The organism is Wolbachia endosymbiont (group A) of Volucella bombylans, assembly GCF_964026965.1.
GTDB lineage: Bacteria > Pseudomonadota > Alphaproteobacteria > Rickettsiales > Anaplasmataceae > Wolbachia > Wolbachia pipientis.
In genome coordinates this window covers 115343-346028 of sequence record NZ_OZ034717.1, presented here as the reverse complement: position 1 = coordinate 346028, position 230686 = coordinate 115343, and the positions used below count along the sequence as shown (strand labels likewise).

At 35.5% G+C, this 230686-nt stretch carries 225 protein-coding genes, 13 tRNA genes, 2 rRNA genes, 1 other RNA gene and 13 pseudogenes (1 of these 254 only partly in view); 130 read left to right on the top strand and 124 right to left on the bottom strand.

The features are described 5' to 3' along the window. Nucleotides 1–484: 484 nt before the first annotated feature. The 4 genes from AAGD51_RS01800 (at nucleotide 485) to AAGD51_RS01785 (ending at nucleotide 3158) form a co-directional block, all read left to right on the top strand. Nucleotides 485–575: transfer RNA gene (locus AAGD51_RS01800), tRNA-Ser, on the top strand. Between the two features lie 184 nt (nucleotides 576–759). Beyond that, the gene (locus tag AAGD51_RS01795) at nucleotides 760–1905 is read left to right on the top strand and encodes a SurA N-terminal domain-containing protein (RefSeq protein WP_077190587.1); all 1146 of its coding nucleotides are present in this window, start codon (nucleotides 760–762) and stop codon (nucleotides 1903–1905) included. Nucleotides 1906–2002: 97 nt separating this feature from the next. Then, nucleotides 2003–2623, top strand: coding sequence for a hypothetical protein (locus AAGD51_RS01790; RefSeq protein ID WP_006279429.1), 621 nt, complete (start codon nucleotides 2003–2005; stop codon nucleotides 2621–2623). Then, complete coding sequence (locus AAGD51_RS01785; protein ID WP_077188443.1) at nucleotides 2607–3158, top strand: 5-formyltetrahydrofolate cyclo-ligase; 552 nt, start codon at nucleotides 2607–2609, stop codon at nucleotides 3156–3158. Before AAGD51_RS01790 ends, AAGD51_RS01785 begins: the two co-directional genes overlap by 17 nt. A gap of 32 nt (nucleotides 3159–3190) precedes the next feature. On the opposite strand, the gene AAGD51_RS01780 is transcribed toward AAGD51_RS01785, so the two are convergent. Beyond that, nucleotides 3191–4228 (bottom strand): hypothetical protein, encoded by a 1038-nt coding sequence (locus AAGD51_RS01780; RefSeq protein ID WP_077188444.1) that lies wholly within the window; start codon nucleotides 4226–4228, stop codon nucleotides 3191–3193. A 136-nt stretch (nucleotides 4229–4364) separates the two neighbouring features. Between AAGD51_RS01780 and elbB the strand changes: the two genes are divergently transcribed. Beyond that, nucleotides 4365–5072, top strand: coding sequence for an isoprenoid biosynthesis glyoxalase ElbB (elbB, locus tag AAGD51_RS01775; RefSeq protein WP_022626165.1), 708 nt, complete (start codon nucleotides 4365–4367; stop codon nucleotides 5070–5072). Nucleotides 5073–5247: 175 nt separating this feature from the next. Further along, nucleotides 5248–5556 carry a hypothetical protein gene (locus AAGD51_RS01770; RefSeq protein WP_039963709.1) on the top strand — a complete coding sequence of 103 codons (309 nt, stop codon included), beginning with the start codon at nucleotides 5248–5250 and terminating at the stop codon, nucleotides 5554–5556. A 2-nt stretch (nucleotides 5557–5558) separates the two neighbouring features. On the opposite strand, the gene AAGD51_RS01765 is transcribed toward AAGD51_RS01770, so the two are convergent. Beyond that, a complete protein-coding gene (locus AAGD51_RS01765; protein WP_077188445.1) occupies nucleotides 5559–7403 on the bottom strand; it encodes a peptidoglycan D,D-transpeptidase FtsI family protein in 1845 nt (614 codons plus the stop codon). Nucleotides 7404–7423: 20 nt separating this feature from the next. On the opposite strand from AAGD51_RS01765, the gene ispH reads away from it, so the two are divergent. From ispH to hemA, 5 genes are all read left to right on the top strand, one after another. Next, nucleotides 7424–8353, top strand: a complete 930-nt coding sequence (ispH, locus tag AAGD51_RS01760) for a 4-hydroxy-3-methylbut-2-enyl diphosphate reductase (RefSeq protein ID WP_236515192.1) — start codon at nucleotides 7424–7426, stop codon at nucleotides 8351–8353. Between the two features lie 636 nt (nucleotides 8354–8989). Beyond that, a complete protein-coding gene (locus tag AAGD51_RS01755) occupies nucleotides 8990–9247 on the top strand; it encodes a hypothetical protein (RefSeq protein ID WP_065095159.1) in 258 nt (85 codons plus the stop codon). 608 nt (nucleotides 9248–9855) lie between these two features. Continuing rightward, entirely contained in the window at nucleotides 9856–11751 is a 1896-nt protein-coding gene (htpG, locus tag AAGD51_RS01750) for a molecular chaperone HtpG (RefSeq protein WP_077188450.1), read from the top strand. Nucleotides 11752–11789: 38 nt separating this feature from the next. Further along, entirely contained in the window at nucleotides 11790–14555 is a 2766-nt protein-coding gene (locus AAGD51_RS01745) for a hypothetical protein (RefSeq protein WP_236514313.1), read from the top strand. A 64-nt stretch (nucleotides 14556–14619) separates the two neighbouring features. Continuing rightward, nucleotides 14620–15828: a 5-aminolevulinate synthase gene (gene hemA, locus AAGD51_RS01740; RefSeq protein WP_006279721.1), complete on the top strand. Its 1209-nt coding sequence runs from the start codon at nucleotides 14620–14622 to the stop codon at nucleotides 15826–15828. A 118-nt stretch (nucleotides 15829–15946) separates the two neighbouring features. Here hemA and AAGD51_RS01735 read toward each other — a convergent pair whose 3' ends face one another. The 4 genes from AAGD51_RS01735 to AAGD51_RS01720 all read right to left on the bottom strand — a co-directional run bounded on the left by AAGD51_RS01735 (nucleotide 15947) and on the right by AAGD51_RS01720 (nucleotide 18976). Further along, nucleotides 15947–16642: an inositol monophosphatase family protein gene (locus AAGD51_RS01735; protein WP_006279720.1), complete on the bottom strand. Its 696-nt coding sequence runs from the start codon at nucleotides 16640–16642 to the stop codon at nucleotides 15947–15949. A gap of 8 nt (nucleotides 16643–16650) precedes the next feature. Next, nucleotides 16651–17217 carry an elongation factor P gene (gene efp, locus AAGD51_RS01730; protein WP_006279719.1) on the bottom strand — a complete coding sequence of 189 codons (567 nt, stop codon included), beginning with the start codon at nucleotides 17215–17217 and terminating at the stop codon, nucleotides 16651–16653. A 62-nt stretch (nucleotides 17218–17279) separates the two neighbouring features. Then, complete coding sequence (gene rimM / locus AAGD51_RS01725; protein ID WP_006279718.1) at nucleotides 17280–17786, bottom strand: ribosome maturation factor RimM; 507 nt, start codon at nucleotides 17784–17786, stop codon at nucleotides 17280–17282. A gap of 14 nt (nucleotides 17787–17800) precedes the next feature. Then, a complete protein-coding gene (locus AAGD51_RS01720) occupies nucleotides 17801–18976 on the bottom strand; it encodes an aspartate aminotransferase family protein (RefSeq protein ID WP_065094478.1) in 1176 nt (391 codons plus the stop codon). Nucleotides 18977–19042: 66 nt separating this feature from the next. Between AAGD51_RS01720 and AAGD51_RS01715 the strand changes: the two genes are divergently transcribed. The 3 genes from AAGD51_RS01715 to recF all read left to right on the top strand — a co-directional run bounded on the left by AAGD51_RS01715 (nucleotide 19043) and on the right by recF (nucleotide 22232). After that, nucleotides 19043–20461 (top strand): sensor histidine kinase, encoded by a 1419-nt coding sequence (locus AAGD51_RS01715; protein WP_236514312.1) that lies wholly within the window; start codon nucleotides 19043–19045, stop codon nucleotides 20459–20461. Between the two features lie 189 nt (nucleotides 20462–20650). Beyond that, nucleotides 20651–21118: a thioredoxin-dependent thiol peroxidase gene (gene bcp, locus AAGD51_RS01710; protein WP_006279715.1), complete on the top strand. Its 468-nt coding sequence runs from the start codon at nucleotides 20651–20653 to the stop codon at nucleotides 21116–21118. A gap of 16 nt (nucleotides 21119–21134) precedes the next feature. Further along, complete coding sequence (gene recF / locus AAGD51_RS01705; protein WP_341810478.1) at nucleotides 21135–22232, top strand: DNA replication/repair protein RecF; 1098 nt, start codon at nucleotides 21135–21137, stop codon at nucleotides 22230–22232. Nucleotides 22233–22925: 693 nt separating this feature from the next. Here recF and AAGD51_RS01700 read toward each other — a convergent pair. Next, complete coding sequence (locus AAGD51_RS01700) at nucleotides 22926–23255, bottom strand: TrbC/VirB2 family protein (protein ID WP_236514311.1); 330 nt, start codon at nucleotides 23253–23255, stop codon at nucleotides 22926–22928. A gap of 135 nt (nucleotides 23256–23390) precedes the next feature. Here AAGD51_RS01700 and AAGD51_RS01695 point away from each other — a divergent pair, with 135 nt between their 5' ends. Together AAGD51_RS01695 and AAGD51_RS01690 are read left to right on the top strand one after the other, a co-directional pair. After that, nucleotides 23391–24206, top strand: a complete 816-nt coding sequence (locus tag AAGD51_RS01695; protein WP_006279712.1) for a YihY/virulence factor BrkB family protein — start codon at nucleotides 23391–23393, stop codon at nucleotides 24204–24206. Continuing rightward, a complete protein-coding gene (locus tag AAGD51_RS01690) occupies nucleotides 24193–24948 on the top strand; it encodes an SDR family oxidoreductase (RefSeq protein WP_006279711.1) in 756 nt (251 codons plus the stop codon). The genes AAGD51_RS01695 and AAGD51_RS01690 overlap by 14 nt, the downstream gene beginning before the upstream one ends. Nucleotides 24949–25072: 124 nt before the next feature. Here AAGD51_RS01690 and AAGD51_RS01685 read toward each other — a convergent pair whose 3' ends face one another. Continuing rightward, entirely contained in the window at nucleotides 25073–25246 is a 174-nt protein-coding gene (locus AAGD51_RS01685) for a hypothetical protein (protein WP_167471214.1), read from the bottom strand. Nucleotides 25247–25384: 138 nt separating this feature from the next. Here AAGD51_RS01685 and carB point away from each other — a divergent pair, with 138 nt between their 5' ends. The 4 genes from carB (at nucleotide 25385) to AAGD51_RS01665 (ending at nucleotide 31206) form a co-directional block, all read left to right on the top strand. Beyond that, the gene (gene carB, locus AAGD51_RS01680; protein WP_236514310.1) at nucleotides 25385–28759 is read left to right on the top strand and encodes a carbamoyl-phosphate synthase large subunit; all 3375 of its coding nucleotides are present in this window, start codon (nucleotides 25385–25387) and stop codon (nucleotides 28757–28759) included. Between the two features lie 256 nt (nucleotides 28760–29015). Continuing rightward, nucleotides 29016–30398: an IS66-like element ISWen3 family transposase gene (locus tag AAGD51_RS01675; RefSeq protein WP_007548562.1), complete on the top strand. Its 1383-nt coding sequence runs from the start codon at nucleotides 29016–29018 to the stop codon at nucleotides 30396–30398. A 227-nt stretch (nucleotides 30399–30625) separates the two neighbouring features. Next, entirely contained in the window at nucleotides 30626–30832 is a 207-nt protein-coding gene (locus AAGD51_RS01670) for a hypothetical protein (protein WP_077188452.1), read from the top strand. Further along, nucleotides 30829–31206, top strand: a complete 378-nt coding sequence (locus tag AAGD51_RS01665; protein WP_077188453.1) for a hypothetical protein — start codon at nucleotides 30829–30831, stop codon at nucleotides 31204–31206. Before AAGD51_RS01670 ends, AAGD51_RS01665 begins: the two co-directional genes overlap by 4 nt. Before the next feature lie 175 nt (nucleotides 31207–31381). Here the strand turns inward: AAGD51_RS01665 and AAGD51_RS01660 are convergent, their stop codons facing one another. From AAGD51_RS01660 to AAGD51_RS01620, 9 genes are all read right to left on the bottom strand, one after another. Continuing rightward, entirely contained in the window at nucleotides 31382–32362 is a 981-nt protein-coding gene (locus tag AAGD51_RS01660; RefSeq protein WP_010082050.1) for an SGNH/GDSL hydrolase family protein, read from the bottom strand. Between the two features lie 140 nt (nucleotides 32363–32502). Next, complete coding sequence (rpoD, locus tag AAGD51_RS01655) at nucleotides 32503–34455, bottom strand: RNA polymerase sigma factor RpoD (protein ID WP_341810477.1); 1953 nt, start codon at nucleotides 34453–34455, stop codon at nucleotides 32503–32505. 138 nt (nucleotides 34456–34593) lie between these two features. Beyond that, nucleotides 34594–34905: a cation:proton antiporter subunit C gene (locus tag AAGD51_RS01650; protein WP_006279706.1), complete on the bottom strand. Its 312-nt coding sequence runs from the start codon at nucleotides 34903–34905 to the stop codon at nucleotides 34594–34596. After that, on the bottom strand, nucleotides 34902–35321 hold the full coding sequence (locus AAGD51_RS01645; protein WP_006279705.1) for a Na(+)/H(+) antiporter subunit B: 420 nt from the start codon (nucleotides 35319–35321) through the stop codon (nucleotides 34902–34904). The genes AAGD51_RS01650 and AAGD51_RS01645 overlap by 4 nt, the downstream gene beginning before the upstream one ends. Beyond that, complete coding sequence (locus AAGD51_RS01640; RefSeq protein ID WP_236514307.1) at nucleotides 35314–35841, bottom strand: DUF4040 domain-containing protein; 528 nt, start codon at nucleotides 35839–35841, stop codon at nucleotides 35314–35316. Before AAGD51_RS01640 ends, AAGD51_RS01645 begins: the two co-directional genes overlap by 8 nt. Before the next feature lies 1 nt (nucleotide 35842). Beyond that, a complete protein-coding gene (gene mnhG, locus AAGD51_RS01635) occupies nucleotides 35843–36130 on the bottom strand; it encodes a monovalent cation/H(+) antiporter subunit G (protein ID WP_006279703.1) in 288 nt (95 codons plus the stop codon). A gap of 6 nt (nucleotides 36131–36136) precedes the next feature. Further along, nucleotides 36137–36382: a monovalent cation/H+ antiporter complex subunit F gene (locus AAGD51_RS01630; protein ID WP_007548527.1), complete on the bottom strand. Its 246-nt coding sequence runs from the start codon at nucleotides 36380–36382 to the stop codon at nucleotides 36137–36139. 28 nt (nucleotides 36383–36410) lie between these two features. Then, nucleotides 36411–36818 carry a DNA-directed RNA polymerase subunit omega gene (gene rpoZ, locus AAGD51_RS01625; RefSeq protein WP_007548528.1) on the bottom strand — a complete coding sequence of 136 codons (408 nt, stop codon included), beginning with the start codon at nucleotides 36816–36818 and terminating at the stop codon, nucleotides 36411–36413. Between the two features lie 60 nt (nucleotides 36819–36878). Beyond that, nucleotides 36879–37175, bottom strand: coding sequence for a helix-turn-helix domain-containing protein (locus AAGD51_RS01620; protein ID WP_010081926.1), 297 nt, complete (start codon nucleotides 37173–37175; stop codon nucleotides 36879–36881). A 448-nt stretch (nucleotides 37176–37623) separates the two neighbouring features. On the opposite strand from AAGD51_RS01620, the gene purE reads away from it, so the two are divergent. The 4 genes from purE (at nucleotide 37624) to AAGD51_RS01600 (ending at nucleotide 44509) form a co-directional block, all read left to right on the top strand. Next, nucleotides 37624–38115 carry a 5-(carboxyamino)imidazole ribonucleotide mutase gene (gene purE, locus AAGD51_RS01615; protein ID WP_006280351.1) on the top strand — a complete coding sequence of 164 codons (492 nt, stop codon included), beginning with the start codon at nucleotides 37624–37626 and terminating at the stop codon, nucleotides 38113–38115. Nucleotides 38116–38122: 7 nt separating this feature from the next. After that, the gene (gene mutL / locus AAGD51_RS01610; protein WP_265040602.1) at nucleotides 38123–39940 is read left to right on the top strand and encodes a DNA mismatch repair endonuclease MutL; all 1818 of its coding nucleotides are present in this window, start codon (nucleotides 38123–38125) and stop codon (nucleotides 39938–39940) included. Nucleotides 39941–40829: 889 nt separating this feature from the next. Then, the gene (locus AAGD51_RS01605; protein WP_236514305.1) at nucleotides 40830–43475 is read left to right on the top strand and encodes a 2-oxoglutarate dehydrogenase E1 component; all 2646 of its coding nucleotides are present in this window, start codon (nucleotides 40830–40832) and stop codon (nucleotides 43473–43475) included. 245 nt (nucleotides 43476–43720) lie between these two features. After that, nucleotides 43721–44509 (top strand): hypothetical protein, encoded by a 789-nt coding sequence (locus AAGD51_RS01600; protein WP_006279249.1) that lies wholly within the window; start codon nucleotides 43721–43723, stop codon nucleotides 44507–44509. A 130-nt stretch (nucleotides 44510–44639) separates the two neighbouring features. Here AAGD51_RS01600 and AAGD51_RS01595 read toward each other — a convergent pair whose 3' ends face one another. The 4 genes and pseudogenes from AAGD51_RS01595 to AAGD51_RS01580 form a co-directional block, all read right to left on the bottom strand. Continuing rightward, entirely contained in the window at nucleotides 44640–45185 is a 546-nt protein-coding gene (locus AAGD51_RS01595) for a TIGR02217 family protein (protein ID WP_236514304.1), read from the bottom strand. After that, nucleotides 45182–46014 (bottom strand): annotated as a pseudogene (locus tag AAGD51_RS01590) (IS5 family transposase). The gene AAGD51_RS01595 and the pseudogene AAGD51_RS01590 overlap by 4 nt, the downstream one beginning before the upstream one ends. 85 nt (nucleotides 46015–46099) lie before the next feature. Next, nucleotides 46100–46922 (bottom strand): annotated as a pseudogene (locus AAGD51_RS01585) (IS5 family transposase). A 72-nt stretch (nucleotides 46923–46994) separates the two neighbouring features. Beyond that, nucleotides 46995–47402, bottom strand: a pseudogene (locus AAGD51_RS01580) (IS4 family transposase); the annotation flags it as partial. 216 nt (nucleotides 47403–47618) lie between these two features. Here AAGD51_RS01580 and AAGD51_RS01575 point away from each other — a divergent pair. Further along, entirely contained in the window at nucleotides 47619–48566 is a 948-nt protein-coding gene (locus tag AAGD51_RS01575) for an IS110 family transposase (RefSeq protein ID WP_209472550.1), read from the top strand. A 208-nt stretch (nucleotides 48567–48774) separates the two neighbouring features. Here AAGD51_RS01575 and AAGD51_RS01570 read toward each other — a convergent pair. The 6 genes and pseudogenes from AAGD51_RS01570 to rlmB all read right to left on the bottom strand — a co-directional run. Continuing rightward, nucleotides 48775–49757: pseudogene (locus AAGD51_RS01570) on the bottom strand (IS4 family transposase); the annotation flags it as partial. A gap of 180 nt (nucleotides 49758–49937) precedes the next feature. Next, complete coding sequence (locus AAGD51_RS01565; RefSeq protein WP_236514440.1) at nucleotides 49938–50906, bottom strand: IS110 family transposase; 969 nt, start codon at nucleotides 50904–50906, stop codon at nucleotides 49938–49940. A gap of 495 nt (nucleotides 50907–51401) precedes the next feature. Beyond that, nucleotides 51402–52388 carry a quinone oxidoreductase family protein gene (locus tag AAGD51_RS01560; protein ID WP_236514441.1) on the bottom strand — a complete coding sequence of 329 codons (987 nt, stop codon included), beginning with the start codon at nucleotides 52386–52388 and terminating at the stop codon, nucleotides 51402–51404. Nucleotides 52389–52558: 170 nt separating this feature from the next. Further along, the gene (locus tag AAGD51_RS01555) at nucleotides 52559–53095 is read right to left on the bottom strand and encodes a cytochrome c oxidase assembly protein (RefSeq protein WP_006279376.1); all 537 of its coding nucleotides are present in this window, start codon (nucleotides 53093–53095) and stop codon (nucleotides 52559–52561) included. Continuing rightward, nucleotides 53096–53818 (bottom strand): Bax inhibitor-1/YccA family protein, encoded by a 723-nt coding sequence (locus AAGD51_RS01550; RefSeq protein WP_010962942.1) that lies wholly within the window; start codon nucleotides 53816–53818, stop codon nucleotides 53096–53098. Nucleotides 53819–53897: 79 nt separating this feature from the next. Then, nucleotides 53898–54662, bottom strand: coding sequence for a 23S rRNA (guanosine(2251)-2'-O)-methyltransferase RlmB (rlmB, locus tag AAGD51_RS01545; RefSeq protein WP_236514443.1), 765 nt, complete (start codon nucleotides 54660–54662; stop codon nucleotides 53898–53900). Between the two features lie 92 nt (nucleotides 54663–54754). Between rlmB and AAGD51_RS01540 the strand changes: the two genes are divergently transcribed. Continuing rightward, a complete protein-coding gene (locus AAGD51_RS01540; RefSeq protein WP_236514444.1) occupies nucleotides 54755–55255 on the top strand; it encodes a Smr/MutS family protein in 501 nt (166 codons plus the stop codon). A gap of 278 nt (nucleotides 55256–55533) precedes the next feature. Here AAGD51_RS01540 and AAGD51_RS01535 read toward each other — a convergent pair whose 3' ends face one another. Then, nucleotides 55534–55722: a hypothetical protein gene (locus AAGD51_RS01535; RefSeq protein ID WP_338482635.1), complete on the bottom strand. Its 189-nt coding sequence runs from the start codon at nucleotides 55720–55722 to the stop codon at nucleotides 55534–55536. Nucleotides 55723–55756: 34 nt separating this feature from the next. Here AAGD51_RS01535 and AAGD51_RS01530 point away from each other — a divergent pair, with 34 nt between their 5' ends. Continuing rightward, a complete protein-coding gene (locus AAGD51_RS01530) occupies nucleotides 55757–56305 on the top strand; it encodes a transposase (protein WP_236514710.1) in 549 nt (182 codons plus the stop codon). Then, complete coding sequence (locus AAGD51_RS01525) at nucleotides 56299–56706, top strand: transposase (protein ID WP_049973602.1); 408 nt, start codon at nucleotides 56299–56301, stop codon at nucleotides 56704–56706. Before AAGD51_RS01530 ends, AAGD51_RS01525 begins: the two co-directional genes overlap by 7 nt. A gap of 446 nt (nucleotides 56707–57152) precedes the next feature. On the opposite strand, the gene AAGD51_RS01520 is transcribed toward AAGD51_RS01525, so the two are convergent. Further along, nucleotides 57153–58187 carry an aspartate-semialdehyde dehydrogenase gene (locus tag AAGD51_RS01520; RefSeq protein ID WP_236514446.1) on the bottom strand — a complete coding sequence of 345 codons (1035 nt, stop codon included), beginning with the start codon at nucleotides 58185–58187 and terminating at the stop codon, nucleotides 57153–57155. 140 nt (nucleotides 58188–58327) lie between these two features. Between AAGD51_RS01520 and AAGD51_RS01515 the strand changes: the two genes are divergently transcribed. Beyond that, the gene (locus AAGD51_RS01515) at nucleotides 58328–58780 is read left to right on the top strand and encodes a hypothetical protein (RefSeq protein WP_077188596.1); all 453 of its coding nucleotides are present in this window, start codon (nucleotides 58328–58330) and stop codon (nucleotides 58778–58780) included. 50 nt (nucleotides 58781–58830) lie between these two features. Beyond that, nucleotides 58831–58953, top strand: a complete 123-nt coding sequence (locus AAGD51_RS01510; RefSeq protein ID WP_265029928.1) for a hypothetical protein — start codon at nucleotides 58831–58833, stop codon at nucleotides 58951–58953. Between the two features lie 2 nt (nucleotides 58954–58955). On the opposite strand, the gene AAGD51_RS01505 is transcribed toward AAGD51_RS01510, so the two are convergent. The 3 genes from AAGD51_RS01505 to AAGD51_RS01495 all read right to left on the bottom strand — a co-directional run bounded on the left by AAGD51_RS01505 (nucleotide 58956) and on the right by AAGD51_RS01495 (nucleotide 61456). Next, nucleotides 58956–59363: a transposase gene (locus AAGD51_RS01505; protein ID WP_049973602.1), complete on the bottom strand. Its 408-nt coding sequence runs from the start codon at nucleotides 59361–59363 to the stop codon at nucleotides 58956–58958. Further along, entirely contained in the window at nucleotides 59357–59905 is a 549-nt protein-coding gene (locus AAGD51_RS01500) for a transposase (RefSeq protein ID WP_236514710.1), read from the bottom strand. Before AAGD51_RS01500 ends, AAGD51_RS01505 begins: the two co-directional genes overlap by 7 nt. Nucleotides 59906–60181: 276 nt before the next feature. After that, a complete protein-coding gene (locus tag AAGD51_RS01495; protein WP_010082345.1) occupies nucleotides 60182–61456 on the bottom strand; it encodes an APC family permease in 1275 nt (424 codons plus the stop codon). Between the two features lie 135 nt (nucleotides 61457–61591). On the opposite strand from AAGD51_RS01495, the gene AAGD51_RS01490 reads away from it, so the two are divergent. The 6 genes from AAGD51_RS01490 to AAGD51_RS01465 all read left to right on the top strand — a co-directional run bounded on the left by AAGD51_RS01490 (nucleotide 61592) and on the right by AAGD51_RS01465 (nucleotide 65669). Further along, nucleotides 61592–63058 (top strand): hypothetical protein, encoded by a 1467-nt coding sequence (locus AAGD51_RS01490; RefSeq protein ID WP_236514394.1) that lies wholly within the window; start codon nucleotides 61592–61594, stop codon nucleotides 63056–63058. A gap of 358 nt (nucleotides 63059–63416) precedes the next feature. Next, nucleotides 63417–64583, top strand: a complete 1167-nt coding sequence (locus tag AAGD51_RS01485) for an aspartate kinase (RefSeq protein ID WP_236514393.1) — start codon at nucleotides 63417–63419, stop codon at nucleotides 64581–64583. Nucleotides 64584–64674: 91 nt separating this feature from the next. Further along, nucleotides 64675–64878 carry an IS5 family transposase gene (locus tag AAGD51_RS01480; RefSeq protein WP_007549940.1) on the top strand — a complete coding sequence of 68 codons (204 nt, stop codon included), beginning with the start codon at nucleotides 64675–64677 and terminating at the stop codon, nucleotides 64876–64878. A 33-nt stretch (nucleotides 64879–64911) separates the two neighbouring features. After that, nucleotides 64912–65040 (top strand): hypothetical protein, encoded by a 129-nt coding sequence (locus AAGD51_RS01475; protein ID WP_255317429.1) that lies wholly within the window; start codon nucleotides 64912–64914, stop codon nucleotides 65038–65040. Beyond that, entirely contained in the window at nucleotides 64983–65294 is a 312-nt protein-coding gene (locus tag AAGD51_RS01470) for a transposase (protein WP_081420825.1), read from the top strand. The genes AAGD51_RS01475 and AAGD51_RS01470 overlap by 58 nt, the downstream gene beginning before the upstream one ends. 162 nt (nucleotides 65295–65456) lie before the next feature. Further along, entirely contained in the window at nucleotides 65457–65669 is a 213-nt protein-coding gene (locus tag AAGD51_RS01465) for a hypothetical protein (protein ID WP_065094389.1), read from the top strand. A 154-nt stretch (nucleotides 65670–65823) separates the two neighbouring features. Here AAGD51_RS01465 and AAGD51_RS01460 read toward each other — a convergent pair whose 3' ends face one another. Continuing rightward, nucleotides 65824–67740 carry an ATP-dependent helicase gene (locus AAGD51_RS01460; protein WP_077188370.1) on the bottom strand — a complete coding sequence of 639 codons (1917 nt, stop codon included), beginning with the start codon at nucleotides 67738–67740 and terminating at the stop codon, nucleotides 65824–65826. 392 nt (nucleotides 67741–68132) lie between these two features. Between AAGD51_RS01460 and AAGD51_RS01455 the strand changes: the two genes are divergently transcribed. The 8 genes from AAGD51_RS01455 to ccmE are packed head-to-tail and all read left to right on the top strand — an operon-like array spanning nucleotide 68133 to nucleotide 75249. After that, entirely contained in the window at nucleotides 68133–68720 is a 588-nt protein-coding gene (locus tag AAGD51_RS01455; RefSeq protein WP_006279581.1) for an NADH-quinone oxidoreductase subunit J, read from the top strand. Then, complete coding sequence (gene nuoK, locus AAGD51_RS01450; RefSeq protein ID WP_006012916.1) at nucleotides 68711–69019, top strand: NADH-quinone oxidoreductase subunit NuoK; 309 nt, start codon at nucleotides 68711–68713, stop codon at nucleotides 69017–69019. Before AAGD51_RS01455 ends, nuoK begins: the two co-directional genes overlap by 10 nt. A 4-nt stretch (nucleotides 69020–69023) precedes the next feature. Further along, complete coding sequence (gene nuoL, locus AAGD51_RS01445) at nucleotides 69024–70871, top strand: NADH-quinone oxidoreductase subunit L (RefSeq protein WP_049973600.1); 1848 nt, start codon at nucleotides 69024–69026, stop codon at nucleotides 70869–70871. 3 nt (nucleotides 70872–70874) lie between these two features. After that, nucleotides 70875–72317, top strand: a complete 1443-nt coding sequence (locus AAGD51_RS01440) for an NADH-quinone oxidoreductase subunit M (protein ID WP_341810476.1) — start codon at nucleotides 70875–70877, stop codon at nucleotides 72315–72317. Then, nucleotides 72314–73678: an NADH-quinone oxidoreductase subunit N gene (locus AAGD51_RS01435; protein ID WP_236514391.1), complete on the top strand. Its 1365-nt coding sequence runs from the start codon at nucleotides 72314–72316 to the stop codon at nucleotides 73676–73678. The genes AAGD51_RS01440 and AAGD51_RS01435 overlap by 4 nt, the downstream gene beginning before the upstream one ends. A gap of 17 nt (nucleotides 73679–73695) precedes the next feature. Beyond that, entirely contained in the window at nucleotides 73696–74739 is a 1044-nt protein-coding gene (locus AAGD51_RS01430; protein ID WP_006279586.1) for a biotin--[acetyl-CoA-carboxylase] ligase, read from the top strand. Next, nucleotides 74736–74873: a hypothetical protein gene (locus AAGD51_RS01425; protein ID WP_006279587.1), complete on the top strand. Its 138-nt coding sequence runs from the start codon at nucleotides 74736–74738 to the stop codon at nucleotides 74871–74873. The genes AAGD51_RS01430 and AAGD51_RS01425 overlap by 4 nt, the downstream gene beginning before the upstream one ends. Further along, nucleotides 74857–75249 carry a cytochrome c maturation protein CcmE gene (gene ccmE / locus AAGD51_RS01420; protein WP_006279588.1) on the top strand — a complete coding sequence of 131 codons (393 nt, stop codon included), beginning with the start codon at nucleotides 74857–74859 and terminating at the stop codon, nucleotides 75247–75249. The genes AAGD51_RS01425 and ccmE overlap by 17 nt, the downstream gene beginning before the upstream one ends. 74 nt (nucleotides 75250–75323) lie before the next feature. Here the strand turns inward: ccmE and AAGD51_RS01415 are convergent, their stop codons facing one another. From AAGD51_RS01415 to AAGD51_RS01405, 3 genes are all read right to left on the bottom strand, one after another. Further along, nucleotides 75324–75767 carry a hypothetical protein gene (locus AAGD51_RS01415; protein WP_077188372.1) on the bottom strand — a complete coding sequence of 148 codons (444 nt, stop codon included), beginning with the start codon at nucleotides 75765–75767 and terminating at the stop codon, nucleotides 75324–75326. A gap of 46 nt (nucleotides 75768–75813) precedes the next feature. After that, on the bottom strand, nucleotides 75814–77250 hold the full coding sequence (locus tag AAGD51_RS01410) for a magnesium transporter MgtE N-terminal domain-containing protein (RefSeq protein WP_236514390.1): 1437 nt from the start codon (nucleotides 77248–77250) through the stop codon (nucleotides 75814–75816). Nucleotides 77251–77463: 213 nt separating this feature from the next. Next, nucleotides 77464–77539, bottom strand: a tRNA-Ala gene (locus AAGD51_RS01405). A gap of 341 nt (nucleotides 77540–77880) precedes the next feature. Here AAGD51_RS01405 and AAGD51_RS01400 point away from each other — a divergent pair. Beyond that, nucleotides 77881–77953: transfer RNA gene (locus AAGD51_RS01400), tRNA-Lys, on the top strand. Between the two features lie 19 nt (nucleotides 77954–77972). Continuing rightward, the gene (gene nuoF, locus AAGD51_RS01395; protein ID WP_341810475.1) at nucleotides 77973–79226 is read left to right on the top strand and encodes an NADH-quinone oxidoreductase subunit NuoF; all 1254 of its coding nucleotides are present in this window, start codon (nucleotides 77973–77975) and stop codon (nucleotides 79224–79226) included. A gap of 28 nt (nucleotides 79227–79254) precedes the next feature. Here the strand turns inward: nuoF and infC are convergent, their stop codons facing one another. From infC to nuoI, 4 genes are all read right to left on the bottom strand, one after another. Beyond that, on the bottom strand, nucleotides 79255–79773 hold the full coding sequence (infC, locus tag AAGD51_RS01390) for a translation initiation factor IF-3 (protein ID WP_006279610.1): 519 nt from the start codon (nucleotides 79771–79773) through the stop codon (nucleotides 79255–79257). A gap of 12 nt (nucleotides 79774–79785) precedes the next feature. Beyond that, nucleotides 79786–81687: a threonine--tRNA ligase gene (gene thrS / locus AAGD51_RS01385; RefSeq protein ID WP_236514389.1), complete on the bottom strand. Its 1902-nt coding sequence runs from the start codon at nucleotides 81685–81687 to the stop codon at nucleotides 79786–79788. Beyond that, a complete protein-coding gene (locus AAGD51_RS01380; protein WP_049973587.1) occupies nucleotides 81680–81967 on the bottom strand; it encodes a hypothetical protein in 288 nt (95 codons plus the stop codon). Before AAGD51_RS01380 ends, thrS begins: the two co-directional genes overlap by 8 nt. Nucleotides 81968–82082: 115 nt before the next feature. After that, the gene (gene nuoI, locus AAGD51_RS01375; RefSeq protein WP_038199316.1) at nucleotides 82083–82565 is read right to left on the bottom strand and encodes an NADH-quinone oxidoreductase subunit NuoI; all 483 of its coding nucleotides are present in this window, start codon (nucleotides 82563–82565) and stop codon (nucleotides 82083–82085) included. Between the two features lie 131 nt (nucleotides 82566–82696). Here nuoI and mnmE point away from each other — a divergent pair, with 131 nt between their 5' ends. From mnmE to AAGD51_RS01360, 3 genes are all read left to right on the top strand, one after another. Beyond that, nucleotides 82697–84232 (top strand): tRNA uridine-5-carboxymethylaminomethyl(34) synthesis GTPase MnmE, encoded by a 1536-nt coding sequence (gene mnmE, locus AAGD51_RS01370; RefSeq protein WP_236514388.1) that lies wholly within the window; start codon nucleotides 82697–82699, stop codon nucleotides 84230–84232. Nucleotides 84233–84279: 47 nt separating this feature from the next. Next, nucleotides 84280–84367, top strand: a tRNA-Ser gene (locus tag AAGD51_RS01365). A gap of 168 nt (nucleotides 84368–84535) precedes the next feature. Beyond that, nucleotides 84536–85552 (top strand): NAD(P)/FAD-dependent oxidoreductase, encoded by a 1017-nt coding sequence (locus AAGD51_RS01360; protein WP_077188379.1) that lies wholly within the window; start codon nucleotides 84536–84538, stop codon nucleotides 85550–85552. A gap of 735 nt (nucleotides 85553–86287) precedes the next feature. Here AAGD51_RS01360 and AAGD51_RS01355 read toward each other — a convergent pair. From AAGD51_RS01355 to rpmF, 3 genes are read right to left on the bottom strand one after another with little or no spacing between them, the layout of a single operon-like run. Next, nucleotides 86288–87244: a beta-ketoacyl-ACP synthase III gene (locus tag AAGD51_RS01355; RefSeq protein WP_077188381.1), complete on the bottom strand. Its 957-nt coding sequence runs from the start codon at nucleotides 87242–87244 to the stop codon at nucleotides 86288–86290. Further along, nucleotides 87237–88274, bottom strand: coding sequence for a phosphate acyltransferase PlsX (gene plsX, locus AAGD51_RS01350; protein WP_236515196.1), 1038 nt, complete (start codon nucleotides 88272–88274; stop codon nucleotides 87237–87239). Before plsX ends, AAGD51_RS01355 begins: the two co-directional genes overlap by 8 nt. Nucleotides 88275–88284: 10 nt before the next feature. After that, the gene (rpmF, locus tag AAGD51_RS01345; protein ID WP_065094662.1) at nucleotides 88285–88467 is read right to left on the bottom strand and encodes a 50S ribosomal protein L32; all 183 of its coding nucleotides are present in this window, start codon (nucleotides 88465–88467) and stop codon (nucleotides 88285–88287) included. Between the two features lie 332 nt (nucleotides 88468–88799). On the opposite strand from rpmF, the gene AAGD51_RS01340 reads away from it, so the two are divergent. From AAGD51_RS01340 to AAGD51_RS01320, 5 genes are all read left to right on the top strand, one after another. Next, nucleotides 88800–89582, top strand: a complete 783-nt coding sequence (locus AAGD51_RS01340) for an MlaE family ABC transporter permease (RefSeq protein ID WP_015589313.1) — start codon at nucleotides 88800–88802, stop codon at nucleotides 89580–89582. Next, complete coding sequence (locus AAGD51_RS01335; protein ID WP_006279859.1) at nucleotides 89575–90276, top strand: ABC transporter ATP-binding protein; 702 nt, start codon at nucleotides 89575–89577, stop codon at nucleotides 90274–90276. The genes AAGD51_RS01340 and AAGD51_RS01335 overlap by 8 nt, the downstream gene beginning before the upstream one ends. Nucleotides 90277–90596: 320 nt before the next feature. Then, nucleotides 90597–91094 (top strand): hypothetical protein, encoded by a 498-nt coding sequence (locus AAGD51_RS01330; protein ID WP_182367341.1) that lies wholly within the window; start codon nucleotides 90597–90599, stop codon nucleotides 91092–91094. An 82-nt stretch (nucleotides 91095–91176) separates the two neighbouring features. Continuing rightward, a complete protein-coding gene (gene dxr, locus AAGD51_RS01325) occupies nucleotides 91177–92340 on the top strand; it encodes a 1-deoxy-D-xylulose-5-phosphate reductoisomerase (protein ID WP_077188384.1) in 1164 nt (387 codons plus the stop codon). A gap of 292 nt (nucleotides 92341–92632) precedes the next feature. Further along, nucleotides 92633–93604, top strand: coding sequence for an Rpn family recombination-promoting nuclease/putative transposase (locus tag AAGD51_RS01320; RefSeq protein ID WP_341810474.1), 972 nt, complete (start codon nucleotides 92633–92635; stop codon nucleotides 93602–93604). Nucleotides 93605–93638: 34 nt separating this feature from the next. On the opposite strand, the gene AAGD51_RS01315 is transcribed toward AAGD51_RS01320, so the two are convergent. From AAGD51_RS01315 to tldD, 3 genes are all read right to left on the bottom strand, one after another. Then, on the bottom strand, nucleotides 93639–94886 hold the full coding sequence (locus AAGD51_RS01315; protein ID WP_077188391.1) for an IscS subfamily cysteine desulfurase: 1248 nt from the start codon (nucleotides 94884–94886) through the stop codon (nucleotides 93639–93641). 90 nt (nucleotides 94887–94976) lie between these two features. Continuing rightward, nucleotides 94977–95135, bottom strand: coding sequence for a hypothetical protein (locus AAGD51_RS01310; RefSeq protein WP_186809137.1), 159 nt, complete (start codon nucleotides 95133–95135; stop codon nucleotides 94977–94979). 37 nt (nucleotides 95136–95172) lie between these two features. After that, nucleotides 95173–96591 carry a metalloprotease TldD gene (gene tldD / locus AAGD51_RS01305; RefSeq protein ID WP_010962974.1) on the bottom strand — a complete coding sequence of 473 codons (1419 nt, stop codon included), beginning with the start codon at nucleotides 96589–96591 and terminating at the stop codon, nucleotides 95173–95175. 62 nt (nucleotides 96592–96653) lie between these two features. Between tldD and AAGD51_RS01300 the strand changes: the two genes are divergently transcribed. The 4 genes from AAGD51_RS01300 (at nucleotide 96654) to AAGD51_RS01285 (ending at nucleotide 99037) form a co-directional block, all read left to right on the top strand. Next, a tRNA-Leu gene (locus tag AAGD51_RS01300) sits at nucleotides 96654–96738 on the top strand. Between the two features lie 70 nt (nucleotides 96739–96808). Next, nucleotides 96809–97306: a hypothetical protein gene (locus AAGD51_RS01295; RefSeq protein ID WP_077188390.1), complete on the top strand. Its 498-nt coding sequence runs from the start codon at nucleotides 96809–96811 to the stop codon at nucleotides 97304–97306. Nucleotides 97307–97550: 244 nt separating this feature from the next. After that, complete coding sequence (locus tag AAGD51_RS01290) at nucleotides 97551–98258, top strand: uroporphyrinogen-III synthase (RefSeq protein WP_077188389.1); 708 nt, start codon at nucleotides 97551–97553, stop codon at nucleotides 98256–98258. After that, a complete protein-coding gene (locus AAGD51_RS01285) occupies nucleotides 98258–99037 on the top strand; it encodes an exodeoxyribonuclease III (RefSeq protein WP_006279450.1) in 780 nt (259 codons plus the stop codon). Before AAGD51_RS01290 ends, AAGD51_RS01285 begins: the two co-directional genes overlap by 1 nt. A 20-nt stretch (nucleotides 99038–99057) precedes the next feature. Here the strand turns inward: AAGD51_RS01285 and AAGD51_RS01280 are convergent, their stop codons facing one another. The 13 genes from AAGD51_RS01280 to AAGD51_RS01225 all read right to left on the bottom strand — a co-directional run bounded on the left by AAGD51_RS01280 (nucleotide 99058) and on the right by AAGD51_RS01225 (nucleotide 110848). Then, the gene (locus tag AAGD51_RS01280; RefSeq protein ID WP_077188387.1) at nucleotides 99058–100101 is read right to left on the bottom strand and encodes a hypothetical protein; all 1044 of its coding nucleotides are present in this window, start codon (nucleotides 100099–100101) and stop codon (nucleotides 99058–99060) included. 49 nt (nucleotides 100102–100150) lie between these two features. Then, nucleotides 100151–102727 (bottom strand): DNA polymerase I, encoded by a 2577-nt coding sequence (polA, locus tag AAGD51_RS01275; RefSeq protein ID WP_341810473.1) that lies wholly within the window; start codon nucleotides 102725–102727, stop codon nucleotides 100151–100153. Nucleotides 102728–102941: 214 nt separating this feature from the next. Next, nucleotides 102942–103106 carry an IS3 family transposase gene (locus AAGD51_RS01270; protein ID WP_010082072.1) on the bottom strand — a complete coding sequence of 55 codons (165 nt, stop codon included), beginning with the start codon at nucleotides 103104–103106 and terminating at the stop codon, nucleotides 102942–102944. Next, nucleotides 103099–103215, bottom strand: a complete 117-nt coding sequence (locus AAGD51_RS07185) for a hypothetical protein (protein ID WP_406722028.1) — start codon at nucleotides 103213–103215, stop codon at nucleotides 103099–103101. Before AAGD51_RS07185 ends, AAGD51_RS01270 begins: the two co-directional genes overlap by 8 nt. A 48-nt stretch (nucleotides 103216–103263) precedes the next feature. Beyond that, nucleotides 103264–103560 carry an IS3 family transposase gene (locus AAGD51_RS01265; protein ID WP_094189604.1) on the bottom strand — a complete coding sequence of 99 codons (297 nt, stop codon included), beginning with the start codon at nucleotides 103558–103560 and terminating at the stop codon, nucleotides 103264–103266. A gap of 177 nt (nucleotides 103561–103737) precedes the next feature. After that, the gene (locus AAGD51_RS01260; RefSeq protein ID WP_236514333.1) at nucleotides 103738–104001 is read right to left on the bottom strand and encodes a transposase; all 264 of its coding nucleotides are present in this window, start codon (nucleotides 103999–104001) and stop codon (nucleotides 103738–103740) included. Nucleotides 104002–104233: 232 nt separating this feature from the next. Continuing rightward, complete coding sequence (locus AAGD51_RS01255) at nucleotides 104234–105040, bottom strand: SDR family oxidoreductase (RefSeq protein ID WP_077188304.1); 807 nt, start codon at nucleotides 105038–105040, stop codon at nucleotides 104234–104236. A gap of 5 nt (nucleotides 105041–105045) precedes the next feature. Then, nucleotides 105046–105690 carry an alpha/beta hydrolase gene (locus AAGD51_RS01250; protein WP_015589325.1) on the bottom strand — a complete coding sequence of 215 codons (645 nt, stop codon included), beginning with the start codon at nucleotides 105688–105690 and terminating at the stop codon, nucleotides 105046–105048. A 642-nt stretch (nucleotides 105691–106332) separates the two neighbouring features. Further along, nucleotides 106333–106458 carry a hypothetical protein gene (locus AAGD51_RS01245; RefSeq protein WP_255703159.1) on the bottom strand — a complete coding sequence of 42 codons (126 nt, stop codon included), beginning with the start codon at nucleotides 106456–106458 and terminating at the stop codon, nucleotides 106333–106335. A gap of 41 nt (nucleotides 106459–106499) precedes the next feature. Beyond that, entirely contained in the window at nucleotides 106500–106865 is a 366-nt protein-coding gene (locus AAGD51_RS01240; RefSeq protein ID WP_064125381.1) for a hypothetical protein, read from the bottom strand. A 121-nt stretch (nucleotides 106866–106986) separates the two neighbouring features. Further along, the gene (locus AAGD51_RS01235) at nucleotides 106987–108654 is read right to left on the bottom strand and encodes an aminopeptidase P family protein (protein ID WP_077188339.1); all 1668 of its coding nucleotides are present in this window, start codon (nucleotides 108652–108654) and stop codon (nucleotides 106987–106989) included. Between the two features lie 8 nt (nucleotides 108655–108662). Next, complete coding sequence (mnmG, locus tag AAGD51_RS01230) at nucleotides 108663–110585, bottom strand: tRNA uridine-5-carboxymethylaminomethyl(34) synthesis enzyme MnmG (protein ID WP_236514382.1); 1923 nt, start codon at nucleotides 110583–110585, stop codon at nucleotides 108663–108665. A gap of 187 nt (nucleotides 110586–110772) precedes the next feature. Beyond that, nucleotides 110773–110848: transfer RNA gene (locus AAGD51_RS01225), tRNA-His, on the bottom strand. A gap of 150 nt (nucleotides 110849–110998) precedes the next feature. Here AAGD51_RS01225 and murJ point away from each other — a divergent pair. Further along, nucleotides 110999–112486 carry a murein biosynthesis integral membrane protein MurJ gene (gene murJ / locus AAGD51_RS01220; RefSeq protein WP_236514381.1) on the top strand — a complete coding sequence of 496 codons (1488 nt, stop codon included), beginning with the start codon at nucleotides 110999–111001 and terminating at the stop codon, nucleotides 112484–112486. A 3-nt stretch (nucleotides 112487–112489) separates the two neighbouring features. Next, a complete protein-coding gene (locus AAGD51_RS01215) occupies nucleotides 112490–115033 on the top strand; it encodes an AsmA-like C-terminal region-containing protein (RefSeq protein ID WP_077188342.1) in 2544 nt (847 codons plus the stop codon). Nucleotides 115034–115087: 54 nt separating this feature from the next. Here AAGD51_RS01215 and AAGD51_RS01210 read toward each other — a convergent pair whose 3' ends face one another. Beyond that, nucleotides 115088–116281 carry a phage portal protein gene (locus tag AAGD51_RS01210; RefSeq protein WP_077188343.1) on the bottom strand — a complete coding sequence of 398 codons (1194 nt, stop codon included), beginning with the start codon at nucleotides 116279–116281 and terminating at the stop codon, nucleotides 115088–115090. Nucleotides 116282–116775: 494 nt separating this feature from the next. On the opposite strand from AAGD51_RS01210, the gene lipB reads away from it, so the two are divergent. Beyond that, complete coding sequence (gene lipB, locus AAGD51_RS01205) at nucleotides 116776–117393, top strand: lipoyl(octanoyl) transferase LipB (RefSeq protein ID WP_077188344.1); 618 nt, start codon at nucleotides 116776–116778, stop codon at nucleotides 117391–117393. Next, nucleotides 117393–118370 carry an LD-carboxypeptidase gene (locus AAGD51_RS01200; RefSeq protein ID WP_236514379.1) on the top strand — a complete coding sequence of 326 codons (978 nt, stop codon included), beginning with the start codon at nucleotides 117393–117395 and terminating at the stop codon, nucleotides 118368–118370. Before lipB ends, AAGD51_RS01200 begins: the two co-directional genes overlap by 1 nt. Nucleotides 118371–118684: 314 nt before the next feature. On the opposite strand, the gene AAGD51_RS01195 is transcribed toward AAGD51_RS01200, so the two are convergent. Then, a complete protein-coding gene (locus AAGD51_RS01195; protein ID WP_182365528.1) occupies nucleotides 118685–120088 on the bottom strand; it encodes an NAD(P)H-dependent flavin oxidoreductase in 1404 nt (467 codons plus the stop codon). 144 nt (nucleotides 120089–120232) lie between these two features. Here AAGD51_RS01195 and AAGD51_RS01190 point away from each other — a divergent pair, with 144 nt between their 5' ends. Continuing rightward, entirely contained in the window at nucleotides 120233–120376 is a 144-nt protein-coding gene (locus tag AAGD51_RS01190) for a hypothetical protein (protein WP_179947529.1), read from the top strand. 61 nt (nucleotides 120377–120437) lie between these two features. Here AAGD51_RS01190 and coaE read toward each other — a convergent pair whose 3' ends face one another. The 5 genes from coaE to AAGD51_RS01160 form a co-directional block, all read right to left on the bottom strand. Then, nucleotides 120438–121025, bottom strand: a complete 588-nt coding sequence (coaE, locus tag AAGD51_RS01185; protein WP_006280338.1) for a dephospho-CoA kinase — start codon at nucleotides 121023–121025, stop codon at nucleotides 120438–120440. 311 nt (nucleotides 121026–121336) lie between these two features. Next, nucleotides 121337–122515, bottom strand: a complete 1179-nt coding sequence (locus AAGD51_RS01180) for a ribonuclease D (protein WP_006279667.1) — start codon at nucleotides 122513–122515, stop codon at nucleotides 121337–121339. 840 nt (nucleotides 122516–123355) lie between these two features. Beyond that, nucleotides 123356–125851 carry a DNA mismatch repair protein MutS gene (mutS, locus tag AAGD51_RS01170; protein ID WP_236515217.1) on the bottom strand — a complete coding sequence of 832 codons (2496 nt, stop codon included), beginning with the start codon at nucleotides 125849–125851 and terminating at the stop codon, nucleotides 123356–123358. A 275-nt stretch (nucleotides 125852–126126) separates the two neighbouring features. Further along, a complete protein-coding gene (locus tag AAGD51_RS01165; protein ID WP_077188556.1) occupies nucleotides 126127–126942 on the bottom strand; it encodes an ankyrin repeat domain-containing protein in 816 nt (271 codons plus the stop codon). Nucleotides 126943–127127: 185 nt separating this feature from the next. Beyond that, complete coding sequence (locus tag AAGD51_RS01160) at nucleotides 127128–127310, bottom strand: hypothetical protein (RefSeq protein WP_006279522.1); 183 nt, start codon at nucleotides 127308–127310, stop codon at nucleotides 127128–127130. Between the two features lie 397 nt (nucleotides 127311–127707). Between AAGD51_RS01160 and AAGD51_RS01155 the strand changes: the two genes are divergently transcribed. Continuing rightward, on the top strand, nucleotides 127708–128415 hold the full coding sequence (locus AAGD51_RS01155) for a TerC family protein (protein ID WP_038199715.1): 708 nt from the start codon (nucleotides 127708–127710) through the stop codon (nucleotides 128413–128415). Between the two features lie 32 nt (nucleotides 128416–128447). Here the strand turns inward: AAGD51_RS01155 and guaA are convergent, their stop codons facing one another. The 3 genes from guaA to AAGD51_RS01140 all read right to left on the bottom strand — a co-directional run bounded on the left by guaA (nucleotide 128448) and on the right by AAGD51_RS01140 (nucleotide 133812). Beyond that, nucleotides 128448–130010: a glutamine-hydrolyzing GMP synthase gene (gene guaA / locus AAGD51_RS01150; protein WP_265040778.1), complete on the bottom strand. Its 1563-nt coding sequence runs from the start codon at nucleotides 130008–130010 to the stop codon at nucleotides 128448–128450. A gap of 882 nt (nucleotides 130011–130892) precedes the next feature. Beyond that, nucleotides 130893–132677, bottom strand: coding sequence for a ribonucleoside-diphosphate reductase subunit alpha (locus AAGD51_RS01145; protein WP_077188557.1), 1785 nt, complete (start codon nucleotides 132675–132677; stop codon nucleotides 130893–130895). Between the two features lie 58 nt (nucleotides 132678–132735). Continuing rightward, the gene (locus AAGD51_RS01140) at nucleotides 132736–133812 is read right to left on the bottom strand and encodes a methyltransferase domain-containing protein (RefSeq protein ID WP_265040781.1); all 1077 of its coding nucleotides are present in this window, start codon (nucleotides 133810–133812) and stop codon (nucleotides 132736–132738) included. A 335-nt stretch (nucleotides 133813–134147) separates the two neighbouring features. Between AAGD51_RS01140 and AAGD51_RS01135 the strand changes: the two genes are divergently transcribed. The 3 genes from AAGD51_RS01135 to AAGD51_RS01125 all read left to right on the top strand — a co-directional run bounded on the left by AAGD51_RS01135 (nucleotide 134148) and on the right by AAGD51_RS01125 (nucleotide 138594). Then, nucleotides 134148–136913, top strand: a 23S ribosomal RNA gene (locus AAGD51_RS01135). Between the two features lie 66 nt (nucleotides 136914–136979). Continuing rightward, nucleotides 136980–137086: ribosomal RNA gene (rrf, locus tag AAGD51_RS01130) — 5S ribosomal RNA — on the top strand. Nucleotides 137087–137211: 125 nt separating this feature from the next. Then, complete coding sequence (locus AAGD51_RS01125; RefSeq protein WP_007548562.1) at nucleotides 137212–138594, top strand: IS66-like element ISWen3 family transposase; 1383 nt, start codon at nucleotides 137212–137214, stop codon at nucleotides 138592–138594. Between the two features lie 67 nt (nucleotides 138595–138661). On the opposite strand, the gene AAGD51_RS01120 is transcribed toward AAGD51_RS01125, so the two are convergent. From AAGD51_RS01120 to rpmH, 3 genes and pseudogenes are all read right to left on the bottom strand, one after another. Beyond that, nucleotides 138662–138925 carry a hypothetical protein gene (locus AAGD51_RS01120; RefSeq protein ID WP_077188558.1) on the bottom strand — a complete coding sequence of 88 codons (264 nt, stop codon included), beginning with the start codon at nucleotides 138923–138925 and terminating at the stop codon, nucleotides 138662–138664. An 86-nt stretch (nucleotides 138926–139011) separates the two neighbouring features. Then, nucleotides 139012–139287: pseudogene (gene rnpA, locus AAGD51_RS01115) on the bottom strand (ribonuclease P protein component); the annotation flags it as partial. A 67-nt stretch (nucleotides 139288–139354) separates the two neighbouring features. After that, entirely contained in the window at nucleotides 139355–139489 is a 135-nt protein-coding gene (gene rpmH / locus AAGD51_RS01110) for a 50S ribosomal protein L34 (protein WP_006279898.1), read from the bottom strand. A gap of 107 nt (nucleotides 139490–139596) precedes the next feature. On the opposite strand from rpmH, the gene pstC reads away from it, so the two are divergent. The 3 genes from pstC to AAGD51_RS01095 all read left to right on the top strand — a co-directional run bounded on the left by pstC (nucleotide 139597) and on the right by AAGD51_RS01095 (nucleotide 142571). After that, nucleotides 139597–140685, top strand: coding sequence for a phosphate ABC transporter permease subunit PstC (pstC, locus tag AAGD51_RS01105; protein ID WP_038199744.1), 1089 nt, complete (start codon nucleotides 139597–139599; stop codon nucleotides 140683–140685). 101 nt (nucleotides 140686–140786) lie between these two features. Beyond that, nucleotides 140787–142214 carry a F0F1 ATP synthase subunit beta gene (atpD, locus tag AAGD51_RS01100; protein ID WP_010962432.1) on the top strand — a complete coding sequence of 476 codons (1428 nt, stop codon included), beginning with the start codon at nucleotides 140787–140789 and terminating at the stop codon, nucleotides 142212–142214. A gap of 12 nt (nucleotides 142215–142226) precedes the next feature. Then, on the top strand, nucleotides 142227–142571 hold the full coding sequence (locus tag AAGD51_RS01095; RefSeq protein ID WP_006279902.1) for a F0F1 ATP synthase subunit epsilon: 345 nt from the start codon (nucleotides 142227–142229) through the stop codon (nucleotides 142569–142571). Nucleotides 142572–143222: 651 nt separating this feature from the next. Here AAGD51_RS01095 and AAGD51_RS07180 read toward each other — a convergent pair. The 4 genes from AAGD51_RS07180 to AAGD51_RS01080 form a co-directional block, all read right to left on the bottom strand. Continuing rightward, nucleotides 143223–143393 (bottom strand): DDE-type integrase/transposase/recombinase, encoded by a 171-nt coding sequence (locus tag AAGD51_RS07180; RefSeq protein ID WP_080717647.1) that lies wholly within the window; start codon nucleotides 143391–143393, stop codon nucleotides 143223–143225. A 462-nt stretch (nucleotides 143394–143855) separates the two neighbouring features. Next, a complete protein-coding gene (locus AAGD51_RS01090; protein ID WP_007548509.1) occupies nucleotides 143856–143990 on the bottom strand; it encodes a hypothetical protein in 135 nt (44 codons plus the stop codon). Beyond that, a complete protein-coding gene (locus AAGD51_RS01085; protein ID WP_007548354.1) occupies nucleotides 143987–144121 on the bottom strand; it encodes an IS3 family transposase in 135 nt (44 codons plus the stop codon). The genes AAGD51_RS01090 and AAGD51_RS01085 overlap by 4 nt, the downstream gene beginning before the upstream one ends. A 209-nt stretch (nucleotides 144122–144330) precedes the next feature. Then, nucleotides 144331–145260 carry an AEC family transporter gene (locus AAGD51_RS01080; RefSeq protein WP_006279391.1) on the bottom strand — a complete coding sequence of 310 codons (930 nt, stop codon included), beginning with the start codon at nucleotides 145258–145260 and terminating at the stop codon, nucleotides 144331–144333. Nucleotides 145261–145723: 463 nt separating this feature from the next. Here AAGD51_RS01080 and AAGD51_RS01075 point away from each other — a divergent pair. From AAGD51_RS01075 to gatA, 4 genes and pseudogenes are all read left to right on the top strand, one after another. Next, nucleotides 145724–146617 (top strand): annotated as a pseudogene (locus tag AAGD51_RS01075) (MFS transporter); the annotation flags it as partial. A 59-nt stretch (nucleotides 146618–146676) separates the two neighbouring features. Further along, a protein-coding gene (locus tag AAGD51_RS01070) for an IS5-like element ISWpi1 family transposase (protein WP_236514306.1) occupies nucleotides 146677–147509 on the top strand; the annotation gives its coding sequence in 2 pieces (ribosomal slippage) (nucleotides 146677–147046 and nucleotides 147046–147509; 834 coding nt in all). Nucleotides 147510–147618: 109 nt separating this feature from the next. Then, a protein-coding gene (locus AAGD51_RS01065) for an IS630 family transposase (RefSeq protein WP_265040653.1) occupies nucleotides 147619–148630 on the top strand; the annotation gives its coding sequence in 2 pieces (ribosomal slippage) (nucleotides 147619–148080 and nucleotides 148082–148630; 1011 coding nt in all). 253 nt (nucleotides 148631–148883) lie between these two features. Beyond that, nucleotides 148884–150353: an Asp-tRNA(Asn)/Glu-tRNA(Gln) amidotransferase subunit GatA gene (gene gatA / locus AAGD51_RS01060; protein WP_044471200.1), complete on the top strand. Its 1470-nt coding sequence runs from the start codon at nucleotides 148884–148886 to the stop codon at nucleotides 150351–150353. Between the two features lie 361 nt (nucleotides 150354–150714). Here gatA and ltrA (AAGD51_RS01055) read toward each other — a convergent pair whose 3' ends face one another. From ltrA (AAGD51_RS01055) to AAGD51_RS01045, 3 genes are all read right to left on the bottom strand, one after another. Further along, on the bottom strand, nucleotides 150715–152028 hold the full coding sequence (gene ltrA / locus AAGD51_RS01055; RefSeq protein WP_006280268.1) for a group II intron reverse transcriptase/maturase: 1314 nt from the start codon (nucleotides 152026–152028) through the stop codon (nucleotides 150715–150717). After that, nucleotides 151991–152119 carry a hypothetical protein gene (locus AAGD51_RS01050; RefSeq protein WP_255324786.1) on the bottom strand — a complete coding sequence of 43 codons (129 nt, stop codon included), beginning with the start codon at nucleotides 152117–152119 and terminating at the stop codon, nucleotides 151991–151993. Before AAGD51_RS01050 ends, ltrA (AAGD51_RS01055) begins: the two co-directional genes overlap by 38 nt. A gap of 382 nt (nucleotides 152120–152501) precedes the next feature. Continuing rightward, on the bottom strand, nucleotides 152502–153044 hold the full coding sequence (locus AAGD51_RS01045) for a hypothetical protein (protein WP_236515081.1): 543 nt from the start codon (nucleotides 153042–153044) through the stop codon (nucleotides 152502–152504). Nucleotides 153045–153129: 85 nt separating this feature from the next. Here AAGD51_RS01045 and AAGD51_RS01040 point away from each other — a divergent pair, with 85 nt between their 5' ends. The 4 genes from AAGD51_RS01040 (at nucleotide 153130) to AAGD51_RS07165 (ending at nucleotide 154180) form a co-directional block, all read left to right on the top strand. Beyond that, a complete protein-coding gene (locus AAGD51_RS01040) occupies nucleotides 153130–153414 on the top strand; it encodes a transposase (RefSeq protein WP_038198869.1) in 285 nt (94 codons plus the stop codon). Nucleotides 153415–153435: 21 nt separating this feature from the next. Further along, a complete protein-coding gene (locus AAGD51_RS07175; protein ID WP_369409727.1) occupies nucleotides 153436–153777 on the top strand; it encodes an IS3 family transposase in 342 nt (113 codons plus the stop codon). 84 nt (nucleotides 153778–153861) lie between these two features. Continuing rightward, entirely contained in the window at nucleotides 153862–154026 is a 165-nt protein-coding gene (locus tag AAGD51_RS07170) for a DDE-type integrase/transposase/recombinase (RefSeq protein ID WP_156768661.1), read from the top strand. Beyond that, nucleotides 154016–154180, top strand: a complete 165-nt coding sequence (locus AAGD51_RS07165; RefSeq protein WP_081600772.1) for an IS3 family transposase — start codon at nucleotides 154016–154018, stop codon at nucleotides 154178–154180. The genes AAGD51_RS07170 and AAGD51_RS07165 overlap by 11 nt, the downstream gene beginning before the upstream one ends. A 67-nt stretch (nucleotides 154181–154247) precedes the next feature. Here AAGD51_RS07165 and AAGD51_RS01035 read toward each other — a convergent pair. The 3 genes and pseudogenes from AAGD51_RS01035 to AAGD51_RS01025 all read right to left on the bottom strand — a co-directional run. Further along, nucleotides 154248–154455 (bottom strand): annotated as a pseudogene (locus AAGD51_RS01035) (IS4 family transposase); the annotation flags it as partial. A gap of 221 nt (nucleotides 154456–154676) precedes the next feature. Further along, nucleotides 154677–155540 (bottom strand): gamma-glutamyl-gamma-aminobutyrate hydrolase family protein, encoded by an 864-nt coding sequence (locus AAGD51_RS01030; protein ID WP_082246099.1) that lies wholly within the window; start codon nucleotides 155538–155540, stop codon nucleotides 154677–154679. Nucleotides 155541–155758: 218 nt separating this feature from the next. Continuing rightward, nucleotides 155759–155831, bottom strand: a tRNA-Phe gene (locus AAGD51_RS01025). 79 nt (nucleotides 155832–155910) lie between these two features. Between AAGD51_RS01025 and coaD the strand changes: the two genes are divergently transcribed. Both coaD and AAGD51_RS01015 read left to right on the top strand, forming a co-directional pair. Continuing rightward, nucleotides 155911–156417 carry a pantetheine-phosphate adenylyltransferase gene (gene coaD / locus AAGD51_RS01020; RefSeq protein WP_006279325.1) on the top strand — a complete coding sequence of 169 codons (507 nt, stop codon included), beginning with the start codon at nucleotides 155911–155913 and terminating at the stop codon, nucleotides 156415–156417. A gap of 68 nt (nucleotides 156418–156485) precedes the next feature. Further along, a complete protein-coding gene (locus AAGD51_RS01015) occupies nucleotides 156486–156677 on the top strand; it encodes a zinc-finger domain-containing protein (protein WP_236515083.1) in 192 nt (63 codons plus the stop codon). Nucleotides 156678–156693: 16 nt separating this feature from the next. On the opposite strand, the gene AAGD51_RS01010 is transcribed toward AAGD51_RS01015, so the two are convergent. Genes AAGD51_RS01010 through rpsB form a run of 7 tightly spaced genes read right to left on the bottom strand, consistent with a single transcriptional unit; the run spans nucleotide 156694 to nucleotide 161289 of the window. After that, nucleotides 156694–157320, bottom strand: coding sequence for a phosphatidate cytidylyltransferase (locus AAGD51_RS01010; RefSeq protein ID WP_077188153.1), 627 nt, complete (start codon nucleotides 157318–157320; stop codon nucleotides 156694–156696). Continuing rightward, nucleotides 157310–158005 carry a polyprenyl diphosphate synthase gene (gene uppS / locus AAGD51_RS01005; RefSeq protein ID WP_006279327.1) on the bottom strand — a complete coding sequence of 232 codons (696 nt, stop codon included), beginning with the start codon at nucleotides 158003–158005 and terminating at the stop codon, nucleotides 157310–157312. The genes AAGD51_RS01010 and uppS overlap by 11 nt, the downstream gene beginning before the upstream one ends. A 6-nt stretch (nucleotides 158006–158011) precedes the next feature. Next, nucleotides 158012–158275, bottom strand: coding sequence for a hypothetical protein (locus AAGD51_RS07160; protein WP_410529735.1), 264 nt, complete (start codon nucleotides 158273–158275; stop codon nucleotides 158012–158014). 5 nt (nucleotides 158276–158280) lie between these two features. Next, a complete protein-coding gene (gene frr / locus AAGD51_RS00995; RefSeq protein WP_006279983.1) occupies nucleotides 158281–158838 on the bottom strand; it encodes a ribosome recycling factor in 558 nt (185 codons plus the stop codon). 7 nt (nucleotides 158839–158845) lie between these two features. After that, nucleotides 158846–159583, bottom strand: a complete 738-nt coding sequence (pyrH, locus tag AAGD51_RS00990; protein WP_406829224.1) for a UMP kinase — start codon at nucleotides 159581–159583, stop codon at nucleotides 158846–158848. Nucleotides 159584–159599: 16 nt separating this feature from the next. Next, nucleotides 159600–160460: a translation elongation factor Ts gene (gene tsf / locus AAGD51_RS00985; protein ID WP_006279981.1), complete on the bottom strand. Its 861-nt coding sequence runs from the start codon at nucleotides 160458–160460 to the stop codon at nucleotides 159600–159602. Continuing rightward, entirely contained in the window at nucleotides 160441–161289 is an 849-nt protein-coding gene (gene rpsB / locus AAGD51_RS00980; RefSeq protein WP_010962661.1) for a 30S ribosomal protein S2, read from the bottom strand. The genes tsf and rpsB overlap by 20 nt, the downstream gene beginning before the upstream one ends. 191 nt (nucleotides 161290–161480) lie before the next feature. Here rpsB and AAGD51_RS00975 point away from each other — a divergent pair. The 8 genes and pseudogenes from AAGD51_RS00975 (at nucleotide 161481) to AAGD51_RS00940 (ending at nucleotide 168530) form a co-directional block, all read left to right on the top strand. Beyond that, nucleotides 161481–161557: transfer RNA gene (locus AAGD51_RS00975), tRNA-Asp, on the top strand. A 137-nt stretch (nucleotides 161558–161694) separates the two neighbouring features. Then, nucleotides 161695–162066, top strand: coding sequence for a preprotein translocase subunit YajC (gene yajC, locus AAGD51_RS00970; RefSeq protein WP_015589055.1), 372 nt, complete (start codon nucleotides 161695–161697; stop codon nucleotides 162064–162066). 80 nt (nucleotides 162067–162146) lie between these two features. Further along, on the top strand, nucleotides 162147–163967 hold the full coding sequence (gene glmS, locus AAGD51_RS00965) for a glutamine--fructose-6-phosphate transaminase (isomerizing) (RefSeq protein WP_077188156.1): 1821 nt from the start codon (nucleotides 162147–162149) through the stop codon (nucleotides 163965–163967). Nucleotides 163968–164111: 144 nt separating this feature from the next. Beyond that, nucleotides 164112–165123 (top strand): IS630 family transposase gene (locus AAGD51_RS00960; RefSeq protein WP_236514338.1). Its coding sequence is split into 2 segments (ribosomal slippage): nucleotides 164112–164573 and nucleotides 164575–165123, totalling 1011 coding nucleotides; the frame shifts between segments, so codons are not numbered across the junction. A 199-nt stretch (nucleotides 165124–165322) separates the two neighbouring features. Beyond that, nucleotides 165323–165568 (top strand): annotated as a pseudogene (locus AAGD51_RS00955) (PD-(D/E)XK nuclease family transposase); the annotation flags it as partial. A gap of 454 nt (nucleotides 165569–166022) precedes the next feature. Beyond that, nucleotides 166023–166166 carry a hypothetical protein gene (locus AAGD51_RS00950; RefSeq protein ID WP_173862902.1) on the top strand — a complete coding sequence of 48 codons (144 nt, stop codon included), beginning with the start codon at nucleotides 166023–166025 and terminating at the stop codon, nucleotides 166164–166166. Between the two features lie 37 nt (nucleotides 166167–166203). Beyond that, nucleotides 166204–167751 (top strand): group II intron reverse transcriptase/maturase, encoded by a 1548-nt coding sequence (gene ltrA / locus AAGD51_RS00945; protein WP_006280223.1) that lies wholly within the window; start codon nucleotides 166204–166206, stop codon nucleotides 167749–167751. Further along, nucleotides 167748–168530 carry an Rpn family recombination-promoting nuclease/putative transposase gene (locus tag AAGD51_RS00940; RefSeq protein ID WP_316659033.1) on the top strand — a complete coding sequence of 261 codons (783 nt, stop codon included), beginning with the start codon at nucleotides 167748–167750 and terminating at the stop codon, nucleotides 168528–168530. Before ltrA (AAGD51_RS00945) ends, AAGD51_RS00940 begins: the two co-directional genes overlap by 4 nt. 35 nt (nucleotides 168531–168565) lie before the next feature. Here the strand turns inward: AAGD51_RS00940 and AAGD51_RS00935 are convergent, their stop codons facing one another. Continuing rightward, a complete protein-coding gene (locus AAGD51_RS00935) occupies nucleotides 168566–169948 on the bottom strand; it encodes an IS66-like element ISWen3 family transposase (RefSeq protein ID WP_007548562.1) in 1383 nt (460 codons plus the stop codon). A gap of 144 nt (nucleotides 169949–170092) precedes the next feature. Beyond that, nucleotides 170093–170371: a DUF2671 domain-containing protein gene (locus AAGD51_RS00930; RefSeq protein WP_006279425.1), complete on the bottom strand. Its 279-nt coding sequence runs from the start codon at nucleotides 170369–170371 to the stop codon at nucleotides 170093–170095. Between the two features lie 250 nt (nucleotides 170372–170621). Here AAGD51_RS00930 and AAGD51_RS00925 point away from each other — a divergent pair, with 250 nt between their 5' ends. Then, nucleotides 170622–171269, top strand: coding sequence for an O-methyltransferase (locus tag AAGD51_RS00925; RefSeq protein ID WP_077188316.1), 648 nt, complete (start codon nucleotides 170622–170624; stop codon nucleotides 171267–171269). A 1-nt stretch (nucleotide 171270) separates the two neighbouring features. Here the strand turns inward: AAGD51_RS00925 and AAGD51_RS00920 are convergent, their stop codons facing one another. Both AAGD51_RS00920 and AAGD51_RS00915 read right to left on the bottom strand, forming a co-directional pair. Next, the gene (locus AAGD51_RS00920; RefSeq protein ID WP_065094500.1) at nucleotides 171271–171924 is read right to left on the bottom strand and encodes a glutathione S-transferase family protein; all 654 of its coding nucleotides are present in this window, start codon (nucleotides 171922–171924) and stop codon (nucleotides 171271–171273) included. Further along, nucleotides 171921–172271, bottom strand: a complete 351-nt coding sequence (locus AAGD51_RS00915) for a WPE palindromic element domain-containing protein (protein ID WP_265040734.1) — start codon at nucleotides 172269–172271, stop codon at nucleotides 171921–171923. Before AAGD51_RS00915 ends, AAGD51_RS00920 begins: the two co-directional genes overlap by 4 nt. A gap of 112 nt (nucleotides 172272–172383) precedes the next feature. On the opposite strand from AAGD51_RS00915, the gene ffs reads away from it, so the two are divergent. The 3 genes from ffs (at nucleotide 172384) to AAGD51_RS00900 (ending at nucleotide 174432) form a co-directional block, all read left to right on the top strand. Next, nucleotides 172384–172473, top strand: an RNA gene (ffs, locus tag AAGD51_RS00910) — signal recognition particle sRNA small type. 21 nt (nucleotides 172474–172494) lie between these two features. Continuing rightward, nucleotides 172495–174096: a DNA polymerase III subunit gamma/tau gene (gene dnaX / locus AAGD51_RS00905; RefSeq protein WP_236514368.1), complete on the top strand. Its 1602-nt coding sequence runs from the start codon at nucleotides 172495–172497 to the stop codon at nucleotides 174094–174096. A 21-nt stretch (nucleotides 174097–174117) separates the two neighbouring features. After that, the gene (locus AAGD51_RS00900) at nucleotides 174118–174432 is read left to right on the top strand and encodes a YbaB/EbfC family nucleoid-associated protein (protein WP_320157281.1); all 315 of its coding nucleotides are present in this window, start codon (nucleotides 174118–174120) and stop codon (nucleotides 174430–174432) included. Between the two features lie 84 nt (nucleotides 174433–174516). Here AAGD51_RS00900 and AAGD51_RS00895 read toward each other — a convergent pair whose 3' ends face one another. From AAGD51_RS00895 to AAGD51_RS00875, 5 genes are all read right to left on the bottom strand, one after another. After that, nucleotides 174517–174669 carry a hypothetical protein gene (locus AAGD51_RS00895; RefSeq protein ID WP_182319668.1) on the bottom strand — a complete coding sequence of 51 codons (153 nt, stop codon included), beginning with the start codon at nucleotides 174667–174669 and terminating at the stop codon, nucleotides 174517–174519. A gap of 105 nt (nucleotides 174670–174774) precedes the next feature. Continuing rightward, entirely contained in the window at nucleotides 174775–175167 is a 393-nt protein-coding gene (locus AAGD51_RS00890) for a transposase (RefSeq protein WP_236514366.1), read from the bottom strand. After that, nucleotides 175161–175709 carry a transposase gene (locus AAGD51_RS00885; RefSeq protein ID WP_236514365.1) on the bottom strand — a complete coding sequence of 183 codons (549 nt, stop codon included), beginning with the start codon at nucleotides 175707–175709 and terminating at the stop codon, nucleotides 175161–175163. Before AAGD51_RS00885 ends, AAGD51_RS00890 begins: the two co-directional genes overlap by 7 nt. After that, nucleotides 175694–175852, bottom strand: a complete 159-nt coding sequence (locus AAGD51_RS00880) for a hypothetical protein (RefSeq protein ID WP_236514364.1) — start codon at nucleotides 175850–175852, stop codon at nucleotides 175694–175696. The genes AAGD51_RS00885 and AAGD51_RS00880 overlap by 16 nt, the downstream gene beginning before the upstream one ends. Before the next feature lie 512 nt (nucleotides 175853–176364). Next, nucleotides 176365–176437 (bottom strand) — tRNA-Gly (locus tag AAGD51_RS00875). Between the two features lie 180 nt (nucleotides 176438–176617). On the opposite strand from AAGD51_RS00875, the gene AAGD51_RS00870 reads away from it, so the two are divergent. The 9 genes and pseudogenes from AAGD51_RS00870 to AAGD51_RS00830 all read left to right on the top strand — a co-directional run bounded on the left by AAGD51_RS00870 (nucleotide 176618) and on the right by AAGD51_RS00830 (nucleotide 182366). Then, nucleotides 176618–177238, top strand: coding sequence for a ribonuclease D (locus AAGD51_RS00870; RefSeq protein ID WP_010962900.1), 621 nt, complete (start codon nucleotides 176618–176620; stop codon nucleotides 177236–177238). 116 nt (nucleotides 177239–177354) lie between these two features. Then, nucleotides 177355–177678 carry a thioredoxin gene (gene trxA, locus AAGD51_RS00865; protein WP_006279168.1) on the top strand — a complete coding sequence of 108 codons (324 nt, stop codon included), beginning with the start codon at nucleotides 177355–177357 and terminating at the stop codon, nucleotides 177676–177678. Nucleotides 177679–177720: 42 nt separating this feature from the next. Beyond that, a tRNA-Ile gene (locus tag AAGD51_RS00860) sits at nucleotides 177721–177797 on the top strand. A 78-nt stretch (nucleotides 177798–177875) separates the two neighbouring features. Then, nucleotides 177876–178532, top strand: coding sequence for a CADD family putative folate metabolism protein (locus tag AAGD51_RS00855; protein WP_265040736.1), 657 nt, complete (start codon nucleotides 177876–177878; stop codon nucleotides 178530–178532). A gap of 39 nt (nucleotides 178533–178571) precedes the next feature. Further along, nucleotides 178572–178958, top strand: a complete 387-nt coding sequence (locus AAGD51_RS00850) for a dihydroneopterin aldolase (RefSeq protein ID WP_007548841.1) — start codon at nucleotides 178572–178574, stop codon at nucleotides 178956–178958. Continuing rightward, complete coding sequence (gene folP, locus AAGD51_RS00845; protein WP_236514362.1) at nucleotides 178955–180238, top strand: dihydropteroate synthase; 1284 nt, start codon at nucleotides 178955–178957, stop codon at nucleotides 180236–180238. Before AAGD51_RS00850 ends, folP begins: the two co-directional genes overlap by 4 nt. Next, a complete protein-coding gene (locus tag AAGD51_RS00840; protein ID WP_006279286.1) occupies nucleotides 180232–180711 on the top strand; it encodes a dihydrofolate reductase in 480 nt (159 codons plus the stop codon). The genes folP and AAGD51_RS00840 overlap by 7 nt, the downstream gene beginning before the upstream one ends. Before the next feature lies 1 nt (nucleotide 180712). Beyond that, nucleotides 180713–181450: a putative folate metabolism gamma-glutamate ligase gene (locus AAGD51_RS00835; protein ID WP_341810472.1), complete on the top strand. Its 738-nt coding sequence runs from the start codon at nucleotides 180713–180715 to the stop codon at nucleotides 181448–181450. A gap of 93 nt (nucleotides 181451–181543) precedes the next feature. Beyond that, nucleotides 181544–182366: pseudogene (locus tag AAGD51_RS00830) on the top strand (IS5 family transposase). Between the two features lie 321 nt (nucleotides 182367–182687). On the opposite strand, the gene AAGD51_RS00825 reads toward AAGD51_RS00830, so the two are convergent. Beyond that, complete coding sequence (locus AAGD51_RS00825; RefSeq protein ID WP_179945717.1) at nucleotides 182688–182864, bottom strand: hypothetical protein; 177 nt, start codon at nucleotides 182862–182864, stop codon at nucleotides 182688–182690. Between the two features lie 412 nt (nucleotides 182865–183276). On the opposite strand from AAGD51_RS00825, the gene radA reads away from it, so the two are divergent. Further along, complete coding sequence (gene radA, locus AAGD51_RS00820) at nucleotides 183277–184620, top strand: DNA repair protein RadA (RefSeq protein ID WP_236514360.1); 1344 nt, start codon at nucleotides 183277–183279, stop codon at nucleotides 184618–184620. Here radA and ftsY read toward each other — a convergent pair. Next, complete coding sequence (gene ftsY / locus AAGD51_RS00815; protein WP_006279965.1) at nucleotides 184607–185518, bottom strand: signal recognition particle-docking protein FtsY; 912 nt, start codon at nucleotides 185516–185518, stop codon at nucleotides 184607–184609. The genes radA and ftsY overlap by 14 nt on opposite strands. Before the next feature lie 178 nt (nucleotides 185519–185696). On the opposite strand from ftsY, the gene iscU reads away from it, so the two are divergent. Genes iscU through AAGD51_RS00795 form a run of 4 tightly spaced genes read left to right on the top strand, consistent with a single transcriptional unit; the run spans nucleotide 185697 to nucleotide 188786 of the window. Beyond that, complete coding sequence (iscU, locus tag AAGD51_RS00810; protein WP_006279966.1) at nucleotides 185697–186089, top strand: Fe-S cluster assembly scaffold IscU; 393 nt, start codon at nucleotides 185697–185699, stop codon at nucleotides 186087–186089. Nucleotides 186090–186099: 10 nt separating this feature from the next. Further along, nucleotides 186100–186504 (top strand): HesB/IscA family protein, encoded by a 405-nt coding sequence (locus tag AAGD51_RS00805; protein ID WP_077188307.1) that lies wholly within the window; start codon nucleotides 186100–186102, stop codon nucleotides 186502–186504. Beyond that, nucleotides 186497–186955, top strand: coding sequence for an iron-sulfur cluster co-chaperone HscB C-terminal domain-containing protein (locus AAGD51_RS00800; protein ID WP_077188306.1), 459 nt, complete (start codon nucleotides 186497–186499; stop codon nucleotides 186953–186955). Before AAGD51_RS00805 ends, AAGD51_RS00800 begins: the two co-directional genes overlap by 8 nt. Beyond that, the gene (locus AAGD51_RS00795; protein WP_341810471.1) at nucleotides 186933–188786 is read left to right on the top strand and encodes an Hsp70 family protein; all 1854 of its coding nucleotides are present in this window, start codon (nucleotides 186933–186935) and stop codon (nucleotides 188784–188786) included. The genes AAGD51_RS00800 and AAGD51_RS00795 overlap by 23 nt, the downstream gene beginning before the upstream one ends. Nucleotides 188787–188793: 7 nt before the next feature. Here AAGD51_RS00795 and lepB read toward each other — a convergent pair whose 3' ends face one another. The 4 genes from lepB to AAGD51_RS00775 all read right to left on the bottom strand — a co-directional run bounded on the left by lepB (nucleotide 188794) and on the right by AAGD51_RS00775 (nucleotide 192606). Continuing rightward, a complete protein-coding gene (lepB, locus tag AAGD51_RS00790) occupies nucleotides 188794–189540 on the bottom strand; it encodes a signal peptidase I (protein WP_077188309.1) in 747 nt (248 codons plus the stop codon). A 772-nt stretch (nucleotides 189541–190312) separates the two neighbouring features. After that, the gene (locus tag AAGD51_RS00785) at nucleotides 190313–190444 is read right to left on the bottom strand and encodes a hypothetical protein (RefSeq protein WP_255317428.1); all 132 of its coding nucleotides are present in this window, start codon (nucleotides 190442–190444) and stop codon (nucleotides 190313–190315) included. 45 nt (nucleotides 190445–190489) lie between these two features. Continuing rightward, nucleotides 190490–191377 (bottom strand): aspartate carbamoyltransferase catalytic subunit, encoded by an 888-nt coding sequence (locus AAGD51_RS00780; protein WP_006280416.1) that lies wholly within the window; start codon nucleotides 191375–191377, stop codon nucleotides 190490–190492. Between the two features lie 203 nt (nucleotides 191378–191580). Then, nucleotides 191581–192606 (bottom strand): Fe(3+) ABC transporter substrate-binding protein, encoded by a 1026-nt coding sequence (locus tag AAGD51_RS00775; RefSeq protein WP_006279947.1) that lies wholly within the window; start codon nucleotides 192604–192606, stop codon nucleotides 191581–191583. Nucleotides 192607–193103: 497 nt separating this feature from the next. Here AAGD51_RS00775 and AAGD51_RS00770 point away from each other — a divergent pair. After that, nucleotides 193104–193651: pseudogene (locus tag AAGD51_RS00770) on the top strand (DUF6444 domain-containing protein); the annotation flags it as partial. 16 nt (nucleotides 193652–193667) lie between these two features. Here the strand turns inward: AAGD51_RS00770 and AAGD51_RS00765 are convergent. Beyond that, a pseudogene (locus AAGD51_RS00765) lies at nucleotides 193668–194490 on the bottom strand (IS5 family transposase). Nucleotides 194491–194576: 86 nt separating this feature from the next. Then, nucleotides 194577–195409 (bottom strand): annotated as a pseudogene (locus tag AAGD51_RS00760) (IS5 family transposase). Nucleotides 195410–195553: 144 nt separating this feature from the next. On the opposite strand from AAGD51_RS00760, the gene AAGD51_RS00755 reads away from it, so the two are divergent. The 8 genes from AAGD51_RS00755 (at nucleotide 195554) to sucD (ending at nucleotide 201003) form a co-directional block, all read left to right on the top strand. After that, nucleotides 195554–196565, top strand: a protein-coding gene (locus AAGD51_RS00755) for an IS630 family transposase (protein ID WP_236514338.1) whose coding sequence is annotated in 2 segments (ribosomal slippage) — nucleotides 195554–196015 and nucleotides 196017–196565 — 1011 coding nt in all. Because the reading frame shifts where the segments join, the coding sequence is not laid out codon by codon here. Between the two features lie 97 nt (nucleotides 196566–196662). Next, nucleotides 196663–197388, top strand: a complete 726-nt coding sequence (locus AAGD51_RS00750; protein ID WP_236514417.1) for an ankryin — start codon at nucleotides 196663–196665, stop codon at nucleotides 197386–197388. A gap of 68 nt (nucleotides 197389–197456) precedes the next feature. After that, nucleotides 197457–197528 (top strand) — tRNA-Glu (locus tag AAGD51_RS00745). A 28-nt stretch (nucleotides 197529–197556) separates the two neighbouring features. Further along, on the top strand, nucleotides 197557–198243 hold the full coding sequence (locus AAGD51_RS00740; RefSeq protein WP_006279818.1) for a 16S rRNA (uracil(1498)-N(3))-methyltransferase: 687 nt from the start codon (nucleotides 197557–197559) through the stop codon (nucleotides 198241–198243). A 218-nt stretch (nucleotides 198244–198461) separates the two neighbouring features. Next, nucleotides 198462–198535, top strand: a tRNA-Pro gene (locus tag AAGD51_RS00735). Nucleotides 198536–198734: 199 nt separating this feature from the next. Next, on the top strand, nucleotides 198735–198935 hold the full coding sequence (rpsU, locus tag AAGD51_RS00730; protein ID WP_006279819.1) for a 30S ribosomal protein S21: 201 nt from the start codon (nucleotides 198735–198737) through the stop codon (nucleotides 198933–198935). A 37-nt stretch (nucleotides 198936–198972) separates the two neighbouring features. Further along, nucleotides 198973–200124, top strand: a complete 1152-nt coding sequence (gene sucC / locus AAGD51_RS00725) for an ADP-forming succinate--CoA ligase subunit beta (protein ID WP_236514416.1) — start codon at nucleotides 198973–198975, stop codon at nucleotides 200122–200124. 3 nt (nucleotides 200125–200127) lie between these two features. Then, nucleotides 200128–201003 (top strand): succinate--CoA ligase subunit alpha, encoded by an 876-nt coding sequence (sucD, locus tag AAGD51_RS00720; protein WP_006279821.1) that lies wholly within the window; start codon nucleotides 200128–200130, stop codon nucleotides 201001–201003. Between the two features lie 8 nt (nucleotides 201004–201011). Here sucD and dapF read toward each other — a convergent pair whose 3' ends face one another. Together dapF and AAGD51_RS00710 are read right to left on the bottom strand one after the other, a co-directional pair. Next, a complete protein-coding gene (gene dapF, locus AAGD51_RS00715) occupies nucleotides 201012–201800 on the bottom strand; it encodes a diaminopimelate epimerase (RefSeq protein ID WP_006279822.1) in 789 nt (262 codons plus the stop codon). Beyond that, nucleotides 201781–202368 (bottom strand): nitroreductase family protein, encoded by a 588-nt coding sequence (locus tag AAGD51_RS00710; RefSeq protein WP_006279823.1) that lies wholly within the window; start codon nucleotides 202366–202368, stop codon nucleotides 201781–201783. Before AAGD51_RS00710 ends, dapF begins: the two co-directional genes overlap by 20 nt. A gap of 85 nt (nucleotides 202369–202453) precedes the next feature. Here AAGD51_RS00710 and AAGD51_RS00705 point away from each other — a divergent pair, with 85 nt between their 5' ends. The 5 genes from AAGD51_RS00705 to AAGD51_RS00685 all read left to right on the top strand — a co-directional run bounded on the left by AAGD51_RS00705 (nucleotide 202454) and on the right by AAGD51_RS00685 (nucleotide 206328). After that, complete coding sequence (locus tag AAGD51_RS00705; RefSeq protein WP_006279824.1) at nucleotides 202454–202981, top strand: biotin transporter BioY; 528 nt, start codon at nucleotides 202454–202456, stop codon at nucleotides 202979–202981. Beyond that, entirely contained in the window at nucleotides 202978–203367 is a 390-nt protein-coding gene (locus AAGD51_RS00700) for a DUF1284 domain-containing protein (RefSeq protein WP_006279825.1), read from the top strand. Before AAGD51_RS00705 ends, AAGD51_RS00700 begins: the two co-directional genes overlap by 4 nt. Before the next feature lie 414 nt (nucleotides 203368–203781). Continuing rightward, on the top strand, nucleotides 203782–203910 hold the full coding sequence (locus AAGD51_RS00695; RefSeq protein WP_255324786.1) for a hypothetical protein: 129 nt from the start codon (nucleotides 203782–203784) through the stop codon (nucleotides 203908–203910). After that, nucleotides 203873–205186: a group II intron reverse transcriptase/maturase gene (gene ltrA, locus AAGD51_RS00690; RefSeq protein ID WP_006280268.1), complete on the top strand. Its 1314-nt coding sequence runs from the start codon at nucleotides 203873–203875 to the stop codon at nucleotides 205184–205186. Before AAGD51_RS00695 ends, ltrA (AAGD51_RS00690) begins: the two co-directional genes overlap by 38 nt. 266 nt (nucleotides 205187–205452) lie before the next feature. Further along, nucleotides 205453–206328 (top strand): tetratricopeptide repeat protein, encoded by an 876-nt coding sequence (locus AAGD51_RS00685; RefSeq protein ID WP_236514415.1) that lies wholly within the window; start codon nucleotides 205453–205455, stop codon nucleotides 206326–206328. A gap of 4 nt (nucleotides 206329–206332) precedes the next feature. On the opposite strand, the gene AAGD51_RS00680 is transcribed toward AAGD51_RS00685, so the two are convergent. Beyond that, on the bottom strand, nucleotides 206333–206542 hold the full coding sequence (locus AAGD51_RS00680) for a hypothetical protein (RefSeq protein WP_265040692.1): 210 nt from the start codon (nucleotides 206540–206542) through the stop codon (nucleotides 206333–206335). Between the two features lie 365 nt (nucleotides 206543–206907). Here AAGD51_RS00680 and AAGD51_RS00675 point away from each other — a divergent pair, with 365 nt between their 5' ends. The 4 genes from AAGD51_RS00675 to petA all read left to right on the top strand — a co-directional run bounded on the left by AAGD51_RS00675 (nucleotide 206908) and on the right by petA (nucleotide 210688). After that, on the top strand, nucleotides 206908–207030 hold the full coding sequence (locus tag AAGD51_RS00675) for a hypothetical protein (protein WP_255324043.1): 123 nt from the start codon (nucleotides 206908–206910) through the stop codon (nucleotides 207028–207030). A gap of 138 nt (nucleotides 207031–207168) precedes the next feature. Beyond that, nucleotides 207169–207241: transfer RNA gene (locus AAGD51_RS00670), tRNA-Val, on the top strand. A 52-nt stretch (nucleotides 207242–207293) separates the two neighbouring features. Next, the gene (gene gyrA, locus AAGD51_RS00665; RefSeq protein WP_006279827.1) at nucleotides 207294–209996 is read left to right on the top strand and encodes a DNA gyrase subunit A; all 2703 of its coding nucleotides are present in this window, start codon (nucleotides 207294–207296) and stop codon (nucleotides 209994–209996) included. Nucleotides 209997–210088: 92 nt separating this feature from the next. Next, nucleotides 210089–210688, top strand: coding sequence for a ubiquinol-cytochrome c reductase iron-sulfur subunit (petA, locus tag AAGD51_RS00660; protein WP_010963095.1), 600 nt, complete (start codon nucleotides 210089–210091; stop codon nucleotides 210686–210688). Nucleotides 210689–210697: 9 nt separating this feature from the next. Here petA and priA read toward each other — a convergent pair whose 3' ends face one another. Next, a complete protein-coding gene (gene priA, locus AAGD51_RS00655) occupies nucleotides 210698–213040 on the bottom strand; it encodes a primosomal protein N' (protein WP_265040694.1) in 2343 nt (780 codons plus the stop codon). Between the two features lie 144 nt (nucleotides 213041–213184). Here priA and AAGD51_RS00650 point away from each other — a divergent pair, with 144 nt between their 5' ends. Beyond that, complete coding sequence (locus AAGD51_RS00650; protein WP_341810470.1) at nucleotides 213185–214969, top strand: hypothetical protein; 1785 nt, start codon at nucleotides 213185–213187, stop codon at nucleotides 214967–214969. A gap of 72 nt (nucleotides 214970–215041) precedes the next feature. On the opposite strand, the gene thyX is transcribed toward AAGD51_RS00650, so the two are convergent. The 3 genes from thyX to AAGD51_RS00635 all read right to left on the bottom strand — a co-directional run bounded on the left by thyX (nucleotide 215042) and on the right by AAGD51_RS00635 (nucleotide 217935). Beyond that, entirely contained in the window at nucleotides 215042–215896 is an 855-nt protein-coding gene (thyX, locus tag AAGD51_RS00645) for an FAD-dependent thymidylate synthase (protein ID WP_015589436.1), read from the bottom strand. A 9-nt stretch (nucleotides 215897–215905) separates the two neighbouring features. Next, nucleotides 215906–217183: a UDP-N-acetylglucosamine 1-carboxyvinyltransferase gene (murA, locus tag AAGD51_RS00640; protein WP_006279833.1), complete on the bottom strand. Its 1278-nt coding sequence runs from the start codon at nucleotides 217181–217183 to the stop codon at nucleotides 215906–215908. A gap of 155 nt (nucleotides 217184–217338) precedes the next feature. Beyond that, on the bottom strand, nucleotides 217339–217935 hold the full coding sequence (locus AAGD51_RS00635; protein WP_010082032.1) for a CPBP family intramembrane glutamic endopeptidase: 597 nt from the start codon (nucleotides 217933–217935) through the stop codon (nucleotides 217339–217341). A gap of 85 nt (nucleotides 217936–218020) precedes the next feature. On the opposite strand from AAGD51_RS00635, the gene AAGD51_RS00630 reads away from it, so the two are divergent. After that, nucleotides 218021–218245, top strand: a complete 225-nt coding sequence (locus tag AAGD51_RS00630; RefSeq protein ID WP_010082031.1) for a hypothetical protein — start codon at nucleotides 218021–218023, stop codon at nucleotides 218243–218245. 40 nt (nucleotides 218246–218285) lie between these two features. Here the strand turns inward: AAGD51_RS00630 and AAGD51_RS00625 are convergent, their stop codons facing one another. From AAGD51_RS00625 to acpP, 3 genes are read right to left on the bottom strand one after another with little or no spacing between them, the layout of a single operon-like run. Then, entirely contained in the window at nucleotides 218286–218411 is a 126-nt protein-coding gene (locus AAGD51_RS00625; protein ID WP_255322260.1) for a hypothetical protein, read from the bottom strand. A gap of 3 nt (nucleotides 218412–218414) precedes the next feature. After that, on the bottom strand, nucleotides 218415–219686 hold the full coding sequence (gene fabF / locus AAGD51_RS00620; RefSeq protein WP_182321250.1) for a beta-ketoacyl-ACP synthase II: 1272 nt from the start codon (nucleotides 219684–219686) through the stop codon (nucleotides 218415–218417). 13 nt (nucleotides 219687–219699) lie between these two features. Further along, a complete protein-coding gene (acpP, locus tag AAGD51_RS00615) occupies nucleotides 219700–219924 on the bottom strand; it encodes an acyl carrier protein (RefSeq protein ID WP_213863337.1) in 225 nt (74 codons plus the stop codon). A gap of 181 nt (nucleotides 219925–220105) precedes the next feature. On the opposite strand from acpP, the gene AAGD51_RS00610 reads away from it, so the two are divergent. After that, nucleotides 220106–220897, top strand: a complete 792-nt coding sequence (locus tag AAGD51_RS00610; RefSeq protein WP_077188418.1) for a polyprenyl synthetase family protein — start codon at nucleotides 220106–220108, stop codon at nucleotides 220895–220897. Beyond that, nucleotides 220890–221831, top strand: coding sequence for an FKBP-type peptidyl-prolyl cis-trans isomerase (locus AAGD51_RS00605; protein WP_006279838.1), 942 nt, complete (start codon nucleotides 220890–220892; stop codon nucleotides 221829–221831). The genes AAGD51_RS00610 and AAGD51_RS00605 overlap by 8 nt, the downstream gene beginning before the upstream one ends. A 68-nt stretch (nucleotides 221832–221899) precedes the next feature. Here AAGD51_RS00605 and hslU read toward each other — a convergent pair whose 3' ends face one another. Together hslU and hslV are read right to left on the bottom strand one after the other, a co-directional pair. Further along, on the bottom strand, nucleotides 221900–223390 hold the full coding sequence (gene hslU / locus AAGD51_RS00600) for an ATP-dependent protease ATPase subunit HslU (RefSeq protein ID WP_077188417.1): 1491 nt from the start codon (nucleotides 223388–223390) through the stop codon (nucleotides 221900–221902). Nucleotide 223391: 1 nt separating this feature from the next. Continuing rightward, on the bottom strand, nucleotides 223392–223946 hold the full coding sequence (gene hslV / locus AAGD51_RS00595; protein WP_077188416.1) for an ATP-dependent protease subunit HslV: 555 nt from the start codon (nucleotides 223944–223946) through the stop codon (nucleotides 223392–223394). A 115-nt stretch (nucleotides 223947–224061) separates the two neighbouring features. Here hslV and gshA point away from each other — a divergent pair, with 115 nt between their 5' ends. Continuing rightward, nucleotides 224062–225222 carry a glutamate--cysteine ligase gene (gene gshA, locus AAGD51_RS00590; protein WP_236514412.1) on the top strand — a complete coding sequence of 387 codons (1161 nt, stop codon included), beginning with the start codon at nucleotides 224062–224064 and terminating at the stop codon, nucleotides 225220–225222. A gap of 3 nt (nucleotides 225223–225225) precedes the next feature. On the opposite strand, the gene AAGD51_RS00585 is transcribed toward gshA, so the two are convergent. From AAGD51_RS00585 to AAGD51_RS00575, 3 genes are all read right to left on the bottom strand, one after another. After that, nucleotides 225226–226047, bottom strand: coding sequence for a hypothetical protein (locus AAGD51_RS00585; RefSeq protein ID WP_265029904.1), 822 nt, complete (start codon nucleotides 226045–226047; stop codon nucleotides 225226–225228). Between the two features lie 78 nt (nucleotides 226048–226125). Next, on the bottom strand, nucleotides 226126–227073 hold the full coding sequence (gene hemH, locus AAGD51_RS00580) for a ferrochelatase (protein ID WP_236514410.1): 948 nt from the start codon (nucleotides 227071–227073) through the stop codon (nucleotides 226126–226128). After that, nucleotides 227074–227871 (bottom strand): hypothetical protein, encoded by a 798-nt coding sequence (locus AAGD51_RS00575; RefSeq protein ID WP_006279845.1) that lies wholly within the window; start codon nucleotides 227869–227871, stop codon nucleotides 227074–227076. Between the two features lie 113 nt (nucleotides 227872–227984). On the opposite strand from AAGD51_RS00575, the gene ndk reads away from it, so the two are divergent. Further along, nucleotides 227985–228404 carry a nucleoside-diphosphate kinase gene (ndk, locus tag AAGD51_RS00570; RefSeq protein WP_182309846.1) on the top strand — a complete coding sequence of 140 codons (420 nt, stop codon included), beginning with the start codon at nucleotides 227985–227987 and terminating at the stop codon, nucleotides 228402–228404. 600 nt (nucleotides 228405–229004) lie between these two features. Here the strand turns inward: ndk and AAGD51_RS00565 are convergent. From AAGD51_RS00565 to AAGD51_RS00555, 3 genes and pseudogenes are all read right to left on the bottom strand, one after another. Beyond that, nucleotides 229005–229115: a WPE palindromic element domain-containing protein gene (locus AAGD51_RS00565; protein WP_080717651.1), complete on the bottom strand. Its 111-nt coding sequence runs from the start codon at nucleotides 229113–229115 to the stop codon at nucleotides 229005–229007. A 127-nt stretch (nucleotides 229116–229242) separates the two neighbouring features. After that, nucleotides 229243–230075 (bottom strand): annotated as a pseudogene (locus AAGD51_RS00560) (IS5 family transposase). A gap of 332 nt (nucleotides 230076–230407) precedes the next feature. Further along, nucleotides 230408–230686, bottom strand: partial view of a WPE palindromic element domain-containing protein gene (locus AAGD51_RS00555; protein WP_186809130.1) — the final stretch only. 2538 nt of this gene lie beyond the right edge of the window; 279 of the gene's 2817 nt are visible here — the last part of the coding sequence; its start codon lies off the right edge, out of view; it ends in the stop codon at nucleotides 230408–230410.

Genomic DNA, 230686 nt, shown 5'->3' with positions numbered 1-230686 from the left:
AAGAACGGTCAATGAATACCTAAATTTGAGTAAAAGAAATTTCACTACCACTCACTAATCTGGCTAAAATTCAAGAATTTCAATGCTTTAGCTATTTTCAATAGAATTAAATTTATTAATATAAATAACAAATTACTATTCTTAAATTTGATCAGATTGATTGCAAAAAAACAAGATTTTCAATAGGTTGCTTATAATCCTAATTATAGTTAGCCTTTCATAAGTAGCGATGCAACAAAGCCCACTGGGATCCAGACTTTCCGTAAAAACGTTATATTTTAACATAACACTTATATGCTCACCAACTTAGTGCTAATCAAAATCCTGGATCCCAGTGTCTGGGCACTGGGATGACAAGAAAGGGAGCACTGGAATTTTTGTTTCAGCATTAGCCATGCATCTGAACAGATACAAATATTGCAATTAAAAGCATTAGACAGGCGGTAGAGGTCTTGGTATTATATAATCTTTAGGTTCTAAATTTGGAAGGGTGGCCGAGCGGCTGAAGGCGGCGGTTTGCTAAACCGTTATACGACCCAAAAGTCGTATCGAGGGTTCGAATCCCTCTCCTTCCGTATACTGTTTTGAGCACGGTCTAAATTCGCTATATTAGCATGTTTTTAGCCTATTTACCAGCGTACCTGATTTTGTTGCAATGGTTTTTATTTCCATTGTCACTGAGATCACTATTAAAAAGTTGGCTAGCATTGACTCAGTATTTATTATAGAATTGGTTATTAACTAAACAACTTTACTTGTATGTATAAAATACTAATCTTACTGTTGATAGTGTTGCCACTTAGGTTGCTTGCAACCGAGATTGAAATTGTTGCAGATGTAAATGGTGAACCAATTTCAAATTTAGATATCGAAAAACGCATCAACTTTATAAATTCATTGTTTGGCACTCAAAGTGTTAATCAAAAAGAAGCAAAGCCTCAAGTGCTTAGGGAGCTAATAGACGAAATTATCATTATCAATGAAGCACAGAGGCTGAATATAAAATTGAGCAACGAGGAGTTAGATAATGCTATTATGTTATTTTTAACCCAAAGTTTTAAACTTAAGGCTAATGAAGTTGATCAATACATAGAGAAGCATAATATAGATCTTGGTATTTTAAGAAAACAAATAAAATGTCAGTTACTGTGGAGCAAAATTATTGAAGTAAGAATTGTGCCATTTATTAATATAAGCGATAAAGAAGTAGATGATGTAAAAAGGCAAACAGAAAAGCCGGATTATCTTATCACGTTCCAAGAGTTTATAATTCCTGATCAAAAAGACAAGGACGTTTATGGTATAGCTGAAGATTTAGTAAAAAAATTACGCAACAGTAATAACCCAGAATCTCCAATAAAGATGCGTAAAGCAACAGTTAATTTAAGTCAGCTAAAAGGAAAACTCAAGAGCGTTTTAGAAGGATTAGAAACCAGCGACATAGCAGGTCCATTCAGTTTTAGTGAAGGTTACTCTGTTATAAAAGTAATAGATAAAGTACAACTTAATCATGCACTGCTGGAAAGCACTTTAAAATTAAAACAGATTGTGGTTGAAGGTTCAGAAAGTTTATTAGATAATCTCAAGGAGCAAAAAGTTAATTGTTTAAATTTTGATAAATTGGCAGATAATTTTAAGTTGCCAAACGCAAAGGAATTTGAAATAAAAATGCGAGATTTAAATCCTGATTTACAGATTTTATTTAGTAAAACAAGTGTGAATGAAATAGTAGAATTGAGAGAAAATGGCACTGCAAAGTTGATGATGTTGTGTGATATCAAGAGTAATGTAGCGGGTATAGAAGCAATCAAACAGAAAATGTACCAACAAAAGATTATGATACAAAGCAACTTGTTATTAGATGATATGCGTAAAAATGCAGCTATCAGTTATCGGTATAGTTGAAGTCAGAGAGTGTCCTTGTCTTTGTGTATAGAACTATATAAATTACTTTGTTCTATAAAATTTCAAAAAATTTGAACAAATGCAGTTAAAATAGCACATGAAGAATATAATGCTAATTGGTGGTGGAGTTGGAAATGCAGTGTTATTTTCGATAGGGAAGGCATGTCTTGAAAATAATAACAAGGTTTTGTACTTTGCTGGCTATAAGAAGTTAAGTGATGTATTTAAACGAGCACTGATAGAGCGTGCATCAAATGCAGTAGTTTGGGCATGTGAAGAAGGATTGATAGAAACAAGCAGAGATCAAGATAAATCCTTTCATGGTAATATAGTTGATGCAATAGTCTCTTATCAACAAGGAAGATTAGGTATTAATTTGAACGTTATAGATAAAATTATCACTATTGGTTCTGACAAAATGATGAAAGCTGTGAATGAAGCTAGAAAAACAATTTTAAAGCCATATCTGAAATCAGGCCACATAGCGATATCATCAGTTAATTCTCCTATGCAGTGTATGATGAAAGAAATCTGCGCTCAGTGTGTGCAGCAACATATAAATGCGAAAACAGGAGAAAGGAGTTTTGTTTATAGTTGCAGTAATCAAGACCAGGATATGGGGTGTGTTGACTTTGACTTTTTAAGTGAGCGCTTGAAGCAAAATAGTTTACAAGAAAAACTTACTGCAAAATGGATAGATCATGTTCAAAGATATTAAACAGCACAAAAAGGAAATAAGAGAGCAATATAGAGCTATAAGAAAAGATATTGATGAAAGTTATTCCAGTTATGCGGCAAATTCCCTTATTAATCTCTTTAATCAGAACTTAAGCTACGTTAAAGGCAAAACAATAGCAGCTTACATTCCAATGGATGAGGAAATAGATGTTGTGCCTTTGATGCATAGTTTACTCGATTTAGATTATAAAGTAGCAATTCCTAATAAAAATAAGTTACTAAAATTTGAGGAATGGAACGAAACAAATGAAGATGTAATTCCCGACACAATCATTACTCCTGTTATTGCTTTTGATGATCATTTTAATAGATTAGGTTTTGGCGGTGGTTGGTATGATACAATGATAGAAAAACTGCGGCCACTTGGAAAAATATTTATAGGTGTAGCCTATGAGAAACAATATTGTAAAGATTTACCTGTAGAAAAACATGATCAAAAATTGGATATTATAATCACTGAGATGTGTGTTAGATGTGGAAGTGGATTGCTCAAGAAAGTGGATAGAAAGGAGTAGATCCCTATCTTTCCCATTCCCTCCCCAAGCCATCAGAGGGTTTTATTTTCTTCTTCACTCACTCGTTCAGTACTTGAATCACCTAATTGAGAATCTGGCTCCATTTCCTGAGCTTTCTCATTAACTTTTTGTTCTACATCTTCTATTTTACCGTTACCAATAGCCATAATTGCAGGTTGAAATTTATTTATAAGATCATTAAGTGCTTTCATATCTGCTACATGAGTACTGAGGCCCTTTTCCAGAAGTCTGCTCATATCATCTTCTGAAAAATTTTGAATGGTTCCATTCTTTACTAACTCTTGTATAGCAGATCGCTGCCTTTCATTTTGAAGCATTTCTAATATTTTTTTCCCATCATCAAAACCTTTTTTAGCGTCAACGCCTTCGTTATCTTTAAGACTAATGTTTGCAATAGTTTCAAGCACGTTTGTTCTTAATCTACTAAAGTTATTCTCTCTGTCTTGAATCGTAGGTAATTTATCTATTAAATCCTTATATGAACTTTTTACTGCTTTTCCTGTTTCAATCGCACCTTCTTTTATTTTTTCCCCTGCCTTTCCTATACCTATTCCTACATAACGTGCTCCAATAGCTACAAGCGCTATTAATGTAGCAAGCACAATAAGCGGAGAAAATGCTGCTCCTAATACCATTCCAGCAGAAGCTATTCCTATTTTTTCATTTGCAGATGCTGATTTAAAATAATTGACTAGATTGTCCAGCGGACCTTTATTATTATTTATAACATTACTTATTGCTTGCTGATTAACAGATTTTAACGCCTCTTCTATTATTTTTGAGTCAACGTTTTCAGAAGTTAACCCTTTAAGTGCTTCTTCAATGAGTTTTATAAATAATTCTTTATTTACTTCCTTTTGCAAGCCTTGGTCATTAATCGCTAAACCTAAATCTTTGAGGTTCATCCCTTTAACTTGTTCTGATAGGGTTGTAAATAACTCTTTTTTCCCCTCTTGTGAGGATTGTGCAATACTTTCTATTATATCTGAAATAGCTTTTCTTAGTTCTGGATAGTCAGTGTCAAAAAACATACTATTGCTAGATTCCATATTCAGCTTCGTTGATTATAAATATGCCTAATTATACATACTAATCATTAATTATATTATAATTGATATAACATACCCCTTTCCAAATATAGAATTTGTATTAAAATATCTAGATTATATGAAATCAAGGTACTTTATGGGTGAAAAAAAATTAAAAGCTGCTGTGGTCTTATCAGGGTGTGGTCACCTTGACGGTGCAGAGGTAAGAGAAGCGGTTTTAAGTTTGCTTGTGCTTGATCAGCAGGAAGTGGATGTTAAATGCTTTGCACCTGATATCAATATCACACAAGTTATGAATCATAGAACAAAAGAGGCAACAAAAGAAAAAAGGAATGTACTTGTGGAAGCAGCAAGAATCGCAAGAGGCGAAATATATGACTTAAAAGAAGCCAAAGCTGAAAATTTTGACATGCTAGTTGTACCTGGTGGATACGGGGTTGCGAAAAATTTATCTGACTTAGCTGAAAGTAAAGACATGGTGACAGTAATGCCTGAATTTGAAAGATTAGTTTCAGAATTTTTTGTTACAAAAAAGCCAATAGGAGCGATATGCATATCTCCAGCCATCATTGTTTCAATTTTAAGTAGCAAGATAGGTAAAGAAGAAAGTAAGGTTAAGGTAACTATAGGAGATGACAGAGAACAGTTGATAGAAAGGCTTGGCGGCGAGCACATAAAATGCGATACAGAGTTATCAATAGAAGACGAAGAACATAATGTATTTTCCTGTTCTGCTTATATGCGTAGCGACGAAAGTACATACTCTGTATATCAAGGGATAAAGCATATGATTGACAGCATGGTAAAAAAGATTAACAAAAAAACTAAACAGCCATTCCTATAAGGTGTACTAAATAAGACTTCTCTATTAATCACACAATTAACTGTTGAATTTTACATTTCTAGCTGTATTATGGCTACGTAGCTAAAGTAACTTAGGTTTATCGACGCTTTACTACTTGTTAGCGGTGTGGTGTAGTGGCCATATATGTTTAGTTCTTTTTTTTAAGGTATTTTGTATGTCAGATCTTTTCTATATTGAAACTACGTGTTGTGTGGACGGTCAGTGTGATGTCTATACAGGGGAAGTGAGTTTTAATGATGTCATGTTAGGCAAGTTCAGTCTAAATTCGTGCAGCGGGAAAGAAGCTATGATAAATCTAGACATTATTACATTCGATATTAATATCGCTATTGATGGTCAAAATGGAAAGACAATAAAAAAAGACCTTAAAGGTCTTGAATTTGTAACTAAAGATGATGGTTCTTGGTATATTAATAAGGATTTTGGTAATGATAAATTTGAAATTATAGTAAAGCAATCATAATTTTACATCTCAGGTGTAACATTTAGTATAGGTGCTACTCTATTTATAATGTTTCTTACTATAGGCGCAGCAATTACTCCCCCGGTATGGTGCATCCCTTGAGGCTCATCAATAGCAATTAGCACTATGTACCTTGGGTCAAGCATAGTTAGCACTCCTATAAATGATGCTATGTTTGCATCTTTGCTATATTTACCATCTACAACTTTTTCCGCCGATCCAGTTTTTCCTCCTATTGAATATGCCTTTATTTTTGCTTTTCTGCCAGTGCCATCTGTTACTGCTGCACGTAATAATTTTCTCATTTCCCTGGAAGTTCTTCTTGAGATAATTTGCTCTCCTATACTTCTTTTATTCAACATCAAGGTTGCGTTATGAAATATCCCATTGTTGATTAATGCTGCTGCAGTTTGTGCAAGATGTATAGGAGTTACAGCTATGCCATAACCATAAGATGCTGTTATTAAAGTGTTTTCACTCCATTTATCCGGGATTATCGGTGTGGATTTTTCTGGTATTTCTATTTTCAAAGGAGAAAATAGCTTCATAGCTTTAAAGTATTCTACCTGTTTTTCAATACCTAGTTTGACTGCAATTTTTGCTGCACCAATGTTGGATGATTTTACAAATATATCTTGCACAGTAATTTTTGGAATTTTAGATTTATGAAAATCCTGAATTTTATACTTTCCAATGGTGATTGGTGTTGATACGTCATATAAATCGCTAGTTTTTGTAGCGTTCGCATCAAGCGCTGCGGCTATTGTAAAGTATTTTAATACCGACCCCATCTCATATACCCCAAGACTGGCGCGATTAAACTTTTGTACGTCTTCTGCCTTATTCTGTAAGTTGGGATTAAAATCAGGTAGGCTGACCATCGAGATGACTTCACTATTTCTCACATTTAAAACAATTCCTACTCCGCCAAGTGCCTGATATCTGCTTACAGCTTTAGTTAGCTCTTCATGCACTATGCTTTGCACTCGTGTATCTAAGGATAGTTGAACATATTGATCAGCAGAGCGTGACCATCCCTGTCGGATGACAGAAGATTGTGCAGAAGCTTGGTCTGGTGTCATTCCAGTGCACTGACACTGGAATCCAGTTTTATGCGCAATTTCATCACAAACATTGTTTTTGACATATGTTTCTGGAATCCGTTGTTCATCACGTAATTTGTCAGTATTTTTATATCTGGATCCCAGTGTCACGCACTGGGATGACACCATCTGTTGTGTGGGGAATTGTTGTGCAGGAATTGCTTTCAAGTTGCAACATTCATACAACTGTATATCAGGTACTTGGATAACAGAATGTTGTTTGTTTTTACTTATATATGCCTCAACTCCTGCAATACCGTTGCCATCTATGTCAGTATAACCAAGCACGTGTGAAAATAAATTACTGTGAGGATATATACGCTTTATGTCGTCATAAAAATTTACTCCTGGTACACCAGCGTTTTTGATCGCTAGTAATTCTTTTGGAGTCAAGTGCCGCTTTATCCAAGCAAATTTCTTTTCTGAAGTAAGTACTCTATATAAGTTCTTGTATTCGAGGTCATGCAAAGTAGAACACAGTTGTGCTGCTATACTTTCCGGATTCTTTACTTTGGTTGCATCTATATATAGTGATGTTGTGGGCACATTTGTTGCTATTACCACTCCATTTCTATCTAAAATATCAGGTTGTTTATGTACTATATTATCTTTTCTAAAATTTTCTGAAGTAGTAAGTTGATCAAATGTTAAAGAGAATATGCGAAAAATAATTATTATATAAAATATAAATAATGGTACTATAAAACACAGTGAGCGGAGCTTATTTTTAAGTAATGCTTGCATATTTACTTGATTTGACAAAAATGGAAATCATCTTAGCTGAACCACGAGGTTTTTGTGCCGGGGTAAAAAGAGCTGTGGACATATTAGCTATTACTTTAGAAAAATACAAAAACGAGCGCCAAGTTTATGTGCTACACGAAATTGTTCACAATAAATATATAGTAGAGGACTTTAAGAAACAAGGAGTGGTTTTTGTAAGCAGTATCGAGGAAATTGAAGATAATGAAGGAATACTGATCTTCAGCGCGCACGGAGTATCAAAAAATATAGAAGATGAGGCAAAAAGAAAGGTTATTCAAGTGATTGATGCAACATGTCCTTTAGTCAACAAAGTGCATAAAGAAGCAAAAAGGTATGAAAACAGTGGTAAAGAATTAATTCTCATTGGGCATGAAAACCATCCAGAAGTTAAGGGAATTAGGGGAAGAGTAAACAATCCTATCACTTTAGTGCAAACTTTGCAGGATGTATATGATTTAAAGGTTAAAGATCCAGATAATTTGTCTTATGTTACACAAACTACGTTAAGCATCGACGATACCCGTGACATTATTGCTGCCTTGAAATTAAGGTTTCCAGGCATAACAGGTCCAGATTTAAAGGACATATGCTATGCAACGCAAAACAGACAAAATGCTGTTAAAAAGCTAGCTGAAATTGTAGACATGGTATTAGTTGTAGGAAGTAAAAATAGCTCAAATTCAAACCGCTTATTAGATCTGTGCACTGCTAGAGGAAAAAGAGCCTACTTGATTGATAATTACAGATGTGTAAATAAAAGCTGGTTCCAGGGCGTAGAAAAGATAGGAATCACTGCAGGTGCTTCCGCTCCTGACATATTGGTTGATGAATTAATGGACTACCTAAAAGTAAACCTGAGTGTAAAAATTTCAGTTATGCCAGGTGGTATTATTGAAAATGTTCAGTTTAAAATACCGAATCTGGTTTAAAACACAACTTATCTACTAAGCTTCTCTTGAAATCACACAGACCAGCATCTATAGCTAAGACGTCATGCCGCGATTCATTAGACTTCTTGCATAACCATATAACGAACTTTTATTGGAAATAGAAACGAAAAAACTTACTTGACACCCTTCGCCAGCCCACTTATCATGATAGTGAAGCTATTGTATTTGCTTTCGCCAATCTGCAGATTAAAAGGTAAGGATTACTTAATGTATCGGCGTCTTATGTTCAATTTTTTGCAGTATATAGATACTGTATGTCTTTACAAAACTTCATCTACATCTAGATTTTTATCTAAATAAGCTGAACGCGCTTATAAAGCGTTACAAGACATCAAAAAATGCCAATACTCGACAGAGATAGTAAAAGACTAGCTAACTCGGGGATTCTTTGTCTTTTTTTCTGCTTAGTAAATTTCTTAAACATTTGCAGCGTAAGTTAGTTGCAATTAAAAGCAGCTGAATTTCGCTTGTCAAGCGTTTAAAACATAAAAAACGCCAATATTTTAAAGCGGATAATAACCCCAGGGCTTCTTTTGCCTTTTTTTTCGTTTGGTAAATTTCTTAAATATTTACGGCTAATATGAAGCTAAGTACGAACTTTGTTAAACACAACAAATGGTGTCATTCCAGTCTGGAATCCAGGAAAAAGAATGGTGTCATCCCAGTGCCCAAACACTGGGATCCAGTTTTCTTTACAAATTCACCAAAAGTGTTTCATTCTATAACATAAAACCCATACTCACCAAATCTAATGCATTACTTGCAATTAAGTTTCCTGGATCCCAGTGTCTGGGCACTGGGATAACAAAGGAGGACGTTATTCCAGTGCCAAGCACTGACCATTTCTGGTCTCTTAAATTGCAACTAATCTAAGTATTAAAAAATTTACCAAGCGAAAAAAAAGGCAAAAAAAGCCCGATGGTTGGCTAGTTACTTACATTATACTTTCAAGTATGGCGTTTTTTTATTCTAAACGCTTAATAACCGTGACTCAGCCGCTTTTAAGCCGCAACTAATCTAAATTATAAACGTTAAGAAATTTACTAAACAGAAAAAAAGGCAAAGAAACCCTAGGGTAGCTAATTATTCACTATCCATTTTTTAAGTTGGCGTTTTTTGATGTTTTAAATAGCGTATTTCAGCTTGTGTAGCTAGAAATTTGATAAAGACATGAGGTGCACATAGTGCAAAAAATTAAGCATGATTTACGCCAAATACATTAAGTTTTTTTGTCATTAATCCACTGCAGAGATTGCGAAGATAAATAAATAGCTTCAGTTTCATGATAAGTGGGCTGGCGAAGGGTGTCAAGTAAGTTTTTCGTTTCATCCAATGCGCTGCCAAAAGTTTGTTATGCAAGAGATCCCATAAATTGGGTGTCATAATAACTACACCCACATTAATTTTGGTGTACGTGACCTTGAAAGATCGTGATTCAATACTTAAATTATTAGGGTAGTAGGCAAATAATGGAGCTCAAAATGCATAATGTACAAGAAACTGAAAATTTAAAATTTGACGCTGAGGTAGGGAAAGTACTGAATATAGTGATTCATTCACTTTACACCAATAAAGACATTTTTCTGCGTGAATTAATATCAAATGCATCAGATGCATGTGATAAGTTGCGCTATGAATCTCAACTAAACCCTAATTTGCTAGATTTGAGTAACGAATTAAAAATCACTATCAGCTCCAATAAAGATAAGAACGAGCTATATATCACTGATAATGGCATTGGAATGAATAGACAGGATTTAATAGACAATCTTGGTACAATTGCAAGCTCTGGTACGCAAAAGTTTTTGGATGCGATTAAGAATAGCAAGGATTCAAGCCAAACTGTGGAGCTGATTGGGAAGTTTGGTGTTGGTTTTTACTCAAGCTTTATGGTTGCATCAGAAGTAATAGTAGAATCAAGAAAAGCTGGAGAGGAGGAGTCTTGGGTCTGGAAATCCAAGGGAGATGGAGAATATTCAATAAGTAAATCAGATAATCAAGTCCCTCGCGGAACCAAAATTACGCTCATTATGCATCCTGAAGAGAGTGAGTTTTTAGATAAATTTCGTGTTGAAAACATTGTCACTACTTACTCTGATCATATAAATTTTCCTGTTGAATTCATAGATGAAGAAGGAAAAAGTGAAAAGTTAAACAGTAAGGCTGCAATTTGGACTAAGCCAAAAAATGACGTTACTCAAGAGGAGCACAACGATTTTTTCCGCAGTGTTGCCCACGTTGGCGGGGAGCCTTGGATGATATTGCATAATAAAAATGAAGGTGCAATAGAATATACAAATTTGCTTTATGTTCCCTCTATTAAACCTTTTGATTTATTCCATCCAGATAGACGTTGCTCTGTGAAGTTATATGTAAATAAAGTATTTATCACTGAAGATAACATACAGATCATACCGCAGTATTTACGTTTCTTGAAAGGTATTGTTGATTCACCGGACTTGCCTCTTAATATCAGCAGAGAAACGTTGCAGAATAATCGTGTTGTTGAGCAGATCAGAAAATCCCTCACTAAGCGCGTGATATCAGAGCTCGGTAGAAAAGCAAAAGAGAATTTAGAGGAATATACAAAATTCTGGACCAATTTTGGTGCAGTTTTAAAGGAAGGTCTTTGTGAAGCTATGCCAACTGATGAGAGAGAAGCACTACTCTCAATTTGCAGATTTCATAGTACTGGTGATGAGAAATTAGTCAGCATTGATGACTATATAAGCAGAATGAAGCCTGAGCAGGAACATATCTATTATCTCACCGGAAATAGCCTCGATTCAGTGAAAAACAGTCCGCAACTTGAGGGGTTCGTCAGTAAAGGGCTGGAGGTTCTTCTGTTCGTTGATCCAGTGGATGATTTCTGGACTAGTGTAATTCATGAATATAAAGATCAAAAGTTTAAGTCTGTGACTCGCGCTGATGTTGATTTGGAAAAATTCTCTTCAGAAGAAGATAAGAAAAATGAAGAAAACAAATCGAATGAAGAAAAAACTGAGGAAACTATATTGCAATATTTTACCACAGTGCTTGGAGATTCAGTAAAAAGCGTAAAAATTTCCAAAAAATTGACTGATAGTCCCGTATGCCTAGCGGTTGATGAAGGTGCTATGGATCTTCGCATGGAGCGTTTTTTGCGTGAACAAAAGCAGCTAAATTACCGCACGCCAAAGGTGCTTGAAATTAACACTAAGCATCCTGTAATAAAGAGTATAATGAAATCTTATGCTGAAAGTGGTGAAAACCCAACATTGGAGGACATGGTTCACTTATTGTTTTACCAAGCTTGCATCGTGGAAGGCGAAGAGATGGATGACGCGAGCAGCTTTGCTAAGAGACTGAATAATTTGCTTGGCAAGATTTCTGTTTAATGCTATACTTAGCTTAGCTGCTAGTTAGGAGGTAAAACATGTTTGGTTCCAATTTTAGAGACTTTGTATCACAAGATACAACTTCACAGGGCCAATCAAATTCTGAAAGATTAATCAAAAGTTGGCATGGTTTTGAAAAACCAGATTCTGAAGATTCAGGTATTGAAGAAGAGTTTGAAGTTTTAGATAGCGAAAGTCAAGAGATACCAGCTACTCCATGTAGCACACCCCCTGAAGATCTAAGTTTAGAGAATGCAATACTTGCAAACTTTCCTGATGGTTGTGATAGGTCGTTTACTGTAGAGTTAAAAGATGAAGATTCATATGGTATCATTCCTAAAAACTTAACTTTTGCTGAGATTATAAATATCTTAAATCAAGCTATACAAGAAGATAATTGTGAAGAATTAGACAAGGTTGTACAAAATATTGAAGATTATGAAGGCAGGTCTATTACGCTGGATAATGAAAATCTCAAAGATTTCTGTTCAAATCAACTTAATTTGGAGTTACAAAACGGAAGCAACCATCAACATATATATTCAAATGTACTATCACAATATAAATTTGATCAAGAGGGTTTCAAGTATGATTATTCAGTAAAAGAATTGGTACTATTGGCAATTGCAGCTAATGACAAGCTAGTAGAGCAATATCAGGATTTTCTTTTTGCTGAAGGAAATTTAAGTCTTTTACCTGTACTTGTTGGTGGTCAAGAATACGTTAAAGCTTTTATAGGAAGATTCCATGATACTGATGGGATTTATGATAAATTAAAAGATCAATCCATACAACTTGGCCAATCCAATAAGATTGGCTTTTTCTCAGTTATAGCATTAAGAAAAGAGCAAGAATTATTAAATGCAGTTTTTGTCGAATACGTTTTAAGAGATTTTGGACAGGTGTTAAAAACAAGTAAACCTGATCCTTTGTATGGTGTGCTTGAAACAGCGTCTCTGATCAAAAATGAAGAATTCATCACGATAGTGCTAGATGCATTTGAAAGATATATTAATGAGCTAACTAAAAAAGCCTCAACAGAAGAGTTATTAAAAAAGAGCTTTGCTACCTTGTTAGAAACTGCGATAAGCCAGGAACACACATCTGTCATTGAATACCTGTGCAAACGATACACTAATAGTGCAGATCGTGCCATTTACGATGTATATGAACAAGCATTTGCAGATGATAAAGTTATTACAATACTAGGGCAACAAATCCTGAAAAACATAGGAGCTCGTGGCAGAAAAGAAATTTATGATTTAATTCTGAAAACTGCATTGGATGCTGGTAATATTGCATTTATCGAGCACTTGTGTGAAAAATGTGCTAAATGCAGCAATGATGTTATTAATTATCTTGATCATAAATCTAAAAACAACGAGTTTGATGAAATATATGAATCAATTCTGATTGCATTGTCTAATACTGAAAGTCAAGACATTATAGTCAGTGTTCTAGCTCATGTTCAAATTTATCAAAGCATACTCAATAATAAACAGCAAGTAGTCAGGCAAACCATACAAAATATACTGAGAAATGCAATAAAAGAAGCTAGTTATGGAGTTGTTGTACCCTTATGTCAGCATGTTGACCTAAAATTCGCAGCTCTTCAGGCAATATGCAAGGAAGAATTTGAGAAAGCTTTACCAGTAATTGCAGAACAGCTTGAAAAAATAAGTATGGAACTTTCTCCAAGTATGACTCGTAATGAGTATCAAAAAAATAGAGATACTTTGAGTCATCTATATCTAATTAGAAATTTGTTAGAAAGTAGTAAATTAATCAATACTTCCAGTAAAGCAAATATACAGACACAAGCGAATACACAAGTTAATAAAAGAAGCAGCAGTGATAATGCAGTATCACCTGTTATAAAAGGCGATACGGCTGTAGTAAATGAAGAGAATAACAATCAACCAAGCAGTCAAAGAAACCCAAAATCCAAAAGTGCTGGCAGTCAACAGACAGAAAAAAATGTTCTTGCAGGGGAGGAAGAAAATGCTATCTTAAATAACACAGGGGTTTCAACGCAGGAGCCTTTAATTAATAATTTTGAGGAGGGTGAAATCAAAAAAGGCAGCGGAAAAAAAGGTGTTAAGCAACTTGCCAGTCCTGTTAAGAAAAAGATTGATGGACTTATAAGCAAAACCAGTACTAACTCAAGAGAAGAACTCGAAAATATTCTAAAAAGTAACTCTCCTACTCTTGTACTACAATATGTAAAAAATAAAGAAGGTCCCTTTAAGGGTAAAGTAGAAGAAATTAAAAAAGAAATTAAAAACCATAATACAAAACAAGGTAATGTTAATATTTCACTGAACAACGATTTGCCAAATTCAGGAGACCAATCTACAAGTTCTAATAATACCGGAAGCAATAGTACACTTACCACAACTCCAGAAATTACGGGTTGTGAAAAGAAGTTGGGGGTAAGTGAAGTTTCTTCGAATGCTGACAATGTGTCTACAATTGGAGGTGTTATTAACAGTAAGGAAAAGCCTGCAGCAGTAGAAAAAACTAGTGCTATAAACAATCAATCAACCTCTATTACTGCAACACAAAATACGCAAAAGAGTAAGTGGCCTACCATAGCTACATGGACGTTAGCAGTAGCTGGAGTTGTTTCAGGAGTAGCTATTGCAGTTTATTTGGAAATGCTAGCTGCAGGAATAGCAGTTGGAGCTTGTTGTCTGGTTGCTGCTGCAGTTATATACTGCTGTACACCTAAAAGCCAAGTTGAAAACAACGAGGTTGAAAAATCTTTCAACACGGGGAAAGTACCTACTGCCGTACATGTATAATAAATATAGTAGTTTACCATTTAATAATTTATTATAATTATGTTAATTATCGGTAAATAAGGACTTGGTAAACTACGAAGAAATATTCTTGAATAAAATAAAAGATATAAAAGATGAGGGGCGCTACCGTGAATTTACGCACTTTGCGTCATTACCAGGTAGGCTCCCCCACATTATGGACTATGAAAGAAATAGGGAAGTAATAGTCTGGTGCAGTAATAACTATTTGGGAATGTCACAAAATGAGAGTGTAATTGCCGCTATCCAAAATTCATCTGTTGGTGCTGGAGGAACAAGAAATATATCTGGTACAACAAAAGAGGTTGTTGAACTTGAAAAATCCTTAGCTTGTTTGCATAAAAAAGAGGCTGCTTTAACTTTTGCTTGTGGCTACCTCGCTAACCAGACAACACTTAGCACTTTATCATCTGTTATTCCGGGCGTAGTAATTTTTTCAGACGAGAAGAACCATTCTTCGATGATAGAAGGCATAAAATCAGGAAAAAGGCCAAAACATATATTTAAACACAATGATGTTAATCATCTAGAGCAGTTACTCAAGTCTATAGACAAAAAGACACCAAAAATAATAGCACTTGAATCCGTATATTCAATGGATGGTGATGTAGCTCCGCTTAAAGAAATATGCGACCTGGCAGATCAACATAATGCAATTACCTATTTGGATGAGGTGCACGCAGTTGGCATGTATGGTTCACATGGTGGCGGAATTGCAGAAAGAGAAGGTCTGATGGATAGAATAACCGTTATTCAAGGTACACTATCAAAGGCTTTTGGAGTGATGGGTGGGTATATAGCGTCTTCAAAGAGCTTGGTAGATGTAATAAGAAGTTCCGCTCCAGGATTTATTTTTACCACTGCTATGTCGCCTGTTTTAGCAGCGGCAGCAAAGGCAAGCGTTGAGCACCTAAAATCGAGCAACATTGAAAGGGAAAAGCAAAAGCAAGTCGTTGAAAAAGTAAAAAACTCACTGAGAAATGCAGGAATTAACTTCATTCCAACAGAAACTCATATAATTCCAATAATAATTGGCAACTCAGAGTTATCCAAAAAAGCATCAAAATTATTATTTGATGAGTATGGAATATATGTTCAACATATAAATTACCCGACAGTTCCAAGAGGAACTGAGCGTTTCCGTATTACCCCTACACCTTATCATACCGATGAAATGATAGAGCATTTAACAGAATCTCTTGTAAAAGTTTTCGAAAAGTTGTCTATCTCTGTAGCCTGCTTATGCTATAGCTAGTACAGCCCTACGTCATACCGCGATTTATTCGCGATATCTCAGCATGGATTCCGCTAACAAGTAGCGGAATGACGAGTTTTACGCTTATCAAATTGTAGGTAAACATAAATTACTTTAGCTATAGTTTTATATCTCCAGCAATGATTAGCCCGTTGTCTTCCGTTAGCCTTCCACCGCTTTCTTGCAGAAAAAGTCTACCGAGCAAGGCTTTATATTTGTTAACTCCAGAGTAAATTATTCCACTGTGCCTTCCTGCCGCAAGGTATGCAAAGCCTAAAATTGTTGAACCTATGGAGCGTACATTACTATTGCCAGGCAGCAATTTATTTAACAAATTACCACTTACATCTATTAGACCCCCTTCACGGCTTTTCACTCGCATTTTTACATGACGAGATCTAAAATCCTCAAGAAAAGCACCTTTCTTTTCTTCTGCCCAAAAAGTTTCTCTAAGAGCCGGAGCATCAATTACAGCTGCCACAACTTTATTTTTATGAATGAGACAGACTGATACTGCAAAATAAACCATGCAACTAGAAAAGTTCTCCCTGCCCTCTATAGGCATAATAAACCAGGTATAAGTGTTATCTTTTACTTCTTGATCAGTATCATCTTCAAAAATAAAACCATAGTCTCGTTTGTAGTCGTGCAAGCAATCGTATATGGTTTGCTTGGATTTTGAATAAGTTTTATTAATAAAGTCTGCTGATTTAACATTAGAAATTTGCAATTCATTAAAATCGCGCATAAGCTGCTTGGAAGCATTACGCACAGAATCAAGCATCACATTAATTCGTGGTGATGAGAGGGACATTCTTCCTTTTACTCTTTCACTCTTTCATAATAGCTGTCACCTGGAGTATATACTACAATTTTATCCTCTTCTTTTATAAATTGAGGCACGTTAACGCGCATTCCGTTTTCCAAAATTGCAGGCTTATAAGAAGCAGTAGCAGTTTGTCCTTTAATAACAGACTCTGTTTCTTTCACAGCAAGTGTAACATAATCAGGCACATGCGCAGAAATTATTTTGTCTTGATAAGCTACAACTTTAATTTTCATGTTATCCTGTAAATAAATTTTTTTTTCTCCCAATAAGTCCAAATTTATAGTGATTTGCTCGTAATTACTTGGATGCATAAGATTTACAATGTTTCCTTCAGTGAAAAGGTAAACATATTCCTCTTCATCTAAAATTGCCCTTCTGATTGTTGCATCAGAACGAAATCTTTCATAGTGTTTTGCTCCGGTTTTGATGTTTTTCATTTCGGCTTGTATGTATGCACCACCTTTACCAGGTTGAGTATGCATAATACCTACAACCAAAAATAATCCGCCGTTATGTTCCAACACCTGACCTGGTCTGATATCGTTAGCTCTTTCTGCCATAATTACATTTTCAATTTGATCTTATAATTATAAATAGCTTTATATAAATATCAAAGTCTTTATTAGTCAATAAATTCTGGTATATTTAATACTATATACCTCCCCTTTATATTTATATGTGGAAATATCTCTTTAGTGAAAGACAGCATAATACGTTTTTTTGTGCTGATAACTAAAATTTCTAATATATCCCCTGAGCCGAAATTATACACAGATTTTACATAGCCATATAATTCATTACTTTTCAGCCTTACTTCCATATCTACAAGGTCACTTTGGTAAAATTCATCCTCATCATTTAGCTCTGGTAACTTGCTTCTTTCTATATATAGCTTCTTATTCCTTAAAAGCTCTGCTTCATTACGGGAATTTACTCCGCTTATTGTAGCTATTACTAAATTATCACCTATGACGGATACTGAGTCTATTTTATAATTCTCATCACCACTTATTAGCTTACCATATAAGGAGATATTTTCAGGCTTTTCAGTAAAGGTTTTTACTTTAACAGCTCCTTTAATTCCGTGAGGAGAGGTAATAATTCCTAAGCATACCAGATTGTCGTTCATATTAATGCAAGTATCTAATCAGAAGATTTCTCAGATAAATATTGAGTCAAAATCTCGATGCCTTCATCAATCTCTTTTTCAGTGATAATGAGTGGAGGTAAAATTCTCACAACGTTGTCTGATGTTACCCCAACAGTAAGCAAGCCGCGATGACTTAACTCTTCTGCAAACTTTTGATTGTCTGCTTTCACTTTTATTCCAAGCATTAACCCTTTCCCTCTTACTTCCTCTATTATTGGAAATTTACTTGCTAAGTCTTCTAGTTTATTTTTTAAGTATTTACCTCTAATTTCAACATTTTTCAAAAAGCCGGGGCTGAGCAATTCTTCGAGCACAGCATTACCTACTGAGGTTGCAAGCGGATTGCCACCAAAAGTGGAACCGTGCATACCAACTGCCATATATTTAGCAGCCTTTTCAGTTGCAAGACAAGCCCCCAGCGGAAACCCCCCGCCTATTCCCTTTGCAAGAGCACATATATCAGGTTCCACTCCTATATGTTCGTATGCGAATAATTTTCCTGTCCTACCAGCACCGCATTGTACGCAATCAAAAAATAACAATATGTCATTTTCATCACACAGCCTTCTTAGTTCTTTCATAAAGACTTCATTCATTACTTTGATACCACCTTGCCCTTGTATTGGTTCTATTAATATAACGCCTATACCACTTGAAATTGCTTTCTTTACGCTCTCAATATTGGGCTCGATGTTATCACACCAATCAATGTAGGGATTTAGTAATTCAGAAAATTTCTGTTTATCGTTTGTAGCACAAGTTAAAAAGGTTCTTCCATGAAATGCACCATGAAATGTTAAAATTCTGTGACGATTTTTATTGCCTTTTCCATTTTGATAGATCCTAGCAATCTTAAGTCCACATTCTACTGCCTCTGATCCAGAATTTGAGAAAAATACAGTGTCAGCGAAACTATTGTTTATTAATTTTTCTGCAAAATTATTGGCAGCAGGTATATTATAGGTATTTGATATATGCCATAATTTTTCTCCTTGCAATTTAAGAGCACTAATTAATCGCGAATTAGTGTGACCTAAGCTACTAACGGCTATTCCGGAGTGAAAATCTACGTAGCGCTCACCATCAACATCATATAGGTAGATACCTTTGCCATGAGAAAAATTTATATTAACAGGAGAATAAACTGGCAAAATAGGAGAAATTGTCATAAAATATTATATGCTAAATTTTATTATTAATAACATAAAAGCCGTTGTTTCGCAATGAGTAAGGATATGTATAAGATAGGTAAATTAATGTTTTCTGCACTGGGGAAAAACAAATACACAAAAGTTATCGCATTATTCTCATCAATTTTTATGATTTTATTCAGTGTGATATATTGTAATTATTTACTAAGGAGTAATTTCCTTTCTTCTTACCGTGATTCAAGTGTAAACTTAAAAAGCGTACTGGAAAATGGCATAATAAAAAAATACCATTATTTACTAATAGAAAAGCATCACATTAAATACAAAAATTTTGACTACATAAACCAACTAGTAAAACTACGTGCTGAATTATTACAATCAGTGAGCAAAGTAAAGGATTTCAGCTTAATACTGTATGATCAAAACGGCAGAATAATATTCAGTAATTTTAACACTCAAGATTATGATTATGAACAGTTACTTACAAACGATGAAATTGATAAACTATTAAGTAACCAAGAAATATTTTATACTACAGGAAATACATTAACTTCTATTTTCCCTATATTCCATGAAAATAGCGCTAAACCGTCGTTTTTTTTGAAGATTCTTCGAAGCTACAATAATTCTTATGTTATAGCATATGGCCTATTTTTAGGCTTATTATTAATAATTTTAATATTAATAATGTTCTATTTGCACTTTTCTAATACCAAAATGCTGGCCAAGCAACATAAAACTAACATTGAATTACAGCAGATAAAAGAGGCATTAGAGCAAGAAAATGCAAACAAGCTAAAGTTTTTTGCAAGCGTTACACATGAGTTACGCACACCTCTTAATGCTATTATTGGATTTGCAGAGTTGATCAAAAATGAAACTTTAGGTTCAATGGATAACTCTCAATACAAGGAGTATGCAGACGATATATATAATGCAGGGACGCATTTACTTGCTTTAATTAACGATGTGCTCGATTTTTCTAAAGCTGAATCAAGTAGTTTAACAGTAGAAAAAGTGAAGTTTAACCTGAACAAAATAATGGATTCATGCATAAATATGCTATTACCTAAATTAAGAGAAACTGAGATTAATTTAAAAAAAGAGATACCTAATAAGCAATTATTAGTTATTGCAGATCCTAAGAGAATGAAACAAGTTATAATAAATTTATTATCAAACTCAATCAAATTTACCCCAAAGGGTGGTTTAATAAGAATGGTGGTAAAAGAAAATATAGAAAAAAACTTATTAACTATTGAGTTTCATGACAATGGAATAGGGATAATGCAGCAGGACATATATAAAGTTATGTCTGTTTTTGGCCAAGCAGATTCGGGGTATAGAAACGAAGGTACGGGCATCGGATTGCCGCTAAGCAAGAAATTAGTAGAGTTAATGGGTGGAACTTTTGACATTAAAAGTGAAGCAAAACTTGGTACTACGATAACATTGAACTTCTTTTATGAAGAACAAACATGTGAAGATTCGATTGATTTTTAATAGGATCTATTTGATATGGCCTTACATCAGACGAAAACCACACTTTATCAAAAGCGGCAAGCCGAGAAGGTAGGCAGAAATTCATCAATAAGCCCCCATCAAGAATCTTATCTGTTAGCTATATATAAAATTTGATACTCTGACTACAATATACTACTATAGATAGAAGTGTTATTAATGGAGCAAGGTATGGAATTAGCAGTAGGAAATAATGCACCCGATTTTAGCTTACCAACAGATTCTGGTGAAAATTTATCACTGAGTGAATTTTTTGATAAAAAAAATGTAGTTCTTTATTTTTATCCTAAAGACGATACTCCGGGTTGTACAATGGAGGCAAAAGGCTTTAGAGATAAAATAGATGATTTTTCTTTCCTTGACACAGTGATAATTGGTGTATCAAAAGATAGTGTTAGATGTCACACTAACTTCAAAGCAAAATATTCTCTGCCGTTTTCTTTAGTTTCTGATGAGAATGCTGAAATGTTGGGAAAATATGGTGTTTGGGTAGAGAAAAGTATGTTTGGCAAAAAGTATATGGGAATAGAACGCACTACTTTTTTAATAGATAAAAAAGGTAAAATAGTGAAGATCTGGAAAAATGTAAAAGTTAGTGGACATGTTGATGAGGTTCTGGAAGAAGTAAAGAGAATATAAACTAAAGAATAGGTTAATGGCTACCCATTGCTACATAAAAAAGCTGAAATTACATAATTTTCGTAGCCACTCAAACTTTGAACTGGATTCAGATGATAGCTCAGTTGTAATAACTGGCAAAAACGGTATTGGTAAAACTAATATACTTGAAGCAATCTCGTTGCTTGCTAAAAGCAATGGAATGAAAAAAGCAAAAGCCAGTGAGATACAAAATAGATTCAGTAATGAAGGTTGGATAGTGCACTATGATTTTTTTAATGGAATGGATTTTAATTCAATTGGTATCGCAAAGAGTTTTGATAAGAAACTAATACAAATTGATGGAAAAACGCAATCGAGTTATTCATCTTTGTATAAGATATCCAATGTAATATGGCTGATTCCACAAATGGACTATGTTCTTCTTAATTCTCCAAGTGACAGATTAAAATTTTTAGACCGTATAGTCTCACTGTTTGAGGAAAATTACACTTGCTGCTACATGAAATATAGAAAAGCTAAACATGAGCGAAGTAAACTATTGAGGGAGAACATTTTGAACAAAAACTGGCTCTCTAGTCTTGAAAACATAATGGCCGTTAATGCAGTTAGTATTTTACGTATGCGATCGTCTGTTTTAAAGACACTACAAGACACAATTGATAACCATTCCAGTGAGCTTTTTCCGAAGGCAAGTTTGAAATTCAGCAGCCAGCTAACTTTGAACGATACTGCAGAATATTTTCAGAATCGTCTAAAGGAAAACAGAGAAAAAGACTCATTGACTGGTAGAGTAACCTTTGGTGTGCATAACGATAATTTTCGGGTTTTTTGTCAAAAAAGAAACGTACCAATAAATCTGTGCTCCACTGGAGAACAAAAGTTATTACTGCTTTCTATTATTTTATCCAGTGTAAAAGCAAGGTGTATTCATTACAATAAGGCACCACTTCTTCTACTTGATGATATAATGTCTCATCTGGATAAACATTACAGAAAGGCGTTAATGGAGGAAGTGTTAAGTATTCAATGTCAAACTTGGATAACTGATGTAAATCAAGATAATTTCAATAGCTATCTTTATTCTTTCAAGTTTTTTGAATTATCAAATGAATTAAATGCAAAACCTACTTGACAAACTCCGCCAGCCCTCTTATCATGAAACTGAAGCTATTTATTTATCTTCGCAATCTGTGCAGGTTAATGACAAAAAACTTAGGGTATTTGGCGTCTCATGTTTAATTTTTCGCACTACGTGCATCGCATGTCTTTAAAAATTTTTAGGTTTTTACCTATATAAGCCGAAACGCGCTTACAAAGCGTTTAAGACAGCAAAAAACGTCAAATTGACAAGGGAGAATTTGAATGCTAGCTACTACGGGGTTTCTTTGCCTTTTTTCCTGCTTAGTAAATTTCTTAAACACTTGCGGTGTAGGTTAGTTGCAAGTTAAAAGCAGCTAAATCGCTCTTAATCAAGCGTTTTAGAATAAAAAAACGCCGATATTTTAGTACATAGTAAATAGCCAACCACCATGGGGCTTCTTTTGCCTTTTTTTTCATTTGGTAAATTTCTTAAACATTTATAGCTAAACGACAACCGTCATCCTGCTGCTTGTTAGCTGATGAGATACCGCGAATGAATCGCGGTATGACGGTATGCGGCGGCATGACGATAAGCCTTGTCATTCTAGCGCGTGGCGCTGGAATCCAGACTTTAACTGATATGATTACAGAAAGAGAATTTATTAGGTAGTCATAGACACTGAAAGTGGTAAAACTTACCACTTTCAAGTAAAGAAAACTACGTTTGTGCCTCCAACAATTTCTATTACTTATCTGCTACTGCACCGTCTTTACAAATCACACCTCCTGGTGTTATTTTTGAAACGACTACAGGAGCGCCAAAAAACACAGCAGTGAATGCACCGAGTGCAAAAAGCGCTGGCCACGGCATTCTGCCGAATATTGCAAGCAACGCTGCACCAATTATCACTATTGTGATCATTGGTCCACCTATGCCATGAGTATAGCCTATTATCTTGCATATCACCGATGATGTTGTATCATTTGTATCAACAAAAGTAGTACTTGTAGGAGGAGCACCTGCATCAAACGCAAAGGAGAGAATTAAAGCTACAAGTAGAAGAAAATTTTTCATTATGCCTCCGATAATTTCTGTTTCATATTTGATTATCTATCACATTGATTAAGTTTAAGTAAATGGTGAGGATTTTTTGCTTAAAAGTATCCTTTATTTCATTTAGAATACTTTTCTTGGTTCGTTTATATTACAGTGCTACAGAAATTTTACAGCATCGTTTATTGCCTTTATCGTGCTTTGATTGACACAATTCATAATGATGGAGTGGAGCATGCAGGGTATTTATCATTTTTAATTCTGTTATCAATATTTCCTTTTCTCATCGTTTTAATGGCTGTGGCGTCAACATTCGCAAATTTTTTAGACCAGTACAACATTGGCTGGGTATTTATCATTGATAACATGCCACAGGATATTTTATCATCTTTGATGCCGCGTATTAGGGAGATAATATCAGGCCCGCCGCAAAGCTTACTAACTTTAGCAATTGTAGGTGCTGTTTGGACCGCTTCATCGACAATTGAAGGGCTTAGAACAATACTCAATAAGGCCTATAAAGTTCCGGTTTCGCCGCCTTATATATTAAGAAGAGTACTAAGTATATTACAATTTTTAGTAATCACGCTTATTATAACTCTAACTATAGTGTTTTCTACACTAGTACCAATGCTAATTGATTTTTCCTATCAGGGGCTAAGTTATACTAGGTATTTACTTATTGAATTTGTACTTTTCACAGTAGTCTCTTGGCTATATTTTATGTTACCAAACATAAAACAAAATTTATCAGACGTATTTCCTGGATCTTGTGTAGCTGTTATTCTTTGGACGATTTCTGCTTCAGCTTTTAAGCAATACTTAAAAGCTTCCTTTGACCAACTGGATTTGATATATGGAAGTTTAGGTGGTGTGGTAGTGTCATTACTATTTTTTTATATGCTAAGTTTGATTTTTATATATGGAGCAAAATTCAATTTTCAGCTAAAATATTTCAATGGATCTCGCTAAGGAGAAAGAAATGGGTAAGTTAGAAGGTAAAGTAGCTTTAATCACCGGAGCTTCAGGTGGAATAGGCTCTGCTGTTGCAAAAAGGTTTATAAGAGAAGGTGCATGTGTGATTCTGATTTCAAGATCTCTTGATAATCTCAAGCCACTATATAATGAAATTGAAGAGCTTGAAGAATTTAAAGAAGGCTCTGTGAAACTAATTCAGCTTGATCTTCTAGACTTTGAGAATGTAAAGATACTGACAAACATGATAGAAAGCCTGAAATTATCAGAATCTGGAGCACTTGATATATTAGTTGCGTGTGCTGGAATTTTAGGCAAACTGAACCCCATTCATGACTGTGAGATTGAAGAGCTACAGAACGTAATGAATACAAATTTTACTGCCAATTGGTACTTACTAAAAAACTTAGATCCAATGCTAAAAAAGTCTAATGCTGGAAGAGCGATATTCATGACCTCAGAAGTGACACTTTCTCCTTCCTCTTATCCATATTGGATGCCGTATGCTGCAAGTAAAGTTGCACTAGAAATAATGGTGCAGATATATGCATCTGAGACAAAACATACAAAATTATGTGTAAATGCTGTATACACGGAAGGACCTGTGGGTAGTGAGCAGGCATTTCCTGGATCTGAATTGGTGTCACCTGATAAACTAACAGATAAATTTGTGGAATTAGCTTCTGAAGACTGCAGCATATCAGGAAAAATCTTACCGCTCAGCAAATCTCCCGAATAAATTACCATAGTATCTGCAAAGATACCGTTAAGCCCACAACTGTATGAACATTGTGATTTGAGAGTAATCTCCACTAGGAAGGATGTCATCCCAGTGCCTCTATGGTGTCATTCCAGTCTGGAATCTAGTCTTTATTATGCAGCCACTTATTTAAAGTTAAGTTTTCTGGATCCCAGACTGGGATGACACCTCTGGGCACTGCCGTCATAAAGGAACCAGTGTCAGCTACTTGAATGACATCATTTGCTGTGCAATTTACCTTCAAAAATGAATGTTTGTACAGCTGTGTGTCAAGCACTGGAATCTGCCACGCAAATTGCAATGTTCGTACAGTTATGCGTCAAGCCTAAAAGTAATTAGCTAATAGGTTTAATAAAAATTCACATATACAGGAAAGATTGGTAACATTACTTGAATAGAGACCGTTATTGTAATTATGCCGAAACGCACAGATATAGAATCTATATTAGTAATAGGAGCAGGCCCAATAGTTATAGGTCAGGCATGCGAGTTTGATTATTCCGGAACGCAAAGCTGTAAAGTATTAAAAAGCGAAGGTTATAAAGTCATTTTGGTTAACTCCAACCCCGCAACTATAATGACAGATCCTGAGTTTTCTGATGCGACGTATATTGAGCCGGTACTGCCTGAAATCATAGAGAAAATTATAATTAAGGAGAGGCCAGACGCAATATTGCCAACAATGGGCGGGCAAACAGCGCTCAATTGTGCAATAAAACTTGCAGATGATGGAGTGTTAGACAAATACAACGTAGAATTAATAGGGGTAAATAGAGAAGCAATAAAAAAAGCAGAGGATAGAGAGTTATTCCGCCAATCCATGGATAAAATAGGACTGAAATACCCCAAAAGTATCATTATAAAAAATCAAGAACAAATAAAAAAGGCTTTGGATTACGTTGGATTACCAGCAATCATTCGTTCATCATTCACTCTTGGTGGTGCAGGTAGTGGCATAGCATATAATAAAGAGGAGTTTTTCAATATCGCAGAAAGTGCTCTCAAAATTTCGCCAATAAATGAAGTTCAGATAGATGAATCAATTATCGGCTGGAAAGAGTATGAAATGGAAGTTATCCGCGATTGTAAAGATAACTGCATAATAGTCTGTTCGATAGAAAATGTTGATCCGATGGGAGTGCACACCGGAGATAGTATTACGGTTGCTCCTGCTTTGACTCTGCGTGATGCTGAATATCAACAAATGAGAAATGCATCTATAGCAGTGCTGAGAGAAATTGATGTTAGTGCCGGTGGTGCAAATGTTCAATTTGCAGTGAATCCTAAAGAAGATGGAAGCCTCGTTGTGATTGAGATGAATCCAAGGGTTTCTCGCTCTTCTGCACTTGCTTCGAAAGCAACAGGCTATCCTATTGCAAAAGTTGTAACTAAACTTGCTATTGGCTATTCGCTCGACGAAATACGTAACGACTGTGCTCCAATAATACCAGCAGCATTCGAACCAGTGATTGATTATATCGTCACTAAAATTCCTCGATTTGAGTTTGAGAAATTTAAAGGAACGAATTGTGAACTATCAACCTCCATGAAATCAGTGGGAGAAGTAATGTCTATAGGCCGCACTTTTAATGAGTCACTGCAGAAAGCTTTTCGTTCACTTGAAACTGATCTTACAGGACTTGATGAAGTGTTTCCTGAGAACATTGATATTGATCACGTAAAATCTCAATTAGCAAAATTGCTACCAAACAGATTACTGATTGCTGCTGACGCAATGCGCCACGGAATTAGCATAGAAGAAATAAATTCAATTACAGGTTATGACTTATGGTTTTTGCAGAATATACAGCAAATCATCTTGGCTGAACAAAAAATCAAGGAAAACGGCCTCCCTGGAACTGCATATGAAATGTTAGAGCTGAAAAAAATGGGATTTTCAGATGCAAGATTGGCGAAATTAAGCAATAAGAAAGTAGAGCAAATCGAAGAAACAAGAAAAAAATTTGGCATCAAACAAGTTTATAAGCGTGTAGACACCTGTGCAGCTGAATTTGAATCGAGCACTGCTTATATGTATGGCTGTTATGAGGGAAACATTACAAATAGGACAGAATGCGAAGCGGACATTTCTGACCGAAAAAAGGTTGTCATTTTAGGAAGTGGTCCAAACCGCATTGGTCAAGGTATTGAATTTGATTATGCATGCGTACATGCAGCTTCTGCCGCCAAAGAAATGGGGTATGAAACAATAATGATCAACTGTAATCCAGAAACTGTTTCAACTGACTACGATACCGCTGATCGTTTATATTTTGCCCCACTGATTGCAGAGGATGTGCTTGAAATACTAAGCAAAGAGCAAGAAAATGGCACACTGGTTGGTGTAATAGTTCAAATAGGTGGTCAAACACCTTTAAAGTTAGCCAAAGTGCTTAACGAGAGAGGTTTCAAAATTCTGGGAACTTCGTTTGATTCTATTGACCTTGCAGAAGATCGCATGAGGTTTAAAAATCTTGCTTTGCAACTTAATTTAAAACAACCTGAAAGTTCTATCTGCCATTCAGTAGAAGAAGCGTTAACCAATGCAGAAAAGGTGGGGTTTCCACTAGTAGTCAGGCCATCATATGTCCTCGGTGGTCAATCCATGTCGATTAGACACGATACTCAGAGCTTTAAAGAGTACGTCTTAGATCAAACTAAAATCTTTGAGCATGGTTCGCTGCTTCTTGATAAATTTTTAGTCAATGCAGTTGAGGTTGACGTTGATGCTGTATGTGATGGGGAAAAAGTTTTCATTGCAGCGGTCATGGAGCACATTGAAGAAGCTGGTATTCATTCTGGCGATTCAACATGCTCAATACCGACAAATACATTGAGTGACGAAGTAATAAAAGAGATCGAGCTCCAAACTGAGAGAATAGCATTAGCATTAAAAGTGAAAGGTCTGATAAACATTCAGTTTGCTGTTCAAGAGAATAGACCTCTTGCAGAACCTGTTTGTGATGAGAAATCTTTAGGAAAAGTGCAGATGAGCACCACAGAATACTCGAATGTATTTGAGGAGCGCAGACAAGCTTTGACGACAAAATTGCCTTCAGAAATCGAGTTATGCAAGAGGTCTAGTGATGTATACATACTTGAAGTGAATTTAAGGGCTAGTCGCACAGTTCCTTTTATTTCCAAGGTAATCAATATTCCTATTGCAAAGCTTGCCACTCAGGTTATTTTGGGTAAAAAATTGAATCAGGAAAACAAGCCTTTCAATCATTTTGCAGTTAAAGCTGCTGTTTTTCCATTCACGCGTTTTTCGGGAATTGATACTCTACTTGGTCCTGAAATGAAATCAACAGGAGAAGTGATGGGAATTGACTCATCATTTGAAGCTGCACTTGCAAAAACGCACATGGCTGCAGGATACAAGTTACCAACAGAAGGAACAGCTCTGGTTTCAGTAAAAGATGATGATAAAGAGTATATATTGCCTGTTGTACGAATGTTGAAAGAACTGAGTTTTGAAATATATGCAACCAAAGGTACAGCTTCTTATCTGAATAATAATGGCATTGCTGCACAAACTGTAAATAAAGTGAGAGAAGGCAGACCCCACATAGTTGATATGCTCAAAGATGGAAAAATAAATCTAGTGATCAATACCTCAAAAGGTGTGAAATCAGTTTCAGATAGCAAAGATATCAGGAGAACTGCTATTTTGCAAAATATAGCTTACAGTACCACAGCTTCTGGGAGTAAAGCGTTAGTGCTTGCAATTCAATATGTAAAGAATAGCAAATTGGAAGTGAAATCATTACAGCAGATACAAAACGGTTAAATATCAAAACTAGAATAATTCACTCTCAAAATGCTAAAGAGAACATAATAAAAAGATGGAAATTTTGAAGGAAATAGTATACCTAAAGAATCAACTAGCGTAATTGAACAGCCAAATGCTACAACGAATACTCCACAATCTTACCTAGAGGACACTTCCCTTATATGTTAAGAACAAGGTATCCGTTCAGCGGAGTGGCAGAATAAGGTAGACAAGGTGATCTAAAAAGATAATCATAGAGCAAAAGTGAAATAATATGGTAAACCTTTTAGAACTTTGCAAAAATTTACAGCAAAAAATAGAAAGGTTAGAAGCAAAAATAGAAAGATTGGAAAAAGAGAATGAAAGTTTAAAAGCAGAAAATAAGGCTTTAAAGATAGAAAATGCTGAGTTAAGAGAAAGACTCGGTTTAAGCTCAAAAAATTCATCAATACCAAGTTCCAAAGAGTTGTATAAAATAAAAAAGAATAAGCCGAAAAGCGAAAGGAATATTGGCGGTCAGGTTGGTCATAAAGGAAGTTTTCGCGCCAACATGGATGCAGATAAAGTAGTAAAGATAGAGTTGCCTAATACTTGCGAATGCGGAGGAGAAATTGCAATATGTGAAAAACCATATATTCATCAGAAAGTTGATCTTCCAGAAATCAAGCCTTATGTAGTGGAATATCAGTTAGAACATGGCCGTTGTCGGAGATGCGGAAAGAGAAGAAGTAGCAAGTTACCGGAAGGTGTTACGCCAGATACATTTGGTCCAAGGGTTAAGTCAATAATTGCAGCGTTCAGCGGATTCTACAAAAATTCAAAACGCGAAATAGCGAGTGTCGTAAATGATATCTTCAATTTGAACATAAGCGTCGGTAGCATATCAAATAGTGAACATAGAGTTGCTTCAAAATGCAAAAAAATGTATGAGCAGATCGAACAAGAGATAAGTAGGAGTAAAGTTCTACATATTGATGAAACGAGCCATTATAACAAAGGTAAACTCGCTTGGTGTTGGATGTTTGCAAGCAATACGGCAAGTTTTGTAAAATTTACAGAGTCAAGAGGAATGAAAGTTTTACAAAATAGTAAATTCTGCAATCGCAATAGCTTGGTAATAACTGACAGGTATGCAGCATACAATTATTTTGCCGATAAAAACAGGCAAATCTGTTGGGCACATTTATCAAGAGATTTTGAAAGATTAGCACATAGTTGGAATATTGAAGTTAAAGTTCTGGGTTGTTACTTGAGAAACGTGGCCACTGAATTATTTGCACTAAAAAAAGCTTTACTAAAAAGTGAGATAGATGTTTTGAGGTTTGTCAGACGTGCCAGAAAATTAAGAAAACGTACAAAGTATTACTTGAAGGAGATATCTCGTTTACCTGAAGCAATTGGAGCCTCTCGAGTTGCAAAAAATGTTCTGAGATCTGAAAGAATGATGTGGAAATTTTTAGATGACCCAGAAAATATTCCGCTGACAAATAACCACGCTGAACGGCAAATTCGGCATTATGTCGTTTATCGCAAAAACTCATATTTTACACAATCAAAGCGGGGAAATACATTCCTTGAGCGGATAATTTCATTATACTTAACTTGGAAACAAAGGGGTCTCAATCCTTTCCAAAATCTCCTATCTATTGTTTCTTAAACCACTCTCCTGAACGGATACAGAACAAGTCTTTATAAATATCAAAGTAGTGATATTAAAGACACACAGAGAAGAGGAACCGTCACGCCCCTTGATTATAAGAATCGTTGTTCAGCAAGGTTCTCTTCTCTGGTTTATTATACTGAAAGTTCCGAACAACTGATTGAGCTTTTAGGCTCGTATATAAGGCTGGAAAATGCAGTATATGTTATTATTACGGAGGAATTATGAATTCATCAAACATTATTGCTGGCATTGATGTTAGCAAAAGTAAATTAGATCTCCACATTCACCCACTTGAGCATTATAAAATATTTGAAAACAATGTACAATCCATTGATGAAATGCTGGACTTTTTACGTTTGCATAATGTAACCAAAATTGGTCTTGAGGCAACTGGTGGATACGAAAAATTATGTGCCTATACTTTATGAGGTGTACGTCATTCAACCAAGGTGGGAGAGACTATGCTAAAAGCCTTGGTATTACTACAAAAACTGATAAAACAGACTGCAGTATCATCTCACGTTATATTAATAATACAGATATGCGTGTTACTCCTTTAACAGTTAGTAATGGTAATATTGATTGCTTGAAACAAAAATTATCTCGTAGAAACCAACTTGTAGAAATAGCAAAAATACAAAAAACCCAAATCCAACAGGTAACTGATACATCTATAATCAAACAAATAGAGGAACTTCTTGCAATTTTACGTAATCAAATTAAAACTTTAGAAGATGAAATGATTACATTTATCGATCAAAACCAAGAGCTTAAAAGAAAATATATATCAATAACTATATAGTAGCGGGATGACGGTTTTTCAAATTGTCGGTAAATCTAAGTCAGTTTAGCTATAGGCAGCAATTTTCTGTATTTATTTTAAATTGAAGAAAGCTCAAATGAAAGATCGTGTTTTGCTAAAAATCACAGAATGCAGTCTGGTTACTATTTAAAAGGATATGTTCAAAAAAACTGTGTCAAATCAACTCATACACTTCATTACCAACTTCATGATGAAGTTCCGCAGTTGGATGGAAATAATCAAAAAAGAAATAATCCTTTAGTGTTTCTTTGCTACACCCAGGGTTATAGTGAACGTCAAGTTCCCCTTTAAATATCAACTTTAAGAGTATTTTTATATTTTCTTTAAATCTCCCAACTTGGTCTGCAATGTTCGATGTGCATGCATCTTGACAATTTAAACCTTTGCTCTTGTATTCGCTAAACATACTTCTCATTTTAGAGTTAAGATCAAATGCTTTTATTTCAAGATTTGTACTTTTCTTCATATAATCTAAGCCTTTAGCCAGTTTTGCATTGAAACTCTCCGTGAGCTTTGTAGCTAGTTCCCTTGCTTCTTCATCTCTATTAAAAGCTGGTATTGAGCCAACTTCAGGTGCATTTGCAACAACTACATGCTTAACACCATGTTCATTTAGAACCTTAAGTGCATTACATATTTCACTCACTGCTTGTTCCAACACTTCTTCCGCTTTAGTATCGTCATAAGCAGTGGCAACCATAACATCATTTCCGCCGATTATGATGCAAAATAAATCTTCTTTACCTATATCTGGATGATGTTTAATTACCGCATCTAGCTGGTTAGCTAAACGAAATTTATTGAAGAAATAAGAAAAAATAGGGTCAAAAATTTCAGATGCTGTTGCATATGAAACTGCGTAATTCTGACCTTGCTGTTCGTGGCATCTCCCAAAAAATGAATAACTCCACCCAGGTTTAAATTCATCTAAATCTAAATATTTTGCTATATATTCAACAGCAGTAGGGCCATTGCTAAAAGATCTTCCTTGATAAAAAGGATCATCAAATTTTACGCTTTTTGCAAAGGATAAATTATTTAAAATTCCAATGATTGCGCCATTATCGGATAAGCTATCACCCAGAACATAAAAATTTCTATACTTTGAATTAGAATTGTCATTTTTGTTTGTCATAATATTTACCGTAGATTAGCATGTTGTTTCATTAGATTCATAGAAAAAGAAAAATAGCGGTGAAATTATACAACTTTGGCCTAACTTGCTCTCCACTTTTTCCGGGCAAAATCAGCTTTTTCTTAACTTGACACGTATACTTAAAAGAACCCTCTAAGTTTTCTAGCACGGCTTGGATGTTTCAACTTGCGCAGTGCTTTTGCCTCTATTTGCCTAATTCTCTCACGTGTTACATTAAAAATTTTTCCTACTTCTTCTAAGGTATGTTCCTTCCCATCTTTACCAAGGCCAAAACGCATTCTTAAAATTCTTTCTTCCTTTGGTGTTAAAGTTGCAAGAACATTGGTTGTAATGCCACGCAAGTCAGCAAGTATTGCAGCATCCTCTGGCCTGGAGACTCGCTTGTCTTCTATACAATCACCAAAGGTACTACTATCATCTTTTCCTGTTGGAGCTTCAAGACTTACTGGATCCCTTGCTATTTTCATAACTTTGCGTATTCTTTCCAGTGGCATTGTCATTTCTACACTCAATTCCTCTAACGTCGGCTCTCTTCCCATCTCATGAGTCATCTTTCTTAATGCTCTGTTGATTTTACTGATAATTTCCACCATATGAACTGGTATTCTAACTACTTTAGACTGCTCAGGTATTGCTCTAGTGATTGATTGTCTTACCCACCAAGTGCCATAAGTTGAAAATTTATATCCACGTTTGTAATCAAACTTATCCACGGCCTTCATAAGACCAATATTGCCTTCTTGTATCAAATCAAGCAGATCAAGGCCTCTTTTTGAATACTTCTTAGCAATGGAAACTACTAGCCTTAAGTTAGCCTTAATCATTTCTTGCTTTGCTTCAGAGACTTCTCGTTCGTGTTTTTGTATTCTCTTGATTAGCTCCTTAAATTCTTGTACGTTATCTTCCTGTATATGCTGCTTAATACCGTTCAAGGTACTAGCTATATGTTCAGAGTTATCGTCTATAAACCTTAAAAATTTGTTTTTTAATTCACCTGTAAAAGAGGACTGATTTTCATTGATCTTTAAAAGACTTATCTTTTTCAATTCGTGCTTTAAAAGCACGTCATCATAAACTTTATAGAAACTTTCTCTATCGATATCGTATTTTCTAGCCTCAGCAATAAGATTAGCCTCTTCAAGCGTAATGGATCTATTTATCTTATAAAGTTCTTGTGTAATTCTGGCAACAGCAGCATCACTTAACTTAATTTGTAATGCTATAGACCATATTTGATTATACAAATTTTCTAGCTCATTAGAGAAATTTTTAGAATTTTTTCTTAATATCAACGCTTCATTTGTTAAAGTAATTATCTCATCCAATGCAACTATGACCTTTGGCAATAAGTCACTTTCCATTTCAAGAATAGAAACATTTAAATTGACTGAACTTATATCTTCATTATTACCGTCTTTCTCATCATCACTTTTTTTACTATCTTTCTCATCATCACTACAGTACTCAGCATCTTCAGAAACATCCTCAGAATCCTCAACATCTTCAGCACTTTCTTCACTCTCTTCACTTTCTTCTTTGGGTACCACATTAAAATCAGAGTTATAAATTGCATCCAGATCTATAATTTCTCTCAGTAAGAGAGCTCCATTACTTAAATCATCACGCCATACTTTTATCACCTTTAATGTTACTGATGTTTCAATTATTGCACGTAACATGTTATGCTTTTCAGATTCAATTTTTTTTGCTATCTCGATTTCATCTGCCCTTGATAAAAGCTTTACGGAGCTCATGTCTTGTAAATAAATCCTCACTGGATCATCATTTTGTACTAAAGTTGCAGTAACATTTGGCGATGTGTCATCATCATCAAGTTTACTATCATCACTGTTGGAAGGAATATCTTCTTCATCTTCGCTACTTTCAAGCACATTAATTCCGGAATCCTGCAATAAAGATATAGCATCATCTATAAAGTCAGACGAAAAATTTTCATCTGATAATTTATCATTTATATCATCAAAGGTGATAAAACCACCCTTTTTTATACTCTTAGTTACCAGATCTTTGATAATTTTTTTCTTATCTTCTGCATCATTAATAGTTGACATCATTACCTTTATAGTTTATAACTTTATTTCTTATTAACAAACAAACTTACAACGAGCAAGTCTATAATTTTACTTTTAACTTGTGGCTATTTGTTACTTCATATAGTTTAAGATACTGTTAATTTATGTACACTTGTCTTAATCGATTGTTCCATACTTTTCTTCCATTTTTACTGCTATGGATAATCCAACTGAAAATGTTGCAATTCCAACCACTATAGCAGTAAGCATTAAAACATGGGGTATAGGATTGCTATATGAATAAAAATTTGAAACCAATATAGGAGGCAAGGAACTTTTTATATATCCTAGAGATATGTAAAATAACAAAACAGATGCTTGGAAGACGCTTACCCCTATCATTTTCTTGATTAAATTTTTATCGTTTATAATAATATATAAACCTAGCACCATTAATACAATAATAATCGTATAATTATATAAAGTCATTGTTTTTTCCTACGAGCAAAATTTATATATATAATTAACATAGAGGAGCAGACAGTAAATGCTACACCTAATTCCACCAAAAAAATACCTAATTTTTGACCGGTTCTATTATTGGTTAACAAGATATCATAAGATAAAAAATTTTGGCCAAGTAAAGTTGTTGCAACGCCCGTTCCTCCATAAATTAAAATACCTAACACGTTAGTCAATCTAATCACAGAATAAGGTATTGCTTTTAGAGTTGTAGATACACCAAATAGCATTGAATATAATATTATCCCGGAGGCAATAATTATTCCTGCTTGAAAACCTCCACCCGGAGTGTAATCACCGTGAAATTGTATGTATAAACCAAATAAAATGATAAAAGGTATCATCAAAAATGTTACTGCATTTAATATCGGATCTTTAATCATTTTCTTTTTCTTCTTTTAATGTCAACGTTATACAAAGCGCAGCAGTAAAAACTACTATAGTTTCTCCAAACGTGTCATAACCACGAAAGCTTGCCAAAATAGCTGTCACTATATTAGGAATACCGGTAGCTTTTTCGGTATTTTCCACATAATAAGGAGCAACATGCAAGTGGATCGGAGCATTGTGGCTGCCAAAATCTGGCAATTGAATCATAAAATATGACAAACATACAGCCAGAAATAACATAAAAAAAAGCGTTATAGGGTTATGAGATAGATTTACTTTATGATTCTTTATCAAGGAGAGTGCTGCAAACGTAAAAACTGTACTGAGCCCCGCACCAACAGAAGCTTCAGTAATTGCAACATCAGGTGCATTCATAATTAAGTGTATAAGCGCAATCAGTGAACTAAATACACACATTAGAACAGCACTTACGACTAAATGTCGCGAGAAAACTATAAAAACCGTAACTGTTAGTAACAACAAAAGTAACACTACATTTAATATTTCTAACACCTTAGCCTTCTTTAACAGTTTTTTTCTTAACTTTATAATGAGTGCGCGCTAAAATATAGCTATTAGTTGAGTTAGCTACCCATATTATAAAAATTAATAATACTATTTTAACAGTATTGATTGAAAATCCATTCTGCAAAGCAAAACCAATTAACAATAACGTTGCACCGCTAGAATCTGTAATACCTGCTGCATGTAACCTAGTATAGAAATCAGGAAATCTGATCACCCCTATATTTGAAATAATTATCAAACAAATACCTAAAAATATGAAAATGGATCCTATCATAAATTATCAAAACAACATTAATCTCATTAGTGCTATAGTTGATATAAAGCTAACGCTAGCATACAACAATGCTATATCAATTAAAAAAAAATTATTCAGAATGATTGATATTGCTGTTATAAGTACAACTACTTGCGTTGAGAAATTATTGAACGCTAAAACCTTATTGTACACATCATTTGACTTAGACACTATGCAACACAACATTACACTCATACAGAACAACAGTGTATAGATAGCAATGCAAATCATTTAAAGACTATGTAACTTCAGTAGATTTCTAAACGGATACTTCTTCATCGCCATCTTGATCATTTATTTCATCATCTATTTCACCATCCACTTCATAATCTTGGCTTTCTTGACTTGCATCAAGGTCTGTGTTATCAGAAAAATTTAATAAATTCGCTAGCTTACTTGTATTACTGCTGTAAACATTATTCATATTTCCTTTCATGTATTCCTTGCATCTACCTACCAAAAGGCTAAACAGCTCATGAGTATCCACCTGTTTTCCTGCTATTTCATGTAAGGAAACTATGGTATTTTTATGACCTTTAAACTTAGCTGCTTGAATTGGATTACTTGCCCCTGTATTTAAATCATGTGTTCTTTGACTTGCCAACAGAACCAATTTGAAACGGTTACTTACCCGTTCTATACACTTTTCTACAATAGACTCAGCCATAAGATACTACCTTAATAAGTTTTATACTATATCACAAAAAACAAGTTGTCAACTTTGTATCTATTGCGATTCAACTTCATGTTTTACTTTTTCTGCCTCAGATTTTATTTCTTGGCTTTCTGTCATCGTGATTGTTATCTCATGATCAAGTTTTTTTAGAAATCCTAACAATCGCTCTAAAGAAAAACCATCTATTTTACCATTTTTAATTTGCGATACCTTTGGCTGATCAATACCAAGTTTCTCAGCTGCAAAAGCCTGAGTCCAAGCATTTTTTTCTATAATTTTATTTATTATATAAAGCAACTTTGTTTTTATTCCTGCACTGTCTAAGTTATTTAACGATATTATTTCCATAATTCTTATACTCACATATCAATTAACTTTATTAAATATTATAACATAATATTTAATATACCAAGATATTAATATCATGTAACTTGTCATGTAACTTGTCAATAATTATATGATATCAATATTTAAAACTTTAAGTTGATTATATATTAATATTTTTATCAAATTTCTAGTAATTTTAAATTACCATTTTACCATCAGTCTATCTGAAAAAACCATTTATAGAAAGAACAAGCTAAGATTACAAAGCTTGAAATACAAAAATAATTATTTTATAAATTTATCTTACATAAGAAGTTTATATCTCTATATCTTAATATAAATATTTATTTAAATTTTTAAAATTTCTATTTTAACGAGAATTCTATATATTATATTTATAATATAATTTAAATATTTGTTGCTTTTTAGCTGGAACATTATTTAGTTAGTAAGTAAAATTGTGTTGAATATGACAAAAATAAAAAAAGATGTTGCTGTTATTATGGGAAGTGAGTCAGATTACACCACTATGGTCCATACTGTTGATATGTTAAAAGCATTAGAAGTTTCACATGATATATTCATAATATCTGCACATAGAACACCAGAAAGGCTCTTCAATTTTGCTAAATCTGCACAAGAAGAAGGTTTTAAGGTTATTATAGCTGGTGCAGGAGGTGCAGCTCATTTACCTGGTATGGTTGCGTCACTAACTTGTTTACCAGTTATCGGCGTTCCTGTGCATAGTAAACAATTAAATGGGCTGGACAGTCTACTCTCTATAGTTCAAATGCCAAAGGGTGTTCCAGTTGCAACCATGTCTATAGGAGAAAATGGAGCATATAATGCTGCCATTACTGCCGTATCTATATTGTCAATTTCCAACAGTGAAATTGCAGGTAGGTTAAAAAAGTGGAGAGAGAAACAGACCAAAGAAGTAAAAGAAAAACCAGTTTCATAATAAATCTATGGCAATAATTCTTTTAGACACAAAAACCATAAACCGTATAGCAGCGGGGGAGGTGATAGAAAGGCCAGCAAGTGTAGTAAAGGAATTAGTGGAAAATGCAATAGATGCTGGAAGTTTAGAAATAGAGATCAAAATAGAAAGTGGTGGGCGTAACCTTATTATTGTGACAGATGATGGTAACGGAGTAGAAAAAAACGATTTAGAACTTGCGTTTATGCGCCATGCTACTTCAAAATTGAGCGACAATGAGTTGATAGAAATCAAGCATCTTGGCTTTAGAGGAGAAGCTCTGCCTTCAATAGCAGCAGTAAGTAGGATAAAATTATCGTCTAAGGCAAGAGAAGCAAATGAAGCATGGTCTATAAGTTATGAGGGTGGAGAGAAAATAGGGGAGCTGATTCCTTACTCTTTATCACAAGGGACACATATTGAAGTACGAGATTTATTTTTTGCCACTCCAAATAGACTAAAATTTCTAAAAACCGAAAGAGCAGAAACTCAAAGCATTGTTGATATTGTAAATAACCTAGCAATGATTAACTATCATATAGGGTTTACTCTCACTTCAGGTAATAAAAAGCTCTTAAAATACGCTAAGCAGACTTCGTTATTTCATAGATTGTGTGAAGTAGAAGAAGAATTTCAGGGCAGTTCTCTGGAGATTAATGAAGAAGAAGACGGCATTAAACTTACGGGACACATCTGTAAACCGACCGTCAATCGTGGTAAGTCAACTCAGATCTATACGTTTGTTAATGGAAGGCCAATCAAAGATAATCTACTTATTGGCGCAGTTAGGTATGCATATCATGATTTTATTCCAAGCGATAGGTATCCTTTCGCAGCGTTACATTTAGAGATACCTTATGATCAAGTAGATGTAAATGTGCATCCAAATAAGTCAGAAGTAAGGTTTCAGAATAAGAAGCTCATATATGAGATAGTGACAAGAGGATTAATTAAAGCATTGTCAAGAAGGATAGGCACCTTTCTAGCGCATGACCAGAAAATGGATTCAACATTGCCAGATCCTTTTGATAAACCTAATGTTCAAAATGAAAGAAGGCCAAGTCCTTTTGAAAATCAACTAATAAAAGAATTTGCTTCTCCAAATGAAAGAGTAAAAAGCTTATCAGAACAGTCAAAATCGTTTGATTATACCGGCATACAGAAATTACCATCACAAGCGGAGACTATGGTTCTAGAAAAAAAGGTGTTAGAGCAAGTTGATTTGATAGAGAGCCACCCGCTCGGGTTTGCACGCTCTCAGGTCTATAATACTTACATTATTGCCGAGGTAAGAGACAAATTGATTATAGTCGACCAGCATGCAGCCCACGAAAGGCTAGTATATGAATGCTTAAAACAAAAATCAAGTGTAAAAAGACAAAAACTACTTCTTCCTGAAACGGTTGAAATCAAAAATCAAGCCGGAATGGAGATGATTGAAGTTTATAAAGATAAGTTATTTGAAATGGGTTTTGATATTGAGATCAAATCAGAAAATAAAGTGATAGTAAAAGAAATCCCTGCAATTTTGGGAGCAATAGATGTGAAAGAGATGCTAATTAATATAGTCGATAGATTAACGGAAATAGAAGATACATTGCCAGTAGAAGATAAAGTGAACAAAATATTGGCCACTATCGCTTGTCATGGATCAATTAGAGCGGGTAGAAAAATGAGGTTAGATGAAATGAATGAGCTGCTGAGACAAATGGAAAAAACCCCATATTCCGGGCAATGCAACCACGGAAGACCAACTTATATAGAAATGAAACTCAGTGATATTGAAAAACTTTTTGAGCGTAGGTAATGAGGTTGCCATAAATATGTAAGTGCTCCTTTCTCGTCATCCAAGTAGCTCATAGAAACGAAAAAACTTCCTTGACAAACTCCGTCAGCCCCCTTATCATGAAAGTGAAGCTATTTATTTATCTTCTCTGTACAGATTAAATGACAAAAAAACTCACGAATCTGGCGTCTCATGTTTAATTTTTTGCACTATGTGCACCTTATGTCTTTATAAAATTCTAGGTTTTTACCTAATATAAGCTAAAATGCGCTTATAAAGCATTTAAAACATAAAAAAACGCCAACTTAAAAAATGGATAGTGAATAATTAGCTACCCTAGGGTTTCTTTTGTCTTTTTTTCTGTTTAGTAAATTTCTTAAACATTTATGACTAAAGGTTAGTTGCATTAAAAAGCAGCTAAATCGCGGTTATTAAGCGTTTAGAATAAAAAAACGCCATACTTGAAAGTATAATGTAAGTAATTAGCCAACCACGGGGCTTCTTTTGCCTTTTTTTTCGCTTAGTAAATTTCTTAATGTTTATAGCTAAACGACAACCGTCATCCCGCTACGTGTTAGCGGGATCTCTTGTTAGCGCCGCGGCGGTATGACGTCTCGCTTGCAACCTATAGCTTTGTCATTCCAGTGCTCCTTTTTTTGTCATCCCAGTGCCTTGACTATTTGGATCCAGAAAACTTAGCTTCGAGTCAAGTAGGCTGCAAATAAAAACTGGATTCCAGCGTCACGCGCTGGAATGACACCCTGACAATCGTCATCCCGCTACGTGTTAGCGGGATCTATGTTAAGAGATACCGCGAATGAATCGCAGTATGACGTATAGAAACTAAAAAAGTTCTTTTTTAAAAAACTTAAGTTATACTTATAAGTATTTGATACTTTTTATAGTGATTATGTCGAGTTTAAGCTGCCTTTATGGTGATAATGCAGAATTTGTGGAAGAAATGTATAGCCGTTATTTGCAGGGTGATAAATCAATCGGGGAGGATTGGTATAGAATTTTTTCAAGCAATTTAGAAGTTAATAAAGCGGAGACCTGCGGTGCACAGCGTGCAACTAAGGTGGATGATTCAGTTTCTAGTTTAGCAAATTTTTTCAGATCTTACGGTCATTTTTTTGCGGATCTTAATCCGTTATCACCCAATGTGAATAAGGAAGTAGATTATCAGAAATATTCGAATCTCTCTCCTATGGGTGACACTAGAATCTATAGAGATATTTACTGCAAGAACATCGGTTTTGAATTTATGCATATTTCCTCTTATGAGGAGAGAGTGTGGCTGCAGGAAAAGATCGAAAATCAAACCTATACGCTGAGTTCACAAGATAAAAAGGAAATACTGAGGCACTTGATCGAATCTGAGATGTTCGAGCAATTTCTCCATATGAAATTTCCTGGATATAAACGTTTTTCTATCGAAGGTGGAGAATCAGCTATTGTTGCAATTGAAAAAATTATTAGTGATTCCGCTGGTTATGGTATTGAAGAAGTAGTTCTTGGTATGGCTCATCGCGGACGGCTCAATGTTCTAACCAAAGTTATGGGAAAAGAATATGCGGCAATGCTATCTGAATTTCAAGGCAATCTCGCACACCCAAGTGGTCTTGAGGTGTCCGGTGATGTTAAATATCACCTTGGTTATTCTTCTGATCGAGCACTTTCAGGTGGCAAAAAAATACATTTAAGTTTATGCCCTAATCCATCTCATCTTGAAGCGGTAAATCCGGTTTTGGCTGGAAGAATAAGAGCAAAACAGAATATAAGATCTGTGCTTGGCATATCAATTCATGGTGATGCGGCTTTCATCGGTCAAGGAGTGGTTGCTGAAACCTTGAGCCTAAGCAATATTGAAGGCTATAAGGTGGATGGCATTGTGCACGTTGTCATTAATAACCAAGTTGGTTTTACTGCTAATCCGTGTTGTGCGCGGTCCTCTTTTTATTGCACTGATGTAGCAAAATCAATAGAAGCTCCAGTGTTTCACGTTAATGGAGATAACCCTGAAGCTGTGAGTTTTGTTGCGAATTTGGCGATGGAATATAGGCAGAAATTTAAAAAGGACGTAGTGATTGACATAATATGTTACCGCAAATATGGCCATAATGAAGGTGATGAACCGAATTTCACTCAGCCACTCATGTATAAGGTGATATCAAAGCATAAAACTCCTGGAACATTGTATGAAGAAAAATTGACTGCAGAGAAAGTATTAAGTGGTGATGAAGTAAATAAATTACGCAGTGAATTCAGGGCAAAATTAGATAAAAGTCTTGCTGAATCAGTGACTTACACTCCAAAAAAAGCTGACTGGTTTTGTGGAGTATGGTCAAAATTAAGAAGGGCAAGGTTGAACGATTTGAGCGAATACTATACAGATTCTGGTGTTCCGCCAGATGAGTTGAAAAAATTAGGTGTGTATATAAATAGCAATATCCCAAGTAGCTTTAACATTAATAATAAGGTTAGAAAAATACTTGATGGCAGAATAGACAGTATAAATTCCGGCAGTAATATAGACTGGGCAACTGCCGAAAGTCTTGCATTTGCGTCACTGCTTACAGAAGGAATAGAAGTGCGTTTATCAGGCCAAGACTCTGGCCGTGGCACTTTTTCGCACCGTCATTCAAGGCTTGTTGATCAGGTAACAGAAGAAGCGTTTATTCCGCTAAACAATATAAATGAAAAGCAAGCTCACTTTGAGGTCATAGATAGCGCTTTATCAGAGTATGCTGTAATGGGCTTTGAATATGGCTATAGTCTTGATTCCCCGTATTCACTGGTGCTCTGGGAAGGACAATTTGGTGATTTTGCAAACGGTGCGCAAATTATGATCGACCAGTTTATCGCATCTGCAGAAACAAAGTGGTTGCGATCAAGCGGTCTAGTTTTATTGTTGCCCCACGGTTATGAAGGGCAAGGACCTGAACATAGTTCTGCTCGTATAGAGAGGTTTTTACAACTCTGTGCAGAAGATAATATGCAGATAGTTAATTGCTCCACTCCGGCAAATTACTTTCATGTTTTACGTCGGCAAATTCATCGAGACTTTCGTAAGCCTTTAGTAGTGTTTACACCTAAATCGCTATTGCGTCACAAAAGAGCAGTTTCTAACCTATCTGACTTTGAAGGAAAATTCCTCACGGTGATTCCAGAATATAGAACAGATTTAGTTTCGAATGATAAAATACGTAAAGTTGTAATATGCAGTGGTAAAGTTTATTACGACATATGTGAAGCACAAAAAATAAACGATATAGCAGTAATACGTTTGGAGCAATTCTATCCGTTTCCTGCCGATAAACTAAGTATTGAACTTGAAAAATACAAAAGCGCTGAAATTATATGGTGTCAAGAAGAACCAAAAAATATGGGAGGATGGTTTTTTGTCAACCCATTGATAGAAGAAGTGTTATCCAATCTCAATATTCAAGCAAAAAGACCTAAGTGCATTGCAAGACTTGCTGCTGCATCTCCTGCATGTGGTTATGCTAGTGTACATGCTCAGCAACAAGAGGAGATTTTAAGACAGATCGCTTAGTATTTACAGTTATTGAAGCAGAAGTGGTGCTATAAAAGTAGCTGACACTTGAATCCGGTTGCATCACGCGCTGCGGCCAGGCGCAATAGAAAACGCATTACACCAATAAAGCCCTTTTGGTACTCAAGCAAATATAAAAGATTTTTATTCTATTAAAAAAAATTTAATTTTTATTAAAATTTTCATTTATTTTTATTTAAAAAGTAAACATTATTAATATTTACTTTAACTAATATAGGATATATATGAATACAAAAATATTTGAGATGTTAATAAGGAGAACTGGTCTACGCAGAGATAGCAAAGCTGAGATCATACAGTTAAATAGAAATGAAAAAGCTTTCGTAGATGAGGATAAAGAATCTATCGAATTAGCTGAGGCCATTTTTGAAGAGAATAATATGTTTCATTTCCGCAAACCAGGTCCTGCTATGGATTACATTTTGCACAAATTAATAAATGATAGGAAGCTTTTCGAGGAAATGAAAGATAGAGGTACAAGTATAATACGTCTTTTTTCTTTGTTATCAATGTATCATGGTCGTCTCAATTGCTGTGTTATAAGAAAAGGAGGGTGTATTACTGAGTGTGGCATACTTGATTACGCTGGCACCTATCCAGAACTAGTGCCTTTAGAGGACTTTATACTTATTGAGCCTTCCTCGTACCTCGAGTACATTGTGTTTGACAATGAGAATATCAGAAATAGGTTAGCTGAAGACTTAACTGAAGATAAAACAAAATTAGATATCTTTTTGAATGGAATTTTAGCAACAAAGAATTCGGATTTAGTATTATCTTGTATTAACAAGATAGAGGTTCTTAATGAGGGAGATAGATATTTTGTTAATCTCTTACAGAAAAACGGCATGCTAGACTACATCTTAAACAAAGATGATACAACACTTGCAAAATCAACTCTAAAGGAGTTGTTGAAGCTTTCTATTTTGCAGGAAGAAAAAAGCACTGAGTTAGAATCTCCCCAAGCTTCAAGTGTAAATGTTAGCAAAGCTCAGCAACATTGTAGTATATAGCTGGTGATAAAGTTTAAAATAATTGCATATACTGAGGCTCATTTAGGTATAGAGCCTCAGTGGTGCTTAATTTTTCAATTTATGGTAGACTAGTAGCCCTACTATGATGTGGATCTATGCTCGCTCATAACTAAAATTTCACTTCCACCAAGGGGATATTATTCCAGCTATTGCTTCCATAGTCATCAATCGAAGCGTTTAAGTAATCTGTATCAAAGCGTACGGGCACATCAAATTCGAAGCTCGCAGTGATTATCGCATCTTTTACTGGTGGCTTCATAAATGTTATTTCTCCCGTTGAATAATTTACTGAATATTCACTCTCTTCTTTACCATTTAAATAAATCTTTACTGTCCCATGTACTGGCTTTTTGATCATACGTATATGCTTATCTTCCCCACTTACATAAGTTTTGATTAGCTGAAAAGTCGTTTTTTTGTTATCTCCTATACCAATCTCTTGATTAATGGCTATAAAATCCGACCAATCCTTAAAACGAAACCCTATTGCTTTACCTTTTCGTGCATGAAAAAATGTTATTAGTTCTAGTAGCTGCTCGTTTGATCTGACCCCGTAAGCTATGTTGTATCTAGTGCGTGCATGAGACCAATTGATGTTGCGCTGTTCACAACCATTGTGAGTTGTTAGAGGTTGTCCGGAAACTAGTAAATTCAAGCATATTCCCTCTTTAACATAACCCTACTCATAGCTAGGTATATGAAATTCTCAGTGGATGTTGTGAGTAAATCATACTCCTTCGATAGCCTTCTATTCCTATTAACCCAAGCAAAAGTCCTTTCTACAACCCATCTTCTTGGCTGTACTTTAAACCCTTGTTCTCTTGTTGGTAGTAGCTCAGGTGGCGTATCTTTGTGCACCCAAAATCTACATGGAGGCCTTGTAACAATTTCAATATCTATGTCATATTCTTCCTTTATGTGATTCTTTAAATTTCTTCCTTGGTATCCCATGTCAGCCCACATTTTTTTAACTTTAGTATATTTTGTTCTCATATTGTTTAATGCTATTTTAATACCATCTCTATCATTTTCGTTAGCAGCGCCTACGTAACAACCTAGTATAAAACCCTGAGTGTCTGTAATTATATGCCTTTTTCTACCCTTTACTTTTTTACTTCCATCATAGCCTTTGATCCCCCCTTTTCTGTAGTCTTTACAGATTGACTATCTACTATACAGGCACTCGGCTGCTCATTCCTTCCTATTTTTCTTCTACTATATTTTGTAATTTCATAATTCATTTTCTCAAAAATTCCCTGCTTCTTCCATTGCCTGAACTGCTCATACACAGTCTTCCATAGCGGAAAATCATTTGGTAAATACCGCCATTGACACCCTGTACGCAATACATAGAAAATTGCTTCTAATATTTCTCTTTTGCTATACTTTGGCGGCCTTCCTCCTTTCTTGTATGATACTCTGAAGTGTTTTTCTATTCTTGCCCATTCCCTTTCGCTTAGATCTGTTGGATACTTTTTTCTCATCTTTACCCCGTACTAAAATTTCAGATATTATAGCCTTTTACTTGTTTCCGGACAACCTCTAAGAGGTTGTCCACAAACCAGTAAATCAAGCATATTCCCTACTTAACATAACTTTACTCATAGCCAGATATATGAAACTTTCAGTAGATGTTGTAAGTAAATCGTACTCCTTTGATAGCCTTCTATTTCTATTGATCCAAGCAAAAGTCCTCTCTACCACCCACCTTCTCGGCTGTACTGAAAATCCAGGATCCCGTTGTGGCAATAGTTCTAGTGGTGTATCTTTATGCACCCAAAACCTACATGGAGGCCTTTTGACAATTTCAATATCTATCCCATATTCTCTCTTTACGTAATCCTTTAAATCTTTTCCTTGGTATCCCATATCAGCCCACATTTTCTTAATATTGCTGTATTTTTCCTTCATATTGTCCAATGCCATCTTCACCCCATCTCTGTCATTTTCGCTTGCAGCTCCTACATAGCAACCAAGCACAAATCCTTGAGTATCTGTGATTATATGTCTTTTTCTCCCCTTTACCTTTTTCGCACCATCATAACCTTTGCCCCCCCTTTTTCCGTGGTTTTTACCGATTGACTGTCCACTATGCATGCGCTCGGCTTCCCATTTTTGACCTACTATATTTAGTGATATCATAGTTCATTTTCTCAAAAATTCCCTGCTTTTTCCATCTTCTAAACTGTTCATGCACAGCCTTCCACGGCGGAAAATCGTGTGGTAAATAGCGCCATTGACATCCTGTGCGCAGTATATAAAGAATTGCATTTACTATCTCACACTTACTGTATTTTGGTGGCCTTCCTCCTTTCTTGTACGATACTCTGAAGTGTTTTTCTATTCTTGCCCATTCCCTTTTACTTAAATCTGTTGGATATTTTTTCCTCATCTCTTACCTCAATATTCTTTCTTTATATACTACGTATTCCTTGGTTTGTGGACAACCTCTCAAATCTTACTATTACCAACAAATATGAGGTTCGTGAGCAAGTCGCCATCCTTCTGCTAAATCAAAGAGACGTTTATATCCTTTCCAAAGAGTAATTGGTCCTGGTTTTGGGTCGCTTTTTCTTGCTAAATGACCTCCAAGTTCACGAAACGGCTTCTTTTATAGTAGGGGCTATATTTGGACATGGTTTCCTGTGTATTTTAACATATAAAACTTTCCATTCTTCCTCAGCTAATAAGGCAGTACATGGTAATGTTGGGTTAGTTCTTGCAATTGATGTAATAAAGAAAATTCTCCAAGCAATAATGCTCATGACTGTTAAATACCTCATTAATCTTTCTGCTGTTCCAAGTCTACATTCCTCAACTTTGAGACCGGATTTAAAATTTTATGTAATATCTCTATTTTCCATCTAAGGCAATTGTAAGTTAAAAACGTGATATAAAAGAGATAAGAGAGAAAGATAACCCTGCTCACTAGGAATAGCGGGCGTGCGCGACCGAAAGGAAATTGGTATTACAACCGTTGGTATCAAGGTACGCTAGCCCTATCTCTCGATACGTTTGAATAGTTGCTTGGGACATATATATGCACCCGTTTACAATCTTAAATTAACTAAAACTATCGAGGTTTATTATGGTTACATCTTATCAAAATTTTATTGGCATTGACATCGGAAAATTTAAAAATGTCGTTGCAATTCACAAACAGAAGAATGCTGTCGAATTTGATAATAATGCTTCTGGTTGGCAACAATTATTTCAAGAGTTTTCAGATATTCTACCTAATGCTTTAGTGACTTTAGAAAATACAGGGAAATATGAGCTTGGCTTATCACATTTTCTTACCGACAAAAATATTGCCGTGCATCGAGCTAATACTCGTAAAGTAAAAAGCTTTATTTTATCTCACGGAACTTTAGCAAAGTCTGATAGATCAGATGCAAGAGCTCTTGCTCAATATGGATTTGAACGCCATAGAACTATCTCTCTATTTGTACCTACCTCTACAGAACAATCAACTTTGGCTGCACTTTGTCAACGTCGTGATGATATTACGCAAATGAGAACTCAAGAAAAATGCAGACTTGAAGCACCGGAAAATGATCATATAAAAGAAAGCTGTCAAAAGACCATTGAGTTTTTCGATAGTCAAATAAACGAACTCAATGATACTATACAAAAGATTATTGATGAAAGCCGCGAATTACAACAACGCCAAAAAATTCTTAAAACAGTTCCTGGAATAGGTAAAAAGTTATCACAAGATTTTTTGTGTTTAATGCCAGAGCTTGGTTACTTAAATAGAAAAGAAGTAGCAAGTCTTGCCGGAGTTGCACCGCATCCAAAAGAAAGTGGTAAAGCTGTTGGTTACCGAAGGATTACAGGTGGTAGAAGTAACGTTCGTTCAAAGCTCTTTACAGCCGCTATGGCTGCTACAAGGTCAAAATCTATACTTGGCGCCTTTTATTCTAAGCTTGTTGAAAGTGGTAAGAAGAAGATGGTGGCTATAACAGCCCTAATGCGTAAAATTATAGTAATTGCTAATACAAGACTTAAAGAAGCAATTAATTTGCATACTTAAAAATCTTCACAACGGTAACTGAAATTGGCTAATGAATATGTGCGTCCACACAGACTTAAAGCACATATTCATTAGCTTAAGCAGAAATTGCTGTGGTAGCTGTTTGATATAAAATTCTATTTCTATGACAAACGGGTTTTTATTGCCCATATAATTTGCAAAATTACACAAATAAAAAAATTTTTAAAAAACATAGTTGATATCAACTAATTTTTTCAACAGCTTCATCGAAAGTATTAACTGAAAGATTCGTTAATAGCATCCATTCTAGCGGTTTTTTTTTAAGGGAAGGGGAGTTTTCTCAACAACATAAACTGCATAAAGTGGTAATTTAGGTAGTTCTTCCGTCTTATGCCTAATATTATTCTTAGATGGATTCATCATAAACTTTCCAAATCTAACTTCCAAACGTGCTGTTCTTTTTGGCTTATTATCTTTTACAGGAACTTCAACTTCTACCGTACCTGCACAATGAGAGGATTTAATAAATGCCCATAACTTCTGCTCACCTTTTTCAGGATATCGAGATTTTCTATTTACTGCTCTATCTCTGCATGCTCTAACTAGCACTGCCGAATTAAGACTATGTGCAAGCTCAAAAAAGTCATATATATCTGCTTCTCTATCGCATACAGTTATAGTCTCAGTTTGAGTTGGATCAATAATATTATTTGTTTTTCTTAAAGTTTCCAACCACTTTACGCTTTCTTTATCTTCAATGCGATCGCTCTTTTTTTTAAGGTTCTCAGTTTCTTCAGGTCTTGAATAAACTTTTTGATCTAGTATCCCTAGTACCAAACCTTCTATACTAACGGCAAGAGCTGTATGCATTATAATACCTTTTGCAGTATCATAACTGGACAAATTTGCTAATCCGCTTGTTTTTTTATGGTTATTATATACAATGTAACTGGTATCTTGAATGACAAGAACCCTCTTGTGAGCTTTTGTTCTCTCAACTGTTTTATCAATGTGTGAAGCTAGAATATCGACTTCTTTTACGTTCTCATTTTAAAAAAAACGATATGCTGCTTTTGCTTCTGACCAACTTCCGCATGCCTCATTAATTGAGCTTTCAGGTAAACTTATCAAACTGTCAGCAATATTTACTAATCGGTCAGTTAATCTTTTATCTCCAAGTACAGCATCTCCAAATTCATTTTTAGCCCATTCATTACTCTCGTTTGCCATTTTTATACCCTCAATATTTGCAAACTCTAATATTGTAATACTTTATTTATAAGTACATTTATATTTGTGGGTAATAGTAAGGAATGACACCGTCTTGGATGGAAACCAGTGTCAGCTACTTTCATGACACCATCACAAGGTGAAACTGGATCCCAGATACTGTCTCTGCTGTCAAACAAATTATCCAACAAAATTACAATTAAATGGTTGATTATTTTTAAGAATACCAAAAAAGACATGCATTAATTTTCGCATTAACGCAAGAACTATGACTTTTGGACATTTGCCTTTACTTGCTAGACGCTGACAAAACTTTTGAAAATGATTATTATGGTTTTTGACTACTATAGCTGGCATATAAAGAGCTTTTCGAATACGCTCAGATCCTATTTTGCATATGCAACTTCTCTTACTTACTGACGATCCCGATTGATAATGTCCTGGATTTAGACCAGCAAAAGCTGTAAATTGTTTAGCATTGTCAAAGTTATCAACTGATGGCATTTCTGCGACAACAGCAACAGCAGTAAGATATCCTATACCTTTTATAGTCTTAAGGTTTTCCACCATATTTTTTAGATGTGGATAGTTATTTATATGCTCATTAATTTCTTTTTCGAGAACAATAATTTGCTCCTCTATTGCCAAAATTACTTTAGATATAGCTTCTTTGCAACTGGAATGCATATTTTTGTTTTCCAAGCGATTTGTCTGTTGCACCTTATCATCTTTTAGCGATTGCATGCAACGGTAAAGCTCCCTCAAATGCCTCATTTCAGGTGCAATGGGCTTCCAAAGAGCAGGTTTGTTGGCGATACAAAATCTAGCTATCATAGCTGCATCTGATTTATCTGTCTTATTTCTGAGCAGCTCACTTTTGCCAAAAGCTTTGATTTGGGCTGGGTTTACTATACTGACATTATGTCCTAAATCGTGCATAAAAGTAGCCAAATCTTCTCCATACCAACTAGTTGCTTCAAGACATAAATGAGTAAGATTTGCTCCATGGCCATTGCACCAAACTACAAGTTTTGCAAAACCATCTTGATTATTTTGAAAGACTTTGTGTCGTTTTTTACTGTCCACTAACAAACAAACATCAAATTTCTTTTTTGAAATATCCACACCCAAAATAGCATTTACTTGCATAAAATTGCCTCCAAGACTATAAATAAACTGAGAGTTTAGACTAACCTTGTAATACGGGATATAATTCCAAAAGATACTGTTCAGTCTTTAACTCTATGGGAGGGAAGCAAAATCTGGCTTAATGGCATTAGTGTCGCATCAGCTTCACCCTCCCTGTGAGGTATTTTAGCTCTAATGCCTCACATCATAAAGATACAAGTGTCTGGGCACTGGGATGACAAGAAGAGAGCACTGGAATGACAGGAGAAGGGGGGCTACTACCGTCATAAAGGAACCAGTGTCAGCTACTCGGATGATACCTCTTTCTACTTAATTTGGGTTATGCAAGAAGTCTATTCGCGGTATAGATTCCGCTAACGAGTAGCGAAATGATGGTTTTTCAAATCGTCGGTAAGCCTAAGTCAGTTTAGCTATATGCTTTTAATTCCCCCAAAAGGAGAATTAAATATGTGAAATTCTAGTTGATATAATTTAATGAATGGTTAATTTTAACTATTAATTTATTTGAGAGATTTTAATAATATTTAACCCACTCGTTTTTCTATTTTCCATATCGTGATGTGCTTGAATTATTTCATCAAATTTATATTTTTTATTGATCCGTACAGTTAAAAGTTTTTTTCTTATCATCTCGAAGATTTCCATTGTGGTAAGCACTAATGTGAATCTATCATGCTTATAATGGTATATTGAGGTTCCAGTTGCAAATAACGAACGTGAACTAAGTAAAGAAAAACTAATAGGAGCGTTACCTGATATCTGCCCATAGGAAACGTATATGCCGAACCTGCCTAAAGATTCAAAAGAGAGCTTACTTGTAGCGTAACCTATGGGGTCATACACTGCACCTACTCCTCTGTTTTGCGTAATCTCCATAATTTTAGAAACGAAGTCTTTATCATTGTAGTTTATTGCGTATGTGCAGCCACTTTGTAAAGCTATCTTCATTTTTTCATCAGAGCTTACAGAACCTATCACTACACCTTTTTTATCCTTTGCCCATTGACATATTATTTGCCCTAAGCCACCATTAGCTCCATGAACTAGCACGAAAGCACCAGGCCTGATTTTATAAGATTGATTAACTAAATAGTGAGCTGTCATACCTTTAAACAGCACTGCAGCAGCAACTTCATCAGATATGTCATCTGGAATTTTTATCAGATATTTCTGGTGTATAATGCGCTTTTCACAATATGCCCCTGGAGGAGCTGTGCAATATCCAACTCTGTCTCCAACTTTGAATCCATCACTGATTTTTTTACCAAGTTTTTCAATAACCCCAACTGCTTCCACTCCAAGCACTGATGGTAAATTTTTAATTTTGCGTGTACCTTTTCTGTGCTCTAAATCATAACGATTTAAGCCGATAGTTGTGTGACGCACTAAGACTTCCTCGCCTTTTGGCTCACCTATGCTCTTATCTACAAATTCTAATACTTCTGGTCCCCCAGTTTTTTTAATTTGTATAGCTCTAACCATGATGAATATTAAGACAAAAACTTTGATTATGTTATCTAACAATTAATATTTTGCAAAGTTATTGTTTTCACAATCAATAGACTTCTTGCGTTACCTCCTGTCATTCCAGTGTCAGCTACTTGGATGACACCCTATTGATTACTGAAATGACATGGTTTGCAAACATTCTGTTACTTAAGCTTAAAAAACGTGTATGACAGTGTTATTTCGCTCAAATCTTTTGTATTGTTATCAAGCATTATCTCAGGATCTATATAAAAAGATACGGGCATAGCTGCTTTTTGTTTTGGTAGCAACATTTGTTCTTCAAAACAAAAGCATGCAATTTTATTGAAATACTTACCTGCTTTGAAAGGCGTAACGTTATACACCGCCATTCCAAATGAAGGCTGATCAGATAGATTTTTTGCGTAATAAAACGCTAAACTTTGTTCTCCTATGTTTACGTCAACGTAGTTAGTTTCTGATTTAAACTCCCAAGGTAGATCGGACATTATATCAGCATTGAAATGGACCCTGATCTTTTGGTTAGTTATATTTGTTGTTGTGTTAGTTACTTTTCTTATTGTGCCACCATACCCAGTAGCTTTACAGAAAATGCTATATAGAGGTACCGATGCATATGCAAGACATATCATCGACACAACTAAAGATACTAAAAAGAAAACTATAGAATTCTTACTGCCTTTCCTTAAAAAGGAAAACATCTAATCCCTATTGTTGAACAAGTTAAGTAACCTGAGTAGATTGAGAAATATATTAATAAAGTCAAAATAAAGATTAGTTGCACCGAGTATTGCCAATTTAGTAGTAGCAACTTCTGATCCGTCATTATGTTTATAATAAACGTCCTTGATTCTTTGAGCATCATACGCAGTCATTAAGGTAAAGACTATTACTGATATGAACGATATTGCAAAGTGGAGAGGACTACTTCCAAGAAATAAATTTACTATAGACGCAATGATTAACCCCCAAACTCCCATAATCAAGAAAGAGCCCATACTTGTAAGATCTCTTTTTGTAGTATTGCCATATAAAGCCATAGAGCCAAACATGATTGATGTAATGAAAAACGCCCTTGCTATATTTTCTGCAGTATAAACTATAAAAACATAAGATAAGGAAAGCCCCATTAACACTGAGAACGAGAAAAATATAGTAACGGCAGACTGAGCACTTAGGTGTTGAATTCTATAAGACATGTAGAACACCAATGCAACCGGAGATAACATTACCACAAGCGATAGAACGGGATTAGAATAAATTACTTGAAAAAGACCAGAAAATACTGTTAAAAATGCAACAAGCCCTGTGACGCCCAAAGCTAAAGCCATGTAATTGTATACTTTAGTTAGGTAACTTCTAAGCCCAGCGCTATAGTAAACGCCTTGAGAGCGAATATCCTGTTCATTTCTCATATAAGACATAATATAACTCCTTTTGTCCATTATTTAACACATTATAATATAAAACCACATTTTTATCAAGTGTTTTTATTATAAACAGCTATGCGCTGGCATTTGTTTTAATATAAATAGAATATAGGCCTATTGCTGCTGCATTTGAAACATTTAAGCTGTCAATTACGTTTGATATTGGGATCTTTAAAAGATAATCACAATTTTCTTTAACTAACCTCCGCATTCCTTTCTCTTCAGAACCAAAAATAATTACTCTTTTTTTCTCAAGACTCTTTATTTCATCTATATTTTCTTTAGCATTGCAATCAAACCCGTAACACCAGTAGCCGACCTTTTTTAAATACTGCATAGTTTTTACTATATTTGTAACGTATATTAGCGGAACAATATCTAAAGCCCCACTTGCTGCTTTTGCAATAGATGCATTTTCACTCGGTGAATGGTTATGTGGTAAAACCAATGCGTTGACATTAAAACAAGCTGAAGTTCTTAAAATCGACCCAATATTGTGCGTGTCAGTGACTTGATCTAAAATGACTATAGTAGAGCTGTCGTTTGAGCTTTCAGCTATTTCTTCAATGCTTAAGTTATAAAGAATAGGGGCAACATTTAAAGCAATTCCCTGATGGTTAGCACCTTTGGGTAAAACGTCATTAAGTATTTTGTTTTCTACTAATCGAACTTTAATGCCCTTACTGTCTACACATTGCCTAATTTCTTTTTTGTGCTCTCTATAGAAATTTTCTGTTGCTAACAGTTCTATACACCGCCTATTTTTATTCTTCAGTGCTGACATGCAGGTGTGCTTTCCATACAGCCAAAAATTCTCATTAGTTTTTGACGATTTCATCGTATTATTGAAAATCGGGTTTTTATAGAATAAGCAACATTTTACTATGTTTGGATATTGTTGTAAAATTATACAATTCGATTAATGCGTTTATGTCGGACGATGAGTTGGATTGGCAAAAAAATGTTAAGCCAATAGAATGTGGAAAAGTTACTTTGAAAGTTGATCATAAAGTAAATATAAAGTCTATGGTTGATAAAGGTACCTCCGACTTACAAGGGAATTTTCTTAATACCAATAATAGTAACTCATCATTTTGTCTTGACTACAACACAAAATCAAAGATTGATAGGGGTAAATATTTTATAAGCGATAAGCTCGATTTGCACGGCTATAATATAGAGGATGCTTACTGTAAATTGATAGATTTTATTATCAAAAATTATCGAGCAGGAAATAGATGTTTATTGGTAATTACGGGATACGGCAGTGCAACAAATAAAACAGACACTATAAAGAGTAACTTAAATAAATGGTTAAATGACACTAAAATCCAGCATATGGTTCTATACTACCAACAAGCTACGAAAAAACATGGTGGTAAAGGGGCTTTTTATGTTTTATTAAGAAGGAATAAAAACCTTGAGTCCTGATACTTAAAATTCCTTTTAAGCCTTAATTTTTCTTGTATAACCATACAGTGTTCGGCAGCGCGTGACGCACAACTGTGCGAACATTGTGATTTGGGTCTACCAGGAAGGATGTCTCCCAGTACCTCTTTTCCCGTCATCCCGCTACGTGTTAGCGGGATCTCATTTCACTTTATGAGGGTGTCATCCGAATAGCTTGACTACTTGGATCCAGATTGGATACTGAGTTGGTGAGTATAAAAGTATAGCTTCTACGTCATACCGCCGCGGTATCTCAGCCGCTAACAAGTAGCGGGGTGACGAGTTACTATACCGCTGCGAACCGTCATACCGCGATTTATTCCATAGCTGTACGAACATTCATTTTTGAAGGTAAACTGCACAGCAAATGGTGTCATTCCAGTGCTTGACACTGGAATGGCTTTGTTGCATAGCAACTGAAAAATCTGGTGGCTACTGACAAAATTCATTATAAAATAGCCATTTAACCTTGAAAGAAAAAATATGCCACAAAAAATGAGGGTCAGTAACCATAGCGAATATAACAAATTTCTAGAAAAAAGAGGAAATATTTTTCATTATATCAACGAAGCCATAGAAAAGTGGTACGAGAATGGTCCAAAAATACCAGGTGGCAACAATATTTATAGCGATAAAGTTGTAATTTTGGTGCACATAATAACTTGTTTATTTAGAATAGGCCTGAGGCAAACAGTTGGGTTTATAGCAGGATACCTTGAGCAAATTGGGAAAAATTTGCAAGTTATCAGCTATTCACAATCATCAAGAAGGTTTAAGAAACTCAATATTAAGATCAATGATTGCAGAATTGATAAAAATAATATGGAAGATATCGAAATTGCTATAGACAGTACAGGAATTAGTATATACAACAACACTCCTGGTCATAGCAAAGAAAATAGCGAAGATAGAAAGTATCGCAGCTATGAACAGACAAGAAAATTGCATGTAATGTTGAATACAAACAGCAAAAAAGCCATAGCTGTAAAATACAGTAACGGTCTGATCACTATGGAGCTTGTGATTTGCTAAAAGAAGTCGATTTTCAGTATGTCATAAAAGTACTATATGCAGATAGGGCATATGACAGAGAAAAGCTCTATAAGCTGTGTAATCAATATGGTATAAAAACGAAAATTCCTCCGAAAAACAACGCAGCAGAGCATCCAAAATTGGATTATATGCTTGATAGAAATGCCGCTATTCAGTTAATGAAATTACATGGTGAGAATGGTATAAAAAGATGGAAAGAAGAAGTAAATTACGGAAAAAGATCGTATATTGAAGGATTTTTCTCAAGGTTGAAGCGAATATTTGGGTTTAGTTTTAGGAGCAAATCTGAAATTAATCGTGAGAAGGAACTGCTACTCAAGTGTTATTTGCTTAACAAATTTACTGAAATAGGCATGGCTAAGTTTGAGATAGCTTCATGAATTTATTGTACGTTACCTACTATCCGAAGAGCGATGCAACAAAGCCATCCCAGTGGGCTTTGTTGCATCGCTAGCTATGATGGATTAAAGATAAAAAAGGTGGAGAATATCAGTAGCTTATTATTCTGGTATTTATAACAAGAACGGTCAGTGAATACCTAAATTTGAGTAAAAGAAATTTCACTACCACTCACTAATCCGGCTAAAATTCAAGAATTTCAATGCTTTAGCTATTTTCAATAGAATTAAATTTATTAATATAAATAACAAGTTACTATTCTTAAATTTGATCAGATTGATTGCAAAAAAAACAAGATTTTCAATAAGTTGCTTATAATCCTAATTATAGTTAGCCTTTCATAAGTAGCGATGCAACAAAGCCATTCCAGCGTCACGCGCTGCCATGTGGTATACAAATTTCCTTCGAATTACAACGTACGTGCGCTCTATATGCACTTGATTGACAAATGCTCTCTTATCAAAATCTCAAGAATCTGCACTATATTTAATGCTGCGCCTTTGCGCAGGTTGTCAGCCACTATCCACATATTTAATCCGTGCTCAACAGTATTGTCTCTTCTAATACGCGATACATATACAGCATTCTCCTGTACAACATCAATTTGAGTTATGTATTCACTATCTTCACGCCTGTTGTACACTAAAACTCCACTATCTTCGGCTTCACTTAGCACTTCACGAGCTTGTTCTTCAGTGATATGTTGATCAAATTCCACATTTACTGCCATAGCGTGACCGATAAAGACGGGTACCCTTACACAAGTTGCAGTAACTTTTATATCTTCCTCTAAAATTTTTTTTGTCTCCTCTTGCATTTTCCATTCCTCTTCTGTAGAACCATTTTCCATGAATTCTCCTACATGGGGAATGCAATTGAATGCTATTTGCTTAGAGAATATCTTGGGTTTTTTAGCTTCGTTCATAAAGATTTTTTTTGTCTGGTCATAGAGCTCATCCATTGCTGCTTTGCCTGCACCAGAAGTTGATTGATAAGTTGAAGCAACGATTCTCTTTACTTTTGCTTTTTGGTGTAATAGATGTAGTACTAGCAGCATCTGTATTGTAGTACAGTTTGGATTGGATATTATGTTGTGGTTTTTATATTCCATAATTTTTTCTTTATTAATCTCTGGAATAATGAGTGGCACACCCTCTTTCATTCTAAAATGGGAACTGTTATCTATCACGATGCATCCAGCCTGTGTTGCAATTGGTACATACTCTTCAGAAACATGAGATCCAGCACAGAAAATGGCTACATTAGTTCCAACGAAGTCATAATCCTCAAGGCATAAAACTGTTAACTCTTTGTCACCAAAGCTCACCTTCTTCCCTTCTGATTTTTTCGATGCAAGTGCAATAACGCAATCTATCGCCTCATCTTGAAATTCAGCAAGCGTGCTTAATACCTCACGCCCTACTCTTCCGGTTGCTCCAATAACAGCAATTTTGTATCCCATATAGATGAACCTCTAATTTCAAAGTTCTATTATATTTTTACTGACAAAATTTACAATTGTTTTAATATTTTTACCTTGCAATTAATTGTAATTTAGCTATTATTATGCAATATTAGTAATATTACATAATGAAATGAAAGATGAGTAAGGAATACGATGAAACTAAGGTTAAACCTGCAATTTCTACACCTCAAGGGCCTGAAGGAACCAATGGATCAAAGGCCCAAAGTGTTCTTTCGAATAAAAGAAAGCCTACAATAAATTTTGATGATAAAAAGTATGGTGTAAAAACCTCTAAAATAGACCAACAGTCTCTAAACAAAAGACAAGAATCTTCAAAGCTAAGAGATCTCTTAAGGTCAATACCAATAATAAGGAGATTTTTAGCAAGGATTTTCACACCTGAAAAAATAGAAATCATCAGTAACCCTATATATGACAACATGGAAGCATATAAAAAATCGCAGGAAGATTACCCTAGTAAGATAAAAGATGAAACTAGTATAGATGATGAACACACAAAAGAAGTAGATAGTAAACTTGAGAAGGGTAATGTTGAACAAGTGGACAACAAGAAAAGTCGTAGTTCATAAATATCAATCATTTAAAAATTATCTCTAGTTATAACATTGTATCTGTTCAGATGCATGGCTTATGTACAAATATTGAAACAAAAATTCCAGTGCTCCCTTTCTTGTCATCCCAGTGCGTGACACTGGGATGGCTTTGTTGCATCGCTCTTCGGATAGTAGGTAACGTACAATAAATTCATGAAGCTATCTCAAACTTAGCCATGCCTATTTCAGTAAATTTGTTAAGCAAATAACACTTGAGTAGCAGTTCCTTCTCACGATTAATTTCAGATTTGCTCCTAAAACTAAACCCAAATATTCGCTTCAACCTTGAGAAAAATCCTTCAATATACGATCTTTTTCCGTAATTTACTTCTTCTTTCCATCTTTTTATACCATTCTCACCATGTAATTTCATTAACTGAATAGCGGCATTTCTATCAAGCATATAATCCAATTTTGGATGCTCTGCTGCGTTGTTTTTCGGAGGAATTTTCGTTTTTATACCATATTGATTACACAGCTTATAGAGCTTTTCTCTGTCATATGCCCTATCTGCATATAGTACTTTTATGACATACTGAAAATCGACTTCTTTTAGCAAATCACAAGCTCCATAGTGATCAGACCGTTACTGTATTTTACAGCTATGGCTTTTTTGCTGTTTGTATTCAACATTACATGCAATTTTCTTGTCTGTTCATAGCTGCGATACTTTCTATCTTCGCTATTTTCTTTGCTATGACCAGGAGTGTTGTTGTATATACTAATTCCTGTACTGTCTATAGCAATTTCGATATCTTCCATATTATTTTTATCAATTCTGCAATCATTGATCTTAATATTGAGTTTCTTAAACCTTCTTGATGATTGTGAATAGCTGATAACTTGCAAATTTTTCCCAATTTGCTCAAGGTATCCTGCTATAAACCCAACTGTTTGCCTCAGGCCTATTCTAAATAAACAAGTTATTATGTGCACCAAAATTACAACTTTATCGCTATAAATATTGTTGCCACCTGGTATTTTTGGACCATTCTCGTACCACTTTTCTATGGCTTCGTTGATATAATGAAAAATATTTCCTCTTTTTTCTAGAAATTTGTTATATTCGCTATGGTTACTGACCCTCATTTTTTGTGGCATATTTTTTCTTTCAAGGTTAAATGGCTATTTTATAATGAATTTTGTCAGTAGCCACCAGATTTTTCAGTTGCTATGCAACAAAGCCCACTGGGATCCAGATTGGGCACTAAGTTGGTAAACACGAAAGCGATTAATCCTTTACAACGTTTTTGATGGAACTGCGCGAAAGAACTGGATGCCAGTGTCACGCACTGGCATGACACCCATTTCTTCCTATAGTTGTCTTTTCTCGTCTACCTTATTTTGCCACTCTGCTGAACAGATACATAACATTTGCTATACAGAAACTCTGCGATACCAAAATAAATAAAGAGGTACGCCACTTGCAGTGAATAAGCTTGCGATCAGCAAGGTATTCACAGAAGTTTCAAATATTACCCAGCAGCAAAAGGTTGTTGCTATACTGCCAATTAAAAATTTGTAACAACTCTTTTCTTGCACAATAACTTTGAGAAAAGCAAGACTGCATGCAAGGTAAACAAATAAAAATGAAACTACAGAAAAGTCGATAATTGATGTGATCTGCTTAGCAAAATTGTTGCTTGAAGTGAGGATTAGTAAAGTTGCAGTTCCAACTGAGCTAGTTGTTATGCCCCAGAAAGGAGAACCGTGCTTGTTTCTTTGAGCAAAAAACTGTGGCATCAGTTTATCTTTTGCAAGGCCAAGGGCCACTTGTCCACTAGCTAGTACCCAAGCGTTTAAAGTACCAACACAAAAAATGAACGCAGTTATAGAAATAATCAAGTGCCAATTGCCAGAGGCCATAATTTTTATTGCGTCAACATATGGTGCTCTTGAACTTGCTAAATCATTGCCATTTATTAATCCCATAATTGCAAGATTGTTGATAAAATACACAACAGCAACAGAGATTGTTCCAAGTACCACAGCTCTTGGTATTGTTCTAGCTGGATTATCAACTGACCCTGCAGGTGCTGTTGCCAATTCAACTCCAATAAAACCCCATAGAGTAATAAGTGTAGAACGGGCAAGAATCTGCGATGTTGTAAGATTTGATATTTCTTCACTTATGATGAAGTTATTTCTATCAAAAAAAAACAATGCTGCTATAGGTATTACAAGCAATACAGAAATTTTTATCACCGTCAATAAAAACTCAACACGTCCAGCAGTAGCTACTCCTCTAAAATTTATTAGTGTAATAATTGTAAGTAATAACATCTCTAAAAACAGATGTACGTTTTGAATATCTTCATGGAAAAATGGTGTAAGATAACCAACACCCACAACTATTACGGCTGTTGTGCTAACCCATGAGATCACCCAATACGTCCAACCAACAAAAAAAGCTGCAGCAGGGCCAAAAGCATGCTTTACATAGACGTGAGGGCCACCCGTTTCCGGAAATTTTGCGCAGAGTGAGGCAAAAACTAAAGCAAGAGATATAGCACCAAGCCCTGATATTATCCAGCTTATAAGGCTATACATGCCATATGGAGCAAGGCTAATTGGAAGCATAAAAATTCCAGAGCCAATTTGGCTGCTAATCACTAAGGCAAAAATAGCCCAAAAACCTATTTTATTTGACACAATAATTCTTATCTAAATAGATTAACAATATACCCTAAACTCAGAAATTTCAATTGATCTTTTAACATAAAAACTTGCATTTTTTTCAATTTATTCCTAAAATAGATTATATTAACAGATTATTAAGAGGGGGTTATGAATCCGAGATTAAAAGCATTTTTGATTGTTTGTAGTATTATTGCATTTTTGATTGCACTTTTGTTTCTCGTGTATTATTTAAATCTTCTTGTTAACTATATCCTTGACCCGATTCTAGTTCGTCCCTTTGAAAGATTATACAAAAACTTAATTGTTGATGGTCTTTATGCCTATTTATCTACAAGCACTTCTAGCCCTGCACTAGCATTTTTGGCTACAGGTTTTATTGTTATTGCTGCGTTTATTTGCCTGAATAAAATGCTTCTTCCCTTGCAAGAGAAGATCATAAACAACTATACCTCCTTTAAAAACAACAATATTGATAGCAATAGCATGTTGTTTGAGGTTTATAAAGATCCAACAATAAAATTAAAGGACAAAATCTTATTCTTCAGTATACACTTGATATATTACCTACAGCTTCCATTTTTGTATATTGCATCAAAGGTATCAGCTCTACGTGGGTTTCTTATATTTAATTTTGGTTTATTATTGTTAAATTATGCACTGCTAATTCCAGTAGCACTTCTTGAGTTAATAAAATATCCATCAGTAAAACTCTTTTCACCTTTGGGTTTGAATGTAAAGCAGCTAAGCTTTTTGTTTAATGTAAGTGATGTGGGTACTAGTAGTCAGAGCGTTCATACTAGAAGTTTTCAGCAAAGCGTTATTGAATGTGCCAAAAAATTAAAGGAAGAACATGGTACGCCGTTAAATGAGTTGGATGAAGAGTTTAAAAGTTATATAAGCGGTTTAACAAGTCAGCAAAAACGAATGATAGAACCTTATCTAAGATTGGATGGTTATGAAACTGGGGAGTGGGTAAATTGGGTAGATTCACAAACCGGATTGACATTGACACAGGCTATAAATTTAGTTTTAATTGCGGCAAGAGAGCAAAATGCAGACGTAGAACTATTGAAATCTATATTACTGGTTCGCTTTGAAGAAAGTAACCGCCAATGTGGTCCTGGAATGCTTCTCCGTATTATTTATGCATTAAGTGGCCTTGAAGCAGAAAACAACTTTGCAGCTCAACTGGAGCCTCAGCTAATGGGGAAGTTGGCTGGTAATGCTACTAAAAGATTTCTTGAGAAATATGTGGATAAGCACTACCATAAAATAAAAGTTTTGAAAGAAAATTTTGATAATTTGTATTCACCAAGTTCTGGGGTGGATTTGAGCAACGTGAGTGATGAAGTAAAGGACGGCATTTCTTATACAAGAGATGCTATAAAAGAATTCGTGTTTAAGGAATTATATGTAAAGTTTTATAACGACTATGGGGAGCATATTCAGAGAGGGCAGATAAAACAAAGGTTAAGGGAGTTAATAACGGATGAAGTCGTAGACGCGGCAATATATTCTAAAATAGATGAAATAGAAATCCCTGCAGAACCACCTACTTATCTTGAAAGAGTAAAAGCATTTTTTGGAGGTCATGCAAGGTCTTCTGCTGCTTAGTGGTTTAGTTCGTGCTATATAGCTAAACTAACTTAGATTTACTGACAATTTTAAAACAACAAATTCGTCATTCCGCTACTAGTTAGCGGAATCTATACCGCGAATGAATCCATAGCTGTACGAACATTGTGATTTGAGAGCAATTTCCACAGCAAATGGTGTCATCCCAGTGTCTAGGCACTGGGATGACACCATTTGCTGTGCAATTTACCTTCAAAAATGAATGTTCGTACAGCTATGGAATGAATCGTGGTATGACGCGTTAGCTATAGCTTTGTCTTCCCTTTTCTGAATGGCTTGCAAGCTGCTATCTCTACAAAAACTATATTTTTCTTCAGAAGAGAGTTATATTGTAACTATGGACAAAATAATCATAAAAAAATTTGGTGGGACTTCGCTAACTGATTTAAACCGAGTTGCAAATTTGATAAAAAACGATATTGATAAAGGTTGTAATGTAATCGTTGTTGTATCTGCTGTTGCAGGATTTACTGACCAAATGGTTTTTCAGGCTAGGCAAATCTCAAATTTAAGTTATAGACAAGAGTTATCAGAGTATGACGTTATGCTTTCAGCAGGAGAACAAATCTCTTGCGGTCTATTAGCTATCACTCTCCAATCGATCGGAGTTAATGCTAAATCGTGGCTTGCCTGGCAGTTACCAATTGTAACTGATGATTTTTATTCTGAGTCTAAAATAAAAACAATAAAGATTGAACGTGTGAAAAGATCTTTTGCTGAGGGTTATACTGCTGCGATCATTGCTGGTTTTCAGGGTATAAATGATGATAGAATCACTACTTTTGGAAGAGGAGGCTCTGATATATCAGCAGTTGCCTTCGCGGTAGCCTTTGGTGTTAGAACTTGCGAAATTTTTACTGATATTGATGGAATATATACAGCAGACCCGAGAATTGTTCCAAAGGCACGCAAGCTCAAATTTATCTCTTACGATGAAATGTTGGAAATGTCGTCATCTGGTGCTAAAATACTGCATAATCGTTCAGTACAACTTGCAATGAAACATAACATTAAAGTGCAAGTGCTATCCACTTTTAAGGAAGTAGAAGGCACCACAGTGCTACACAAAAGGGATGTACTAGAGAGATACTTAATGACTGGAATAACTTATAGCACTAATGAAGCTCTTGTAACTTTCACTAACCTTGCAAATAACTTGCGTACTTTAAGAGATATAGCAGGAGCAAACGTTAAAATTGATATGATACATGGGTCAAGTTTTGTTATCTCCAAATTTGATATTGATTTAATGGAAAAGTTACTGAATAAGAATGAAAATTATGCTATAAACGATAATGTAGCTAAAATTTCAATAATTGGTATTGGTGTTATGTCTAACACTGAAGTGATGCACCGCACACTCAAGGTTTTAAGCGAAAAAAAGATAGAAATACTTGCTATCACAACATCTGAAATCAAAATCAGTATAATTGTTCAAAAAGAATGCGCTGTAGCTTTAGTCAAAGATTTACATACTGAGTATGAGCTTGATATGCAGCACTAGGATAGGCTTGACGTCCAGTTGTCTAAGAGTATGTCTTGAAAAGGAATGAGGAAAAAAATATGATAGTGTAAGTAAAAAATAGGAGGGAAAATTGTATCCAAGTGATATAAGTGATAAGGAATGGGAAATTTTGGAGCCACATGTTGCACAAGGAAAGATAGGGAGGCCAAGAAAGCACAATATCAGAACAATTATTAATGCAATAAGGTATATAATGAGAGGTGGTTGTCAATGGAGAATGCTGCCGAAAGATTTTCCTCCATGGAAGACGGTGTATGACTATTTTCTCAGGTGACGTAGTAATGGCAAATTGGAAAAAATACATAATATGCTAGTAAAAGAGGTAAGAAAAATGTTTGGTAAAAATGAAACACCTTCAGTAGGAATAATTGACAGTCAATCAGTAAAAACCACTCAAAAAGGGGATCCAGAGGATATGATGCTGAAAAAAAAATAAAGGGTAGAAAACGTCATATTGTTGTAGATACAGTGGGCTTAATTATTGCGGCTGATGTTCATAGTGCAAGTGTTCAAGATCGTGATGGTGCTCTAAATCTTTTCACTCAAGCTAAATACAAGGCTCCAACTTTACGTAAGTTTTTTGCTGATCAAGGATACATAGCAAAACCGCTGTTTATTGGAGACAGGATACGATTACCAAGAAAGCTGTTGATGTTACAGGATTTTTCGACAATCTGGACCACAATTTAGCACTGCAGGCTATCAAGAAGCACACAGACTGCAAATGGGTCATACTGTATGTTGAAAGGTGGATGAAATCCCCTATTCAGCAAGCAGATGGCAGTAAGGTAGTTAGGGAAAAAAGGAGTTCCGCAAGGAGGTTCAATAAGCCCAATCATTTCAAACATATTTATGCACCATGCATTTGATATATGGATGAAACAAAATCACCCAACAGTACCATTTGAAAGATATGTGGATGATGCGATAGTGCACTGCAGAACTAAAAGACAGGCAGAATTTATGCGAGCAGCAATTGAAGAAAGATTGGCACAATGTAAGCTAAAATTGCAACCTGATACCAATGCCATTCCAAAACTCCATCATTATACTGCCTTAGTATAACCTTCTCACTTCTATTGTCTATTTGTTTGTTATGTAATAGAAATTGGTATGAGATTGAAGAATTAAGTGTGAACGGTTACAGAATTTTTGCCAGGAGAAACATATAGTTGAAGTAATTCAGATTTGTAAGATATGTTTATCTGCAATTATAGCTTCAACAGTAGGCAATGTTGCTTTTAATTACCTCAACATTTTCTCTTGGCAATTCTTTAATGAACCGAGAAGTGCGCATCGGTTGCCACTGGTTGTTAATTTCCCTCCTATCTGCACATGAAATGATTAACCTTTCCTTTGCCCTGGTTATGCCAACATATGCAAGTCTTCTTTCTTCTTCTAAAGCTTTACCACTTTTGTCATCAAAAGATCTTTGATGAGGAAATAATCCCTCTTCCCAACCAGGTAGAAACACGCACGGGAATTCAAGTCCTTTGGCTGCATGAAGAGTCATAACATATACGGTGTCATCGTTATTCATATTATCCACTTCCATCACCAGACTTATATGCTCCAAGAAAGTTGTGGCATTATCGAAATTTTTTAAAGATGAGATGAGCTCTTTAACATTTTCTATTCGTGCTAAGCCTGTTACCTCCTCATTTTCAAGCATTTCAATATATCCTGATTGGTTTGCTACGATTTTAACGAATTCATGCAGTGGTTTTACGCTTACTATTTCTTCCCAAGCTTTAATTTTATTTAAAAAATCGTTGAGTGAGAGTTTAATTCTTTCGGTTACCTGATTACTATTAACTAATATTTTTGCTGCCTCAAAAAAAGAAATTTTGTTATCCTGAGCAGTCGTGTATATTTTCTTTAGAGTTGTAGCTCCTATGCTTCTTTTTGGCCGATTTACTATCCTTTCGAAAGCTAAGTCATCGTTATTGTTTGTAACAAGTCTTAAATATGCAATTATATCCCTGACTTCCTGACGTTCGTAGAATTTTACGCCACTTATAATCTTGTAGGGAATTGAATATTTTATAAAATACTCTTCGAGAACTCTAGTTTGAAAAGTGGCCCTTACCAGCACTGCAATGTCACTAAATCTGTATTTATTGAGTTTCAATATCTGTTCGCTTATGAACCTTGCTTCAGCTTTCCCATCCCATAATTTTATTAGATTTACCTTTTCCCCTTCAATGTTTGTTGTCCACAATTTTTTTTCTAAGCGAGTCTTATTGTGATTGATAACATATGACGCAGTTGCAAGTATGTGGGATGTTGACCTGTAGTTACACTCTAGTTTAACGGTTTTTGCATTTTTAAAATCATCAAAAAACTTCAAAATATTTTCAACTTCTGCACCACGCCAACTATATATCGACTGGTCATCATCTCCTACACAGCAAATATTTGAGTGCTCTTTTGCAAGGTATTTTAGCCAAAGATATTGTATCGCATTTGTATCTTGATATTCATCTACCATGACATATTTAAACTTGTTTTGGTAGTAGGACAGAACTTCGGTCTTTTGATTAAAGAGCTGTATGTTATATAGCAATAAGTCACCAAAATCGACAGAATTAAGGAATTTCAACCTTTCCTGATACTGGTGATAGACCTTGAGTGCAGTTACATATACTGGCCTAAATGATTGAATATCTTCCACTTCAGATGGCAATAAGCACTTCTCTTTCCATTGCTGAATAATATTCATAATGGTCTTACATTTTTCTGATAGGTAATCAGGATTTATTTCATTGATAATATTTTTTATTACCTGTAATTGGTCATCCACACCAATGATTGTAAAATTGGGGTTTAAGCCCACAATTTCTGCGTGCATGCGCAAAATTTTTGCTGCAATTGCATGGAAAGTGCCAAGCCATGGTATGTTTGTGCCCGTTAGCTCAAGTACCCTTGATACCATCTCATTTGCTGCTTTATTTGTAAATGTAACTGCTAATATCTCATCAGAATAAGCGTGACCGTTTCTAATTATGTGTGCTATTCTTGAAGTAATCGTTCTTGTTTTTCCCGTCCCGGCTCCTGCCAGTATCAAAACTGGTCCATCTATGTTAGTTACAGCTGATTGTTGTTCTGGATTTAGCAGTGAGAGATAATCGTTCATCGTAGCCCTATAGATTATAACTTCGTAAAGTTAAACCTATGATTGAAATATTGTAAAGGTTTTATTGAATAGAACAGTTAAAGAATGCTTCACTCAAGTACTACATATTTAAACGTAGGTTTTACATCTATTTTGTTTTAGTAGTTTCAGGTGTATGTCGAGTAACAACAACTTGATTTGAGGTATTGGCACCAGAACTTCTGCTTGTTGGGTGGATAAGTGGAGTTTGGAATGGCTTATATGTACGCCTTCATTTCTATTTCTTCAGCTTTATAATAATTTAAAATGGAGCTGGAGCTTTGTAGTACAATGTTTTCAAACGTTTAATATAATATTGACTTTACCACGATAGTCACTTTAAATTAGTAACTATTGTTGCAGTTAAAGTATCGATGCCTTTTTTCTTTTATTTTTTTGCAATTCTCAGCATTTTATCTGCTGTATGCGTAATTAGTGTAAGAAATCCTGTGCATGCAGTATTATTTTTAATTTTCACCTTCGTTAACTCTGCAGTTCTTTTCATTCTCCTTGGAGCTGAGTTCATTGCTATGATGGTGATGATAGTATACATCGGTGCGGTTGCGGTGTTGTTCCTCTTTGTAGTTATGATGCTCGATATTGACTACATAAGGTTGCGCCAGGGTTTTGCAAAGCATTGCACTCTTGGTGCTATGTTGTGTGTTGTGTTTTTTCTAGTCATCAGCTTTGTAATCCGCAGCTCAGCACCGAATATAAGCAATGTTATAAACTATAATACCAATAATGTGAAAGCTATTGGTAATTTGCTGTATACCGACTACATGTACGCTTTTCATCTTTCTGGTATTCTGCTGCTTGTTGCAATTGTCGGTGCAATTGCTCTTACTTTGCAGGACAAGAAAAAAGGAGTTAAAAAACAGAATGTATTAAAGCAATTGACACAATCTTCATCTGTAAAATTGATTAAGGCTAAATTTGGAAAAGGAGTAGAATGGAAATAGGATTAAATCACTTTTTGATAGTTGCTGCTGTTTTGTTCACTATTGGAGTGTGCGGTATTTTCATCAACCGTAAGAGCATAATCAATATATTGTTATCAATAGAAATATTATTGCTGGCAATTAATATCAACTTAGTTGCTTTTTCTGCCTTTATGAATGATATAGTTGGGCAAATTTTTGTGATGTTTGTGTTGACTGTTGCGGCAGCAGAGTCAGGAGTTGGGCTTGCAATATTGGTTGTATATTATAGAAGCCGTGGCAATATAGATGTTGAACAAGCAAATTTAATGAAAGAATGAAAGTATGATGGATATACTGAAATTAATAGTATTTTTGCCACTTTTTGGTTCGCTATTTGCAGCACTTTTTAGAAAAAGTCAGTTAGTTACAACGGCAGGGATTGGAATATCTGCAGTTTTATCTTGGTATGTTTTTCTCACCTTCTCTGAAAATTATCACTTGAGTTTATTTCCTTTGTTTTCATTGAGCATCTTAAAAGTAAATTGGGCAATTAGTGTGGATGCTCTCTCATCCTTAATGCTTATTGTTATTACCACCGTTTCACTGGTAGTACATCTCTACTCTATCGGTTATATGGAGCATGATAAGGGGAAGTCGAGGTTTTTTTCTTACCTATCGCTATTTACGTTTTGCATGATTGTGCTGGTTGTAAGCGATAATTTCGTGCAGCTTTTTTTTGGCTGGGAAGGGGTTGGCCTATGTTCTTATTTACTCATAGGATTTTGGTTCCAAAAATATTCTGCAAATAATGCAGCAATTAAAGCATTTGTTGTGAATAGGGTAGGAGACTTTGCACTATTGATTGGAATCTTTCTTATTTATTATACATTTCACTCTTTGAATTTTACTGAAGTTTTTGACACAACTGATCTTCTTGGCACGCAGAACATTAGGGCATTCTGCTGTGAATTCAAAGTAACTCATATAATATGCATATTACTTTTTATTGGCTGTATGGGTAAATCTGCACAGCTTGGTTTACATGTTTGGTTGCCAGATGCAATGGAAGGGCCAACTCCTGTTTCTGCACTTATTCACGCAGCAACGATGGTAACAGCAGGTATATTTTTAGTAGCAAAGTGTTCTCCATTGTTTGAGTTATCAAATGTGGCACGAGAATTAATAGTTATCGTTGGAGCACTCACTGCTTTTTTTGCAGCCACCGTTGCAATTACTCAGAACGATATAAAGAAAATAATTGCTTATTCAACCTGCAGTCAACTTGGTTATATGTTCATGGCATGTGGGCTTTCTGCTTACAATGTTGCTATTTTTCATTTAATGACACACGCTTTTTTTAAAGCTCTACTATTTCTTGGTGCTGGCAATGTGATTCATGCAATGCATCATGAGCAAAACATTCAGAAAATGGGAAATTGCTGGAAGAAAATCCCTTGCACTTACGCTCTCATGTGGATTGGATCTCTTGCGCTTTCTGGGATATTCCCATTTGCAGGTTTTTATTCAAAGGATTTGATAATTGAACATGCTTATAGCACGGATAGCTTTGCTTTTGTAATAAGCTTAGTTGTTGCATTCTTCACAGCGTTTTACTCTTGGAGGTTATTGCTTCTTGTGTTCCACAGCCAAAAACAAAGTAAAATTAATATACATGAGGCACCAAAGATTATGCTTATACCATTACTGATACTCGCTTTTGGATCAGTATTTTCTGGAATATGGGGAGCAAATATTTTGAACATAACTAGTAATGCGTTTTGGAAATCAAGTTTAGTGATGATTGATGAGCATGGAGTTCATAATTTCTTTATAAAACTACTGCCAACCTTAACAAGCCTAAGTGGAATAGCACTTGCGTACCTAATTTACCAATATCAAGTAATTAGGCAAATTAAGAGTAAATTTTTACTTAAGTTTTTGCAGAATAAATGGTACTTTGATGAGGTGTATGAGTTTGTTATAATTGCACCGATAAGGTTTATATCTAGGCTTCTATGGAAGTTTGATGTTAAGGCTATTGATTCATTTGGACCAAATGGTGTTGTAAGGTTGGTTAATGAATGTTCAAAAAGTTCTATAAAGTTACAAACTGGTTATATATTTGATTATGCATTTATTATGTTTGTTACTTTAATAATCGGTGCTTTATATATTATTGGAATTAAATAGAAGGTGTTGTTACTTAGTATATTTTTGCTTCCACTGATAGGAGCATTGATTTTATCCTTAATCAGGATTAATCATCAATCTATACACTTAAGATTCCTTGCCCTATTTTTTGCTGTACTTCCATTTTTGCTTAGCATTGTAGCTTGTATAGAATTTGATTATAACGATGCGGACTTTCAGTTTGTCAGCTACCCAATTAGAAATGTTGGAATAGGGATAGATGGTATATCGTTGCTTTTCCTTCTGCTTACAACTTTCTTGTTTGTAATTTGTATACTCTACAACTGCAAAATGAGTTATACGACCCTAAAAGCCTATATGGCATTATTTCTACTGCTTGAGAGTGTTGTAGTCGGTTTTTTCGTTTCACTGAATGCTATAAGCTTTTATGTGTTTTTTGAAGCTGTTTTAATACCAATGTTCTTTATTATTGGCATTTGGGGAGGAAAACACAGGGTATATGCAACGTTTAAGTTGTTTCTTTATACATTAACTGGCTCATTATTATTTCTACTTGGATTGGTGTACATCTATAGCACTTTTGGGACGTTTAATATACAAAAATTAGCTACATTAGTGCCAAGCCTTGATCTTGAAGTGCAGTCATTGCTGTGGATTGCATTTTTTATTTCTTTTGCAATAAAAGTACCGATGTTTCCATTTCACACTTGGCTTCCTGATGCGCATGTACAATCACCAACTTCTGGATCTGTGATTTTAGCTGGCTTGCTTATTAAAATGGGAGGATATGGATTTTTAAGGTTTTCTATTCCAATGCTTCCTCAGGCAAGTTTGTATTTTTCAAATTTCGTTGTTGTGCTGAGCATTATTGCGGTGATATATGCTTCGCTAGTTGCGTTTGCTCAAGATGATATAAAGAAGTTAATAGCTTATTCTTCAATAGCACATATGGGGATCGTTACTGCTGGCCTCTTTTCATTTTGTGAGGAAGGAGTACTGGGTAGCATATTTCAAATGATTAGTCATGGCCTTATTTCTGCTGCTTTATTTTTGTGTGTTGGAATGCTATATACTCGAACTGGAACTTTGGAGATTGCAAAATATTTTGGCATAGTAAACACAATGCCAAAATTTGGTTTTATGTTCATTTTATTTTCAATGGCTTCAATAGGGCTACCTGGAACATCTGGATTCATAGGTGAGTTTTTGGCTATGGTTGGAATGTTTAAGAGCATAGGGTTTTTTACAGGATTTATCGCACTTGGCACTATTTTAAGCGCAGTTTATATGCTGAATTTATGTAAGCAAATAATATGGGGGGTTAGCTATTCTAAATTATTAAATAACCGTTTGGATAGCATAGAATTTTCTGTCTTAATTCTGCTTGCAGTGTTTGTTATTTTGCTTGGATTTTACCCAACCCTTGCACTGAATTATTTGAAGCCATGTATGGCAAATTTGTTAGTCAAATATGATGCGCTATGAATTATATACAGATATTGCCGGAAACGTTCTCTATTATCTCCTCGTTCGTGTTGCTGCTGCTTGGGATTATATTTAACCGCCGAACTATCAACTTATTAGCACTTGGCTGCACAGTGGTAACTTTGATTATTTTAATTCTTTCGGCAGAAAACAATGAAATTTTTCTCTTTAATTCGTTGTTAAAACTCAATTTATACATCAGGTCAGCCCAAGGGTTAATTCTCAGCACAGGAATTTTAATACTTTTGATGCTGAATTTATCAAAATATGACTATAAGTATGAATTTTCAATGCTGATTCTTTTTGCGCTATTTGGCATGATAACTTTGGTTTCAGCAAATAGTCTGATTTCTTTTTATTTAGCTTTTGAGTTGATGAGTATATCTTTGTATGTTCTTGCGAGCTTTAATAAAGATTCGATTTATTCATGTGAAGCAGGAGTGAAATATTTTACACTCAGTGCATTATCTTCCTGCATTATGCTATATGGAATGTCGCTGCTTTATGGATATACAGGACAAGTCAATTTCTCTGAGCTCGGTTCATTCTTGCAAAACCATCAGATAACTTATGGAATAGTTTTTGGGTTAGTCTTTGTCCTAATTGGTTTGTGTTTCAAGCTTGCTATTGCTCCTTTTCATATGTGGGCTCCAGATGTCTATCAAGGTGCACCTACCATAGTAACTGCGTTTTTTTCTACGGCCCCAAAAGCTGCACTTGTAACATTTTTAATTCGATTGATGAATGAAGAGTTAGTAAATGTAAAAAGTTATGTTCAGCCTATTTTCTTATACGTTTCAGCATTGTCTGTGCTTATCTCAGCTTTTGGGGCCTTACGTCAGCAAAACTTAAAAAGGCTGCTTGCTTACAGTTCAATTGGTCACATTGGTTTTATATTTGCTTCACTTTCTATTTTTACACAAGCAGGAACAGATAGTGCCTTAATGTATCTGGTGATATATATCATCACAAGCATAGGGCTATTCTCATATCTCGTACAAATTGACGATGACGATTGTGATATTGCAAATTTATCTGGTATAGGGAAGAAACGCCCAATTGTAGCATTTCATCTTTCTGTGCTGTTACTCTCAATGTCGGGAATACCTCCACTTGCAGGTTTTATCGCTAAATTTTTTATATTCAAAAGTTTAATAAATTCTGGCTTTATCAGCCTGTCCTTGATCCTTGTAATAGCAAGTGTTGTATCGTGTTACTATTATCTAAATATCATAAAAGCTATGTATTTTGATAAAGCTAGTGGTAATAAGGTTGCTTATTCTAAGGGTCTATTCATTATCACTTCAGTGGCTTCACTGATCAACCTCGTTCTTTTCTTGTACGTTTTACTCACTCATTGAACTAAAGGACTGACAAGGTGATCCCTGAGGGCTTTCATATTCATCATTACAAAGAAGTTTCAAGCACTAATAAAGAAGCGTTGGATTTAATTGATAAAGGAATATCAAATGAAACTATTATTGTTGCTGATAAACAAACAGAGGGTAGAGGGCGTACCGGAAAAAGTTGGATTTCTCCAGAGGGTAATTTTTATGCGAGTTTGGTAATAAACCTCTTTAACGATTATCTGAATGAAAGCCAGCTTTCGGTGTCATTCCAGCGCGTGACGCTGGAATCTAGAAATCAAGAAGAATGGTCAAGCACACAACTGTACAAACGTTGTGGTATTCCCACCAAGGATGATGTCATCCCAGTGCCCAGACACTGGGATCCAGAAAACTTAATTACAAATGGGCACATCAGGCAACTGTGTAATAAGAACTGGATCCCAGTGTCACGCACTGGAATGACACCACATACCACCTGCAAATTGCAATGTTCGCATAGTTATGTGTCAAGCACTGGGGAAAGTACTGGGATGATAGAAAGAGGTTTAATGAATCAAGTTAGCAAATTAACAGAATTGACTTTTGTTACTGCTCTTGCTGTTGGAAATGCTATACTGTCATTTATAAATGGTCTAAATCTCCAGTATAAGTGGCCAAATGATGTCCTTATTGATGGCAAGAAAATAAGTGGAATATTACTTGAAAAAAGATCCAATTCGAATTGGATCATTATAGGAATTGGAATTAATGTCAATCATGCACCACTTCCAGGAACAACGTGCATTAGCAATTACGGTGAATCTGTGTCTAACATGGATCTGTTAAAGGAATTAATAATAAATTTTAATAAGCTAAGAAAGCAATGGCTATTTGACGGGTTTTATGCTATAAGAGAAATGTGGTTAAAAAAAGCATTCAAAATGAATGAGCAAATCAGTGTAAAGTTAGCTGACAAATTGTATGAAGGAATTTTTGCTGATATAGATGAAAGTGGTAAATTGGTGTTGCAGCAAAAGGATGGAAGCTTAATTTATTTTGATGCAGGTGAGTTATTTATTGATAATGCATTATGAATACATATGTAATTTTTGCTTACCTTATTAGTTTTACGCTGATTGCTGGAGAGCTAATTTTTACCATTTCTTGCTATACTAAAAGTAGAAAAATTCTAGAAAGCCTGAAAGATAATCATGAAGAAGAAACATAAGCGATTACTTATAACTTCAGGAATTTTCTGCTTTTTAAGCTGCATAGTCTTTTTTATTTTAACAACGCTCAAAGAAAACATCTCATTTTTCTATACAGTAAGTGAGGCAATAGTTTTACAAAATAGTCAAAAACTAATCCGTGTTGGTGGAATGGTTGTTGAAAATAGCGTGATACGGAGCGAAAGTGAAGTAATTTTTCAAATGACAGATTTTAACAAAAGCGTTGTGGTAAAATATCAAGGGATACTTCCACCAATGTTTTCAGAAAAAAGTGGTGTTGTTGTGCAAGGTAAAATGTTTGATAATAGTACTTTTCTTGCAGATACAGTGTTTGCAAAACATGATGAGAACTATATGCCGAAAGTTTTAAAATAGATTTCCTAACTCAGCTATATTAAAATAGCATATGGAGAAGGTAACAGCCTGATATCAGGCTATTACCTTTTTTATTAAAGCAATCCGTTCTCTTCACCAGTAATATGGAGTAATGGAGGAGCTTCTCCAATATCTGGAATCGAATTCCTAAGATCTGCAAGTTCACTATCTATACTACTTGTCTTGCTGTCTATACTATCTATGGTTGATGATAATTGTGTTATTATACCACTTTGAATTGCACTATCCATATTTTCGTCATACTTATTAATGCTGTTTATCAAGCCATCATAAAAATTTTTAAGGTGCTTTATGGTCAATGTAATTTGTGGCATCTTATCAATCTCTTCTTGTGTCATATCTTTAGTTATATCAAATTCTTCCTTTGTTTTACCACTGACAATCTTCTTTATTACTGGCTTTTCGAAGCTTGGTTTATCAAACGCCGGTTTCTGAAGTTGCAATGCATTATTTGATTCAACTTCTTCACTAGAATATAATTTTATATTTTTATTCATAATAGTTACCTCCTATAAAAAAACTACTTATCTTTATAAATCATTACTATACAAATAACAGTGAGTCATTATTAATATCTACTATTGTAAAATCTGGAGCTTCTGCAATGCCTGGCATATCGTCCTTGATTTGCTTGAGCATCTCAATCATTTCCTTGTTCTGTTTACTCTGCTCGTCAAGTTTCCCTTTTAATGCATCAATAATAGCTTTAGACTGATCTTGATTGCCAAGATCACCAATCACAGCTGTTACTTTCTCATAAGGCAGTTTGTGAATGATGTCTTTAAGCTCTTCTGCACCTACGTTATCCAAAAGTTCTTTAAACTGCTCATTAGACATATTGCGAGCAAAAGCTTGAAGTTTTTCTGGGTTGTCAGCTAAAGACTTAATGATAATCTGAATCCTATTAGAATCAGTTAAATCCTGAGCAATTATGCCAAGTTTATCATGATCAAGCTTATTAACTAAGTCTTTCAGTTGGTCTTCTTGCAGACTATTTACTAAAGCTTTCAACTGATCACCTTCTAATTCTTTGGAGAGTATTGTCAAGTGGTGCTCAGCTAAGTCTTTTGCAAGCACTGTAAATTGCTCGTCATTTAAAGTTTTAATAAGTGCTTTGAACTGATCCACTTTTAAGTGAGGTAAAATTTCTTTTACTTGCTCTGAATTTAATTTTCTCACTAGAGCTTCAAGCTGAGTATCATTTAAAATAGGAACAATTATTTGTAACTTTTCTGGATTTAGTTCCTGAGCGAGGGTTTTTAGCTGGTGATTGGTTAGATGATCTACTAAAGCTTGCAACTGGTTTGAACTCAGTTCAGGAATGATTTTTTGCAGTTGCTCGTTACTAAAAGTATTGGTAAGAGTTTTTAGTTGGTCGTCTGTTAGGCCCTGAATAAAAACTTTGGTAAACGTGCTTGATAGCAACAGTAGCACATCTCTTATATGTCTCTCACCGTAGTATAACATAATGTCTTGTAATACCTCATTGTCAGGTGAATCGATTATATTTCCTGCTTCGTCTGAAAAATAATATTTATTGTTGCCAGTATCTGAATCTTCCCATGTTACATATTTGTATTCCAATTTTTTTGATTTAATAGAACTGCTACACATAGTTTTGAAAGGCTGCACAAGTTCTCTTGTATATGATAACTTAGCCAACTCATTACCGTAATATACAAATGTATGGTTACTTTTTACATAATCTAAGTTAGAATCACTTTTATAATCTTTGGCTACCAGATTTCCTTCATTTTCTTCCTCCAGACATATGTAACTGTCTAGGCAAGAACTGCCGCAAAGTTTTATAGGTAATAAGCCTAGTGCTACATCGTTTTTATCATCCAGCGATACAAGCTCAACTTTTTTAATAGACATTGTAGGATCATAACCTTCAGGCCACTTTATCAATTTAGTCGGGGTTTTTCTAAACACCTCTTTTCCAGGTACCATCTTAAAAACATGCTTTTTTCCACTCATAGGCGTTACCAATAAATTAATTGTTAGTATTCTAACATTTATTGATTAATTTATTGTTAAGTTGGTATATATTACAATTGTAATAACCAACATTACTTGTGTAGAGAAAAGTTACGAAAAGAAATAGGGATTTTCAGGGAAGTAGTATAAAATCCTCATAGATTAAAATAAGCTGCTTTGACAGGTTTTGTGGCGGCTAGAGCTAATATAGACTGGTGGAGGCAAGCGGGATCGAACCGCTGACCTTCTGCGTGCAAAACAGATGCTCTACCAGCTGAGCTATACCCCCAGGTAATTCTTGCTTAAAGCATAAATCACTCAGGCTGAAATGCAAGAAATATTTATCTATTAGGCTATTGCTAAATAGCGTACAAATTCTGCAGGGTGTACACACTTCTCTATTTTTTTGTCTCCTTAGCGTTATACGTCACACCATCCAAATAAATCTGTGAACTGAAAATTAACAAGAAGTTTTCCTTTGGAAATTTTTTTAAATTATTCATAGATTTTTTAACTAAATTATCACTAACGCAGTATATTATATAATTTATTTAACCACACATGAAAATTTTAGTTTGATTAAAACGGATAAAAACTGTATTGATGTTTAGTATAGCTGAAAAATGAAATGATCCCGTAGCTCAGCCGGTAGAGCAACTGACTTTTAATCAGTGGGTCACGCGTTCGAATCGCGTCGGGATCACTCACAAATTTTGAAAAACATGCTAAAAGAACAAGACAAAATATTCACCAACCTAAATGGTAAAGGAACTCCACTACTTGAGGGTGCAAAAAAACGTGGTAGCTGGCAAAAAACAAAGGAATTACTGGATTTAGGATCAGAAGAGATCATTGATGAAGTAAAGAAATCTGGTTTGAGAGGTCGAGGGGGTGCAGGATTTTCCACCGGCCTTAAGTGGAGCTTTATGCCCAAGAATCTTCCAAAAGCATATTTAGTAGTCAATGCAGATGAGTCAGAACCTGGTACATGTAAAGATAGAGATATATTGCGATATGAGCCACATAAGTTACTTGAGGGAATTCTCCTAGCCGGCAAAGCGATCAGCGCATCAGTTGCGTATATTTACATCAGGGGTGAATTTTATAATGAATATTTAGTTCTGAAAAAAGCACTTGAGGAAGCCTATAAAGAAAACTTAATTGGAAAAAATGCCTGCAAATCAGGTTATGATCTTGATGTATTTATCCATAGGGGTGCAGGAGCTTACATATGTGGAGAAGAAACAGCTCAACTTGAATCAATTGAAGGAAAAAAGGGCTTTCCTCGCATGAAACCTCCATTTCCCGCAGGTGTTGGACTTTTTGGCTGTCCAACCACAATAAACAACGTTGAAACTATAGCCATGGTTCCAGATATTCTAAATCGCGGAGGAGAATGGTTTGCATCTCTTGGTAAACCAAATAATACTGGTACTAAGATTTTTTGTATTTCAGGACATGTAAACAACCCGTGTAATGTTGAAGAAGAGCTCGGAATTCCACTACGTGAATTGATTGAAAAATACGCAGGTGGAGTGCGAGGGGGTTGGGATAATTTACTTGCTGTAATACCTGGTGGGTCTTCAGTGCCATTAATTCCAAAATCTATATGCGATACTATTGAAATGGATTTTGATTCATTAAGAACTGCACAATCAGGGCTTGGTACTGCTGCTGTAATAGTGATGGATAAATCAACTGATATAATAGCTGCAATAGAGAGGTTATCACACTTTTATATGCATGAGTCCTGTGGACAATGCACACCATGCCGTGAAGGTACTGGATGGATGTGGAAGATTATGAAGAGGATGGTGGCAGGAGATATTAAGCCTGATGAAATAGATAAGCTGCTTGACCTTACAACTCAAATAGAAGGACATACAATTTGCGCGCTTGGCGATGCTGCAGCTTGGCCGATTCAAGGATTAATAAGACATTTTCGCCATGTTATCAAAGAGAGAGCGATAATTTAACTTTACTTATACTTCTTAAGCCGTTTTGCTACTTAGCAACCAGAGCTAAAAAATATTGATTCCCTTCTCTTTTAGGTGCCAATTCTACCTTTGCGATATCTTCAGTGTCTCGAATTAGCCGTTCTAATTTTTCCAGTCCAACTTCAGTGTTTATAAGCTCTCTCCCTCTAAATCTCATTGTGACTTTAATTTTATGTCCGTGGGCAAGTAAGTCTCTTGCTTGACGCAATTTTGTTCCGTAATCGTGATCACCAATATTGGGACCCAGTTTAATTTCTTTTATAGTTAATGTTTTTTGTTTCTTTTTTGCTTCACTTGCTTTCTTTTTTATATCATACTTTTGCTTGCTATAATCCAGAATTTTACATACTGGAGGGGTTGAATCAGGTGCAATTTCCACCAAGTCTAAACCAACACCCTGTGCAAATTCCAAAGCTCGTTCTATTGGCACGATTCCGACCATTTCACCACTATGATCAACTAAGCGTACCTCCTTAGCTGTGATAAATCCATTAATTCTGTTTTTATTGTTCTTTTTAACTTGCAAACTTTAACTCCCTTAATTCAAATTAATACTTTTTAACAGCGATTCATTAGCCTTTTCCAAAGAAAAAGACTCCTGTCTTTCCGATCCTAAATTTCTTACTGACACAGTTTTACTTGTAACTTCATTTTTGCCTACAATCCACAATATAGGAACCTTGTTTAGACTATGCAAACGTATCTTATAACTAATTTTTTCATTGGTCAAATCAGTCTTGACTCTCACACCTTGTTCTTTTAAAATATTGCTAATTTCTGTGGCGTAACCGTCAGCTTCATTTGTAATGGTCAGAATAGCAAGTTGCGTTGGAGCAAGCCAAACTGGAAATTTTCCTGCATAATTTTCTATCAAAATTCCAATAAAACGTTCAAAAGTTCCAAGAATTGCCCTATGTAACATGACAGGGTGATGCTTGTGTCCATCTGCCCCTATATAAAAAGCTCCCAGACGTTCTGGTAAAATGAAATCAACTTGTAATGTTCCACATTGCCAGCTTCTGCCTATTGCATCTTTTAAAACAAACTCTAGCTTTGGACCATAAAATGCACCTTCACCAGGGCTCAGTTCATAACTTAAGCCCGCTTCTTTAACGGCTTCAAGCAGCGCTTTTTCAGCTCTATCCCATACTTCATCATTACCTGCTCTAATATCTGGACGGTCTGAAAATTTCACAGAAATTTCATTAAATCCAAGCTCTGAATATACTTCTTTTAAAAGGTCACAAAACTTTATAGTCTCAGAATTCACTTGTTCTTCCATACAAAAAATGTGTGCATCGTCTTGCGTAAAACCACGCACTCGCATCAGTCCGTGCAATGAGCCTGAGCTTTCATTTCTATGGCATATGCCAAACTCTGCCATACGTATCGGTAAATCACGATAGCTTCTGGTGTGAGAATTAAAAATCTGCACATGACAAGGGCAATTCATAGGCTTTATTGCTAACTTTTTATTTTCAGACTCGTCAACAACGAACATATTTTCACGAAACTTATCCCAATGTCCAGATCTTTCCCACAGCTCTTTACTTACTAAAATAGGAGTTTTTACCTCAAAATAGCCATTATTTATTAGCTTCTTTCTGATGTAAGACTCAAGAACATTATATAGAATATATCCTTGTTCATGCCAAAAAACCTGCCCAACAGCTTCCTCTTGAATGTGAAATAAATCCATATCCTTAGCAATTTTGCGGTGATCACGTTTTTCTGCTTCTTTGAGGCACTCAAGGTAAGCGTTTAATTCATCCTTATTTCTCCATGCTGTACCATATATTCGCTGCAACATTGGGCCCTTTGCATCACCTCGCCAGTATGCACCCGCTACTTTCATAAGTTTAAACGCTTTAACTCTGCCGGTTGATGGTGAGTGCGGACCACGACATAGGTCAATAAAATCACCTTGCCTATAAACAGTTAGGTTTTCACCCTCTGGTATGGATGAGATAATATCAACCTTATATTTTTCGCCTATACCACTAAAGAAATCAATTGCCTGCTTGCGAGTCCAAACTTCTCGAACAAATCTGTGGTTACTTTTTACAATCTCTTTCATTTTCTTTTCTATTGCGGTAAGATCGTCCGTAGTGAAGGTACGACCTGTAGCAAAATCATAGTAAAAACCGTCCTGAATTGTTGGGCCGATAGTAATCTGAGTATTAGGAAATAGCTCTTTCACTGCCTGTGCCATTATGTGAGCAGCATCATGCCTTATTATATCTAAACCCGCTTCGTCACTCAGTTGTATCACCTCTATCTCTGCATCAGCTTCAATTTCACGTGAGAGATCATGCAACTCACCATTTACCTTAAAGGCAATTGCTTCTTTCAAAGCATCTGGTTGTAATATATCAAAGCCAATGACTTTACCACTGTATTCTTTTACTTTTTGTTCGGTTGAAAAAGTAATCCTAACCATAAATAAACCTATACGGACATGTAGCTTGAAGGCGGTTTGCTTCTTCCAACGGTGTCATCCCAGTGTCACGCACATAGCCATACGAACATTCATTTTCGAAGGTAAATTGCACAGCAAATGGTGTCATTCCAGTGCTTGACACTGGAATCCAGCTTTTTTGTAATTTCATTGAAAATGTTGTATAGTGTGCTTGTTCACAATCAATTTTACTGGATCCCAGTGTCAAGCACTGGGATGACACCTTTGTGTTTGAGGCAAAACAGGCTATAACATTTAACATACTGCCCTCGCAAACAAATGTTCGTACAGTTGTGTATCAGCTACTGGGATGACACCACCCCTAGTGGGCACTGCCCCTAAATCATAATGGATAACAGGGTTATAAGCTCTGAACATTAATAATAAGGCCTATTCTTTTTTAACCTGAGTGCAATTGCGTCTTCCCAAACTTCACCATTACGCAATAACTTTTCTTTATTGTACATTAGCTCCTCTCTTGTTTCAGTAGCAAATTCAAAGTTAGGACCTTCAACAATTGCATCAACTGGACATGCCTCTTGGCAAAGTCCGCAGTATATGCATTTTGTCATATCAATATCATAGCGCGTGGTGCGGCGACTACCGTCTTCTCTTTCCTCTGCTTCAATAACTATTGCTTGAGCAGGGCAGATAACTTCACATAATTTACAAGCTATGCATCGTTCTTCACCGTTTGGATACCTACGCAACGCATGCTCACCACGAAACCTTGGACTTAAAGGGCCCTTCTCCATAGGATACCTCAAAGTAACCTTTGGCTTAAACATATATTTTAATGTAATAACAAACCCTTTAATTAACTCTACAAAAGACCAGTACCAAGCTAATTTCTTGAGCATAAAATATTTAAAACTTGTGTCAGTCATTATAAATCATATTATCAGTTTTCAAAATAAATATTTTCACCTGGGTGACTTTTTAGGTATTTTGGTTTCTTAAGTGTAATATTGCTAAGTAGTTTATATAAATAATGACAAACACAAATGAAACTATTTTCGCTTTATCGACCGTATTTGGTAAGTCAGGAGTTGCAGTAATCAGAATTTCAGGCAACTACGCGCTTAAAGCTTTAAATCATTTTCATATTAAGAAAGAAATTAAACCAAGATTTGCTACTTTAGTTGATCTATATGATGATTCCAGTCAATTGATAGATAATGGAATAATCATCTATTTCCCTGCTCCAAACAGTTTCACTGGCGAGGACGTTATAGAGTTACAAGTGCATGGAAGCAAGGCAGTTATAAAAATCATCTTGGAGGAATTATCAAAAGTTTTCGTTATGGCCAAGCCTGGAGAATTCTCACTTAGGGCTTTTCTAAATGGTAAATTTGACTTAACGCAAATAGAAGGGATTGCAGACTTAATTGATGCTGAGACGAAAATGCAAGCTAAACAAGCGATTAAGCAGATATCAGGAGAATTGGAGAGACTATACAGCAATTGGAGGCAAAGATTAATAACGATACAATCCAAAATCGAAGCATATATAGACTTTCCAGAGGACATTTGGGCAGAAAAAAGTGAATTGGAAAAAATTAATAATGAAGTGCAATCTCTCGTGCAGTTGATACAAGAGCATTTAAATGATAATAGACGGGGCGAAAGGTTGCGTGAGGGTTTACATATTGTAATAACTGGTGAACCAAATGTCGGTAAATCAACTCTGTTTAATTTCTTAGCCAAGCGTGATATTGCTATTGTTTCTGAATATGCAGGCACAACAAGAGATATACTTGAAGCTCATATTGACATTGGCGGATACCCAATCATTCTCTCTGATACTGCTGGAATTCGTGAAAGTTCAGATCCAATAGAATTAGAAGGTATAAGTCGAGCGAAAAAGAGGTCTTTTGAAGCTGATTTAAGAATAGAGCTATTTCCTTTTGAACAACGACACGATGTCAATTATCAAGCCACAGGCAATATACCATCTGTCGTTGACACACAACTATGCAAATATTGTAATCAACAAACGGTGTCATCCCAGTGCTTGACACTGGGATCCAGATATAAAAATACTTGCAAATTATGCAATAGACAATGGATTCTAGAAACATGTGCTGAAAACAATGTTCATGATGAGATAAGCTGGAAACCAGTGTCAGCTACTTGCATGACATCAGACCAAAATGACACCATTTATGTATTGAGCAAAGCTGACGATGTTATCAATAATCACAATATAAAAATTAATGGCATAGATCTTTTACCCATTTCTATTCTAAAGGAAATAGGTACAAACAAATTGATCTCTCTCATAAAAGAGAAGGCAGAGGAAAAATTTGGGCATGATAGAGACACTCCTGTAATCACTCGGCAAAGACATAGGAATCACATGAAGAAAGCACTGGAACATTTACAACGTTTTAATATCGATAATCCAATTGAGTTGATATCTGAAGATTTGAGGCTTGCTGCATTTGAACTTGGTGCAGTGATTGGGATTATTAATGTTGAGGAAATATTGAGTAGTGTGTTTAGCAACTTTTGCGTGGGCAAGTAAAGCTTTTATAGATTGCTTAAAATCAAATGTTGTGATAGAAAAGAAATGGACGGATGGCCGAGCGGTTTAAGGCACCAGTCTTGAAAACTGACGTACGTGATGAGCGTACCATGGGTTCGAATCCCATTCCGTCCGCACAGCATCTCGCTATGCTAGCTGATTTTTAGAGCTTATTTGGACTATGTGGTTCATAACGCTGGAAATCTTATCTAATCTAGCCACATCTTTTAAAAATACATCCCTTTGTAAATTGACCTTGTTAGCGAAGAAAGCTAATATCTATAAATAGATCACCATCTGAATATGGAACCCGATATAGTAATAATAGGTGCAGGACCTGTTGGAATATTCACTGCTTTTCAAGCGGGAATGCTTGATATGAAATGTCATATAATAGATGTTTTGGATCAAGCAGGAGGACAATGCACAGCTCTTTACCCAGAAAAGCCAATATACGATATACCTGGTTATCCTGTAATTACTGCCCAAAAATTAATTGAGCAGCTAATGGAGCAAGCTTCGCCATTTAAGCCTATTTACCATTTAAGTCAAAAAGTAGAAAAGATTTCAAATAACGAAGGTGAAAACTTTACTATCATAACGAGCATAGGTACAGAGGTAAAATGTAAGGCTGTTATTGTTGCTGCAGGTAATGGAATGTTTGAACCTAACCGTCCACCCTTAAGTGGTATATTAGAATATGAAAATAAATCTGTATTTTACAGTGTAAATAAAATTTCTGATTTTCAGGATAAAACTATAGTCATTGCAGGGGGGGGTGATTCTGCGGCTGATTGGACTGTAGAACTTTCTAAAGTTGCAAAGAAAATTTATGTGATACATAGGAGAAAGGAATTTCGCTGCACTCCTGAAACTAGAAATAAATTAGAATCACTTGAAATTGATGGAAAAATAGAACTGGTAGTGCCATATCAATTACACGAACTAGCAGGAAGTAATGGGCAGTTGAGCGCAGTGATAGTAAAAAACATTGCCTCTAAGGAAGAAAAAGAAATATCCGCTGATTTTTTGCTGCCATTTTTTGGACTGTCAATGAATCTTGGTCCAATAAACAATTGGGGTATACAGTTAGAACATGGCCGCATAACTGTCGACCCAGCTACACTTAAAACCAGTAGAGATAGGATATATGCAATCGGAGATATAGCTATTTATTCAGGCAAACTAAAATTAATACTAAATGGTTTTGCTGAGAGCGCAATGGCTTGTCATAACATATACAAAGTAATCCACAATTCTCCAGTCAATTTTCAATATTCAACTTCAAAGGGAATTCACGGGAAAGAAAAACTTCCTTGACAAACCTCGCCAGCTCCCTTATCATGAAACTGAAGCTATTGTATTTGCTTTCGCCAATCTGCAGATTAAAAGGTAAGGATTACTTAATGTATCGGCGTCTTATGTTCAATTTTTTGCAGTATATAGATACTGTATGTCTTTACAAAACTTCATCTACATCTAGATTTTTATCTAAATAAGCTGAACGCGCTTATAAAGCGTTACAAGACATCAAAAAATGCCAATACTCGACAGAGATAGTAAAAGACTAGCTAACTCGGGGATTCTTTGTCTTTTTTTCTGCTTAGTAAACTTCTTAAACATTTGCAGCGTAAGTTAGTTGCAATTAAAAGCAGCTTAATCTTGCTTGTCAAGCGTTTAAAACATAAAAAACGCCAATATTTTAAAGCGGATAATAACCCCAGGGCTTCTTTTGCCTTTTTTTTCATTTGGTAAATTTCTTAAATATTTGTGGCTAAACGACAACCGTCATCCCGCTGCTTGTTAGCGGGATCTAGAGATACCGCGAATGAATCGCGGTATGACGTAGGACTGCTGTCATTCCAGTGCTCCTTTTTTTGTCATCCGAGTAGCTGACACTGGGATCCAGGAAACTTAACTTTACACCAGGTGAATGTACAATAAGAACTGGATTCCAGACTGGAATGACACCGAAGGGGCTACTGGGATGACAGGAGAAAGAGGCACTGGAATGACAAAGAGGGTACTTGGATGACAGGAGGTAATGCAGGAAGTCTAATAGTGCAGCAACACGGAACCCCAGGTCAGGCCTGCACCTATTGAAATCAGCAGTGCCAGGTTTCCTAATTTTATTTTTGATTTTTGTATTGCATAATCAAGTGCTAGTGGGATTGATGCTGCTGAGGTATTTGCATGTTGATCAACGGTATTAATCACTTTCTCTATAGGGAAATCTAACTTCTTTACTACTGCTTCAATAATACGAATATTTGCTTGATGGGGAATGAGCCAGTCAATATCAGTAATTTTCAAATTATTGCATTTCAGAGTTTCCTCTATTAAGGCTGTTAACTTATCCACTGCATGTTTAAACACTTCTCTTCCATTCATGTATATTTTTCCAGAATCACCAGTAGAGGATACCCCTCCGTTCGTACATAGTATGTCCAAATTGCCATCAGAGTGTAAGTTTGTTGATATGATGCCGCTTCTACCCATTTCTGATTTCATCACCACTGCACCAGCACCATCACCAAAGAGTATACAAGTTGATCTATCTTCCCAATCAACAATCCTAGACATTATTTCAGCACCTATAACTAGTGCATATTTAATGCTATTGTTAGATTTGATAAGCGAGTCTGCGATTGTAACTGCATATATAAAACCAGAGCATGCTGCTTGTACATCAAAAGCAAATGCGTTTTTACATTTTAACTTACTTTGTACAATCGTTGCACAGCTAGGAAAAGTTTTATCAGGCGTTGTTGTGGCAACTATGATTAAATCAATTTCATCTACTGAAATTTTAGCTTTTTCTATAGCACTTTTTGCTGCATTTACAGCTAGATCTGACGTTAGTTCTCCTTCATCTGCTATATGCCTTTGAACTATTCCTGTTCTCTGCCTTATCCATTCATCGCTCGTCTCAACTATCGATGCAATTTCGTTGTTACTCAACATTTTTCTTGGTAGGTAAGATCCAGTGCTTAATATGAAACTTTTATTCAATATGACTTACCCCGTTAATTATCTTTTGATTTAAATTTTCACTAATTGCATTCACTGTAAATTTTATGGCATGGGCAAAAGAAATAGCATCAGAATTTCCATGACTTTTAATGATGATACCATTCAGCCCTAAAAACATAGCTCCACTTCTAATTTTGGGATTAAAACGTGTTAAAGCTCTATTTAGTTTGGATTTTAACAACATACCAACAAGCATCTTTGTTGCCCATGAGCTCAGTACTTCCTGCTTTATTAGATTGATAAAAGTATTAGCGGTTGCCTCAGCCGTTTTGAGCATTACATTGCCAACAAAACCATCAGCAACAATCACATCTATATTGCCCTCTAAAAATTCACTTGCCTCTATATACCCTTTGAAATTAATGCCTGGAGCGTTTTTAAGCAACTCAAAAGCGCCGCGCACTGAGTCATTACCTTTAACTTCTTCTGTGCCGATATTTAGCAAAGCAACTTCAGGATTATCAATTTTTAGCGCTACTTTTGCAAATATATTTCCCATTAATGCAAATTGAAATAATGAGTCGGCATTACAATCGACATTTGCACCAAGGTCAAGCAAAGCAAAGCTTTTTGTTTTAGTTGGACAGATAGAGACAATAGCAGGACGATAAATGTTTGGTAATGTTCCTAAAATAAATCTGGAAATTGCCATCAATGCTCCGGTGTTGCCTGAAGACACCACTCCGAAAGCTTTACCTTCTTTCACTGCAACAATTGCAGCTTTCATACTTGAGTCTTTACGATGTCTCAGCGCAAAAGATGGCTTATCATTTGCAAGGACATTGTCAGAACAATGAGTAAATTCAGAATTGTTACTTACTTTTTTATATTTCAAAAGCAAAGGAGATACTTCTTCCTTATCTCCATAAATATGAAAAAAAACTTTAATGCCTGGGTCAACAAGGTTGTCTAAAAAAAAACCAGCACCCTGAATTACGGAAAGAGGCGCAAAATCGCCCCCCATAGCGTCAAGTGCAATAACTATATTATTATTGACCGTAGGTAACATATCATAATAGTCACTCCGCCTGTTGCTTAATGAAAACCCGTTTTCCTTTGTAACTGCCATCAACTGCTACGTTATGAGGCAACATGAATTCCCCAGTTGTTGAACACACCACAATATTCTTAGGCTGAATAGCATGATGAGAACGATGCATATTACGCCTTGACTTTGACTTTTTTCTTTTTGGAACTGCCAAAATTTCCTCCATTCTACTACAAAATACAATACATTAGTAACATGTTTTTTACAGGAAGTAAACAGGGATAGTAAAATAAGTAAGGTTTGCTTATGTAATTGAGTTCTATAGCTAAAGTGGCTCTACAATTTGAAAAACCGTCATTCCGCTACTCGTTAGCGGAATCTATACCGCGAATGAATTGCGGTATGACGTAGGGAAACCTTTCTTGGGTTAAGCTTTAAATTAAAACATCAAGTATATTGAACTTAAAACATATCTCAGCTATACTTTGCGATAAAGTTAATAAAAATTTTAATAAAATCAGTAACTCTAGCTAAAATGAATACAAAGTGAGCTTTTTTGATATAAATAGTGTTAGAATAATTGGTAGGTACTTTATCAATTTTTTGTTAAGGCTTGGTAGTGCATTCATATTTTTTATTCAATCTCTATACCACTGCCTTGTGCCACCATATTATTTTAGCAACATAGCAAGACAAATTATAGAGATAGGCTTTTTCTCTCTGCCAATTGTTGGGCTCACTGGAGTTTTTATAGGAGCGGCAATAGTTTTACAAAGTAGCTTGAGTGACCCATTAATTAACCAAGAACAGATAATACCCAAACTTGTTACGATCACTATCATTAAAGAGTTAGGACCAGTTTTGATCAGCTTAATAATGGTAGGAAAGGTTGGATCATCAGTTGCAGCAGAAATTGGTACGATGCGCATCACCGAGCAAATAGATGCCCTTACAACTTTGAACATCAACCCTTTCAAATATTTAATTGCACCAAGGATTTTAGCGTCAATCATAGTATTTCCCATACTTACAGTATGTGCAGATTTAATAGGAATATTTGGAGGATGTATCACTGCAGTCTTCGAATTTAACCACAATTTAAATATATACATTAAACACACAGCTCAGTTCTTTAATACGTATGATTTTATAACTGGGCTAATAAAAGCAACTGTATTTGGCGCCATAATTTCTGTCTCAAGCTGCTATTACGGTTACCATTGCAAAGAAGGTGCACGAGGAGTAGGTGTTGCTACAACATCAACTGTTGTTTTATCGTCCATACTGATCATTTTAGCAAACTACATGATTACTTTGATACATGCGTAACCCCATAATATCAATATTGAACTTAAGCTTATCTTTTGATGATAGGACAGTACTAAAAGATCTAAATTTTGATATATTAAAAGGGGAATCATTAGTCATACTTGGTGGCTCAGGAAGCGGCAAATCTGTATTAACAAAAACAATTATCGGCTTGCTTGCTCCAGACTCAGGGTCTGTTAAAATAAATAGTAAAAGCAAAAATAAATTTGGGGTTTTATTTCAAAATTCCGCTTTATTTGACTACGTTACAGTGTGGGAAAATATATCTTTTAATTATAAAAAGCGCTTTAATATCAGCAAAAAAGAGGCAAAACAGCTAGCAATCGAGAAGTTAAATGATGTTGGACTGGAGGAAAGCATAGCAGATATGTTTCCAATAGAGCTATCAGGTGGAATGAAAAAAAGAGTGGCACTTGCAAGGGCGATTGCACACAACCCAGAAATCATTATTTTGGATGAACCAACTTCAGGATTGGACCCAATTATGTCAGATATAGTAAACGAGATAATAATAAAATTATCTAGAGATCTTAACCCTACAATTATCACGATTACACATGATATTCATAGCGCATTTAAAATAGCTGATAAAATAGCAGTATTATATGAAGGGGAGATCATTTCCCATGGAACTGTTCAGGAAATACAAAATACTAATAACGAATATATAAAAAAATTCATTCATTATATATAGCTAAAGATATATACACTATTGCTAACAGTCATATTTTTAAGTTTTAACTTTGTAAAAGGTAGTGAACATTGGAATTCAGATTTTTTTCAAACTGGATCCTATAGCTAACACGTCATACCGCGATTCATTCGCGGTATCTCGGCATAGATTCCGCTAACTAGTAGCGGAATGACGAATTTGTCGTTTTTCAAATTGTCGTAAGTCAGTTTAGCTATATATAGGATGACAGAAATTGTTTGTATTAGCTATATTCAAAAGCTCTATTGATATTTTGCAATATTTGTGATAAAATAATAGCTTAAGGTTGAGAGTAAAAATTTATGAGTGAAGCTCAAGGTCCAAACATTGCAGAATGGCAAGCGCAGCAGCAACACCAAGAGGCTGCTGGTGAGAAAAGTGGTTTTGGTCTTGGTCATAGTGACTCTGTTTCAACAGTTGTCGATGGAATGAAATGGTTGTTCAACTTTCATGAAGGAGCAATTGCTGCTTATAGTAACGTGTTTGAAGGTTTGGTGAGTGGTAGTAGTCTAGTAACGCTGTTTGGAAAATCAGGTAATATGTTTGGCATAAAATTTCTTGAAGGCCTTGCAGAATATTTTTCAGGTGGAGGTGGGGAAGATATGCCATCAGAAGGAATGGATATGGCTCATGGTGATGAGGGACCTCACTCAGATGATTACCCTCATGCCAATAATGAAATGGCTCACAATGCTGATGGTTTGCAAGACATGCATGATGCAGGTGATCACCATGGTCAATCTTTTTCACCTGGTCCTTCACCATCTGTTGGTGATGACCACGGGCATGAACTTGGTTAAACGCTTAAAAACTGCTGAATAGTATGCGAGAAGGCCTAATAAGAAAAGTTGCTGTTGTTATAATTAACATGAGTTTGTCTTAGTGAAAAAGGTTTCAGTTTTAGGGTCAACAGGAAGTGTTGGAAAAAAGACTGTAGATTTGCTCTCAAAGAGAAAAGAAGAATACCAAGTGGAAGCACTAAGTGCCCATTCGAACTTTGCTCTACTGGCACACCAAGCAAAACTGCTAAATGCAAAATATGTTGCTATCTCCGATGAAAGGCTTTACAAAGATTTGAAAGAAAGTTTACTTGGTACAGATGTAAAAATAGCAATTGGTGCTACAAATATTGCTACCATACCTGTTGATCTCTCAGTTGTTGCAATAGTTGGCATTGCAGGCCTTGAGCCAGTTATGGAGGTTATAGAAAGCGGTACCAAAGTCATTGCATTGGCAAACAAAGAAAGCATTGTTTGCGGTGGAAAGTTATTACTCAAAAAAGCTAAAGAAAAAAATGTACAAATAATCCCTATTGACTCTGAGCACAATGCAATTTTTCAAATTTTGCAAAATGACGACAAATGCGTAGAAAAGATCATACTTACTGCTTCTGGTGGACCATTCTTAAATTATAGTTCTGAGCAATTAAGAAATGTCATGGTAGATCAGGCGCTTAGTCACCCCACTTGGAATATGGGAAAGAAAATCTCGGTTGATAGCGCAACAATGATGAATAAGGCACTAGAGATAATAGAAGCACATAACTTGTTTAACATCAGCCCGGATAAAATTGAAGCAATAGTGCATCCTGAGTCAATAGTACATGGAATTGTAACTTATAAGGATGGGTTCAACTTTGCTGTGCTTGCAGAGACTGACATGGCAATTCCCATTTCATATGCTTTGTCTTGGCCGGAAAGATCAGCTTTAAATTGTAGACTAGATTTAACAGAGCAAGGAAAATTGACCTTTCAAGAACCAGACCATAAACGTTTTCCTGCGCTAAAGCTTAGCATGGCAGTGTTAAACTCTTCTGCTCCACAAGCAAATAGTATTGTGCTCAATGCTGCAAATGAAATAGCTGTTAATGAATTTTTGAAGTCACGAATTGGCTTTTTAAAAATAGTAGAGATAGTGGAATCAACAATAGAAAGTTTTGATAGTTATACTGATATTAATTCACTATCTGATATAATAAATATTGATTGTGAAAGTCGTATTATTGCTAATAAAATTGTTGAAAGTAAAGTTGTTGCGTATAGCTAGAGTAATGTAACCAGACTGCATTCTGTGATTTTTTTTTTAGCAAAGCACGATACACAATCGTCATTCCGCTACTAGTTAGCGGAATCTATGCCGAGATACCGCGAATGAATCGCGGTATGACGGTTCGCGGTGGTATGACGGTTAAGTAATTCGTCATCCCGCTGCTTGTTAGCGGGATCTAGAGATACCGCGGCGGTATGACGGTTCGCGGCGGCATAGCTATCTTCAAAAATATGGTTGAATAATTGTTAATAATAGTGTATAATTATTAATATTTTTAAGCACTTTGGCTATGGCTTTATCTAAGTTTCTCGACCCTAAGCTGGATTTAACCTTTAAAAGAATCTTTGGCACTGAAAAAAATAAGAATATTCTCATACATTTTTTGAATGATATTTTAGGGTTTACCGAGATAAATACTATACAAGAAGTGGAATTCCTCAGTACTATAATGGATCCTGAAATTGCCTCTGATAAGCAAAGTATAGTTGATGTTCTTTGCAGGGACTCTAGTGGGGCTAGGTATGTGATTGAAATGCAGCTCACTCGCGATAAAGGCTTCGAAAAACGAGCTCAACTATATGCTGCTAAGGCTTACTCAAGGCAAGCTGATAAATCTGGTAAGTACATTGATTTAAAGAAGGTTTTCTTTATTGCTATCTCTAATTGTAATTTATTTCCTGATAAGCTTGATTATATATCCAGCCACACTATAAGAGATGAGAAAACCAATGAGCATGACTTAAAAGATTTTCAATTTGTATTTATTGAACTACCTAAATTTCCTAAGAATAAGGAAGAACAGCTAGAAAGCATAGTGGATCGTTGGTTATTTTTCTTCAAATATGCAGATGAAACTACGGAAGAAGACTTAAGGAAAATAGCAGAAAAAGCACCAATAATAAAGTTAGCCTACGATGAATTAGACAGGTTTAGCTGGAATGAAAAAGATTTAGTAGCTTATGAAGAAAGAATAATGGATCTACGGAAAGAAGAAGCCATTCTTGAATACAGACTTGACCTTGCTACTGAAAAAGGCATCCAAATTGGCGAAGAAAGAGGCATCAAAATCGGTAAAGAGGAAGGGAAAATTGAAGGGAAAATTGAAGGGAAAATTGAAGGGAAAATTGAAGGGAAAATTGAAGGGAAAATTGAAGTTGCAAAAGCAATGCTGGCTAATAATGTTGATGTCAACACTATTGTCAAGTTTACTGGCCTTTCTATTAGTGAGATTGAAGAATTAAGTGTGAACGGTACAGAGTAATTTCAAAGTGCATTTGCAGTTGGAACGGATACATTTAATGAGAGTCCCATTTCACGGTGTTCAAATCTACTCCTTCTTGTACCATCTCCCAAAGTGGGCTCATTTCTCTCAGTCGGCCAACATTTTTAGTAATAAGATCTGTTGCGTACAAAACTTCTTCTTTGGTTGTAAATCGGCCTAGGCCAAATCTAATTGATGAATGCTCAAGGTCATGGCCATTATTTAACGACCGTATGACATAGGAAGGCTCAAGAGACGCAGATGTGCACGCAGAACCAGAACTTACTGCTAAATCCTTGATTGCCATGATGAGAGACTCACCCTCAACATAGGGAAAGCTCAAGTTTAGGTTGCCAGGAATCCTATTTTCATAGTCACCATTTAAAACAACATCAGGAAATGCTTCTTTTATCTTATTGTACAAAATATCTCTCAGTCCTTCCAATTTGCTTGCTTCTGGTTCCATTTCTTCTTTAGCAATACGTGCTGCTTCACCAAAACCGACTGCAAGGGGAGTTGGAACTGTTCCAGAACGCATACCTCTTTCTTGTCCACCACCACTGATCAATGGTGTCAATCTAACACGAGAGCCCTTTTTACGAACGTATAATGCGCCTATTCCCATAGGTCCATAAATTTTGTGGCTAGAGAGACTCATAAGATCAATGCGCATCTCATTAACATCAATTGGAACTTTTCCAAAGCTTTGAGCTGCATCTGTGTGGAAAAATATATTATACTTTCTACATATTGCACCAATTTCTTTGACAGGCTGAATTATTCCGATTTCATTATTTACCATCATCACTGAAACCAGGATTGTTTGATCAGTAATTGCTTCCTCAAGCTTTGATAAATCTATAATTCCGTTTTGCTTAACAGGCAAATATGTAACTTTAAAGCCTTCATTTTCCAGATGCCGACAAGAATCCAAAACACACTTATGCTCCGTGCAGACAGTGATTATATGATTTCCTTTATTTTTATAAAAGTGAGCAACGCCCTTGATTGCTGTATTATTTGACTCAGTTGCACCTGAGGTAAAGATAATTTCTTTGCTATCTGCGTTCACCAGATCAGCGATGTGTTTCCTTGCTTTTTCCACTGCTTCTTCAGCAGTCCAACCAAATGAATGGCTGCGAGAGTGTGCATTGCTGAACTCACCAAAGTAAGGTATCATCACCTCTAAAACACGGGGATCCACTTTAGTAGTAGATTGATAATCAAGAAATATTGGTAATTTTATTTTAGCATCATGTATTTTTTTACTTTCAACATTCATAAAGCTACCACAGAGACAAAATTTACAACCATTTAATAGCACTAAAACTTAATTTTTTCAAGATATAATCTTGCATCAAGTACAAAAGTGTCATCCAAGTAGCTGACACATAACTGTACGAACATTTATTTGCGAAAGCAGTGTGTTAAATGTTATAGCCAGTTTTGCCTCAAACACAAAGGCAGTGCCCAAACACTGGGATGACACCCTACTGGTGGCAATTGCTTCCAAATCACAATGTTTGTACAATTGTGCGCCGTGTGCTGGAATCCGTTTTAGCCCTTATCTATATCTCAGTTCCACCAACAGTTATTGCGTCGACTTTGAGTGTCGGCTGACCAACTCCAACGGGCACATTTTGTCCATCTTTCGAGCATGTGCCAACACCAGGATCTAACTTTAAGTCATTACCAACCATAGATACTTTTTTCAACACTGTTGGACCGTCACCAATTAGTGTTGCCCCTTTGACTGGCTGTGTAATTTTGCCATTTTCTATTAGGTAAGCTTCCGAAGATGAAAAAACAAATTTTCCTGACGTTATATCAACCTGCCCACCACCGAAATTTACTGCATATAGACCTTTCTTTACGCTAGATATTATTTCCTTCGGTGTATACTTTCCGGGCAACATATAGGTGTTTGTCATGCGCGGCATAATAACTTCTTTATAACTTTCTCTTCTACCATTACCAGTTGGGCTTACACCCATGAGTTTAGCGTTCATATGATCCTGCATGTATCCTTTTAGGATCCCATCCTCTATCAATATATTATAACTGGGTGGAGTGCCTTCATCGTCTACGCTGATAGAACCGCGCAAATTGGGCAGAGTTCCGTCATCAACTACTGTGATGTCACTAGCTGCTACTTGTTTACCCACAGAATTTGAAAATGCTGAGACTTTTTTGCGATTGAAGTCGCCCTCAAGTCCATGACCCACGGCTTCGTGTAACAATATTCCTGGCCAGCCTGGACCTAAAACGACTGTCATTTCTCCGGCTGGAGTTGGAATTGCTTCAAGATTTACCAGTGCTTGTTCTAACGCTTGGTTTGCAACTTCTTTCCACTTTTTCTCAGAAATAAACTTACTATAAGAGTCCCTTCCACCATGCCCTGCAGAACCTCTTTCGGTACGGCCATCTTTTTCTACAATGACTAGCACATTAAAACGTACCAGAGGCCTGATATCGCTTAATCTGTGATCACCCTTTATTATTTGTACAACTTGCCATTCTCCACTTAGAGTTATTTTTACTTGCTTCACGCAGTTATTTTTGGACCTTACATACTCATTAACCTCATTGAGTAGCTTAATCTTTGAATTCAGATCCATTTCATTTATAGGGTTAATCCTCGAATATAGGCTTTTTGTCTCTTCGTTTAAATTTATTGAATTTGTCTTGTTTAAAGACACTGAGCTTTTTACCATAGAAGCAGCATTACTAATTTCTTTTTCGCTGATCTCAGAAGAACAAACGAAAGATGTACTATCTTCACAAAAAGACCTTAAACCAAATCCCCTTCTAGTATTCAAGTCCATGTGTTTTAATATGTTATCCTCAAAAACCAGGGACTCCGACTGGCAAAATTCTAGAAACAGCTCACCACCATCGCTATTGCTCAAAGCGTTATTGACTATTTTATACACGTTATTAATATTAACATTGTTTTGAGCAAAAAATATTTGATCTAGATTTGGCATTACCTTTGAACTAAAAATTGTTTAAGTATATTATTTAACTTTAACATAGTAAACTATAAAAAGCCCGGGTGGCGGAATTGGTAGACGCGCTAGCTTCAGGTGCTAGTAACTTTTTAAGTTGTGGAAGTTCAAGTCTTCTCTCGGGCACTCTTAGCTTCCATATTGCTTATTGAATTAATTAATGTTATAATATAACATATTAGGTAATATTCATGCTATGTATAGTGAAAAAAATAAGTTAGCCTGCAGAAAGAAGGTACGAACTTACTCGAAACGCTTAGTTACTACACTATCTACTATCTCTTTCATTGGATACATAGCGGCATTGGTCTTGAATATTCCTGTCTTAAGTCTGTATTTTAGTATTGCCGGCACTATATTCAGTGCACTTTCGTTTGCTTTAAATATATGGTCACTAAATGATCATTCCCGACAACAGAATCTTAATAAGAAATCTGGCATAAAAAACACTCCAGGACAAAAAAAGTTAACAAAGATCTATCTTGATATAGCATCCAGTGCTTCATTTCTAATAGGAGGTATTGCATCTATGTCGCTTTTTGAGTCTTCTGTTATTTATTTTGTTTCTACGCCTTTTTTTATTCTAGGCTGTGTTATTATGGCAGCTAATATCGTTCAAACTATGATTAGTGAACCACAGACAAAAAACGTCCTTGAGAATCTCTCTTCAAATACTACAAGAGTACAAGCTTAAGTATTAACTTATACAGGAATATTAGCTATATAATTCCACTGAAGGAAGCCATTCAAAAGAGTTCGATGTAATTAGCGTCAAAAAAGTGTAAGCAGAAATTGTGGGCTTATTGGGGTAGGAGCGCTTAGTACTCCTACTTCCACATCAATTACTTGAATAATTGCTCAAGCTATCAAAATAAAAGTTTTTATTCAGTAATTTGTGTATAAAGGGTACTATTTTACTAGTAGTGAAATAAATCAGAATGAAGTCTATTTTATTAACGAGGCCTTTATTGGACTCGTTCAATACAAGAAATATATTGAGAAAGTATGGATACAAAGTTTTTATAGAACCAGTATTCACAATAAAGTACTTAAATCCTGATATATCTGCGTACGAATTTGACGTTGTGATATCTACAAGTAAAAACAGTGTAAAGGCTTTTAGTCAAATATGCAAAGAGGATGACTTTCCGATTATTACAGTTGGTAATTCAACCATGCAGGCTGCAAAAAATTTGGGATTTTCTGATATAATCTCAGCAGACAGCAACGTTGATGGTCTGATATCATTCATAAAAGCTCATTATTCAAACGCAATAAAGTTCTTGTATATAAGGGGACAAGAAGTATCATGTGACCTAAAAAAGAGATTATCTGAAGAAGATTTTAACGTAAGAGAAGTTGTACTCTATAAAACAATCATTAAAAGGAGTCTAACTAATAGGTGTAAAAATTTACTGTTGGATGGTAAAATTGGTAGTGTTGCTTTTTTTTCCTCACAGACAGCAAGGGTATTTTGTTCATTAGTTCTAAAAAGTGGGCTATCTCATGTGATGAATAATACAGTTGCATATACTATGAGTAAAAACATTGCTGATAGTTTAAAGTTAATCAAATGGAAAAAAATTATAACATCGAGGTTGCCTACTGGGGAGAGTTTAATTGATATAATTAATAAGGATTGTTGATGCTAAAGATTGCAACTTGGAATGTAAACTCCATACGTAAAAGAGTTAACCAACTTTGTAGTTTTATAGTTGATAGTCAGATAGATATAATTTTGCTGCAAGAGATAAAATGTATGGAAGAGCAATTTCCTTATGCAGAGATAGAGAAGCTGGGATATGAATGTGCTGTCTATGGACAAGTTGCAAGAAATGGCGTTTGTGTTTTATCTAAATATCCGATACTGGAGAAGTTTAAGATTGATATCGTAGAAGGTTATCAAGAAGCGCGTTATATAGAGTGCATAATAAAGCACAATAATCAGAAGGTAAGGGTGGGAAGTGTATACGTTCCAAACGGTCAAAGCCCGGACTCTCAAGCATTTGAATATAAACTCAAGTTTTTTGATAATCTATATGAAAGGATGAGCACTTTGTTAAAGAATGAAGAGTTAACTATTATAGCTGGCGATTATAATGTTGCACCGGATGAAATTGATGTCTTTGATTCAAACTTATTGAATGGCCAAGTGTGCTTTCATATAAGAGAACGTGAGAAGTTAAGAGCGATCTTGAATCTTGGGTTTAAAGATGCGTTTAGAATATCTCACCCAAATTTGCAACAATTCACTTGGTGGCATTATCAAGGCAATTCACTCAGAAATAATCAAGGAATGCGAATAGATTATATGCTGTTATCACCACAAGCTGTAGATAAATTGGAAACATGCTACATAGATGATAGATTGCGTAAGCTAGAAAATCCGTCTGACCATACTCCTGTTGTATGTGCTATAGAATAATAGCAGATCTCTTACACAATTCACTTTTGGCAAACCTGAGTAGTCTTACCTTTGCTGCTCTGTGGTTCTTCCCTTCGTTTGTTTTCCTTTCCTGTCCAAGATTGATCGCGCTGCTCACTCTTTTCGTTTTCCCTGTTGTTTCTCTGGGAAATTTGTTCAGGAACAGGCTGTTGTTCACTCTTTTCTTTTCCTTGGGAAATTTGTTCAGAAACAGAGGTGCCTTTCTCAACTTCTGTAACTGGGGTTTTTAAAATATCATCAATGCCCTCGAGAATTTTTCCATTCAGTTTTTCTCTCTTTTCTGTATCATTTTTATCTTGTGAGTTAGGGTCATACAAAGTACCTTTTTTGTTATTTGAAAAAAGAACCTCCACTCCTCCTTTTATGGCAAATATTGTGCCGATAGCAGTAAGAACTACTCCGAGTGTAGTAGGACCAAAAATTAACATTGGAATAGTGGAAAGAAGGACAGGAAAAAAGATCTTGCTTAAGAACGTTGTTACCATCTCTTCATCACTGAGTGGTGGTTCATCCTCTTCTTTTTTATCTTTACCTAAGAATGGTATTTTTTCTTTCATCCCATCCATAAAGGAGCCAGAAATATTTTTCGGGTCTATTTTGATCCCTCCAATTAGCAGCAGCAGCATTTCCAATACAAACTTTATGGATGAATCTTTAGCTTCTGTACCGCGTATATCAGCTACACAGTCATCTACTACTTCTTTTATTTTACCATTTTCTAAATTCTCTTCATTAGCTAATTTTTTCTCTCTAATTTTCTCAAATACGGAAAGTAAAAACTGAGAAAAATTCTCTTCACTGAGTGGTTCTACATCTTCTAGCTTGACATTATTGAATATAATTTGATTCTGACTTAGCATGAAAGCGAGTACTGCCTCGTCATCTTCCTTTAATTCTTTAGGTTGTACTTTGTTTTTTAGCAATTGTATAAAGGCATCATGGATTACCTGATGTTCCTCTTTTTCAAAAATTTTCTCATCTTCGTTAGTTACCTGAGTAGGTAACTTTGGAGGTTTTGAACTTTTTACTTGTGGGCCTGTCATGGCTGACCTATTTGCATTTGCTATGTTTTATTCTAACATATTTTTCGTATTAGTTCAAATGATTTATACTCCTAGAATCCACGATGTTTAAGTCATAATTAAGAGCCCAGTTGTCGCCAACTTTTATTTCTACTTCAAGTGGTACAGAAATTTCTATTGCATTTTCCATTATATCTTTCATAAGTTTTGCTGTTTCTTGTACCTTTTCGTCCTCTACTTCAACCAGTAGTTCATCGTGAACCTGGAGGATTATTTTACCTACTTTCAATTGGTCAAAAAGCTGAATTGTCGCACGTTTTATTATATCAGCAGCGGTTCCTTGCAGTGGTGCGTTTATTGCTGCCCTTTCTGCAAATTGTCTTATATAAGGAATTGTATTGTTTATGTCTCTTACAAAGCATCTCCTGCCAAACAAAGTTTCTACATAACCATGCAATCTTGCGATAGACACTGCTTTTTCCATATAGGCCTTTATTTCTGGGTAACAGGAAAAATAGTAATTAATGTATTCAGCAGCTTCCGCAATGGTAATTCCAAGCCGCTTTGCAAGACCAAATGGGCTAATGCCATATATAATTCCAAAATTGATGGATTTTGCTTTGCGTCTTAATTGCTCATCTATTTCTTGCACTCCAAAAACTTGCCTTGCGGTGATCTCATGAATATCTTGTCCGTTTGCAAAAGCTTCTTTAAATGCTGCAACGTTTGCAACGTGTGCCAGGAGTCTTAATTCTATTTGCGAATAGTCAGCAGAAATTATCTTATGCCCTTTTGGCGCAATAAATGCTTGTCTGATAAGATTTCCCTCTTCGCTTCTGATAGGAATATTCTGTAAATTAGGATTGCTGGAGCTCAGCCTTCCAGTTGCAGTTGCAGTCGTTGAAAAGCTTGTGTGTATTCTACTATCAAGTGGATCAACTTGCTTTATTAATGCATCAGTGTAGGTGCCTTTTAATTTACTTAAATGTCGCCAATTTAAGATTTTACTTGCGATTTCTACCCCTTCTTCTTCGAGTGCCTCTAGAACTTCATAATTGGTGCTATACGATCCAGATTTTTTTGACTTTTTCTTTTTATTAAGCCCCATTTTGTTGAATAAAACATCACTTAATTGTTTTGGCGAAGCAATATTAAATCTTTCTCCTGCCAAATTATATATCTCATCTTCAAGCACGGCAATTACCTGCTGAAATTTATCGGACAGCTCCTGTAATTTTTGTATGTTCAGTAATATCCCATTTTTCTCCATATCAAATATTACTTTCATAAGTGGCTTATCGAAGCGCTCGTAAATTGTGAACAATTTTTCCTGAAATAACCTTTGCTTTAGCTTTTCATGAATTGCTATTAAAGTTTTTGCCGAGAAAATTTCTGCATTTTCACTCAAATTATGCGCAACTATGTTTGGAATACTGTGATCGTGTTTTCCTGTATCCAAGCTATACGACATTATCATCAAATCATCAACTGAATCTAGCATCTTCTCTACTGTAGGGAAGATTTTCCTGATTTCTTTAATGTTATGTATTATTTTAAGCGCCCCATTTGAGAGTAAAGTTGAGTTAATTATAATGAGTGCATCTTGTATGCTGTCTTGCTCTATATAAAAAATATTACTTTCGCTATAAGATAAGGAAATTTTATTTAATAAGTTGTCTTCAAAGTGGCAATGAATTGCAATTCTGCCTTCATATCTACAATGCTCCAAAAATTTCTCTAACTCTTCACTACTATATTCTATTTTCTCTTTTGTGCTAGACCCATTATAGGAAAAAAGCTTTTCCATTTTACCTATTAAAGAATTGAATTCATACTTCTTTAAAAAGGATAATAGTTTTTCCATATTTGGAGGGCGAACTTCACATTTTGCAATATCATGTTGAAGGTCTACTTTTTCGCATAGTGATAAAAGTTCTCTTGAAATTAGCGCTTTTTCCTTATGTTCAGCAAGAATATTACGAATCCTCGTTTGCTCGATGTTATCAATGTTCTCTATAATATTATTCAATGAATCAAATTCATCTAGTAATTTAGCTGCAGTCTTCGGACCTATTCCCGGAACGCCTGGAATGTTGTCAGATGCATCACCAGTTAGAGAAAATAAATCAAGAAGCTTGTGTGAGTTTACGCCAAATTTTTCTATTACTTGTTTTTCATCTATATATATATTTTTAATGGGGTCGAATATTAAAATATTGTGGTTCAAGAGTTGAAATAAATCTTTATCTGATGAAACGACTACCACTTTAAAGTCTTGGTGGTTGGCGTATTTTGCAGCTAGTGTTGCAATTATATCATCTGCTTCATAACCTTCAATCTCTTCATAGCTGAGGTTAAAAGCTTCTACCGCTTCCCTCAGTATGGTGAACTGTGGAGTTAGATCCTCAGGAGGCGTTACTCTGTTCGCTTTGTACTCAGGATATAAATTGTGCCTAAAATTCTTTTTCCCTGCATCAAGTGCTATAGTTAAGTAGTCCGAATGGGCAATGTACTTAAGAACCATATTCAGAAAGCCATATACACCACCTATTGGCATTCCTGTTGTGGTAATTAAGTGAGGTAGTACATAGTAAGCTCTGAAAAGAAAACCATAGCCATCGATGATTGTGAAAGTTTTTTCTTTCATTGTAGATATTTATGCGTGCTTTTGATGGTCCACTATTTAGCTGAGAAAATCAAGTTTTTGTTTTTCTGCTTTTGAGCGTTGTAAGAGATTTTACCGAAAATAGCATTCATGATGGGGATGTACACATATGACCTTACCCAGAAAAAGTGGAGAGAAAGTGTGGAATGTTTTTTACAAAAAGAATGATGCATCAAATTGTTCTGGAATGCAATAGTTAATAGTGACGTTGTTTGTTATAAAAAATTTCTATGTATTCAAATATTGCAGTTCTAGTTTGTTGAGCAGAGTGTTGTGAAGTATCAATAAGTATTTCTCTTTTCAATGAGCTAAAGAAGCTTTCTGCAACAGAATTGTCGTAACAACAGCCTTTATTACTCATCTATATTCTTTACAGCTAAGAGATATTGATACCCTTGCGCAGTATATTGTGAACCTTGGTCACTGTGCAGCAGTAGATTTTTAACAGGTTTACGCCTATTAATGGCCATTAATAAAGAGTTCATAACCAATTGTTTATTTATTGCACTACTCATTAACTACCATACGTGAGAATTATTGCTGCCAAATATAGCCATCCCTCCTTGGTTTTGATGTAAGTAATCCCATACTTTATTTGGTTGATCAACAATAAAGTTTTGATCTAGTATATTGGGAGCTACAGCTCTATTATCTGTTTGTTGTTTTTTAATTTTAAACTTTCTTCTCAGTATAGCCCTGATGTCATTTTTCTGCATAATACTTTGCACCGTTTTCAAATTGCAACTTTTACCCAAAGCCTTCAATTCAGCATGAATTTTAGGAGCTCCATATCTACATTTAGAAACTTGATATATTTTTTGAATAGCTTCGAGTAGCTCTTTATTTGCTGATTCTCTACTGCTTATTTTTCTTGTGGTCCACTTATAGTAGCCACTAGCAGAAAATCCTACATAATTCCTGTACTTTATAGCAGTTACTATGCTCTTTTATAAAAAAATATTTTACTCTTTTTGACTGGCCAGGGCTTTTTTTTAAATGTCTCTTTCCCTTGTTACTTTTGCTAACTCTTTCTGTAAATCAAATCTCTCTTTGTCGTAAGGAGCCATGTTACCTCTACCTGGAAATGCATCTGCTGCCGACTTTTTTTCGTTGTATTTCTTTATCCATTTTCCTAATAAACCACCCTTTATTCCTAAATCCTTTGCTGTTTTTGTAATTGTTTGACCTACCTTTCTTTGTTCATTTGCCAGCTTAACAGCTTCCAATTTGAATTCTGCCGTATATTCTCTTGCCATTTCTAATCCTCCAAAATTTTATTTTACCCAAAAAAACTCTTTTCTTTCTCTCCACTTTTTCTGGGTAAGGTCACTATTTCTTAAGTAATTTACACTTCAGAGTTTATCTGCTTTAAAGTTTACTCTATTCTGTTTCAGCATTTGTCATAAATCCTTAATTATTTCTGACTTTTTAGTTCAGTTTTTAACCATTCTTTCCTTAACTTAATGGCAGTGACAATAAGCCTATCTATCATTCTGATGTGATTTCAGTTTTGTTTACGTGCAAACTCTCTAATCCCACCTTGTAGTTAGGATAAATTAGAGAGACATTAAGATCTTTTTTAATTTTAACATTACTTACTCTCTTTGATCCTAAATAAAAACTCTGTGCATAATCTGGTAACTCAATTGGCTCTGGAGGGCTAACATTGAGAAGTTTGGCAGCATACATTACCACTTCAGATTGTGTAGTGGGTAAATCGTCTGCACAATTGTATATTTCACCAGGTTTTATGTTTTGCATGGAAGAAAATAAAATATTTGATATATCTTCAACGTGAATACGAGAAAAAAAATGCCCTTCTTTTTTCACATTTCTTGCTTTGCCAAGCTGCAAGTCAATTAACACGTTCCTACTAGGGCCGTATATTCCAGCTAAACGAAAAATATGTACAGGCAGTTTGCTATTTAGCCACTTCTTTTCAGATTTAAGGCGCTTTTCTCCTCTGATTTCTATAGGTCTTGTTTCAGATTCCTCATCCACCCAATTACCAGAGTGATCACCATAGACGCTAGTTGCAGACAAATAACCAAGCCATTTAACATTTTGCAGGCAATCACCGTATCTCTCCACAACATCATCACCATCTGGAGGAATAGAAATTAAAACGTGCGTTGCGCTTTTAAGCAGATCTTGACTAACTTTCTCATAATTAAAGAGGATTACATCTTGTATATTTTTACTTCTTGATGTGCCACTGACTTTCCAACCTAAGTTCAGTAATTTTTTCGATAAAAATTTAGCTACATATCCATAACCAAAGCAAAACAAGTGCATGAAAATTAATTTTTAAAATTCTTCTTGATAAATTCTACTCCTAATTTTATTCCCTCTTCATTAATAATATGCCCTAATGCATGAATTGGGTGTCCTTCAACATTTACTCCATTTTCTTTCAGAGCTTTAACCGCTAAGTCGAGGGACGAAAAAGGTACCACGTCGTCAGCATCACCATGGATAACACATATGTTAGGTTTTGACTTGATCTCTGGTGCAGTTTTTGAAGGTGAAAGAAATCTACCAGAGTATGCAACAACTGATGCACAGGATTGAGAGCGGGTGAGAGCTGTATGTATTGCAAGCATTGCTCCTTGAGAAAATCCAACTAAAGAAAGTTGCGTATCTTTTAAATTAAGCTCCTTTAATTTTGTATCAATGAAATGATTTACAATTGATGTAGCATTTTTTACTCCATTATATAGCGCTTCCTCACTACGATCTTCCAAACTGAACCACTGATAACCATCACCTATTTCTCTCTCAAACGGAGCATTGGGTACTGCAAAATATGAACCCAGTAAAAACTTGCTCATAACTTTGGCAAGGTGAATAAAATTATCGCCACTTGAGCCCCAACCATGTAAAAAAATAATCAAATTTTTCTTATTTCCGCCTGCACAAATTTCTGGGCCTTTAAGTTCAATCATTTCTTTTCCTTTTGCGTTTATATTTTTATTTAACACTAATTTTCAAATTTGTAAAACCAATGTGCAATTATGTACACTAGCTCATAACTGTATGAACATTGCAATTTGCAGGCAATTCGCGTGGCAGATGAAAGTAGCTGACACTGGAATCCAGCTTTTGATCGAAAATGTTGCATAGTGCACAATCAATTTTTCTAGATCCCAGTGTCAAGCACTGGGATGACATCATAGGGGCGCTGGGATGACACCCTCCTGCTAGACAATGTTCGTACAGCTATGGAATGAATCGTGGTATGACGTAGGATTGCTGTCATTCCAGTGCTTGACACTGGAATGGCTTTGTTGCATCGCTACTTATGAAAGGCTAACTATAGTTAGGATTATAAGCAACCTATTGAAAATCTTGTTTTTTTGCAATCAATCTGATCAAATTTAAGAATAGTAATTTGTTATTTATATTAATAAATTTAATTCTATTGAAAATAGCTAAAGCATTGAAATTCTTGAATTTTAGCCAGATTAGTGAGTGGTAGTGAAATTTCTTTTACTCAAATTTAGGTATTCACTGACCGTTCTTGTTGTAAATACCAGAATAATAAGCTACTGATATTCTCCACCTTTTTTATCTTTAATCCATCATAGCTAGCGATGCAACAAAGCCATCCCAGTGTCAAGCACTGGGATGACACCTCTGGGCACTGCCGTCATAAAGGAACCAGTGTCAGCTACTTTCATGACATCAATAATTGACCTCGACTTACCGTCCAACTAGAAAGTTGTATATAGAATGACAGAAATCCAGATGTTATTTACTTACTTTCGATCTTTTCTATCAATTTTTTAACTAAGCCTCTTAGCTTTTTACTGGATTCATCAAGCTCTTGAATCTGCGAGCTGTGCTCTTTCATTAGTTCCTTATAGTTACCTCTTATGTAGTCAATCATTTCCTTCATCTGAGCAATCATCTTGTTAACATCCATACTGCCCAAATCAGGTATCATGCCAGGCATAGCCCCTTCTAACATACCGCCAGCCATAAGCTGCTGAGACATTTGCATAAATGGTTTTAAAGTCTGATTAAGCAATTCAGGATCCTTGGCTAATTTTTCTATTTGCTCTTTGCAAGTATCCATATACTGCTTCATAAATTCATCTTCTTGCCCTTTGTCTATCATAATTATAACCTACCTAAAAATACGTGTTCTTTATTATATATTATTTTAAAATTAAAAACAATACAAAATACCTGTCACAATTGCATTAATACTTTTTAAATAATAAAAAATGCTCCTTTGCTTATAAAGGGTCACATACCTTCTTTAACCATTCCTTATCTTTTACGCTATTTTCTAAGTTTTTATAGACAAATTGATGGTAGCCATTTATCCATTCAATTTCATCCTTAGTAAGCATTTGCACACTTATTAGCCTTCTATCATATGGAATAGAGGTTAGTTGTTTAAATCCCAAGAAACCATTTTTATGTTTATCAACATACATCAGATTTTCAATCCTTATTCCATACTCTCCCGGAATGTAATAGCCAGGTTCGTTGGATAGTATCATGCCTGGCGTGAGTTTCACTTTATTTCCCTTTGATATTGCTTGTGGTCCTTCGTGTACTGATAGGTAACTTCCTACTCCATGCCCTGTACCATGCATATAGTCCATTCCAAATTTCCATAAATGCGTACGTGCTAATATATCCAATTCTCCACCAGTAGTGCCAGGAGGAAAGATGACACTTGCTATAGCAATGTGAGCTTTGAGTACTATTGTATAGTGGGTTATTTGTTCATCAGTTGGATTGCCAATTGCTACAGTTCTTGTCACATCAGTTGTGCCGTCAAGGTACTGGCCACCAGAGTCAATCAAATACAGTCCATCTTTCTGAATTACTTTATTCGTCTTACTGCTTGCACGATAGTGAATTATTGCTCCATTCTCATTAAATGCTGAAATTGTTGGAAAACTTAGTTGCTTAAACAAATTCTGCTCTTTTCTGTATTCTAAGAGTTTCTCTTCAGCTTCAAGCTCTGTACCAACATTATTTTCAAGCCAATGTAGAAAGTTTGTAACTGCCACTCCATCTCTGATGTGCGCATTTATAGCCCCAGCTATTTCAGTTTGATTTTTTACTGCTTTATGAATTAAACAAGGATCCTCTCTTTCAGCTACCTGTTTATCTTTTATTACAGCCATGATACTCATTGGAGTTGTGTTTGGATCTATAACTATTGAATTTAGCTTGTGCAGCGAATTTTCTAGCTCACTAATATCAAAAATATTTATATGATTGCCTAAATTTGCTTCTATAGTTGAATGTTCTTTATCTTGAATAAACAAATCAACATTACCGCTTTTATACAATATAGCACGGCCCAATATACATGGAGTATATTTAGCATTTTCGTTTCTTAAATTTAATAACCATGAAATTGAATTTGGATCAGTTAAAAGCACTACTTCAGCTTCTTTATCTATACTTTTAGCGACTTTTTCACATTTGTCCTTACTACTTTCACCAGCATATTCAATAGAATGTAAAACCACTGCTTGTTTTCGATAGTCACTTTTTTTTCCAGCTAAACAGGGTATTAATTTACAGATATTCTCATACTTTCTTATATCTTCTATGGTAAAATATTGCAAATAATAACCTAGTGAGGCAGTCGATGTTAAGTTTGCTTTTATCCATTCGCGTGGATCCTCTTCTTGTATATTATATACTTGAAAATTGCCCCGATCGAGCTGATTGCGAGCTTGTGTGATATAGCGTCCATCCGTAAAAAATGGGCACTTGTTGTCTTTTGTAACGATAAGTAGCCCATTTGTTCCTGTAAAGCCACACAGCTTTGTTAGCTCCTCTGAATACTCATTTAAATATTCATCTTTAGTATGCAACATAAATGCATCAACGTTTATCTCGTGCATAAAAGAACGAAATTCTTCGATTTTTGACATAGAACACCTCATACAAAATTAGCAGCCACTTTCGTTTTCCTGTTTCTCAAATACACTAATATGCTAACTATCGCTGCAGGAGTGATGCCTTGTATTTGCTTTGCAATGCCAATTGTTGCTGGTTTTATCGTCTGCAACTTTTCTATTACTTCACTTGACAGGCCTTTAACTTGTGAATAGTTGAAATCAATTGGAATTTGAGTGTTAATTTCCTCTCGTAAAAACTTCATATCCGCTTCTTGTCTTATTAGATAAGGTTTGTATTTTGCTTCAATTTCAACCGCTTCGCATATTTCATTCTTAGTTATGCTACCCATTGCGGTGCCATCCCAGCGCGTGATGCTGCTTAACTCCGGCCATATTTCTTGTAATTTATTCCAGTCGATGTTTGGATAGCTAAGTAAATCTAGTGCCGTTTTTCTTATCCCATCATAAGATATTTTGATACCATAAGACCTAAGCTGCTCAGGAGTAATCGTCAGACTCCCTAACTTCTCTTCAAGCTGCTTAATGGATTCAAGTTTATTCTGTAAAACAGAGTATCTCTCATGCGAAACAAGGGAAATATCATAACCTTTTTGTGTTAATCTTCTATCTGCATTGTCTGACCTGATAGCTAGCCTATATTCTGCACGTGAGGTAAATAATCTATAAGGCTCGATCACCCCTTTGGTGACCAGGTCGTCTATCATTACACCGATATACGAATCTGTACGATGGAGAACAAAGCTTTCTTTTTTTTCAAATGCAGAGAGTGCTGCATTAATTCCGGCGATAATTCCTTGCCCTGCTGCTTCTTCATATCCAGTGGTGCCATTAATTTGGCCAGCAAAATATAGGCCTTTGACTTTCTTGGTTTCAAGAGTATGAAACAGCTCTCGTGGGTCAATATAGTCATACTCAACTGCATATCCAGGTCTTAGTATTTCTGCATTTTCAAGTCCCTTGATACTCTTTATCATTTCACGCTGCACTTCAATAGGCAATGAATTTGAAATTCCGTTTGGGTATACAGTATCATCATCCAGCCCTTCTGGTTCTAAAAATATTTGGTGGCTACTTTTTTCTGCAAATTTTTTAACTTTAACTTCAATTGATGGGCAGTATCTTGGTGCTATAATATCATCCAAATATGAAGAAGCTGACCTGTGAAGGTTCTCTCGAATTATTTTATGCGTGTTTTCATTAGTATGGGTAATAAAGCATGATACCTGAGGTTGGTTAATTTTTTCTGTGAGATAAGAAAACGGCACAGGTGGATTATCACCCACTTGTTCTTGCAATATTGACCAGTTTATAGTGCCACGATCAAGCCTTGGCGGAGTTCCGGTGCGCAATCTACCTAATTTAAAATTATATTTCTTCAACGTATTTGCAAGTTCTACTGCAGGCTTATCTCCCATTCTCCCTGAAGGAGTTACCTGCTCTCCTATATGAATCACACCCCGCAGAAAAGTCCCTGTAGTTAGAACGACTTTACTTGTCAGTATATGCTCCCCTGAGCTTGTTATTACAGCTTTAATGCACAATTCTCCATTGTTATTACTCTCTATAAGAAAATCGTCAACCGACTCTTCTTTTACCGTCAAATTATTATAATTTAGAATAATTTCCTGTATTGCTTGCTTGTATAATTTTCGGTCTGCCTGTGCACGCGGGCCCCATACTGCTGCACCTCTGCTGCTATTTAAAATGACTGAGTGTATACTTGCTTGATCGATTGCTCTTCCCATTATTCCATCAAGAGCGTCAACTTCCCTGACTACAACGCCCTTTGCAACTCCTCCGATTGCTGGATTGCAGGACATTTCCCCTATAGTTGAAATTTTATGAGTTATAAGCAGCGTGTTTGCACCAAGGCGAGCTGCAGCAGCAGCAGCTTCGCACCCTGCATGACCACCACCTACTACTACTACATCATATTTATGCATGCCTTCTTGAGTAATTCTTACTCTACTAATATTCTAACTATTAGCGGTTAATGTCAAATTTTACAGTAATTAACTATTTCAATCATCAGTGGCCAATGTATAGCTAACTCACGTCATACCGTCACGGTATCTCTAGATCCCGCTAACAAGCAGCGGGATGACGGTTTTTCAAATTATCGGGTTTTAGTGGGGCGAGCGACCAGGATCGAACTGGCGACATTCAGTACCACAAACTGACGCTCTACCAACTGAGCTACGCCCGCCAAGATATAAAATTTCTAACATAAGAGCGCAAATAGTCAATTGATTATTTAACTCTCTTTTTGCAGAGGGTTTTAAGTTTAGCCAATAAATATTTTCATTGATACTTTTACCATTATAGTTAATTGTATTGACACTAATGAAGTAGTGGTATGTTTAAAAGTATTTTCACATTTAGTTTTTTTACGGCTATTTCAAGGATCTCAGGGTTAATAAGGGATGTATTAATTGCTACGGTTATTGGCGCAAACTCTCTTGCAGACATATTTTTTTCTTCGTTTCGCTTTGCCAATCTATTTCGAGCATTTTTTGCAGAAGGAGCATTTACCACGTCCTTTATACCGTTATATTCAACAGAATCACACGATGATAAAAAGGCATTTAATTTTGCAAGTAGTGTAATATCCATTACGTTTATTATCTTAGTAATTTTTTGCCTTATTATGCAAACTTTCTCCCCTTATATGATTCAAATTTTTGCTCCTGGATTTGACCAAAGTAAGTTTACCCTTACTGTTACTTTATCAAGAATTATGATGCCCTACATAATCTTTGTTTCAATTGCATCACTTATTGGTGGAATGCTGCAAGTAAAGCAGCATTTTGCTTCAACAGCTATTGCACCAATCGTTTTGAATCTTTGTTTAATCATCAGTTTGTTTGTGCCTTACGTAAAAACCTCAGCGCACAACCTTTCTATAGCTGTGCTGATAGGAGGAGTTTTTCAGTTGTTGCTGATGCTATTTAGTGCATATAAATTAAAGGCAGCTTTTTCTTTTAGCCTTGAATTAAGCAATGAAGTAAGGTTATTTTTTAAGCGTGTGGTACCTGCAATTATCAATAATTGTGTAACTCAAATAAGCTTATGGATTGATACAATCATGGCGAGTTTTATACCAAATGCGGTGTCCTATATATATTATGCCGATAGACTAAATCAACTACCGCAGGGAATAATCGGTACTGCAATTGGTACAGTGCTTCTTCCTTTAATTTCAAAACAGGTGGATAATACTGAAAATATAGTCAAAATACAGAACAAGGCTCTCAACATAGGATTAATGTTAATTATGCCAACAACTGCTGCCTTTATCATTATTCCCGACATAATTTTACTTACGCTTTTTTCTTACGGCCGGTTTGGTCATTATGCAGTGCAGCAAACTGTTCCCACTTTAATAGCATTTTCTCTTTCTTTACCTGCATTTATTATAAATAAAGTATTGCTACCTACATTTTTTGCTAAAGGCAATCTGAAAATACCAACCATATTTTCGCTAATGTGTCTTGGAATTAATGTAGTGCTAAACCTTTTGTTAATGAACGAGTATCAGCATACGGGGATTGCTATTGCTACTTCCGTTTCCACTTGGATAAACTCCATTCTATTAATTAGTTATTTAACAATAAATAAAATGTATAAGGTTAGCCAAGCGTTATTGTTAAATGTCATGAAAATTTTTGTAGCAACGGCAGTCATGTCAATAGCCCTTTATATTTTTAATTCTTTGTTGGCAGGATTATTTTTTGATAAAATGTTGGCTCGTATTGTTTATTTAACGACTTTAATAGCTTTGAGTGTTATTGTTTATTTTGGTATTCTCTATTTAATATTTAAGGGAAACTTTAAGCATGTGTAAATTATGAGACTTTCTTTATATGCTATATTATCAATCTCGCTGCTATTAATTCTCATGCATGTTGCTGCAACTTTTAAGGATTGGAGTGGCTACAAAGGATATGTTATAAAAGAGTTGGAGAAGACGTATGATGCTAAAGTGCATATTGGAGGAAAAATTAAAGTTTCGTTGATTACCCCAAAGCTCACTATCTATAATGTATATATACAATACAACGAAAATAAAGAGCAAAAGTTATCAGATTTAATTAGTGTAAGAAAAATTGAAATAAGGCCATCGTTCCTATCGTTGCTTTTATTCTCATTGCAACCAAAGTCAATCACATTGTTTGGCATGAAAAGCAATAAAGAAAATTTACTTAATATTATAAATGCAAAAGCCAGTGGTAACATAGTTGATATAGTAATAAAAGACAGCCAAGTAAGTTTTAAGAGTGATTTCGCTGATATTGTTAACATAAAGGAAGTTGCTGTAAAAAAAAATAGGCAATTCTCTGGTAAAGTAAAGGTAGGTGATAATAATTACGATTTTTCAGGAAAGGTTGATATCACAAAAAGGGACGTACACATTAGTGTTGAATCAAATTTTGTAAATTTGCTATTTACAGGTAATAGAAATCAAGAAGAACTCCAGGGTAATTTAACACTAACGATTAATAATAGTTCCGGTTCTGTGAGTAATTTAGCAAAAATCATTAATCTTAGCTTTCTCCCTTGTGTTATTCCTAGCGAAAATATCAAGATATCATCCAATATAAGTCTTAACGAAAGTGAGTTTACGGTAACTGACTTAAAAATTGATTCCAAAAGCATGCAAGCCAGTGGTACAATACAAAACGATAGAAAAAGCGATCACACTAATCTCAATATTAGCTTCAGTAAAGTTGACTTAGATTCCATACAAAATGATTCACAAAAAACAACAAATATAAAAGACCTTCTGGAATGCTTTAGAGCAGTTGTGCCAAAGAACTTGAGCTTAAATTTTAATATAGAAGCTTCTAACATTCAATATCAAAACAAAATATTGGACAATTTCCGTGCTGTACTAAAATCCACTGATGGCAAAGTAAAAGTTAATACGCTTCTTAAATTTCCTGGAATCAATAATATATCTTACTTATCAGGAGAGATCTCAAACAATAATGTCCTATCTGAATTCAACGGTGATTTATTAGTCGAAGGAAATGATTTTGAGTCATTCATTTCATGTTTTTTCCCTTCTATAAAGATGAAAGAAAACCAGAAAAATCAATTTACACTAAGTTCTAAACTGCACCTTGCACCAAGAATATTATCTATCTCAGACATTAGACTGCTAAATAATAAGGAATCCTTGCAAGGGTCAATTAGAGTAAGCCATACAAAAAAACACAATGTGGTCAATGGTGAATTTAGCATGCATAATCTTGATGCAGATAAATATGATCATTCATTATTTAGCAGTTTACCTAAAATGCAATGGCTGAAAAATTTTCAGTATGATACAAATATAAAGGCCCGTGTTAATAACCTTACATTGAATGATACGAAAATTAAAAATTTGGATTTTTTGCTGAAAATGGAAAAAGGTAAGCTAGTTGCAGATAAAATAAAACTATCTGGAGAAGATTTCGATATTACCGGTAATGCAAAAATATTAGCAGATCAAAAATACGCCAAACCTTTATTAGATGTTAACCTTACGGGCAGTAAATTTAATGGAAAAATTATTACATTACCAAATTTAGTAGAGACGAAAAGAAATTCAAGAAATGAGATAGATCAAATTCAATGGTCAACAAAGCAGCTTGATTTTTTGGATGATAAAGAAGGCTTTGATGCAAATGTGCAAATCAATACTGCAGAATTTAAAACCGAGCAGAATGTTTTAAAAGATTTTAATTTGGATGCGGTAATGAGAAACAACACTATCACTATCAGGCAGGCAAGTTACGTATTAGAACGCGGGCAAGTGTTTTTTCAGGGTTATTTAAGATCAGACTCAATAAATACAAGATTTTCTATTGTAAATTTGGACACTAAAAAGATTGGTAAGGTTATAGGAATTGACAATGTAAATGGTCAGGTAAGCTTAAATGGTGAAATCAAAACTCAAGGAAAAAGTTTTCATGATTGGGCTAGTAACTTATCAGGAGATGTAAACTTACAAGCGCAAGGAATAGAAGTTACTAATGTAGATTTCAATTCATTTATCACTAATTTGTTAAGCAGTAATAATAAGTCTGAAATCTCCACACTTGCTTATATTGATATATATAATGGTAAAACATTTTTTGAAAATATTAGCGGAAAAGCAAGTATTAAGAGTGGTATATGTTCAACTAGTTTACAGTTCGGGATTGATCAAGCATCAGGGTCGATCTCTTCTAATTTAACCTTATCTAACTTCACTTTAAATTCTATATTCAGGTTCTTTTTCATACCACCAAACTATAGTAATCCAATCTATATCGATATGCACTTGGATGGCCCTATTTGGCGTCCTAAGATGAGTTTTGATGTAGACCAAATCTTCATCGCTCTGGTTGGCAAGAAAAATAGTTAATTTACTTAGGTGTACGGTTTAGGGGACAATAAACTCATCTGAACGGATACAAACTTAACCTAACTCATCACCACCTGGCAGTGGTGGCAAGCCAAATGCTTCTCTCTTTTCGTTGAGCGTCATGAAGCTTGCGTTTTCTACGTATTTCCACAACTTTTGTCTCTTTTCCATGAGAATTTCTATTGCATCTTTGTCGTACGACAAGCACAGATCTTCACCAAATCTTGGTGTCAGCCAAGAATTCAGGTGACAGATAATATTTTCTAGCGTTGGTAAAACCGTCTGCTCCCAGAGGGATAAGCGTGCTTCGACTAAATTGCTATAAGTGTTATCACCTGGTATGCCAAGCAACTGCGGCGGAACGCCAAAAGCCAGGGCAATATCACGAGCTGAACTGTGTTTGGACTCAATAAAATCCATATCCCTCGGCGAAAGACTCATCTCCTTCCACTCCAAGCCTCCTTCAAGCAATATCGGTCTTCCAGCGTTTATAGAACCTGAATAATGATCATTTATCTGCGCTTTTAAGCGTTGGTACTGCTCTTGACTTAAACTTCCACCACTCCCGTCCTTTGCTGATTTCACAACTATTGCACCACTTGGTCTTGCTCCGTTTTGCAACATCGCTTGATTCCAAGCACCCGCCTGATTATGCTGATCTATGCTATATGCAGCTGCCTCAATCGGTGATAGCCCATACCAATCATTCAAAGGGTTAAAGGTCTTTAGGTGCAACACTGCTGAACGTCCGGTTAGTTTATCAACTTTAAAGTCATAACTGTTGTTATTTATGGTATAACGATAGATATAAGGAACGTTATTTCTCCCTGGAACAATTTCAACCCTATCTGGGCGCAGAAGATAAAGCTCTGTTGGTGGTTTTCTACTATTCTGTGACTCAATCATCAATATATAAGAATTGCCGTTAACTAACCGATAAGTTACAATCCCCTCAATAAATTCCGATTTTGATGTCATTGGGTTAGGAGAATAAAGTAATTTCAGTAATGGATGGGCTTTTAGTTGCGATTTTCCCTGTTCAGTAAGCTGGCAGAGAGTAAAAGGTACCGAAGATGCAGCACTTGCAATCATATTGATTGCTCGAAAGGCAATAACATTTTTTATGTAACCTTCCTCAGCAAAACTTACATAATCACGCTTACTCCAACTTGGCTCCATCATTAGCTGCAAAGCAGAATATTTAGTAAATACTGCGCTTTTTTTTCTTTGAAAGATGTTGAAATTCATATGTGCCTCATGAAAGATGTTTAAAAGTTAAAAGTGTTTTAGATTCTGTAGTTAAACTAAGACATAGATCCCAGTGGGCTTTGTTGCATCGCTACTTATGAAAGGCTAACTATAGTTAGGATTATAAGCAACCTATTGAAAATCTTGTTTTTTTGCAATCAATCTGATCAAATTTAAGAATAGTAATTTGTTATTTATATTAATAAATTTAATTCTATTGAAAATAGCTAAAGCATTGAAATTCTTGAATTTTAGCCAGATTAGTGAGTGGTAGTGAAATTTCTTTTACTCAAATTTAGGTATTCACTGACCGTTCTTGTTATAAATACCAGAATAATAAGCTACTGATATTCGCTATCTTTTTTATCTTTAATCCATCATAGCTAGCGATGCAACAAAGCCATCCCAGTGTCACGCACTGGGATGACGGAAGGAAAGCACTTGGGTGACAGGAAAAGAACGCACTGCTATACTAAAAAGAAAAGAAATTGAACATGACAGAATGGCTAATATCTAATCAGCTTATTGATTATAACTGCGCTGTAAAATCTATGGAAGAGAAAATTCAACAAATTCACAATAATTCAGCAGACGAATTAGTATGGCTACTCCAGCACCCTCCACTTTATACTGCAGGAATCAGTGCAACAGATGACGACGTTGTTGAAAAATTATTTCCTATATATAAAACAGGAAGGGGTGGTAAACACACATATCATGGTCCAGGACAGCGCATCATATATTTAATGTTAAACCTTAAAAAAAGAAATAAATGCGACATAAAGCTATATATTAGAGACCTAAGTAAGTGGATAATAAATGTTTTAAAGCAATTTAATATACTTGGAGAATTTAAAGAGGATAGAATAGGCATTTGGGTAAACCATAACGGAGTAGAAAAAAAAATTGCAGCTTTTGGTATCCGTTTAAGAAAATGGGTAACTTATCATGGCATAGCGCTTAACGTCTTTCCAGACCTCTCTCACTATAAGGGTATTATTCCTTGTGGGTTGCAAGGTTATGGCGTCACGTCAATGGAAGAACTAGGAGTGAAAGTTCCACTCTCTGAATTGGATGATATACTAAAAAAAGAGTTTTATAAGATATTTTAATGATTGTTTATCTTTTATATTTCATTCTCACTTTATGTGCTAACACAAGTATTCATGCAATCGACCAAGTTGATATTATTGCTCCTTCTTCGAAGGGAAAAGAATCAGATCTGACTACTATAAAAGAATATGTAGAAGCTTTGGATTTTAATCCCCATATTTCGGAGAAAATATATAGTAATGATAATCCATTTTATTCCAACTCTGATGAATTCAGAGCAAATGATTTGATTAGTGCACTAACTAATGATAGTAAAATAATTTGGTGTATCAGAGGAGGAGAAGGGGCTTCTCGGTTAATTCCCTATCTAGAAAAGTTACCCAATGATAAAAAAGAAAGGATTGCTCAAAACAAAAAGATCCTCATAGGCTATAGCGATATAACTGCCTTGCACATCCATCTACAAGCTAAATATGATTGGCAAACTCTTCACGGCACCATGTTGGAAATGATAGTAAATAACTCCGTTTCTGAAAGCTCTGTTGAAAAATTGAAAGAGTTAATTCTTAACAAGCGGGATTCTATCAGATTTGATAACCTAAAGACGATAAATAATGGCATTAGACTAAAAGATGGCAGATTAGAGTCTAAAATCATCGGTGGTAATATGACTCTAGTTGAAAATAGTATAGGAACCGCTTGGCAAATAAATGCGAAAGGTAAAATTCTATTTTTAGAGGACATAAGAGTTTACCCATACGCAATAGAGCGCAGTTTAGATCACCTAAAACAAGCCCACATCTTTGATGGAGTACATGCAGTAATCTTTGGGGATTTCGTTAACTGCTATAACGATAACCTTGTTGAAGTTATAAAAGAAAGGTTTGCAAAAAGTGTTAACTTTCCTGTATTTACAATGAAAGGGGTAGGCCATGGACATACAAATGATCCTTTACCTTTTAACACTCACGCTATTATTAGCGTTCAAGACGAAAAAGAAGGTTTGTTTTTTATGGATGTGCAAAATGTTAGCTAATCTTATAGCTAACGAAGCTCTACGTCATACCGCCGCGGTATCTCAGCCGCTAACAAGAGATCCCGCTAACAAGCAGCGGGATGACGAGCTTATCGTCATACCACCATGAACCGTCATACCGCCACGAACCGTCATACCTTAACATAGATCCCGCTAACAAGCAGCGGGATGACGGTTATTGTTTAGCTATAAATGTTAAGAAATTTACCAGTATCCGTTCAGCGGAGTGGCAGAAGAACTTATTCAAATAAAGTAGGTAGTAAAATATAAACATTTTATAAAGTGAAAAATGGACTTTTCAGGCCACTGCTGACTCAATACCCAGTCAATATCCTTTCCACCAGTTCTTTTACTGCCGGTACGTAGCCATTCTCATAAAATGGATCTTGCTTAAATTTGTACACATTGTGCCCGGAAAACATGAGTTCGTTCTCAATATCACCATCGTGTATAACGTTTTGCAGTGTTTTTTGTATGCAAAAACTACGCGGATCTGGCTTTCGTCCTGTTGAATGGTCACCATGATCTTTCCAATTGCTAAACAAACAATGACTTAAGCATCCCATACAATTGATTTGATCTTGTCTTATCTCTGCAAACCTGCCTGGCGTCACAAAAATAACAGTTGTATCTGGAGTTTTCATTGCTTCTGTATACCCTGCTTTAGTCCATGTATTTGCCAGTTCTTTGTCTTTTGCAGTAAGGTAGATCTTTCTACCTCTGCTACCCATTGCAAATTCATTATTAAATTCTTCGCTAGCATTTTCTGAAAACTTTATTTGACGTGAATTCCGTTCCTGCAACTCACGTATGAAGTTATTTTTTACTGCAGATGAGTAAAACCCTGTTGGACTGAATTTATTTAAAAATACATCACCTTCTTCTAAAGTGAGTAGCTTCTTTTTCCACTCTGCAGAAATTGGGCTTTCTTTCGTCAAAAGTGGACGAGTGCCAAACTGAAAAGCTATTGGTCCAATTTGCAGATTGTCAAACCAATGTTCCCAATCTTTCAAATGCCACACTCCTCCTGCCATAACAATTGGTGTTTCTGAAAGACCGATCTCGTTCATGAAAGATCTAAGCTCTGCAACTCTTTCAAATGGAGCCTGTGGTAGCTCTGGGTCTTCACTGTTACTCAGTCCATTGTGCCCTCCAGCAAGCCATGGATCTTCATACACTACTCCACCAAGCAAATAGGAAGATATTCTTTGGTAAGCACGCTTCCATAATGCTTTAAAAGCACGCACCGATGAGATAATAGGGTAATAATAAACCTGATATTTAGCTGCAATTTCTCCAAGCCTATAAGGCATACCAGCACCGCAGGTAATACCATGAATCAAACCTTTCGCTCCTTCTAATATGCCATGAAGCACGCGTTCTGCTGCTCCCATCTCCCAAAGTACATTCATGTGTATTCTTCCATGACCTTTTGATATTTCATTTGCTATTCTTGCCTGACTAATTCCAGCTTCAATACTATACTCAATCAATTCACTATGCTTTTCATTTCTTGTTTTGCCTTTATAAATTAGTGGCACTAACTCGCCATTATCATCAATAAGCTTAGCATTTGCACCAGAAAATGTACCCACAGCATCTGCTGCAGCAAATGCTCCGCTTGATCTTCCATCACTAACTGCAATGCCTTTGCCGCCCTCGATGATTGGCCACACTTCCTTTCCTGAAATTACTATCTTTTTTATCTTATTTTTCAAAACTTCCTCGCAATCTTTCACTCTATTTTACTTAATTACTAAAAAAATGATAGCTGTTTATTTTTTCTTGTATCATTAAAGCTTCTGTAGCTACTCATGCTGTTGTAGTTTGAGAGCAGTTCCCATCGGAAGGGTGTCATTCCAGTGCTTGACACTGGAATCCAGTTTTTGATCAAAAATGTTGCTATAGTGCACAATCAATTTTCCTGGATCCCAGTGTCTGGGCACTGGGATGACACCATAGGGGGCTACTTGGATGACAGGGGAGGGAGGCTGCTGGGATCCTGACAACCGTCATCCCGCTGCTTGTTAGCGGGATCTAGAGATACCGCGGCGGTATGACGTAGAGCTACGTGTTTAGGTTTAATGAATCCACTATATCTTTTACTTGAGAAAAAACATACTCTTTGCTTACACTGGTATCGATAATAAAGTCACTCATCTTCCTTTTCTCCTCAATAGATAACTGAACATCGGAGATTAGGTTAAGCTTTTCTTTATCTATGTTGCGTTCGTTAAGTCTTTGAGCTTGCACAACGCTATCTGCATGAACAAAAACAATAAGGTCGCAATATAAATAAAATTTTGTTTCTAATAGAAGTGGCACATCTAAAACTAAAAGTTTTCTATCGATCTTTTTTTCCTTGGCAATAAAAAATTCTAATTCACGCAGCACAGCAGAGTGAACCAAAGATTGAAATTGTTTCCAATTTTCATCGTAGGCTAAGAAATATTTAGACAGTACTGTTCTATCTATTTCACCATTTACTACCACTCCAGGAAAATTTTTCTCTGCATAACTTATTATGCTTTTATCCACTTTATAAAGTTGGTGTACAACAGAATCAGCATCAAATACAACAGCACCAAACTCTTGAAAGCAATTAGCTACAAAGCTCTTTCCTACCCCAATTCCGCCTGTTAGACTTATAATCATATAACAAAATACATTCGACTTCTTTTGAAACTATAGCTAAGGTTTCTCTATATATATTAACTAGATTTTCTAGATCCCAGTGTCAAGCACATAACTATACGAACATTGCAATTTGTAGGTGGTGTCATCCCAGTCTGGGATCTAGCTTTTTGGTAATTTTATCGAAAATGTTTGCTCGTTTACAATCAATTTTCCTGGATCGAAGTAGTCAAGGCACTGGGATGACACCCTACTTAACCGTCATACCGCCGCGGTATCTCTTAGCCGCTAACACGTAGCGGGATGACGATTGTCGATAAATCTAAGTTACTTTAGCAACAGTTATTCTCCACTAAATTACTCTGAATTTTGGTTATATTATTTGCGGATTTCACTGCTGAAATCTCAAATTTTGAGCTTGTGTTCAAAAATGATTCAACTGACCTGCCAAAAAAATCATATCTCCATCCCTTGAATAATTTATCTGTCTGTCCAGATATTGACCCGGTTAACTCATCTTTTGAAGAAACTAATTTCCTTGATATGTTACTTTCTTTACATTTACTATCTAAAATAATTGAGAGTATATCAAGTACAGATTTATCATAATTACTCGATAAGGTGTTGTTTTGCTGCATCCAATTTCTCTCATTTTCATTAAAAATATTCACAAACTCTAGTAAATCCGCATCTTTTATATTTTTTGTATTCCTCTTGAGATCATCTAAAATCTCATCAACATGCTCTACATTTTTTTCAATAAAATCAGCTATTACAGCATTATTGATTATTTTATTACGGTTCATATTATAGCGCTGTGCTAAGGTTTCTTGCCACTCACTAACTGCTTTAACAGTTAGTATCAATCTTGGATTTACTTCATAATTAAATTTAATCCTCTTCCATGCATCTTTTGGGCTATGTAAATACTTATTTATATCAACTATTGATTCCATCTCTTCTTGAAACCAACCCATCCTATTATTTTCTTCAAGTTTATTGCACAATATTTGGTATAGGTCATATAGGTGTACCACGTCGTTTACTGCATAATCTAACTGATCTTCGGACAACGGACGCCTTAACCAATCTGAATTTTTAGCTTTAATTTTATCCAGTGCTATTCCTTGATATTGCTCCACTACTTTTGAGTAACCAATAAAGTCATGATAATAATGACAAAACATAGCAGCAACTTGGGTATCAAAAATGGGAGTGGGAATACATTTAAACACAGTGAGTAAGGATTCTATATCCTGCCGGCAGCTATGAAACACTTTGGTTATCCCCTGATTTAGCATTATTTTCTTAATGAATGATAAATCAATTTCTGGCACTAATGCGTCTACAATAAAACTCTTCTCTCCGTAAGAAATTTGAATTAACGATAATTTTGGGTAGTAGATTAAATTATTTCTAATGAACTCCGTGTCAACTGCTATAAATTTTGGCTTTTTTGCTATCAACCCCTCACATATGTCCTCCAGCTCCGACGTTGTATTAATTAACATATGTTTTTTATTCAGTGGTTCTACTTTACCACTTATATTAAATTTTTGCAATTAATGACTTCTTGCAGAACTTTCTATCACTCATTGGCATCACACAAATAGCCTTTTCCATCCCAATCCCAGTGCTTCCTTCTCCTGTCATCCAAGTAGCTGACACTGGGATCTAGAAGACTTAATTTCAACCAAGTGGCTGCATAATAAAGGCTGGATTCCAGTGCCAAGCACTGGAATGACAGCACTCTACGTCATACCGCCGCGAACTGTCATAACGCCGCGGTATCTCTAGATCCCGCTGCGGGATGACGATTGTCGTTTAGCTATAAATATTAAGAAATTTACCGAATAAAAAAAAAGGCAAAAGAAGCCCTGGGGTTATTATCCGCTTTAAAATATTGGCGTTTTTTATGTTTTAAACGCTTGACAAGCAAGATTAAGCTGCTTTTAATTGCAACTAACTTACGCTGCAAATGTTTAAGAAATTTACTAAGCAGAAAAAAAGACAAAGAATCCCCGAGTTAGCTAGTCTTTTACTATCTCTGTCGAGTATTGGCATTTTTTGATGTCTTGTAACGCTTTATAAGCGCGTTCAGCTTATTTAGATAAAAATCTAGATGTAGATGAAGTTTTGTAAAGACATACAGTATCTATATACTGCAAAAAATTGAACATAAGACGCCGATACATTAAGTAATCCTTACCTTTTAATCTGCAGATTGGCGAAAGCAAATACAATAGCTTCACTATCATGATAAGGGCGCTGGCGAAGGGTGTCAAGTAAGTTTTTCGTTTCTATAGCTACTACCACGATTGTATAGGTAATTCTTCACTTATAATAATGATTCAAGCCTTCAGCTCCTCAAACACTTCACTTGCTCTATTTAAAACAGAATCAGGAAAACCAGCAAGTTTTGCTACATGTATTCCATATGACTCATCTGCAATGCCTTCAATGACTTCATGTAGAAAAATAACCTCTCCGTTCCACTCTCTTATTTTTACACAAAAACATTTCACGTTCTTCAAGTATTTGCTTACTTTAGTTAATTCATGATAATGAGTTGCAAAAATGGCGCGGCACTTATTTACATTGTGAATATGTTCAATCACCGCCTGTGCAATAGATAATCCATCATACACCCCTGTGCCCCTACCAATTTCATCAAGTATCACCAAGGAACGGTCCGTTGCCTGATTTACTATCGTTGCTGTTTCGATCATCTCTACCATGAAGGTAGAATAACCAGCTGTTATATTATCCGTTGCGCCAACCCTGCTGAATATCTTGTCAATCACTCCAATATGTGCACTCTCTGCTGGCACAAATGACCCCATGTGAGCTAAAATTGCAATGAGAGCGTTTTGCCTCAAGAAAGTGCTTTTTCCAGCCATATTAGGACCAGTAATTAGATGTATACCAGCTAAATTGATGCTATTTGCAATGAATTTATCGTTAACTTCAACCACTAGATGTCTTCCGCTACAGATATTGAACTCTTTGCTGTCATCAATAATGGGTTTTACGTAATTATTTTGCACTGCAAGCTCTGCAAATGCGGTTCTAATATCAAGTTTTGCCAAAGCATTTGCAGCAAGAGCAATTTTTTCAGACTCTTTAGCAACTTCACTACACAGTTCACTAAAAATTTTCATTTCTAAGCCGATTGCAGCATCACGTGCCGTAAGAATTTTATTTTCTAGTTCTTTCAATTCATTAGTAGTGTAGCGCATGCTATTTGCTAAGCTTTGCCTATGAATAAATATATCCGAAGTTATTTTGTGATTTGCCGACACTTCAACGTAATAACCAAGTATGTTGTTGTGTAATATTTTGAGTGCGGCAATGCCAGTTAGGTCGCGATAAGATTCACGGAGTTTGGTTATTAGTTTATTACTATTATTTAATATGTAGGATAACTCAGATAATTCTGAGTTGTATTTTGAGTGAATAAATCCTCCTTCTTTCACGGAACTGAGGTTATTATCGAGTATAGCACTATTTAACAGTTCAAATAGGTCTTTATGATTGCCAAGGCTTTTATGTATTGTGCTTAGTTCACTCTCGTCTGATTTTACTGTTATTCCAGCGCGTGACGCTGGCTGGATCTCAGTTTGGATGACATATTGTTGTGGGAGAGATCCATTTTCACCTGATTCAATTTTACATAAGAACTCAGACAACTCTAAAGTTTTTCCTAGGCCTATTTTTAATAGGTTCATATCCTTTGGTGAACCACGCCCTAGTATTAAGCGCGATAAAGACCTTTCAATATCCGGAATGTTAGATAATATCTCTCGTATTTTTTTGCGTGAATCATGATTATTTACAAAAAATTGAGCGGTACTGAGCCTTAGGTTAATCGCCTTAGAACAAGCAAGGGGTGAAGCGAGCATTTGTTTGAGCAGGCGTCCACCAGAAGCTGTAACTGTATGATCAATAACTGAAATTAGTGAACCTTTCTTTTCACCAAATTGAGTTGAAAACAACTCAAGATTTCTCCTTGCTGAAGCATCAATAAGCATGAAATTTTGTTGCTTATAGGTTTTTGGGAATTCAAGCCTTGGAATGGAGCCCCTTTGCGTTACTCTGACATATTCAAGCAGTGCACCACACGCCATGATTTCTACTTTGCTGAAATTTCCTATACTCCCAAGTTCCCTGATTTTATAAAACTCGCATAACGTTCTGTGAGATTTACTATACTCAAAAAAGCTCTGTGCGTGTTGCGTAATTGATATTTTATAATTTTTTAAAACCGATCTAATTTTTTCATCCTCAGTGAATTTTTCAGAAATTAATAATTCTCTTGGTGATATACGCAATAAATCACTATCTAGAGCTTTCAAACTCGTTAAAGTGTGAAAAAATTTTCCCGTCGATAATTCAAGCCAACTAATAGCATATTCGTCATTTTGTTCAACTATGGACGCGAGATAATTATTGCTTTTATCCTCCAGTAGTGAATCTTCTATAATTGTACCTGGAGTTACAACTCGCACTACATCACGTTTTACTATGGATTTATAGCCCCTCTTTTTTGCTTCATCAGCAGTTTCTAATTGGTCACAGATTGCTACTTTGAATCCTAAATCTATTAGCTTGTGTAGGTAAGATTCACTACTGTGTGCTGGCACTCCACACATTGGTATTTCTTGCCCACACGAATTACCTCTCTTAGTGAGCACTATATTCAGCAATTTCGCAGCTTTAATAGCATCATCGAAAAACAACTCATAAAAATCTCCTAGCCTATAAAATAGCAGATGATCCTTGTATTGAGCTTTCAGGTTCAAATACTGCTCCATCACAGGGGTGTTTTTTTCTTTTACGAAGCTCATAATATTTTTTAATATATTGTATTGATAAACGTTATTATAGATTATATTGTACATGTGGATAATATAAAATTTAAATAGGTGTATAGAGGGAAAAATTTAAAACAATTAAATTTCTTGGATCCAAGTAGTCAGGACACTTGGATGACATAAAGAGTAGGAGTATTTGATGACAAAAAAACAAAAAACGCAGTTGTCATTCCAGCACGTGACGCTGGAATCCAGAATATCCTAATTACAAGGTTTATTATTTAGTTTGAAAAATACTATAGCTTTTTCTATATAAGTTGTTGCCCTTCTTTATCATTTTTACCATTTGCAGCACCAACAGATATTTCAGAGCTAACAGAGCTAACAGTGCTAATAGTTTTTTCTATCGCTTTAGCCTGTTCATAGTCTTGACTCAAAAAATACATGGCCAGTCCAACAGCTATACTAGCAACAAGAACAGATGCTATCATTACACCTAGTATCATACCACCAGAAAGACTTACTGCAACATACACACCAGCTCCAAGTACAACACCAAGAAAACCACCAATTATTACGCCAGGCACTAAACTGCCTATCATAGCGCTTTCTTTTTTCGTATGAGCTTGTTTTTTCATACTTTTAATAAGCACTTCTTTTGTTTTTCCTTGAGCTAAATCTGAAGGAATTTTATTATCCGCGTTTTGTATCAAAGGATTTGCACTATATGTAACAAGAAGGGTGGTTATTTCTTCAGTTTTATTACCTATAACTGCATGATGTAGTAATGTATTTCCCTCTTCATCTTTAAAGTTTATATGAGTACGAAATTCTTCATCTAGATTTCTTATTGGGTTGTTTTTTGCATATATCCCAGATTGTATTGCTCTATCTAAGCATTGTATCACTTGTTCTAGTGATTGCTCGCCAGGATTTTGTATAAAATGAAGCAGAATTTCGTGTACTATCGCTTCCTTTGTAGTTTTTGGGCATCGTAAAGCGTAATTAAATGTCTGTGTAGTAATAACTTCTTCTTTTCTTTTTTTAAGAACAACCCTTAAATCTTCAATCGCCTTTTCACCATCTTTTATTCCAAGAATTATTGAATCCAAATTATTTATCATGCTATCCTCCTTGGTTTGATTGCATTACTCATTAATAAATAATATAATAAATCCTGCTAAAAGTCAAGCAATTAATTAATAAGTTAATATAATCCTCCAAAAGGAGCTCCTTACTTTTTGTTCAGCATGTCCATTGGATCAGACTCTTTAAGCTTGCTGTTTGCTGAATTTATTCATCACAATAGCTACAATGTGCTATCGAAGTTCTCTGTAATCTTAGTTGGTTCTTCTAGAATATTCAAAATATCAGTTGCACAATAAACCCGATCTCTCTTTCCTTGAGAAGTTTGTGAAACGATGCCTAAATCTTCAAGCTTTACGATTGCTCTTTGGGCTGTTGTAAATACGACACCTAAGTTTTCAACCACTTTCCTTATAGTAAAGTAAGGGTTTAAAGACTATTAACTAAATCATTGTCCCATTCAAATTTTGGTGGCAAGGGGCTTGGTATAAATGCCTGATAACCAGCGAATACTTTGCCTGATGGTGATCCTTTAATATACATTCATTCAACCGAGCACACTATTTTTATAGTATATATTATTTTCAAATAAAGTCAAAAATGAAAATAAGGCTTTATCTTATTTGCGTGCATGAAAATAAGAAACTCTCTTATTATTGATTTTGCTCAAAAACGAAAATAGAAGAAGCTGCTGAACTTTATATATCCTGTTTTTCTGGAGAACTGCTATAAAACTTCTGAGTGAAGTCACTTAATTTTTACACATCTATTGTAGAGTAAGAAGAACCGAATTTGAAACAAAAATGCTAACTGATGCTTGGACTTTACTGACACTTACACTACTTGAAACTATACTTAGTGTAGACAATTTAATCTTTATTTCTCTAGCAATAGATAAGGTACCAAATGCGCTGAGAGAAAGAGTGCGCCTTATGGGCCTTGGATTAGCACTATTAATGCGTTTTGTAATACTATTTTTTACATCATCTATATTATCAATGCAAAAACCTATATTTCACACTGCATCAGCAAGGGATTTACTTATGATCGCAGGGGGATTATTCCTTATTGTTAAGAGCTCTATGGAGTTACGGGATGACATCTTTGTATGTAAGAAAAATAAAAAGAAAGCAAACGTTAAATCAAAATTTTTTTTAGTTGTGCTACAAATTATATTAATAGATTTAGTTTTTTCGGTTGATTCGATATTAACTGCTATAGCACTAACTTATAACATGGTAATAATTGCTACAGCATTTACATTTTCCATGCTAGCAATGCTGTTTTTATCAAGTTATACCGCCCAGTTAATCAAATCTAACCCAGGGTTAAAAATAATCGCCATTTTATTTATTTTACTTGTCGGTGTGTACCTCATACTTCATGGATTTCATATAGAATTACCAAAAGGATATTTGTATTCTTCATTTATGTTTGCACTGCTTGTGGAAATTATAAGCAAAATAAAGAAAATTAACCGTCATACCGCGATTCATTCGCGGTATCTCTAGATCCAGCTAACAAGCAGCGGGATCTTTTTGATTTACTCCCACTCAATAGTTGCGGGTGGTTTAGAAGTGATATCATAAACAACTCTATTTACTCCGGGAACATTATTAACAATTATACTGCTGACATTGCGTAAAAAATCCCAAAATACTAGCAAGTGTTGATCCTTATCTTCAAATGGAAATGCATCGGCTGTCATACCATCAGATGATGTTACAGCCCTTAAAGCACAAACATATCCATACGTACGACCATCTCCCATAACGCCTACAGTTTTTATTGGTAATAATACAGCAAAAGCTTGCCATATCTTATCATATAGATCGTAATTTTTCATCGTATTAATATATATTTCATCTACTTCTTGCAATATTCGCACCTTTTCTTCATCGACTTCACTTATAATCCTCACTGCAAGTCCAGGTCCAGGAAATGGATGTTGAAATATTATCTCATCTGAAAGCCCAATTTCTTTTCCAAGTAGCCTTACCTCATCTTTAAAGAGGTAGCGTAAAGGCTCCACTAGCTTCAGGTTCATCTTTTCTGGCAACCCACCAACATTATGGTGAGACTTAATTGTACTAGTGTTGTTTGAGGCATGCCCTGACTCAACTACATCAGAGTAGATGGTACCTTGCATCAAAAAATCCACATCACCTATTTTTTTTGCTTCTTCTTCAAACACTTCAATAAAAGTGTTACCGATAATTTTTCGCTTTTCTTCTGGATCAGTTATTCCCTTCAACCTACTCAAAAATAAATTTGATTTATCAACGTAATTTATCGGAATCTCTTTCAACATAGCGATGGTTTGGTTCTTGCGTAACAACCCAGTATCGATAAAAATACAGTTCAATTGTTTTCCTATAGCTTTATGTGTGAGAGCCGCTGCAACGCTTGAATCAACCCCACCACTTACTGCAGCGATTACTTTTTTCTCTCCTACTACATTTTTGATTTTTTCCTTTTGCTCCTCAATAAACGACTTCATTGTCCAGTCTCTTTTGCAATTTGCAATATCCAAGAAGTTAGAGAGCAATTTACTGCCATTTGTTGTGGGCTTAACCTCAGGATGGAACTGAGTACAGTAAATCTTCCGCTGTTCGTTGACAATCATTGCAATTGTTTGATTTATCACACCTGATGCGATAACAGTAAATCCCTGTGGTATAGTATCAACACTGTCCGCATGGTTCATTAATACATCCACTTCAGAATTAACATCCCAGGTATCCTTTACAATGGGGGATTCTTTTAGTATCTTGATTTTAGTTCTACCAAACTCCTGTTTGAAACTCTCTTTTACTTTTGCTCCAAAATAATGACAAATGAGTTGCTGTCCATAGCATATTCCAAGTATAGGAACGCTTGTTGCCTCATTAAGTTTTATAATTTCATGTACTACTCTACTTGTTTCAGAACAATCATCATTTACAGATTGTGGTCCTCCAGAGAGAATAAACCCATTGAATTTTGATATTGTTTCAAAACTGATGTTGCTTGGAAATATCTCACAATAAACACCCATTCCTCTTACTTGTCTTGCGATAAGCTGTGTAAACTGTGAACCAAAATCAATAATGGCAATTGCTGACAATTTGCTCCTCCATATTATTTAAAATGATATCTGATAATAAAGAAAATAATGGAGTAAGTAAACCAAGACCTGTTTAAAAGCTTTAACGCGTGGTACAAGTTAGCTATATAGCTAATTTTCCTACACCATACCGCTGCGGCGCTAACTAGTAGCGGAATGACAGCAATCTACGTCATACCGCCGCAGTATCTCAGCCGCTAACAAGTAGCGGGATTATCTTCATGCTGCCACGAACCGTCATACCACCGCGAACCGTCATACCGCGATTCATTTGCGGTATCTTGGCAATAGATCCCGCTAACAAGTAGCGGGATGACGATTGTCGTTTAGCCATAAATGTTTAAGAAATTTACCAAATGAAAAAAAAGGCAAAAGAAGCCCCGTAGTTGGCTAATTACTTACATTATACTTTCAAGTATGGCGTTTTTTTATTCTAAACGCTTAATAACCGCGACTCAGCTGCTTTTAAATGCAACTAACCTTAGCTATAAATGTTTAAGAAATTTACTAAACAGAAAAAAAGGCAAAAGAAACCCTAGGGTAGCTAGTTATTCACTATCCATTTTTTAAGTTGGCGTTTTTTTATGTTTTAAACGCTTTATAAGCGCGTTTCAGCTTATGTAGGTAGAAGTTTGATAAAGACATAAGGTGCACATAGTGCAAAAAATTAAACATGAGACGCCAGATACGTGAGTTTTTTTGTCATTTAATCTGTACAGAGAAGATAAATAAATAGCTTCAATTTTATGATAAGAGGGCTGGCGGAGTTTGTCAAGAAAGTTTTTTCGTTTCTATTCCCAATAAAAGTGCGTTATATGGTTATGCAAGAAGTCTATTTACCCATTTGCTTAACTTTCTCTCTACTTTTTCTGAGTAAGGCCGCTATTGGCATGACAGACATTCATCGTAGTCAATATCTGTTTTTTGTTGCAATATTTCACTTTTTTTGAATATGTCATGCGAGACCTTATCGGCTCTCTGCATTGATTGTGATCTGCAGTAATATAAGCTCTTCAATCCTTTTTTCCAAGCAAGCATGTGTATTTTGTGCAAGTAACGTTTATGTACGTTGGCAGGTAAGAACAGATTTACTGATTGAGATTGACAAATATACGAAGTTCTATTACTTGCATGTTCTATAATCCATCTTTGGTCAAGCTCGTACGCTGTTTTAAATGTCAATTTTTCATGCTCACTAAGAAAATCTAAATGCTGAACGGAACCCTCGTTTGTTGAAATTGAAGACCATATTTTATCATTGTCTTGATTTTTTTCTGCTAATAGTTTTTGCAAGAATTTATTTCGCACTACAAATGAGCCTGTAAGTGTCTTTTGTATGAATACGTTTGCTGCGTATGGTTCTATTCCAGGGGAGGTATTACCTGCAATAATGGAGATCGAGGCAGTAGGAGCAATAGCGAGTTTGTGTGTAAACCTTTCCATTAGATCAACTTCTTTGGCATCAGGACATGCTCCCTTTTCTTCTGCTAATTTTTTAGAAACTATATCTGCTTGCTCGCGTAAATACTTAAATATTTTTTTATTCCATTGTTGTGCTGTTACTGATTCAAAAGGAACCATTTTGCTTTGTAAAAATGAATGAAAGCCCATCACACCAAGACCAATACTGCGTTCTCTGGCTGCAGAATATTTTGCTCGCTGCATTTCATTCGGTGCTTTATTTATGAAATCTTCCAATACATTATCAAGAAAGCGCATTATATCTTCTATGAAGAGTTTATTGTCTTTCCATTCTTCGTAGTACTCAAGGTTTACGGATGATAGACAACACACAGCAGTGCGTGACTTATTCAGGTGATCATAACCTGTGGTTAAAGTTATTTCACTGCATAGATTTGACATCTTGATGTCTAAGTTGAGCTTTTTGTAAGATTCTGGCTTATTGTTATTTGTTGCATCAAGGAAAATAATGTAAGGTTCTCCAGTTTCAACTCTTGCTGTTAATATTTTGATCCATATATCCCGCGCTTTTACAGTTGAAATAACCTTATTGTTGTGAGGGCTTATTAAATTCCATTCTTGATCATTCTCAACAGCCTGCATAAATTTATCTGTTACTATTACAGCATGATGTATATTTAACGCTTTGCGATTTGGGTCACCGCCTGTTGGCTTGCGTAAATCTAGAAACTCTTCTATCTCCGGATGAGATACAGGAAGGTAGACTGCTGAACTTCCTCGCCTTAGGGATCCCTGACTAATTGCAAGCGTTAGAGCATTTTGCACTACAATAAATGGAACAATTCCTGATGTTTTGCCGCTACCCTTTACGCTTTCGCCTATTGAGCGTAAATTTCCCCAATAACTACCTATGCCTCCTCCACGTGCAGCAAGCCAAACATTTTCGTTCCATAGATCAACTATTCCCTGCAAGCTGTCTTCGGTTTCATTAAGAAAGCAAGAGATAGGTAACCCTCTCTTAGTGCCACCATTGCTGAGTATTGGTGTTGAAGGCATGAACCACAAGTTGCTCATGTAGTCATAAAGACGCTGCGCATGTTCTTTATTATCAGAATAGTAATTAGCAATACGTGCAAAGAGGTCTTGATAACTTTCATTTTCTATTAAATACCTGTCTGATAGAACTGCTTTTCCAAAGTCGGTTAATTTGCTGTCCTTTGCGTAATTAATGGTAATGTTATTCATAAAGTTCCTTTTATTCTTTTATTATATATAGATACTTAAAAGTCATTTTGAGCGATTTTTAAGTTAGGTTTTTCGGACTTTCTTGTTGATGCTGTAATGCAAACAAGATACCGTCAACCTGACTGCCATATATTTTACAGTAACTCATATAACTTATTTGCATATTTATTTCTTTTGCAACATGTTGAACATAACTTTCTGAGTGACGAAAATAGTCTCCTTTATTTACAAAGTCAATACCTTCACCTTCCTTTCTTCTTATTGAACATACAATAACCCCTTTTTTGCTCGTAGATCTTTTTGCTAATTCCAATTCTTCTTGAAAGTCATGTAGATAATGTAGCACTTCAGCAAAGATAATTACATCATACTGCTGGTTTTTCTCTTGTTTAAGAAACTCTTTCATTTCCATATGTATTAATTCATTGTAAACAGGCTTACCTTTTATAAAGCATCCTCTTGCGATATTTAGCATTCTACTTGAAATGTCAATTCCTGTTATATGGTTTCCAATACTATTTATTTTCAAGAAATGACCACATATTCCAGTTCCACAACCAAGGTCGAGTATATTGAGCTCAGAAGTGGAGTTGTTGAAGATTTTTGTAATTATCATGTGTACAAGTTCATGCCCTCTATATTGTTTGGCAATCAACCAATGCTCAACAAAATATTCACCTGTGTAATCAAAATATTGTCTTATGAGGTTTTTTGGCAATTCTGTAATAGGCGCTGAGTTTGTCATTTTTTTTATATAGTAAGACGCCTCCTCGTGGTCATTATCTAATTTTAGTGCCCTTGTTAAATAATTATAAGCTTTGTTAGTATTCCCTACCGCAAAATGACACCTTCCGATGTTATACCAGACTATAGGTAAATGGGGGTAAAATATGCTAATTAACCAAAATCGTAACTTTGCATCTGATATGCTACCTTTATAAAAGTGATATAAACCGATTTCAATGTTGGTGTTTAACAGGTTCTTAGATTTTTTAAGAAGCACTGTCATTTCTTTATGAAGAGTATTATATTTATTCACAATGAAGTGTTTTACTTTCTTAATATTTAATACGCCAATGAGCTTAGACATACAATTTAAAGCAACGTTTTTTATAAAAGAGAGATTACTTTTCATACGTTAGAAATACTCCGAATGTTTATTATCATTTTTAGGCAATTGATTTTAACACATTTTATCTTACAAAATATCTTTTTTATTAATTTTTACTGTATATATAAGTTTACCACATATTTCTCAGATTATACTGTTTAGGATTGCTAGTATATTGTTGTTGATAATATAAGTAAATGTTTTGTGCAAAAAGGCGTTGACATATTATTTATTAGGTTATAATATATAAAAGATTAATTTAGTTTTTAGATGTTTGACAAGTTTTATGGTAGAGATTAATTTAATCTCAATTCAATTTTAATAATATTTAACTCTGCATATTCTGCATATAGTCGGATAAATAAATTATTAAGAGCACTTGATGGATGCCTTGGCGTTAAGAGGCGATGAAGGACGTGGCAGGCTGCGATAAGCTGTGGGGAATTGTCAACAAATTTTGATCCGCAGATTTCCGAATGGGGAAACCCAACTAGTTTAGCTAGTTATTACGTACTAAGTATGTAAAGCAAACTTGGTGAACTGAAATATCTAAGTAGCCAAAGGAAAAGAAATCAACCGAGATTCTGTTAGTAGTGACGAGCGAAAGCGGAAAAGGCTAGTGATTTAAGAATAAGAATTAGAATACTCTGGAAATAGTAACCATAGAAGGTGATAGTCCTGTATAAGTAGAAAGTTTTTAAATCCTTGAGTAGAGCGGGGCACGTGAAATCCTGTTTGAATATGGGGGGACCATCCTCCAAGCCTAAATACTCCTTAACGACCGATAGTGAACAAGTACCGTGAGGGAAAGGTGAAAAGAACCCCGGGAGGGGAGTGAAATAGAATCTGAAATCAAGTGCTTACAAACAGTTGGAGCTCTATATCAATTTATTGATATTTAGAGTGACAGCGTACCTTTTGCATAATGGGTCAGCGAGTTAATCTATGAAGCAAGCTTAAGCCGTTAGGTGTAGGCGTAGCGAAAGCAAGTCTGAATAGGGCGTTTTAGTTTTATGGATTAGACCCGAAACCAAGTGATCTAGTCATGACCAGATTGAAGGTGTGGTAAAACACACTGGAGGATCGAACCAGTTAATGTTGCAACATTATTGGATGAGTTGTGATTAGGGGTGAAAGGCCAATCAAACTTGGAAATAGCTGGTTCTCCGCGAAATCTATTTAGGTAGAGCGTTGTATGTATGTTGTTGGGGGTAGAGCACTGGATAGACTAGGGGGATTCACCGTCTTACCAAATCTAACTAAACTCCGAATACCAACAATTAATTATACAGCAGGCACACTACGGGTGCTAAGTCCGTGGTGAAGAGGGAAACAACCCAGATCACTATCTAAGGTCCCAAAATTACAGCTAAGTGGGGAAGGAAGTAGAAAAACCATTACAGCTAGGAGGTTGGCTTGGAAGCAGCCATCCTTTAAAGAAAGCGTAACAGCTCACTTGTCTAAATAAGTTTTTCTGCGCCGAAAATGTACCGGGGCTAAAGCTGTATACCGAAGATGTGAGTGCTTATTGATTTCGATCAATAGGCGCGGTAGCGGAGCGTTCCGTAAGTCTGTGAAGGTGGTTTGTGAAAACTGCTGGAGATATCGGAAGTGAGAATGCTGACATAAGTAGCGTAAAAGAGTGTGAAAAACACTCTCACCAAAAATCTAAGGGTTCCTACGTTAAGTTAATCTGCGTAGGGTTAGTCGGTTCCTAAGGCGAGTCCGTAAAGGAGTAGTCGATGGCAATTAGGTTAATATTCCTAAACCTCTTAAGTGTGACGGGTTTCGTATTTGTATAGATCTTATTGGATTGATCTATGCTTAAAAGAAGCTCCAGGAAATAGCACTTATATTTATGAGGCCGTACCGCAAACCGACACTGGTGGATGAGTAGAGTATACTAAGGTGTTGAAAGAATGATGTTGAAGGAACTCGGCAAATTATACCTGTAACTTCGGAAGAAGGGTAACCTGCTTTTAGGCAACTATGAGTAGGTGGCACAAAATAGGGAGTAGCGACTGTTTACTAAAAACACAGGACTCTGCAAACACGTAAGTGGAAGTATAGGGTCTGACGCCTGCCCGGTGCTGGAAGGTTAATAGGAAGGGTGCAAGCTCCGAATTGAAGCCCCAGTAAACGGCGGCCGTAACACTGACGGTCCTAAGGTAGCGAAATTCCTTGTCGGGTAAGTTCCGACCCGCACGAATGGCGTAACGATTTCTCCACTGTCTCCAACATCACTTCAGCGAAATTGAATTCCCCGTGCAGATGCGGGGTACCCGCGGTTAGACGAAGAGACCCCGTGCACCTTTACTATAGCTTTACATTGCTATTAAAAGTGTGATGTGCAGGATAGGTGGGAGACTTTGAAGTTATGGCGCTAGCTATAATGGAGTCAACCTTGAGATACCACCCTTTACACTTTTGATATCTAACTATGTTTCATTATCTGGAGCTAGGACATTGTATGGTGGGTAGTTTGACTGGGGCGGTCGCCTCCTAAAAAGTAACGGAGGCGTGCGAAGGTAAGCTAGAGCTGGTCGGAAATCAGCTTGATAGTATAATGGCATAAGCTTGCCTGACTGCGAGGCTGACAAGCCAAGCAGAGACGAAAGTCGGTCATAGTGATCCGGTGATTCTGTATGGAAGGGTCATCGCTCAACGGATAAAAGGTACGCCGGGGATAACAGGCTGATGGTGTTCGAGCGTTCATAGCGACGACACCGTTTGGCACCTCGATGTCGACTCATCACATCCTGGGGCTGAAGAAGGTCCCAAGGGTTCGGCTGTTCGCCGATTAAAGTGATACGTGAGTTGGGTTTAGAACGTCGTGAGACAGTTCGGTTTCTATCTGCCGTGGGTGAAGGAAATTTGAGAAGGTCTGACTCTAGTACGAGAGGACCGAGATGGATATACCTCTGGTGTACCAGCTGTTATGCCAATAGCATCGCTGGGTGGCTATGTATAGATGGGATAATTGCTGAAAGCATATAAGCAAGAAACCCTCTTCAAAAAGATTTCCCAATTAAGGCCGTGGAAGACTACCACGTTGATAGGCTAGGTGTGGAAGCATGGTAACATGTGAAGCTAACTAGTACTAATAGCCTGATTGATTTATTTGCTTTCTATATGTGTGTATGCAGTGTTAAATATTAAGTTAAAATTGTTAAGTTAGAAATTTTTATTGACTTGGTGGCTATAGCAAAAATGAACCACCCGATCTCATCTCGAACTCGGAAGTGAAACTTTTTAGCGCTGATGGTACTTGAAAAGGGAGAGTAGGTCGCCGCCAAGTTTATAAAAATTTCTTTGTTAATTAGACAGTAGGTATACTTATATTTGGTATCCGTTCAGCGGAGTGGCAGAATAAGGTAGACAAGGTGATCTAAAAAGATAATCATAGAGCAAAAGTGAAATAATATGGTAAACCTTTTAGAACTTTGCAAAAATTTACAGCAAAAAATAGAAAGGTTAGAAGCAAAAATAGAAAGATTGGAAAAAGAGAATGAAAGTTTAAAAGCAGAAAATAAGGCTTTAAAGATAGAAAATGCTGAGTTAAGAGAAAGACTCGGTTTAAGCTCAAAAAATTCATCAATACCAAGTTCCAAAGAGTTGTATAAAATAAAAAAGAATAAGCCGAAAAGCGAAAGGAATATTGGCGGTCAGGTTGGTCATAAAGGAAGTTTTCGCGCCAACATGGATGCAGATAAAGTAGTAAAGATAGAGTTGCCTAATACTTGCGAATGCGGAGGAGAAATTGCAATATGTGAAAAACCATATATTCATCAGAAAGTTGATCTTCCAGAAATCAAGCCTTATGTAGTGGAATATCAGTTAGAACATGGCCGTTGTCGGAGATGCGGAAAGAGAAGAAGTAGCAAGTTACCGGAAGGTGTTACGCCAGATACATTTGGTCCAAGGGTTAAGTCAATAATTGCAGCGTTCAGCGGATTCTACAAAAATTCAAAACGCGAAATAGCGAGTGTCGTAAATGATATCTTCAATTTGAACATAAGCGTCGGTAGCATATCAAATAGTGAACATAGAGTTGCTTCAAAATGCAAAAAAATGTATGAGCAGATCGAACAAGAGATAAGTAGGAGTAAAGTTCTACATATTGATGAAACGAGCCATTATAACAAAGGTAAACTCGCTTGGTGTTGGATGTTTGCAAGCAATACGGCAAGTTTTGTAAAATTTACAGAGTCAAGAGGAATGAAAGTTTTACAAAATAGTAAATTCTGCAATCGCAATAGCTTGGTAATAACTGACAGGTATGCAGCATACAATTATTTTGCCGATAAAAACAGGCAAATCTGTTGGGCACATTTATCAAGAGATTTTGAAAGATTAGCACATAGTTGGAATATTGAAGTTAAAGTTCTGGGTTGTTACTTGAGAAACGTGGCCACTGAATTATTTGCACTAAAAAAAGCTTTACTAAAAAGTGAGATAGATGTTTTGAGGTTTGTCAGACGTGCCAGAAAATTAAGAAAACGTACAAAGTATTACTTGAAGGAGATATCTCGTTTACCTGAAGCAATTGGAGCCTCTCGAGTTGCAAAAAATGTTCTGAGATCTGAAAGAATGATGTGGAAATTTTTAGATGACCCAGAAAATATTCCGCTGACAAATAACCACGCTGAACGGCAAATTCGGCATTATGTCGTTTATCGCAAAAACTCATATTTTACACAATCAAAGCGGGGAAATACATTCCTTGAGCGGATAATTTCATTATACTTAACTTGGAAACAAAGGGGTCTCAATCCTTTCCAAAATCTCCTATCTATTGTTTCTTAAACCACTCTCCTGAACGGATACTATATTTTAACTTTCTTGTTTTGTTACTATTCTTTAAGTTTTTACTTTAACTACGATATCTTTTTTTTCTTATATGTTCTTGGTCATTTTCTACATTATTTAGCATTGTTCCTACTTCCCCTAATTGATTCCCTTTTGAAGGAGAATTACTGATTTCTGGTAATATTACATTACCTCCCACTTTTTTAAATAATTCTTCTTGTTGGCGAAATGCTGACCTCCAATCTGTTCCTGTTCCTTTAGGAAGAAATAAGAATTGATACATCTGACCAAAGCCTGTGTTATTTACCTCTTTTATATGCTCTACCATTCACCACACCCATTAACTATTTTTAAAAATTTTACCTATATTATCATAAAAAATATAGTTGTAAATACCTTAATTGAGATTTTTTTTTATTTTATCTTTTTTAAGCAAATAGTTAGATCTTTTTGTAAATTTTTATAACTTGCTTGCATAATGTTTCTATGAGTTAGTATTATGTAGTAGTGCCCTATATTACTTATATTTAAAATGCTAATTTTAGCAAGCATTCGTAGTTGCCTTTTTATTTTATTTCTTTTTGCTGCTTTTCCGGTTTTTTTACTGATAGCCAGACCTACTCTAATAGTATGAATGTACTTTTCAGGTTCTCTTTCTTTTATAGCGTACAGTGATATATAAAGCCCACGATAAAAAAGACTGTTGAGTGCTAACTTATTTTTGAAAGCAGAAGAAAAATCTTTTTTTTTATACTTACTATGCGCATAATTTGTTACACCCTAATGAACGGCGCCTATTAAGGATTTTTCTTCCAGCTCTTGTTGCCATACGTGAACGAAATCCGTGTCTGCGCTTTCTTATCAAATTTTTTGGTTGAAATGTTCTCTTCATTGTTTTTATATTAATATAATTATTTATTTTAAATTGTTTTACTTTATTGTCAAATAATGGTGAACTTGTATGACATTTTCGTAGAATAAAATTTGATGCATGGAAGAATGAATTCGGTGATAGTCATACCTGTCTTACTAATCCTTTTATTTTGTTTTAGTAGGTTTCAAGAAGTAAATAAGGTTAAATCTTATCTATATCTTAGTTGTGTATGGATGCTAACTTGGTTGTTAGTATTCTATAATAATTGTTTTGTAACTTTTATTTCTATAGCGTTACTTTTTTTCATGCTTGCTTTTATCTTTAAAAATAAAAGAAATAAGATAATAAAACTTTCGTTATTTGTGGCTTTGGCCATATCATTTTTTATCACTTTATTTATAATGCTGTCTATTTTTATTCAATCCATTAGTTTTTTTAATAAAGTAGCTATTTCAGAATTCTTGTTTTGCTTGAAATGGGGCCACAATGTAGTCACTATCAATGAAGAGAAGATAGGATGTTTTGGTATAGCGCCGCTTTTAGTTGGTACATTACTTATAACTATTATAGCAATGTTAGTTGTCGTTCCGCTTGGTTTATTTTCTGCAATATATATTAGTGAATATGCGAGTGAGAAAGTGCGTTATATTGTTAATACAACTTTGCAAGTTTTGTCTGCTATTCCTACGGTTGTATATGGATATTTCGCGGTTGTGTTTTTGTCTTTCTTTATAAAGCAGGTAGCAAATTTTTTTGGTTTAAGTATACACTCAGAAAGTGCCTTAGTTGCCGGTTTATCGATTGGGATAATGATTCTTCCTTTTATTATTTCTTTACTCGAAGATGCCATAAGATCTGTTCCAAAAAGCTTGCGTTATGGCTTCATGGCACTTGGTGCAACTCCAGCGGAAACTATATGGCATATAACAATACCTTATGCAATGCCTACAATTTTAAGTGCAATTTTATTGTCAATTTCAAGAGTGATAGGTGAAACAATGATTGTGCTAATGGCTGTGGGAATCAACGCAAATTTGACTTTTAACCCTCTTAATTCAGTTACTACCATTACCGTGCAGATCGCTACATTACTTACCGGAGATCAGGATTTCAATAGTGTACAAACTCTTGCTGCTTATGCGCTTAGTTTAGTATTGTTTATTATTACTTGGCTATTAAATGCATTTGCATTGTTTGTAATGAAGCGTAACTAGTAAGCGTTTTAATGTTGCAAAATTTCTATTAATAATATAAAATTTATTTTCTTTAGAAGTTCTTTTATGGAATTATAGTGTTAGGTGATAAAAATAAAGAGATGAATATAGGTAGAGCGATTAAGGTAACTCAAGCAGTTGTTGATATAAAATTTGAAGGTGAATTGCCTAAAATATTTAATGCTTTAAAAAGCAAACTAAAATATAAGGATAAGGAGCTGGTTTTAGAAGTTTCGCAGCATATAGGTGACAATATAGTTCGTTGTATTGCTATGGATAGCACAGATGGCATGTCAAGGGGGGATGAATTTGTTGATACAGGTGCACCAATATCGGTGCCAATTGGGCGTTCAACTTTAGGAAGGATTTTTAATGTTGTTGGAGAGCTTATAGATGAGTGTGGTCCACTGAAGGGAAAGTATAACTTAGAGCCTATACACAGAGCACCTCCAAGTTTTACTGAACAGAGAATACAGGAAGAAGTTTTAGTTACGGGAATAAAAGTTATAGATCTTCTTGCACCTTATCTTAAAGGAGGAAAAATTGGCTTATTTGGTGGAGCCGGTGTTGGTAAAACAGTCCTAATAATGGAATTAATTAATAATATAGCAAAAGCTCATAAAGGATTTTCTGTGTTTGCCGGGGTAGGGGAGAGAACGCGTGAAGGTAACGATCTTTATCACGAGATGATCACTTCAAATGTAATAAATATAAATGAGCATGAAAAATCTCAAGCTGTTTTGGTTTATGGTCAGATGAATGAGCCTCCTGGAGCAAGGGCTAGAGTTGCTTTAACAGCACTTACTATGGCAGAGTATTTTCGTGACCGTGAAAACCAAGATGTTCTATTTTTTGTGGATAATATCTTTAGATTTACACAAGCTGGTTCTGAAATTTCTGCTTTACTTGGAAGAATACCGTCAGCTGTTGGTTATCAGCCAACCCTTGCAACTGATATGGGTGCAATGCAAGAAAGAATAGCTTCAACAACTTCTGGCTCTATTACTTCTGTGCAAGCTATATATGTTCCTGCGGACGATTTGACTGATCCAGCCCCAGCAACTACATTCTCTCACCTTGATGCAACCACAGTGTTGTCAAGGCAAATAGCTGAAATGGGAATATACCCTGCTGTTGATCCACTTGATTCAACTTCTCAGTCTTTATCTGCTGAAATCATTGGTGAAGAACATTATAATGTAGCTTCTGAGGTGAAACGTATATTGCAAACTTATAAATCACTGCAAGATATTATCGCAATACTTGGTATGGATGAGCTATCTGATGAAGATAAAATTATTGTTGATAGGGCTCGTAAGATTCAGAAATTTCTTTCTCAACCTTTTCACGTTGCAGAAATATTTACTGGCATGCCTGGTAAATTTGTTTCACTTTCTGATACTGTTTCCAGTTTTAAAGGGATTGTTGAAGGCAAATATGATCACTTACCAGAGGCTGCTTTTTATATGGTGGGGAATATAGATGAAGCAATAAAAAAGGCTGAATTAATACAAGCTGAAGCTAAATAAAAGTTAAAGATTATGAATACTTTTAAAGTGCAATTTTTCTCTCCTGATGATCAAATTTCATTCAGTGGAGTGGTTTCTCTTTCAGTAACTGGGCTCGAAGGGGAGCTTATGATTTTAGCTCACCATGCTCCTTACTTAATTTATTTATTGCCTGGTATGATTACTGTTAAAATGAGTAACCAAACAGAAAAGAAGGTTGTAATTGATAGTGGCGTATTAGAAGTTGCAAATAATAATTGTAGCATTATAACAAGTCAAATTCAGGTTTTTGATCGTGCAATTCATGATGAGAAATCGTTTAAAAATAAGAGAATTAGTATATATTTAAGTTATCTTGATGAGAAGTTTCTTTCTTAGTTATTTTAGGCAAAAAGTCAATTATCATTCAAGTGGCTATAAGATTTTTGCTCAGGGGGCTCTTTTTTGTCATCCCAGAAACCCCGGGGTGTCATCCCAGTGTCGGAGTACTTTAGGTGTATGATCCCAGAGTGTGATGGTATGGGACCATACACCTAATCAAATAAAAATTAAAGAAGGAGAGTTGGTTGTAACGGTTGGAGATAACGACTTTGTTTTACCTGGAATTTACGTTGGATAAACTACAAAAAATAACAGGTAAAAATCAACGTAAATTTAAGATAAATCGATTTTATTAGTATTATCAAATCAAAATCTGTTTTTAATTAATCAATAATACTTTTTTACATATTTTCATCCCCTTTCATGGATTTTTTAATTTTATAGATGATATCTAATATTATTAGAAGCATTGTAAAATATCTTATGAGAAAAATTATAAAATATATTAGCATTATTGGTATTGCATGTTTGACCTTACCCAGAAAAAGTAGAGAGAAAGTTAAGACGTTTTTATCATGAGAATAAATTGTGCAGGAATGCAATAGTTAATAGTAGAATGTCTACGTTATTTGTTATAAAAGATTTCTATGTATTCAAATATGGCAGTTCTGGTTTGTTGAGCGAGAAGTATCAATAAGCAGCTCCCTTTTAAGTGAACTTTTCTGCAACAGAGTTATCGTAACAACAGCCCTTATGGCTCATGCTGGAAATGATGTTTTTTGTATTCAATAGAAATTGGTAATTTTGAGAGGTATACTGTGACCCTTGATCGCTATGTAACAGCAGATTTTTATCGGGTTTGCGTTTATCAACGGCCATCAATAAAGAATCTATAACTAATTATCATGTTACTCATTAACCACCATGCGTGAATATAGGTCAATTATTGCCGCCAACAACCTTCTTTAGTTTTTATGTAGGTAATCCCAAACTTTATTTGGCTGATCAGTAGTAAAATTTTGATCCAATGTGTTCGGAGCCACAACTCGGTTGCTTATTTGCTGTTTTTTATTTTTGAACCTTCGTCTAAGCTTGGTTTTAATGCCATTTTCTTGCATAACACTTTGTACTGTTTTAATTTTTGCCTAAAGCTTTTAATTCAGCGTGAATTTTAGGGGCTCCATATCTGCATTTAGAATGCTTGATGTATTTTTTGAATATCTGCTAGAAGCCCTTCTTTTGCTAATTCTTTACTGCTTTTTTCCTTAGCAACCCATACCACCAGTACAAAACCCTACATAGTTCCTGTGTTTTATAGCAATTTCTATATAAAAGAATACTTTACTCTTTTTCTTTGCCCAGGGCTTTTTTTAAGATGTCTCTTTCTCTTATTAGCTCTTTTTTTAGATCAAATCTTTCTTTGTCATAAGGAGCCTTTGCCTGGAAATGCGTATGCTCCAGACATTTTTCCATCATATTTTCTTACTTAACATACTGCCATCTATACCTAGATCTTTTGCTATTTTTGTACTTGCTTGACCTGTTTCTTTAACCAGCTTAACAGCTTCTAATTTGAATTCTGCTGTATATTCTCTTCTATTTGTCATATTTTGAAAAAACGTTTTATTTTACTCCAAAAACGTCTTAACTTTCTCTCTACTTTTTCTGGGTAAGGTCAATTTACCGCCGCGGCGTTAACTAGTAGCGGGATGACGGGTTACCAAATTGTAGAAGTTGCTTTAGCTATAAATTCAAGTTTTATCAATGTCTTGTGTTGTTACCCAAATAATGGTTGTGCAAGCGCTTAATTTTTTGATCAAAAAGGAACAAGTTTAGTAAAAAATAATGATATTATTAGTGGAACATAAAACAGTCCCACTGCAGTACTGATTAGAAGCAATAGAGTAGCTTTATCTGGTTGATAATTCAAAATATTAGCAAGTATTATACTGGACCCAGAAACTGGAATAATAGCTAGCAACATCAGTGCTTTATATATGCTCTCATCGTATATACCTATAACATGCTTGTCTAAAAGGACAATTCCTAAAACAAACAGTGGCCAGAATACGTACTTTGCTGTAATAGTGATCAAAGCAAGCTTCCAATCTATTTTAAAGCTTGCAATATTCGCAATGCTCACTCCAAGTAGCACCATTCCTAATGTGACAAATGTACTTCTAATATTCATCATAACATCTGTTAAAAAAGTAGGTATTTGTATATCGTATATACTTAAAAAGAAGCCCAGAACCATCGCATAAAGCGAAGGAAGTTTGAACAACTTTAATATGCATTCTTTTGCGGTATAAATACCATTTGCAGCTATGTAAAATCCTAAGCTGTTTTCAAATAGCGCCATTCCTATATAACAAACAACATATACAGATACTGAATCTTCATCAAATAAAGCCATGGCAATCGGCAGGCCAAAATAACCCATACTTGTGCTGCCCGAGCTAAATGCTAATATGTTTCTTGTGTTATCCTTAAATAAAAAAGAAGAAAGATAATACACTGATAAGGACATAGTGCTACCTATAAACCATATCAAAATCGGCAGAGAAATTACTTTTAAGTTAACTTCTGTATGAGAGACTCCATATAAAATCACTATTGGATTAGCTATATAAAAAAGTATTTGAGATATAGTGTTTCTATCAATTTTAAGATATTTTCCTGCTAAGTAACCAATAAATATTGTAATATAAATAGGTAATATTTTGAGAAAAAGAGTAAGGAACATACTAGCCTATTGTAATATTTTTGATTGATAAAGTGACATTAGATCTTAAGGTGTTGTAAAAGTAAACAAAATTTATTTTCCAATTTATCCAGCTCATAGTTAATTAAATTAGTGCCAAAATTTGTTTTTACATAGGACTTAAGAATGACATTTGTATGATAAAATTATGTTAAGTTTCTGTAAAGCTTCTTGCATATTTTTGAATAATGACATATTTACTAAAAATTAAACTGCTTGTAGTAATTTAGACGGACTGTTGAAAAAGTAAGAGGAAATAAGTAAAGTTAGGACAGAGAGTAAGAGCTTTAACATAGTTGTCATATTTTTCTTTAATTAACCCTAGTGTCCAATTTATCCACCATTCCTTCACATGAGGTGTTTCTAACCATTTTAATAACAGTAAAAAATGTTTTCTTTCAACGCTTTAAATGTGATATTTTTATTCATTAATTAAAAATCTCAAATGTTACTACCATTTCTGTTAATCCTGTCTCTCATTGCCAAGTTCATTGAAATTGACATTTCCGTACCTAGTTTTCCTTATATGGTGCACTATTTTAACGTACCGGAAGGCATAATTCAATTAACTATTGCTTATAATTTCCTAGGCTTTTGCATAGGAGGGTTGTTTTTTGGTCCATTGTCTGAATGCTATGGCAGAAGGAGAATTATGATCATAGGTAACACTTTGTTATTAATCGGCGCTGTTGGTTGTGTTTTTGCACCGTCGATTTTTTGGCTTTTAATCTCTCGCTTTGTTCAGGGCATTGGTGTTAGCACATCTGTAGTTGTGTTTGCAATCGTTGCAGACAGCTACAAAGGCGACGAAGCGGTGAAATTTATTGGAATCATGAATTCTGTTCTTACAGTTGTCATGGCAATTGCGCCAGTGTTAGGCAGTTTCATCAATGAAATTGTAGGATGGCGTGGTAATTATGCAACTGTTGCAATACTTTGTTTAATCTCTTGGGTTTTGCTGCTTTTAGCGTTACCAGAAACAAAAAAGGACCGCGATATTTTCAGTTTGAAAAAAATGATGAAAGATTACAGAAAACTACTATCTAGTCCGAGGTTTGTTACGTTGTCTTTGATGTCAAGCCTCTTTTCTGCTGCGTATATGTCATTCATTACTTGTGGACCTTTTCTGTATATGAAGACTTTTGGTTTATCTAGCACTATTTATGCACTACATCAAGGTGCAATAGTTGGGTGCTTCTCACTCATCAGTCTATTTGCTGGCAAAATCTTGCAGAAACTTGGAGCAATAAAGTGTGTAATTTCTGGTACGAGCGTGGGTGCTATTGGGTCTCTATTGCTTGTAATATTCAGTATAATTGTACCCCACTCTTTCTACTTAGAGGTTGTCCGGAAACAAGTAAAAGGCTATAATATCTGAAATTTTAGTACGGGGTAAAGATGAGAAAAAAGTATCCAACAGATCTAAGCGAAAGGGAATGGGCAAGAATAGAAAAACACTTCAGAGTATCATACAAGAAAGGAGGAAGGCCGCCAAAGTATAGCAAAAGAGAAATATTAGAAGCAATTTTCTATGTATTGCGTACAGGGTGTCAATGGCGGTATTTACCAAATGATTTTCCGCTATGGAAGACTGTGTATGAGCAGTTCAGGCAATGGAAGAAGCAGGGAATTTTTGAGAAAATGAATTATGAAATTACAAAATATAGTAGAAGAAAAATAGGAAGGAATGAGCAGCCGAGTGCCTGTATAGTAGATAGTCAATCTGTAAAGACTACAGAAAAGGGGGGATCAAAGGCTATGATGGAAGTAAAAAAGTAAAGGGTAGAAAAAGGCATATAATTACAGACACTCAGGGTTTTATACTAGGTTGTTACGTAGGCGCTGCTAACGAAAATGATAGAGATGGTATTAAAATAGCATTAAACAATATGAGAACAAAATATACTAAAGTTAAAAAAATGTGGGCTGACATGGGATACCAAGGAAGAAATTTAAAGAATCACATAAAGGAAGAATATGACATAGATATTGAAATTGTTACAAGGCCTCCATGTAGATTTTGGGTGCACAAAGATACGCCACCTGAGCTACTACCAACAAGAGAACAAGGGTTTAAAGTACAGCCAAGAAGATGGGTTGTAGAAAGGACTTTTGCTTGGGTTAATAGGAATAGAAGGCTATCGAAGGAGTATGATTTACTCACAACATCCACTGAGAATTTCATATACCTAGCTATGAGTAGGGTTATGTTAAAGAGGGAATATGCTTGAATTTACTAGTTTCCGGACAACCTCTGATACCAATTCCCATTACAGGGCAAACAGATGGACAATGATGGAAGAAAAGCCATACTGAAGTAAGTAAAATAGCGAGGTTTAAATGGCATTAAGATCAAAATTATTGGATGAAAAAGTAGTAGAATCAGCAAAAGAAATGCTGAAGAAAGTAAGGAATAATGCATATGTTTCAAAAAAACTAAATGCTGTAATTGCAGCAAAAAAGTACAGTATAACGGCTGTAGCAAAAATATATTGCATTTCAAGAAGCGCACTAACTTCGTGGGTAAAACTCTTGAAAATTGGCAGAGAAGAAAAACTGTTTGCTCCTTCACAACGTCGTAGAAAAACTAAATTAAATCAGGCTCAACTACAGCAAATTGAAGAGTGGATAGAAGAAAATCCTAATATCACCATTAAAGAAATGAGAATAAGAATCCAGGAAAAGTTCGGATTAAATATCAGCAAATCTACAGTACACCGCCATATGCAAAAGATGAAATTCTCATATATTACACCAAGACCAGTTCATAATGGACAAGATAAAAGCAAACAAGAGGAATTCAAAAAAAAATCTCAATGGAGCTATTAGCAAGTATCCAGAAAAAGAGCTATTTTTCTTTGATGAATCATGGTTTGGCACACATTCAAAAGTTGGACATGGGTGGTTTAAAAAGGGGATTAGAACACAGGTTAAAACAAAATTAGGTAGGCAAAATTTCTATCTCTATAGTGCAGTTAATCCTAGAAATCGAGAGAGTTCTAGCTTATTTGCACCAAATGTCAACACTGATTGCATGAACATATTTCTTGAGCAAATTTCGCAATATCTAGAAACACGAGAGGCTTTTCTCGTTATGGACTGTGCTAGTTGGCATAGGTCAAAAAATTTAAAGGTACCTAAAAATATCGACATTATATACCTACCTCCATACTCACCTGAGCTAAATCCTGTTGAGAGGCTTTGGTTATATATAAAACAGAACATTTTGCGCAATAAAATATACGATACAATTGCTCTACTTGAGGGTGCTTTGTGCAAATTTATTACTTCTCTTGCCAGCTCCACAACTAAACAACTCTGCAATGTTTCCTATTTGACTGGACAACAATGAGAATTGGTATTATTATAGTCTTTTGACCTTTGACCTTTTTAAGATACAATCCGGATTGGATACTGAGTTGGTGAGTATAAAAGTATAGCTTCTACGTCATACCGCTGCGGTATCTCTGCCGCTAACAAGTAGCGGGATGACGATTGTCGGTGAATCTAAGTTACCTTAGCTACATTTCTAGCTGTAACTATAAATGTATGGATTTTTTATCGTGCCATGTTATAATTAACGTCTTGCTAAAAATTAAATATTGATGAATGAACTAAGAAAGTTAAGTATTACACAAATGCATGACGGGCTCAAAAAAAAGAGTTTTTCTGCCGTTGAACTCGTAGAGGCGCACATCAGTGCGGTTGAAAATGAGAAATTAAATGCATTTATAACAAAAACCCCAGAGATAGCAATGAAAGCTGCTAAAGCTGCAGATGAACATTTCTCTAGGCAAAAGGATGATTTAATCTCGCCGCTCATGGGTGTACCAGTTGGCATCAAAGATCTATTCTGTACAAAAGGAATAAAAACAACAGCATGCTCAAAAATGCTGGAAAATTTCGTTCCGACTTACGAATCTACGGTGTCTGACTTGCTTTTAAAAAGTGGAGCAGCCATGCTCGGTAAGCTTAATATGGATGAATTTGCTATGGGTTCTGCGAACACAAATAGCTATTTTGGCCCTGTTGAAAATGTGTGGATTAGAAAAAGCGATGGGGAAAAAGTTGTTCCTGGTGGATCATCTGGTGGATCTGCAGCATCGGTTGCTGGATTTTTATGCGCTGGAGCGTTAGGGAGCGACACCGGTGGATCTGTACGCCAACCAGCAGCTTATTGTGGAGTAGTTGGAATAAAGCCAACTTATGGAAGATGCTCGCGTTTTGGTATGATTGCATTTGCGAGTTCTCTGGATCAAGCAGGAGTCATTACTCGTTCTGTCTCTGATTCAGCATTAATGCTGGAAGCAATTTGTGGCTATGATACAAAAGATTCAATATCGAGCGAAAAGCCAGTGCCTAAATTTTCTAGCTTTATAAATGGTGATGTCAAGGGTAAGTGTATTGGTATACCAAAAGAATATAGGATGGATGGAATTTCAGAGGAAATAGTTCATAATTGGGAAAGAGTTGCTTCCTATTTAAAAGAAAATGGCGCTGAAGTTGTTGACATTACTCTGCCACATACTAAATATGCAATACCAGTCTATTATTTAATCTGTTCTGCTGAAACTTCATCCAATCTTGCTCGTTACGATGGTGTGCGTTATGGATTAAGGGTTGATGCTGATACCCTTGAAGAAATGTATTCACTAACAAGAGCAGAAGGTTTTGGTAAAGAGGTGAAAAGAAGAATTTTAATTGGCGCTTATGCGCTTTCTTCAGGTCATTATAATGAATATTACGAAAAAGCGCAGTGCATTAGGGCATTAATCAGAAATGATTTTATAAAAGCGTTTGAAAAAATAGATTACATACTTGTGCCATCTGCTCCAACAGAAGCTTTTGGCTTAAATGAAAAGCCAGATCCGCTAATTATGTGCATCAATGATGTGTTTACTGTGCCGGCAAGTCTGGCAGGATTGCCTGCTATTTCTGTTCCTGTTGGGCTCTCCAATGAGGGTTTACCACTTGCCTTGCAAGTGATTGGAAATTATTATGATGAAGCTGGAATATTAAATGTGGCAAGTGTGATAGAGCAAAATTGCGGCAGAATAATTAGACCTCTTGCATAATCTATTTTTTGATAGTAATTTTTGCATTAAAATTTGCTTACGCTCCTCAACGTACTCTATGGTTCCATTTTTAGATGAATAGCAAAAACAGGGTATATTAATCTGTTTACAAAATTTTCGTGTAACAGTTCACACTTAATTAAACAGACTGAATTCTGTAATTTTGGGATGTTGAAAAATTTACCTCACGTTGTCATTCCAGCGCATAACGCTGAAATCCAGATTTATAGAAACGAAAAAACTTGCTTGACGTCTGGTAGAGACTCATGACCTTGAAACCAGCGATTTGGTCTCATAACCATAGTCTCCCCAAAAGAACCGTGCTTGCGGATTTCCCGCACACGGCTCCACAATACAGCGTTCACACTAGTGCTCCTGTGTATAAAGAAACATATACCTTTGGTTTTGGTAATGGATTTACTTTTAAATAGTGTATAAATTGTTCCCAATCCATACTTTTCTTTTGACTACGTCGGTTTATCCACTTAAATGCTAACTTTGTTACCGGTCGATAGAATTGAATCAAACACCGATAATTTCCGCTAACTCCGAAGTAGCTATAGTGTCCTGTTAGTTTGGCTTTAAGTTTCTGCCACCAATCTTTGAGACAGATACGACTTCGTACCATCTTCAACCATTCTTTGATTTCTTTAATCTTTCTGGCTAGGCTTATTTTTGAAGTTTTCTGCTTCATCATAAGTTTACCATTACGACTTTTTCCACAATAATGTGTAAATCCTAGAAAGTTGAAGCTAGCCGTCCTACGTTTCTCTCTTTCTGCTTGATACCATTCTTTCTTACCAAACTTTACTATTTTTGTTTTATTTTCAGCTATTTCCAACCCAAATTTACTTAGTCTTTGTTTCAGTAATTCTAGAAATTCTTTTGCGTCTTCTTCCCTCTCGCAGCCAACTACAAAATCGTCGCAAAACCTTATTAGCTGTAAATATCCTCTGGCTTTTGGCTTAAATTTCTTTTCAAACCATAAGTCCAGCACATAGTGTAAGTATATATTAGCTAATACAGGGCTTACTATACCACCTTGTGGTGTGCCTTGATCGGTTGCTTTATAACATCCAACTTCGACTATTCCTGCCTTTAGAAATCGTTTTATTAACCACAATAAATTTGGGTCAGCTATTCGTTCCCTTAGACAATTCATTAGCCATTTATGTTGAACATTATCAAAGAACTTCTTGATATCCACTTCTACAATATAGTTAATTGGTTTGTGCATAACTGCTTTATCTAGAGCGTTTATCGCCTGATGACAATTTCTTCCTGGTCGAAATCCATACGAGCTGTCCATAAAGTTTGCTTCATAAATATTTTCTAATATCTTCTTTAGCATTACCTGTACCAACTTATCTTCCGTTGATGGTATTCCGAGACCGCGCTTCTCTTTGCTCCCGGCTTTGGGTATGTATACCCTTTTCACTGGTAGCGGTTGATATTGTTTTCTCTTCATACTATCCACTAGTGTTTTAAGTTTCTCTTCTAGATTTTCTCCATAAGCTTCCACTGTCACACGATCTATACCACAAGCCTTGTTGCGTTTTAGTTCCTTATAACACTCTGCAAGATTCTCTTCATTAATCAAATGAACTAATGATGTAAATTTTACTCGCTTATCTTGCTTAGCCCTTACTGCTATCTGGTTTAGTTTTCCTTGCATACTCCTCCAATCTCTGTTGTATTGGTATAGCAATCCCTATACCAGTCACTATATTGCTAACCGCTTCCCCTTGTATGTGGCTTTCCCACACTCCGAGTACTATCAGTTAGTCCGACTTCCTTTGCATCTTCCTCCAGTCCTCGCCTTTATTGACTTGTTCCAGAGTACCCTTACAGGAATACAAAGGATCTCCCAAGTTCACGTAAGGTCCATCTCAACACATGACGCGGCCTTCGATCCCGATGAGGTGAGTAATATCTTGCCTTAGCGTTATTACCCATGTTGCCTTCCACCAAATGTAAAGTGTCAGCCCCCATGACGCGTGAATTACGGGACTCAATACCTTCACTTTCGTTGCACCCTATGTTGTCCATTCCATTAGCTTTACTACGCTCGTTACCTTACGCAGCATAATGGTTTGTTCCAGGTTGCCGGCTAAGCTTTACCCGTGTTGGATTTTCACCAACTGTTCCTTACGCACTTCTTGGCGCACACATTTTGCCAACCCCCTTATTACGATGTGTAGTACAATGATACAAATTAAGAATTCCCCCATCCTGTGCTGGTTCTTCGATCTGAAATCCTACTTCTACCTGATCACAACCAATGTTAATTTGTCCTATTAATGCTTTAATAATGCCGCGCTTAGTTTGCCAATCTAGCTGTTCCAGGTTCGATTTTACACTAGAATAAAAATTCTTTATGCTATTTATAATAAGACTTATTCCTTTTTCTACTGCCTTCTGATCAACTACCTTTTTTTTCTCTTCTTCTATCCCTTGTAAGCGTTCTTTCATTTTTCTCATTGTCTGTTTAAATTCTTCCTCGCTTATATATCCTTTCTCTCCTGCATTTTCTTGACTATAATAATCTTCCATTAATTTTTCGATACCTTCTTTTATTTGATTTTCTCTTCTTGCAAACTTTTTCTCTGATGATTCATCATTTTTATTTTCTAATACTCTACGTTGGTATTCCTTTTTTATCATCTCTGGGTTTTTTAGTACATCTTTCACCTTTTCCCATACTGACCTTACCCAGAAAAAGTGGAGAGAAAGAAAGGAGTTTTTTCGGGTAAAATAAAATTTTGGAGGATTAGAAATGGCAAGAGAATATACGGCAGAATTTAAATTGGAAGCTGTTAAGCTGGCAAATGAACAAAGAAAGGTAGGTCAACCAGTTGCAAAAGTAGCAAGAGATCTAGGAATAAGGGATAGTGTATTAGGAAAATGGATGAAGAAATATAACGAAAAAAAGTCAGCGGCAAATGCATTTCCAGATGTAGCACCTTATGACAAAGAGAGATTTGATTTACAGAAAGAGTTAGCAAAAGTAACAAGAGAAAGAGACATTTTAAAAAAAGCCCTGGCCAGTCAAAAAGAGTAAAATATTTTTTCATAAAAGAGCATAGTAAACACTATAAAGTGCAGGAATTATGTAGGGTTTTCTGCTAGTGGCTACTATAAGTGGACTACAAGGAAAATAAGCAGTAGAGAATCAGCAAATAAAGAGTTATTAGCAGATATTCAAAAAATATATCAAGCTTCTAAATGTAGATATGGAGTTCCTAAAATTCATGCTGAATTAAAGGCTTTGGGTAAAAGTTGCAACTTAAAAACAGTGCAAAGTATTATGCAGAAAAATGGTATTCAGGCTATATTGAGAAGAAAATTTAAAATTAAGAAACAACAAACGGACAGTAGCTCCCAATATATTAGACCAAAACTTTATTGTCGATCAACCAAATAAAGTATGGGATTACTTACATCAAAACCAAAGAAGGATGGCTATATTTGGCAACAATAATCGATCTATATTCACGCATGGTAGTTAATGAGCAGTTCAATAAATAAACAATTGGTTATGGACTCTTTATTAATGGCCGTTAACAAGCGTAAACCTGCCAAAAATCTACTATTACATAGTGATCAAGGTTCACAATATACTTCGCAAGGTTATCAATATCTCTTATCCATAAAAAACATAGATGAGTCATAAAGGTTGTTGTTACGACAATTCTGTTGTGGAAAGCTTCTTCAGTTCTCTAAAAAGGGAGTTACCAATAGACACCTCTCGGCACTCTAAACAGCATATCAAAACTGCTATATTTGAATATATAGAAATTTTTTATAACAAACAACGTCACTATTAACTATTGCATTCCTGAGCATTTTGATTCATCATTCTCTTTGTGAAAAACATTCCAAACTTTCTCTCCACTTTTTCTGGGTAAGGTCACATGTCAATGGCTCCATAAGTTCACATTCTATTCCCAAACTTTTTTTAACTAACTTTAAAATCATAGAAAATACTGTCGAAAAAGGAAGTTTTCTTGTTCGTGTAAAACTCAACACAATGGATTTTCTGAAAAGTTTTCGAGTATATTGCATTTTTAATTTGTAAGATAAGATCTTTTCCTTTTTGCATGCCTCACCTAAAAAAGACACATTTTAAACTTTTTTGTTGCAATAAAATAGAAACAAAAGTGCTGTCCCTTGCACTCTTTGGATAATTTAATGATAAAAAATTTGGAGAGAAATTTTATACACTATCGCTGATATTTTTCCTTAAGTTGACGCCATTGCCTGAACGGATACATGACAAATCTATCGTTTATCAAATCGTCGGTAAGCCTAAAGCTATAGCCATTAAGCACGATAAAGAAAATCATTCATAATCGCTATAGCAACTAGTGTAGACACTTGACGTTCCTTGTGATTTGATAAATAGAGGTTTTTATCTGACTTCACAACAAGGGCTTCTGGATGACTTTGAAAGTGAACATTACCATGCTTATCTTCAATAGCCTCTATTACCCCCTCACTGGAAAATGCTGCAACTTTATATCCAAGTGACTCCAATTTTCTTCTATTTTCTGGTGTATTACTTACTGCTCCTGAATGAGCATCTGGAAAATATGTTGAAAACCAGCCATTTTCATTAGGTATTAGGAATTTGGCTACTACTTCTGCTAAACGACTATTTGGAACGATCTTTATCTGCTGGAGAGGTACATCCTCTTTCTGTGGATTAGGTGCTGATTTTAAATGAGATCTTCGTTTCTCTTCATCACTCACAACACTCACTACTTCAATTCCCTTTGCATTCATTATGCCTTCACATATGCCAAGCAAATGAATTACAGGGTTATCATCCACTATTTTTACAATTGCTTCAGTAACAAGCTGGCGACAAGGAGTGGGTGCTGAGTGTAAATTATCCGGAATAAATATTCTATTTATTTTGTGCTCTTTAACAAACTTTGCAACTTCAACTTTTATTCGGTCTAATGTTAGCTTCTTTGCCAATGTTTCATCTTGTTTTGCAAAGATAAGCGACTTTTCTTGGATTTCTTTTAAGTTAATTATTTTATTGTAATCAATGAGTACGGTTTTAACTCCAAAGTTATTAAACATCTCGTAGATATTTTGAGATAGCCCAAGCTCATGTGCTTCTTCCGTTTTCAACAAACCAACAACTATGTCATTATTTACTGTATTTTCTGCCGTCAAGACAGTTGACGCTGGTTCTTCTTTTCTGGTTACATGTTGAGATGCCGGTTTTTCACTAACGCCAGCATAAGTAATATTGCTTAATAATAGAACTATAATTAATAAGATATTAAATAGTTTATTATAATATTTATATACCATGACTTGCCTCCCTAATATTTATATTACGATATAGAGTATTTTATAACAAAAAGGCAAGTTCGCCAAGAAAGAGAAGGTGGCCTGAGCAGGAATCGAACCAGCGACACAAGGATTTTCAGTCCTTTGCTCTACCAACTGAGCTATCAGGCCAACTGTATACTTTTATTTTTAGATAAAAAATGTTATTATGTCTATCAAAAGTTTTTAAAGTAGTTTATAAAAATAAAGGATGAACATTAATGACAAAATAGGAATCTACCCTGGCACATTTGACCCTATAACTTTTGGGCATCTTGACATAATCAAAAGAGCGTGTAAACTAGTCGATAAATTAATAATAGGGGTTGCAGAAAACGTTAATAAGCATACTGCCTTTGACACAAAGCTACGCACAAGCATGGCTGAAAATGAAATTAAAGGACTAGGAATTGATGCAGATGTTATATCTTTTAATGGGTTGCTAGTGAAGTTTGCCAAAGAGCAGAATGCTTCTGTTATTATTAGGGGATTAAGAGCAGTATCGGATTTTGATTACGAGTTTCAAATGAGCTGGGTAAATTATAAACTTCTTCCTGAAATCGAAACCATATTTCTTCCTGCTTCTGAAGATACTCAATTTATCTCATCAAGCTTTGTAAAGGAAATAGCAAGATTAGGAGAAGATGTTAGCAAATTTGTATCAAAAGGTGTTCAAAACGAATTGATTAACCTGAATAGGATAAAAAATGGAGAATAGTGCTTGTTGTTTTTTATTTCTGAATGGGTATATTCAATATATAAAATGTTATAAGCTAAAGGAGCAGCATGTCAAAAGTGAGGGTTAATAATAGAAAAGTTTGTTGTCATGGTGATGAGAATGATGAGGGTTCCGGCCATCCATTAATATATTTAGATATGGGAGAAGAAGAGGAAATAGCCTGCCCTTATTGTGAAAAGACGTTTGTCCATGACTGCACTGTAGAAGCGGTTGGGAAGCTGACTAGGGATGAGCTCTAATGGCACTTCTGCAGACTTAGCTTATGTAAATAGCAATAAGAGGGGCAGTAAAAATGAAACTGTCCATACGGTCGAGCACTCCCCCATGGCCAGGTATCATATTTCCACTATCTTTAACACCGTAAGCTCTTTTAACAAGCGACTCAGTGAAATCGCCAAGTTGCGCTAGAATAGCAATTGCAAGGCCAATGATTGGAGAATAAAAAATTGAAAATAGACCAAAAAATATTGATCCAAAAATTGTGCACACTACTCCAGCTAAAATCGCACCAAGAAGTCCTGCCCAAGTTTTTCCAGGGCTAAGAATTGGGCAAATTTTAGCTCCACCAAAATTCTTACCAAATAGGTAGGCAGTAACGTCAATTCCCCAAATGGTTAAGACGAACCATACTAATGCGTATTTTCCTTGTGGTAGATTATATAAATATATTAATGAGGCGCTTGGTAGTGCAATCAATAATAATGCAAAAACGTATAAAATTTTATTTCCTTGGGTTAGATTATACCATTCAAAAGAAGATAAAACTGCTATTGAAAAAATCAATAGGTAAAACGATAAATCACTGAAATATGTAGCAAAGGAAAATATGAATAATATTACTATTGAGGACAACATTCTAATTATAAAATTATTATCTACCATATTTTTTCTCTCTTTTTGTATAATCTTCTAATGCTTTACTCAAATCTTGACAAGAAAAATCAGGCCATAAAGTATCACAAAAATACAATTCAGCATAAGCTGCTTGCCATAATAAAAAGTTGCTTAACCTTTTTTCGCCACCAGTGCGAATTAATAAATCCAATTTTGGCAAATCTTTAGTATATAGAAATTTTTCAAATTCCTCTTCTGATACATAAGCAATATTTTCTTTTATAATATTGCTTATAGCTTGTGTAATTTCTTGCTTTGCTCCGTAACTGACTGCCACAGTGAGTAATAAACCATCGTTCTTATGTGTCATTTCTTCTGCTTTTTTAATTTGATCCAATATTTTACTGGGTAACAGACTTAAATTGCCAATAAAATTCAACTTAATGTTACAATTGTAAATGAAATTGACTTTATCTTCATTAGTTAAAACGGAGTAAAATAAATCAAATAGACAGTCAGTTTCGTTTTTAGGTCTAAGCCAATTCTCCATAGAGAATGCATACAAAGTTAAGTAGGGTATAGTTAAGTCCGTACAATACTTGGCAATATCGTATGCAACTTCACTGCCCTTTTTATAACCATCAATTTTTACTCTTCCTTGATTGTTTGCCCATCTACCATTACCATCCATAATAATTGCTAAATGTTTCGGTAAAGATTCTTGATTCAACATTTAAATTTAACCTAATTTTGACTTGAGTGAAATTTTTTGGATTTCAATGGACACCTGGAAGGTGTCAGCTACTTGCATGACAGGAAGAGAGTTACTGTAGTGACACCAATAGTTGATACTTGAATGCAAAATTGGTGTCATCCCAGTGCTCCGACACTGGGATCCAGGAAATTTGATTTCAAACAAGTGCATCAGATAGTTGTATAGTAAAGGCTGGATTCCAGTGTCAAACACTGGAATGACATCATTTGCTATGTAAGCTTTCTCCATATCATTTAGTGATTCAGTATATCCTTTTCTTTGATGGACAATTCACCATCAATCTTTTTTATATTATCATCAGTAATATTTTGTATTTCCTTCTTAGCACCATGAAAATCATCTTCTGAGATTTCTTTATTTTCCTTCATTTTTTCTGTTTCTTCCATAATATCTCTACGTATATTTCTAATGGCAATCCGTGCATTTTCAGCAAACTGATGCAATAATTTCACTAATTTTTCACGGGTTTCTTGTGTCAAGTCCGGAAGAGCTATACGTATGGTATTGCCCTCAACAACAGGATTTAAATTCAAGTTGGCATTTAATATAGCATTTTTCACTTCACCGACAACATTAATATCCCAAATTTTAATTGATAGAGTTTTGTTATCTATAACCGAAACACCTGCAACCTGATTTAACTTTTGATGTCCACCATAGATATTTACAACTATACCATCAAGCAACGATGCGCTAGCTCTACCAGTGCGTACGCCTTTAATATCATCATGAAAGGACTGAATAGTTTTTAGCATTCTTTCTTTTGTTTTAGCTTTTATTTCATTTAACATAAATTACCTAATGTTTACAATCTGAAACTATAGTATAAGTACCTTGACCCTTAATAATATTGACTATTTTTTCTCCCTTCAAAGAAAAAACTATAATTGGAATAGAATTCTCACGAGCAAGTGAAATTGCTGATGCATCCATAACTTTTAAATCACGAGTCAATAAATCCGTGTAAGAAAGCCTATCATACATTACAGCATCCTCATTTTTTTTCGGATCAGCGGAGTATACACCATTTACTTGCGTACCCTTTAGAATAACATCACAATTCATTTCAACAGCACGTAAGGCTGCAGCTGTATCTGTAGTAAAAAATGGGTTGCCTGTGCCTGCTGCAAAAATTACCACTCTACCTTTTTCTAAATGACGAATAGCTTTCCTTCTGATGCAAGGTTCGCATACAGTGGCCATGGGTATTGCAGATAATACCCTAGAAGCTACTAAATTTTTTTCTAAAAAGTTTTGTAAAATTAAAGCATTGATTATAGTTGCAAGCATTCCAATATAATCACTGCTTGCTCTTTCACAACCACTTAAAGACGCAGATGTGCCACGAAAGATATTACCACCACCAACAACAATACATACCTGAACTCCAAGATTACAAACTTCAACTATGCCTTTAGATAACTCACCTATAGTCTCCATATCGTGACCAAATTGCTTTGATCCCATCAAAGCCTCACCAGAGATTTTAAATAACACCCTGGAATATTTTATTTCGCTTTTTTCATTTGTTGAAATAAACATTTTTTGCTATTTAATCTGCATCACCCAAAACAAGTAACTTGTAATTAGAGAGTTTAACAGCACTCAACTCGCTTGATTTTATAAAATCAGAAATCTTCATCTTATCATCCTTTATAAATTTTTGCTCCAGTAAAACAACTTCTTCATAGTACTTAGCCATTCGTCCATCTACTATTTTTTTTGCTACTTCTTCAGGTTTATTTAAGCTCCTCACTTGCTCTTCAATTATAGAACGTTCGTTGTTCAACTTCATTTGATCTAAATCATCTATAGACAAGGCTTCAGGCTTCATAGCAACTACATGCATAGCTATTTGTTTCCCAATCTCTTGTAGCTTCGCCTTATCACCAGATGATTGCAATGCAATTAAAGCACCAATCTTACCTAAGCCATGCGCATCACCATGTACGTAGCCAGCAATAACTCCATCCTTAGCTTCTAAGTAACAAAGCTTGCTTAACTCTAGCTTCTCACCAAGAACTGACGTACCATTCATAATAGCTTCCTGCACTGTGCCAATGCTTTCATACTTGGCATTTTTTAACTCATCAACGCTAGTACAGCGTTCTTGATGAGCAATTGATGCTAAATTTAAAACTAACTCTATAAATTTCTCATTCCTTGCGACAAAATCGGTTTCGCAATTGAGTTCAATCAATACACCACAATTTTCAGTCAAACACATAGCAACGAGCCCATCTGAAGCTACTCTATCAGATTTTTTGTCAGCTTTAGCAAGACCTATTGTACGTAACTTATCAACGGCTTTCTTAATGTCACCATCACATTCTTCTAATGCTTTTTTACAGTCACTTAAGCCAAGCCCTGTTCTATCACGTAATTCTCTTATATCATCTGGATTCATCTTCATTTGTTACTACCTCCCTTTCTTCTTCTTTGTAAACTTTACTACGTCTCCTTTTAGTTTGCACAATACCATCTTCTTTTTCTTGAATAAACTCATCACCCCTTATATCATCAATCTTAACTCCAGATTTTGCTAGACTAGACTCTATTCCAGCTAATATAGAGTCGGTAGCTAATTTACAATAGAGCTCTATTGATTTTCTTGAGTCATCATTTCCAGGTATTAGATAAGTAATACCATCTGGATCAGAATTAGTATCAAGTATTGCAACTATTGGAATTCCTAACTTCTTAGCCTCCTTAACCGCTATATGCTCTTTATTAGTATCAATGATGAATAAGATATCAGGAATTGCTCCCATTTCTCTAATACCGCCAAGCGCCTTATCAAGCTTTTGCTTTTTCTTTTCAATGTTTCCCAATTCTTTCTTTGTTAAAATGCTATCCTCGTCATTTAATATTTTCTCATATTGCATCAAGGTTTTTATCGAAGAAGAAACAGTGCCCCAATTAGTAAGCATACCACCAAGCCAACGATGATTCACATAATATTGACCACAACGAATCGCTTCACTTGCAATAATATCAAAAGCTTGAAACTTTGTACCAACAAATAGAATGCGACCACCTTGAAATGCAACGTCATATAAAGCCTTCATGGCCACCTGTAGCAATGGTAGTGTTTTTCGCAAATCAATTATATGTATACGATTTTCTTGATGCACTCCATATATGTATGGAGCCATTTTTGCGTTCCAGCGACTAATTTTGTGACCAAAATGTACACCAGATTCAGCTAAATCACGCACAGTGACTTTAGGCAAATTTGTCATATATCATTCCTCCAAATAGTTTATCTTCCATGGCATAACCCTAATGGGACTACTTGTACAAGCCATGTGTGAAATTAAATTATTTACATAGTAATAGAAAAGACAGCAAAGCGCAAACAAAAAATATTGACAAAGGGCAACATGTTTATTAGCTTTAAAGTTGAAGCCCGAAAACGCTAAAAAGAAATTAGGGGGGTGTAGCTCAGTTGGTTAGAGCGCATGCCTGTCACGCATGAGGTCGTGAGTTCAAGTCTCATCACTCCCGCCATATTAGTTTTAGCATAACTTAGAATTCGCAGTATTATTGCCGGTATTGAGAAACGCCTTCACCAAACTTGACATGGCATGGTATTGTAATTAATACTTAAATAGGTTTGTTTTTATCATTAACAATTAGGATTAAATATGCTCATTTCTGAAGTTTTTGCAGCAGATGCAACTAGCAATACATCAAGTATCGGCGCATCTTTTGCTAGTTTTACTCCATTGATTTTAATATTTGTGGTATTTTATTTTCTCATTATTCGCCCGCAACAAAAAAAACTAAAAGAACATAGAAAGATGATAGATCAAATAAAACGTGGTGATACAGTCATTACTTCTGGTGGAATAATAGGTGAAGTTAATAAAGTTGATGAGGCAAATGCACAATTTATAATAGAAATAGCACCAAAAGTTGAGATAAAAGTTCTAAAGTCCGCTATATCTGAGGTTTTAAGCAAAGAAACTCAAAAAGTAGCAGCTAAACCAATTAAAAAGGTAAAATCGAAAGAATGATAAAAAGAATATAAATCAACCAGTAATAAAGGCAAAAATGCTTAACATGTTTAGAAAAAAGTTTGTTTGGTGATCCATTTGTGTGCGGAATATTTGGTGTAGTAAGTAGCGGTGATTCAGTAATACCAACCTTACTAACTGGGTTACAAAAATTGGAATATAGGGGATATGATTCCTCAGGTATAGCAATCATAAATAACGAAGGTAAGATAGAAGTCAAAAAATCAGAAGGTAAAGTCGAAAGGTTATGTGAAGTTGTTGATGACAGCAAGATGTCTCACAGTACAGTTGGTATAGCACATACTCGCTGGGCTACACATGGAGTCCCAGGCCTTAAAAATGCTCACCCCATTCGTACAAATAACGTTGTTGTTGCTCATAACGGCATAATTGAGAATTACAATCTGCTAAAAAAGGGCCTAGAAGAAAGGGGCATGTCATTCCATACTGACACTGACACAGAGATCATACCAAACATGCTAACCTTATATCTCGATGAAGGATTGTCGCCAGTTGATTCTCTATTTAAGTGTTTAAACAACCTACACGGCTCATTTGCCTTGGTCTTATTATTTGCAGAATATCCAGACGCCTTATTTGTTGCGAAGAGAAATTTGCCTTTAGCAATAGGCTATAACTGTAACACAGTGTTTGCTGCATCTGACTCTAATGCTTTAAGTGCATTTGTGGAAAAAATATCGCATTTGGAAGATGATGACATTGCAGTGATAAAATCTAGTGGAGTTAGTATATACAACAATGGTACACAAGTTAAACGCAGTATAGAAAATAGTAGTCCAAGTGATTTTCTAATTAGCAAAAATGGTTACCCTAGCTTCATGTTAAAAGAGATTTTTGAGCAACCGCGTGCATTAAACAAAACAATAAATCAATTTTACAAGCAATATAAAGAGGTAATATTTGCTAACAAAAAATTGTTTTCTGAGCTGAGTTACATTACTATAGTTGGATGCGGGTCATCTTATTTTGCTGGGCTAATAGCAAAGTATTGGCTGGAAAATGTCGCTCAAGTTCGAGTATATCTAGAAATCTCATCAGAATTTAGGTATAGCAACGTCAAGCTGGAAGAAGGCAGCATTGGGTTATTTATCTCTCAATCTGGCGAAACTGCAGATACCATAGAAGCGCTGCGTTATGCGAAATCACAGAAGCAAACAATCATAAGTATAACTAATACATTTAGCAGCAGCATTGAAAAGATCTCAGATATTGTGTTACATACTCTTGCTGGGCAAGAAATTGGTGTTGCTTCAACAAAAACCTTTTCTGCGCAACTTGCAACTTTAGCATGCTTTGCCGCGGAGCTTGGAAAAATAAAAGGTATACTGGGTGGAGAGAGAATAAAACAGCTAAGCAACGCTATTAACTCTATTCCCAAGTATGTTGAGCATGTTTTAAATGTGATGAAAATACAACATATATCAGGCAGCATATTAGAACACAATAACGTTATTTTAATTGGCAGAGGAAGTTCATACGGAGTTGCAATGGAAGGCGCATTGAAAATAAAAGAGCTTTCATACATCAATACCATTGGTATTGCAGCGGGAGAAATGAAGCATGGTTCTATTGCTTTAATAGACTCTACTGTGCTTGTTATAGCAATTATCCCTTATGATGATTTATTCTTTAAAACGCTATCTAATATACAAGAGATTATTGCAAGAAAAGGCAAAGTAATTGCCTTCAGTGATAAACAAGGAGCGCCATTCCTAAGGGGAGTTTGCGCAGATGTGGTGCAACTTCCAGACACTGATAACTTTATCTCTCCAATCATCTACAGTGTTGCTATGCAATTCCTTGCTTACTTTACTGCAGCAAAAAAAGGGTTAGATGCAGATTGTCCAAGAAATTTAGCTAAGTCTGTCACGGTTGAGTAGTTCATTTAAAGTTAAAGCTAAACTTCTAATTAAGGTAACCAGACTGCATTCTGTGATTTTTATACCAATTCCCATTACAGGGCAAACAGATGGACAATGATGGAAGAAAAGCCATACTGAAGTAAGTAAAATAGCGAGGTTTAAATGGCATTAAGATCAAAATTATTGGATGAAAAAGTAGTAGAATCAGCAAAAGAAATGCTGAAGAAAGTAAGGAATAATGCATATGTTTCAAAAAAACTAAATGCTGTAATTGCAGCAAAAAAGTACAGTATAACGGCTGTAGCAAAAATATATTGCATTTCAAGAAGCGCACTAACTTCGTGGGTAAAACTCTTGAAAATTGGCAGAGAAGAAAAACTGTTTGCTCCTTCACAACGTCGTAGAAAAACTAAATTAAATCAGGCTCAACTACAGCAAATTGAAGAGTGGATAGAAGAAAATCCTAATATCACCATTAAAGAAATGAGAATAAGAATCCAGGAAAAGTTCGGATTAAATATCAGCAAATCTACAGTACACCGCCATATGCAAAAGATGAAATTCTCATATATTACACCAAGACCAGTTCATAATGGACAAGATAAAAGCAAACAAGAGGAATTCAAAAAAAAATCTCAATGGAGCTATTAGCAAGTATCCAGAAAAAGAGCTATTTTTCTTTGATGAATCATGGTTTGGCACACATTCAAAAGTTGGACATGGGTGGTTTAAAAAGGGGATTAGAACACAGGTTAAAACAAAATTAGGTAGGCAAAATTTCTATCTCTATAGTGCAGTTAATCCTAGAAATCGAGAGAGTTCTAGCTTATTTGCACCAAATGTCAACACTGATTGCATGAACATATTTCTTGAGCAAATTTCGCAATATCTAGAAACACGAGAGGCTTTTCTCGTTATGGACTGTGCTAGTTGGCATAGGTCAAAAAATTTAAAGGTACCTAAAAATATCGACATTATATACCTACCTCCATACTCACCTGAGCTAAATCCTGTTGAGAGGCTTTGGTTATATATAAAACAGAACATTTTGCGCAATAAAATATACGATACAATTGCTCTACTTGAGGGTGCTTTGTGCAAATTTATTACTTCTCTTGCCAGCTCCACAATTAAACAACTCTGCAATGTTTCCTATTTGACTGGACAACAATGAGAATTGGTATTAGCAAAACACGATACACAATCGTCATTCCGCTACTAGTTAGCGGAATCTATGCCGAGATACCGCGAATGAATCGCGGTATGACGGTTCGTGGCGGTTATGACGTGTTAGCTATAGCTATCTTCAAAAATATGGTTGAATAATTGTTAATAATAGTGTATAATTATTAATATTTTTAAGCACTTTGGCTATGGCTTTATCTAAGTTTCTCGACCCTAAGCTGGATTTGACCTTCAAAAAAATATTTGGCACTGAAAAAAATAAGAATATTCTCATACATTTTTTGAATGATATTTTAGGGTTTACTGAGATAAATACTATACAAGAAGTGGAATTCCTCAGTACTATAATGGATCCTGAAATTGCATCTGATAAACAAAGTATAGTTGATGTTCTTTGCAGGGATTCTAGTGGGGCCAGGTATGTGATTGAAATGGTGCGACCTGAAAGCCTTCGGTCATATTGTTTAAAAGGAGAGGAATTCATTCAGAAAGAAACTGAAAGGATTCTAAAGCTTATTGAACCAGATGTTTTGCCATCTGAGTCTACGCATCAGTGCGAATTGGGTAACCAGTTGGTGCCGAGCGACGCGGACAATGAACCTCCTCTTGATAAAGAAGATGCTCAATCGTGAGAGAAAGCATAAACTACAAGCATCATGTGGTTGGAGGGCTAGGCTTAGTGGTATGGTGAACGTAAGTGAAGCTTCATAAGTATCGTAACGATTAAAGAGCTAAAGATGCTGATAAGCTCCGACCAAAAGGTAATGTGGATGAGTTACATTTTTCATTTCTGGATGTACGCAAATAATAATTCCACCGGTATAGAGAAGCCACCTAACCCACTATTGTATGACAAAAGGAACAGGATAAGCCTGTATTTTCGCCTATATGGCAGGCAACCCGCAAGGAATGCTGATGGATGTGCAGGTAAAGGATAATGGAGAAAGCGAATGCCATTTTGTAACGAAATGGATAGAATTTGTAACATTAATTCGCGTGAAAACGAGCAGACTTCCATTTGGTCCCTCATGACAAGAAACTTTGTTAACCACTTAAGGTAGGAAAGCAGATGATTACAAGTACAACTGTAAGTGCACCTACCAATAACTCCGAAGCATGGAACCAGTTACCCTGGAAGAAATGCCAAAAAGTTGTTATGAGGCTACAGAGGCGTATTGTTAAGGCTGTCCAACAAGGCAGATGGGGTAAGGTGAAAACTTTACAACACCTTCTCACACGCTCTTTTAGCGGCAAAGCTTTGGCGGTTAAGAGAGTAACTGAAAACCAAGGAAAAAACACAGCAGGTGTAGATCGTCAAATATGGTCGACTTGCAACACAAAATTTCAAGGAATAAAGCTATTAAAACAAAGAGGATACAAACCTTCTCCGCTAAAACGGATATACATCAGTAAGTCTAATGGCAAAAGAAGACCTCTTGGAATCCCTACGATAAAAGATAGAGCCATGCAAGCATTATACTTGTTTGCTTTGGAACCGATAGCTGAAACGATCAGTGATCGTCACTCTTATGGTTTTAGACCAAAAAGATCCTGCGCAGACGCTACTGTGGCTTGTCACTTGTTACTGGCAAGCCGTAACCAACTACAATGGATACTCGAAGGTGATATTAAAGGGTGTTTTGATAACATTAACCATGAATGGCTCATGAAGCATATTCCTATGGAGAAGAAAATTCTTCATAGCTGGTTAAAAGCTGGCTTCCTAGAATCAAAAACTCTGTATTCCACAACTGCAGGTACCCCACAAGGTAGTATCATCTCTCCAATACTAGCAAATCTAGCCCTAAATGGACTTGAAAAATCATTGGAAAGTCAATTTGGTAAACTTGGCAGTAAAAGAAGAAGCAAAATCAGAAGTGGAGTAAATGTAATCAGGTACGCAGATGACTTTATCATTTCAGGAATCACACGTGAAGTACTGGAAAATGAAGTAAAACCTCTAGTATCGTCCTTTCTTCAGGAGAGAGGTCTTATCCTTTCCGAAGAGAAAACAAAAATTACATCTATTACAACAGGGTTTGACTTTCTTGGTTGTAATGTACGCAGGTATAATAAGAAGTTAATTATAAAACCTTCAAAAGAAAGTATTAAGAAACTTCTTAATAAAGCACGTACATTGATAAAGGCAAACATAGCGAACACTCAGGCCGTACTAATCAAGTTGCTCAATTCCCTATTAAGGGGATGGGGAAATTACTACAGCCATGTGTGTGCGAAAAGAGCTTTTAACAAAATAGACCATGAAATTATGTGTGCTCTATGGAAATGGGCAAAGAAAAGACATCCTCGTAAAGGATTACGTTGGATAAAGAATCGTTACTTCAAGGTAATGAAACAACGCCAATGGGTCTTTGCTGCACCCATATGCAAGAACAAACCGAAAGAGATAAGGTATTTAAGACTGCTTAGGTTGATTGATATACCTATCAGACGACATGTTAAAATCAGGGCGGATGCAAATCCACTTGACTTAAAATGGAAAAAGTATTTTGATGAAAGAGTGAAACAAACAAAAATGTTAGCAAGCTCTTTCTCAAGAGAAGGTTCTCTACTGTTGGTGTCACCATTAAGAATGATGTTTTCTGAGGAATCATGAAGGACAAGCCGGTTCGAGAAAAGAAGGACTTAGATAAGGGGCTCAAGCGTAGTGTGGGGAAACCTGCATGCTGCGTTTCTAAGGGAGGGAGTAGTAGCAATACTACTTCCTTACCTAACCAGCTCGCTAGAGACAAGGGCTTCGAAAAACGCGCTCAATTATATGCCGCTAAAGCCTACTCAAGACAATTAGATAAATCTGGCAACTACATTGATTTAAAGAAAGTCTTCTTTATTGCTATATCAAATTGTAACTTACTTCCTGAAGAAGTTGATTATATTTCTACTCACAATATACGTGATATAAAAACTAACGGCCATTACTTAAAAGATTTTCAGTTTGTCTTTATTGAGTTGCCTAAATTCGCAAAAAATAAAGTAGAGCAGTTAGAAAGTATAGTAGAAAGGTGGTGTTTCTTTTTTAAATACGCAGAAGAAACAACAGAAGAGGACTTAAAAGAGATAGCAGAAAAAGCGCCAATAATAAAGCTAGCATATGATGAATTAGACAAGTTTCGTTGGAACGAAAAAGATTTAGTAGCCTATGAAGAAAGGATAATGGATCTACGCAAAGAAGAAGCTATTCTTGAATACAGACTTGATCTTGCTGAAGAGAAAGGTATACAAAAAGGTATAGAGAAAGGGAAAATTGAAGGGAAAATTGAAGGGAAAATTGAAGTCGCAAAAGCAATGCTGGCTAATAATGTTGATGTCAACACTATTGTTAAGTTTACTGGCCTTTCTATTAGTGAGATTGAAGAATTAAGTGGAAATCTGTGAACAGTTACGTTTATGTATCCGTTCAGGAGAGTGGTTTAAGAAACAATAGATAGGAGATTTTGGAAAGGATTGAGACCCCTTTGTTTCCAAGTTAAGTATAATGAAATTATCCGCTCAAGGAATGTATTTCCCCGCTTTGATTGTGTAAAATATGAGTTTTTGCGATAAACGACATAATGCCGAATTTGCCGTTCAGCGTGGTTATTTGTCAGCGGAATATTTTCTGGGTCATCTAAAAATTTCCACATCATTCTTTCAGATCTCAGAACATTTTTTGCAACTCGAGAGGCTCCAATTGCTTCAGGTAAACGAGATATCTCCTTCAAGTAATACTTTGTACGTTTTCTTAATTTTCTGGCACGTCTGACAAACCTCAAAACATCTATCTCACTTTTTAGTAAAGCTTTTTTTAGTGCAAATAATTCAGTGGCCACGTTTCTCAAGTAACAACCCAGAACTTTAACTTCAATATTCCAACTATGTGCTAATCTTTCAAAATCTCTTGATAAATGTGCCCAACAGATTTGCCTGTTTTTATCGGCAAAATAATTGTATGCTGCATACCTGTCAGTTATTACCAAGCTATTGCGATTGCAGAATTTACTATTTTGTAAAACTTTCATTCCTCTTGACTCTGTAAATTTTACAAAACTTGCCGTATTGCTTGCAAACATCCAACACCAAGCGAGTTTACCTTTGTTATAATGGCTCGTTTCATCAATATGTAGAACTTTACTCCTACTTATCTCTTGTTCGATCTGCTCATACATTTTTTTGCATTTTGAAGCAACTCTATGTTCACTATTTGATATGCTACCGACGCTTATGTTCAAATTGAAGATATCATTTACGACACTCGCTATTTCGCGTTTTGAATTTTTGTAGAATCCGCTGAACGCTGCAATTATTGACTTAACCCTTGGACCAAATGTATCTGGCGTAACACCTTCCGGTAACTTGCTACTTCTTCTCTTTCCGCATCTCCGACAACGGCCATGTTCTAACTGATATTCCACTACATAAGGCTTGATTTCTGGAAGATCAACTTTCTGATGAATATATGGTTTTTCACATATTGCAATTTCTCCTCCGCATTCGCAAGTATTAGGCAACTCTATCTTTACTACTTTATCTGCATCCATGTTGGCGCGAAAACTTCCTTTATGACCAACCTGACCGCCAATATTCCTTTCGCTTTTCGGCTTATTCTTTTTTATTTTATACAACTCTTTGGAACTTGGTATTGATGAATTTTTTGAGCTTAAACCGAGTCTTTCTCTTAACTCAGCATTTTCTATCTTTAAAGCCTTATTTTCTGCTTTTAAACTTTCATTCTCTTTTTCCAATCTTTCTATTTTTGCTTCTAACCTTTCTATTTTTTGCTGTAAATTTTTGCAAAGTTCTAAAAGGTTTACCATATTATTTCACTTTTGCTCTATGATTATCTTTTTAGATCACCTTGTCTACCTTATTCTGCCACTCCGCTGAACGGATACGATAGATAAATTATATGGAAAAGCTATAGTGAAGTAATACCACTGTAGCTTACCATATAAAAGACTCTATGCTGAGTCATTGTTTTTCACTACTGTTTGTTGTTTTTTACGCTCAAACTCTCTTTTTTTACTGTGCCAAGTGTAGTAATACATAGCGATTTTATTCTCTATTAATACTATTGTCCCATCATAAAACTGAACCATATCCATAACTTTTCTCTGAGCTTCATCAAAACGTTCTTTATACTTTTCACGATAAGCTGGATTATGTAGTAACATAACCCCTTCATTCTTGTTAGATTTTTTGTTTAACGTTTCAACTTCACCAGCAATAGTATAAGACATATAACCCCCTCTAATTGATTATAAAAATTATATTTTAAAAAGAGAAATGCGCATAAACAATCCCTTTAATTCTAGCATAATAATCGACTGTTTATTATACTAGTTAACTATAGTACGATATATAATAATTTTTGTCACTTAAAATTTTATACTATGAAATAATAACTTAAAATAAATGTTTTTATTATTTTAAACTATATTATTATATTTATAAATTGTGTATGAATTAAGTCTCCCTAATTTATAATATATGCGTAATAATTTTAGTATAAAATTGTCATACATAAGAAATCTATTTGCAAAAGAATATAAAAAAATAGAAGAATATTGTATTCTTGAAAAAAAGCAACATATTCAAATTGGCCCTGAAGAAGGAAAGCTATTAAGTTTATTTATAAAAATCCAAAAAATCAAAAGTATTGTTGAGATTGGCACGTTATACGGTTACTCGTCGATTTGCATGGCAAAAGCTCTACTAAAAGACGGTCATATATATACAATAGAAAATAATCCTCAACACTCAAGAATAGCAAAAAAAAATTTTAGTGCTTTTAATCTAAGTGATAAAATTACTCTAATAGAAGGCGATGCACTGGAAAAAATTAATGAATTATCAGCAAAAGCACCATTTGACATGATATTTATTGATGCTGACAAAAGTAGTTATCCTGAGTATTTAGATTGGGCAGAGTCATACATTAAACAAGATGGGCTAATCGTTGCAGATAACACTCTACTGTTTAACACAGTATTTTTAGAATCGCCTCCAAAAGAAGTATCAGAAAAATCATGGCATGCCATGAGGGAGTTTAATAATAGATTATCAGATGAAAAAAAATATTTCTCTATATTGATTCCAACTGATGAAGGAATGACTGTAGCTTTAAAGCTAACATAAGTTAAAAATCAAGGTCAGCATAATGTTTAGGAGGGATTAAACCAGAAATCCTCTCTAATAATATCTCACGAAAACAAGGCTTTGATTTAACAATGGAGTACCATTCTTTTAAAATTTTACTTTTTTCCCATGGAAAACTACTTACATAATCCATTACGGAAATATGCGATGCTAAAGTAATATCAGCTAAAGTGAACTTATCAGTTGCAAGCCAAACGTTCTTGTTAATTAAGTGTTCGATGTATTCCATATGGCAAGGCAGGTTATGCTGAGCTGCATGAAGAAATCTAGAGTCAGGGCTGCGGTTAGTAATTACTTTTTCATTCATAATATACTTAGTAACTTCATTGTAAAATTTGTTATCGAACCAATTGATTAGAGCGCGTATTTTAGACTTAATAATAGTGGATGAACCAAGTAATTTGACGTCGCTATTGTAAGTCTCTTCTATATATTCACAAATGGCATTACTATCCGCTATTACAAAGTTATTATCTATTAACACTGGTACTTGCCCGGTTGGATTGATCTCCATAAATTCATTCCGCTTTTCCCACGGATTTTCATACACTAGATCACAGCCTAATTTTTTTTCTTTTAGAAAAGCTCTAACTTTTCGTGAAAATGGACAAAGAGGAAAATGATATAAAATCATAATGTTCCTCTTTTGGTATACCAATATCCTTTTTTTGTTACTCTATGGCTTGACCTACAACTGTACGAACTTTCTTTGTAGTCCACAGAAGTTTGCGTAGCAGGTGGTGTTATTCCAGTGCTTGACACTGGAATCCAGTTCTTGTTATACAATTGCCTAGTGCGCTCATTTACAGTTAAGTTTTCTGGATCCAAGTAGTCAAGCACTGGGATGACATCCTTTTCGGTAAAAATTGCTCTTATATCACAACATTCATACAGCTGTATGCCTAGGCACTGGGATGACATAAATAAGCGCTGAAATGACATAAATAAACATTGGAGTGACAATCTTGTAGTGACTTGCATGACAGCTAACTTCTCGTTTATTTTAAAGTAATGTTGCAAGAGGTCTAACATATAAATTATAAGACTAATATAGGATATACCTTGCTAAATAAAAAAAAAAGTATAATATTTTATAAGGTATGCAGGCAAAAACTCTGTAATTTGGTCAGATCAGAAATGAAGCAGCCATATCAGAACCTTTTTGGGTTGCATACCTATTTCATTATTTGTTTTATCCGAGGCTATGAATATAGCATTAAAACATCGTCCTAGTAGCTTCAAAGATCTAGTAGGTCAAGATATATTAGTGCGTGTATTAGAAAATGCTTTTATTTTAAACAAAATCCCACAATCTATACTGCTCTCTGGTAGTAGTGGAGTTGGTAAAACCACCACTGCAAGGATAATAGCTTTATGTTTGAATTGTTCCCTGGGGCCAATTTTTGAACCTTGCGGATCATGTGAAAATTGTCTAGCAATAAAAAATTCAAGCCATCCAGATGTAATTGAAATCGATGCGGCAAGTCACACTAGCATTGACGATATTAAAGTAATCCTGGGAGATATTTGCTATTCACCTATAAGCTCTAAATTCAAAGTCTACATTATAGATGAAGTACATATGTTATCCAGCAGTGCATTTAACGCATTACTTAAAACCCTAGAAGAGCCACCATCTAGTGTAAAGTTCATTTTAGCAACTACGGAAATAAAAAAAATACCAATAACTATTATTGCACGTTGTCAAAGATTTGATTTACACAACATTCCTGTAGCTAAAATAGTGGAACGTTTAAATGATGTTGCACAAAAAGAGAGTTATTCCATTGAAAAGGGAGCATTAGAATTAATTGCACGACATTCTGGAAATTCAATGCGTAACGCCTTGTTTTTGATGAATCAAGCAGTGCTATATAGCAAAGATGGTGCAATATCCACTAAAAATGTGACAGACATACTTGGCCTAGTGGATAAAGATATTATATTCGATCTATTAGGAGCAATATTAGATGGTGATTTACAAAAAGCTCTATCAGTGTTTGACAAGGCGATAAAAACAGCAAACCCACTTAGTATTTTTGAAGGTCTATTGCAAACAATTCAGTTAATATGCCGTTTTTTAATTACGAAAGAGATTGATAGTGTAGTTACAGAGCATGAAAAGAATAGGATAAAAGATTTAAGTATAAAGAGATCTTTAATATTTTTTTCGAGATTGTGGAAGGTGTTGCTTAAAGGTATTCAAGATATAAAAACTTCAACATGCAACGATGTTGCTGCTGAAATGATGCTAATTAGTCTTTGCTATCTCTCTGATCTACCTTCTCCAGAACAGGTGATCAAAAAAATTCTTTCACAGAATGTAGAGCAAGGAAATAGACAGGGCAGACCTGTTGCACCTTCCCCCTCTGTCATCCAAGTAGCTGACTACTCGGATCCAAAAAAATATGTGGAAAGTAAACAACAACCCCACTCTGTCATCCGAGTAGCTGACACTGGGATCCATGTGGAAAATAAACAACAAAATTACGATTTTGATAAGATTTTGCAACTATTAAGGCGGAGTAACCAAATTTATCTTTACAAACAACTGTGTAATAATCTACAATTAATAGATTGTAAACCTGGATATTTAAAATTAAAAGCTGTATCTAAGTTGGATAGTAATTTTTGCAATGATTTAAAAAATTACTTAAGCCAGGTGACTCAGCAAGAGTGGGTTATTGCAGTTGATACAGGTTATATAAACAGGGAAGTGAGTAATTTAAATTATGCACCTGCAGTTAAGGATATCCTTGACACGTTTAAAGGTGCAAAAGTAGTTAATATAGAAAATAAGGAGTAAGTTGTGGATTTTAGTCAAATAATGAAACAAGCGCAAGAGATGCAAAAAAAGCTTGCAGAAGCTCAAGAAAAATATGTTGGAAAAGAGTTTCAAGGTATTTCTGGTGGTGGCAAAGTTTCTGTATTAATGGAAGTCATAAAAATAGGTAGCTATAAAGCTAAAAAGGTGAACATAGACTTAGAACTTATGAGAAATGAGGAAAAAGATATAGTAGAGGATTTAGTAACAGCAGCGTTTAATGATGCCGTTAAAAAAGCAGAAGAAGATATGGCGAATGCAACTTCTGATCTTGCAGGTATGATGGGTTTACCATCTGGGTTTAAACTTCCTTTTTGAATTTACTACTGAAGTTTCTTTTAGTGTAAGTATTTTTTTTCTAATATTCCCAACGCTAGTACTTCTTCATATAATGTACCTATACTAGCATAGCCCTACGTCATACCGTGATTCATTCCACAACTGTACAAACATTGCAATATGGCACGATATCACATAGTAAACGATGTCATTCCAGTGCTTGACACTGGAATCCAGCCTTGCCGTAATCTCATCAAGAACGTTGTGCTTTAACATAAAACGGCTACTTTTATGCTTACCAACTTAATAAAATTCCTGGATCCCAGTGGGCTTTGTTGCATCACACTTTATGAGATGGTGATTTATGGTAAATTCATGTAACTATCTCAAATTTAGCCATACCAATATCAGTGAATTTATTAAGCAAATAGCATTTAGTTCTTTTTCTCGATTTATCTCAGATTTATTCCTAAAACTAAATCCGAATATTTGCTTTAATCTTGAGAAAAACCCTTCAATATAAGATCTTTTCCCATAATTTACTTCTTTTTTCCATTCTTTCATGCCATCTTCACCGTATAATTTTATTAACCTAATAGCAGCATTCCTGTCAGACATATAATCTATTTCTGGATGTTCTGCCGCATTGTTTATTGGTGGAATTTTTGTCTTTATATCATATTTGTTACACAACTTATAAAACTTGTGCCTATCACATGCTCTATCTGCATATAGTGCTTTTATGGCATGCTGAAAATCAACTTCTTTTAGCAAATCACAAGCTCCATAGTGATCAGACCGTTACTGTATTTTACAGCTATGGCTTTTTTGTTGTTTATATTCAACATTACGTGCAATTTTCTCGTTTGCTCATAGCCACGATATTTTCTGTCAGTGCTATTTTCCTTGCTGTGACCAGGAGTGTTGTTGTATATACTAATTCCTGTACTGTCTATAGCAATTTCGATATCTTCCATATTATTTTTATCAATTCTGCAATCATTTATCTTAATATTAAGTTTCTTAAACCTTCTTGATGCTTGTGAATAGCTGATAACTGCCAAATCTCTTCCTATTTGTTGCAAATACCCTTTTATAAACCCGACTGTTTGTCTTAAACCAATTCTAAAGAAACTGACGATTATATGCACCAAAATCACAACTTTATCACTATAAATATAGTTGCCGCCCTGCATTTTTGGACAATTCTCGTACCAATTTTCTATGGCGTCATTGATATAACAAAAAATGCTTCCTCTTTCTTGGAGAAATTTGTTATATTCATGGCAGTTACTGACTCTCATTTTTTGTGGCATATTTTTTCTTCAACAGTTAAATGGCTATTTATAATGAATTTTGTCAGTAACTGCCAGTTCTTTTCACTTGAGCGATGCAACAAAGCCATCCCAGTGTCACGCACTGGGATGACATCATCCTTTTTTTTGGATTCCAGCGTCACGCGCTGGAATGACACCTCTCTTGGGCTCTCTTAGCTATAAATATTAAGGAATTTACCAAACGAAAAAAAAGGCAAAAGAAGCCCCGTGGTTGGCTAATTACTTACATTATACTTTCAAGTATGGCGTTTTTTTATTCTAAACGCTTAATAACCGCGATTTAGTTGCTTTTAAGCCGCAACTAATCTAAATTATAAACATTAAGAAATTTACTAAACAGAAAAAAAGGCAAAAGAAACCCTAGGGTAGCTAGTTATTCACTATCCATTTTTTAAATCGGCGTTTTTTGATGTTTTAAATAGCGCATTTCAGCTTATATTAGGTAAAAACCTAGAAATTTTATAAAGACATAAGGTGCACATAGTGCAAAAAATTAAACATGGGACGCCAGATACGTGAGTTTTTTTGTCATTTAATCTGTACAGAGAAGATAAATAAATAGCTTCAGTTTCATGATAAGGGGGCTGGCGGAGTTTGTCAAGGGATTTTTGACGAAATGATTTTGAAAGCAAAGAGCGGGAGAAGGGGTTCGAACCCTCGACCTCAACCTTGGCAAGGTTGCGCTCTACCAACTGAGCTACTCCCGCAATTAAATTAACCTAAATTTACTTAATTATAGGCATATACAGCGATTTGTAAACCCCGTGTACACGAAAAATGTGAGAGCCCATAAATTTGCGTGGTTCCTTCTATGATCTTTTCGTATACTTAAGACTCATTTTTGATTATCATAGGTTTTCAATTGTGCCAAAAAATGTATTAATTTTATGGGAATATTTTTATATAAAGACGACTTGCCAGCTAGTTCAATACCAGATGATATAAGGTCTATAGCTGTTGATACCGAGGCAATGGGGCTACTTCATAGCAGAGATAGATTATGCCTTGTGCAGCTCTCTTTTAATGATGGCAACGCTCACTTAGTTCAACTCAAGAACGATTATACAGCGCCAAATTTGAGAAAAATATTAGAGGATAAAAATATAACTAAAATATTTCACTTCGCGCGATTTGATGTAAGCATAATACGTTATTACTTGGAAACTTGGGCACTTCCGTGCTATTGCACAAAGATAGCTTCACGTTTAGTTCGTACTTACACAGATAATCATAGCTTAAAAGAGTTGTGCTTAGAGCTGCTTGATACCAAACTAAATAAGCAGCAGCAATCTTCTGATTGGGGAAATGAAAATTTAACAGACAAACAAAAAAGTTATGCTGCATCTGATGTTTTGTATCTCCACAGGATAAAGGAAAAGCTAGACTTAATGCTGGAACGTGAAAATAGAAAAGAATTGGCCCAAAAGTGCTTTGAATTTCTTCCTACTCGTATTGAGTTAGACTTAATGGGTTGGGAAAACGTGGATATCTTTAACCACCAGATGTAATAGAAGTTTTTTGTTTGTGCAAAACACTTTAGGGCAATTTTTCAAGCTCTGCGGTAAGAATTTAGTTGATTAACTGCTAATAGATACGCTATATTTTACAAAAATTTAGGTATTTTATGAGTGATGATATTACATCGGTAAATGATCAAAATTTCAAATCTGAAGTCACTGACTATAAAGGGTTTGTTCTGATAGACTTTTGGGCAGAATGGTGTGGGCCATGTAAAAGTCTAATGCCACGTATCGAACAATTGGCTAAAGACAGAAAAGGCAAGATTAAGATCTGCAAATTCGACATAGATGAAGGGACTGAAGTGCCAAGTAAGTATGGAGTGCAATCTATACCCACTTTAATCATATTTCAAGATGGTAAGGAAATTGCACGCAAAATTGGTGCAACAAATGATTTGTCAAGTTGGGTTGATAGTGAAATAAGCTAATAGACAAATTTGCTTTTGTGTGTATTATAAATATTGATAAAAGGGATTGTAGCTCAGTCGGTTAGAGCAGTTCGCTCATAACGAATTGGCCGTAGGTTCGAGTCCTACCAATCCCACCATTGTATTGATCTTAGCATGATCGTAACAATGAGAAAACTATAGTATATGAACTATATATTAATGTAATGGGGGAAATGATGGAATTTACTAAGTCTCTAAATAACAAGTTAGATGAATTGCACTTACTAAATTATCCATTTTACCAGTCATGGAATACAGGAAGCTTAAGCTTGCAAGCTTTACAAACCTATGCTAAAGAATATTATCACCACGTTGCTGCGTTTCCTCGTTATATCAGTGGTATACATTTTTTGTGCCCAGATCTAAAAATGCGACAGGTTTTGCTTGGTAATTTGATAGAAGAAGAACAAGGTGATGAAAATCATCCAGAGTTATGGAAGCGTTTTGCTGAAGGACTTGGAGTAGCACGGTCTGATCTTCTTGAAGATGCACAAGTTAAGGAGACACAAGAATTAGTTGACGGTTACTTTGATATTGTACGATCAGATTTTGCTTCCGGTTTGGGTGCACTTTATGCTTATGAACGTCAAACTCCAGAGGTTTCTAAGTCTAAAATTGAAGGTTTAAAAAAACACTATTCAATAAGTGATGAGCGTTCTCTTCAATTTTTTACGGTCCATATGCATGCTGATGAATGGCATTCTGAGGAATGTGCAAATCTTATTGAAGATCTAGATGAAAAAGAGCAAGATAAAGTTATGCAGGGTGCTCAAAAGGGAGCAAGGCTCTTGTGGGGTTTTCTTGATGGAATGATGAATGCTAGCGTGTGTTAGTAGTTGTAAGTAGCTTAAACTCAGTGATGTTGGAATGCAATGTCTGCATGTAATCTTCTTATATCTGACTTACGGCTTTGGGTTCATTTAGGCTATAGTGCAGAAGAGAAGTATCATTCTCAATTAGTTAGTGTTAATATTGATTTTACCTTTAAATCCCCCCCTTTAGGACTTACAACTGACCGGCTTGAGGATACTATATGCTACTTGGAGGTAGTTCAGAGTATTCAATCTCTCGTTCAAAGCAAGCAATTCAACTTAATCGAGCATTTAACTCATGATATATACAGGACCATTAATAACCTTGTGATGCAAAAAAAGCTTATTATTTCTTCTATAGGCGTAACTATTCACAAAGTTGCACCACCTGTCCCCAGTGTGCATGGAGGTGTTTTCTTTACTTATCGTAATGCGTTGCAAGAATGATTTACATTTCTATTGGCTCAAATATGGGGAATCGCTTTTCCCATTTACAAAAGGCTGCTCAGTTACTGCAGGAACGCTATTTTAAAAATTTAAAATCTTCAATTATTCTGGAAACTAAGGCTATTTTACCAAATGATGCTCCACCTGGGTGGGACAGGCCATTTCTAAATATGGTTGTGTATGGAAGTTGTTCTTCTTCTCCTGAAGAGCTGTTAAAGGGCCTTAAACAAATTGAATGTGACATTGGCCGTCTGCAGGTCTATGAAAAATGGGCACCTCGCGTTATTGATTTGGATATTTTGTTATGGGATGACCTGACACTTGATACACCCTACCTTAAGATTCCTCACCCAGAATTGATAAACAGACCATTTTTGCTTCACTTGATGGCAATGCTGAGTCCCATGGCAGTAGTTAACAAAACGTTTGGTACTGTTAACCCTAACATTAAGGATTGCTTTTTAAGGAGTTTTACGCTTTCACCAGAGCTTATAGGTATTGTCAATATTACTCCTGATTCATTTTCAGATGGTGGTCTTTATTATGATGCAGATCAAGCAACCAAGCAGGCACTGCGGCTGTTATCAGATGGTGCAAGCATAGTTGAACTTGGTGCTCAATCAACAAGACCTGGCTCCTCAATACAAACTCCAAAAGCAGAGTATGCACGCTTAAAACCAGTGCTTGATGACCTTAATCAATATATGAAAGTTGGTGACATTAAAGTCAGCATTGATAGTTTCTGGCTAGATGTTATTTTGAACGTTTTGGAGCACTACAACATTGCCTGGGTAAACGATCAGAAGGGAGATCTAGATGATAATACCTTAAAAGCGATTGCTAGCAGTGGATGTAGTATCGTTATTATGCATTCACTCTCCATACCACCACATAGTGACAACATTATCCCAAGTGACATTGATCCAATTGATACCATAAGTAATTGGGCAGAAAGGAACATTAATAGATTACTAGCTCTAGGTTTTGATCAAAGCTCGATCATTATTGATCCTGGTATTGGTTTTGGCAAATCTATGTACCAGAATATCCAGATTTTACGCAGTATAGAAACGTTACAAAATTTTGGCTGCAAAGTTCTGGTTGGTCATTCTAGAAAGTCATTTATTTCTTCTTTTTCTACAGAACCTGTCTTTAACCGAGATTTAGAAACAATTGCTTTATCATCTGCATTGCACAACAAGGTTGATTTCCTTCGAGTGCATAATGTGCGTGATCACATGCGATTCTTTGTAGCTCAAGCTGCTTTACAGGGATGCTAGTTATCGGAATTATGGCTGTTGATCCCAAGGGGGTAATTGGAATAAATAATGGATTGCCCTGGCATTATCCAAGTGAGTTAGATCATTTTCGTCAGGTGACTGACAAACAAGTTATTGTTATGGGAAGAAAAACATTTGAAACTATGCCTCAAAACATATTGAAGGATCGTATCCCTGTTGTTTTTTCTCGTAACAAATTAAATTCTTGTTTTAACAGAGGAGTAAAATGCACTATTATTTCTTCTATGCAAGAGTTTTTGTCAATCCAAAGTAGTTCTAAAGTCTTCATGATTGGTGGAGCACAAATAGCGCACCTTTTTTTGGAGTATGATCTAATTTCAGAGTTTATCATAACAGAAATTCACAGACTTTATAAAGGTGATGTATATTTCAACTTAACACTTCTTGATGGATGGTATAAAACCGCTCTTGCTCAAACAAAAGATTATACTATATGCAAGCTGACACGTTAATATGCATGTTGAAGCAATTTATACCCACCGCATTGAATGTGGAGAAGTATTAGAGCAGGTTCTTGATCGCTATGTTTCAGAGTTGCTAAGAGAGGAAGTTGTTCTTGCTATCACATCAAAAATCATTTCTATTTGTCAAAAACAAGTGGTTTGCAAAACTGCTTGTTCTAAAGAAGAGCTAATCAAAAGAGAAGCTGATGCAATTGTTGATGTAGACCATAATTCTTACGGCATCTATTTAACAATCAAAAACAATATCTTAATTCCATCTGCTGGTATTGATGAATCAAATGGTAATGAAATGTATATTTTATACCCAAAGGATGTTCAGAAAACAGCTCTATCAATATGGAACTATCTCAAGACAAAACACTGCATAAAACATCTTGGTATTTTGATTACAGATAGTAACATAACACCTATGCGCCTTGGGGTTACGGGCGTTGCTCTTGGTTGGTGTGGATTTGAACCACTTTATTCCTATATAGGCAAGCCAGATCTTTATAATCAACCACTGCAAGTAACACAAGTCAATCTTCTTGATGCACTGGCAACATCTGCTGTTTTAGTTATGGGAGAAGGGGCAGAGCAAACACCGATGGCAATAATTAGTGGTGCACCAAAGGTTCACTTTCTTACTCATCCGCCAACTACAGAAGAAGAAAAAAGTGTGAAGATATCTATGGAAGAGGACCTTTACTCTCCTCTCCTCATGCGAGCCCGCTGGTTAAAGAGTTAAAGAGGAACTTAAAAATTTGCTATTAGACTTCTTAGAGGTTGTCCACAAACCAAGGAATACGTAGTATATAAAGAAAGAATATTGAGGTAAGAGATGAGGAAAAAATATCCAACAGATTTAAGTAAAAGGGAATGGGCAAGAATAGAAAAACACTTCAGAGTATCGTACAAGAAAGGAGGAAGGCCACCAAAATACAGTAAGTGTGAGATAGTAAATGCAATTCTTTATATACTGCGCACAGGATGTCAATGGCGCTATTTACCACACGATTTTCCGCCGTGGAAGGCTGTGCATGAACAGTTTAGAAGATGGAAAAAGCAGGGAATTTTTGAGAAAATGAACTATGATATCACTAAATATAGTAGGTCAAAAATGGGAAGCCGAGCGCATGCATAGTGGACAGTCAATCGGTAAAAACCACGGAAAAAGGGGGGGCAAAGGTTATGATGGTGCGAAAAAGGTAAAGGGGAGAAAAAGACATATAATCACAGATACTCAAGGATTTGTGCTTGGTTGCTATGTAGGAGCTGCAAGCGAAAATGACAGAGATGGGGTGAAGATGGCATTGGACAATATGAAGGAAAAATACAGCAATATTAAGAAAATGTGGGCTGATATGGGATACCAAGGAAAAGATTTAAAGGATTACGTAAAGAGAGAATATGGGATAGATATTGAAATTGTCAAAAGGCCTCCATGTAGGTTTTGGGTGCATAAAGATACACCACTAGAACTATTGCCACAACGGGATCCTGGATTTTCAGTACAGCCGAGAAGGTGGGTGGTAGAGAGGACTTTTGCTTGGATCAATAGAAATAGAAGGCTATCAAAGGAGTACGATTTACTTACAACATCTACTGAAAGTTTCATATATCTGGCTATGAGTAAAGTTATGTTAAGTAGGGAATATGCTTGATTTACTGGTTTGTGGACAACCTCTTACATAACCATATAACATTGGGAATAGAAACAAAAAACTTGCTTGACACCCTTCGCCAGCACCCTTATCATAAAACTGAAGCTATTGTATTTGCTTTCGCCAATCTGCAGATTAAAAGGTAAGGATTACTTAATGTATCGGCGTCTTATGTTCAATTTTTTGCAGTATATAGATACTGTATGTCTTTACAAAACTTCATCTACATCTAGATTTTTATCTAAATAAGCTGAACGCGCTTACAAAGCGTTACAAGACATCAAAAAATGCCAATACTCGACAGAGATAGTAAAAGACTAGCTAACTCGGGGATTCTTTGTCTTTTTTTCTGCTTAGTAAATTTCTTAAACGTTTGCAGCGTAAGTTAGTTGCAATTAAAAGCAGCTTAATCTCGCTTGTCAAGCGTTTAAAACATAAAAAACGCCAATATTTTAAAGCGGATAATAACCCCAGGGCTTCTTTTGCCTTTTTTTTCATTTGGTAAATTTCTTAACGTTTGTAGCTAAACGACAACCGTCATCCCGCTACGTGTTAGCGGCTAAGAGATACCGCGGCGGTATGACGGTTTGCGGCGGCATGACCTCGTCATTCCCCTACGTGTTAGCGGTATCTCTAGATCCGTGACGGTATGACGGTTCGCGCGGTGGCATGACCTCGTCATCCCGCTACTTGTTAGCGGGATCTAGAGATACCGCGAATGAATCGCGGTATGACGGTTCGCGGCGGCGTGACGATAAGCTCGTCATCCCGCTACTTGTTAGCGGGATCTAGAGATACCGCGAATGAATCGCGGTATGACATAGGGAACCCTTTCTTGGGTTAGCTATAGATTTACTTCGCATATTCAGCTAATTTTTATTACAATTACAACAAAATAATTTTGGCTTTGATGAAAACTGTATATGTATGTCAATCCTGTGGTCACAGCACTGGCAGGTGGGTAGGGAAGTGTATTGCATGTGACAATTGGGATACAGTTGTTGAGGAAATAGCAGTAAAAACGGGCAAAAGAAGTATATCTGCGCCAATTTTAATAAAGACGTTATCGGGTAGCGAAATTATCACTCCAAGTCGTTTTTTAACAGGAATAGAAGAATTAGATAGAGTTTTTGGTGGAGGTATCGTTCAAGGTGCTAGCATTTTAATTGGTGGCGAACCTGGAATTGGGAAATCTACCCTTTTGCTTAGAATTGCAGCTAATGTTGTGCAACTTTCCTCTTTTGAATGTCTTTATGTATCCGGCGAGGAATCTTTAGAGCAAGTGAGCCTCAGAGCAAAGCGTCTTAAGATAAATGAACCTAAAATTAAGCTTTTGTCTACAGTGTCTTTAACTGATGTAGTAGCAACAATAAAGGAAAACAAAAGTATTAAATTCTTAGTAATTGACTCTATACAAACAATGTATGATAGCAGAATTATATCAGCACCAGGAACTGTAACTCAGGTCCGCACTTGCGCACATGAATTAACCATTCTTGCGAAACAATATGGTATTTCCCTCTTAATAGTTGGCCATATAACTAAGGATGGACAAATAGCTGGACCTAAAACTTTGGAGCATATGGTGGATACGGTATTATATTTTGAAGGTGAAAATAGCAATCAATACCGCATTTTGCGTACTATTAAGAATAGATTTGGCCCTGCAAATGAAATTGGTGTTTTTGAGATGTCTGAAGCAGGACTTGTGCCTGTTGATAACCCATCATCATTGTTTCTGATGGCCCATGACAGAGAAGTAGTTGGCAGCGCCGTATTTGCAGGAATTGAAGGTTCAAGACCAATTTTAATGGAAGTGCAAGCATTAATAGCAGGGACTAATATGGCAACCCCAAGAAGGGCAGTAGTTGGGTGGGATATTAATCGATTGGCTATGATCATTGCGGTGCTAAATGCTCGTTGCAAAATGTTTTTGCATGATAAAGAGGTATACCTAAACATTGCAGGGGGACTCAAAATACAGGAACCATCGGCTGATCTTGCTGTTGCTGCTTCCCTTATTTCAAGTGTAGTAAATTTACCGCTGCCAACTTCTTCAATAATCTGCGGTGAAGTTGCACTTTCAGGAGAAATTAGGAACATCTCGCATGCTGATCTCAGACTAAAAGAAGCACAAAAGTTAGGATTCAAAAAAGCAATTATGCCTAAAAATGGCAATTATTCTTCTCATGATATTGAAATAATCAAGCTTGGTCACGTAAGGGAATTAAGAGAAGTCTTTAATTACAATTAAATAACGCTTCAGCAAATTCTTTACTAGTAAACTCCCTTAAGTCCTCTATATTTTCGCCAATTCCTATAGCATGTAACTTTATCTTATAAGCTTCTGCAAGTCCAATTACCACTCCGCCCTTAGCAGTGCCATCTAACTTTGTTACGATTAGCCCGGTAACATTAACCATTTTGCTAAATGCTTCTAATTGGCTATAAGCATTTTGGCCGGTAGTTGCATCAAGAACTAAAATAACGTCATGAGGGGCAGTATCATCCAATTTCTTTATCGTTCTATATATTTTTGATAACTCCTCCATAAGGTTCACATTATTTTGCAGCCTTCCTGCTGTGTCAATTAGAACAACATCAACGTTGTCTTTTATAGCTTGACTTACAGCTCTATATGCCACACTTGCAGAGTCGCTACCGTACTCTCCAGTAACAATCAAGCAATCAGAACGTTCTGCCCAAATGTTTAATTGCTCACTAGCAGCAGCTCTAAATGTGTCGCATGCAACAAGCATAACGGATTTTCCCATTTCCTTATATTTATATGCAAGCTTACCTATAGTTGTGGTTTTACCATTACCGTTTACTCCGCATACCATTATTATATGTGGTTTTTTGTTCAAAATTAACGGTTGCACAACTGGGCTCAATATAGCTTCTATTTCGTTCATTAACTGCTGCGAGATAATATTATACTCAACTTCCTTGTCAAACTTGATGCTTGTGAGCCTGTCAATAATCAACTTGGAAGTTTTATGACCAATATCCATGCTAATTAGCAATTCTTCTAGCTCATCTAAAAGCGACTGATCTAATTTTTTTTTGTTAGAGAAAATACTTTTTACTCCGTTGCTAAAGCGAGAAGAAGTTTTTAACAAGCCTTTATAAAGGTTACCAAATAAACTCAAGAGAATACTCCTTTTTAATTACAATATAGAGAATGACATGCACTACATGTATTTGTAAAGTAAATACACTCGTAACCCATATATTTTGTGAGTAAAATATACTGTTTGCTAGTGCATTTTTCTTTAGTTTTTAACCTAAATATGTTATAATGTAGAATAGCGGTTCACAGGTAATTTTATGAGTTATAATGAGAAAATTTTAGATCATTACGAAAATCCAAGAAATGTTGGCTCTCTGGATAAAAATGATCCAAATGTTGGTACTGGTTTAGTTGGTGCACCATCGTGCGGTGATGTAATGAAATTGCAGATAAAGGTCAATGACAAAGGTGTTATTGAAGATGCAAAATTTAAAACTTTTGGTTGTGGTTCTGCCATTGCTTCAAGTTCCTTGTTAACAGAGATGATAAAGGGGAGAACCATCAGTGACGTTACACAGATAAAGAATACTCAAATAGTGGAAGAGTTGTCTTTACCTCCAGTGAAGATACACTGTTCGGTACTTGCTGAAGATGCTATAAAGGCTGCTATTCATGACTATCAAAGTAAACAAAATAAAGGTGGACATTGAGAACTAAAGCATGAGTGAATATCAAGGAGTAAACGCTATAAAGAAAGATAAAAAACTTATTACTATAACTGCGAAAGCAGTAGAAAGGATAAAGTATTTATTGGACCAAAAGAAGCATACTAACCTTGAGAAATCAGAAGAAGCAATAGGAATAAGAGTGCTAATTAAACAAAAAGGATGTTCTGGTTTAAAATATGATATTGAATATGCGTATGATACTCGTCCTTTAGAGTCGATAATTGAGGAAAACTGCAGTGATGACCAAAAAGTTAAAGTGTTGATCGATCCAAAATCCGTCATGTTTATTCTTGGCTCTGAAATGGATTATGTAGAAGAAAAATTTTCATCGGGTTTTGTTTTCAAAAATCCTAATGAGAAAGGAAAATGTGGTTGTGGAGAGAGTTTTCATGTCTAGCAGCTATTTTACATTGTTTGAAATTGAACCAACTTTCAATATCAGCTTTGATGAGTTAGAGAAAAAATATATTGAGCTAAGCAAGACTGATATAAATGAAAGACAGTCCAAAAACATGGAAAATATCAACAAAGCTTATCAAGTGCTAAAGTCACCACTAGAACGTGCTGAGCATTTGTTGAATCTTTTTGGTGTGGGAAGCCCAAAGGATCATCCAAATTCTGAAATATTAAATGAATCAATGGAAATAAGAGAGTACTTACTAGACTGCGATGATCTACAATTTGCAAGCAGGATGATTGATGAAAAAATAAAAGATTGCGTTAAAAACCTAATTAACACTTTTGCTGTAAAGAATTTTGATGGAGCTGCTACACAAGTCTTAAGATTGAAATATTTATATAAGTCATTTGAGGAGGTGAAAAAGAATGCAACCAATTCAAATTTCTGAACCAAATTCAAGTGAAGTAGTTTTTGGTATAGATCTTGGTACCACCAATTCTTTAATTGCCATAGTAAATAAAGCTGGCAACGTGGAGATATTTAAAGATGAGCAGGGAAGAGAGCTACTGCCTTCTGCTCTTTCATATGAAAATAATACATTGAAAACTGGCTGTGACGTCGGTCAAAATGCAATCTACTCAATAAAGCGTTTAATGGGTAAAAGTGTTGAAGAATTAAATAAAGAAGGCGTCAATTTTGAAATAGATCATGAAAGCGAAAAAGTTATTAGAATAAAATGCGCAGAGGAAAAGTATCTTACTCCTGTTGAGATTTCTGCTGAGATATTAAAAGCTTTATGCAAGAGGGTAGAAGAGTCTACAGAGATGAAAGTAAAAAAAGCAGTGATTACTGTGCCAGCTTACTTTGACGATTCAGCACGTAACGCAACTAAATATGCGGCAAAATTAGCTGGAATAGAAGTTCTTCGCCTCGTTAACGAGCCAACCGCTGCAGCGCTTTCTTACTCCATTGAAAAGAACAATAACAGTGGAATATATGCAGTTTATGACCTTGGTGGTGGAACATTTGATATTTCGATATTGAAATTGCATCAAGGAGTGTTTCAAGTTCTTGCAGTTGGTGGTGACACTAAACTCGGTGGAGATGATTTTGATCATTTGCTTAACCTTATTGTGCTTGATAAGTATAGAGAAAAGGTAGGTTTAAACAAAGAATGCTCTAGTGTCATCCCAGTCTGGGATCCAGAAAGTTTGATTACAAATGAACACACTAGAAAGTTATATAATAAGAACTGGATTCCAGTGTCAGCTACTTGCATGACAACACTTATTGAATCACGTATTGTAAAAGAATACCTGAGCGAAAACACCGTAGGCACTTTTGAATTCAATATTAACGGTGAATTATTTGAATGCGAAATTACCAGAGAAGAATTTGAACATGCAATCAGTTCTTTGGTCAATAGGACTATCAATATAGTCACTCGTACTATAAGTGATATAGATCTTAAAATTGATGATATAAAAGGAGTAATTTTAGTTGGTGGTGCAACTAGAACACCATTGGTTCAAAATTCACTAGTCGAACTTTTTGGAAATAAAGTACTAAATGACGTGGATCCGGATAAAGCAGTTGCCATTGGGGCAGCTCTGCAGGCTCATGATTTAACTTCGAGCTCAAAAGATAGGAATATTCTCCTGGATGTTCTACCTTTATCACTTGGCATAGAAACTATGGGAGGCATAGTTGAAAAAATCATACCAAGAAATACACCACTACCAGTTTCAGAGATAAAAGAGTTTACAACTTATGTTGATGGGCAACTAGCAATGAAAATTCACGTTTGTCAGGGAGAACGTGAAATGATAGAGGATAACAAATCTCTAGCGCAGTTTGAACTAAAAGGTATACCGCCACTGCCTGCAGGTTCTGCAAGAATTGAAATAGAATTTACAGTTAATGTTGACGGAATCTTGACTGTTACTGCAAGAGAAAAAGCTACTGGAATTGAGCAGACAGTTGAAGTAAATTCAAATTTTGGCTTGAGTGAAGCTGATGTTCAAAATATGGTTAACCAGTCAATAAACAGCTTTGATGAAGATATGAAGGCTCGTTCCCTTGCAGGTGCTAAAATTAATGGAAATAAACTCATACACTTGGTTGAAAACAATAATAACCTTTTCACTGATCAAAAGTTGAAAAACCTATTACAAAATGCAAAAAACGCTTTACAAGGCAATGACTTGAATGAAATTAACAACACTATCGCCGAGTTAGAAAATTCCTCTTTAGAGTTGTGTGAATTAACAAATAGGTAGAAAAAGCTTACACAACCTTGTGCAATACCCTATTTAACCTCAAGGCAACAGGTAACCTGAAATTAAATGGTAACCAATCGACCTTTCCTAATTTAAATGATAAACCAACTATGCTTACACGCCCAATGATATTTTCCATTGGTACAAAACCAACTTCAGGAAACCTGCTATCCAAAGAATTATTTCTATTGTCTCCCATAACAAAAAATTGATCGTTAGGTACATAATAAACCGGAGTGTTATATGATAGCTTATTAGAAATGTTATCTACCAAAATCTCATGCTCCTTGCCACTTAAAAGCGTTTCTATATATCTTGGTATGTTACGATTCGACTCATAATCAAAAAAACTTTCAATTTGCCTTCGCTCTACTTTCTGATCATTTAGGTATAATTCTCCCTCTATCATTTGCACTTTGTCACCTGGTGTTCCTATTACTCGCTTAACAAACCTGATGCTGTCATTTCTTGTGGGTTTGAAAACTACTATGTCGCCACGCTTTGGAGGGGTATAAAAAATCCTGCCGCTAAAAATGTTTGGAGAAAATGGAAAGGAGTGTTTACTGTAACCGTATGAATATTTACTAGTAAAAATGTAATCCCCTTCAAGTAGGGTGCTTTTCATTGAACCAGAAGGTATATGAAATGGCTCGAATAAAAAACTACGTATTGATAGCGCAATCAACAGTAAAAAAAACAATGAAGATAAAAATCTTCCCGTTCTTATCACCCAGTTTTTGCTTAGTTCTTCCAACTTTTCCAACTTTGTTTTTCTTATAGATTAAGCTTATTATAATACATAAATTAAAAAATGGTAATATGAAATTTTACTTGTGAATGTTATTCCTCTATTCAAAACAATTTTGAAAAGGCGGTTCATTTCTTTCAACGGTGTCATCCAAGTAGCGTGACACATAACTGTACGAACATTGCAATTTGCAGGTGGCAGATGAAAGTAGCTGATGCACATCTGTACGAACATTTGCTTTTGTTAAGGTAATATGGTGTTATGAAAGTAGCTGACACTGGAATGGCTTTGTTGCATCGCTACTTATGAAAGGCTAACTATAGTTAGGATTATAAGCAACCTATTGAAAATCTTGTTTTTTTGCAATCAATCTGATCAAATTTAAGAATAGTAATTTGTTATTTATATTAATAAATTTAATTCTATTGAAAATAGCTAAAGCATTGAAATTCTTGAATTTTAGCCGGATTGGTAAATGGTAGTGAAATTTCTTTTACTCAAATTTAGGTATTCATTGACCGTTCTTGTTATAAATACCAGAATAATAAGCTACTGATATTCCCTATCTTTTTTATCTTTAATCCATCATAGCTAGCGATGCAACAAAGCCCACTGGAATCCAGGTTGTAACCGTTCACGGATTGTGAGAATGAATAAAGAACTAAGCAGTCGTAACTTTTGGAAGGGATTTTGGCCATTGAGACGTGATGTCAAAAATATCGACAACATTCTTTCCACAAATCTTTCTCCATGTTCCGACCAGGTGAAAAAGCTGTTTTTACGATAGCCGTCTAATTTGCCGTTCTGCAAGGTTGTTGATTGACTTCAGGCTTTCGTAAAAACTTCCACACCATATCCTCGGCCTTAACATCTTAATGGCCATTCTCAAACCATTTACAAGCCTTGTCATTTCATGCCCCCCCTTTTTGCATTAGTTGTGTAGCATCTTTTAATATTAGCAAGGCCTATAATAGTGCAACACTGCCTTACGTATTGCCAATCCAAATTCTACTTGCTGTAAAATAACACAATCTGCTACATCGCTGCTAATCTCAATCCCTCTGTTTATTGGCCCTGGGTGCATAACAATCGCATCTGGTTTTGCGTATGATAGCTTTTGTGAATCAAGTCCATACAAATAAAAATATTCTTTCTCTGAAGAACTATTATTCATGCGCTCTTTCTGCAATCTCAAAAGCATAATTACGTCAGCATCCTTTATACCTTCAATTAATGAATAATGGACTGAATCTACTTCAGGAAAATGCTTACAAATCAAAGTTGGTGGTGCGACCAAGTTTATCTCTGCTCCAAACATTTTTAGCAATCTTATATTTGATCTTGCAACTCTACTGTGCAGAATATCTCCACATATCACAACTTTGAGGTCCTTTATTTGCTTTTTGTGATTGCTGATTACAAGATAGTCTGCAAGAGCTTGAGTTGGATGTTCACTACTTCCATCGCCTGCATTGATTAGCGAGCAGTTAACATACTTTGCCAGTGTATTAATGATACCACTACTTTTATGCCTGATTATTATGTAATCAGGATTCATTGCATTTAATGTTTTGATCATGTCTTTTAGATCTTCTCCCTTGTTAATAGAAGAAGATCTTATTGGCAAAGTTACAACATTTGCTCCAAGGCTTTTTGCTGCTATTTCAAAAGACGCAAGTGTACGCGTTGAATCTTCAAAGAATAAATTTATTACTGTCTTATTTTCCAAGATATGACTATTTGCAACTTCTTTTTTAAGGTACTGGTTGGCCAACTTAGTTATATTTTCTACATCATCGACTGTAAGGTCTGAGATGTTTAACAAATTCCTTCTCTTGTTCATAGTTTCCTTTTCAACTATTTGAACCTATTCTACTTTCTTATTACCTTTTTTCAATAGACTTCTTGTGCAGCAATTGTTTTGGTGAAAGAACGGAAAAAGATAGTAAAGTCAAAATTAAGTTAGAAGGAAGAAAAAGTTCAGCGAGTCAAGAGTAAGGTATATTAGCATAAATCTTTCATCCCAATGTTTAGTGGCGCTGGGGATTACTTCCACTTACACTCATCCGCTATCATAACAGCCTCAAAAAGATGCTTCTCAAGTTCACTTAGAGGCAAATCACTTTGTGAATAATTTCCCCAAGATTTTAGTATATCGGAAGTTTCAACGCCTTCAATAATAGGATATTCTTGGTTTTTTTTAGCGTATAACTCTTGAGCCTGCTTGCTTACTAAAAATTCCAATAAGACTATAGCATTTTCCCTGTTTTTTGCGTTTTTTGTTACTGCTGCACCACTGATGTTTACCATTACACCGTGATCGTTGCGATTAGGAAAAAAAGCCCCTAGCTTGTCTGCAACATTCTTTTTATTTTCTGATGAAAGAATTCTCGCAAAGTAGTAGCTGTTTACTATTGCAACATCTCCCTCACCCGCTGCTACGGCGTAAATTTGATCAGTATCACCACCACTTGGTTTTCTTGCCATATTGCTCACAATTCCGCTTACCCATTCTTTCGTCTTTTCAAAACCATTATTTGCAATCATAAAAGCAATTAACGATCTGTTATATGGACTTGTAGAAGAACGCACTAATATTTTTCCTTTCCATTTTTCATTTGCTAAATCTTCATAAGTACTTAAGTCCTTAGGGTCTACTGACTCTTTATTGTAAACCAATATCCTAGCTCTTTTTGTAAGACCAAACCAATAATCTTCACTGTCTCTAAATCTTGCAGGTATAACACTTTTTAAAACCCCTGAATCTACTTGAGATAAAAGTCCTCTTTTTTTTGCTAGAATTAAGTTGATTGCATCAGCAGTCAAAAATAAGTCAGCTTCACCACCGTTTTCCATTCGTGAAAGTAGCTGAGAATAATCATCAATGATGTAACGTACTTTAATACCTGTATTTTTCGTGAATTCATCAAACAAAGTACGTACTAATTCTTCTTTGCGCGATGAATAAACATTTACCACTTGTGAGTCATTAGTTCCGTCGTTTCTGTATAAATAAGTAATAACTATCAATATAATTGCTATTAAGGATGTGAATATAAAGGCTTTTTTCATATTGGATAAAAAATAACTTCTTTCAGTTAAAGTTACCAAGATGGTACAACTTTAGCAAGTGTAAAGTTCGTTAGATAAATCATAAAAACTTCCTTGACAAGCTTCGCCAGCCCCCTTATTATAACACTGAAGCTATTTATTTATCTTCGCAATCTCTGCAGTGGATTAATGACAAAAAACTTAATGTATTTGGCGTAAATCATGCTTAATTTTTTGCACTATGTGCACCTTATGTCTTTATAAAATTTCTAGGTTTTTACCTAATATAAGCTGAAATGCGCTATTTAAAACATCAAAAAACGCCGATTTAAAAAATGGATAGTGAATAACTAGCTACCCTAGGGTTTCTTTTGCCTTTTTTTCTGTTTAGTAAATTGTATCCGTTCAGCGGAGTGGTAGAATAAGGTAGACAAAGCAAGATAATAAAGATAATCATAGAGCAAAAGTGAGGTAATGTGGTAAACCTTTGAGAACTTTGCAAAAATTTACAGCAAAAAATAGAAAAACTGAAAGCAGAGATAGAAAACTTAAAAGCAGAAAATAAAGCTTTAAAGATAGAGAACGCTGAATTAAAGGAAAGGCTCGGTTTAAATTCAAAAAACTCATCCCTGCCCAGCTCAAAAGAGCTATACAAAATAAAAAAGGACAAGCCAAAAAGCGAAAGGAATGTTGGCGATCAGGTTGGGCATAAAGGAAATTTTCATGCCACAATGGAAGCGGATAAAGTAGTAAAAATAGAGTTGCCTAATATTTGCGAATGCGGAGGAGAGCTTGTAATATGCGAAAAACCTTATGTTCACCAAAAAGTTGATCTTCCGGAAATTAGGCCTTATGTAGTAATTGGAACATGGTCGTTGTTGGAGATGCAGAAAAAGAAAAAGTAGCAAGTTACCAGAAGGTGTTACGCCAGATACATTTGGTCCAAGGGTTAAGTCTATAATTGCAGCACTCAGCGGATTTTACAAAAACTCAAAGCGTGAAGTGGCTAGTATCATAAATGACATTTTTAATTTGAACATAAGTGTTGGCAGCATATCAGAGGTTGTCCACAAACCAGTAAATCAAGCATATTCCCTACTTAACATAACTTTACTCATAGCCAGATATATGAAACTTTCAGTAGATGTTGTAAGTAAATCGTACTCCTTTGATAGCCTTCTATTTCTATTGATCCAAGCAAAAGTCCTCTCTACCACCCACCTTCTCGGCTGTACTGAAAATCCAGGATCCCGTTGTGGCAATAGTTCTAGTGGTGTATCTTTATGCACCCAAAACCTACATGGAGGCCTTTTGACAATTTCAATATCTATCCCATATTCTCTCTTTACGTAATCCTTTAAATCTTTTCCTTGGTATCCCATATCAGCCCACATTTTCTTAATATTGCTGTATTTTTCCTTCATATTGTCCAATGCCATCTTCACCCCATCTCTGTCATTTTCGCTTGCAGCTCCTACATAGCAACCAAGCACAAATCCTTGAGTATCTGTGATTATATGTCTTTTTCTCCCCTTTACCTTTTTCGCACCATCATAACCTTTGCCCCCCCTTTTTCCGTGGTTTTTACCGATTGACTGTCCACTATGCATGCGCTCGGCTTCCCATTTTTGACCTACTATATTTAGTGATATCATAGTTCATTTTCTCAAAAATTCCCTGCTTTTTCCATCTTCTAAACTGTTCATGCACAGCCTTCCACGGCGGAAAATCGTGTGGTAAATAGCGCCATTGACATCCTGTGCGCAGTATATAAAGAATTGCATTTACTATCTCACACTTACTGTATTTTGGTGGCCTTCCTCCTTTCTTGTACGATACTCTGAAGTGTTTTTCTATTCTTGCCCATTCCCTTTTACTTAAATCTGTTGGATATTTTTTCCTCATCTCTTACCTCAATATTCTTTCTTTATATACTACGTATTCCTTGGTTTGTGGACAACCTCTAAGAGGTTGTCCGGAAACTAGTAAATTCAAGCATATTCCCTCTTTAACATAACCCTACTCATAGCTAGGTATATGAAATTCTCAGTGGATGTTGTGAGTAAATCATACTCCTTCGATAGCCTTCTATTCCTATTAACCCAAGCAAAAGTCCTTTCTACAACCCATCTTCTTGGCTGTACTTTAAACCCTTGTTCTCTTGTTGGTAGTAGCTCAGGTGGCGTATCTTTGTGCACCCAAAATCTACATGGAGGCCTTGTAACAATTTCAATATCTATGTCATATTCTTCCTTTATGTGATTCTTTAAATTTCTTCCTTGGTATCCCATGTCAGCCCACATTTTTTTAACTTTAGTATATTTTGTTCTCATATTGTTTAATGCTATTTTAATACCATCTCTATCATTTTCGTTAGCAGCGCCTACGTAACAACCTAGTATAAAACCCTGAGTGTCTGTAATTATATGCCTTTTTCTACCCTTTACTTTTTTACTTCCATCATAGCCTTTGATCCCCCCTTTTCTGTAGTCTTTACAGATTGACTATCTACTATACAGGCACTCGGCTGCTCATTCCTTCCTATTTTTCTTCTACTATATTTTGTAATTTCATAATTCATTTTCTCAAAAATTCCCTGCTTCTTCCATTGCCTGAACTGCTCATACACAGTCTTCCATAGCGGAAAATCATTTGGTAAATACCGCCATTGACACCCTGTACGCAATACATAGAAAATTGCTTCTAATATTTCTCTTTTGCTATACTTTGGCGGCCTTCCTCCTTTCTTGTATGATACTCTGAAGTGTTTTTCTATTCTTGCCCATTCCCTTTCGCTTAGATCTGTTGGATACTTTTTTCTCATCTTTACCCCGTACTAAAATTTCAGATATTATAGCCTTTTACTTGTTTCCGGACAACCTCTGATACCAATTCCCATTACAGGGCAAACAGATGGACAATGATGGAAGAAAAGCCATACTGAAGTAAGTAAAATAGCGAGGTTTAAATGGCATTAAGATCAAAATTATTGGATGAAAAAGTAGTAGAATCAGCAAAAGAAATGCTGAAGAAAGTAAGGAATAATGCATATGTTTCAAAAAAACTAAATGCTGTAATTGCAGCAAAAAAGTACAGTATAACGGCTGTAGCAAAAATATATTGCATTTCAAGAAGCGCACTAACTTCGTGGGTAAAACTCTTGAAAATTGGCAGAGAAGAAAAACTGTTTGCTCCTTCACAACGTCGTAGAAAAACTAAATTAAATCAGGCTCAACTACAGCAAATTGAAGAGTGGATAGAAGAAAATCCTAATATCACCATTAAAGAAATGAGAATAAGAATCCAGGAAAAGTTCGGATTAAATATCAGCAAATCTACAGTACACCGCCATATGCAAAAGATGAAATTCTCATATATTACACCAAGACCAGTTCATAATGGACAAGATAAAAGCAAACAAGAGGAATTCAAAAAAAAATCTCAATGGAGCTATTAGCAAGTATCCAGAAAAAGAGCTATTTTTCTTTGATGAATCATGGTTTGGCACACATTCAAAAGTTGGACATGGGTGGTTTAAAAAGGGGATTAGAACACAGGTTAAAACAAAATTAGGTAGGCAAAATTTCTATCTCTATAGTGCAGTTAATCCTAGAAATCGAGAGAGTTCTAGCTTATTTGCACCAAATGTCAACACTGATTGCATGAACATATTTCTTGAGCAAATTTCGCAATATCTAGAAACACGAGAGGCTTTTCTCGTTATGGACTGTGCTAGTTGGCATAGGTCAAAAAATTTAAAGGTACCTAAAAATATCGACATTATATACCTACCTCCATACTCACCTGAGCTAAATCCTGTTGAGAGGCTTTGGTTATATATAAAACAGAACATTTTGCGCAATAAAATATACGATACAATTGCTCTACTTGAGGGTGCTTTGTGCAAATTTATTACTTCTCTTGCCAGCTCCACAATTAAACAACTCTGCAATGTTTCCTATTTGACTGGACAACAATGAGAATTGGTATGAGAAAAACTTACCAGCAGAGATAATTCTTCACCCCACAGTTTCCTTTTTACTAGGAAAAGGCGCAGAGTATTATTCTACAGATGATTTGAATATTGAAGCTATACAACAAAAACCTCCTAGAACTTTTGAGTATAAGTCAAAGAATACTAGCTATGATGCTTTGCCTTCAAAAGAGCCCATTTACGCTGAGGTGTATGACACTAAGGTTAGTAACTCATTAGGGGAGAATGGTTATTTGAGTGTATCAGAAGAATCTATTTATGCTGAAATATATGATTCACATAAAAAATCCACTGAAAATTTATCATTGGAAGATAGTGGTTATTTGAGTATATCAGAAGAACCTATTTATTGCACTATAGATGATCTTTCAGAACAAAAAAAGCCTACTAGCCTAAAACAGAAAGAGCCAGAACAGTCGTCAGAACCTATTTATGCTAGGGTAGATTTGTCCAAGAAAAGAGCAGAAAGAAAAGCAAAAGACATAAAAGCTAATTCTGGAACTTGCCATGGGTTAGTGCAAGATAAAGTGAATGATTGGCAAGTGAAGCTAAATGAGCTAAGTGCTAATAAGTCGATAAGTCAGCAACAGACTAATGATCAAAAAATTAAGACCAAGGCTGGCTTTAGTGTAGAAGAAATAAGGCAGAAATATGAGCGTAGAGATTCTGGCTACGATTCTGGCTATGATTCCGATACAAAAGTTGAACAACAATTAGAATTAGCTCCTAAATCTGAGATAGGTTCAGTGAGTATTGAGCATGGAGTAATAGGAGGCTGTCGATATAAGATTACTGATATATCCCTCTAACTATGTGATTCAAAATAATTGAATTGACTTTATATATGTAATCGATATAACCTAGTTAGATTCAAGTTGACTCTTTCGTCTAGTGGTTAGGACACCACCCTTTCACGGTGGTAACACGGGTTCAAATCCCGTAAGAGTCACTCAAGTAGAATATAATTAAAGTTTTGAATGGGAAAAATTAGGCTCTATGTTGAAGAAGCTTTATCACAAGGCGTGAGTTTAGCACTTAATCCACAACAAAGTCACTATATTTGCAATGTAATGCGGCTTAAGAAGTATGATAATCTCTCTCTTTTTAATGGAAAAGATGGAGAATGGTTAGGAGAAGTAGTTAATATATCGCGTAAATTGACAGAAGTTACACCCAAAGAATGCACTAAACAACAGCAATATGAGGAAAATTTATACCTGTATTGTGCCATGGTAAAAAGTGCTGCTTTGAACAACATAGTAAGACAGGCAACTGAAATGGGAGTAATCTGCATTCAATTTATTTCAACAGAACGTACAGTGGTAAAAAATATTAACCTAAGTAGAGCAAAATTACAAGCAATCGAAGCAGCGGAACAATCAGGTAGGATAAGTATACCAGAGATTTTGCCTCCTATTAACTTTTGTGAGTTACCTGATTCCCAAAGTAAAAATTTTGTTTTGTGTGATGAAACAGGTAAAGCTGATAAAGTGCTGAAAGGCAAAAAAAATGTTGCTATTATTGTTGGTCCTGAAGGTGGTTTTTCATCTTATGAACTTGATCTTGCCGATAAGTTTTGTCAAAAATTGAGTCTAGGAAAAAGAATTTTAAGGGTCGATACTGCTGTAGTTGCTGCACTCACTTTCACCAATTGGTGTAGCTAGATTTTTAAATATGGCTAAGGTTTGGGTCATAAAGAAATCTGGTTCAGTGTTGCGCGCACAAAAACCCTGTAGACTTTCTACGAAGCAGTCTGTTGTTAAAGAGGAGCTAATAAAAAACATATTCTAAGATAATATTAAATCTCATATTATATTTTTTCTAAAGTAAACAAATGAATCTTGCATTTTGCCTGAGTTATTGATACTCTGAGTAAAGAAGTCGGGGCGTAGCGCAGCCTGGTAGCGCATTTGGTTTGGGACCAAAGGGTCGGGAGTTCAAATCTCTCCGCCCCGATGTTAGTATAATTGTAAGAACGCTGTAACATAAGAGCAATCTCCATCAGTAAGCAAGTAGCTGACACTGGAATGACATTATTTACCATGTAAATTATGGCATATTACATTTTAACGCTCAAGTTTATAAAATAATTGACAATGTTAATTTTCTAATTTATAAATAGATTTTGAAATGATTACCGAAGGAGGTATAGAGTTTGATAGAAGTATCAGTCCATTATGGTGATGTAGACAGAGCTCTTCCAGTATTGAAAAAAACAATTCAAAAGGAAGGAAGAGGGTTGAAAATGAAAAAACAATATCATGAAAAAAAATCAGAAAAAAGAGCTAAAAAGAAAGCTGAAGCTAAAAAAAAGAGGTACCAACAAGAGTGCAGAAGGCAACGTTATGGTTGGTAGTTTGTACTCAAGTTAATAGTTTATCATTGGTTATTTTATGAATATTCACGAATATCAAGCGAAAGAAGTTTTGCATAAATTTAATGTCCCAGTGCCAAAAGGTTTTGTTGCTACATCTGCAGAAGGAGTAAAGACTCAAGTAAGTCAATTAAAATCTGACGTGTTTGTAGTTAAAGCTCAAATTCATGCAGGTGGTAGGGGTAAAGCCGGTGGCGTAAAGCTAGCAAAGTCAGTTGAAGAAGCTCAACAGTTTGTAAAGGACATGATTGGTATGACTTTAGTTACTCATCAAACAGGGCCAAGCGGGCAGCAAGTAAGAAAAGTGTACGTTGAAGAAGGCTCAAGCATTAAGAAAGAGTATTATTTAAGCCTGGTAATCGACCCGAAGCTCAGTAGGCCAATATTCATATTTTCCTCAGAAGGTGGAATGGACATCGAAGAAGTGGCAAAAAATTCTCCTGCAAAAATTGTGAAATTTGATATTGATCCTGCTACAAGTTTTGATAGCAGCAAGTTAAGCAGCAGTTTTCATTTGAGTCCAGAACAAATAGAAAAGATATCGAACATTGCAAAAAAAATATATGATGCGTTTATTGCAACTGATGCGAGCCAAATTGAAATTAATCCACTGGTTGAAACAAATTCTGGAGATTTTATTGCGCTCGATGCAAAAATTAATTTCGATGATAATGCTTTATATCGTCACCCAGAAATTATGGAACTTCGTGATTATGATGAGGAAGTGAAAGAAGAGATAGAGGCTTCAAAGTATGGGCTCAGTTACATCAAAATGGATGGCAGTATTGGTTGCATGGTAAATGGTGCAGGTCTTGCTATGGCAACAATGGATATAATAAAATACTACGGAGCAGAGCCTGCTAACTTTTTGGATGTTGGTGGTGGAGCGAGTAAAGAAACTGTAACTGAAGCATTTAAAATCATATTGTCTGATAGCAACGTAAAAGGAATTCTGGTTAACATATTTGGTGGTATAATGCGTTGCGATATTATCGCAAGTGGAATTGTTGCGGCTGCAAAAGAAATGAGCATTAAAGTTCCTCTAGTGGTTAGATTATCAGGTACTAATTTTGAAGAAGGAAAAAAAATTTTAGAAGAGTCAGGATTAAATATTATTGCTGCAGATGAGCTAGATGAAGCTGCGCAAAAGATAGTAAAAGAGGTAAAATAAAGCATGTCCGTTTTAGTAAACAAAGATACAAGATTAATATGCCAGGGTTTTACTGGTGCACAAGGCACATTTCATTCAGAGCAAGCAATTGATTACGGAACGAAAATGGTGGGAGGTGTAACTCCTGGAAAGGGTGGTAGCACTCACCTTAATTTACCGGTTTTTAATACTGTAGCAGAAGCCAAAGAAAAAACCGGTGCAAATGCTACAGTTATATATGTACCTGCTAAATTTGCTGCTGCTGCAATACTTGAAGCAATAGATGCAAAAATAGAATTGATAATTTGTATTACAGAGGGCATTCCTATACTTGATATGGTGAAAGTTAAGCGTGCGCTTATCGGCTCAAAAAGTCGATTGATTGGTCCCAACTGCCCGGGAATTATTACACCTGAAGAATGCAAAATAGGAATTATGCCTGGCCATATCCATAAGCGTGGACACATAGGAATTATGTCTCGCTCCGGAACTTTAACTTACGAGGCAGTAGCACAAACAACCGCTGTTGGTCTTGGTCAATCCACATGTATCGGAATTGGGGGAGATCCAGTTCATGGTATGACATTTGTTGACTGTATGGAGCTCTTTTTAAAAGATGACGATACTCATGGTATTGTAGTTATTGGTGAAATAGGTGGAAACGAAGAAGAAGATGTATCACATTTTGTAAAAACAGAAAAAACTAAAAAGCCAATCGTTGGTTTTGTAGCAGGCCAAACGGCACCTCCAGGAAGACGTATGGGACACGCTGGAGCAATCATCTCTTCCAGCGGTGGAAGTGCTGGTGCAAAACTAGAAGTTATGCGGAGCGCTGGAATTGCAATTGCTGAAACCCCTGCAGTAATTGGTAAGAAGGTATTGGAAGTAATGCATCACTAGAATTAGGATCACAAAAACCCTATATCACCGGTCATGAATACGTTATTTGCCCATTCGATTAATAACTTGCCTCCTGGTAAATTTACTGAAGTCTGTTGGGCAACCAGATATCCACGTAGTGTGGATGCAACAAGTGCTGCACAGGCTGCACTACCGCATGATGCAGTAATGCCTGTACCTCTTTCCCAAACTCTTAAAGCTATTTCTCCAGACTTTTCAACTTGTGCAATACTAACATTAATTTTCCGAGGAAATAATGCGTGATTTTCTAGCTTTGGTCCTAAATTTCGCAATGGTATTTCACTTATGTTATCAACAAAAAAAACTATGTGAGGATTGCCAATATTTACTGCAACAGGATCTTTTAGCATTTCAAGCTCTATAGGTAAGTGAAGAGTGTCACACTCAGTAGACAAGGGAATTTCATGCCATTTTAGCAAAGGTTTACCCATGTTAACCTTTATGGATTTATCACCCACTTTAAAACACTCTAAAATGCGTTTGCTTGTTAGCTCAATAATGGAGTATTCAGCACCTTTTTCTGACATTATCAAATATCCAACACAGCGTGCTGCGTTTCCGCACATTTCAGCTCGACTTCCATCAGCATTATAGATATGCATAAAACAGTCTGCAGCATTAGACATTGTTATAATTATCACTTGATCACAACTGCTTTGATCAGCAATTTGTCTATGGTTCCAGTCTAAATTGTTTGTTGAACGTGAGTCTATGATAACGAAATTGTTACCAGTGCCGTGCATTTTGATAAAATTTTCAGAATTTTGGCCACTCATCATAAAAAAATATTTCTTCTATTGGTCTTCTTTTCTTCTTACTTGTTTCAGCACCCTCTTCTTCGTAACCAACCGCTATCACTGACATTACGTTAAAGTCATTGGGTATATTGAACTCTTTCACTATTTTATCTCTATCAAATCCACCCATTTGATGGGCCATTAAGTTCATAACTGCAGCTTGTAACATAAGTCCATAATTTGCTGCACCAGTATCATGATTAGCCCAAAGATTTTCTCCTTTACCTTGTTTACGGAAGTTTTTAGCACTTAAAGATATGATTAACACTTGTGCATCTTTTGCCCATTTTTGATTAGATTCATCAAGGCAATTTAGCAGCTTTTCCCATGCGCTTTGATTGTTCTGTTTGTTGCATATTACGTATCTCCAGGGTTCATCACCAAAACATGAGGGAGTCAGCCTTACAGCTTCCATTAAAATATCCATGTCTTCCTGAGATATTGCTCTTGTAGGATCGTATGAACGTCCGCTGTGTCTTGCTTTCATCAACGATAATAGATCTTGTTTACTCATCATTTTTAATTTAATAGTGCATAAATAATTCATTGTAGCACAATATAAGCAAAATTTAAATTGCAAAACCTCTCATACACATATATTACATTTAATAAGTTATTTTTATTGGGAAGGTATGTTTATAACACAATCTAGCAGCAGATCAACACTGGCTGAAATATTGTCTTGCGTTTTACTTTTATTCTTGATGGCTCAAATAAGTATACCATTGCAGCCTGTGCCTATCACATTGCAAACTTTAGGAGTAATGCTTATTGGGCTTAAATTTAACCGCAGAACAGCATTCTATTCTGTGCTTACATATCTATCACTTGGTGCAGCAGGATTGCCTGTTCTTGCGAATTTTTCTGGTGGTTATCACGCTCTTCTTGGACCAACCGGTGGATATTTAATTGGCTGTTTAGCTGCTGTTATGGTAATGAGCAAAGTAAATGAATTACTGAACTCTAAATATAAATCATTTGTGTGTAATTCTTTAAGTTGTCTGGCTGGTACAGTTGTAATCTTTATTTGTGGTGTTAGTTGGCTTGCTGTTTACTTGGGTCTGGGACAAGCAATAATGGTGGGTGTTTTACCATTTATCCTTCCTGGTTTGGTAAAAATTTTTCTACTTGTAGCAGCTTTGCAATATTTGAAAAAATGATAAAATTCCGCCCTCATCATTTCATGTGCACCCTCGCGTTTCGGGGATATGGGTATTCTCAGGGTTTTGTAGAAAATTATAAAAGGATAGCAAGCAAAGTAATTAGTACTCAAATCGAAGTAGTTGGTAACCTTGATAATATCTGTAGTGCTTGTCCAAATCAGACTAAACAAGGTAAATGCACCACACAAGCTAAAGTTTTAGAGCTAGATAGAAGGCATATGGAAATTTTAGGAATTAAAATTGGCGAGACTTTAACTTGGAATGAGGCAGTAAAAAAGATTAGGGAGAAAATGTCTTTAAAGAAATTCGAGTACGCATGTGAGGGGTGCAACTGGCAGCCATATGGAATATGTAAAAATGCCCTTTTAAATCTACAAAGGTAGTTGACAAAATGTGTGCGCCAAGAAGTGCGTAAGGAACAGTTGGTGAAAATCCAACACGGGTAAAGCTTAGCCGGCAACCTGGAACAAACCATTATGCTGCGTAAGGTAACGAGCGTAGTAAAGCTAATGGAATGGACAACATAGGGTGCAACGAAAGTGAAGGTATTGAGTCCCGTAATTCACGCGTCATGGGGGCTGACACTTTACATTTGGTGGAAGGCAACATGGGTAATAACGCTAAGGCAAGATATTACTCACCTCATCGGGATCGAAGGCCGCGTCATGTGTTGAGATGGACCTTACGTGAACTTGGGAGATCCTTTGTATTCCTGTAAGGGTACTCTGGAACAAGTCAATAAAGGCGAGGACTGGAGGAAGATGCAAAGGAAGTCGGACTAACTGATAGTACTCGGAGTGTGGGAAAGCCACATACAAGGGGAAGCGGTTAGCAATATAGTGACTGGTATAGGGATTGCTATACCAATACAACAGAGATTGGAGGAGTATGCAAGGAAAACTAAACCAGATAGCAGTAAGGGCTAAGCAAGATAAGCGAGTAAAATTTACATCATTAGTTCATTTGATTAATGAAGAGAATCTTGCAGAGTGTTATAAGGAACTAAAACGCAACAAGGCTTGTGGTATAGATCGTGTGACAGTGGAAGCTTATGGAGAAAATCTAGAAGAGAAACTTAAAACACTAGTGGATAGTATGAAGAGAAAACAATATCAACCGCTACCAGTGAAAAGGGTATACATACCCAAAGCCGGGAGCAAAGAGAAGCGCGGTCTCGGAATACCATCAACGGAAGATAAGTTGGTACAGGTAATGCTAAAGAAGATATTAGAAAATATTTATGAAGCAAACTTTATGGACAGCTCGTATGGATTTCGACCAGGAAGAAATTGTCATCAGGCGATAAACGCTCTAGATAAAGCAGTTATGCACAAACCAATTAACTATATTGTAGAAGTGGATATCAAGAAGTTCTTTGATAATGTTCAACATAAATGGCTAATGAATTGTCTAAGGGAACGAATAGCTGACCCAAATTTATTGTGGTTAATAAAACGATTTCTAAAGGCAGGAATAGTCGAAGTTGGATGTTATAAAGCAACCGATCAAGGCACACCACAAGGTGGTATAGTAAGCCCTGTATTAGCTAATATATACTTACACTATGTGCTGGACTTATGGTTTGAAAAGAAATTTAAGCCAAAAGCCAGAGGATATTTACAGCTAATAAGGTTTTGCGACGATTTTGTAGTTGGCTGCGAGAGGGAAGAAGACGCAAAAGAATTTCTAGAATTACTGAAACAAAGACTAAGTAAATTTGGGTTGGAAATAGCTGAAAATAAAACAAAAATAGTAAAGTTTGGTAAGAAAGAATGGTATCAAGCAGAAAGAGAGAAACGTAGGACGGCTAGCTTCAACTTTCTAGGATTTACACATTATTGTGGAAAAAGTCGTAATGGTAAACTTATGATGAAGCAGAAAACTTCAAAAATAAGCCTAGCCAGAAAGATTAAAGAAATCAAAGAATGGTTGAAGATGGTACGAAGTCGTATCTGTCTCAAAGATTGGTGGCAGAAACTTAAAGCCAAACTAACAGGACACTATAGCTACTTCGGAGTTAGCGGAAATTATCGGTGTTTGATTCAATTCTATCGACCGGTAACAAAGTTAGCATTTAAGTGGATAAACCGACGTAGTCAAAAGAAAAGTATGGATTGGGAACAATTTATACACTATTTAAAAGTAAATCCATTACCAAAACCAAAGGTATATGTTTCTTTATACACAGGAGCACTAGTGTGAACGCTGTATTGTGGAGCCGTGTGCGGGAAATCCGCAAGCACGGTTCTTTTGGGGAGACTATGGTTATGAGACCAAATCGCTGGTTTCAAGGTCATGAGTCTCTACCAGACTAAGATAAATTGAAGCATTTTTGTGGAAATAAAGCGAAATATGGAAGACAAAAGATAAATGCATTCTGAAAAGCTACACAGCATGTTCGTCCCGCTAATTAATAATATCTTTATTATTGTATGAGATAGGTAATTTAGCATTTATGAATTTGTAATGTGTTACGCATAGCTCAAAGAAATAAGGTTTACTGGTTACACGCTGCAGCCAATGCCACAACACTAGGACCTATGTTTATCTGCATGTTAATTTGCGTTGTGATTTTATGGAGGTCTTCTGTTACCTATGCTAGTGAAAATTTGGAGATACAAAAGGCCTTCGATAGTGTTGTCAAGCATATAAAAGCTGATAAAAAATATAAAGATCTTGATGTTATTGAGAGAAAAAGTGACAAATTTAATATCAAAATTTCGCAGAATTCTGGCAAGAGTTTTGACATATACTCTACTTTAAAAAAAGCAAAAGATTCCTTTGAATCAGGAGATAATGAAGCAGCTATTTCTCTCCTTAATCAGATTATCGCAAAGTTTCCTTATCATAAAAATGCTTTAATTGGATTGGGAAATATTTATTACGCTAATAAAGAATACAAAAAAGCTGTAGAGATTTACACAAGACTGTTAAAAGAACACCCTATTAACCCTTACATATTAAAAAATTTTCTGACGATAATCTCACAATATGATCCTGATCTGGCGTTGAGTGAAATGTTAAAATTGTATGATATACATAAAAATTATGCTCCTTTATTAGCAAATTTAGGTATGATCTATATGAAAAAGGAGGATTATGTAAAAGGTAAAGAGTATATGATAACTGCTATTTCCCTCGATGAAAACAATATTTTTTATACTTATAATTTAGCTGTTATTCTAGATAAACTTTCAGATTTTCAAAATGCTACAATATTCTACTTAAAATTGTTGAACATGGCTACAACTTCGAAAGATGTGAGTGAAAAAATACCTTTATACAAAGTGACAGCAAGACTAAAATTTATAAAACTTCACAGCACGCACTCAAAGATTTCATAAAAGCTTATAGCTCACCTAAATCTAATTTATCGTATCTGTTCAAGGGAGTGGCTAATGTGCAAATATTGAAGCAAAGTGTGTGAAACACAGCTGTACGAACATTTGTTTGCAAAGGTAATTTACACAACAAATGCATAACTGTACGAACATTGTGATTTTGGCCTATTAGGAGGGTGTCATCCCAGTGCTTGACACTGGGATGGCTTTGTTGCATCGCTAGCTATGATGGATTAAAGATAAAAAAGGTGGAGAATATCAGTAGCTTATTATTCTGGTATTTACAACAAGAACGGTCAGTGAATACCTAAATTTGAGTAAAAGAAATTTCACTACCACTCACTAATCCGGCTAAAATTCAAGAATTTCAATGCTTTAGCTATTTTCAATAGAATTAAATTTATTAATATAAATAACAAATTACTATTCTTAAATTTGATCAGATTGATTGCAAAAAAACAAGATTTTCAATAAGTTGCTTATAATCCTAATTATAGTTAGCCTTTCATAAGTAGCGATGCAACAAAGCCCACTGGGATCCAGGAATTTTATTAAGTTGGCGAGCATAAAAATAGCTGTTTTATGTTAAAATACAACGTTTTAATGATTATGAAAAAGCTGGATTCCAGTGTCAAGCACTGGAATGACACCATTCTTTTTTCTGGATCCCAGTGTCGGCTACTTGGACGACACCATTTATTGTAAGGACTTACCTCACATTTACTCTATGATTATCTTTTTAGATCACCTTGTCTACCTATTTTGCCACTCTGCTGAACGGATACAATTTATTGCTATTTTTGTTTACAATAATAATATTGAGCTATAGAATTAAATCTAAAGGGGCAATTAGCTCAGCTGGTAGAGCATCTCGTTTACACCGAGGAGGTCGGCAGTTCAAGTCTGTCATTGCCCATTTGCTTAACTGAATGTTAGTATTATTAATTACTTCAATTAAAGTATAAAAAATGCAGGATAATATAGTACCAATCTCAATAGTAAAAGAGCTGGAAGATTCTTATCTCTCCTACGCAATGAGCGTTATCATAAGCCGGGCTATACCTGACGTGCGGGATGGATTTAAACCTGTTCACAGGCGCATATTATATGCAATGTCAAGAGCTGGATTCGATGCCGGTAAGCCATATAAAAAAGCGGCTCGTATAGTTGGGGACGTAATGGGGAAATATCACCCACATGGTGATGCAGCTATTTACGATTCCTTGGTCAGGATGGCTCAAGATTTTTCTCTTCTTTTACCACTTATTGATGGGCAAGGTAACTTTGGTTCGATAGATGGAGATCCACCAGCTTCAATGCGATACACAGAAGCAAGACTTCAAAAAGTGTCGCACTTTTTACTGAATGATATTGATGAAGATACAGTTAATTTTAGGCCAAACTACGATGGAAATGAAACAGAACCAGTTGTGCTGCCTGCAGAGTTTCCGAATCTATTGGTAAACGGTGCAAGTGGTGTTGCAGTTGGTATGGCAACCAATATTCCTTCTCACAACCTTGGAGAAATAATAGATGCTTGTATGTTATATGTAGATAATCCTGAAGTTACTTTGGATGAGTTACTTGAAGTGATGCCAGGGCCGGATTTTCCAACTGGGGGAACAATTCTTGGAAGGTCTGGAATAAGATCAGCATTTGCAACTGGTCGTGGATCAATTGTTGTGCAAGGCAAGACTCATATAGAAGATCTGCCACAAGATAGGCAAGCAATAGTGATTGATGAAATACCTTACCAGGTAAATAAAGTAAAATTAATTGAGAAGATAGGTGAGCTTGTAAAAGAAAAAAGAATTGATGGTATAACAGAAATTAGGGATGAGTCCGATAAGTCTGGTATTAGAGTAGTAATTGACCTCAGAAGAAATGCTGAAGCAAGTTTTATACTTAATCAAGTATTGGGGCTAACTCCACTAAGAAGTAGTTTTAGTGTTAACACTTTAGTGCTCAATAACAACAGGCCTGCTTTGATGTCGTTAAAAGAAATCATAGCTGCTTTTGTTGACTTTAGAAAAGAAGTGTTAATCAGGAGAACAGAATTTCGTCTAAGAAAAACGAGAGAAAAAGCTCATATATATATAGGGCTCTACATTGCGGTCCTCAGCATAGATGAAGTGATAAAAATCATCCGCGGTGCAAAAGATCCTGCGGAAGCAAGTAGAGAACTTTTAAATAAAGAATGGAAAACTTCGAATGAAATCAACACTATTATCGAGTTGATTTCAGATAGCTCAAGCTTTTTGAAAGATGGAGTGTATAGATTAACTGAGCTACAGATTAAGGCTATCCTTGATATGAAACTGCAGCGTTTAACAGGCCTTGAAAAAGACAAATTAGAAGCTGAGCTAAGTTCAATGATCAACCTGATAAAAGAATATATCGCTTTTCTTGGCTCAGGAGAGAAGTTGATGAAAGAAATAAAAAACAATCTACAAGAAATAAAGAACAGATTTGCTGTGCCGCGAAAAACTTCAATAGAGGAGTCAGACGCGGACATTGAAGCTGAAGATCTAATTCCACAAGAGGATATGGTGATAACCGTAACTATGAATGGTTATATCAAGCGTGTGAAACTTTCTCACTACAGAACTCAGCGTCGTGGTGGAAAAGGAAAGCTAGGACAGGGATTAAAAGAAGAAGATGTAATTACAGAATTATTTGTGACAAATACTCACACTAGCCTCTTATTCTTTTCTAATATTGGCCGAGTCTATAGATTAAAGGTTTATAAGTTGCCTCTTGCAGAACCAACTGCACGTGGAAGAGCGCTTGTTAACATATTTCCGCTTAGCGATAGTGAAACTATAACTAATATCATGCCATTGCCAAGTGAAAATGACGAAAATCAAAACATAGTTTTTGCTACTGCCTATGGAAACATAAGGCGTAACTCTTTAGCGGACTTTCACTATATTCCAAGCAATGGAAAAATAGCAATAAAGCTCGATGAAGGAGACAAATTAGTATCGGTTAAGGTATGTAATGAAATTGACCATGTTTTACTTTCAACAACGCTTGGAAAAAGTATCAGATTTGTTGTAAGTGATGTGCGTCAATTTAAGAGTCGCAATTCAGATGGCGTAAGAGGTATCAAACTTGTAAAGAATGACAGCGTGATATCCATGACCATATTAAATGGGATAGGTGTAGCAACAGAAACAAAAGAACTTTACTTAAAAGTTCCACTTGCAAAAAGACTGGGGACTGCAATTAATAACTCCATTGATTCTAAATTGGAAAAGACTTTGAATGATTTAGGAATAGATAACGAATTATTCTTAAAACTTGCAGTGAATGAGGAGTTTATATTAACTATTACTGAAAATGGCTTTGGTAAAAGAACTTCTGCGTATGAGTATAGAGTAACTAACAGGGGTGGTGTTGGTATCACCAATATTCTTACTACTAGCAGAAACGGTAATGTTGTTGCTAGTTTTCCAGTTGAGCAGGGTGATAATATAATGCTTATTACAGATAAAGGAAAGTTAATTCGCATTTCGGTCAATGAGATTAGAATTGCAGGACGCAGCACTCAAGGAGTCACTCTGTTTAAAACAGAAAGTAGAGAAAAAGTGGTGTCAGTAGCGAAAATTGAAGATCCTGATTCCACTGAAGATAGTATTTTTGAAGTTGAAAACTCTATCGCTTCTTAACCGTAGTATAGGTTAAACAAAAAGCGCAAGTTTTTGTTGATTAATACGCAGTATTTAAATTAAAATATATACTTATGGCTAAGTAAAGATCAATGGACAAAAAATTAACTAAAAATAAAAAACCACTGGCAGACAAAGAGGATAAAAAAACACCTCCTGTTAAAGATCTTACTAAAAATAAGAGTAGGAGAGATTTTATAACATTAACTACATGCGCTATGGCAGGTATAGGAGCTGCAAGTGGACTTTGGCCACTGGTTAAATCTATGAATCCTTCTGCTGAAGTTCTAGCAACTTCCACAGTGGAGGTGAATTTGTCTGGAATTCAGGAAGGACACGGAGTAAAAGTAAAGTGGCAAGGTAAACCAGTATTCATTCGTAGACGCACAAAGCAAGAAATTGAGGCTGCAAGAGCTGTGAATGTGAAGAGCTTGAGGGATCCTCAATTAGATGAGCAGAGAGTATACGAAGGAAAAGACGAATGGTTAATTATGCTTGGAATATGTACACATCTTGGGTGTGTACCGGTTGACCACGCTACAAGAGATGGTAATGGTTGGTTCTGTCCTTGCCACGGTTCATATTATGATACATCAGGTCGAGTAATTGGGGGTCCTGCACCGAAAAATATGGCTGTACCTGATTATTTTTTTCCCAGTGAGAATGTTGTGGTAATTGGCAAGAAGGCTTAACGGAACTCGTTAAAAAAAACTCACAGGATCAACATCTATTATCACTGCAATACTCGAATTCAAGTTACAATTTTTAATCCAATATTTCAGCTTTTTTTGTATAGATAAACTGTGTTTATTGTGTATTTTTAATAATACCCTATACCGATACTTATTATTTAAAAAATTTATCGCTGCTGGTGATGGGCCAAGAATTTCAAATTCCTTTTTGTCTACACCTACATTTTTTTCCTGGATACAAGTAGTTAAGCTACTTGGATGACAAAGAAGAGATTTTACTATTTCATTCGCTGCTTTTTGTGTTGCAATCTGATTCTTACCACAGATTATAAGCGCTATTAATCTGCTAAATGGTGGCATTTTGGCTTCGCGTCTTGACTTAAGTTCGATTTCATAAAATGAGTCTCTTTTTTGATGCAGCAATGCTTTTATTATTGAACTTTCAGGATTATTGGTTTGCACTATTACCATTCCTTTTTCATTAAACCTTCCTGATCTGCCTGCAACTTGGTGCAATAATTGATACGTCTTTTCCGCTGCTCTCAAATCAGAATTTTCGAGACTCAAATCTGCATTCATTACTCCAACCAAAGTTAATTTGGGAAAATTGTGCCCTTTAGCAATTATTTGTGTGCCGATTATAATGTTCACCTCTTCTTTCAATATCAAGTCAATTACGTTACTAACCGACTTCTGATCGCTGCTTATCATCGCAGTTTTTGCGTTTGGTATTAATTTCACCATTTCTTCAAGCAACCTTTCAATTCCTATGCCGTAGAGGGACAATGGCTGTTCACTTTGGCAATTAGAGCATTTCTCTGGAAGTTTTAATTGATAAGAGCAATGATGGCACAAAAGAGCATTTTTTTTCTTGTGATATGTAAGCCAAACAGCACAATTTAAGCAGGAAATTTTATATCCACACTTTTTACAAATTGCCAGTTGTGCATACCCTCTGCGGTTTAGAAAAAGCATAACCTGCTGTTTTTTCTCTATGGTTTGTTTGATGCTTTCAAAAAGCTCAGAGGAGATCCATTGCTTGTTGTTCCTCATATCTACTACTTTAATGAGTGGCAATTCTGCACCACCAAATCGTTTAGTTAGCTTTACATGATTGTAATTCCCGTTTTTAACATGATGAATCGTTTCAAGCAGTGGAGTAGCTGATGATAAAATAATCGGAATATTTTCAAATTTGGCTAAGATTATCGCCATATCTCGAGCATTATATATAATTCCCTGTTCTTGTTTAAAAGATGAGTCGTGCTCTTCATCAACGATAATCAATTTTAGGTTTTTATAAGGCAAAAAAAGCGCTGACCGTGCACCAATAATTATCTGCGCATTTCCATTCGCTATGCTGAGCCAATTATTCCGGCGAGTTTTTGGAGTGAGCTCTGAGTGCCATTCAACTAAGTTTTTTGATATCTGACCATGAATACGGTTTACCAATTGTGAAGTTAAAACAATTTCAGGCAAGAGGATTAGCACTTGCGCATTACCTTCTCCTGATGTCATTTCAACATATTCTGGTGTCATACTAGTACGTGGCAAAGACGGTATGCTAAATGTTACAGTGGGTTTTGCCTTGAGTATAAAGGTGTCATTCCAGTGCTTGACACTGGAATCCAGGAATTTTGATTGTAAATTAGGTATTGGTTTTAAGTTAAAATAAACATTTGTAATGAGGTTATATGAAAAACTGGATCCCAGTGTCAGGCTACTCGGATAACACCCTCTTGGTAGACCCAAATCACAATGTTCGTACAGTTGTGTCTCTGGGCACTGGGATGGTAAAGTCTGAGCAGCATTTGGAACGGCAGTGTAATTCTTAATCAATTGTGCAATCACAGAGAGATAAACTTCGGTTTTTCCAGACCCGGTCTCACCGTCAAGCAAAGTCACTGAATATTCGTTCAAATTGCTGATTATTTTATCACTAGCTACCTGCTGTTCAGGACTCAATTTGCAGCTTATTTCACTTGTTTCCTGCTTTTGTTCAACACAAACCAATTTATCTATGTGATTTACTTTTAACACTCCTCCCATTATCACTTTGGCAAGCATACCAATAGGTATTAAGTTGTATTGCGCAACCCACTCTGCAAATGCAATCAATTTTGGTCTAATATTTGGTAAATCGATTTTTTGCTCAATAAATTTTAATTCTCGGTTACTTTTATCACTGTATTTCCAAACTATTCCGATTAAGCGTTTTTTGCCAAATGGCACTACTACGTAATCTCCAAGTAAAATCTCAGTACTTTCCTCAATTGCATATGAAAATAACTGATCAATTGGAAGTGGTAGTAATACGTCAACTGTTTTTGCCATAGTGATTGAGTTTAACATTGTTTTAAAGAGCTTGTAACTTTATTAAGCTTGGCAATATAGATGAATCGGTACAGAGAAAATCTTAATGTTTAACACATTTTTCATAGTACAGACCGTATGATTGATAAATAAAATGATTTATAGAATTTGTGGAGGCTACCAATGGTCAACGACAAGATTACTTTGAACTTTGAAATAGAAAAAGGCGAACCTATAGATCGATACTACTTTTCTGCACATATAAAGCTTACAGATGAAAGCAAAAATCTTTTGCGGGAGAAGCTTGGCAGTACAATTCAATTCGATAATCTAGATGATCACTTCAATCTTAACCATGAGAATTTTTATATCTACTACAACAAATATAGTGAGCACAATGGTAGAAGTGAGCTACACGTTAGGGATGATAACGGTAAATATTTAACCTCCAATCTTCCACTTAATTACTATGGATTCTCAATGGAACTATCACCTGACGGAGCGTCAATTGCAGATTATGGTTTTTATCCTCTGTATGCAATCTATAACCCAAATCACTATGATAAAGCAAAGGAAAAAGTATTTGATGATCACGGTGAATTGTCACCAATTGCATCAAATGTGTTAGATAATTTTTTAAGCAACACAAATAGCTTAACCACACAAGATATATTACAAAATGTATTCTCACAACTGCAGAAGAAAGCTGATGAAGAAGCAGAAAGATTGGCAAGAGAAAGAGAAGCAGAAAGACAAAGGGAGGAAGAGTTAAATGAAAAGAACGAGGAGTTAAAAGAACTTGTAGAAAAGGATGAGATTAAAATATTCAAAGTGGTAAAAGGTAATGATTTAGGTAATGGGCATTCAGCAGTAGTTTTACAACTTGATGGGGAAGAAGGTGACAAGATACCTCTCGACTCTAGTAAATACTACATAGCAGAGTATAGACACCACCCAGAATGGGAAGGCGATGAATATTTAAATTTTGTTAGCCCTGATAGTGATATGCTGGTTAATTATGAAAACTTATTTTTTGTGCTCAATCAAAGCTCCTACTCAGACTTTGAAAGTGGGTTTTATTCAGAAAACAGAACCGATCCCCATAATTATGCTAAATATTCAAAGGAACCATATTTGAGTGGTGACCAGCTATCTGAAAAATTATCTAATGAATTGGAGGAAGATAGCAATCAGATAGGTACTGAATTTACAATTGATGATGAGCAAGTAGACGAAGAAGTTGTGGTAGAGAGTGAAGCCAAGTCTGGGGAGAAAGGAACGGTTGGTGAGGATAACGCAAAAAATACTATACAGGAAGAAGAATCTAACTATATAGATCAAATGCAAGCGGATGATAGCAGCAGTTATAAACCAGCTTTGCAAAGCAGTCGTGATGATTATGCTGATACGAAAAAAGCTCTGCAGAAAAAATTGCATGGAGATGAAATACACAAGCAAAGTAATGAGAAAGCTCAAAAAGATATAGAAGTAAAAAAAGTAACTGTGGAAACTGACAGTAGCAGTAATAAGACTGAAAAACAAACAAAACCAACAGAAGATGAACAAGAAACTGTTATGGCAAGTGTGATAGAAAATATGGATAAAAATTCTGATATTGAAGCAGAAACTTCTAACAGTGTTGCAAATTCACAACATCCCTTAAAAATAAAGACAGGAAGTCCTCTTGAAGTGGGAAAGTATAAGGTGGAGCTGCAAGTGACATATGATGATGTAAAGAATTTTTATGATACCGTACGTGGTAAATATCATGCTGGCGATGGATATAACTACGAACAAGTAATGGTTTTATATAATGAAATTGTTAGGCCCGCTCACAATCATCATTACGAGCTGTTTACTCTTGATGAAGCACATGTTGCTAATGATCACCTGTTTATCAAGGGTCAGGATTTTGGAACTCTAAATGATTTTAATGAGATGTTCTATAAAAGTGATGAGTTAATGTGATGTAAAAAGCAAGATTCAATCTGGTGAACGAGAGTTAACTGACAGAGGAGATTGACACGTATGCCTTTATCTTTAAGATTGTTTATCAAGTATAGACATCAGCTCGCCCCATTCTCTTTTACCAATATTACTTTCTTCTCTAGTAACGTTTTCCCCTTTAATTAATTTGCGAATTATTTCTAGACCAGTTCTTGAAATACAGGCTGATTCTAGGCAATATTCAACAAAGGCATTGTAGGCCAGTGGAACCCATTTTTTTATTATATCCAGCATAACTTCTGCATAAACTCTGATTTCATATTGGGCATGCTTATCAGCTCTAAGCTTCAAAAAATGAAGGAGATTATGCAGATCTATTTTCCAATAAAATTGCGTGTAGTAATTAAGCATTAGGTTAGTTCTGGCAATTTCTCTTGCAAGCCCCTGCTCAATAAATTTTTCATAATGAGAATATACTAAATTAGAGTCATTTGTTAGAGAATCTATTATTTCCTTTGAGGTATCTGGATCAAAAGCTTCCCCGCTACCTTGTTTATTATTGTCAGATTGTTTTGCAACTTGTTCTGGTTTAGGTGTATAAAATTCATTATCAAGTATTGAATACCTTGCTGAATATTCATTCACATTTGCAGTTCTATGCCTTATCCATTGCCTTGCAACAAAAATTGGAAGTTTCACGTGAAACTTAATTTCACACATTTCAAATGGAGTTGTATGATGATGTCTCATTAAATACTTTATAAGTGCTTCATCCTGACTTATCTGTTTTGTTCCCTTACCATAAGAAACACGAGCAGCTTGAACTATAGCGCTATCAGAGCCCATATAATCCACTACTCGAATAAATCCATGGTCTAATACCTTATGTTCTTCATATAAGATTGCATCTATTTCTTTTACTATAGTTCGTTTGGTTGCTTCATTCATAAAATATCCTCAAGACGAAATGGAGATATCAGCTCCACATGAATTGAGTTTTTCATGCATTGCTTCATATCCTCTCCATAAATGATGTGAATTGTTTATTATAGTTTCTCCACCGGCTACCAAAGAAGCAAGCACCAAAGCTGCTGTTGATCTTAAGTCAGTAGCATATAGATTAGCTCCAGATAAGCTTTTTATTCCACTTATAGTAGCTTTGCTTTTCTCGATGCTGATATTAGCACCTAACTTTCTCAATTCATCTGCATGTGTAAATCTGTTTTCAAAAATGTTCTCTTCAATTACTGATATCCCATCAGCGATGCACATTGCAGACATCAGTTGTGGTTGCATATCACTGGGAAAATTGGGGTATGGATCTGTCGCAACGTTAGCAGACTTAATAGAGCCATTTTTTCTGGAAATAACAATGCCTCCATCATACAGTTCAACCATAGCTCCTATAGTCTCCAACTCATTTGTAATACACCTTATATCAGATAGATTTATTCCTTCCAACTCCAACTTACCACCGGTTATTATAGCAGCTAGTGCATAGGTGCCTGCTTCTATGCGATCTGGTATTATTTTATGAACACATCCATTTAGTGCTTCAACTCCTGTTATTATGACCTTTGTATTATCAATTTCAATATCAGCACCCATTTTCTTCAGAAAATCTATTAAATCAAGAACTTCCGGCTCAGTTGCAGCATTGTTTATTGTTGTCACTCCTTCTGCAAATGTTGCTGCCATTATTACATTTTCTGTTGCGCCAACACTTATTTTCTCAAATGTGATTTCTTTTCCTTGTAGCTTTCCTTTCACTGTTGCAATTATATTATAGCCGTCAATTTCAATTTTAGCTCCCATTTCTTCTAATGCTTTAATATGCATATCAACGGGACGCTTTCCAATGTTGCATCCACCAGGAAATGCTGTTCTCGCTTTGCCAAATCTGCTAAGCATTGGACCCAATATTAGAAAAGAAGTTCTTAGCTTACTTGCGGTTTTATATGGCATCACGTGATTGTTGATATTGCTGCAGTCAATTTTCAAAGTATGGTTCGCTTTATAATTTTTATTGTGCATAAAGTTTACTTCTGCTCCAAGACTTTCAAGCAACTTAGACATTAGATGCACATCAATTAAATCAGGTACATTATGCAAAATTACCGGGGAGCTACTTAATAGACTTGCTGCCATTATTGGTAAAACAGCATTTTTTGAGCCATTAATCTTGATTTTTCCGACCAAAGGTTTGTAGTTATTTCTTATTAATATCTTGTGCATTTAATTAGATATAAAGTATAATTCATTAGTTTATTGAAGTCTTACTAAGTATAATAGATTGACCGTAAAAGGCAAAATTTGCTTTTTCTTCCTCATCATCCCAGTGTCATGCTACCTGCATGACACCTGATGCGAATTGCCCCCGAAATTTTATACTATGAATTACTCAAATGACGCTCTCGAGCTTTATCAAACCAAATAACACCAATTGCAACAATGAAATAACCAGCTGCTCCTAATGTAAGGCGAATTACTGCATCGAAAGTTGACAGAGGAGGAGACGGCATTAGAATGCTCAAAACACTATACACAAGATTATTTGTTGCATGAGCAATAGTTACTGGCCAAATCGAGTTGTCTTTTTCAAACAACCAGGTAAACATTATAGACATTGCACAAATATAAAGGGTATAAGCACAAATAGTCGGGAATGTAAAGCCATCCTTCCACAAAGCTGAGCCAGCAACCACATAAGTTGGTATGTGCCATACTGACCAAATAATACCGACAATAATTGCTCTGATATAAAAATTTGATATTTTGCTTTTAAGATTTTTCAAAAGATAGCCACGCCAACCGATCTCTTCACCAAGAGACATAATGATCCACATCACAAAGGTTGATAATAAAACAAATAACATCACTAATGGACTCAAAACTGCACTCAAATCCTTTACACGGTCTAACGTAAAAGACTCTCGGAAAAATGAAAAACCGCAGTAAATTGACAAAAGACCATTGGAAATTAGCATACTTACCAGAATAAGTATAAACCCTAATAGACAGTTTTTTGGCGAACTAAGTTTAAAAAGATCCCTTACCTTCTGTTTATTATAAATGGTTAGCAAAATTGCAACTGAAGCCGGAACAAATGTTGTTAATAATGTTATGTCTTTGAAAGGTAAGCACCAAGCTATAATGCACGTCAAAAAATATGTAATTACAACAAATAATGTACAATTAATAGTGGTTAAATTCATGCATACGCCTATCAATTCCTTTTCTGCATTATTGATCTTTATTCATAAATTGTCAATAAAATACTTCTTCAGGGATGAATAGAATATTTTTTCTTTTTGAATTGCTATTGATAGTTTAATTTTTATATGTATTCCCTTTCACAACCGTTTGTCATCCCAGTGTCACGTGCTGGGATGACAGTAGGAGAGCTGCTTGCATGACAAGAGGAGGGTACTGGAATGACAAGAGGAAGACACTGGGGTGACATCAACTAAACTTGTCCAAATATGAGCGATGCATTAGTGCCACCAAAACCAAACGAATTAGAAAGTGCATATTGAATTTTATGCTCCTGAGCTTTAAACGGTACAAAATTTAAATCACATCCTTCTGAAGGCTTGTGTAAATTTAAGGTTGGCGGAATAATTCCATTATTTAACGCAAGAATACTGAATATTGCTTCAACGCTCCCTGCAGCACCAAGTAAATGTCCTATAGAAGATTTAGTTGAAGAAACAGGTATTTTATAAACGTAGTCACCGAATAACTGTTTCATTGCTATTACTTCAATTTTATCTCCAAGTGGCGTTGAAGTTCCATGTGCATTGATATACCCTACTTGATTGGGATTAATTTGTGCGCTCTTTAAAGCAAGCTGCATTGCCTTAAATGCGCCTCTTCCTTCTGGATGTGGTGCTGTAATGTGGTGCGCATCTCCTGTGAGTCCGTACCCAACCAGTTCAGCATGTATTTTTGCCCCCCTTTTTTTTGCATGTTCGTATTCTTCCAACACCAATATACCTGCTCCTTCACCCATAACAAAACCATCGCGTTCTGCATCCCATGGTCTTGAAGCTTCTTTGGGTTTATCATTGAATTTAGTTGATAACGCCTTCATAGATGCAAAACCTGCAATTCCAACTCTACACAGTGCACTTTCTGCTCCACCTGCAATCATAACATCCGCTTCACCAAGTTTTATAGTTCTTGCTGAGTTTATGATTGCATGCGCACCTGTTGCACATGCGGTTACTGCTGAATCGTTTGGACCTGTAAATTCGTATTTAATAGAAATATGGCCAGATATCAAATTTATTAGACTTGCAGGGACAAAAAATGGACTGACACGTCTGGGCCCTTTTTCCTGCATGGTAATTACATTTTCCTGAATTAACGGAAGACCACCTATACCAGAGCCAATAGTTACACCAACACGTTCCCGATTGATATTTTGGCTTTCCAAAATTAATGAATCATCTACTGCCTGAATAGCTGCTGCAATACCGTAATGAATAAAACGATCTGTCCTTTTTGAGTCTTTCTCAGAAATATAATCTAGTGGATTGAAATGGTGCTCAATGTTGTCTGATTGCAACGGCACCTGCCCTGCAATTTTGCAAGCAAGATCAGAAGAGTCAAATCTATCCGTATTGATTGCTTTTATGCCAGACTCACTTTTTATTAGCCTTGACCAAGTGTTGTCAACATCTGCCGCTAGTGGAGTGATTAAACCAACACCAGTGACTACTACTCTTCTGCTCATTTAACACTAACTATTAGCCTTTTTTATTATTAATGTACTCAACTATTTGCTCCATAGTTTCCATTTTTTGTGCGTCTTCATCTGGAATTTCTATTCCGAACTCTTCTTCTGCCGCCATGATGATTTCAACTGCATCTAAACTGTCTGTACCATGCTCCGAAAGCTTTGAAGAGCTGTTGAATTTCTCTACATCCTTACTAATGTGCTCTAGTATAATCTTTTTTACTTTTTCTTCTATGTCTTCTCTAGTGCTCTTTGCTAGTTCGCTATTCACATTTCTTACCAAAAAAATAACCTATTCTTTGATGTTATAAAAAATTTTTATGTTTGCAATATCTTTTATAACTGGTAAACTACAGTAAAGTTTTCTACTGCCCTAGCTGGCTAGCGTTACGTGCTAAACAATTAACAATTCAAAAATGCTAGACGAAACAACAAAAAATTTGCTTATTGTAGAAGTAAATAAACTCTTACCCGAAAATAGCGAGAATAAGCTTATATCAGCTATGCGTTATATACTCCTTGCTCCTGCAAAACATATACGCTCCTTTTTAGTCGTAGCTTCATCGCGAGTGTTTAACGCGGAAGCTAAAAAAGTAATATCAGTTGCTGCAGCAATTGAATTTGTTCATGCTTACTCTCTAATTCACGATGATTTACCGTGCATGGACAACAGTGATACTCGCAGAAGCCAGCTAAGCTGCCATAAAAAATTTGATGAAGCAACAGCAGTGCTTGCCGGAGATGCACTACTTACTCTGGCTTTTGAGGTATTATCTTCGTTAAATGAGAAACGCTGTGAGATCATAAAAGTTCTTTCTCAGGCAATAGGAATTAGGGGAATGGTGGGAGGACAGGCTTTAGATATTGGTGCAGATTTTAACAAAATAAAAGAAATTCATTTGATGAAAACCGCAAAACTATTTGCAGCTTCATGTGAAATAGGCGCTATAATAGGAAATGCTATAGACAAGCAACGTAAAGCGTTATATAACTATGGAATAAATCTAGGGCTTATCTTTCAAGCTAAGGATGATATTGAAGACTACGAACAAGATAAAACAAATAATCTTATGTCTGTGCTTGGTAAAAGTGAAGTAGAGAACTATATAGACGGCCTCTTTAAACAAGGCTTGGATAATTTGAGTGCGCTTTCAGGGGATACTAATTATTTATATGATTTATTGAATCAAGTAAAGAAAGATGGTTAGAAAAATTATATTACAAATGCTTATTTCCATAGTAATGATTCTCACTTTAACTTCTGCTTTTGTGTTTACTATTGTCTATATAAACAAAGGTAAACCGGAAAAAAAGGACAAGCTTTATGAGATAAGTGCCACGCATGGTGGTTTGATACAGACGATAGCACATTACCTAGTGAAGCCAATACTTGAATCAGCACTTGACCGCTATATTGAAAAGCATGGGCTAACAGAATATTTAGAAGAAATGACGCAGCAAAAAGAAGAAGATTCGATAAATTTTTATGAAATTACTGAAGGCAGTGGCAGCAAGGCTTTCTGCGGCCTGGAAGTCCTACTGCAAATATATAAAATTTCTAATAATAACTTAGCAACACTCCCTAGCAAAGTTTCTGATGTTACTTTGAAAATAGGTCAAGATAACCTAAAAGAAGTGAGTTTAGGGGTAATAGGTATGAAAGAAGGCGGAGAGCGTGTAGTTACTATTGCCAATGATAACAAAATGAATTTTAATTCTTATTACGTCAAACTGATCGAAGTAAAGGATAAATATCCCGACTCAGTAAATAATCTGATGGTTTTTAATGACTTAATTAACAAGACTGGAAAACAAGTAAGGTGCGGTGATGAGATATCGGTTAAATATAGCGTAAAGGAGCATAATGGAGAATATATAGCCAAAGATCAAACAGTGCAATTTAGGGTTGGCGATAAAAAAATACCACTTGCTATAGAGCTTGGAGTTGTGGGAATGAGAGCTGGTAATAAAAGAACTATTCTTTCTCCGCCTGACCTTTTGACTATTACTGACGATATGTTAATAAAAGACATAGATTATGATGAAGAAAATATCTCAATAATTGACTTAAGCTTAGATGTTAAGCAAGAGGTCGCAGCACACCATTCTACTGTTGAAAAACAGCCTAAAGAATATAGCTGAAATTTTAGGTCTACTGGCTGACCTTCTGAACACTTTCTATACTACTTAAAGTAGGCTTTTCGTTTTTCCTAAAGTATAAACTTAGATAAATCAAGCTGCTTCGAAATTGACTCAAGTTTATCTTTTACATACTTGCTGTCTATAATGAATTTTTCGCTATTTTTCTCAGAAGCAATGAAACTTATCTCATCTAAAAGCTTCTCCATAACAGTGTGAAGCCTTCTTGCGCCTATATTTTCCACTTGCCTATTAACTGTAAACGCTATTTCAGCTATGGTTTTTATACCATCATCAGTGAACTCAAGTGTCACATTTTCTGTTTTCATTAAAGCTATGTACTGCTTTAACAAACTAGATTCTGGTTCCTTTAATATTCTTATTAAATCTTCTTGAGTAAGTGCCTTAAGTTCTACCCTGATCGGTAATCTGCCCTGCAATTCCGGTAAGAGGTCAGATGGTTTAGACTGATGAAAAGCACCAGATGCAATAAATAATATATAGTCTGTTTTTACATGGCCATACTTAGTTGTAACAGTTGTTCCTTCAAGTAATGGTAACAGATCGCGTTGCACTCCTTCTCTGTTTACTTCACCTTTTACTTCTGTACGCGCTGCAATTTTGTCTATTTCATCCAAAAATACTATACCGTCATTACTAACAAGATCAATGGCTTCTTTGATTATCTTATCTTCATCCATTAGCCTTTCACTTTCTTCATTAATTAATATTTCACGCGCTTCTTTTACCTTCACCGTAATAGTTTTTGTTTTTTTGCTCCCGTTAAACATCTTGCCCATTATTTCTGTTACATTCATCACACCAACTTGCCCACCTGGCATGCCTGGTATATCGAAAGTAGGTAACATACTCTTGCTCTCTCTGACGTTAATAGAAACTTCTCCGTCCTCAAACTCTTTATTCCTCAACCTTTCTCTAAAAATTTTTTTACTCTCTTCGGTTGCATCTTCGCCTACCATAGAGTTTACTATTGTTTTCTCAGCTAAAATTAAAGCCTTTTTAGCTAAGGCTTTACGGGCTTTCTCTTTAACTAAAACTATTGCTGCATCAACTAAATCACGTATTATCGAATCAACGTCACGTCCAACGTATCCTATTTCAGTAAACTTCGTTGCCTCAATTTTTATAAACGGTGCACCGGCAAGTTTTGCTAAGCGGCGAGCTATTTCAGTTTTACCAACCCCTGTATGACCGATCATCAATATATTCTTAGGTATGATTTCATCACGCAATGGAAATGGAACCTGATTGCGACGCCAACGATTTCTGAGCGCAATAGCAACAGCACGCTTTGCATCATCCTGTCCGATTATGAATCTGTCCAATTCTTTAACTATCTTCTGTGGTGGCAGGTCATCTAACAAAACTTGAGTACTGTCATTAACTTGAACATCGCTGTCATTTGAATCAAAACCACTCTTAGTATCTTTATAGAGGTCATTTTTTTCATCGTAGGTGTCACTACTACAAGACCGTCCTTCTGAAAGGGTTATAGGCTGATTGGAAAAATTGGTGCATAAAGTTTTTTGCTTGGAAGACATATCACTCCTCTATTTTTTCAATAATCACATTATGATTTGTATAAACACATATATCAGCAGCTATCTTCATAGCCTTTTTCGCAATTTCCTCTATTGATATTCCTTTAATGTCAATTAAAGCTCTTGCTGCAGATAGAGCAAAATTTCCCCCAGAGCCAATAGCTGCGATTCCATCTTCAGGTTCAAGAACATCACCTGTTCCCGTAATTACTAATGAAATAGATTTATCTGCAACGATCATCATAGCTTCTAATTTCCTCAGATATTTATCCATTCTCCAGTCTTTTGCAAGTTCAACACATGCTCTCATTAATTGCCCTGGGTGCTTGTCAAGTTTAGATTCTAATCTTTCAAAAAGAGTAAATGCGTCGGCTGTTGCCCCGGCAAATCCAGCAATTACGGAATCACCAGAAAGACGCCTAACTTTTTTTGCTCCAGATTTTATAACAGTGTGGCCCAGTGAAACTTGTCCGTCACCTATTACTACTACACTTTTATCTTTTCTAATTGACAGTATAGTAGTGCCATACATTTTATTGTTATCGTGTTGAATCATTTTTCTATCACTTTAAATAAGAATCTCATTATACTTTAATCTTTAGTCAAATTTACTAAATATGTTCAACTATAGCTTATAATATAATACCTTCCTTATAACATTTAAAGTGCAGATGCAAAACATAATTCACCCAGATTTGGAAAAAAGTATAAATAATTGGTTCGAAGCAAAATTTAATGGCCTTACATCGCCATTTTATAGCTCTATAGATCTTAGAAACTCCAGCTACAAAATTGCCCCAGTGGACGCTAATTTATTTCCTGCAGGATTCAATAACTTAAGTGAAGAATCAAGAACAATGGCAGCAAGATTGATAGAAAGCTACTTTAAAAGACATCAATACAAAAAGGTTCTTATAATACCGGAAAATTATACACGCAATAAAATGTATATAGAAAACGTATTTGTTATAGAGAAAGTACTGCAACTCGCAGGTTTTGAAGCTAGAATTGGCCTTTTACATAATGAAGTATACAATTTAATAGAACAGTATGAAACTGTTGTGAAAGAAAACTCTCTGCTAAAGACAACTTCAGGATTTGTGCCTGATGTTATTATACTGAACCGTGATATGACGAGCCACATTCCAGACACGCTGAAAGACGTAAAGCAAGATATAGTACCAAGCCCACTATACGGTTGGCATAGCAGGCAGAAATTTAAGTATTTTGAAATCTATCAAGAATTAGCATCTGAGTTTTGTGGCGAATTTAAAATAGACCCATGGCTAATTTCTGTGCTTACAGAGAGCTGTGATGGAGTTGATTTTGATGATGATTTGTCACTAGGAGCAGTAGCAACTAAAGTTGACCAAATATTATCTCTAGTGCAAAAAAAATATGAGGAATATGAAATAAAAACACAACCTTACGTTTTTATCAAAGCAAGCAATGGCACATATGGGATGGGCATTATAACAGCAACAAGTGGAGAGGAAATATTAAACCTCAATAAAAAAAAGCGTCATAAAATGAAAAAGATAAAAGAAGGAATAGCAATCAATAGCGTTATTATGCAAGAAGGTGTACCAACCATTGACATGTTTAAAAGCAGTTCTGCAGAACCGCTAATATACTATATAGGAGATACTCCAACATGTTACTTATACCGATGTAATAGCAGAAAAGATGTATATTCTAGCTTGAATGCCACTGACTGTGAGTTTCATGATGTTAGCCAGGTTGTGGAAGGTAAAATTCTGTCACTTTGGAGTATTGTTAGCAAATTAGCAGTACTAGCGTTGGCAGTAGAAATAAAATCTTTTCACCTCTAACCCTTACATTCCCACAGCGTTACCATCGGGCAGATCATTACCATCATTACCGTGCTGAATATGGTTATGGCCAGCACTATCAAGTTCAGTGGAAGGATCATCATTGACAGGTTGTTGAAACAATTTGTCAAGCTGAACTGCCAGAAATACTGCACTATATATTATGCTAACTGTTACGCTTAAGTTGAAATTATAGATTATACCATTACCTAAGTTTATTGGTATGGTTGCAGTCTCCATTCTTTTTAATATGAAGTTTAACAAACCTAATGACAAAGTTAATGTGCTGATAATAAGGTCCTTCTTACACTTAGCAGACTTTTCAGGATCCTTATTATCTAGGTATTTTCTCCATGAATAATAGTAGCTTATAGGTTCCGAAATAAACAGAAATAGGATCGTTGATGTTAAGTGAATGTGACTTATTACGTCTGCATTACTCCTAGTAAAAAAATGGATGACTTTCAACATCATCAATGCTTCTATGATGCTGCTTGCAAGATTAGCCGATTTACCCACAATTTTTGCCAGCTCTTTTTTACTCTCAGGGTTTCTGTAATCCTTAATTAGATCCTGTAGAGTAAATGCAGAATGGGCAATGTATAGAATAGATGTCGGAAACTTTACTAGTCGAGCAACATTCCGTATAAGAAAGATATTGGATCTATTATTGTCAATGAACTCGCAGCAAAATTGCAGTGAAATCTTACACAATAGGGCTGTTAAACCTGTTGTGATGCAGATTACCTTCCTGATATCATGATTATAAGCATCATGTACCTTTTGTGCAACCGTATTTGATTTTTCTTTTAGCTTGCTTGGCATGAAATAGTTAATAAAATAATAACTTTCTGTTATTCTATCACATAAAATCCTAAAAGAAAAGCACTATAAATCAGGGCTTTAAGGGAGATTTATGCATAAATCAGCCAAGCATTTAATAAACAAAGAATCGGCACTGAGAGTTGGCACGCGAAAGTAATATCCATCCTTGATAATTGCTTTATATTCTATATCAAGTTCAACTAGAGTTTCTGAATGCTCAGAAACAAAAGATATAGGTGATAGAACTACAGGTACACCATCAATTTTTGCGCGTAATAGCTCACTTTCAGTGCTTGGCTCTAGCCAGTTTACAGGACCAATCTTACTCTGATAACATATTGACCAATCTAAGTTATTAATAGCTAACTTTTCTACTATTAACTCTACGCTTCTTTCTACCTGTGAAGCGTAAGGGTCGCCTTTTTTAATAATACTAAGAGGTAAGCTATGGGCTGAAAATAGGACTCTTGGTTTACCGATTTTGCTAGCCAATTTATAGTACTTAGCTATCAGATTAGCGTGAGCTTCAATAAAATCTTGGTTATCATAATAACGGTAAATCATTTTTGTATTGCATTTTAGGCCATACCGTTTAGCATTTTTTTGCCAATTCTCGATGGATGACAGAGTTGTGGTAGTTGAATATTGTGGATACAGTGGCAGCAGAATCACTTCATCAGGATCAAACTGTTTTACACTTTCAATAACTTCGTCAGCAAATGGACGCCAATAGCGCATGCAGATGAATACCTTGTGTACATGGTTTCTATTTTCGTTTAATTTTAGTTCTAAAGCATTAGCTTGCATTTTTGTATTCTCTAGAATTGGCGATTTACCTCCAATTTCCTCGTATATTTTTCGTGCAGTATTTTCTCGTTTCGCAGATATAAACTTTGCTAAAAGAAACCGAAAGGGATTCGGTAGATTGATTATTCTCCTGTCATAAAAAAGGTTGAATAAAAAAGGACGGACCGCATTTAGTGAATCAGGCCCGCCAAGATTAAATAAGATAACTGCCTTTTTCACCTACGCACTACTACAACAAGTTACTTTCGGGGTACCTATAAAATTAGCTACACACTCATCAAATTTAGTTATAGGCACTAAATTTCTCACATTTGCATACAATAAGTGGCCAAATCTCTGCATGTTACTCTGTGTGGATTCAAAACTTCTATCAAAAAACAGATCAACACAAAAACTTGGCACGGTTTCAAGAAGTTCAACAGCAGCTAAAGATAGCATTATACAACTTTGCAGGACCTTCAAAAGAACCTTTAGAGGGAAAAGTAAAACTTTAACGAAAAGAGAGGTGCTACTCGTTTCATTCAGTGGTTGCCCTGAATTGGGCGAATTATACTCGATGTGTTTTCTATTTTGATCAAAAATAGGAAATTTTATAGTATCTTTCTTAAATTCCGCGTCTATTTCTTTTCTACTATGGTTAGTGATTTTTTCCATTAACTTCTCACGCAGATGAAAAGTTCTGACAATAAAACATGTGGCAATCATTAAGGCAGCACATAAAAGTGCGCATTGCATGAGGCTCATACTGCCTAGCATAGCTGGCAGTGCAAAACAAACAAGCGGTGCTATGATTGTCATTTCAAGAAATGGAATAGTGTTTCTTTTCATTGCAAAGGCAGCACCTTCTTTTAATTTTGTATTATGATGTGAACTATATTCCAAATAACTTAAAAATGCCAGACTAAAAGTCAAAAACCCTTTTGTTCCACACAAAAGCGATGACTTAAAGTTACTTACTAATTTTTTAGTAGTAGATTCAGCTTGTTTAGTAGTGTTATTTTTACAACATTTACCCATACAATACCTCCTTGATGATTTGTCCTTAATTATAGATAAAAAATCACTTCTATGAAATTAAAATTTGTAATAAAATAAATCTATAAATGTACTATTCTATATAAGGAAATAATATGGCAATTGAGAAGACACTTTCAATCTTAAAACCTGATGCAGTAAAAAATAATATTACAGGCAATATAAATTCCTACATCGAACAATCTGGGCTGAAAATCACAGCACAAAAAATGATGTTACTAACAAAAAAACAAGCAGAGCTGTTTTATGAAATTCATAAAGATAGGCCTTTTTTTGGGGAATTAGTAGAGTTTATGACCTCTGGTTCTGTGGTAGTTCAAGTTTTAGTTGGTGAAAATGCAGTAAGTAAATACAGACAAATCATGGGAGCTACCAATCCAAAGCAGGCAGATAAAGGCACAATCAGGGGTGATTTTGCTGATGATATTAGTGAAAATAGAGTCCACGGCTCGGATAGTCTAGAAAATGCTCGTAAGGAGATAGCTTTCTTTTTTGCTGAATGTGAGTTGGTGTAGTTAACTCAGATTGGCGTCATCCAAGTAGCTGACAACATAGAAACGAAAAAACTTCCTTGACAAACCTCACCAGCCCCCTTATCATGAAACTGAAGCTATTGTATTTGCTTTCGCCAATCTGCAGATTAAAAGGTAAGGATTACTTAATGTATCGGCGTCTTATGTTCAATTTTTTGCAGTATATAGATACTGTATGTCTTTACAAAACTTCATCTACATCTAGATTTTTATCTAAATAAGCTGAACGCGCTTATAAAGCGTTACAAGACATCAAAAAATGCCAATACTCGACAGAGATAGTAAAAGACTAGCTAACTCGGGGATTCTTTGTCTTTTTTTCTGCTTAGTAAATTTCTTAAACATTTGCAGCGTAAGTTAGTTGCAATTAAAAGCGGCTGAATCTCGCTTGTCAAGCGTTTAAAACATAAAAAACGCCAATATTTTAAAGCGGATAATAACCCCAGGGCTTCTTTTGCCTTTTTTTTTCATTTGGTAAATTTCTTAATATTTATAGCTAAAGTAATTTAAAAGTCCGTGAAGGGTGTCATGCCAGTGCTTGACACTGGCATCCAGTTTTCCATATAATCTCATCAAAAATGTTTATTTTCTAGCTACTTTTATACTTATCAACCCAGTATGCTTACTTACAATTAAAATTTCTGGATCCCAGTGTCTGGGCACTGGGATGACAGCTAGCCTGACAACCGTCATCCCGCTACTTGTTAGCGGGATCTAGAGATACCGAGAATGAATCGCGGTATGACGTAGGACTGCTGTCATTCCAGTCTGGAATCTAGTTCTTATTGTACATTTAGAGGTTGTCCGGAAACTAGTAAATTCAAGCATATTCCCTCTTTAACATAACCCTACTCATAGCTAGGTATATGAAATTCTCAGTGGATGTTGTGAGTAAATCATACTCCTTCGATAGCCTTCTATTCCTATTAACCCAAGCAAAAGTCCTTTCTACAACCCATCTTCTTGGCTGTACTTTAAACCCTTGTTCTCTTGTTGGTAGTAGCTCAGGTGGCGTATCTTTGTGCACCCAAAATCTACATGGAGGCCTTGTAACAATTTCAATATCTATGTCATATTCTTCCTTTATGTGATTCTTTAAATTTCTTCCTTGGTATCCCATGTCAGCCCACATTTTTTTAACTTTAGTATATTTTGTTCTCATATTGTTTAATGCTATTTTAATACCATCTCTATCATTTTCGTTAGCAGCGCCTACGTAACAACCTAGTATAAAACCCTGAGTGTCTGTAATTATATGCCTTTTTCTACCCTTTACTTTTTTACTTCCATCATAGCCTTTGATCCCCCCTTTTCTGTAGTCTTTACAGATTGACTATCTACTATACAGGCACTCGGCTGCTCATTCCTTCCTATTTTTCTTCTACTATATTTTGTAATTTCATAATTCATTTTCTCAAAAATTCCCTGCTTCTTCCATTGCCTGAACTGCTCATACACAGTCTTCCATAGCGGAAAATCATTTGGTAAATACCGCCATTGACACCCTGTACGCAATACATAGAAAATTGCTTCTAATATTTCTCTTTTGCTATACTTTGGCGGCCTTCCTCCTTTCTTGTATGATACTCTGAAGTGTTTTTCTATTCTTGCCCATTCCCTTTCGCTTAGATCTGTTGGATACTTTTTTCTCATCTTTACCCCGTACTAAAATTTCAGATATTATAGCCTTTTACTTGTTTCCGGACAACCTCTTATATTGAAGGGTTTTTCTCAAGATTAAAGCAAATATTCGGATTTAGTTTTAGGAATAAATCTGAGATAAATCGAGAAAAAGAACTGCTAATCAAATGCTATTTGCTTAATAAATTCACTGATATTGGTATGGCTAAATTTGAGATAGTTACATGAATTTACCATAAATCACCATCTCATAAAGTGTGATGCAACAAAGCCATCCCAGTGTCAAGCACTGGGATGACACCCTTTTGGATAGAAACCAGTGTCAGGTACTCGGATGACACCATTTACAACCACTCTCCTACCCTTTCTAGCTGTTTATAGCTGTTAAATCTCAAGAATTTATCAAAATATGGAGAGGCAATAAAGGGTGTGGAATCACTTAAATAGTTAGATAAAAAACCAGGCAGATCATTTTTTAATTCTTGCATTTTGTATCTATAATTTTGTATAGAAATAACTTTTATTTTATCATAATCAAGTTTCCAATAAGCAAGTTCTGAGACTTCTCTTTTTGTTATATGTTCTACCGCTAAGGCTTGTAAAATTAATTGCGGAAAAAACCC

Excerpts from the sequence above, each read along its gene's own strand:
- yajC (WP_015589055.1), top strand. The coding sequence starts at position 161,695 with ATGCTCATTTCTGAAGTTTTTGCAGCAGATGCAACTAGCAATACATCA.
- iscU (WP_006279966.1), top strand. The coding sequence starts at position 185,697 with ATGAGTTATAATGAGAAAATTTTAGATCATTACGAAAATCCAAGAAAT.
- AAGD51_RS01600 (WP_006279249.1), top strand. The coding sequence starts at position 43,721 with ATGAATACAAAAATATTTGAGATGTTAATAAGGAGAACTGGTCTACGC.
- AAGD51_RS00610 (WP_077188418.1), top strand. The coding sequence starts at position 220,106 with ATGCTAGACGAAACAACAAAAAATTTGCTTATTGTAGAAGTAAATAAA.
- AAGD51_RS01520 (WP_236514446.1), bottom strand. The coding sequence starts at position 58,187 with ATGGGATACAAAATTGCTGTTATTGGAGCAACCGGAAGAGTAGGGCGT.
- rimM (WP_006279718.1), bottom strand. The coding sequence starts at position 17,786 with ATGAACGACAATCTGGTATGCTTAGGAATTATTACCTCTCCTCACGGA.
- folP (WP_236514362.1), top strand. The coding sequence starts at position 178,955 with ATGATTTACATTTCTATTGGCTCAAATATGGGGAATCGCTTTTCCCAT.
- AAGD51_RS01295 (WP_077188390.1), top strand. The coding sequence starts at position 96,809 with ATGTATAGTGAAAAAAATAAGTTAGCCTGCAGAAAGAAGGTACGAACT.
- AAGD51_RS00795 (WP_341810471.1), top strand. The coding sequence starts at position 186,933 with ATGCAACCAATTCAAATTTCTGAACCAAATTCAAGTGAAGTAGTTTTT.
- thyX (WP_015589436.1), bottom strand. The coding sequence starts at position 215,896 with ATGAATGAAGCAACCAAACGAACTATAGTAAAAGAAATAGATGCAATC.
- rpoZ (WP_007548528.1), bottom strand. The coding sequence starts at position 36,818 with ATGGCTGAGTCTATTGTAGAAAAGTGTATAGAACGGGTAAGTAACCGT.
- tsf (WP_006279981.1), bottom strand. The coding sequence starts at position 160,460 with ATGAAGATGAATCCAGATGATATAAGAGAATTACGTGATAGAACAGGG.
- AAGD51_RS01290 (WP_077188389.1), top strand. The coding sequence starts at position 97,551 with ATGAAGTCTATTTTATTAACGAGGCCTTTATTGGACTCGTTCAATACA.
- AAGD51_RS01745 (WP_236514313.1), top strand. The coding sequence starts at position 11,790 with ATGTTTGGTTCCAATTTTAGAGACTTTGTATCACAAGATACAACTTCA.
- hslU (WP_077188417.1), bottom strand. The coding sequence starts at position 223,390 with ATGTCTTCCAAGCAAAAAACTTTATGCACCAATTTTTCCAATCAGCCT.
- AAGD51_RS00585 (WP_265029904.1), bottom strand. The coding sequence starts at position 226,047 with ATGCCAAGCAAGCTAAAAGAAAAATCAAATACGGTTGCACAAAAGGTA.
- AAGD51_RS00785 (WP_255317428.1), bottom strand. The coding sequence starts at position 190,444 with ATGACAAGGCTTGTAAATGGTTTGAGAATGGCCATTAAGATGTTAAGG.
- AAGD51_RS01040 (WP_038198869.1), top strand. The coding sequence starts at position 153,130 with ATGGCAAGAGAATATACGGCAGAATTTAAATTGGAAGCTGTTAAGCTG.
- AAGD51_RS01560 (WP_236514441.1), bottom strand. The coding sequence starts at position 52,388 with ATGGTTAGAGCTATACAAATTAAAAAAACTGGGGGACCAGAAGTATTA.
- radA (WP_236514360.1), top strand. The coding sequence starts at position 183,277 with ATGAAAACTGTATATGTATGTCAATCCTGTGGTCACAGCACTGGCAGG.
- nuoL (WP_049973600.1), top strand. The coding sequence starts at position 69,024 with ATGATGGATATACTGAAATTAATAGTATTTTTGCCACTTTTTGGTTCG.
- AAGD51_RS07160 (WP_410529735.1), bottom strand. The coding sequence starts at position 158,275 with ATGGAGAAAGCTTACATAGCAAATGATGTCATTCCAGTGTTTGACACT.
- tldD (WP_010962974.1), bottom strand. The coding sequence starts at position 96,591 with ATGCCAAATCTAGATCAAATATTTTTTGCTCAAAACAATGTTAATATT.
- dapF (WP_006279822.1), bottom strand. The coding sequence starts at position 201,800 with ATGAGTGGCCAAAATTCTGAAAATTTTATCAAAATGCACGGCACTGGT.
- thrS (WP_236514389.1), bottom strand. The coding sequence starts at position 81,687 with ATGGTTAGGATTACTTTTTCAACCGAACAAAAAGTAAAAGAATACAGT.
- frr (WP_006279983.1), bottom strand. The coding sequence starts at position 158,838 with ATGTTAAATGAAATAAAAGCTAAAACAAAAGAAAGAATGCTAAAAACT.
- mutL (WP_265040602.1), top strand. The coding sequence starts at position 38,123 with ATGGCAATAATTCTTTTAGACACAAAAACCATAAACCGTATAGCAGCG.
- polA (WP_341810473.1), bottom strand. The coding sequence starts at position 102,727 with ATGAAAGAAAAAACTTTCACAATCATCGATGGCTATGGTTTTCTTTTC.
- AAGD51_RS00835 (WP_341810472.1), top strand. The coding sequence starts at position 180,713 with ATGCATGTTGAAGCAATTTATACCCACCGCATTGAATGTGGAGAAGTA.
- pstC (WP_038199744.1), top strand. The coding sequence starts at position 139,597 with ATGAATTCGGTGATAGTCATACCTGTCTTACTAATCCTTTTATTTTGT.
- coaD (WP_006279325.1), top strand. The coding sequence starts at position 155,911 with ATGAACATTAATGACAAAATAGGAATCTACCCTGGCACATTTGACCCT.
- AAGD51_RS01280 (WP_077188387.1), bottom strand. The coding sequence starts at position 100,101 with ATGACAGGCCCACAAGTAAAAAGTTCAAAACCTCCAAAGTTACCTACT.
- AAGD51_RS00650 (WP_341810470.1), top strand. The coding sequence starts at position 213,185 with ATGGTCAACGACAAGATTACTTTGAACTTTGAAATAGAAAAAGGCGAA.
- AAGD51_RS01780 (WP_077188444.1), bottom strand. The coding sequence starts at position 4,228 with ATGGAATCTAGCAATAGTATGTTTTTTGACACTGACTATCCAGAACTA.
- AAGD51_RS01145 (WP_077188557.1), bottom strand. The coding sequence starts at position 132,677 with ATGAATAACATTACCATTAATTACGCAAAGGACAGCAAATTAACCGAC.
- AAGD51_RS01670 (WP_077188452.1), top strand. The coding sequence starts at position 30,626 with ATGAATTCATCAAACATTATTGCTGGCATTGATGTTAGCAAAAGTAAA.
- efp (WP_006279719.1), bottom strand. The coding sequence starts at position 17,217 with ATGGCAGAAAGAGCTAACGATATCAGACCAGGTCAGGTGTTGGAACAT.
- AAGD51_RS00900 (WP_320157281.1), top strand. The coding sequence starts at position 174,118 with ATGAAACAAGCGCAAGAGATGCAAAAAAAGCTTGCAGAAGCTCAAGAA.
- mnmE (WP_236514388.1), top strand. The coding sequence starts at position 82,697 with ATGACAAACACAAATGAAACTATTTTCGCTTTATCGACCGTATTTGGT.
- AAGD51_RS01565 (WP_236514440.1), bottom strand. The coding sequence starts at position 50,906 with ATGCAAGTAAATGCTATTTTGGGTGTGGATATTTCAAAAAAGAAATTT.
- AAGD51_RS01510 (WP_265029928.1), top strand. The coding sequence starts at position 58,831 with ATGCATGGCTTATGTACAAATATTGAAACAAAAATTCCAGTGCTCCCT.
- AAGD51_RS01650 (WP_006279706.1), bottom strand. The coding sequence starts at position 34,905 with ATGACTTTATATAATTATACGATTATTATTGTATTAATGGTGCTAGGT.
- AAGD51_RS01200 (WP_236514379.1), top strand. The coding sequence starts at position 117,393 with ATGATTGTTTATCTTTTATATTTCATTCTCACTTTATGTGCTAACACA.
- AAGD51_RS01360 (WP_077188379.1), top strand. The coding sequence starts at position 84,536 with ATGGAACCCGATATAGTAATAATAGGTGCAGGACCTGTTGGAATATTC.
- AAGD51_RS01490 (WP_236514394.1), top strand. The coding sequence starts at position 61,592 with ATGAATCCGAGATTAAAAGCATTTTTGATTGTTTGTAGTATTATTGCA.
- AAGD51_RS01535 (WP_338482635.1), bottom strand. The coding sequence starts at position 55,722 with ATGAATTTTGTCAGTAGCCACCAGATTTTTCAGTTGCTATGCAACAAA.
- gshA (WP_236514412.1), top strand. The coding sequence starts at position 224,062 with ATGCAAAACATAATTCACCCAGATTTGGAAAAAAGTATAAATAATTGG.
- sucD (WP_006279821.1), top strand. The coding sequence starts at position 200,128 with ATGTCCGTTTTAGTAAACAAAGATACAAGATTAATATGCCAGGGTTTT.
- murA (WP_006279833.1), bottom strand. The coding sequence starts at position 217,183 with ATGCACAAGATATTAATAAGAAATAACTACAAACCTTTGGTCGGAAAA.
- AAGD51_RS00855 (WP_265040736.1), top strand. The coding sequence starts at position 177,876 with ATGGAATTTACTAAGTCTCTAAATAACAAGTTAGATGAATTGCACTTA.
- AAGD51_RS01270 (WP_010082072.1), bottom strand. The coding sequence starts at position 103,106 with ATGAGTAATAAAGGCTGTTGTTACGACAATTCTGTTGCAGAAAGCTTC.
- AAGD51_RS01165 (WP_077188556.1), bottom strand. The coding sequence starts at position 126,942 with ATGATAAATAATTTGGATTCAATAATTCTTGGAATAAAAGATGGTGAA.
- AAGD51_RS01675 (WP_007548562.1), top strand. The coding sequence starts at position 29,016 with ATGGTAAACCTTTTAGAACTTTGCAAAAATTTACAGCAAAAAATAGAA.
- priA (WP_265040694.1), bottom strand. The coding sequence starts at position 213,040 with ATGTTAAACTCAATCACTATGGCAAAAACAGTTGACGTATTACTACCA.
- AAGD51_RS00675 (WP_255324043.1), top strand. The coding sequence starts at position 206,908 with ATGTTAAAATACAACGTTTTAATGATTATGAAAAAGCTGGATTCCAGT.
- AAGD51_RS01085 (WP_007548354.1), bottom strand. The coding sequence starts at position 144,121 with ATGACAAATAGAAGAGAATATACAGCAGAATTCAAATTAGAAGCTGTT.
- AAGD51_RS01755 (WP_065095159.1), top strand. The coding sequence starts at position 8,990 with ATGGTGTCATTCCAGTCTGGAATCCAGGAAAAAGAATGGTGTCATCCC.
- AAGD51_RS01795 (WP_077190587.1), top strand. The coding sequence starts at position 760 with ATGTATAAAATACTAATCTTACTGTTGATAGTGTTGCCACTTAGGTTG.
- AAGD51_RS01095 (WP_006279902.1), top strand. The coding sequence starts at position 142,227 with ATGAATACTTTTAAAGTGCAATTTTTCTCTCCTGATGATCAAATTTCA.
- AAGD51_RS00885 (WP_236514365.1), bottom strand. The coding sequence starts at position 175,709 with ATGCCACAAAAAATGAGAGTCAGTAACTGCCATGAATATAACAAATTT.
- rpsB (WP_010962661.1), bottom strand. The coding sequence starts at position 161,289 with ATGACAAATTTGCCTAAAGTCACTGTGCGTGATTTAGCTGAATCTGGT.
- AAGD51_RS00930 (WP_006279425.1), bottom strand. The coding sequence starts at position 170,371 with ATGTCTTATACTATTGCTGGTGAAGTTGAAACGTTAAACAAAAAATCT.
- petA (WP_010963095.1), top strand. The coding sequence starts at position 210,089 with ATGGACAAAAAATTAACTAAAAATAAAAAACCACTGGCAGACAAAGAG.
- AAGD51_RS01765 (WP_077188445.1), bottom strand. The coding sequence starts at position 7,403 with ATGCAAGCATTACTTAAAAATAAGCTCCGCTCACTGTGTTTTATAGTA.
- AAGD51_RS01785 (WP_077188443.1), top strand. The coding sequence starts at position 2,607 with ATGTTCAAAGATATTAAACAGCACAAAAAGGAAATAAGAGAGCAATAT.
- sucC (WP_236514416.1), top strand. The coding sequence starts at position 198,973 with ATGAATATTCACGAATATCAAGCGAAAGAAGTTTTGCATAAATTTAAT.
- AAGD51_RS01120 (WP_077188558.1), bottom strand. The coding sequence starts at position 138,925 with ATGGTAGAGCATATAAAAGAGGTAAATAACACAGGCTTTGGTCAGATG.
- AAGD51_RS07185 (WP_406722028.1), bottom strand. The coding sequence starts at position 103,215 with ATGGCCATTAATAGGCGTAAACCTGTTAAAAATCTACTGCTGCACAGT.
- AAGD51_RS00800 (WP_077188306.1), top strand. The coding sequence starts at position 186,497 with ATGTCTAGCAGCTATTTTACATTGTTTGAAATTGAACCAACTTTCAAT.
- purE (WP_006280351.1), top strand. The coding sequence starts at position 37,624 with ATGACAAAAATAAAAAAAGATGTTGCTGTTATTATGGGAAGTGAGTCA.
- AAGD51_RS01715 (WP_236514312.1), top strand. The coding sequence starts at position 19,043 with ATGTATAAGATAGGTAAATTAATGTTTTCTGCACTGGGGAAAAACAAA.
- AAGD51_RS01455 (WP_006279581.1), top strand. The coding sequence starts at position 68,133 with ATGCCTTTTTTCTTTTATTTTTTTGCAATTCTCAGCATTTTATCTGCT.
- AAGD51_RS00825 (WP_179945717.1), bottom strand. The coding sequence starts at position 182,864 with ATGAAAAAAAAGGCAAAAGAAGCCCTGGGGTTATTATCCGCTTTAAAA.
- atpD (WP_010962432.1), top strand. The coding sequence starts at position 140,787 with ATGAATATAGGTAGAGCGATTAAGGTAACTCAAGCAGTTGTTGATATA.
- plsX (WP_236515196.1), bottom strand. The coding sequence starts at position 88,274 with ATGTTACCTACGGTCAATAATAATATAGTTATTGCACTTGACGCTATG.
- elbB (WP_022626165.1), top strand. The coding sequence starts at position 4,365 with ATGGGTGAAAAAAAATTAAAAGCTGCTGTGGTCTTATCAGGGTGTGGT.
- AAGD51_RS01690 (WP_006279711.1), top strand. The coding sequence starts at position 24,193 with ATGGATCTCGCTAAGGAGAAAGAAATGGGTAAGTTAGAAGGTAAAGTA.
- AAGD51_RS01330 (WP_182367341.1), top strand. The coding sequence starts at position 90,597 with ATGAGTGAAGCTCAAGGTCCAAACATTGCAGAATGGCAAGCGCAGCAG.
- AAGD51_RS00630 (WP_010082031.1), top strand. The coding sequence starts at position 218,021 with ATGGTTAGCAAAATTGCAACTGAAGCCGGAACAAATGTTGTTAATAAT.
- AAGD51_RS00920 (WP_065094500.1), bottom strand. The coding sequence starts at position 171,924 with ATGATTTTATATCATTTTCCTCTTTGTCCATTTTCACGAAAAGTTAGA.
- AAGD51_RS01735 (WP_006279720.1), bottom strand. The coding sequence starts at position 16,642 with ATGTCCCTCTCATCACCACGAATTAATGTGATGCTTGATTCTGTGCGT.
- AAGD51_RS00575 (WP_006279845.1), bottom strand. The coding sequence starts at position 227,871 with ATGGGTAAATGTTGTAAAAATAACACTACTAAACAAGCTGAATCTACT.
- AAGD51_RS01260 (WP_236514333.1), bottom strand. The coding sequence starts at position 104,001 with ATGGCAAGAGAATATACGGCAGAATTCAAATTGGAAGCTGTTAAGCTG.
- AAGD51_RS00850 (WP_007548841.1), top strand. The coding sequence starts at position 178,572 with ATGTCTGCATGTAATCTTCTTATATCTGACTTACGGCTTTGGGTTCAT.
- recF (WP_341810478.1), top strand. The coding sequence starts at position 21,135 with ATGGCTACCCATTGCTACATAAAAAAGCTGAAATTACATAATTTTCGT.
- AAGD51_RS01550 (WP_010962942.1), bottom strand. The coding sequence starts at position 53,818 with ATGTCTTATATGAGAAATGAACAGGATATTCGCTCTCAAGGCGTTTAC.
- AAGD51_RS01555 (WP_006279376.1), bottom strand. The coding sequence starts at position 53,095 with ATGTTTTCCTTTTTAAGGAAAGGCAGTAAGAATTCTATAGTTTTCTTT.
- lipB (WP_077188344.1), top strand. The coding sequence starts at position 116,776 with ATGACAGAATGGCTAATATCTAATCAGCTTATTGATTATAACTGCGCT.
- AAGD51_RS01180 (WP_006279667.1), bottom strand. The coding sequence starts at position 122,515 with ATGTTAATTAATACAACGTCGGAGCTGGAGGACATATGTGAGGGGTTG.
- fabF (WP_182321250.1), bottom strand. The coding sequence starts at position 219,686 with ATGAGCAGAAGAGTAGTAGTCACTGGTGTTGGTTTAATCACTCCACTA.
- uppS (WP_006279327.1), bottom strand. The coding sequence starts at position 158,005 with ATGTTGAATCAAGAATCTTTACCGAAACATTTAGCAATTATTATGGAT.
- AAGD51_RS01720 (WP_065094478.1), bottom strand. The coding sequence starts at position 18,976 with ATGACAATTTCTCCTATTTTGCCAGTTTATTCTCCTGTTAATATAAAT.
- rpmH (WP_006279898.1), bottom strand. The coding sequence starts at position 139,489 with ATGAAGAGAACATTTCAACCAAAAAATTTGATAAGAAAGCGCAGACAC.
- AAGD51_RS00680 (WP_265040692.1), bottom strand. The coding sequence starts at position 206,542 with ATGCAACAAAGCCATCCCAGTGTCAAGCACTGGGATGACACCCTCCTA.
- bcp (WP_006279715.1), top strand. The coding sequence starts at position 20,651 with ATGGAATTAGCAGTAGGAAATAATGCACCCGATTTTAGCTTACCAACA.
- AAGD51_RS01475 (WP_255317429.1), top strand. The coding sequence starts at position 64,912 with ATGCTAGTAAAAGAGGTAAGAAAAATGTTTGGTAAAAATGAAACACCT.
- AAGD51_RS01240 (WP_064125381.1), bottom strand. The coding sequence starts at position 106,865 with ATGATAGACAAAGGGCAAGAAGATGAATTTATGAAGCAGTATATGGAT.
- AAGD51_RS01515 (WP_077188596.1), top strand. The coding sequence starts at position 58,328 with ATGAGTAAGGAATACGATGAAACTAAGGTTAAACCTGCAATTTCTACA.
- AAGD51_RS01015 (WP_236515083.1), top strand. The coding sequence starts at position 156,486 with ATGTCAAAAGTGAGGGTTAATAATAGAAAAGTTTGTTGTCATGGTGAT.
- AAGD51_RS01620 (WP_010081926.1), bottom strand. The coding sequence starts at position 37,175 with ATGGAAATAATATCGTTAAATAACTTAGACAGTGCAGGAATAAAAACA.
- AAGD51_RS01700 (WP_236514311.1), bottom strand. The coding sequence starts at position 23,255 with ATGAAAAATTTTCTTCTACTTGTAGCTTTAATTCTCTCCTTTGCGTTT.
- carB (WP_236514310.1), top strand. The coding sequence starts at position 25,385 with ATGCCGAAACGCACAGATATAGAATCTATATTAGTAATAGGAGCAGGC.
- rpoD (WP_341810477.1), bottom strand. The coding sequence starts at position 34,455 with ATGTCAACTATTAATGATGCAGAAGATAAGAAAAAAATTATCAAAGAT.
- AAGD51_RS00925 (WP_077188316.1), top strand. The coding sequence starts at position 170,622 with ATGCGTAATAATTTTAGTATAAAATTGTCATACATAAGAAATCTATTT.
- AAGD51_RS01155 (WP_038199715.1), top strand. The coding sequence starts at position 127,708 with ATGCTAACTGATGCTTGGACTTTACTGACACTTACACTACTTGAAACT.
- mnmG (WP_236514382.1), bottom strand. The coding sequence starts at position 110,585 with ATGCATAAATATGATGTAGTAGTAGTAGGTGGTGGTCATGCAGGGTGC.
- AAGD51_RS01790 (WP_006279429.1), top strand. The coding sequence starts at position 2,003 with ATGAAGAATATAATGCTAATTGGTGGTGGAGTTGGAAATGCAGTGTTA.
- AAGD51_RS01770 (WP_039963709.1), top strand. The coding sequence starts at position 5,248 with ATGTCAGATCTTTTCTATATTGAAACTACGTGTTGTGTGGACGGTCAG.
- AAGD51_RS01080 (WP_006279391.1), bottom strand. The coding sequence starts at position 145,260 with ATGTTCCTTACTCTTTTTCTCAAAATATTACCTATTTATATTACAATA.
- AAGD51_RS00565 (WP_080717651.1), bottom strand. The coding sequence starts at position 229,115 with ATGACGGTTGTCAGGCTAGCTGTCATCCCAGTGCCCAGACACTGGGAT.
- AAGD51_RS01140 (WP_265040781.1), bottom strand. The coding sequence starts at position 133,812 with ATGAAAAGTAATCTCTCTTTTATAAAAAACGTTGCTTTAAATTGTATG.
- AAGD51_RS01630 (WP_007548527.1), bottom strand. The coding sequence starts at position 36,382 with ATGATTTGCATTGCTATCTATACACTGTTGTTCTGTATGAGTGTAATG.
- dnaX (WP_236514368.1), top strand. The coding sequence starts at position 172,495 with ATGAATATAGCATTAAAACATCGTCCTAGTAGCTTCAAAGATCTAGTA.
- nuoF (WP_341810475.1), top strand. The coding sequence starts at position 77,973 with ATGCTAAAAGAACAAGACAAAATATTCACCAACCTAAATGGTAAAGGA.
- AAGD51_RS01380 (WP_049973587.1), bottom strand. The coding sequence starts at position 81,967 with ATGTTAAATGTTATAGCCTGTTTTGCCTCAAACACAAAGGTGTCATCC.
- AAGD51_RS01665 (WP_077188453.1), top strand. The coding sequence starts at position 30,829 with ATGAGGTGTACGTCATTCAACCAAGGTGGGAGAGACTATGCTAAAAGC.
- AAGD51_RS00915 (WP_265040734.1), bottom strand. The coding sequence starts at position 172,271 with ATGCAAGTCACTACAAGATTGTCACTCCAATGTTTATTTATGTCATTT.
- AAGD51_RS01320 (WP_341810474.1), top strand. The coding sequence starts at position 92,633 with ATGGCTTTATCTAAGTTTCTCGACCCTAAGCTGGATTTAACCTTTAAA.
- AAGD51_RS07180 (WP_080717647.1), bottom strand. The coding sequence starts at position 143,393 with ATGGCCGTTGATAAACGCAAACCCGATAAAAATCTGCTGTTACATAGC.
- AAGD51_RS00705 (WP_006279824.1), top strand. The coding sequence starts at position 202,454 with ATGTTTATAACACAATCTAGCAGCAGATCAACACTGGCTGAAATATTG.
- AAGD51_RS00775 (WP_006279947.1), bottom strand. The coding sequence starts at position 192,606 with ATGAAAAAAGCCTTTATATTCACATCCTTAATAGCAATTATATTGATA.
- AAGD51_RS00700 (WP_006279825.1), top strand. The coding sequence starts at position 202,978 with ATGATAAAATTCCGCCCTCATCATTTCATGTGCACCCTCGCGTTTCGG.
- AAGD51_RS01250 (WP_015589325.1), bottom strand. The coding sequence starts at position 105,690 with ATGATTGAACTTAAAGGCCCAGAAATTTGTGCAGGCGGAAATAAGAAA.
- AAGD51_RS01210 (WP_077188343.1), bottom strand. The coding sequence starts at position 116,281 with ATGAATTTCAACATCTTTCAAAGAAAAAAAAGCGCAGTATTTACTAAA.
- AAGD51_RS01410 (WP_236514390.1), bottom strand. The coding sequence starts at position 77,250 with ATGAGTGGAAAAAAGCATGTTTTTAAGATGGTACCTGGAAAAGAGGTG.
- ltrA (WP_006280268.1), top strand. The coding sequence starts at position 203,873 with ATGCAAGGAAAACTAAACCAGATAGCAGTAAGGGCTAAGCAAGATAAG.
- AAGD51_RS01530 (WP_236514710.1), top strand. The coding sequence starts at position 55,757 with ATGCCACAAAAAATGAGGGTCAGTAACCATAGCGAATATAACAAATTT.
- AAGD51_RS01425 (WP_006279587.1), top strand. The coding sequence starts at position 74,736 with ATGAATACATATGTAATTTTTGCTTACCTTATTAGTTTTACGCTGATT.
- gatA (WP_044471200.1), top strand. The coding sequence starts at position 148,884 with ATGAATGAACTAAGAAAGTTAAGTATTACACAAATGCATGACGGGCTC.
- nuoI (WP_038199316.1), bottom strand. The coding sequence starts at position 82,565 with ATGCTCAAGAAATTAGCTTGGTACTGGTCTTTTGTAGAGTTAATTAAA.
- ltrA (WP_006280223.1), top strand. The coding sequence starts at position 166,204 with ATGATTACAAGTACAACTGTAAGTGCACCTACCAATAACTCCGAAGCA.
- AAGD51_RS01415 (WP_077188372.1), bottom strand. The coding sequence starts at position 75,767 with ATGAATAAAAATATAAAATTATATTCTAGTGAAGAAGTTGAATCAAAT.
- AAGD51_RS00950 (WP_173862902.1), top strand. The coding sequence starts at position 166,023 with ATGGCAGGCAACCCGCAAGGAATGCTGATGGATGTGCAGGTAAAGGAT.
- AAGD51_RS00935 (WP_007548562.1), bottom strand. The coding sequence starts at position 169,948 with ATGGTAAACCTTTTAGAACTTTGCAAAAATTTACAGCAAAAAATAGAA.
- mnhG (WP_006279703.1), bottom strand. The coding sequence starts at position 36,130 with ATGATAGGATCCATTTTCATATTTTTAGGTATTTGTTTGATAATTATT.
- mutS (WP_236515217.1), bottom strand. The coding sequence starts at position 125,851 with ATGAGCTTCGTAAAAGAAAAAAACACCCCTGTGATGGAGCAGTATTTG.
- AAGD51_RS00940 (WP_316659033.1), top strand. The coding sequence starts at position 167,748 with ATGAAGGACAAGCCGGTTCGAGAAAAGAAGGACTTAGATAAGGGGCTC.
- AAGD51_RS01125 (WP_007548562.1), top strand. The coding sequence starts at position 137,212 with ATGGTAAACCTTTTAGAACTTTGCAAAAATTTACAGCAAAAAATAGAA.
- ccmE (WP_006279588.1), top strand. The coding sequence starts at position 74,857 with ATGAAGAAGAAACATAAGCGATTACTTATAACTTCAGGAATTTTCTGC.
- AAGD51_RS01540 (WP_236514444.1), top strand. The coding sequence starts at position 54,755 with ATGTCGGACGATGAGTTGGATTGGCAAAAAAATGTTAAGCCAATAGAA.
- AAGD51_RS01010 (WP_077188153.1), bottom strand. The coding sequence starts at position 157,320 with ATGGTAGATAATAATTTTATAATTAGAATGTTGTCCTCAATAGTAATA.
- AAGD51_RS00740 (WP_006279818.1), top strand. The coding sequence starts at position 197,557 with ATGGGAAAAATTAGGCTCTATGTTGAAGAAGCTTTATCACAAGGCGTG.
- AAGD51_RS00710 (WP_006279823.1), bottom strand. The coding sequence starts at position 202,368 with ATGAATTATTTATGCACTATTAAATTAAAAATGATGAGTAAACAAGAT.
- AAGD51_RS00870 (WP_010962900.1), top strand. The coding sequence starts at position 176,618 with ATGGGAATATTTTTATATAAAGACGACTTGCCAGCTAGTTCAATACCA.
- hslV (WP_077188416.1), bottom strand. The coding sequence starts at position 223,946 with ATGATTCAACACGATAACAATAAAATGTATGGCACTACTATACTGTCA.
- AAGD51_RS01255 (WP_077188304.1), bottom strand. The coding sequence starts at position 105,040 with ATGCACTTGTTTTGCTTTGGTTATGGATATGTAGCTAAATTTTTATCG.
- nuoK (WP_006012916.1), top strand. The coding sequence starts at position 68,711 with ATGGAAATAGGATTAAATCACTTTTTGATAGTTGCTGCTGTTTTGTTC.
- ltrA (WP_006280268.1), bottom strand. The coding sequence starts at position 152,028 with ATGCAAGGAAAACTAAACCAGATAGCAGTAAGGGCTAAGCAAGATAAG.
- AAGD51_RS01435 (WP_236514391.1), top strand. The coding sequence starts at position 72,314 with ATGAATTATATACAGATATTGCCGGAAACGTTCTCTATTATCTCCTCG.
- htpG (WP_077188450.1), top strand. The coding sequence starts at position 9,856 with ATGCATAATGTACAAGAAACTGAAAATTTAAAATTTGACGCTGAGGTA.
- AAGD51_RS01605 (WP_236514305.1), top strand. The coding sequence starts at position 40,830 with ATGTCGAGTTTAAGCTGCCTTTATGGTGATAATGCAGAATTTGTGGAA.
- gyrA (WP_006279827.1), top strand. The coding sequence starts at position 207,294 with ATGCAGGATAATATAGTACCAATCTCAATAGTAAAAGAGCTGGAAGAT.
- AAGD51_RS00605 (WP_006279838.1), top strand. The coding sequence starts at position 220,890 with ATGGTTAGAAAAATTATATTACAAATGCTTATTTCCATAGTAATGATT.
- AAGD51_RS01090 (WP_007548509.1), bottom strand. The coding sequence starts at position 143,990 with ATGATGGAAAAATGTCTGGAGCATACGCATTTCCAGGCAAAGGCTCCT.
- AAGD51_RS07165 (WP_081600772.1), top strand. The coding sequence starts at position 154,016 with ATGAGTCATAAAGGTTGTTGTTACGACAATTCTGTTGTGGAAAGCTTC.
- AAGD51_RS01315 (WP_077188391.1), bottom strand. The coding sequence starts at position 94,886 with ATGAATGTTGAAAGTAAAAAAATACATGATGCTAAAATAAAATTACCA.
- AAGD51_RS00805 (WP_077188307.1), top strand. The coding sequence starts at position 186,100 with ATGAGTGAATATCAAGGAGTAAACGCTATAAAGAAAGATAAAAAACTT.
- AAGD51_RS00635 (WP_010082032.1), bottom strand. The coding sequence starts at position 217,935 with ATGCTAATTTCCAATGGTCTTTTGTCAATTTACTGCGGTTTTTCATTT.
- AAGD51_RS01460 (WP_077188370.1), bottom strand. The coding sequence starts at position 67,740 with ATGAACGATTATCTCTCACTGCTAAATCCAGAACAACAATCAGCTGTA.
- AAGD51_RS00840 (WP_006279286.1), top strand. The coding sequence starts at position 180,232 with ATGCTAGTTATCGGAATTATGGCTGTTGATCCCAAGGGGGTAATTGGA.
- AAGD51_RS01285 (WP_006279450.1), top strand. The coding sequence starts at position 98,258 with ATGCTAAAGATTGCAACTTGGAATGTAAACTCCATACGTAAAAGAGTT.
- coaE (WP_006280338.1), bottom strand. The coding sequence starts at position 121,025 with ATGATTATAAGTCTAACAGGCGGAATTGGGGTAGGAAAGAGCTTTGTA.
- murJ (WP_236514381.1), top strand. The coding sequence starts at position 110,999 with ATGTTTAAAAGTATTTTCACATTTAGTTTTTTTACGGCTATTTCAAGG.
- AAGD51_RS01575 (WP_209472550.1), top strand. The coding sequence starts at position 47,619 with ATGGTTACATCTTATCAAAATTTTATTGGCATTGACATCGGAAAATTT.
- AAGD51_RS01465 (WP_065094389.1), top strand. The coding sequence starts at position 65,457 with ATGCACCATGCATTTGATATATGGATGAAACAAAATCACCCAACAGTA.
- AAGD51_RS00625 (WP_255322260.1), bottom strand. The coding sequence starts at position 218,411 with ATGTCACCCCAGTGTCTTCCTCTTGTCATTCCAGTACCCTCCTCTTGT.
- trxA (WP_006279168.1), top strand. The coding sequence starts at position 177,355 with ATGAGTGATGATATTACATCGGTAAATGATCAAAATTTCAAATCTGAA.
- ndk (WP_182309846.1), top strand. The coding sequence starts at position 227,985 with ATGGCAATTGAGAAGACACTTTCAATCTTAAAACCTGATGCAGTAAAA.
- AAGD51_RS01645 (WP_006279705.1), bottom strand. The coding sequence starts at position 35,321 with ATGATTAAAGATCCGATATTAAATGCAGTAACATTTTTGATGATACCT.
- AAGD51_RS01215 (WP_077188342.1), top strand. The coding sequence starts at position 112,490 with ATGAGACTTTCTTTATATGCTATATTATCAATCTCGCTGCTATTAATT.
- AAGD51_RS01335 (WP_006279859.1), top strand. The coding sequence starts at position 89,575 with ATGCGTAACCCCATAATATCAATATTGAACTTAAGCTTATCTTTTGAT.
- rlmB (WP_236514443.1), bottom strand. The coding sequence starts at position 54,662 with ATGAAATCGTCAAAAACTAATGAGAATTTTTGGCTGTATGGAAAGCAC.
- AAGD51_RS01660 (WP_010082050.1), bottom strand. The coding sequence starts at position 32,362 with ATGACAAACAAAAATGACAATTCTAATTCAAAGTATAGAAATTTTTAT.
- ispH (WP_236515192.1), top strand. The coding sequence starts at position 7,424 with ATGGAAATCATCTTAGCTGAACCACGAGGTTTTTGTGCCGGGGTAAAA.
- AAGD51_RS07170 (WP_156768661.1), top strand. The coding sequence starts at position 153,862 with ATGAGCAGTTCAATAAATAAACAATTGGTTATGGACTCTTTATTAATG.
- AAGD51_RS01500 (WP_236514710.1), bottom strand. The coding sequence starts at position 59,905 with ATGCCACAAAAAATGAGGGTCAGTAACCATAGCGAATATAACAAATTT.
- AAGD51_RS01235 (WP_077188339.1), bottom strand. The coding sequence starts at position 108,654 with ATGTCAAAAATCGAAGAATTTCGTTCTTTTATGCACGAGATAAACGTT.
- AAGD51_RS00895 (WP_182319668.1), bottom strand. The coding sequence starts at position 174,669 with ATGTTAAAGCACAACGTTCTTGATGAGATTACGGCAAGGCTGGATTCC.
- AAGD51_RS00780 (WP_006280416.1), bottom strand. The coding sequence starts at position 191,377 with ATGAACAAGAGAAGGAATTTGTTAAACATCTCAGACCTTACAGTCGAT.
- AAGD51_RS01485 (WP_236514393.1), top strand. The coding sequence starts at position 63,417 with ATGGACAAAATAATCATAAAAAAATTTGGTGGGACTTCGCTAACTGAT.